Source organism: Halomonas sp. C22, from assembly GCF_007655045.1.
Classification (GTDB): Bacteria; Pseudomonadota; Gammaproteobacteria; order Pseudomonadales; family Halomonadaceae; genus Vreelandella; species Vreelandella hamiltonii.
In genome coordinates this window covers 417,832-580,246 of the sequence record NZ_VBVC01000003.1, presented here as the reverse complement: position 1 = coordinate 580,246, position 162,415 = coordinate 417,832, and the positions used below count along the sequence as shown (strand labels likewise).

Here is a 162,415-nt window from a genome sequence, read left to right as displayed (position 1 = left end):
CACGATGGGGTAGGAGCCCGCGCCGGTGACCGTGCGGATATCCAGCTTGGTGTGCAGTTCGCGTAGCTTGGCGCCGTCGGTGTCGACGACGGTAATGTCGTTTTCCTCGCGGGCAAGGTGCTCCGCCAGGGTGCCGCCGACCTGGCCGGCGCCGAGAATGATGATTTTCATCGCTAAGCATCGGTTCCGTTATGAGCGCCAGCGTTTTATCAGCACGCGGTGTGCGCTGCAACAAAGACGGCGGCCAGTGTAAACCAGCCGCCGTCGAAAAGCAGGTGACGATTACTCCAGCGTGAAGCCGACCTTGATCGTGACCTGCCAGTGGGCAACACGCCCATCTTCGATGTGACCCCGCGTATCGGTCACTTCCAGCCAACGCATGTTGTGCACGCTTTCGGACGCTTTGGCCAACGCGTTCTGAACGGCTTCCTCAATACCTTTTTCGGAAGAGCCGGTAAGTTCGATGTGCTTGTAGGTGTGATGACTCATGTGTTCTCCATCCTTGTCATGAATTCACTGCCTAATGCCCCTGAGGCCAGGCGCTTGCCTTAGGCAGTCTGCTTCTCCAGTCTGGCATAAAAAAAGCCATCGTGACTGTTTTGTGCGGGAAACAGTTGCCTGCCCGGCCCGCTGGGCTCGCCCCAGGCCACATCGTTCGGCGTGGTGGCCCGGGCGTCGGGGGTGCGGGCCAGGAAGGCCTCGATCTGGCCGCTGTTCTCTTCCGGCAACACCGAGCAGGTGGCGTAGAGCAGCGTACCGCCGGGGCGGAGCAGCGGCCACAGGTTGTCGAGCAGGCGCTGCTGCAGGCTGGCCAACTGACGAATGTCCTCTTTGCGGCGCAGGGCCTTGATGTCCGGATGGCGGCGAATCACGCCCGTGCCGGAGCAGGGGGCATCCAGCAAAATGGCATCGAACGGCGTCCCGCTCCACCAGTCGCGGGTGGTCGCATCTGCATGTTTCAGCTCTGCAGCGAGCCCCAGCCGAGCGAGGGTGTCATCGACACGGGCCAGGCGCTGATTGTCGCTGTCCAGCGCTGTCAGGGCGATATCGAACTGCTCCAGCAAATGGGCCGTCTTGCCGCCCGGGGCGCAGCAGGCATCCAGCACATGGGCGCCGGGCCTGGGCGCCAGGGCCGGGCCCAGCAGAGCCGCCGACAGCTGGGCGGCTTCGTCCTGCACGCTGACGTGCCCCTGGGCAAAGCCGGGCAGTACGGTCACGTCGCAGGGGGTGTGCAGCGTAATGCCGTCCGGGGCGTGCAGGCACAGCTCGCCGCCCAACCCCTGCTCGGTGAGTCGCGTGAGGTAGGCTTCACGGTCGTTGTGACGCTGGTTGACGCGCAGCGTCATCGGGCCGGGCTCGTTGTTGGCCTGGGCGATGGCCCGCCACTGATCGGGCCAGGCGCTGCGCAGCTTGCCCAGCAGCCACTGGGGGTGCTCCAGGGCGACGCTTTCATCACGGTCCACCTCGGCCTGCAGCGCGTCGGCTTCGCGCTGCAGGCGTCGCAGGCAGCCATTGAGCACTCGTGTCGCCCACTCCTTGTCCAGCAGGCGGGCGGCTCCGGCGGTTTCGCCCACGGCGGCGTGGGCCGGGGTACGCATGTAGAGCAGTTGATAAATACCGATCAGGAGCAGGGCCTGAACGTCGGCGTCGCGCTTCTTGAACGGCTGCTTCAGCAGGCGTTGGGCCAGCGCCTGAAGGCGCGGCAAGCGGCGGCAGGTGCCATAGCACAGCTCCTTGAGCAGCGCGCGGTCCCTGGCCACTACGCTGTGCTCGTCCAGCCCCGCCAGGGAGCCCTTGTCGGTGAGGATCGGCACCAGGCTTCTGGCCGCCGCCGCACGCACGTCCAGTCCGCTCCCCGTGGGTGTGCGCGGTAGGTTCATTGGGCGACTCCTTCCAGTGGCTGGGTTCCTTCCAGCGACTGGCCCAGGCAACGGCCCACGGTCAACGGCGTTTGGCGAGCGTTCAACAAGTCACGGACGGCCATGGCCTTGCCGCCGGGCAGTTGCGCACGGCTGACGCACAAGACCTCCTGGCCCTGCACACCGCAGGCAATGCGCAGGTGCTCTTCACCGTGCGCCAGCAGTGTGCCTGGTGGGCAGGCGGGCTGCTCGCCGGGCTCGACGCTGGCCATCAGCAGGCGCAGGCGGTCGCTGCCCAGCGCGCACCAGGCTACGGGCCAGGGGTTGAAGGCGCGAATCTTGCGCGCCAGCTGCTCGGCGGGCTGAGAGAAGTCCAGTTCGGCCTCGGCCTTGCTGAGTTTGGCTGCGTAGGTGACGCCTTCGTCGGGCTGGGCGGTGGCTTGAAGGCTGCCGTTGTCGAGGTTGTCCAGCACGTGGATCAGCGCATTGGCCCCTTGAATGGCCAGGCGGTCGTGCAGGTCGCCGCCCGTGGTGCGCGGCGTGATCGGGGTGCGCACTTCGTGCAGCATGGCGCCGGTATCCAGGCCCGCATCCATCTGCATGATGGTGACGCCCGAGGCGCTGTCGCCCGCTTCGATGGCGCGCTGAATGGGCGCCGCGCCGCGCCAGCGGGGAAGCAGCGAGGCGTGTACGTTGATGCAGCCCAGGCGCGGCGTATCCAGCACTGCCTGGGGGAGCAGCAGCCCGTAGGCCACCACGACCATCACATCGGCGTTCAGGGCCGCCAGCTCGGCCTGGGCCTCGGCGTCTTTCAGGCTGACGGGTTGATACACCGGCAGCTCTTGGGCTTGAGCCAGCTGTTTGACCGGGCTGGGAGTGAGTTTACGTCCCCGACCGGCAGGGCGGTCGGGCTGGGTGTAGACCGCCACCACTTCGTGTTCGCTGTCGAGAAGGGCAGCAAGGCTGGAGGCGGCGAAGTCTGGCGTGCCAGCAAAAACAACGCGTAACGGTGACATGGTGGAGAGCCCTTGAGTGAAAAGAGAAAGTGCTGCCGATGAAACGCAGGAGGGCCGAGAGGCAGCGTTGTCGTCACAGGTAAGCTTGTGGGGCAACGTTGTCAGCTCGGCCCAGGGCCAGATGACGCAACCGGGGTCAGGCGTCGTTCATCTGCTTGTAGCGTTTCTGCATTTTTTTCATGACCCGGTCGCGCTTGAGCGGGGACAGATAATCCACGAACAGCACGCCTTCCAGGTGATCGTACTCATGCTGAATGCAGTGGGCCAGCAAGCCGTCGGCTTCCAGCTCGTAGGGCTCGCCGTGGCGGTCCAGCGCCGTCAGCTTGACCTTCAGGTAGCGCGGTACTTCGGCGTAATACTCAGGAATCGACAGGCAGCCTTCCGACAGCGGCTCGCGCTCTTCGCCGATAGGCTCATAGCGCGGGTTGATCATCACCAGCGGCTGGGAGTTGTCGTCGCTGACATCCATGACCACCACCCGGCGGTGCACGTCGACTTGCGTGGCGGCCAGGCCGATGCCACGGGCGTCGTACATGGTCTCCAGCATGTCATCCACGAGCTGGCGGACCTCGTCGTCCACGGTTTCCACCGCGACCGCCTTGGTGCGCAGGCGCTCGTCAGGAAATACGAGAATAGGAAGTTTGGCCATGGCGTTATCGTCACCGTTTATGCAGAGTCTTGAAGATGAGCAGGCGCCGCGCTGTGTCGGCGGGCCTAAGTGCTTTATATTGACCACTATATCATGCCATAAGCGTTCCTGGGCACGCGCCGCGCCGTGGCGCCCCCGCAACTGCTTCAAACAATCACCAGGGGATAACGAGGGGAGAACGGATGGTGGCTAGGATGGTAGCTGGAAAGCCGTTTTATCACAGCGTGTTGGGAGTGCTGCTGGCCTGGCTGGCGCTGAGCCCGGCAGCGCAGGCCTGGGAGCGGCTGCGCAGCGATGCACCCGAGCGCTACGAAGTGGTCGCCGGGGATACGCTATGGGATATCTCCGCACGCTACCTGCGCTCCCCCTGGCAGTGGCCCGCACTATGGCAAGCCAACCCGCAGATTCGCAACCCGCATCTCATCTACCCAGGCGACGTACTGGTACTGGGCGATTGCCAGGGTCAGCCGTGCCTGACGCTGGAGCGTGGCCAAGGCGTGGTTCGGCTATCGCCACAAATGCGCAGCGTTCCCGAGCGGGAAGCGATCACGCCCATTCCCATGGACGTGGTGCGCTCTTTCTTGCGCGATCACCGGGTGGTCGAGCCGGGTGAGGATGTTCAGGAGCTGGCCTATGTGGTGGGTGGCGACAACCAGCGGCTGATCAGCGGTGCCGGGGATACGCTCTATGTGCGTGGCGAGCTGCCTGCCCGCCAGCGGCTGGGGATCTATCGCCCCGGCGAGCCTTATCTGGCGGCGGACGGCACCCTGCTGGGCGACGAGTTGATCAGTATCGGCGAAGCGCTGCGCATCAGCAGTGAAGGCGATATTTCACGTGTCGAAGTGCTGAGTGCCAATCAGGAAGTGCGCAACAACGACATCCTGCTGCCGCTGGAAGATATTCCGGTCAGCGAGGCCTTTACTCCCAGGGCGCCGCTGAACCAGGTGGCTGGGCGGATCGTGGCTGTGCCCGGCGGCGTTCGCTTCATTGGCCGGTTGCAGGTCGTGGCGTTGGATGTGGGCACCCAGGATGGCCTGCAGCCCGGCCATGTCTTGCGTGTCGATCAGCAAGGCGAAGTGGTCAACGACCCGCGCACCCAGGAGCTGATTCAGCTGCCCGCCACCGAGGCGGGACTCGTGATGATCTTCAAACCCTACAGTCACATGAGCTATGCGCTGGTCATGCAGGCTTCCAATGTGTTGGCCGTGGGTGACGTGGTGAGAACTCCCCAGCACTAGTTTTCGTACTCAGCCTGGTTTTCGTACATGGCCTGGCTTTCGTACATAACCTGTTAGGCCGCAGGTGTACTCGAACGATGAAAAGGAGGTGGCGATGGACGCCAGGGAGTGGCTGGTAATCAATGCATTGCCCGGCATGGGCGCAGCCCGTATTGCACGGCTGGTGGCCCGCTCGCCCCAGTGGCCACAGGGCTGGCTGGCGGCGCTGCCCAGTGCGGCGGCCAATGCCCTCAGGTTATGGCTGGCGCAGCCTCAGCGCAGCCCGCTTCAGCAGGTGGTGGAAGAGACCGAGGCGTGGCTGGGCAAGGCGCCCCATCGTCATCTACTGCACCGCGACCACCCGGCCTGGCCTGCCTTGCTGAACCAATTGCCGGACCCGCCCGTGGTGCTGTGGGCACAAGGGGATTTGCAGGCGCTGGAGGGCCCGGGCCTGGCCATGGTAGGTACCCGCAAACCGACCGCCGAAGGCAGTGGCCATGCCCAGGCGTTTGCCCGTGAGCTGGCCAGCCGTGGCTGGTGCATCGTCAGCGGGATGGCGCTGGGCGTCGATGGCGTTGCCCAGCGCGCCGCGCTGGCCGCCGGAGGGCATTCGATCGCCGTGCTGGGGTGTGGGGTGGACGTCATTTATCCGGCGCGCCACCGCGAGCTGCACGAGCAGCTGAGCACCCAGCCCGGTGGGCTGCTGCTTTCCGAACACCCGCCGGGCACCGTGGCGCGTCCGGCCTTTTTTCCACGCCGCAACCGCATCGTCACGGGGCTTTCGTTGGGAACCCTAGTGGTCGAAGCCACCGAGAAAAGCGGCTCGCTGGTGAGTGCCCGGCTGGCGCTGGAGCAGGGGCGAGAGCTGTTTGCCCTGCCGGGGTCGCTGCATAACGTTCAAGCCCGTGGTTGCCTGCAGCTGTTGCGCAATGGCGCGACGCTGGTGCGCCACGTGGAGGACATTCTGGCCGAGCTTCAGCATTGGGCACCGCATTATTGGCCGATGCTCACGCCCTCGGAGGCAGCCCCTGCCGAGAAGGCCTCGCCTGCGGCCCCCACGCCGATGTCGCCAACGCCCTCTGCCCAGACAGACTCTGCCCAGACAGAGCCGCCTGACCGCCTGCTGCACGCGCTGGGGCCTTCCCCCACGCCCATCGACTGGCTGGTGCAGAGCACGGGGCTGTCGGTCAGTGAGTGTCAGCAGCGGCTATTGATGCTGGAGCTGGAAGGGCAGGTGGCCCAGCGTGCGGGTGGCTGGGTTCGGCTGACGGCAGCATGGTAAGATGGCGCTTTCTCGATCTGATGGTTCGATAGCCAGTAGGAGCGTCCATGAAAACGGCGGTTGACGTGAAAGCAGCGGTGCAGGCGCTACGGGAAGGGGGAGTGATTGCCTGCCCTACCGAAGCCGTTTGGGGGTTGAGCTGTGATCCGGACAATGACGAGGCGCTGGCGCACCTGATGCGCATGAAAGAGCGTGACCCGGCCAAGGGCGTCATTCTGGTGGCGGCCAGTATTCAACAGTTCCAGCCCTGGCTGAGCCAGCTACCCCTGGCGCTGCATGCGCCGCTGGCCGCCAGTTGGCCTGGCCCCAATACGTGGCTGGTGCCCGATAATGGCCGTAGCCATGGCCTCGTGCGCGGCGCTCACCAGAGCGTGGCCCTGCGCGTGACCGACCACCCGCTGATGAAAGCGCTCTGTGAAGCCTTTGGCGGGCCGCTGGTGTCCACCTCGGCCAATCGAGCCGGTGACCCACCCGCCATGAGCGCCGACGAGGTCGTCACCATTTTTGGCGAGGAAGTCGCGGCCATCGTGGCCGGAGAGCTGGGAGGCAATGCCAAGCCCAGCACCATCAGAGACCTGCTGACCGGCAAGGTGATGCGCGCTTGAGTCACTAGTGCCCCGACATCATCGCTTCGTCATCATCGGTTCATGACTTACGATTCACGATTCATCTCACCAGGAGCTACCGTGGCCCACGAACACCTCGACGACGTCAAACACTACCTTCTGGATCTGCAGGATCGGCTGTGCGCCGGTTTGAGCGCCGCCGATGGCCAGGCCACATTCAGGGAGGATAGCTGGCAGCGTGAAGAGGGCGGCGGTGGTCGCTCACGGGTCATGACCGATGGGCGGGTGTTCGAAAAGGGCGGCGTCAATTTCTCGCATGTTTTTGGTGCTCAGTTGCCCCCGTCGGCCACGGCCGCCCGCCCGGAGCTGGCTGGGCGCAGTTTCCATGCGGTGGGGGTTTCCTGGGTCATGCATCCTGAAAATCCGCATATCCCCACCAGCCACGGCAATGTGCGCTTTTTCATTGCCGAGAAGGAGGGCGAGCCGCCGGTCTGGTGGTTTGGCGGCGGTTTCGATCTCACGCCCTACTACCCTGTATTCGAGGATGTGGTGCACTGGCATCGCGTGGCGCGTGATGCCTGCGCTCCGTTTGGGGAAGGGGTGTACGAGCGTTACAAGGCGTGGTGCGATGACTATTTCTACCTCAAGCACCGGGAAGAGACCCGAGGCGTGGGCGGGCTGTTTTTCGACGACCTCAACGAAGGCAGCTTCGAGGAGTGCTTTGCCTTTCAGCGCGCCGTGGGGGACAGCTTCCTGGCGGCGTACCTGCCCATCGTCGAGCGTCGTCAGGCCGATGCCTGGGGCGAGCAGGAGCGCGACTTCCAGCTCTATCGTCGTGGCCGCTACGTGGAGTTCAACCTGGTATGGGACCGGGGCACCCTGTTTGGCCTGCAAAGCGGTGGGCGCACGGAGTCGATTCTGATGTCCATGCCACCCCTTGCGCGCTGGGAGTATGACTTCACGCCTGCCCAGGGCAGCCGCGAAGCGCAACTGCACGATTACCTGGTGCCGCGTGACTGGCTGGGTGAAGCGGGCCAGTCCCCGCAGCCTCAGGCCCAGCCTCAATCGCAACGCCAGCCCAGTGGAGAGGCCTCATGAGCGACCGTTACTGCGTGTTCGGCAACCCCATCGAGCACTCCAAGTCTCCGATGATTCACGCTGAGTTTGCCCGCCAGACCGAGCAGGCCATGGAGTACGTCGCGCAGCTGGCACCTACCGACGGCTTCGCCCGTGCCTGGCAGGCCTTCGTGGCGGCGGGCGGGCGCGGTGCCAATGTGACCGTGCCTTTCAAAGGCGATGCTTTTGCGCTGTGCGACACGCTCAGCCACCGGGCCAAACGCGCGCAGGCCGTCAATACGCTGATCGTCGGCGGCAATGGCCGTACCTATGGCGACACCACGGATGGGGTCGGGCTGGTACGTGACCTTGCCTATCAGGGCGTGACGTTGAAGGGTAAACGCCTGCTGGTGCTGGGCGCTGGCGGTGCCGTGCGGGGCGTGTTGGAGCCGCTGCTGGCGGAAAAGCCCGCCTGCCTGCAGGTGGCCAACCGGACGGCCGAAAAAGCCACTCAGCTGGCCGCTGCGTTCGCTGACCTGGGGCCGATCAGCGGCAGCGGTTACGCGGCCATCGAGGGGCCGTTCGATCTGGTGATCAACGGCACCAGTGCCAGCCTCTCTGGCGCGCTGCCGCCGCTGCCAGATGCCCTGTTCAGCGAGGGTGCCTGGGCCTACGACATGATGTACGGGGCCGAGCCCACGGTCTTTCTGCGCTGGGCCGAGGCGCAGGGCGCACAGCCGCTGGACGGCCTGGGGATGCTGGTCGAGCAGGCCGCCGAGTCGTTCTTCCTGTGGCGCAACGTGCGCCCCGAGACGTCTCAGGTGCGCACGCGGCTTCGACAGTCATTGACGGGCGGCTAGCGGGGTTTGGTGTAGAACCCCACCATGCACATCACCAGCCCCACCACGGAGAGCAGCATGCCTCCGTTCACCAGCAAGGGAGAGCGCTCCAGCCAGGAGACGAACGGCTGGGGCGTCTCGCGGCAGGCGCTTTCCAGGTAGTTCCAGTAGCCCCCTTCGAGATGGCAGGCGCGTACGTCGCCCAGTTCCCAGAAATAGACGCTCAGCAGCACCAGAATCGGCAGTACCAGCAGCAGTAAACCCAGTCGGATCATCTAAACCTCAATGTCAGGAGCGTATATCAGGGGCGTGGGCAGTTGGGCGTGCGGCCGCTTTGGCGAGCTTCTTCGAAGCTGGCCATGGCGGGCTCCATGTTTGCCTGCAGGCCCTGAATGCGCTGCCCCTGGCTTGGGTGCGTCGACATCCAGGCGGGGGGCGCGCCACCGCTGGACGCGGCCTGCATGTTTTCCCACAAAGTCACGCTTTCGCGGGGATCGAAGCCTGCCTGTGCCATCAGCTGCAGGCCGATGACGTCGGCTTCGCTTTCATGGCGGCGAGAGAAGGGCAGCGAAATGCCGTACTCGGCGCCCATGCCCAGCACGCCCATCAACTGCTGGCCCGCCGGGGTTTGCATGCCGGAGGCGCTGGAAATGACCGACAGGCCAAGCGAAGTGGCGCTTTGGGTCGAGGCGCGCTCGTTGGCATGGCGTGCCAGCACGTGGCCGATCTCGTGGCCGACGACCGATGCCAACTGATCCTGGTTGGTGGCCACGTTCAGCATGCCGGTATTGACGCCCATGTAGCCCCCGGGGAGGGCGAAGGCGTTGGGCTGCTCGGACTCGAACACGCGAATTTGCCAATCCAGATTACGCTGTTCGCCGGGCAGAATGTCGACGATGGCGTTGGTGATGCACTGGACATAGCGATGGCTCGCCTGGTTGGCCGTAGGCACGTCGCGCTGGTACTGCGCGAACGCCTGCTGGCCCATCTGATTGAGCTGGTCTTCCGAGAGCAGCAACAGCTGCGAACGGCCGGTGGGGGACGTGGAGCAGGCAGCCAGAGAGGCGCACAAAGCGGTGACGGCAAAGGGTCGAAGCCAGCGCATAGACGGTTTCCTAATAGACGAGAAGGGATCCTTGCACACAAGATAACCACTGACAGCGGTAAATCAACTCTTATCATAACCTACTCTGAGGGCCACCATGGATGCGCAATTAAGCCAGCGCTTGACGCAGCTACTCGATCACATCGACCACTGGTTGCCGCCAGTGCCCACCCCGGTGAACTGGCAGACCCATGTGGCGGCCATTTGGCAGCGCCACCCGCTGGGCGGCCAACTGGTGCCGGTGCCGCCCCGAGATGGCATGACGCTGGACGACCTGCTGGGCATCGAGAGGCAGAAACTGGCATTGGTCGATAACACCCGCGCCTTTCTGCAGGGGCTGCCCGCCAACCATGCCTTGCTGTGGGGCTCTCGCGGCAGCGGCAAGTCGTCGGTGGTGCGTGCGCTGCTCAACTCTCTGGCCAGTGAAGGGTTACGCCTGATCCAGGTCGACCGCCATGATTTGGCGAGCCTGCCACGGCTGGTCGAGCAGTTGCGCCATCAGCCCCACCGCTTCGTGGTGTACTGCGATGACCTGTCGTTCGAAGGCAACGATGATGCCTACAAGGCGCTGAAAAGCGTGCTGGACGGCGCCTTGACCGGCCCTCCCGAGAACGTGCTGCTGTATGCCACTTCCAACCGCCGACACTTGCTGCCGGAGTCGATGGAGGATAATCAGGGAAGCCGCTTGGTAGGCGAAGAGCTGCACCATGGTGACGCCGTGGAGGAGAAGATCTCGCTGTCAGACCGTTTCGGGCTGTGGCTGGGCTTTCACCCGTTCAACCAGGCAACCTACCTGGAGGTCTGTGAGCACTGGGTCAACCGCACGGGTAGCGGTAACGACTGGGACGATGGCGCGCGGGCGGAAGCCGTGCGTTTTGCCACCCTGCGCGGTGGGCGCAGCGGCCGAACGGCGTGGCAGTTTGCGGCCCAGTACGTGGGCCGCAAGCGGCTGCAAGAGGAGCGTCAGCGCGCCGATCAGCGCTGAGGAATCAGCTGCCCATCGGCGCCGACGTTCAAGCGGATGGTCGGCGTCAGCAGGCCTGACGGCAGCGTCATGCCCAGGCCGCGCAGATCCCCAGGGGTGATGGCCAGCTCGCTACCGGGGGGCAGCTCACCCTGGCTTGCCAACTGGCTGGCCAGCTCGATCATGGGCGTCATGCGCTGGGTGTCGGTGGCCAGAATATCGAACGCCACCGGCAGGCGCAGGTTGGCGTCGTCGCCTGGGGTGAGGGTCACGTCCTGTTGATACTGCCCCTGCACGGGGTCGACGCCCGGCATGTCCAGCGTCCAGCGAAACCCGGACATTTCAACGGCAGGCATGCCTGCCGGTAGCCCCAGGCCCATGGCCAGGGTGGCCTGCACGGGCAGGCTGCCAGCGCCCAGGCTCGAAGCCAGCAGGCGAGTCATGTCGCTGGTATCCAGGCCGGCATTCACGCTGTATGGCCCGATGCGTACCTCTTCGACTCCCAGAGAAGTAACGGCCAGCCGGAAGGCAAACAGGCCGGTTTGTGGCAGCGCAAGGCAGCCGGTCAGTAGAGCAGCGAGCAGCAGCAGAATCAGGCTGCGGCCACGGCGAAGGGCATGGTGCATGTGTTTCCCCCAGAGAAAGGGCAAAAGGTCAGTGTAGCGGATGCTCGAAAGCGCCGCTATTTGAGGGCCACCGCCCATGGCTGTCAAGCGGATTCGTTGGCACCGAGCGTCGCGCTGGTCGCAAATCCCGAAAAGCCATCGCCCGCCATATAGGCGGGCGATGCAGACAAGGCCAGTTTTCGAGCAGCGCCTAGCGGCGGCTCTTGCGGGCTTCCTTGGTGCGGTTCAGCTCGCGTTTCTTGGCTTTCTCCTTGTCGCTGGCACCTGCCATCTTGTCGAAAGGGTTGCTGCCTGAACGGAACTCGAAGCGCATGGGCGTGCCGCGTACCTTCAGCACCTTGCGGAAGGTGTTGATCAGGTAACGGCGGTAGGCCTCGGGCAGCGATTCGGTCTGGTTACCGTGGACCACGATGATGGGCGGGTTGCTGCCGCCCTGGTGGGCCATGCGCAGCTTGATCCGCCGACCGTTGACCATGGGGGGCGGATGCTGGCTGACCGCATCTTGCAGCAGCGTGGTCAGGCGGTTGGTGGACCAGTGGGCATTGGCTGCCTTGAAGGCCCGCTCGATGGAGGGGTAGAGGTCGCCAACGGCGGTGCCGTGCAGTGCCGAGATGAAATGCAGCTCGGCGTAGTCGGCGAAGCCTAGACGGCGCTTGATGTCCGCCCGCATCTTCTCCTTGGCTTCGCTTTCCAGCCCGTCCCACTTGTTCACTGCCAGCACTAGCGCCCGACCCGTGGTCAGGACGTAGTCCAGCAGGTGCAGATCCTGTTCGACCAGACCGCTGCGGGCATCCAGCACCATCACCGCCACATGGCTCTCCTTGATGGCGTCCAGCGTCTTGATGATGGAGAACTTCTCGGCAATTTCACGCACGTTCTTGCGTCGACGTATCCCGGCCGTGTCGATCAGCACATAGGGATGGCCGTTACGCTCGAAGGGGATCTCGATGGCATCGCGAGTGGTGCCTGCTTCATCGAACACTACAACGCGGTCTTCACCCAGCAGCCGGTTGACCAGCGTGGACTTGCCCACGTTCGGGCGGCCAATCACACCGATACGAATGCCTTTCGTGCCGGTGTCGGCAGGAATGGTCGGGTCGCGCTCGGGGAAGGGTTCCAGCACGGTATCGATGAGCAGTGACACGTTGCGCCCGTGAGCGGCGGCGATAGGCCACGGGTCGCCCAGGCCCAGCTTCCAGAAGTCGGCCATGGCAGAGTGCTCTTCGAGCCCATCGGTCTTGTTGACCACCAGCCAGGTTTTCTTCTGATTGACACGCAGGTGATTGGCGATGGCCTCGTCGGCCACGTTGAGCCCCGCTCGGGCGTCCACCAGAAACAGCACGATGTCTGCTTCGTCGATGGCGGCCAGCGATTGCTCTGCCATGGCGGCGTCGATGCCTTCCTCGTCGCCGCTGATGCCGCCCGTGTCGATCACGGTATAGGCTTTGTTGCCCAGCATGCCGTTACCGTATTTACGGTCGCGGGTCAGGCCGGGAAAATCCGCCACCAGCGCGTCGCGCGAGCGGGTAAGGCGGTTGAACAGGGTCGATTTTCCCACATTGGGTCGACCCACTAACGCTATGACGGGTGTCATGGAGTGACTTCCAGGGTTTCCAGGCGACCATTGTTGGCCTGGACATGAATGGTGCTGCCTTCAGTGACAGGGCGCACGCTGATACCGGAGCTGTGGACGCGGGTACGTCCTACCAGATTGCCTTCACGGGCATCCAGCAGGTGCACATAACCTTCGAAATCACCGACCACCAGACGGCCATCCGCAAAGGCGGGCGGCGTCAGCCAGCGATCTTCCAGATCCGTATTACGCCATACTTCCTGGCCGCTATTGGCATCCAGGGCAATGACGTGGCTATTGTCGCTCACCACCAGCAGCAGGTTGCCGACCAGAACGGGAGTGTGGCGACTGGAAATGTTGGCTTCCCACAGCGTACCGCCCTGAGTAGCTTCCAGCGCCACCACACGGCCATTGTAGCTGGTGACGAACAGGCGACCATCAGGGCTCAATACCGGTTGACCAGAGAGGTCCACCAGACGTTCGACATCGCTACGGCCACGTGGCGTGGCAATCTGCATTTCCCAAAGCGGCTGGCCGCTGCGGTTATCCAGCGTCGCCAGGCGTCCGTTGGCCGTACCCACGAAGGTGACCGGGTCGATGACCATGGGCGTGCCGGTGCCGCGCAGTGTCAGCGCAGGCTGAGAGCTGGTGTAGACCCAGCGCTCTTCACCGCTGGCGCGATCGAGGGCCGTTATCTGGCCGTCGATGCTCTGCACCAGCAGCAGTTGCTGGTTGGCCTGGGGAGCGGCCAGCACTTCGCTGGACACGCGTGAACGCCAGCTGACGCTGCCGTCACGCTGGCTCAGCGCAATCACTTCGCCGTTGCGGGTGCCCAGGTAAACTTGGCCGGCAATGGCGTTGAGTGCACTGGAGATGGGGGTATCCAGCTCGACTTGCCACTCACGCTCACCGCTCTGGGCATTGAAGGCGGCTACCAGGCCGTTGGCATCGGCGGCAAACACGGTATTACCCTCGCGCGCCGGTGCAATCGGGTAGCGGGCACGGCCAAAACCGTCGCCAACGCTGCGCCGCCACTGGCTATCCAGTGACGAGGTTTCATTGAAGCTACGCAGCTCTTTGGGGGTGTAGGCAGGCTCACCCTTGCTGGCGCAACCCGCCAGCAAGGCCAGCGCAACGGCGCCCAGCGTGGCACGCATCAGCGAAGTGGAAAAACGTGGTTTTAACAGGCTGTTGGTCATCACTGATTCGCCTCCTCGGCGCCGATATCGTCGAGCTTGAACTGCACGCCATAAAGCGGCTGGTTCTGCGTTTGGGCAATCTCCAGCGCGGCTTGCCATGCTTCGCGAGCCTGCTCGGGCTGGCCAAGCGCCAGGTGAGCATCGCCGCGTACGTTGGCCTGTTGGGCGGCCAGCGTGTCGGTGATCGGCTGGTCCAGCAGCGCCAGGGCCGCTTCCGGGTTGCCTTCAGCGATTTCGATACGTGCCAGACGCAGCCAGGCCAGGCTCTGGACATAGCGGCGTGATGAGCCGTCGGCGACGCTTTCGAGGGCTGCTTTGGCCGCGGCCAGATCGCCTTCCTGCACGGCCAGGCGGGCCTCCAGCAGCTGGGCAAGCTCGGCATACAGAGTGCGGCCATACTGGTCGGTCAGTTCACCGATCAGTTCCCTCGCTGCCGCGAGCTGGTCATCTTCCAGCGAGTTGGCGGCTGTAATGGTCACCAGCTGCTGGTAGCGGGCAGAGGCCGCTTCCGACTGGCCTTCCTGGTAGTTCTGCCAGGCATTCCAGCCGAACACGCCGGCGGCAGCCAGCACCGCGCCGGCAATCAGCGACGTACCGTTCTCTTTCCACCAGCGCTTGACGACGTCCAGCTGTTCTTCTTCGCTTCTCAGATCCGCCACGGGCGGCCTCCTATTCAATCACTCAGCCGCCGCAGCGGCTGACAGGTATGCATCGCCCACCCGAGACGCTCGGTGGGCAGCGTTTAGTGGGTCGCGTTGCCTGGTGTGGCGGCCAGCAGGTCGCTCAGCGTGCTGGCAAGACTGGCCTGGGCTACCTGCTGCTGCTCACGGTCATCGCGCAAGAATTTCAGGGTGGCCGTTTGCTGAGCCAGCTCGTCTTCACCCAGCAGAATGGCAATGGGCGCGGCGCTCTTGTCGGCCTTTTTCATGCGACTCTTGAAACTGCCGCCACCGCAGTGCAGATGCAGGCGCAGGTCGGGCAGTGCGCTGCGCAGCTGTTCTGCCAGGGTGAGAGCTGCCACGGTGGCGCTGTCATCCATCGGCACCAGGTAGACGTCGCAGCCGCCCAAGGCTTCTTCCGGTACCAGGTCGAGAGTTTCCAGCAGCAGAATCAGCCGCTCGATCCCCATGGCAAAGCCCACGGCAGGTGTGGGCTTGCCGCCCAGTTGCTCGACCAGCCCATCGTAGCGGCCACCGGCACAGACGGTGCCCTGGCTGCCCAGCGCCGTGGTGGTCCACTCGAACACCGTACGGCAGTAGTAGTCCAGGCCCCGCACCAGGCGCGGGTTGACCACGTAGGGAATGTTGGCCGCGTCGAGCATGGCCTTGAGCTGCTCGAAGTGCTCCCGCGAAGTCTCGTCCAGGTGATCCATCAGCTGCGGTGCGCCGTTCAGCATCTCGGCCATATCGGGATTCTTGGAATCCAGAATGCGCAGCGGATTGCTGGTCAGGCGACGTTTGGAGTCTTCATCCAGTAGCGCATGGTGCTGTTCGAAGTACGCCACCAGCTTGTCGCGGTAGGCTGCGCGGGCGTCGCTGGAGCCCAGGGAGTTCAGTTCCAGAGTGACATGTTCGAGAAGGCCCAGCTCTTGCCATAAGCGGGCAGAGAGCAGAATGACCTCGGCGTCGATGTCCGGGCCGTCGAAGCCATAGGTTTCCACGCCAACCTGATGAAACTGACGGTAGCGTCCTTTCTGGGGCCGCTCGTGGCGGAACATCGGACCCTGATACCAAATCCGCTGGGTCTGGTTGTGCAGCAGGCCATGCTCCATGGCAGCGCGTACGCAGCTGGCGGTGCCTTCCGGGCGCAGGGTCAGGCTGTCGCCGTTGCGGTCGTCGAAGGTGTACATCTCTTTTTCGACGATATCGGTGACTTCCCCGATGGAACGGGCAAACAGGGCGGTTTGCTCCACGATTGGCGTACGGATCTCATCAAAGCCGTAGCGCTGCATCAAGTGGCGTACCTTGGCCTCAAAAAATTGCCAGCGAGGGCTGTCGCTGGGCAATAGGTCGTTCATTCCACGGATGGCTTGAATCTTTTTAGCGGCGGACTTGCTCAATGAAAACTCCTTGTCTGGGCGGCAGCGCGAGGCGCAAGGCGTGCCGCCTGTTGCAGGCAACGCAGGTGTCAAACGCTGCGTGCAATCATGTTCTCTTGCTGCTGCTCTTTCTGGCGTACCTTGTCGCGGATCAGCTTTTCCAGGTCATCCACCAGATGGTCGTTACGCAGTTTGCTGGCAGGTTTGCCGTCGATGTAGACCAGGTTGGCGGGTGAACCACCGGTCAGACCGATATCGGTCTCCTTGGCTTCGCCAGGGCCGTTGACCACGCAGCCAATCACCGAGACATCCAGCGGGGTCATGATGTCTTCCAGGCGCTCTTCCAGCTGGTTCATGGTGCTGATGACATCGAAGTTCTGCCGTGAACAGCTGGGGCAGGCGATGAAGTTGATGCCTTTGGCGCGCAGTCTCAGGCTCTTGAGCATGTCGAAGCCGACCTTGATCTCTTCCACCGGGTCGGCGGCCAGCGAGACGCGAATGGTATCGCCGATACCATCCATCAACAGCATGCCGAGGCCAATCGATGACTTGACCGTACCCGAGCGCAGGCCACCTGCTTCGGTAATGCCCAGGTGCAGCGGCTGTTCGATGCGGGTGGCCAGGTCACGGTAGGCGGCCACGGCCATGAACACGTCCGAGGCTTTGACGCTGACCTTGAACTCCTGGAAGTCGAGCCGATCCAGGTAGTCGATGTGACGCATGGCCGACTCGACCAGCGCGGCAGGCGTGGGCTCGCCATATTTCTTTTGCAGGTCCTTTTCCAGCGAACCGGCATTGACGCCAATGCGAATCGGAATGCCGTGCTCTCTGGCCGCACTGACCACCGCGCGGACGCGATCTTCCCGGCCAATATTGCCCGGGTTGATACGCAGGCAATCCACGCCCAACTCGGCGACCCGCAGGGCAATCTTGTAATCGAAGTGGATGTCGGCCACCAGCGGCACATCGACCCGCTGTTTGATCTTGCCGAAGGCTTCGGCAGCATCCATGTCGGGGACCGACACACGGACGATGTCTGCACCGGCTTTTTCCAACTGCTGGATCTGACCCACGGTGGCGTCTACGTCCAGGGTGTTGGTGTTGGTCATGCTTTGAACGGCAATCGGGGCATCGCCGCCCACGGCGACGTTACCAACGTGTATCTGGCGCGAGGGGCGACGTTTGATCGGAGAAGGGGCGTGCATAGGACGGGTCACTCTCCTAGAGTAAAGCGGGCAACATTGTTGGCACCGGCGCGTTGCGCCAGGTTGACGGTATCGCCTTGATAGCGCAGCTCGACACCGGTGGCATTACCGATGGTCAGGCGGAAGGGCGGCGTACCCTCGACGCTGGCGGTGGTGCCGGGCGTTTGCAGGCCAACGAAGACGCGTTGGTTGTTGGCATCGAAGATCTCGGTCCAGGACTGCTCGTTGAAGGTCAGTTCCAGCAGATTGGGGTTGGCGACGGGTTCCGGCGCGGCATCTTCCGCGGGCGCTTCCGGCGCCTGTGCCTCGGCGACATCGGTCACCGGCTCGGCGCTGGCATCGGCCACGTCGCTGGCGGGTTCAGTGCTGGCATCGGCGTCAGTGCTGGCGTCTTCGTCCTCCATGCTGACTTGAGGCTCGTCGATCATGGGCGGGATCACCACGGGATCGGGCTCGACCATCGGCTCGGCGGGTGGCGGCGTCGCACTGTCGGCGGCATCCTCTTCCAACGTGGAAGACGTGCCCATGCTTGGGGGCTCGCTGCCGCCACGGCTTTGCCACCAGGCAACTGTGACGCCGATCAGGCCCACGATCACCAGCAGGGTGACCAGCTTGAATAACCAGGCGCCCACCTTTGATGGGGGGCGAGTGACGGCAACGGGCGCGATCTTTCGCTCGGTTTCGCTGCTGCCGTGGCGCGCTTGATAGGCATCCAGCACCAGCTTGTCATCCAGGCCCAGGTATTTTGCATAGGCACGCAGGTAGCCACGGCGATAAGCGGTGACAGGAATTTCTTCGTAGTTGTCCTTTTCCAGGCCTTCGACCACGGCGGTGCGCAGATTCAGCGCACGGGCAGCATCAACAATCGGCACGCCCAGCGCTTCACGTTGACGGGAGAGCAGTTCGCCAGCGGTGCTGGTGGAGGTAACGCTATCGTGTAACTGTGTCTCGCTCATGGCTGAGCATCCTTCAAAAAATAGGTGGTCAGGGCACTGATCAAGGGTTCAGCAGGCGTTGGTATTCGGCGGCCGCCGCGCTGTCGCCGCGGGCGAGGGCGATATCTATCGCCATTTCCAACGCTGCCGGGTCGGGGCCAGCCAACTGCAGGTAGCTTTGCAGCGGCTCCCAGGCCTGATCGTATCGTCCCTGCGAAACTTCCAGTTCGGCTAACATTAAATACCCGCGAGTGTTGCGCGGGTCGATACTCTGGGCGCGCTGCAAACGGTCGCGCGCCCTGTCGAATTCGTCAATCGCCAAATAGCACTGACCCAGGTTGGTGAATAGCTGGGCACGATTGGCATATTGGGCATCCTCAGAGGCGGCTTCCAACTGCTCGCAGGCCTCTGGGTAGCGCCCCTGCTGATACAAAAAGGCAGCATAGTTGTTGCGTGCCCGCGTAAACGAGGGCGAGGCGCTCAGCGCCTGCTGGAAATAGCGATTGGCGAGATCGCGCTCTCCCTGCTGCTGATAGACCAGCGCAATCGCCTGAAGTGCCTCTGGGTGGCGAGCATCCAGCTCCAGTGCTCGGTCCAGCGCGCTCAGGGCGCGGGGCAGGTTATCCCGCTCCAGGTAGGCCACCCCCAATTGGGCATAGGCATCGGCGGCATCCGGGTTGCTCTCGTTGAACGTGGGCGTCGAGGTCGCACACCCCGCCAGCAGCAGGCTGCCAGCAAGGACGGACAGCATGGGCACTCTGAAAAAGGAGAAGCACCTGCGATGACCGATCATGTATGTCCTCTTGAACAGTGCGGCCTTGCTCGCACTGATGACGTTAATAAAAAAACGTGACCATCAAAGCGCTGTGTTGTGTGGAAGTCAAGACAGCGGCCTTAGTCTGCATCCAGTTGAACCGATTGAATATAGCGCGCACTGCGCTTGGTGCGGTCTTTTACGCGTCCGACCAGTTGGCCGCAGGCGGCATCGATGTCATCCCCTCGGGTGGTGCGGACGGTGGCGTTGTACTCCAGGTCATAAAGCCATTGCTGAAAACGCATGACCTGGTTGCGCGAGGGCTTTTCATAACCCGAATTGGGGAACGGGTTAAAGGGAATCAGGTTGATCTTGCAGGGCAGCTCCTTGAGAAGCGCCGCCAGCTGTTCGGCGTGTTCCTGCTGGTCATTCACGCCTTTGATCAAGGTGTACTCGATGGTCACCTGACGATTGTCCGGGCATTTGGCCAGGTAGCGGTGACAGGCATCCAGCAAGGCACGAATGTTGTACTTGCGGTTGATCGGGACGAGTTCGTTACGCAGCTCATCGGTGGAGGCGTGCAGCGAAATCGCCAGGCTGACGTCCATCTCATCGCCCAGTTTATCCATCATCGGCACCACGCCCGACGTGGAGAGGGTGACGCGGCGCTTGGAGAGGCCATAGCCGTTGTCGTCGAGCATCAGCTTCATGGCAGGCACGACGTTGTCGAAATTCAACAGCGGCTCGCCCATGCCCATCATGACCACGTTGGTCACCGGACGGTTGGCGGTATCCCGCCGAGGGCCAACGCTGCGTTGCGCTACCCAGACCTGACCAATGATTTCAGCGGCCGTGAGGTTGCGCTGGAAGCCCTGTTTGCCCGTGGAGCAGAAGCTGCAATCCAGCGAGCAGCCGACCTGTGACGACACGCACAGGGTGCGTCGCTTACCGTTCTCTGCCGGGATCAGAACCGTCTCGACATAGCTGCCATCTTCCACTTCGAGCACCCACTTGCGCGTGCCGTCGCTGGACGTGCCTTCATACACGACGCCTGGGCCGCGAATCTCGGCCACCTGAGCGAGCTTGTCGCGCAGCGGTTTGGACAGGTTGGTCATCACGGCAAAGTCATCGACGCCCTCCTGGTGGATCCACTTCATGACCTGGGTGGCACGGAATTTCTTCTCACCAATGGATGAAAAGAAAGCTTCCATTTGCTCACGAGAGAGCCCCAGCAGGTTCTGGCGTGCGGGCTCCGCCTGCGTGGCGTGGTCAGCGATGGATAGAGAAGACGGTGATGATGGAGCGACAGTGGTGGTCATGGCGGTCAGCGTTCAGAAAGAGGCGGGGGCCAGGCCCCCGCAAAAATGGCCGGCAACGAATGTTGAAACGGCAGCGCTGGTTTAGCGCGGGCAGATTTCGTCGTTACCGAAGAAGTAGCTAATTTCGCGTGCAGCGCTTTCGGCAGAGTCGGAACCATGGACAGCGTTGGCGTCGATTGTTTCCGCGAAGTCGGCGCGGATGGTGCCCGGAGCGGCTTCTTTAGGGTTGGTAGCACCCATCAGCTCACGGTTCTTGGCGATGGCGCCTTCACCTTCCAGCACTTGAACGACGACCGGGCCAGAGGTCATGAAACCGACCAGATCCTTGAAGAAGGGGCGCTCTTTGTGCTCGGCGTAGAAACCACCGGCTTTCTCTTCGGAGAGGTGCAGCATCTTGGCCGCGACCACTTGCAGGCCAGCCTTTTCGAAGCGTGCGATGATGTCGCCGATGGCATTCTTGGCTACGGCATCGGGCTTGATGATGGAAAGAGTACGTTCAGTCGCCATGCAGAGATCTCCTAGAAAGGGATAAAGCAGAAATTGCCGCCCCGGAAAGCCAGGGCGGCACAGGAAAATGTGTCCGGCCTTGTCTGGACGCTATGCCGCAGGCCGAGTGGCCGCGATTATAGCGTCTCACGCAGGGGATGAATACCGATGAGTGACGTCAAAGAGCGCTTAAACGGTAAAGCTTTCACCGCAGCCGCACTGATCCTTGACGTTGGGATTGTTGAAGCGGAAGAAGCGATTGAGCCCTTCGCTGACGTAGTCCACTTCGCTGCCGTCCAGCATCTCGACGGCATCGGTGGCCACGTAGACGCTGGCCCCGTGGGACTCGAAGTGCACGTCATCCGGCTGAGCCTCGTCGGCAAAATCGAGCACATAGCTGTAGCCAGAGCAGCCGCTGGGTTTGACGGATACCCGAAGGCCAAGCCCCTTGCCGCGCTCTTCGAGGACGCGGTGGATCTGCTCGGCGGCGGCGGGGGAAATGTTAAGCGTTGCCATGGAGCACTCTCCTTGAAAAGTCGGTCGGTCAGCGGCCAGGCGCAGTGGCCTGGCGCGCCGAAGCACGCAGGCCGCTGACGGCGTGGTGCAGTAGTGTCAGTGCGTGGTCGATATCGGCTGGCTGGGTAAACCGTCCAAAGCTCAAGCGCAGTGAAGAGAGCGCCAGCCGACGGGGCGTTCCGATGCCCAGCAGGACGTAAGAGGGGTCGACGCTGGCCGAGTTGCAGGCAGAGCCTGTAGACACGGCAACGTCGCGCAGGGCCATCAGCAGCGCTTCACCATCGACACCCTCGAACGCGAGATTGAGAATATTGGGCACCCCATGCTGCTGGGGCGAGTTGGGAATGACGCCCTCCAGCGTGCTCAGGCCATTCAGCAGTTGCTCGCGAAGGGCGGCAATATGCGCCTGATCCTGAGCTTGCTGCTGCTGCATGACGGCAAAGGCTTCCCCCATGCCCGCAATCTGGTGGGTGGGCAGCGTGCCGGAACGCATGCCGCGCTCGTGCCCGCCGCCGTGAATCAGCGCTTCGACACGCATGTCCGGATGGCGTTTCACGTACAGAGCGCCCACCCCTTTGGGGCCATAGGCTTTATGGGCAGACAGCGACATCAAGTCGATGTGCTGTTCGACCACGTCCAGCGGGATGCGTCCTACCGCCTGAGCGGCATCGGTATGGAAGGACGCGCCAAAGTCGTGGGCCACGGCCGCCAGCGCCGCGATGTCGTTGATGCTGCCCAGCTCGTTGTTCACTGCCATCAGCGACACCAGGGCGGTGTCATCCCGCATGGCCTCGCGCAGCTGTTCGGGGGTGATGCGCCCGTCCCGCTGGGGCTTGAGCCAGGTGACCTCGAAGCCTTCGCTTTCCAGCGCCTTGGCGGTATCCACCACGGCCTTGTGTTCGATGGACGAAGTGACCAGGTGCATGCCGCGCTGACGGTTGGCGCGCATGAAGCCGATCAACGCCAGATTGTTGGCTTCGGTAGCACCGCTGGTCCACACGATCTCGCGAGGGTCGGCATGAATCAGGTCGGCCACCTGGCGCCGTGCCTGCTCCACCACCTGCTCTGCCTGCCAGCCCAGCATGTGGCTGCGCGATGCCGGATTGGCAAACAGCTGGTCGACGGTCAGGTAGCGCGTCATCACCTCGGCCACGCGCTCATCTACCGGCGTAGTGGCGGCATAGTCGAGGTAAATGGGCAGTGAGGGCGTGGCTGTCATGAGTTTGAGTTCCAACGGGCAGTGAATGGCGTCAGGGGGAAGAGGCAAGAATCCCGGCGTCGGCGCGCTGCTTCTGTCGAGCGGCAATACGAATGACGTCCGGGCGTTGCATCAGCTGCGCCAGCGTCACGTCATCCAGAAAGTGGCGTATTTGCCCCGAAAGTTCGCACCACAAGTGATGGGTCAGGCAGGTGTCGCCCTGCTGGCAGTCGGAAAGCCCCTGGCAGCGGGTGGCATCGACGGTTTCATTGACCGCATCGATGACCTGGGACACGCTGATCTCGGCGGCAGGCTTGGCCAGTAGATAGCCACCGCCAGGGCCACGCACGCTGGTGACCAGCCCGCTACGCCGCAGCCGCGCAAACAGCTGCTCCAGATACGAGAGCGAGATCTCCTGGCGCTGGGATATATCGCCAAGGCTGGTAGGGCCTTGAGGCGTATTGATCGCCAGGTCCAGCATGGCGGTAACGGCGTATCGGCCTTTGGTAGTCAAGCGCATAACAGGTACCTCGTCGCTGAACCTCAGCGCACTGGCGGCAAGTGTAGCGCCATTATGGAAATCCTGAGTGCTTTGGTCAACTATTGGGGCGCGTGTCGGAGGTTTCGGCAGCGCTGACCTTGTCACTGCGGTGTTTGCCTGACCCAGCGCAGCCCGATTCGCCTTCGTCGAGAATGTCGGCGAAGTCCTCATCCCTGAGTTCGGGCAGTTGGCCGTCACGGTAGCTGGCATCCAGCTTGCGCAGGGTAGAGCACATGCGTTCGATACGCTCGTCCACGGCGTGCATATGGTCCAGCATGGCCTGCATGGAGCGTGCAACCGGATCGGGCATGTCCTGGCTGACGCCGTAGGCATCGAAACCGAATTTCTGGCAGATGGCTTCGCGGCGAGCCGGGTCGATATCCAGCGCTTCCTCTACATCAGGCTCGGCGCGCTTGACGATCTTGCCAGGAATGCCGACCACCGTTGCGCCCGCGGGCACCTCTTTGGTCACCACGGCGTTGGAGCCAATCTTGGCACCGGCTCCAACCGTGAACGGGCCCAGAATTTTGGCACCTGCCCCGACGATCACGCCATCTTCCAACGTGGGGTGACGCTTGCCTTTATTCCAGCTGGTGCCGCCTAGCGTGACCCCTTGGTAGAGCGTCACGTTGTCGCCGACCTGGGCGGTCTCACCGATCACCACGCCCATGCCGTGATCGATGAAGAAGCGCCGACCAATGGTGGCGCCGGGGTGAATCTCGATACCGGTCATCCAGCGGGAGAAGGTAGATACCGTGCGCGCCAGCCACTTGAAGTTCTTCTTCCATAACCAGTGGCCACAGCGGTGCAGCAGCAGAGCATGCAGGCCCGGGTAGTTGGTCAAGACCTCGAGAAAGTTGCGTGCCGCTGGGTCGCGGTCGAATACGCTGTTGATGTCTTCGCGCAGGCGTTGAAACATGGGAGTGTCCTTGGGCGTAAAAGCGGCAGCAGGGCAGGCTATGCTGGGGTCGGCCCCCAAATGTGGGGGCACCACCGGATAACTTCAAGTTTAGGCCATCGGGCTGACCGTGGCGCGTATCAACGAGGTGTCGTGTGCTGTTGGGCTGCCTTCTCCGTGGCCGACAGGATACCGCGCAGGATGTTCATTTCCATTTTCTCGGGGCGAGCTCGCAGGTACAGGCGGCGCAGGCGTGCCATCAACTGGCGCGGCTGTGCGGGGTCATGAAACTCGATGGCGATCAGCGTGCGCTCCAGGTGCTCGAAGTACCGCTCCAGCTCTTCGTGGGACGCCAGCGCGGCCTCTTCGTCATCCTCTTGAGCGGGGGGCGCGTCGGCTTGCGTCAGCCAGGCCATGCGACACTCGTAGGCGAGTACCTGTACCGCTGCCGCCAGGTTCAGCGAGCTGAAATCCGCATTCGTGGGAATGTGTACGTGGGCATGGCAGCGCTGCAGCTCGGCATTGGTCAAGCCGCTGTCCTCGCGCCCAAACACCAGCGCGATGCGCGCATTGGCAGGGCGGCACTCGGCTGGCAGGCGTTCGGCCAGCTCTCGGGGAGAGATCATCGGCCAAGGCAGCGTACGTGAGCGGGCACTGGCACCCACGGCCAGGGTGCAGTCGGCCACGGCATCTTCCAGCGTGGCATGAATGGCCGCCTGATGGAGCAGGTGGTCGGCCCCTGACGCCCGTGAGATGCTCTCCTGAGTGAGCACGTCGCAGCGGGGGGCGACGAGCGCCAGATCCGCCAGGCCCATGTTGTGCATGGCGCGTGCCACGCCGCCAATATTGCCAGGATGGCTGGTGCCAATAAGAACGATTCGAATGCGGTCAAGCATGATAAGCCCGGTTCACGACGTAAAAAGCGCAGTTTAGCACGAGTCGATGGCATGCCCGAGGGGCCTCTGGTAGAATTGCCCGCCATCAAGGTGTCCTGCGCCTGCCCCCGTTCTTTAACATCACTGTGACAAGGCCCGATCATGAATCCAATGGTCCAATTTACGCTGCGCGCTGCGCGTAGCGCGGTTGAACATTTTCTGCGTGTCCGTGAGCGTATCGAAAACGCCCACGAAGAATTCAATCTCGACCGCCTGCTGGAAGACACGGCCCGCAAGGCCGAAGCCACCATCGTTCAGCAACTGCAGCGCGGCTATCCGCAGCATGGCTTCTCCGGCCGCTACACCCCCCATCAAGCGGGTGAGGGTGAAGGCGAAGAGATCGTTTGGAAGATCGAACCCCTGCATGGCTATTCCAACCTGGCCGTGGCAGGCAAGGGCTTTGCACTCTCAGTGGTGTGTCTGATCAAAGGTCGCCCCGAACACGCGGTGGTGGTCTCTCCCTTTGGCGATGACGAATACATCGCCAGCCGTGGCCGTGGCGCCCAGCACAACGACAAGCGTATGCGCGTGAGCAAGCCCACGGCCATTCCCGGTACCCGCATGGCCATGAGCCTGCCGGAAGCCTGGCTGCGCCCCAGCCATCTGCCTGCCTACCTGACCGTGACGCAGCAACTGGCCCCCCAGGTGGAAACCCTGGTCGCCACGGGCTCTGGCCTGCTGGACATTTGCGAACTGGCCGCTGGCCGCGTCGACAGCGTGTTCGTTCTAGGCCTGGAAGAGCAGGACATGCAGGTCGGTACGCTGCTGCTGAAAGAAGCCGGCGCGCTGATGGGCACGCCCAACGGCCAGCCCACCGTCACCGCAGAAGGCCAACTGATGGCCGCTGGCCCGCGCCTTTATAAAGCACTGATCAAACAGCTGGCGCCGCATTTCTGATAAGCCTTGTGTCACCTGTTCTCGATAACGCCCTGCCGGAATCCCGGCAGGGCGTTTTTCGTTGTGCGCTTGATTTGTTGTCGCGTCAGCGCTCTGATGAGTGCCTCGAGCCATAGGGAGGTAAAACGATGCGTGAACTATCGGCGATAGCCGTTTTTTGTGGATCCAATGCCGGAGGGTCGCCCGACTATGCCAAGGGCGCTGCACGACTGGGTACTCATTTTGCCCACGGCGGTATCAAACTGGTATACGGCGGCACCCACAAGGGGCTGATGGGCGCACTGGCGGATGCGCTGTTGGCAGCTCAGGGGCAGGCCCATGGCGTGATCACCGAACGCTTGCATGCCAAGGGGCACCTGCACCAAGGGCTCCAGACGCATGAAGTGGTGGCCACCATGCGTGAGCGCAAAGGCCGGATGGCGGATCTATCGGATGCCTTCATTGCCTTGCCGGGTGGGATTGGCACCCTGGAAGAGTTCATGGAAGTGTGGACGTTGAATCAACTGGGCGAAATACAGAAACCGCTTGGTTTGTACAATATCAACGGCTTTTTCGACCCCTTCATGGCCTTTATCGATCATATGATCGCAGAGCGCTTTCTACCTCCAGAGCACCGAGGCTCTATCGTGCTTGAAAGCGACCCGCAAAAGCTGTTGCAGGGACTGCACGACTATCAGCCCACCACGGTGCCCAAATGGCTGCCGTCTGCATGATGCCAACGTGCTATACGCTGGCCTCCATCTGATCCAGACATTGAGTGAGCTGGTCGGCAAAACGAGCGGCGGCGACCGACAGCGTGCGGCCTCGGAGCTGGGCACAAATCAGTGGGGCCGTGGGCACGTCACGTTCATCGATCGGACGCGAGATGATGGTATTTTCCTGGGCCATGTCGGGTGTGCCGATAGCGATTTGAAAGCCGACACTTCGGTGATCTTGCAGTAGCCCCCGCATCAGTTCGAAGGAGTTGGTCTCGGCGCTGATCTGGGCCTGATGGGTACGGCGTACCAGTATCGGGCTCAGCAGCTCCCTGACCCCCAGCGAAGCGTCGGGCAGTACCAGAGGGTAATTCAGGCACTCGCTCAGTCGAACCTTGGGCTGCTCGGCCAACGGGTGCTGTGCCGACATCAGCGCCACGACGGGCTGGGCCACCATGATGAGCTGCAAGACCTCAGAGCTCATCTTGGGGAACACTACCACGGCCAGCTCCGCTTCAAACGACATCAGCGCTTTCAGGGCTTCGCCTCGATCTGCAATGCGAATCGAAAAAGAGACCCCCGGATGTCGCTCGCGAAACAGGCGGATCTGCTCAGGCAGAAACTTGAGCGCCAAGGCCTGGCTGGCGACGACCGAGACATGGCCCTTGCGCAACCCCTTTAGCCCCTCGATTTCTGAGCGCACCCTATCCAGGTCCGCCATGTGGCGGCGCACGTAATCCAGAAAGATCTCACCTGCTGCGGTCAGCCGCATGCCCTTGGAGTGGCGCTCGAATATCTGGGTGCCCAGCTCTTCTTCGATTTGCTGGATGCGGCGATCCAGCGCAGAGGGCGTGATGTAGAGCGCTTCCGAAGCGCGCCGTATCGACCCCGCCCTGACCACGGCATCGATGTATTCGAACAGGCGTAAGTGCTTCATGCCTTCTCCTGTGTTGAGTTTTTTAGAACACTATCCGAATTTTTTAGCAATAGATATCACCACAAAAGCGGCGCAGTCTGGAGCAGTCACCAAGGAGACTGTCATGTCCAGCTACCCAGATGCTTCCCACACCGTGATGACTCATGCCCAGCCATCGGTGGTTTCTCTGGTCAGAGAGACACCCGAACCGCAACGCTTGACGCTGATGGCTTCCCCTTGCGCGGTCACCCTCGATCTGGCCAGAAGCGCGCTGGTGGTAGTGGATATGCAAAACGACTTCTGCCATCCGCAGGGCTGGTTCGCCAGCAGCGGCATCGATATTGCTTATGCAAGAGAGATCATCCCCGGCTTGGCAGCGCTGATGGCGAGCGCGCGGCAGCGCAACGTGCCGGTCATACACCTGCACTGGGGAGTGCGCGCCGACACCATGGAGCTGAGCACTGGCCAACTGATGTTCGGTCGTCAGTTTGGCCAGCGCCAGGGCTATGGGGAGCGCTCTGCATCAGGCCACTCCATTTTGGTGCGTGACGAGTGGGGCGCGGCTGCTATCGATGAATTGGCTCCCCTCCACGAAGACATCGTGGTGCACAAGAGCCGTTTCAGTGGTTTTTGGCATACCGAACTGGACGCCATCCTGCGGCGATTGGATATCACCACGCTGCTACTGGCAGGCATCAATACCGAGCGTTGTGTGATGGCGACGCTCCAGGATGCCTCGTTTCTTGGCTACAACGTTGTGCTCATGGAAGAGGCGGTGGCTACACCGTCGCCTGACGTATCGCGACAGGCAGCATTGACGTTGATCAGACAGCTTTACGGGTTCACTGCGCGGGGCTGCTCGCTGGACGAGCAGTAACTCGCTCATCTCGCTGTTCAACTGGAGGTACTTCCATGCACTTATCGACCAAGCACTTATCGACCAAGCACTTAACAACGATGTCGTTGGCTATCCAGACCTGGCGCCGGGCCATCCTGGTACTGCTGGTTTCCCTGTGGATCGCCCCGGCTTCTGCGGAGACGTCTCTACGAATGGTATTGAACTGGTCGTATCAAGGGCCTCAGGCCTGGTTCTTTCTTGCCCAGGAGCGCGGTTACTTTGCCGAGGAGGGGCTAGACCTGCGCATCGATCAGGGGTCTGGGTCGGGTGCCGCCGTGGGTAGCGTGGCCTCCGGCGCCTACGATGTCGGGTTTGGCGATATCAATGCCTTGATCAACTACGCCGCCAACCATCCGGATGATTCGCCTGTGGGGGTGTACATGCTCTACACCCAACCGCCTTTCACCATTGCCGTGACTTCAGACAGCGATATTCATGAACCTGCTGACCTCGAAGGCAGAACCATTGCCGGACCCGCCAATGACGGCGCCCTGCGACTGTTTCCGGCTTTTGCCGCGCTGGCAGGCATCGATGCAGACAGTGTCGAAATCATGAACATCGAGCCGCGTCTGCGTGAGCAAATGCTCAATCGTGGGCAGGTCGATGCAGCCTTTGGCTTCGTCAACACGGTGCGCTTCAACGCCATGTTGGCAGGTATCGATCCTGACGAGCGTTTGCGCTTCATCCGCTACGGCGACCACGGTATGGACCTCTACTCCAATGCGATCATCGTGTCGCGTCGGCTGGCCGATGAGAACCCCGAGGCAGTGCGCGGGCTGGTGCGTGCCATCAACCGTGGTGTTGCCGACGTACTGGCGGACCCGGAAGCGGGCATGGAAGCCGTCATGGCGCAGGAGCCATTGATCAATCGGCAGGTCGAGACCGCTCGCTTGGCGGCCACCATCGAAGATGAAATGAATCACCCTGAGCTGCCCGAGATCGGCCTGGGCAATATCGATGAAACGCGTATGCAAGAGGCCATCGACATCGTGGTGTCGGCCTATGGGCTAGCGCATGCCCCTGCTCTGGAGGAGGTGTTCCGCACGGATTTCCTGCCTCCTGAAGAAGAACGCATTTACTCCCTTTACGAATGAGGACCGCGTCATGGACTTGAATCTGAGTAACAAGATCGTTGCGATTACGGGGCCGGTAAAGGGGATGGGAGAAGCCATTACCCGAGCCTTCGCCGAAGAGGGGGCAAAGCTGGCCTTGTTGGCCAGGGATACCCAGGCCGTAGCCTCGCTGGAGCAAGCGCTGCGTGAGCAGGGAGCGGACGTCGTGCTGGTGGCATGTGACATCACGCACTCCGACCAGTGCGAGCGGGCAATAGCGCATATTCAGGAGGCGTTTGGCGATGTGCCGGATGTGCTGGTCAACGTGGCTGGCGGTTCGGGGCCAGTGGGCAAATCGGGCACGGAAACGACGTTCGAGGAGTTCGAGGAGATCGTGCGTCTCAACATGGCAGGCTGCTTCAACACCATGCGCGCGGTGCTGCCGGGCATGATGGCTCGGCGTAGCGGCAAGATCGTCAATGTGGGTGGCACCTTCGGCATGCGTGGCAAGGCAGGTCGAATGGCCTACTCCGCTTCCAAGTGGGGCCTGCGGGGGATCACCAAAAGCATGGCGCTCGAAGCCGGCCCTTACAACATCAACATCAATATCGTGGCGCCGGGCATGGTCGATGGTGAGCGCTTTCGCAGCAAAGTGTGCCCCGACATGGCGGCAAAGCTGGGCATCAGCGAAGAGGAAGCGGCCCAGAAACATGCCGCCGACTATGCACTGCAGCGCATTTCCACCGCCCAGGACATTGCCGATGCTTGCCTGTTCATGGCGAGCGACCGTTCACGACAAATCACCGGCGCCGACTTGCCCGTAGATGGCGGCTGGGCCGCACTTTGACAAGGAATCCTCTCATGACACACGCAGATCTCGTGATTATCAATGGTCAGGTCGTCAGCCATGAAGCCACCCAGCCTGCGGCGATTGCCATCCGCGATGGCAAAATCATTGCCGTGGGCGACGAGGCCAGCATGCCACCCGCCAAAGACGTATTGGACGCCAAGGGCTTGCACCTGTTGCCGGGGGCGATTGACGTCCATGTGCACTTTCGAGAGCCAGGCTACACCCACAAGGAAACCTGGGAGAGCGGCACGGCGGCAGCGGCCATGGGCGGTGTCACCACCGTCTTCGATATGCCCAATACTCACCCGCCCACGGCAACTCCCGATGCCTTCGAAGACAAGCTGGCGTTGGCGAAACAGCAGGCCTATGTCGACTTCGGTATTTATGGGCTGATGGCCGAAGACAACGTCGATCAGCTGGAAGCCTTGGCTGAGAGCGGCGTGATTGGCTTCAAATGCTTCATGGGGAACACCTTCGGCAATCTTCCGTCGCCTTCCACCGGGGCGATGCTGGAAGCCTTCGAACGGGTGGCCCCCTATGGCCTGCGCACCTCCCTGCACGCCGAGACCGCCTCCATCATGGCGTGGCGTTACGAGCGCTTGCGCAAGGCGGGCCGCAATGACGCGCTGGCGCACGTGGCAGCGCGCCCGGATGTGGTCGCGGTGGAGGCCGTCTCACGCGCCGCCATTCTGGCCGAATGGACGGGAGCTCGTATTCACGTTCTGCACGTTTCCTCGGCAGCCGAGCTAAGGCCCATGCGGGAGGCAAAACAGCGTGGCGTCGATATCACCAGTGAAACCTGCCCCCACTATTTGATGATGGACACTCATGACTACGCGTCGCTAGGCAGTCTGATGCGCGTGAATCCGCCCATTCGCGAGGCCAAGGATAGCGAAGCACTCTGGGAAGCGTTGCGTGATGGCACGGTCGACATGATTGCCACGGACCATGCGCCCCATACGCCAGAAGAGCAGTACAAGGAGGTGATTTGGGAGGCAGACTGCGGTTTTCCAGGCGTCGAAACGCAAATGCCCTTGATGCTGACCGCTGTCAGCGAAGGGCGTATCACCCTGCAGGATTACGTGCGCATCAGTGCCGTTGCCCCCGCCAAGGCCTGGGGGCTGTATCCACGGAAAGGCGCACTCATGGTGGGGGCGGATGCCGATATTGCCATCGTCGATCTCGAGCGCCGTGACGTCATCGATCAGCAAACGCTGCATTCCCATCGCGCGCGGGCCACGCCATTTCATGGCTGGGCCGTGACGGGAATGCCGGTGCATACCCTGGTGCGTGGGCGCTTTGTCATGCGAGACCGTGCCCTGCAAACCGCCGCCAAAGGCACCGGCATGTCCGTGAAGAGGGTGCAGCAAATGACTCTCCCAACGCTCGTGAATAGTGACAAGACGCTGGCCGCCGAAATGGCCAAGGCGAACGTCCAACAAGGGGAGCTAGCATCATGTTAACCATGTCCGTAGGCAACCAGACGACCGTGACTGCAGAGCCGCCGAGCGAGGCGGGCAGGGAAGCCATCAAGCTGGAGGGAGCGGAGGTCATCTATGGTCGCGGAAAGAAGATGACCCAGGCACTTGCACCAACGCACCTGAAGGTAGAGCAAGGGGAGTTCGTGGCCCTGGTGGGGCCATCCGGATGCGGCAAGTCGACCATCCTCAAGCTGGTCAGTGACTTGCTGGCACCGTCATCGGGGCATGTGCATGTCGGAGGGCGTGAAGTCGGCGCCAAGCGGGTTGGCGTGGGCATGGCCTTTCAAAACCCGACCATGCTGCCTTGGCTGAGTGTGCGTGACAATGTCATGTTGCCCTTGAAAATCGTACCGCCGTTTCGTTCACGCTATCGTCAGGCGCGGAAAGGGGAGTTTCGCGATCGGGCCGAGGCATTGCTGGAAAAAGTCGGCCTGAAGGGGTTTGGCGACAAACAGCCCTGGCAACTCTCCGGTGGCATGCTGCAACGGGCGTCACTGTGTCGGGCCTTGATTCATGACCCGGAACTGCTGCTGCTGGATGAACCTTTCGGCGCGCTGGACCAGTTCACCCGTGAAGAACTGTGGGGAATCCTGCAGAACCTGTGGCTGGAGAGCAAACCCACGGTACTGCTGGTCACCCACGACCTGCGCGAGGCAGCTTACCTGGGGACGCGTATCTGCGTCATGAGCCCGCGCCCCGGCAAGATCATCGATGATCAGAAAGTCCACCTGCCCAGGCCACGCACCATTCCCATGACCTACGAGCAGGACTTCGTCCAGCTCACGCAGCAACTGCGCGAGTTGATCACCCATACTCGGCCAGATGCCGCCTAGGAGAAGTCCCATGGAACTCGTCGATAAACTACGCCAGAAACTTGCGGCAGCGCTGTTGATTCTGGGCTTCTTCGTCGCCTGGGAGGTCATTTGTCTGGTGTTTGGCGTGCCGGAAATCGTGCTGCCACGGCCCAGTCAGGTCATGGAAACCTTGATTGCACGCTTTCCGCAGTTGCTACCCCATGTCATGCAGACATTGAGCACGACGCTCACCGGTTTTGTCATGGGAGTGACGGCAGGCCTGGTGCTGGGGGCCATCGTCGGCTCTTCGAAGGTGGCCTACGATACGGCTTACCCCCTGCTGGTCGGCTTTTCATCGATTCCCAAGGTGGCGGTGGTGCCGATCTTCGTGCTCTGGTTTGGCAGTGGCACCGTACCCGCCGTGCTGACCTCTTTCATCATCTGTATTTTCCCCGTGGTAGTGAATGTGGCAACGGGGCTGGCGACCACGGAGCCCGAGCTGGAAGACGTGCTCAAATCCCTGGGGGCCAAGAAGCGCGAAATTCTCTGGAACGTGGGCATCCCACGCGCCATGCCCTACTTTTTTGCCTCTCTGAAAGTGGCGATCACACTGGCCTTCGTCGGCACGGTATTGGCAGAAACCATTGCCTCGAACCGAGGCATTGGCAACGTCATGATGATTGCCACCTCCAGCTTCGATGTCCCCCTCGTGTTTTCGGGGCTCTTCCTGCTCGCCATGCTCGGCGTCACCCTGTATCTGGTGTTCTCTCTGATCGAGCGCAAGGTAACGGGCTGGGCCATGCGTAAATCAGAGCTGCCTGCGGCTTGAACGTTTCAAGGAGATAACCATGAAAAGTGTTTCATACCTCAAACGCCTGTGGTGGGCATGCCTGTTGATGCCGATGACGGCGAACGCCGAGTTGACGCGAGTCAATTTCACGCTGGACTGGAGTTTTCAGGGGGTACACGCCTGGTACTTCCTGGCCAAGGAGCGCGGTTACTTCGAGGAGGAGGGGCTGGATGTACGCATCGATCAGGGCGATGGCTCTGCGGCAACGGTCAGCCGCATCATGTCGGGCGCCTACGATGCTGGTTTTGGCGATATCAATGCGCTGATTCAAAACGCTGCCGAGCGACCCGAACAGACCCCGGTCATGGTTTACCAGATATACAATCAGCCGCCGTTTGCCCTGCTGACGAAAGCCGATGGCCCCATTCAGAGTATTGACGATATCGAAGGGGCCACGTTGGGCGCCCCTGCCGGTAGCGCTTCCACGCGCCTGTTTCCCGCTTTCGCCGAGGCCGCCGGGATCGACCTGGCGCAGGTCAGCATTACCAACGTTGCGCCCAACCTGCAGGAGCAGTTGCTCCATCGAGGTGATGTCGATGGGTCACTGGTCTTCAATGTGACCAGCTACATGAACCTGGTGTCGCAAGGGCATGATCCCGATAGCGACTATCGCTGGTTTCCCTACGGTGACTATGGCGTCGAGGTGTACTCGAATGGCGTGATGGTTTCTCGAACGATGATGCAGGAGCAGCCTGCGGCAGTGGCCGGGTTGGTTCGGGCGATCAACCGTGCCGTGCAGGACGTGATGCAGGACCCCGAAGCGGGCATCGCCGCACTGTTGAAGGAAGAAGGGTTTCTCGACCGGGAAGCGGAAATGCGCCGACTCCAGTTTGCTCTCGACAATGTCATCGTGTCTGACGAATCCAGAGCAATAGGCGTGGGAGCGCTCGATGAGGAGCGACTGGCGCGTTCGATTGACACCATCGTCGCGCTATACGAGTTGCCCACTACGCCGAACGTGGACGATATCTACAGCGCGGCATTCTTGCCGCCCCTCGATGAGCGCACGCTTTGACGATGCCACCAAGCTCGCCAGAGCGTCGGCAACATCGTTGTACGGGAGAGGCCTTCATGAGCCACCACACCTTTGCTGCCGCACTGCGCGGCAGCGCTTTTCAACTGGAAGGGCCTTGCTCGCTGCAGGTGCGTGACGGGCGCATCGCGGTGGTCACGCGCACGGCACACACGACAGCCACCCGGGAAAAAAGGCTGGTCATGCCGGCCTTGGCGAATGCCCATGATCATGGCCGCCCATTGTCCACCAGTTCGTTTGGTGCTGCGGGAAAACCGCTGGAAACTTGGCTGCTGCGCCTGGCCGTGATGCCATCCGTGGACCCTTACGTAGCGGCCTGCGCGGCGTTTGGGCGTGCCGCCGAAGGCGGTTGTGCTGCCGTCATGATGCACTGCACGCGGCCTCAGGGGCTGGACTCGTTGGTCGATGAAGTCAGGAAAGTGGCCCAGGCTGCCCAGGACGTCGGTATTCGACTGACCTTTGCCTTAGGGATGCGTGACCGAAACCCTCTCGTGTACGGCGACCATGGCGCGCTGGCAGCGCAGCTGGCGCAAGAGGAGCAACACGTCATCCAGCGCTACTTCAGCCTGCCATCCATGACCCCGGCAGAGCAGGTCCGGCAAGTCGAGGCCATGGCAGCGTCGCTGGAGGGGTTGGCATTGAATCTGCAGTTCGGCCCGACCGGCGTGCAGTGGTGTTCCGATGAGCTGCTGCGTGAAATAGCCGATGCGTCGGCGCAGAGCGGGCGTCGTGTGCATATGCACCTGCTGGAAACACGCTATCAGCGAGAGTGGGCCGACCATCACTTTCCTCAAGGCATCGTTCAGTACCTCGCCGACATCGGGTTGCTGTCGCCACGCCTTACCCTGGCGCACTGTGTCTGGGCGCGGCCCGAAGAGCTTGAACAGATAGCGGCGGCGGGGGCCACCATTGCCGTCAACACGAGTTCCAACCTGCATCTGCGCTCGGGCATCGCTCCCGTCGGCAACATGTGGCAAACAGGTTGCAAGGTAGCCATGGGCATCGATGGCTGTGCGCTGGATGAAGACGACGATGCATTGAGAGAAGTACGCCTCAATGCATTGCTGCATGCACCGCCAGGTTTTTCCGATGACGCTACTCGCCAGCGAATGTTGACCGCTGCCACCAGCGTGGGGCGCATGTCGCTGGGCTGGGAGCACCCGGCCTTACTGGAGCAGGGCGATGTCGCCGACTGGATCACGCTGGATCTCGATCGCTTGAATGGAGATGACCTGATGAAGGTAGACAGTGTGGATTTGCTGTTTGCACGGGCTACCCGTAGCCACCTGGACAGCGTGGTGGTCAGCGGCAAGCAGATCGTCGAGCGCGGCAAACTCATGACGCTGGATCTTGAGCAGGTTCACGAGGAACTGCGTGATATGTATCGCCACGCCTTGCACCAGCGCGCTGACCTGCAGTGTGCCTGGCCCGCCATCGAACACCATGTAGCCGCTTACTACCGCGACCGCATGGGATGTTGTTAAGGAGTTAGTCGATGAATCATTTGAAACACTGGCTGGAGCAGCGCGCAGACGAGCAGGTGGCCATGCTTCGGCAACTGGTACAAGTACCTTCAGACAACCCCCCAGGTGATGGTATAGCCCACGCCCAGTGTGCTACCGAATGGCTAGAAAAACTGGGCTTCGAGGTCGAGCAACATCCAGTGCCCAGCGCATTATGTCGGCAGCATGGATTGCAACGAGTCACCAACCTGGTGGTGCGGCATCGTTTTGGACCTGGCCCCGTCGTCGCGCTCAATGCCCATGGGGACGTGGTGCCCGCGGGGGGTGGCTGGAGCAAGGACCCGTATGGCGGGGAAGTCGACCAGGGCTGGCTGTATGGACGGGGAGCCGCCGTTTCCAAAAGTGACTTCGTGACCTATGCCTACGCGCTGAAGGCGTTGATTGATACGCAAGCGCTGGAGACGGGCAGTGTCGAACTGCACTTTACCTACGACGAAGAGACCGGCGGTTTTACGGGGCCTGCCTGGCTGCTGTCCGAGGGTATTTCTCGACCGGATTATGCCGTGTGTGCCGCTTTTTCATATCAGGTGATCACTGCCCACAACGGTTGCCTGCACCTGGAGGTCGTGCTCGAAGGGCGCTCTGCTCATGCCGCCTGGCATCACACCGGTAGTGATGCCATTGAGGCGTCTCTGCCCGTGCTGAGCGCCCTCTATCGCTACCGTGAAACCCTGGCTGAAAAAGTCTCCGCTTACCCTGGGGTCAGTTCTCCGTCGTTGGTGGTCGGCACCATCGAGGGAGGCATCAATACGAATGTGGTGCCCGACCGTGTGGTCATGACCATCGATAGGCGGATCATTCCTGAGGAATCGCCGGATGTCGTCGAGCAAGAGTTGCGGTCGGTGATCGAAGCAGCGGTGCCACAGGGGGATATACGCGTGAGCATCCAGCGACGCCTATTGGCCAAGCCGTTCACCTCGACGCCTGATTCCGAAAAGGTCGCCAGCCTGTTTGCCAGTGAGGCACAAAAGGTGCTGGGAGTTCCCGTAGGTACTGGCGCCATGCCTTTGTACACCGATGCTCGCCACTACAGCGAAGCGGGCGTGCCGACCATCATGTATGGCGCAGGCCCCAAGGACCCGCTCGACGCCAATGGGCACCGTGCAGACGAACGTGTGCCGGTTCACCTGTTGACCGATGCCGCGCTGGTCGTCGCCAATAGCCTCAAGCGACTACTCGCCTGAGCAGCCGCTGACGCAACGAAAAAGGCCTTGTCGCGTAAGCGGCAAGGCCTTTTGCTGAAGAGAGCATTCGCGCCTTACGGCAGCTCTTCTTCCTCTTCATCGCTCTCTTTCTTGGTCGGGATCAGGTCTTCCCGAGAGAGCTTGAGCGGGATCAGCAGGGCGCCAGAGATATAGATGGAGGAGAAGGTGCCCACCACGATGCCAACCAATAGTGCGATGGCGAAGTTCTCGATCATGTCGCCGCCCAGCAGCAGCAAGGCCAGCAGCACCAGGATGGTGGTACCCGACGTTGCCAGCGTACGCGAGAGCGTGGCATTGATCGCTTCGTTGATGATTTGCCCCATGTTGTCGATCCGCGACGTGCGAATGGACTCGCGGATACGGTCGTACACCACGATGGTATCGTTGAGGGAATAACCGATGACCGCGAGCAGTGCGGCCAGTACCGTCAGGTTGAAGTCGAGCTGGAACAGCGCGAAGACACCCACCACGATGATCACGTCGTGCATCAGCGCCAGCAGAGCGCCGACGGCGAACTTGTACTGAAAGCGCAAGGCCACGTAGACCATCACGACGCCGAGGGCCACCAGCATGCCCATGCCGCTCTGGTCGCGCAGTTGCTCACCTACCTGAGCACCCACGAACTCCGCGCGCACCAGATTGACGTCAGCGCCTTCGGCGCGCAGCAGCCCGACGATCTCGCTGCCGATGTCGGGGTCAAAGGCCTGCTGCAGGCGAATCAGAATTTCGGTAGAAGCACCGAAGGTTTGTACGGACACATCCTGAAAGCCGCTGTTTTCCAGCAGTTGGCGGATGGCATCCAGTGACGGTGCGGCACCGTAACGTACTTCGACCAGGGTGCCGCCCGTAAAGTCCAGCCCCAGGTTGAGCTGCTGAAAAACGATGGCACCGATAGAGACGATCAGCATCACCGCCGAGACGATGAACGCAAGGTTGCGTCGTCCCATGAAGTCGATGCGTAGCTGCGATAGGGGTTTCATTACCACCTCTTCAATTCTGTGCGGAGCGCGTATGTCTGCTTCACGAGATCAGATCCAGAGCTTCTTGACGGGCTTGCTGCCATAGGTGAGGTTGACCATGGCTCGTGTGACCATCAAGGCCGTGAACATCGAGGTCAAGATACCGATGGAGAGCGTTACCGCGAAGCCTTTTACCGGGCCAGTGCCAATCGAGAACAGGATGATGGCGACCAGCAGGGTGGTGATGTTGGCATCCACGATCGAGGTGAAGGCACGCTCGTAACCCGCATGAATGGCTTGTTGAATCGACAGACCGTTGCGCAACTCTTCGCGTATACGTTCGAAGATCAGTACGTTGGCATCTACCGCCATACCCAGGGTCAGCACGATACCGGCAATGCCCGGCAGGGTGAGGGTGGCCCCCAGCATCGACATCACGGCAATCAGCAGGGTCAGGTTGAGCGCCAGCGCCACGTTGGCAAATACGCCGAACACCTTGTAGCGCACCAGCATGAACATCACCACCAGCAACAGGCCAATCTGGACCGAGAGCAGGCCGCGTTCGATGTTGTCCTGACCCAGGCTCGGGCCGATGGTGCGTTCCTGCACGAAGTAGATGGGCGCAGCCAGAGAGCCTGAACGCAGCAGCAGGGCCAGTTCGGCAGCTTCGGTGGGCGAGTCGAGCCCGGTAATGCGGAAGCTGTTGCCCAGCGCGCTCTGGATGGTCGCCAGGCTGATCAAGCCGCGCTCCGTGTAAGGCTCGCGAATGATGGTCTGCTCGCCAGTCTCCGGGTCGGTCTCGACGCGGTCTTCGCTCTTGTGCTCGATGAACAGCACCGCCATGTTGCGCCCGATGTTGGTGCGCGTGGCGCGGTTCATCAGCGTACCGCCAGTGCCATCCAGGTTGATGTTGACCTGTGGGCGGCCATTTTCATCGAAGCTGTGGCTGGCGCTGGAAACGCTGTCACCGGTAATGATCACGTCCCGCATCAGGTCCGCAGAACGGCCGCTGTCGTTGCGGAAGTCGAAGCGCTCGGTTTCCATGTCGGGCGTGTCGTTACGTGCTTCCAGACGGAACTCTAGGTTGGCCGTGGCGCCGACGATGCGCTTGGCTGCCACTGTGTCCTGAATGCCGGGCAGTTCGACCACGATCTGGCTGGGGCCCTGGCGCTGTACCATCGGCTCGGCCACGCCCAGCTCGTTGACACGGTTACGCAGGGTGGTCAGGTTCTGGTTGACCGCATAGTCCTGAATTTCGCTGACCGTCGCGTCGCTCAGCGACATGACCAGGCTGGAAGCGCGGCCATCGCCCTGGTTGCTGTAATCGAAGTTGGGGAAGTCGCGGCTGATCACTCGACGCGCAGCGTCACGATCTTCGCTGCTGGCAAAATCGATGGACAGCGAACGCTCGGCGATCTCCGTATTGCGGTAACGGATACGCTCGCTACGCAGCAGTTCACGGATGGCGCTGGCATTGACCTCCAGGCGCTGGCTCAGAGCCGCTTCCATGTCCACTTCCAGCAGGAAGTGAACGCCGCCGCGCAAGTCCAGACCCAGCGTCATGGGCGTGGCGGAGAAGGCCTGCAGCCAACCGGGCGTGGCTTCCGCCAGGTTCAAGGCAACGGTGGCGCCGCTACCCAGCACGTCAGCCGCGATATCCCGAGCATTCAGCTGGTCATCGTTGCTTTGCAAACGAATCAACCACTGCCCGTCGACCTCTTCCACGGCCTTGATGGCAATGTCGTTGTCGTTCAGCGCTTGTTCGACGCGATTGATTTGCCGCTCATCGAGCATGTTGCCTTGGGCATCGCTCACCTGAATGGCGGGATCGGCGGGAAATAGATTGGGAAGTGAATAGATAAGGCCAACCACCAGGACGACCAGTATCAGCAGATACTTCCACAGGGGGTAACGGTTGAGCATGCAAGCCCTGCCTTCAATTACAAACGGAATCGCTGTGCACAGACAAGCTGTGCACAGCAACGTTCACCATCGACGCTACCATGTCACCCCTGCCGGGGTGGCTGGCACGGAGTCGGCAGGGGGGAGGTGCGAGCGTTAGATGGACTTAATGGTGCCCTTGGGCAGTACGGCAGCCACGGCATTCTTCTGCACGTTGACTTCGGTACCTTCCGATACTTCCAGGGTCAGGAACTCATCGCTGACTTTGGTCACGCGGCCTACCAGGCCACCACCGATGACCACTTCATCACCCTTGGCCAGGCTGGAGACGAGCTGACGGTGCTGCTTGGCACGTTTTGCCTGGGGGCGCCACAGCAGGAAGTAGAAAATCAGCACAAAGCCGACGAGCATGACGATTTGCGCAATACCACCGCCAGCGGCGGCTTCCTGGGCATGGGCTGGTGAGATGAAGAAATCCAGCATTGCAGAGAACTCCTGAGTTAGAACAATGGGTGAACCGGTTGACGCCACTCAGCATGGCCGGTGGCGGTTAGTTATCAGGTTTCAGGTCCCGCAAGGGGAGGCACCGGCAAGCCGCGCCGTGCATAGAAGCCTTCCACAAAGGTCGTCAATGTACCCGCTTCGATTGCTGCGCGCAAATCAGCCATGACGCGCTGGTAGTAGCGCAAGTTATGGATGGTGTTGAGCATCGAGCCGAGCATTTCGTTGCAGCGGTCCAGGTGATGCAGGTAGCCACGGGAAAAATTCTGGCAGGTGTGGCAATCGCACTCTTCATCCAGCGGACGCGTGTCGAAGCGGTGCTTGGCATTGCGGATCTTGACGATGCCGTCCGAGGTGAACAGGTGCCCGTTACGCGCATTGCGGGTCGGCATGACGCAGTCGAACATGTCCACGCCGCGGCGTACGCCCTCGACCAGATCCTCGGGTTTGCCGACCCCCATCAGGTAACGCGGGGTGTCGTCGGGCATCCAGGTGGGCAGGTAGTCGAGGACCTTGATCATCTCTTCCTTGGGCTCACCCACCGACAGGCCGCCGATGGCCAGGCCGTCGAAGCCAATGTCCAGCAGCCCCTTGAGCGAGCGTTCGCGCAATTCAGGGTACATGCCGCCCTGAATGATGCCGAACAGCGCCGAAGGCGAATCACCGTGTGCCGTGCGTGAGCGCTTGGCCCAGCGCAGCGACAGCTCCATCGACTTCTCGGCCTCTTCGAAAGTGGCTGGGTAGGGGGTGCACTCATCGAAGATCATCACCACGTCAGAGCCCAGCGAGCGCTGCACGGCCATGGACTCTTCCGGCCCCATGAACACTTTGCTGCCGTCCACCGGCGAGCGGAAATGCACGCCTTGCTCGGTGATTTTGCGCATCTCGCCCAGCGAGAAGACCTGAAAGCCGCCTGAGTCGGTGAGGATCGGCTTGTCCCACTGGGCGAAATCGTGCAAGTCGCCGTGGGCTTCGATGACATCGGTGCCCGGTCGCAGCCAGAGGTGGAACGTGTTGCCCAGGATGATTTCCGCGCCGATCTCTTTCACCGACTCGGGCGTCATGCCCTTGACGGTGCCGTAGGTACCCACCGGCATGAAGGCTGGCGTTTCTACCGTGCCCCGTGGGAAGTGAAGGCGGCCCCGGCGCGCACGGCCGTCTTCCGCAAGGCGCTCAAAGCGCATAAAGCATTCGTTTCGCATCACAATCGCTCGTTGATCTATCGGGTGGCACAGCGCTAGCGGGTGAGCAGCATGGCATCGCCATAGCTGAAAAAGGCGTAGCGCTCTTCTACCGCCGTGCGGTAGGCGTGCATGATGTGGTCATAGCCTGCAAAGGACGACACCAGCATCAGCAGCGTCGACTCGGGCAGGTGAAAGTTGGTGATCAGTGCATCGACACAGCGCCACTGGTAGCCAGGGTAGATAAAGATATCGGTATCGCCGCTGAACGGGGCGATCTCGCCGTCGCTGCTTTTCATGCAGGCACTCTCCAGGCAGCGCACGCTGGTGGTACCTACCGCCACCACGCGCTTGCCGGCCGCCTGGGTATCACGCACCTGCTGGCAGGTGGCTTCGGTGACCTCGATCCACTCGCTGTGCATGTGGTGTTCGAGGATATTGTCGACGCGCACGGGCTGAAAGGTGCCTGCGCCCACATGCAGGGTCACGAAGGCACTTTGAATGCCTTTTTCGGCCAGTGCATCCAGCAGCGGCTGATCGAAGTGCAGCCCCGCCGTAGGAGCGGCCACGGCACCGTCGCGGCGCGCATACACGGTCTGATAGCGTTCGCGGTCGCTCAGCTCGTCTTCCCGAGTGATGTAGGGCGGCAGCGGCATATGGCCGTGCTGCTCCAGCAGAGCAATCATCGGCGTGTCGCCCAGAAAGCGCAGCTCGAACAGCGCATCGCGGCGGCCTTCCACCACGGCATGAATGTCGCCTTCGAAGATCAGCTCGGTGCCCGGCTTGGGCGACTTGCTGGAACGCAGATGGGCAAGCCCACGGTGGCTGTCCAGCGGGCGTTCCAGCAGCATCTCGACTTTTCCGCCACTGGCCTTGTGGCCGTGCAGGCGTGCCGGTATCACTCGGGTGTCGTTGAATACCAGCAGGTCGCCTGGCTCCAGCAGCTCCAGCAGATCGGGAAAGCGACGATGCGCCAGCGCACCGCTCTGGCCATCCACACATAGCAAGCGGCAATCGCTGCGCTGCTCGGACGGATAGCGGGCAATCAGCTCATCGGGTAGCTCGAAATGGAAATCTGCTCGCTGCATGGGGAGTGCTCTTTCGGTGGTCAAACAAGCCGCCTAGGATAGCGCTTTAGACGCATAAAGTCAGTCGATGTGATTGACCTTGCAGGTTAACTCCGTATAATGCGCCTCCTATGCCGGTGTGGCGGAATTGGTAGACGCAGCGGATTCAAAATCCGCCGCCTTTACGGGTGTGCCAGTTCGAGTCTGGCCACCGGCACCATCTTTAAAATCAGGGGCTTAGGCCCCTTTTTTCGTCTCTGAATGCCTCGTTTTTCTAGTCCTCTTTTCCTTCGGTTGTCCACTTTGTGTCCATCGGAATGTGCGGCGCGTACTTGATGGCATCGGCCAAATGGTCGGGCGACAGGTGTGCATAACGCATGGTCATGGTGATACTTTGGTGTCCGAGAATCTTTTGTAACGTTAATACGTCTCCCCCGTTCATCATGAAATGCGACGCGAAGGTGTGGCGCAGTACGTGTGTGCGTTGCCCAGGGGGCAGGTTGATTTGCGCCTCGAGGACGGCAGCCGAGAAGGCTTTGTAGGCGGGCTTGGGGAAAAGCCTGCCGACTCTGGGGCCGTGTGCTTTCAGGGCGTCGTAGAGATCCTGTGGAAGGGGGATCGTCCGGTTCCTGCGGTTTTTGGTCGCGGTGTAGGTGACGCGTCCATTACGGAGCATTTCAGCACGCAGGTACTGGGCTTCGCTCCAGCGGGCACCCGTGACCAGGCATAGACGTGTGATCAGATCCACGTGGGGGTTATTGGATGCGCTGAGGGCGGTAAACAGAGCCTTGATATCGTCATGCGTCAGGTAGGTGAGTTCCTGTTCATGCAGGCGCAGGGGCTGCACCTTGGCAAAGGGGTTTCCTTCGGTCCATTCGTCGAGTCTTATCAGGGTGTTGAACACGGCGCGCAGGTGCGCCTGGTCATGGTTGACGGTGTTGGGAGTAATACCAGACGCCAGGCGTTTCTGCCTGAGCAGGGAGGCATCGGCGGGGGTGATCGTGCTGGCCAGCGGGTTGCCCATCATGTCGGCCAATGCATTGAGCTGTGAGCACCGCCGTTTGCCGTCTCTGAGCGATACGCCGTGGTGGTTATACCAAAGCTCGATGAGATCCTTTAAACGGCGCTTGTCGCGTCGTTTAGGCTCGTAGGGTTCACCTACAGCAGCCTGACCCAGCACGTAGCTTTCAAAACGCTTTGCCTTGGCTTGGGTGGGGAAGGTTTTACGAACCCGTTTGCCATGGGCACCAAAGGGCCGTACATCGACCTGCCAGCCTTTCTCTACTCTTTTGATGGCCATTTCTACGCTGCCTTCCCTATTAGCCGTCGCTCGATGAGCTTCTGTTCCACGATCTGCCGGAATTGCCCCGAATCTACCCCTCGTCGTCGGTAGTATTCTGCGAGGTCGTCCCACATGCCCGAGCGTTGGAGGAAGCGGACGGCTTCGTGGGTGCGGTATCCCTGGCGGGCATAGATGCTAATGAGGTTGCCGAACGCCAGGGTGACGTTCTTTTCGTTGCCAAGCCCTGGGGCTTTGCGTGCCCGTTTGTACATGAAGCCTGGTTCATGGCAGTAAAAACGGGCGTCTTCCTGCATGACTTGCCACGCGGGGTCGATGAGGTTGCGGCGTGTGTCCAGGCGGTAGGATTGCATGGCGGTACGCCAGAGGCCGGAGAGGTGCGGTACCACGTCCACAAAGCGGTTAAAGCCGTGGGTGTGATCGAGGACTTCACCGGTATCGACGTTGCAGGGGATGCCTTGAGCGTACTCACGCAGGACGGACTGGTGAAAGCGTAGCTCGATGCGCCATACGGTTTCTTCGGGATCGTAGGTGCCATTGAGGTCGTCATCGACGGCGTTCTTCCAGATACCTTCCCAGAAGTGCATTTTGTCGCGGTGGCTGGCTTCTAACGTCTTGTTGTAGATACAGCATTGCAGCGCGCCTGCCGTACCAAACATGAAGGTTTCCCCGCGGCCATAGGTGGTGGCGATGTTGGAGTGGTCAAACTCAAGGGTAGCGACGCCGTCGATCCGCATGACCTTCTTGGAACGGGTGATGAAACGCTCCATGAAGTCTTTGGGGGGCTCCCAGCCCTGTACGTCCAGAGCGAGATGGACAGCGGCACCGATGGGCTCGATATGAGCCAGCATGTGGGCGGCGATGTTGTCCATGAAGTCCTGGCACTGTTGAGGGCTGCGCTCCTGGATGAAGTGGGGCGAGAGTTCGATTTTCAGGTGGGTACCGATGTTCTCGACTTTGACGTGACGTGCCTGGAAAAAGACGATGACGCCCAGCTCATTGTTTTGGAGTCGATAGCGGAAGCCGGAACCGGCAGCGCCGGCCCCTACTGACCAGTTTTGCTCAAAGAGGCGCATGGTAGCGCCTTTGCCTTCGTTGTAGACGTCGATGATTTCATGAAACTGTTGCAGGCAGGGCTTGCCCTGATAGAGCTGCCGGACGGTATCCACGCCTGCGTTCAGGATGCGTAAGTGGTTCAGTTCGCGCTGGCCAAGCGAGCTGATGAGCAGCCGTCCGAACTTGTCATGTTCACCGCGTTGCAGTGACGCAAGCGAGTAGCGTTCCCAACGTTCCATAGCCTGATTCCCTGTATTTTTTGAAATGCCGTAATGTGCTGTAGTGAGCCGATAGCTCGGTTGAACGAATTACTCTGCGAGACGTGTTACAGGGAGGGTCTCGACCTCCTGCCGCCAGCCCGCTCCCCCCCGCTGCGCAGGGGGGAGCGGGCTGTCAGCCGTCGGTAGGGAAGCGGTGTGAGTCGCGTCATAACGGGGCAGCACCGTGGCCTGGAGCAGTACGTGGAGGTTGGTGCGCTGGGTGGAGGTGGATTCGTTCTGAAAGAGGCGGCCCGCTACAGGGACGCTGGAGAGCCCTGGCACACCGGAGACCTGGGAGCGGTCATCCTGTGATGATAGGCCGCCCAGGAGCAGGGTCTGGCCGGAGCGGATTTGCACGGTGGTGTTGATTTGGCGCTGGTTGGTGATGATGTCGGACGCCAGCAGGGAATCCGTGAGCGAGTCGGCGGAGGTGGTGATGTCCATGATGACCAGGCCGGAGGCGGTGACCACGGGCAGGACGTTCAGGCGTATGCCCACGTCGCGGCGTTCGATGGTCTGAAAGGGGCTGTTGACGTCGGCAGACTGCCCCGTGACGCGTCCGGTGACGAAGGGGACGTTCTGGCCAATCGAGATATTGCCGCGCTTGCCGGAGAGCGTGAGGATCTGCGGCGTCGAGAGGACGTTAGAGCGGGAGTCGCGCTGGAGGGCGTTGATGGCAAAGGCCAGTACATCGCCGTCAAAGATGCCGAACGTGCCCCCTGATGATGCAAGCGAGCTGCCGAGGCTGGCGGTGTTGAAGCCACCGGCGATGCGTGAGCCCGTGGCACGGCCCAGTGAGACGCCAAGATCGAAGGTGTCGCCGTCGCTGGTTTCGAAGATGACGGCCTGAATGAGCACCTGGGGGTGGGATACATCGACCTGGGGCAGCATGCCCTGGAGCTGTTCAAGCTGCTTTTCGGCACCCCTTGCCAGGATGGCGTTGGAGGCGTGGAGTACCTGGACGCGGGGTTGGGCGGTGCCGTCCTGGTTGTGCTGGTTCAGGAAGGTGGTGATTAGCGGGGCGATATCGTCGGCCCGCACGTTGTCAAACTGGAACAGGTGGGTGGCCTGGGGCTCCGGTCGTGGGGTCAGCACAGGCGTATTGGCGAAGGCGTTGGCAGTTGGGGTGGACGGTGCTGGGTTGGCTGTAGGGGTGCTGGGCCGCTGCTGGGTGGGCGCGACCGCGGGCGGGTTGCCAGGCAGGATGGTGTAGCCGTGTGAACTCAGCACGCCAAGAAAGAACTCTTCGAGCTGGTGATCAGGCACGTCGGGGGCGTAGACAGTGAGCGTTCCGGTGGTGCTGGGGTGAATGGCCAACGGGGTGTTGGTCTGTTCCACGTACCAGCGCACGAAGTCCCGAATATCGGTATCTTGCATCTGGATCGGCGTGGCATACGCGCTGGTGAGAGAAGCCGTGGTGAGCGCGATGGCGGCGAGGGTGTTAGCAGCGAACTTCTTCATGGGTGACTCCATTTTCTATGCGGACGAGGCAAGCATTCACGGGGACGATGGTGAAGCCCTGGCGGGCGAGGTCGTCGGTGGTGGATGGGGTGCGGTCGCTATCAATGAGGCGGTAAGTGGTGCGGTCGCCAAACTGGCTAAAGCTGGCGATGCGGGTGGTGCTGAGGTTGGGTAGCTCAAGGGGTGCCACGGGCGGCGGTGTATTGTCTGTGCGGGCGTTCACGCGGTCGGCGACGAGTACCGAGAGGGTGATGAAACAGCCCAGCGCGAACGAGGCCAGCGTGAGGAAGGGGCGGTTGAAGCGCTTCCAGTAAATACGGGTCATCTTCATGTAGAACCTCGCGTCATGCGGTACGCGGTGCATGCCGTGGGTGTACCAGGGCGGCAGCACGGAGTACGTGCCGTGGGGGTAGTGGTCGGAGAAGGCTTGCTTGGTGTCGTACGCGGGGTAGAGGGCGCGGCCTGTGTAGGTCCAGCGTTCGACGGTGAGGCTTTGCGGGGAGTCGCCATACTTGACGATGCCGAGGTGTACTTTCGGCATGGGCATTTTGGAGCCCATGAACAGGGAGTAGATGGCCCCGACGAAGGGCACGGCGACACGATCCAGACGACGGCAATAGACCACGTGTTCCGCCAGGGCGACGCGGGCTTGCTTGTCCATGATCGTTAAGTCTTGAATCAGAAAGATGATGTCCCAGCCCAATTTGCGGGCATGGAGAAACCAGTTGATGACGTCCTGACGGCTTTTATCCGCCCAGGAGCGGGCGTTGAACCAGGTGCCGCACTCATCGAGGACGAGCAGGCCGTTCTTGTGTTCGTCGTAGGAGTCAGTACCCGTGCCGATGGCTTCCAGATCGGCAAGGACAGGCTTGTCGGGAATGCGATAGCAGCGGGTATTCCTGGGCTTCTCACCGGTGAGCTTATCGAGGTTCAAGTCCAAGTTGGTGGCCACCTTGCAGCCTTGGTTCAGCTTGTCCTTGATCTTGCCCACGGCGACCAGGGTTTTGCCCGCGCCGAGTTTGCCGGTGACAACGTAAACGGCCATTAGAGAACGGGCCTCCCTTGCTCCCAGTCGATCAACTGGCGTTTCTGCTGGAAGACCCAGACCGCGACCTTGCTGCTGTAGATGGCCGCCATACAGGCTTCGAAGTTGTCGGGCTTGATGGCCCCGATGCCCTGGGCAAGGTCGGAAGGCAGTGAGGCGCTCACGCCATTGATGATGGCCACAAAGGTGACGGCCAAGCCGACCAGGAGGGACAGGTAAAGGGTCGTCCAGACCAGAATGCCCGCTAGGCGATTGGTAAAGCGGGCAGCAATACGAGTGACGAACCATTCAACGATGCGGGTGAAGAAGCCAATCAAGGCCCCCATCCCAAGCAGAGCGGGTAAGGCCATTTATGCAGTCCTCTGACCGGAGCGGAAGAAGGTGTCCACGACGCTGACGACCGTCCAGAAGTAGACGATCCACGTTAGCCAGAGCTTGGCGGTGTTCGTTGCCTGACAGGAGATTTGCATCTGGCCAAACTGAAGCGGCGTGCAGCTGCGGGACGGTAAAGAGGGCAGGCGGGAAGTAACTTGTTCAGCGATGCCCGAGCTGGAGCCGTCGCCGATCTCATCCATGAAGGTGTTCACTTCCTCGTTGTAGAGCTGGCGTTCTTCTTCGAGGCCATCGAGGGTTTCATCCATGCCCGAGGTGTTCAGCAGGTCGTTGCCTTCGCCCACTTCCTCGGTTAAACGGCCAACAAGGTCGTTTACCATGCCGTTAGCAATGTTCTGGATGCAGCCCAGGAGGCCCTTGTCATTGGTCGCGGCGGTATGGCCCTCATCGGTTTGTTGGCCATCGGGGTAGCAAGTGCCTAAGCCGAGCGCGTTGGTGATGGTGTTGCCGAGGCCGTCAAACATGCCCTGGACTTCTTCGGTCTGTTCGCCAATGGCATCGGCAAAGCCTTCGCCGAGGGCTTCCAAGCCTTCGCTGATGCCTTCGGACTGGCTATTGATCGCGCCTGAAAGATCGTTGGAGACGGCCTCGAGCGCGTTCTGGTTGGATTGGCCAGAGGAACGAATCGCTTCGATGATGCTGGAGTCATCAAAGTCGAAGTCGGGCACGGTAGAGCCACCACCGGACGAACCACCCCCACCCGAGGAACCACCGCCCGACGATCCACCACCACCGGATGAACCGCCACCAGAGTCATTACCGCCATCACTGCCGCCCGAGTCTCCACCGCCTCCCGTGTTGCCCCCGCCCGTATCGCCACCGGAATCACCACCGCCGGAATCGCTACCGCCGTCATTCCCACTACCGGAATCACCGCCTCCTGGGTTTGTTGGGTCGGTAGGATCGGTAGGTGTAGAGCCGCCCGCGTTGGGGTTGGTGACGGTGTTGCCGTTGCTATCGACGTAGGAAAACCACTCGGGGGCGGTATTCCAATCGACGAGATAAGAGGTATCGCCAATCGTGACGCAGCTACTGGAGTCAGAGCAGCCGCCTGGAAGAGGATTTAAATAATCGGGAACAGTAATATCATATTCATCAACGTCTGGCTGATCATTACCTAAAGAACCAGAGATACCGACACCATAAGATGATGGCTGGTTAGTAGAATAAGAATCGAATGTAAAACTGCATGGAGTTTGCTCAGAAACACTGTCAGGGCAAACACCAACGCCAACAGAGGAAACAGCACAAGCACCAGCATTTGTTCTAATTTCACCGCCAGAATTTAAATAGTTGGCTAAAGATGGGTCGGAGATAGAGATGGATCTATTATTTAAATCCTTGCACTGATCATCACTTAAATATATACCAATAATAGATAAGTCAGGATTCATAGTTTGAAAGTCAGATAAAATTCCAGAGTCACAATTAAATAGCTCATAAAAGCCGTAAAGATTAGTGGCGCCATTGTGCATGGAGTACATAAAAAACTTTATGGTTGGTTGGGAACGAGACATAGCAGAGCCGATAGCATTCCGATTCCAGCCTGCATTACGATTAGTGTGAGTACTATAAGTACAAGAGGAGTTGCCTCTCGATGAAGAATAACTTGAAAGTGAATTAATAATACCATAGGCGTCATCCCTGGTTAACTCAGAGCTGCTGAAAGAATAAACAGAAAACACCATTAAAAAAGGCGCTGTTAATAAGGGTAAAACGGCTTTTTTAATCATGTTTCCTCCAGTATCGAAAAAGGGGCGTTGCCGCCCCTTGGGTGTCCCTTGCTGAGGGGGTATCAGGTCGCGCGGCTGATGAACTTCTTGAACAGCTTGATGCCGATCAGGGCGGAGGTAACGCCGATCACCACTGGCCATGCATCGGCAGCGAAGTCAGAAGCCTGGCTTGAGATGGCGGTGAACGCGGCGGATGCCCCTGGTGCTTCTTGGGCGTGAGCGACTGCCGAACCCATGAGCAGTGCGGCACCGCCCACGATCTTGCCGCTTCCTTGGGTAGCGGCGTGTTTGACGTGTTGCGTGATGGCTTTGAGTTTCATGAGACAGACTCCATAAAGCGTTTGTAGACAAGGATTGAATGTCCGATGACCCAACCGAGGACAAAGGACGAGAACAGAGAACCAACAACAAACGTAATGCTGTAATCGCTCATCGTTGGCCCCCACTTACCGCGCCGATCCCGAAGGCGAGAACGAGGCCGACGCAGTAAACCAGGAGCCACAGACCTTCAGGTGTACTGGTGTCCATGGCTCAAATTCCTATTTCTTGTCGCTGGTGGCGGCAGGTGCTTGGGCACTGCCGGTGGCGTTGGGGCGGCGAGCCCCGATGACGTGAATCACGGTTTTGCCACCCGCGGCGGCAGAGGACGTGCGCAGTTCGATATCAAGCTCCATGGCGCAGGGCATGTGTGGGGCAGCGGCGTGGAGCTGGTCGAAGATGTCGTAATTGGCGGTCATGATGCTGACCTGGTTGCCCAGGGCGTTTTCGCTGTCAGCGGAGGCCGCTTGCATGACACTGATCTTGGCGCCGGAGACGCCGTTGTCCATCTTGTAGCGGGTGGCACCGATAACGTGGGCGTGAATGGTGTTGATCATGGGTGTAGTTCCTTTTCGTTAGCGTTGGGTTCTGGCGGCTTGCTTAAGGCAGTAGTCCGCGAGAATGGATAGCTCAGTGGTTTCTGGGGTGACGCCTTCATCGACCAGCGTCTAGTACTCTGCCTGGGCGTAGTAGGTCGCGGCCCGTGCATAATCCCGGCTGTGGAGGCACCGCTGGCCCCGCTCCCTCAAAGCTCGGGAATCAAGGCAGGGGGGTCCCCCTACCCGCCCTCCGTTTGCCCGTCGGTCTTTCTGCACGGCAGCCAACATCGGCCAGCCGGTAAACCCCTTTTTTAACCCCACAAAAAGGGGTTGACAGTCTGTCCGCTGCTGGCTAAGGACGCCGTGCGACCGAAGGGCGACGGATGACGGGCAGGGGGACATGGGATCAAGCCTCTGTGGTGTGGGGAGCGGGGGAGGCCGCACGGGAAATGGCTTCCAGCGGGTCGGTGTTGCCGCGTTCCAGTTCCGCCAAGCCGTACTCGATGAGCCGTTCGGACAGCGCCGAGGAGGTTAGGCCGTTGGTGCCTGCCTGGATGAGGTGGCGGCTGTGGGTGTCGGGGGTAAGGAACACGCGGATGGGCTGTTTTTTACTCATGTGCATAACTCCTTTGGGGCTAAAGGCCGTTGTGGATAACGGACGACGCGTTAGCCGAGTGGGTGTGGATAGGTGCGCGGGCACCACAATCACCGAGGGGCAAGGGGAGGCGTCGGCGGGTGCGGGGTCGCGAGGGTCGGCCAGGGTCAGGCCGTAGTGCTTGGCGAGGTATTCGAGCGCGTGGCGGTAGTGCTTGAACATGAGGCTGTAGCGACGACCTTCGTCAACGCTGAGCATCTTGGTAATCGTGCTGTCGTCGAGGTCGAGAGCGAGCATGTGGGCGGCTGGGACGTTGATGAAGCTGAACCCGCCGTCTTCGATATCCTTGGTAATGTGCTGGTGAAGCAGAACCATGCCGGGAGCGCGCTGGTCGTCCATCAGGAGTTCCTGCACGTGAATGGCAAGGGTGTCGGTGTCCATGAGCGCGTTGGGCGCTTCCAGCGTCACGACAGGGGCTTTGGCGAGAGCACTCATGACCAGTCCTCCGATTGCAGGCACTCAGCGGTAAAGAGCGCGACGTTCACGAGGCGACGACGGCCCACCTTGATGATGGGGAGGTTGCCCTGGTTGATCTGGCCGCGAACGGTGTCGGGGGATAGGCCAGAAAGCTCGGAGAAACGCTCGATCGTCATGACGGGCACCTGAGGTGCGGGGACGTGGGGCGTAATGCTCGTTTCCATGCTGTACCTGCTCGCTGTGGCATGTTGTGGTATCTTCAAAACCAGCAATCGTGATTGGCAAAGTGGTGTAGATTGATTGCTGAGCCGGTGTACCAATTAATTGGTAGCCTACGAAATTAGTATACGAAGAAGTTGGTATATGTCCAGTGACTTAGCCCAAAAAATGCGAGAAATCCGCGAGGCCGAAACATCTGGCCGAGCTGAGTTTGCGCAACTTATTGGTTTCAATAAGAAAACTGTTGAAAGCATTGAACAGGCTGGGAGAGCGCCTAAAGGCGAAATGTTGGAGGCGATCTGTAAGCAGTGGCCGAAATACACGCTTTGGCTAATGACTGGGCAGACAAACGAAGCCTGCGGACAAATAAGCCCCAATATAGAGAGGGCACGCAGCGCGTTGAAGAAAACGGGAACGGATACCGACTAGCACAAAGGGTTGTGGATAGATGGTTCCAGGGAGGTAGGGGTTGTGGGTAACAGGGAGCTGGGGTAATGGGGCCAGAAGATGCAATAAAAGAGCTTTTTTATAGCGTGTTTAAAATGGTTATTCCGTTTTTCGGAATAGCCATTTTTTATATCTGGATAGAAGCTAAACTGTTGAGGAAGTGGAAGAGAAAAAAAAGGAGAAGGCATTGAAAGAAATCATTGAGTTGGCTAGTGCAATATCAGTATTGTTTGCTTCTCTCGCAGGTGTTCTAGCTATAAATAAATGGAGGGTTGAAAGGCTTGATAAAGCTAAAATAGATGCTTTTGAAGCTTATGAGAGTGCAGTGGAGAAGCTAAGTGAAAAGGTGGATTTTTTTTATGGTGGAGTGGGCTTTAAAGAGGCGAATATAAATAGTGACAGCCTAAAGAGTGTGATTGATGCTTATTATGATATAAGGTCTGCCGAGCTTCTGAAAATTAAAAGTCAACTAGGAGAGGCGGGAAAGTGTGTAGACAAATACTCTATGTTTGCAGGGGATGCTTTGCATTTTAACTTTAGATATCATTATAGTGTTGTTATGGAGATGGAAAGATCTCTCTTTTTGTTTTGTTCGTTTCTTGTTAATAAAGCGGAGCTTGAAGAAGAAAAGGAAGATTTTTACGTCTTAGTCTCAAGATTTTCTAAAGGAAAAGATTACGGTTCAAATGACTTGATTGACAGCCTGATGATGGTTGATCACTCCATGGAAGCAATAGCTGCTAGTTATGCGTCTGGCAATAGAGTGGAAATATATAGAAGAGAGGTGAATCTATACATGGAAAAGATCTTGAGAGTGGAGAAAAGAATGTTGTATTCAAGTTTTCCTATCAAGATCTTCCTTAAAGTAAAGTTTTTCTTCTTGAAGTGTAGGATTGTAGGGAGGAAATGGCTTTTGCTAAAGGATGAGGCTTGGGTAGTGACTGAAAGTGGAGAGCTGTGCTTGTTCGAAAGAATGAAAGGCAAGAAGAGGTGGATTAGAGTGCTTTTAGTAAAAATTAAATTTATTAGTAGAATGGTTAAGCGTGACATGGTTGAGTTCTTTTGTTAGATAGCAGTTTTTAATTGATAAAGTTGTTTAGATTCTTGAGGTTTCTTTTAAGCATTATAACGAACAGATTCACCACCCGCGCCTCAAAGGATAACGTGCACGCATCTTGACTTCGGCATTACGGCGCTCAAGCGTCGATTGGTAGTCTTGGCTAGGCAATACGATACGAGACTGATGACGCGGCGTCACGGATCGGACAGGTGTTTGAGGCTGTGAGCTGGGAGGAACAGGGGGAAGCACGGTCAGGTTATTGGTGTTGACGCGGCTGGATGTGCCCGCTTCGCACGGGTAGTCCTGAAAGGTGGTTCTGCCGTTCACTTCACAACGGAAGATCTCAGCGTGAGCAGTGAGAGGCAGCAGTACCAGGAGGGCAACCAACGCAGGCTTTTTCATCGTCCATGACCCCTAAGCGAATATCGGTAACGGAAGGTTACCAAGAAAAAGCGCAGGGTGGGGCCGTCCTGATTGAATTTTTTTCACATGCGCGCTTGTGCACAGTGCTGGGAACGGTGACAAAAAAGTGTCCAGCGTGGTGTGCTGCAACTGGCCAAAGCGAGCGAGTACAAGAGCCGTAACCGCTTGAAATGCAAGCAGTGTGCCGTAACGTGCTGAAATACAAAGGCTTCAAAATCCGCCGCCTTTACGGGTGTGCCAGTTCGAGTCTGGCCACCGGCACCAAACATGAAGGGCCTGACGTTCAACGTCAGGCCCTTTTTTGTTCTGTCCAAAGTGTCCTTTCGTGTCACAGTATTCTGCCCGAGAGCGCCCATGTGTTTTCTAATGCTCTTAAACAGGGCATTACCCCCTCTTTTTTCAGGTTTCTTTCCTACTTCTTTATGAAATACTTGACCCCATTTGAATGGCGCCTTTCCGTGAGGCTGCCGGGGCGATGTTCGCCTAACTAACTAGAAAAAGCATTCGCCATGGGCGCTTGCGAACCTTCAGTGGAGATGTGCTCAATGGCGATGTCATCAGCCGATATTCTCAAGTCGACGCAGCCTGGCGTTGTCAACGGTCATTTGCTCAATGGCGTCAGGGTCAGCAGCGTAGAGGCTCAGGGCGCTTGGCAAGCACTTGCCGACACCCGTAGCGACGTATCGCGCATTGAGATACCGGCGGACCCCCATGAGCGTGTGGCCTTCGTGCGCCGCTGGATGGAAAAGAACCAGAAGACCCTCAAGCAAGGCGGTATGGCCGCTACATTGGTGCTGCCCTTGCTCGCCCAGCAGGCCTTGGCCGACAAGATGGTGCCAGTGAATGACCTGCAAGGCGTGTCAGAAGTCATTCGCCAGCCCAACGGCAGCCTCACACTGATGATGAACAGCGGCCAGCGTATCGAATTGATGGCGGCAGACGTGGCGCTGGCCAACGGACGTGTCGTGGTCGATGTGGACGCTCTCATGCAACAGCTCGGTAATGACAGCGGTCTTTTGGTGCCGCTCAGTCAGCTACCGGATGTGCAAACCTGGGAGCTGTTGCCTGACGGGAACGCTCTGGTGACGATGGCCGATGGGTCGCAGGTCGTGGTGCCACGCTGGGCGGTGGTCGAGCAGGGTGACCTGTTGTTGATCAGCCCCAGCGATGCCCTGCAGCAAGGCATTGCCGCTGGAGAAGATTTCGGTAATTTACTGTTCGTGCCAAGCGCCTCGTTTACGTCGGCACCATCGGGCGCCGCTGCCGCGGCGGGGACCACTGGCTCGAACAGTGCGCCGGTCAGCTCGTTTGCCGATATCCCACCATGGCTCTATATCGGTGGTGGTGCCATTGCGGTAGGTGCGGCGGCTGCCGGTGGTGGTGGCGGCGGTGGCAGCTCGCCACCACCTGAGCCAGCACCAGAACCAGAGCCAGAACCAACGCCAGAGCCGCCTGTAACGGTGAGCGGTTATGTCATTGATGGCTATATTTCAGGCGCTACCGTTACACGAGCGCTTGACGCTAATAGTGTGACGACCAATCGAGAAGGCTTTTTTGAGGGCTTGCAGGGCAGCGGTATCTTGACCGCGACTGGCGGGGTCGATATCTCGACCGGTCTGCCTTTTGTCGGTGAGCTGCGGGCGCCTGAGGGGGCGACCGTCATTACACCGCTCACCACTATGATGGTACAACTGGCTCAGCAGTTTAATTTGAATGATGCGGACGCCCAAACGGCTATTAAAACGGCGTTAGGACTCGACCAGCGTATTGACCTGGTGAACACTGACCCACTGGCTGAGTCGTCGCCGAACGCAGACTTGCTTATTGCCGGTGTCAAGGTTTCGAGTTTGTTGGCCATGGCTGCGACGGCAGGTATCAGTAATGAGGATGCTCTGTCTCTGCTGGCTGAGGCGTTTAATGAGGCTGATGATGTCGATGCGCCACTCAGTAATCAGGAAATGGCCGATTTACTGGGTTTGCCGACAATTGCAGGCCAAGTGACGCAGGCGCTGGATGCCATTGATGCGGCGGGTGAAAATCTGAATGTAGAGGCCTATCGTGAAGGTGTGCGTAACCCGCTGCGCGATGCACAGCGTGATGCGCAAAACCCTGATAGCAGCCTATCCGACACTATTGAAACCCGTGCCGACCTACCCTATTTGACGTTACAGCAAGCCGTTACGCTGTCACAAAATAACGAATTACCCTCTCAGTATTTGCTTAATCCGGACCAGCCCTTTGCGTCCGGTAATCTCGGGCTAACGGTGGCAGCTGACCGCTTGGTGCTTGTGCAGCAAATTCTGGAAGGTGACTACGATGCTGATAGTGCCCCCATCGCGCTTGAAGATATATATACGTGGGCTATTCGCGCACGTGTAGAAGATGTATTGGTGACAGGTGGTCTTGAGCGCCCAGCGGTATTGGGTGCCACACGTGTCATGGTAACCAACGACACCATTAGGCCTGACCAGTTTGCAGATTTAAACACGCTGGATAACTTTGTGTTGGGCAACACGATAGTACCTTATCGTTTGGAGCAGGCGCTTAATACATCTGAAATGCCTGCGAATTATACTCTTGACCCAGATACTCTACTGCTCAAAAACGACTTGACGCTTCGCGAAGCAGCGGAGTTGATTGATGCAACACGTTTGCTGATAGACCGTGCAGTTAATGCCGAAGAAGATGGTTTGACGCGAGAGATGCTGCTTGACTGGACTGTTTTGGATAGCTTCCAAAACGTTATTAGCGCGTCCAGCGCTGATCCTCAGTTGAATGAGGCGGGGCGTGTGAGTGTGACCGAATCCATAATTACACCGGCTCAATTTTCACAGCTGAGCAGGCTTGATAATTTTGACCTGGGTGTCACAGACGTTATTTATACCTTGGAGAATGCGTTGGCGGTAGAAACATTGCCCGCTAATTATGTTCTCGATTTAGATGCTCCATTGGATGCTGGTGTGGTCACTGTTTCTCAGGCGATTGCATCATTTGCGGATGTCTCTCGGGTTTTGCAAGGAGCTAATAATCAACCCCCTGTGTCATTGTTCCAGTGGTCGGTTAGTGACACAGCAAGTGCTATTATTGATAGTATTGAAGAGAGCGCCGTTACTGGGGCCAACCCTGTCGTGATTAGTGATCGTGCCATCACTGTAGAAGAGTTTGAGCTTCTTAATGGTCTGGATAATTTCCAGTTGGGAGAAACCGTCGTAAGTTATACGCTTTCTCAAGCGGTTAACGCAGCGGTGATTGCGGAAAATTACGATATTTCAGATAGCTCTGTGTTAAATGCAGGTAGTTTGAGTGTCGTAGAGGCAGAGCAGTTGCTGAGCTCGGTAGAGTTGATTTTGTCAGGTGCTATGAACGCACAGTCCTTAGACGCGGACCAGCTCTTTAATTGGACTGTTGTAGATAGTGCGGATAATATTTTAAGTGCGGATAATGTGCCGCACCTGCTGAGAGCAACGTCAGTTAGCGTCAGTGATGACTTAATCACACTGTCAGAGTATGAAAGCCTCCTTGGTTTAGATAGTAACTACATAAGGACTGGCGAAGTCGTCGAATACACGCTGGAAGAAGCTATCCGAGCGGATGATAGAGGAACCTTGCTGAATGGCTATGCGATTAGTGTAGACAGCCTGCTTGACGCAGGGGAGGTGAGTGTTGCGGAAGCACAAGAGGCCTACCTACAGATCACTGAACTGGTAGACAGTGCTGAAAATCGTGACAGCTTAGGCGAGCGTCTACCTTTCCATTGGGTAGTCGTTGATGATGCCACCGTGATTATTGAAGACTTGTTCGAGAATCACGTTGCGTTAGCTGATCAGGTGTTTGTTTCAAATGCTGAAATTAGCCAGCCAGAATATGAGCGTCTTATCGAGTTAGAAAATTTCGACTTAGGCTCCACGGTCGTGCGATACACGCTTGAAGGTGCCGTCAATACAGATGTTGCGTTACCCGATAGCTATTTATTAGAGACAGATACCTATGCACCAAGTGAGCTGAGTGTTGCTCAGTCTCGCTCGACTCTTGAGCGTGTGGAGTTGGTTGTAGGTAGTGCTGATAATGCTGATAGTTTAAATGTCGACGAGCTTTTTAATTGGATCGTTCAAGATAGTGCAAGTGCCGTTCTAGCAATCGAGCAAGGTGCTGCTTTCATGGTTGGTGCTGACGAGATTCGTCTTACTGATCAGCAGATTACAGTTGATCAATTCGAATCTTTATTGGCGATTGAAAATGATAATCGGGGTTATCAGCGCGGCAATGAACAGGTTGAATACACCCTCGGCCAGGCATTTGAGCGAGGCCCCGATGATGTGGTAGATAATTATCTTATCAATACACAGCCGCAGCTTGTTCTGGAGTCCCTGGCAGCGGAAGATGCCATCGAGAATCTGTCTATCGTTCGCGAGTTGTTAGGTGGGGCAGAGAACTCGCCTGACCTGAGTAGCGTTTACTCCTGGAGCATTCTGGATAGCTACAACAATATTCAGTCACGCTTGGGTGCTTCTGCTCCTGACGGCCTCCAACTTGCTGAAAGTGTTGAGGTGACAGACGAAACGCTGACAGCAGCTCAATATGAGCAACTGATGGGTAGATTAGATAATTTCAGTTTAGGGGAAGAGGTAACCGTAGTTTACGCTGATATCAATGATGCACTTCGAGCTCAGTCGGCGGATATATTAGCGCCTGATGGTCGCTTCGTGCTGAATGATACTGCAACACCTTTTGTAGCGAAACTCGTCGTTGAAGAGGCTGCAAACGAGCTAACAAATGTGCGTGCAGTATTAGAAGCGGGTCGAAATGTAGAGAGTGATAACGAGACCGCTCAACGTCTGTTTGACTGGACGGTGAACGATACGGCAAGCAATATTATTCAAGCTATTGCACAAGATCATATTGTCTTGGCCGATCGTGTTCAAATTACGGATGCGCAGTTGACTTATGAACAGTACCAGTCACTCATTGGTCTTGGCAACTACGATTACAATAGTGATCCGGTGGAGATTTTGTATACGCTTGAAGAAGCGTTAGAAATCATTGAGTCAGAAGGGGTGGAGGCGCTTGTCAAGGGAGAAGAGGGCAATAGTGCAGGCTACCGTCTTGCTGATACAGAACTGTCGATTGGTGTTTTGACGGCGGAAGAAGTAAGACCCATTGTAGAGAGCGCCGTACTCGCCCTTTCAGGTGCGAACGCCCCTGTTCCCGCGGTGAATGAGCTGCTGAAATGGAGCGTTATCGACTCAGCTTCTGCCTTGTTGGCTACCCAATCGAATAATCAGTTTCCTTTGTATTTGACAGGCGCAGAACAGGTGTCGGTCAATAATGATATTCTCGCCATTGCAGACCTTCAGCGGTTACAACGGCTGAGTAATTTTGAGCTGGAAGATACGCCTGTCAGATTTATCTTTACCCGCAACTTGACGCTTGGTGATATCGAAAACATTGCTGATAGCTATGAAATTGTGGCAAGCAGGGTTGAAATACCCAACTTCTTACTTACTAGCGTGCCTAATGCTGAGACACGTTATCAGGCTACACAAGCCATTGTAGATGGAGCGCTTAATCGTCAAGCGGTGAGTGTTGAAGCACTGCAGACGTGGAGCATCACGAGCGCTCAACCAGACGAGCTTCTTGCTGCGGGCGCCGCTCCGTGGATCAGCGGAGCGGACACGATTACATTGGATCTTGGTAGTAGTGCATCTCTGACTCCTGAGCAGTACGAGGCCTTTGTTACCTTAGGCAACGTAGATCTCGAAAATGTTAATGTCAGCTATTCGCTAGAGGAAGCGATTGCTGAAGTCAATGCAGGGGGGGAGCTGCCCGGCAGTAATGAGGGGCGGCCGGGTAGCTATGAAATTAATGCTGGACAGCCATTCGATGCCGCATCGTTAGTGGTCAGTGAAGTAGAGTCTCTGTTAGTGACGGTAGAGGAGCTTCTCTCAGGGGCAAGCAATGCTGAAAGTCTCGACCGTGAAACGCTGTTAAATTGGGTAATCGAAGATAGTGTTGATCAAGTGCTCAACGCAATAGGTAGTGAGGCTTTGTCTGCCGCTAGCAGTGTTCGGGTGAACGTGGACGAAATTAGCTTCCAGGATTTTGAAGTGCTCAGCGAGCTACCCAACTTTGACCAAGAAGGGCTGACCGTCACGTACCCACTAAGTGCTTTGATACAGCGCTCTCTGGATGGCTTAAGTCTTCCCGAGAATTATGCCTTGCAAACGGATCAAGCATCGTTCTTTGATGCAGGGGCGTTGGATGCTCGGGCAGCCGAGCGGTTGTTCGAGACATCGACATTACTCTTGGAGGGAGCGGTCAATAGCGATACTCCTCTATCGTCATTAGCCACTTGGGTAGTCCAGGATACCTATGCGAATATTTATACACTCAATGTAGCGGGTAATAATGGTGTTCCTGCTGAATTCTTGATCGATGATGCAGCAAGTATTGTCATTATTGATGACCCGCTCGAAAGTGATGATGAGCAAGACCTGAATATCACTTTTACGGTCAACGGCTATACCCACCAGCCAGGCGCCGCACCGGGGGGGAGCGTCACGCAGCTATCCAAAACGTTTAATGTTGACGGCCAAGCGGCTGACGGTATTGAGCTGATCACGGATTTCCGAGTAGGAAGTGAACCAGGCTTCGATCAGCTGTTCATCGACCTGACGGCCAATGAGTTCGATGCGCTGCGCGGTGATGAGCCTGGCTTTGAGCGCTATGACGATTTGACTGCGTTAGGTGAGGATATTGCGTTTGCCGTATTTACCACTGAAGAGTTCATGAATGGCACGGCAGGTTGGCTGGATCAACTTGGCCTGAACAGTGACGAAGTGGTGTACCTGTTGGCAGGTAATGGAGACACCCCCGACATTGAAGATGATGCTCAGCTATTCCGTGTTGAGCTCACAGGCAGTGACTTCGATACCCAGTTACTCGCCAACTTCGAAAATCTGGACCTCAACGGCTTCCTCGAAGAGAACTGGAATACCAACTACAGCATCACTTGATGCATGCGAAAGCCCCTGCAGTGGCAAGATAGGCCTGGCAGGGGCGGGCTTGTGTTGGTGCGCAGCGTAAATCATGCCACTATCAGCGCGTGGCCAGGCAATTGGCTGGCCACGCATGTCATCACTTCATCAACCCAATGTCGCGGGAGACAACCCCATGGGCGTGACCTATCACGAAAGCAATGCGCGTATGAGCCAAGTGGCTGTTCATAACGGAACCGTCTACCTCGCGGGCCAGGTGCCAGCCGATGCCACGGTGGGCATGCGTGGCCAAACCGAGCAGGTGCTGGCGCGTATCGATGAGCTGCTGGCGCAGGCGGGCACTTCCAAAGAGCACTTGATCTCTGCGCAGGTATGGGTCACCGACATGGCCGAGTTCGCGGAAATGAACGAAGCGTGGGAAGCCTGGGTGGTACCGGGTCGTCCGCCGGTGCGTGCTGCGCTGGAAGCCAAGCTGGCCAAGCCCGAGTGGAAAGTGGAAATCATGGTCATCGCGGCACTGCCCGACGCCTGATCGGTTGCTTCAAGGCTGTCACGAGGGGGCGTTAACCGAGCGTTAACGCCCCCTCGATTTTTATTCTACGATCGTTTTATAGTGGAGCCTCCTTCTCTCACTTCCCGAACGGTACGGTCATGGTCCAGTTCGAGCTGCATAGCCGCAATCTGGCGCAAGAGCAGGTGGCGCACACCCACGATTTTCACCAGTTGATACTGGCCACGTGTGGCGTGACGGAACTGTCCATGGAAGGCCAGGGGGAGCGGGTGACCGCTCGCCGGGGCTGCTTGATCCCTTCGTCACGCCATCACGAGTATCAGGGCGATGGCAGCAACCGTACCCTGGTGCTGGATATCCCCGTGCAGCACCTGGCCACGCTGGAAAAGGGCAGTGAGATCGAGCGGCTATTCGATAAACCGCGCTTCTTTACCGTTCCCCCCGCTTTGAACCAGCTCACCCATGCGCTGGCCCATCAGTTGGATCAGTGTCCAGCCCTGCAAAACGAAATTGCCGCGCTGTTACTGCGGGCGCTCTACATGTACCTGCAGGATGCACCGCTCCAGACGGCAGCCCAGATGGGCGCGCGCTGCATCAGTGAGCGGCTGGACCTGGAGCGCCTGGATGCCTGGCTCGATCAGCACCTGGCCGATGACATTCGTGTCGAGCAGATGGCCGCCCTATGCGCCTTGAGTCCTGGCCACTTTCATAGCTGCTTTCGTGAGCTCACCGGGGTGACGCCGCTGGCCTATGTGCAGCGCAGGCGGCTGGAGCACGCGCGCACCCTGGTGCGCCATAGCGCCATGAGCCTTGGCCATATCGCCATGTTGGTGGGTTTTCGCGACCAGGGCAGCTTTTCCCGCGCCTACCGTCGTTACTTCGACATTTCCCCTTCGTCGGATCGCTAGCGTCTGAAACCTCGGCCTACCTGACTTGCGGGCAAACTTGCCAGAGTCTCGGGCAAGCAACCGCCGCTGCATCGTCGTAGTCTCAAGAGAAGTTCGATGACGCTGGAGAGCGCTGATGCTACCACCCTTGTTTTATCCCCATACCTACACGCACGCGGTGGCCTTTGCTACCCATCGGGTCATTGTGCAAGGCCTCGTCTATCACCTGCAGGGGGAGTGGGCATGAAGGTCATTTCTGCCAAGGAAGTCGAGCAGTTTCTAGCCTGGCCAGGCCTGATCGAGCGCCTGCGCCACACCTTCGTGAACGGGGTGGAGTCGCCACCGCGCCACCATCACGCCATGCATCGGCCGGATGGCGAAGCCACCATGCTGCTGATGCCCGCCTGGGAAGCCGCAGGCTATATCGGGGTGAAGATGGTCAACGTGTTTCCGCAAAATGCCGAACACGGCCTGCCGGCCATTTCCGGCCTTTACCTGCTCAGCGAAGGTCAACACGGCCAGCCGCTGGCGTGCATCGATGGCAGCGAACTGACCCGCCGCCGCACTGCCGCTGCTTCTGCGCTGGCGGCTCAGGTGCTGGCCAGGGAAGACGCCGAAACGCTGCTGGTGGTGGGGACCGGTAAGCTGGCCCCCATGGTGATCGAAGCCCACGCAAGCGTCAGGCCCATCAAGCGCGTGCTGGTCTGGGGGCGTAACCCTCACAAGGCAGCCGTCATTGCCGAAGAGTATGCAGACCGCTTCGATACCCAGATCGTCGACACCTTGGCCACCGCCGTGGCAGAGGCCGACATCGTCAGCTGCGTGACGCTCTCCACCCAGCCCATCATCTGGGGCGAGTGGCTGACCCCAGGCACGCACCTGGACCTGATTGGTGCCTTTCGTCCGCAAATGCGCGAAACCGATGCCGAGTGCCTGCGCCGTGCCCAGGTGTTCGTGGATACCTACGCGGGGGCACAAGGTGAGGCGGGCGACATCCTGCAGGCCATCGAGGAAGGCGCCTTCCAGTTCGAGGAGATCCAGGCGGAGCTGGCCGACGTCTTGCGTGGCGAGAAGCCCGGGCGCACCAGCCCGCAGGCCATCACGCTGTTCAAGTCGGTGGGCGCCTCTCTGGAAGATTTAGCCGCGGCGATCGAGCTCTGGGAGTCGTTACCCGCTACGCTGAAGTAGCCCTTGCTAGCTCCAATGGCCAAAGGACGGTGACCATGAAGTGTTTTTATCATCCTGATCAGGCGCTGCATGCGCCGCCCACTTTCCTGCTGCGTGGCCAGCCGGCGCCTTCCCCGGAAGGGCCGGTGCGGGCCGAGCTGCTCACCCAGGGGTTGGCAAAGGTGGGCCTGGCGCTGGTGGCCCCGGGCGCGTCGGGCTCGCCCCAGCTGCGCCAGCGGCTGGCGCAGATTCATACGCCGCGCTACCTGACCTTTCTGGAAACGATCCATGCCCGCTGGCAGGCGTTGCCCAACGCCGCCGCGCTGGTGGCACCCAACATTCACCCCTGCGGCGGCGGCCACCACTACCCCCGCCACCCCATAGGGCAGGCGGGCTGGCACCTGCACGACATGGCTTGCCCGCTCAGCGCCACCAGTTTCCAGGGCGCATTGGCCTCGGCGGCCACTGCAGAAGCAGCCGCGGAAGCCGTGTTGGCAGGGGAGACGTTTACCTATGCGCTGTGCCGCCCACCCGGCCACCATGCCGGGCCTGAGCGGGCAGGCGGCTTTTGCCTGCTGAACAACTCGGCGCTGGCCGCGACCGTGCTGCGTGAACGCTTTGCCAGAGTGGCGATCATCGATGTGGATTTGCACCACGGCAACGGCACCCAGGACATTTTCTACGCCAGAAACGATGTATGGACCGGTTCCCTGCACGCCGACCCCAGCGACTTCTACCCCTTTTTCTGGGGCGGGGCCGACGAAGAAGGTAGCGATGACGGCGTGGGCGCCAACGTGAACCTCCCCCTGCCGGTGGGCAGCGACGGTGAGGTCTATCTGGACGCGCTGGCGATTTTGATCGATCACTTGCAGCGTTTCGAACCGGATGCGGTGGTGGTCGCTCTGGGGCTGGATGCCCATAAGGCAGACCCGCTGGCCGGTTTGAACGTGGAAACCGAAGCGTTTATCGAGGTAGGCAAACGCCTGGCCGCGCTGTCGCTCCCCATGGTGATCGTGCAGGAAGGCGGCTACCCCACCGAACATCTCGGCGCCAACCTGGCGGCCTTCATGGAGGGGTTTAACGCATGAGCGGTACCGGCTTCTACTGGCACGAACGCTGCTTCTGGCACGACCAAGGGGCCATCGGCGTGTTCTCGGCGCCGGGTGAGTTCTTGCAGCCCCAGGCCGCCTCGGAAAGCCCCGAAAGCAAGCGGCGGCTGAAAAACATTCTGGAAGTCAGCGGGCTGATCGACGAGCTTTACGTGGTCAAGCCGCCCGCCGCCATGCTGGAAGACCTGCTGCGCTTTCACACGCCACGCTACCTGGAAGAGCTTCAAGCAGGCGATGCGGCAAGGGGCGGTAACGGCGGCGACTGCGCGCCCTACATGCCGGGCAGCTGGGCCGCCGCGACCCACTCGGCGGGCTTGGCCATCGCCGCCGTAGACGCCGTCGCCCGAGGCGAAGTACGCAACGCCTACGCCCTGTGCCGCCCGCCGGGCCATCATGCCGAAGCCGACCAGGGTCGAGGGTTCTGCCTGTTAGGCAATATTCCCGTGGCGGTGATGCGTGCCCAGGCGTTGGGCCAGGCCAGTCGCGTGGCGATACTCGACTGGGACGTACACCACGGTAACGGCCAGCAGGCCGCGTTCTATCGCGACCCGAACACCTTCACCATCTCAATACATCAGGCAGCCAACTACCCGCTGGAGAGCGGCGCTTTCGAAGAGCAGGGGGAGGGCGCTGGAACCGGGGCGAATCTCAACCTGCCGCTGCCCCCTGGATGTGGCCTGGGGGGCTATGCGTATGCCATGGAAAGACTGGTTCTGCCTGCGCTGGAAGCCTTTCAGCCCGATCTTATCATCGTTGCCTGTGGCTACGACGCCTGTGCCAAGGACCCGCTGGGCAAGATGCTGCTCAACAGTCAGGCCTTCGCCACCATGACTGCTCAAGTAAAGGCCGTGGCGGAGCGCTGCTGCGCTGGCAAGCTGGTGATCGTGCACGAAGGCGGCTACTCCGAAGGCTACGTGCCGCTCTGCGGCCATGCGGTGGTCCAGACGCTGGCGGGCAGCACGACCGCCGTGTTCGACCCGCAAAACGACGAAATCGCCGCCTGGGGGTATCAGGCGCTGCAGCCGCATCAGCGGGCATTGATCGATACCTGGCAACGACAGTGGGAGCAAACCACCCGATGACACCTCTTCATGATCGAGACGGTTGGATCTGGCAGGACGGCCAGTGGCTTGCCTGGCGAGATGCCAGGGTTCACGTGTTCACCCATACGCTGCATTACGGGATGGGCTGTTTCGAGGGCGTGCGGGCCTACGCCGGTGCGCAAGGCCCGTGCCTGTTCCGGGTGGAGGAGCATACCCGCAGGCTCGTGGAAAGCGCCCACGCACTGGATATTCCGCTGCCGTTTCGCGAAGCCGAGCTGATCGATGCTCAGTGCAAAAGCATCACCAAAAACGGCTTGCAGGATGCCTACCTGAAGCCCACCGTGTTTCTGGGTTCGGAAGGCCTGGGGCTGCGCGCCCAGGGGCTGACCACCCATGTGATGATCGCCGCCTGGGATTTGGGGCCGTACCTTTCACCCCGGGCCGCGACCCATGGGTTGCGTGCCTTGACCTCTTCCTGGGCGCGCCACCATGTCAACATCAGCCTGTGCCGCGCCAAGACCAGCGGCCACTACGTGAATTCGATGCTGGCGCTCAACACGGCGGTCAAGGCCGGGTTCGATGAGACCATCATGCTCGACCCCGAAGGGTACGTGGCCGAGGCCTCGGCGGCGAATGTCTTCCTGCTGCGCGATGGCGTGCTGCACACTCCGGAAGTCACCTCTTGCCTGCAGGGCATCACCCGAGACAGCGTCATACAGCTGGCCCGCGATGTGCTGGGCATCGAAGTGAAAGAGCGGCGTATCACCCGCGATGAGCTGTACACCGCCGACGAAGCCTTCCTGACCGGCACCGCTGCCGAAATCCTGCCGCTCAGGGAGCTGGATGGACGACGCATCGGCCATCGTGCCGAAGCGCCGCCGCCCAGCGAGCCGATACCCGCCCACAGCGTCACGGCGCAGCTGCAGCAGCTCTATCGCCAGGTGGTACGCGGCGAGCTGGAGGCCTACCAGCACTGGCTGACCCCGGCATGAGAGGGGAGTGGCGCTGGGGCCTGCGCGGCTAGCCGTGCTGTCGAAGCGCCTTTTCCAGCGCCGCCAGCCTGCCCGGCTGCAGTGCCTCTTCTACCGCCGTGATGCGAATCACGTTGGCCAGTTGCGGGTGCGCAAGGCGGGCCACCAGCACGCCATCGTCCAGCAATTCCTGATGCACGGCGGCGGCCAGTTCGGCGCTGGATAGGCGGATGCCGACGAAGTTGGTGGCGCTGGGCAGCACGTCTGCGCCCAGCGCCGTGAAGTGCAGCGCCAGCTGTTCACGGCGCGCTTTGACATCCGCGATATGCTGCTGCACTTCCTTGGGGTGGTCGAGCACGATCTCGGCGGCGGCCTGGGTGAAGGAAGAGACGGCGTAGTGAATACGCACTTTCATCATCATCGCCAGCACGTCGGGCTCGGCAATTGCGTAGCCAATCCGCATGCCCGCCAGGCCATGGGCCTTGGAGAGCGTGCGTAGGCGAATCACCCCCGGCAGCGCCTGGCCCAGAAACTCACTTCCCGCATCGTCACGAAAATCCCCGTAGGCCTCATCCAGCAGCAGCCAGCAGTCGTTGGGTAGCGCCTGGCGAAACTTGAGAATGGCGCTATCGCTGTGCAGGTGGCCGCTGGGGTTGTCCGGGTTGGCCAGGTACACCAGCCGCGCTTGCTCCTGATGGGCTGCTGCCGCCAGCGCTTCCAGGTCGGGGGCGAGCACGCCAGGCGCTTCATGGTAGCTGGGCTCGACCAACCGGCAGCCCTGGCCCTGGGCAAAGTACCCGAAGGTGGGGTAGGTGCCTGCGGTGCTCACCACGGCCTCGCTCACGGTGCAGGTGGTGCGCAGCGCCAGGGCGATCAGGCTGTCGGCACCGGCATCCACCAGCAGGTGGTCGAGGGGAATGTCTTGCTGGGCGCTGATGCGCTGACGAACGCCCAGCGCTTCGGCATCGCCATAGCAATACACGTGTTGTGCCACGGCATCGCCGAAGTGTTCCCGCAGCGCACGGTGGGGCATGTCCAGCCCCTCGTTGGAGCCCAGGCGGTGAGGGATCTCACGGCCGAGCCGCCGCTCCAGCACCTTGATGCCGGGGAAAGGGTTCACGGGGCCAACGCCCGTCAGGTGGTCGGGGTAGCGGGGCATAATCAGGTCCTGATCAGTTCAATGTTCAACGCAATATTTTGCCACGGTTCAGCAGCTTATGAGGGTCGAGTGCCTGCTTGAGGGTGTGCATCAGCGCAACCTCCTCTGCCGAGCGGCAGGTCTCCAGCCATGGGCGCTTTTCCAGGCCGATCCCATGTTCGGCAGACACCGAGCCGCCCAGCGCCGCCAGGGGTTGATATACCAGGGTCTCGACCTCCCGGCGAACCGCCAATTCATGACTGCCCACGCACACCGAAATATGCAGGTTGCCATCGCCCAGATGGCCAAAGACCACGAGCCGGGCATCGGGCCAGCGCTGGGTCAACTGGTGCTCCAGGGCATCGGTGTAGCGCTGCATATCGGCAATCGGCAGGCTGACATCGAACGTCAATACCGGGGTCATGGCCTTGACCAGGCCTTCGATGTCTTCACGAATGGCCCACAGGCCGTCTCGCTGGGCCGCTGACTGAGCCAGCACCGCATCGACGATCAGCTCGTTCTCCAGCGCGCTCTCCAGGGCCTCACGGAACTGGGTCGTATTGCGCTCGGCATCGCTGCCCAGGGATTCGATGATGACATAAAAAGGATGGCTGGTGGCAATGGGGGGCGTGTGGCGTCCCGAGGTTTCCGTCAGCAGGCGGTAATGGTTCTGCCACATGACCTCGAAAGCCCCCAGGCTGCCTCCCAGCGCCTTGCCCATGTGGCGGAGCAGGGCCGTCAAGGCCTCGAACGAGGGGCAGGCCACCAGCGCGGTTTGTTCGCTGGGCGTGGGCGGTTGCAAGCGCAGCACCGCGCGGGTCACGATGCCCAGCGTGCCTTCACTGCCAATGAACAGCTGCTTGAGGTCGAACCCGGCATTGTTTTTCAGCATGCGGTTCATGGAGCTCACGATACGGCCATCGGCCATCACGGCTTCCAGCCCCAGCACCTGCTGGCGCATCATGCCATAGCGGATCACCCGCACGCCCCCGGCGTTGGTGGCGATATTACCGCCAATCGTGCAACTGCCTCGGGCGCCCAAATCCAGCGGGAACTGCAAGCCCGCGTCGCTGGCGGCCTCCTGTACCCGCTGCAAAGGGGCACCGGCCTGGGCGGTCAGCGTACCGCCAACGTGGTCGATCTCTTCGATGGCGGTCATGCGCTCCAGTGAAATCACCAGCTCCTCTTCGCTGGCGTCGGCGCCATGCACCAGCCCGGTCAGCCCGCCGTGGGTCACCACCGGCTGCCGGACCTCGTGGCAAGCGCGCATCACCTCGGCCAACGCTTGGGTGCTGGCCGGGCGCACGATGGCACCGGCAAGGCAGGGGGCGCCGGTCATCCAGTCGACACGGCGGCTACGCACATCGTCTCCGGTGAGTACGTGCGCAGGGCCGACGATGGCGCGAAGCGCCTCCAGGGAAATCTGCATGCCTGTTTCCTTACGTGACGTTCCATTGTTGTTTGAAGACAGTTGTTTGAAGACAGTTGTTTGAAGACAGTTGTGTGAATAAAGACGTATGAATCAACACTCATGAACCAGCGTGTGACGCATCAAAGGCTAATCAGGCCGACGCGGCGGCAGGCGCTTCGCGCCCCGGAATCGCATCGAGCAGCGAACGGGTATAGGCCGCCTGGGGGGCCAGAAATATCTGCTCGGCGCTGCCTTGCTCGACAATGCGCCCATGCTGCATGACGACGATACGATCACAAATTTGGGCGGCCACCCGCAAGTCGTGGGTGATGAACAGCAGTGACAGCGACAGCCGCTGTTTCAGCGATTCCAGCAGCTCCAGCACCTGCGCCTGAATGGAGACGTCCAGCGCAGAGACCGCCTCATCGGCCACGATCAATTCAGGGTTGAGCGCCAGTGCTCTGGCAATGCCGATGCGCTGGCGTTGGCCGCCTGAAAACTCATGGGGGAAACGCGTCACGGCACTGGCACCCAGCCCCACCAGTTCCAACAGCTCACCGGCCTGGCGGAGCGCGTCGGCCTTCGGCGTGCCGTTGGCCATGGGGCCTTGGGCGATGGCCATGCCGACCCGGGTGCGCGGGTTCAAGGACGCATAAGGGTCCTGAAAAATCATCTGCACCCGGTGGCGTTCGCGGCGCAGCGCGCTGCCGTTCAACTGCGAAAAATTGACCCCATCCAGCAGCAGCTCGCCATTATCCGGGTGCTCCAGGCGCACCACGCAGCGGCCAAGGGTCGATTTGCCCGAGCCGGACTCGCCCACGATACCCACGGTCTCGCCTTTTGCCAGCGTCAGGGATACGTCATCCAGTGCGCGCACTTCCCGAGTGGCCTTGAACCAGCCCCCGCGTGAACGAAATACCTTGTTGAGCCCCTTGATCTCCAGCAGGGGTGCCGAGGTGGCGGGTGCCCGGTGCGGCGGAAGAGCATTGCTGGGAATGGCGGCGATCAAGGCCTGGGTATACGCATCCTGCGGGTTCTCCAGCACATCCCGAGCATTGCCGATTTCGACGATGCGGCCATGGCGCATGACGCAAACACGGTTGGCGATTTCCGCCACCACGCCAAAGTCGTGGGTGATGAACATGACGGCCATGCCACGCCGCTGTTGCAGGTCACGAATCAGCGCCAGAATCTGCGCCTGGGTGGTCACATCCAGCGCCGTGGTGGGCTCATCGGCAATCAGCAGCACCGGTTCGAGCGCCAGCGCCATGGCAATCATCACCCGCTGCCGCTGCCCGCCGGAAAGCTCGAAGGGGTAGGCGCTGATGGCCTTCTCTGGCTGCGGGATACCCACTTCCACCAGCAGTTCCAGCGCCCGCGCCTGGCGCTGCCGGGGGCTGAGCTGGCCATGGGCCTCGAACACTTCGGCAATCTGTGCGCCCACGCGCATCAAGGGGTTAAGCGCCGTCATTGGCTCCTGAAAGATCATGCCGATCTTCAGGCCGCGCAGCGTTCGGTGCTGCTTTTCGCTCAGGGCCAGCAGGTTCTGGCCTTCGAACGTGACGCTGCCCTGCACGGGGCGAACGCCCTTGGGCAGCAGGCCCATGACCGTGTTGGCGGCCATGGACTTGCCCGACCCGGACTCCCCGACCACGCACATGATCTCGCCACGGTTGACGCTATAGCTGACATTCTCCACCGCCAGCGGTCGGTCTGCGCCTTTGGGCAGCGCCACGCTCAAGCCTTCGATCTGTAGTACGGCGGGCGCCTCGTCCTGGCCAGCGGGTTGCACGACATCGTTCATGGCAGGCTCCTAACGCTCACGGGAAAGTTTGGGGTTCAGCGCATCGTCCAGCCCTTCACCGACCAGGTTGAGTGCCAGAACGGTCAGCAGAATGGCCACGCCAGGGAAGAAGCTCAGCCACCATGCCTGGCGAATCACGGTACGCGCGGCACCGATCATGTAGCCCCAGGACATGACGTTCGGGTCGCCCAGCCCCAGAAACGAGAGCGACGACTCCAGCAGAATCGCCGTGGCCACCATGAGCGAGGCCAGCACGATGATGGGCGAGAGCGTATTGGGCAGGATCTGGCGCAGGATGATGGTGGTATTGGACTGGCCGACCAGCCGAGCGGCCTCGACGTACTCCCGGTGGCGCAGCGACATGAACTCCGCCCGCACCAGACGAGCCACAGGCGGCCAGCTCACCAGGGCAATGGCCAGCACGATGGAGGTCACGCTGGGCTGCATGATGGCCACCAGCACGATGGCCAAGGCAAAGTTGGGAATGGTCTGGAAAAACTCGGTAATGCGCATCAGCACGTCATCGATCCAGCCACCGTAATACCCGGCAATGGCCCCCAGCGGCACGCCAATCAGCAGGGCCACGCTGGTGGACACCAGGCCAATCAGCAACGATACCCAGGCGCCATGCATCAGGCCCGCCGCCACATTGCGGCCCATGGTGTCGGTGCCCAAGGGGAACCCCTCCTGTGAGAACGGCGGCAGGAAGGGGCGCTGCACCATGCGCCAGGGCGATTCGGGAAACAGCAGCGGGGCAAGAAGGGCCATGGCGATGATCACCAGCAGAATGACCAGCCCCACCAGCGCCCCGCGGTTCTGGGTGAAACGTGCAAAAAAGCTCATGAGGCCCCCTTGATGCGTGGGTCTGCCAGGCGATACACCAGATCGGTGAGAATGTTGAACACGATCACCAGCGCCGCAGAGAAGAAGAAAATACCCAGCAAGAGGTTGTAGTCACGCTGTTGCAGCGCTTCGAACATCAGCCTGCCGATGCCGGGCCAGGCGAACACGGTTTCGGTGAGGATCGCGCCGCCCACCATTTGCCCGGCCTGCAGGCCCGCCAGCGTGATGATCGGCAGCAACGCATTCCTGAGCACATGGCGGCGTTGGATGACGCTCGGCTTGAGCCCCTTGGCCCGGGCCGTTTTGACATAGTCCTGCTGAGCGGCATCCAGCATGGAGGTGCGCGTCATGCGGGTGTAAATCGCCATGAAAAAGAGCGCCAGGGTCGTGGCAGGCAGCACCAGATGTTTCGCCACGTCCAGCGCCAGGGCCAGCCCGGTATGGCCAGCGCCCACGGTGTACAACCCATAGGCAGGCAGCCAGCCCAGGTACACCGAGAACACCACCACGGACATCAGCGCCACCCAGAACAGCGGCGTAGCGTAAAACACCAGCGCCAGCGCCATGATCAGCGAGCCCGACGGTTTCTTGGCTCTGGCCGCCGCCATGGAACCGGCAATGATGCCCAGCACTAGCGAGAGCACAAAGGCGGTACCGGTGAGCAGCAGCGTGGCGGGCAAGCGCGCCATGATCAGGTCGAAGACGGGCGTGCCCAGCCGGTAGGAGTAGCCAAAATCCAGCATGGCAATGCCGGAGACGTAGCGCCATAGCTGCACGTAGATAGGCTGGTCGAGGCCGAAGCGCACGCGCAGCTGGTCGAGAAATTCCTGGTCGGCGGCACCGGCTTCCCCGGCCAGAATGGCCGCCGGGTCGCCGGGGGCCATCTGAATCAGGAAGAAGTTGAAGATCACGATCAAAAAAAGGACGATCACGGCTTTGAACAGCCGCATGACGATCAAGCGGGCATATAACATGAGCATATTCCTGACATAGCTGAAACACCCGGGTCGCCATGGCGGCCCGGGTGGCACCTACCTAGCGGTCCAGCCAGGCATCCTTGAAGCCATCGTTCACGCCGACCCCTGAGGTCACCAGGTCCTGAACATCACAGCGGTAAAGGGTGGGGAAGCCAAGCTCCATCAGCCAGCCAACCGGAACATCCTCATGCAGAATTTCCTGCACTTCACGGTAGAGGGCTTCGCGCTCCTCATCAGGAAACGCCGTGGCGGCGGCATTGAACAGCTCATCTACCCGCTCGTTTTCATAACCTTGAACGTTATTCCAGGGGGAGCCCTTGGCGATGTTGTCAGATAGATAGGTACGTGAAATGCCCAGCGCAGGGTCGCCGTACTGGAAAAGATAGGTAAAGGCCAGGTCGTAATCCCAGTCACCCAAGCGCTGATTCCAGCCACCCACGTCGGTGGCCTGGGTGCGGACGTTGATGCCAACTTCACGCAGGTTTTGCTGCACGGCTTCTGCCCAGCGGGTCCAGGTCTCGCCGTAAGGCAGCGGCAGAATGGTGATCTCTTCGCCGTCGTACTCCATTTCTGCCAGCAGCTCCCGAGCGCGCACGGGGTTGTGGTCGTAAGGCTCCAGGCCGTCATACTGGAAGCTGGCATTCGAACCAAAGGCCGACAGCGGTACATTGCCCAGCCCATTCCAGAGCACGTCGCGGGCAAATTCGCGGTCCATGGCGTACATCACGGCCTGGCGGAAGCGCTTGTCGGCGGTGGGGCCTTCCCGGTTGTTCATCCACAGCATGGCAAAGGGGCTGAAATACTCATGGCCCTGTTCGGTCATGCAGACGTTATCCATGGCCGAAAGGCGCGGAATATCGAAGTTTTCCACGGTGCCGCTGGGCAGGACATCGATGGTGCCATTCTCGAAGGCCACGGCCCGAGAGCCGCCATCGGGAATCACGTGCCAGTTGACCCCATCCAGGTAAGGCAGGCCCTCTTCGTAGTAGTCGTCGTTTCTGACCAGCTCGATGACCGTGCCACGCTCCCAGTTGGCGAACTTGAACGGGCCCGTGCCAATCGGGTGGTCATTGTGCTCGTTATTGCGGAAGTCGGTGCCTTCGTACAAGTGCTTGGGCACCATGGTGAAGGTGCCCGCCTCGAACGAGATCAGGAAGGGGCCGAAGGGCTCGGTCAGGGTAAACACCACCGTGTGTTCGTCGCTGGCCTCGATGCTTTCCACATGCTGTAACACGGCCCGTGCGCTGGGGTTCAACTCACGGTGGAAAACATCGGCAGAAAACACCACGTCGTCGGCGGTGAAGGGCTCTCCATCGTGCCAGGTGACGTTATCGCGCAAATGGAACGTATAGACCCGGCCATCGTCGCTTACCTCCCAGGATTCGGCCAACTGGGGCATGGGCTCCAGGTCGGTGGTGTAGCGCAGCAGGCCTTCATAGATATTGCCCGCCACGGTGCGCGTGGGGGCGTTCTGAATCATGCCCAGCACCAGCCCCGGCGGCTCGGGTTGAATGATGGTGTTGACCGTTCCACCGGATTGCGGGTCTGCGGCCAGCACGGATGTGGAACCCAGCGCAAGCGTGACGGCAGAGAGTGCCAAAGCCAAAGGTGTTTTCATGTTTCCTGCTCCTCGGTTTATTGGTACGTAAAAGCTTTACGTCGTCGTTAGTCGAGCGAGGCGTGACGTGTCTGGGCCTGATTGTGGTGTTTGTTGGCGGCCCTTTTTGACCATAGCAGCGGCTGGTAAAGCTGTCGACAGTCGTCAATCGTCCGTCGACAAGTGCGGTTTTTTTGTCATACTCAAGCCATGTCATGGCGACCAAGAGTAGACTTTATGGCCCCTTTGCCAACGGCGCCGCAGGCGGTTATCCAGCAGCACAATCTGGTCGAGCAGGTGGCGGACTACCTGACCCAAGCAATTATTCAGCAACACTTTTTACCCGGCGAACGGCTTTCTGAAGTGCAGCTTTCCCGCGCGCTGGGGGTGAGCCGTGCGCCGGTCCGGGAGGCGGCGCGCTTGCTGGAGAGCCGCGGTTTGCTGATTTCGAAGCCGCGCAAGGGCTTCTTCGTACGTGCGTTGAATACCGTTGAACTGGAGGATGTCTTCGACCTGCGGCTGTGCATGGAGCGGCACGCCATTCAGCGCCTGTGCGAGCGTTACACGCCCGAGGCCGAACAGGCCTTGAAGCAGCAGGTAGCCGTGCTGTGCGAGGCTGCCGCCGGAAACGACGGCACGCGCCGCATCGAAGAAGACCTGACGTTCCACCGCCTGATGCTGCACTACGCAGGCAACGAGCGTCTGCTGCGGGCCTTCGATGACCTGGCCCATGAATTACGCCTCTGCATCGCGCTGATCACCAAAACCCATGAAGCCCCCGAGACCATCGCCACCAGCCATTTCAAGTTGCTCGACGCCCTGGCCACGGGCCGCCCGGAAGCCTGCCGCGAGGCCATCGATTTTCACATCGGGGTGGCCAGAGACTTCGTAGTGAAGGGGGTGGGCGAGAGTGAGAGCGAAAGCGAGAGTGAGAGTGGAGCCCCGGCCAATGAAGACCTTCTTTCACGCTGAACAGCGCCTGCACCATCCGCGCACCTACTTCTCGCGGGGCAAGATGCGCGCCCCGCAGGAAGTACCCGAACGCGCCACGGCGCTGCTGTCGGCCGTGCACCGGCTAGGGTTTGATGTGCAGGCTCCCATCGACCACGGCGTCGCGCCGTTGAGGGCCGTGCACTCGCTGGCCTACCTGCGTTTTCTGGAAAGTGCTTATCGGCGCTGGCATGCGCTGGACGAAGACTGGGGGGACGAAGTGATCTCCAACATCTTCGTGCGCTCGCCCAACGCCCTGCGCGGTATCCTGGCCGAAGCGGCACGTTACCTGGCCGATGGCAGCGCGCCAGTGGGCCAGCACACCTGGCACTCGGCGTACTGGTCGGCGCAAAGTGCCGTGTCCGGGGCGGAGGCGTTATTGGCTGGGGAGCGCTTCGCGTATGCGCTGTCACGCCCGCCGGGCCACCATGCGGGTATCGACTCCGCTGGTGGTTTCTGCTTTCTCAACAATGCCGCCATTGCTGCCCAGCACCTCACCGCGCGGTTTCCGCGCATCGTCGTGCTCGACCCGGATATGCACCACGGTCAGGGCATACAGGAGATCTTCTACCAGCGCGACGATGTGCTCTATATCTCCATCCATGGCGATACCACCAACTTCTATCCGGCGGTCTCCGGCTTCGAAGAGGAGCGCGGGGAAGGGGCCGGGCTGGGCTACAACCTCAACCTGCCCATGCCCCACGGCTCGGCAGAAGCGGTGTTCTTCGACCGCTTGGCCCAAGCCTGCCAGGCCATTCGCCTGTTCGAGCCCGATGCGCTGGTGCTGGCGCTGGGGTTCGATATTCATGAGCGCGACCCTCAGGCCAAAGTAGCGGTATCGACACCCGGTTTTGGCGAGTTGGGACGCACCATCGCAAGCCTCAATGTGCCCACCCTGGTGGTACAGGAAGGCGGCTACTACCTGGAAGGGCTGGAAGCCAACGCGGTGAGCTTTTTTGAAGGATTGCTGGGAGCGAAAGAAAGAAGGGAGAACGATTAAGCCAGTATTTCCAATCCCTTTTCGGCCACCAGGTTTAGCAGCTTGAGCGAAGGACCATTGGGTTTTTTCTGGCCTTGTTCCCACTTCTGGATGGTAGACACGCTAGTGTTCAGGTATGCGGCGAACACGCCTTGGCTGGCGTGATTCCTGGTGCGGATCTGCTTGATCTGTATGGCTGTATACTCTTTGACAGGCGGCAGACAGAGCGCATCGAACTCACGCAGCGTGGTGTCTTTCATCACACCCGCCGTGTGCAGGTCTTGAGCCGTTTCATGCACCATATCCAGAATTGATTTATCCATCGTTTTTAACCTCGATCAATGCGCCATACCTGATGGCTTCGGTCAATGCCGTGTCACTGTAGCCCAGCAATTCTTTGGCTAAATGTTTTAATGCTTTAAGCTCTTCAGCACTGATGTTAGCGCGAGCATTTTTGGCAAAACCGTAAACGAAAAATGCTTTATTGCCGATCTTGTAAGCCAGTAGGGTTCTGACACCACTGCTCTTGCCTCGGCCACCGATTGCCACGCGCTTTTTCACCACATGGCCACCCAAGTCGGCATCAATCAGGCCGCGCTCCATTTCCTCAACGGCGGCGAGCAAAGCAGCATCATCCAGCCCTTCCTTGGCTGCCCACTTACTGAACGCCTTGTTTTTAAATACTCGCATCGGATCCCTTTTTTATCACTTTAATATGTATAGCACTAAGTGACACACCATGCCAGTGTTGTGCAGCCGCGTAGCTGCTTTGGTCTGTGTCTGGCAAGATAGCGTTTTCGGACGTTAAACGATCAAGGACACGGCATGGCGCATCTGCTACGCATCGTGATGATTCACGGCCACCTGAACGGCGTGGTCGAACTCAGTGTGGACGGCCACACCAATATTTGCGGCACCAACGCGTCGGGTAAAACCACGCTCCAGCGTCTGGTGCCGGTGTTTTACGGCGAGCTGCCCAACAAGGTGGTGCCGAAAACCCGCATGAAATTCGATGCGTTCTATTTGCCCCATCGCAACAGCTACCTGGTATACGAATACCGCCGCGAAGCGGGCAACGTGTGCCAGGCGGTGCTGACCCGCAAGCAGGAAGGCGGCGTGGAGTATCGCTTCGTCGGCGCGCCTTACCGCCCGGAAGACTACCTGGTCGAGACCGAGCAGGGCCCGCTGGCGCTGGACTACACCCAGTGGGCCAGCGGGCTGCGCCGCAGCGGCACGCCGGTGTCGCCCAAGCTGGGGGCCACCTCCGAGTTCCGCTCGGTGATCCAGAACGACTTTACCCAGCTCCACGGCAACAGCCGCGATGGCCTGAAGCTGCGCCAGATCGCCGCCCAGTTCAGCCTGGTCAACCCCGAACGGCGCATTCGCCATATCGAAAAGCTGGTCTCGGCGGTGCACGCCAAAGAGGGCAAGATGGACACCCTCAAGACCATGCTGGCGGCGATTTTCGAAGAGGACGGCGTCGAGCTGCCGGTTACTCGCATTCGCAGTGCCAAGGCCCGCGAGTGGATTCACCAGATGCGCCAATCCATGCGCCTGGAGCCACTGCAGGCCGCGTTGGCCAAACTCTCCGGCATCGACCGTGAACTGGCCGAGCTCGACACTACCCTGTGGCAACTCAAACCCCAGCTGGCCGCCGACCGCGAACAGGCCCAGCGGCAGGTCGCCGACCTGGAAGGTGAACTCAACCGCCACCAGCGGGAGTTTCAGGCCGAAGAGCAGGCCTACGGCGAACGGCGGGATGCGCTCAACGACCAGCACAGCGAAGTGGCAAGCCAGCTGCAGCACACCCAGCACCGCCTCAACGACCTGCAAACCCGCTTCGAGCAGTACGCCGATGCCGACATGCCCGGCCTGGAGCGGGACATCAACGCGCTGCCCCAGTGGCGCGAACAGCGCGACCAGCTGCAGCAACACCTGCAAGTGATGCAGGACGCAGTAAAGGAAAGCCAGGCGCGCCTGGATGGCCGACTGCGCGAACTCTCTGAAAACCTCGCCCGCCAGACTCAAGAGAACCAGGAACTGATCGACGCGCTGGTGGAAGAGAAAGCCGAGCGTCGCGAGCAGCAGTGGCAAACCGAACAGCAGCACAACGAGCGCTACCAGCAGGCTCGCCAGCGCTTGGAGAGCGAGTATCAGGCCCAGCTGGAGCTAGGCGTCGAGCAGTTGGCCGAGCTGAAGGCCCAGCTGGCCATGCCCAGCCAAACCCGTGAAGAAGCCCAGGAGGCCGAGCTGGCCCAGGCGCGGCTGGACGACGCCCAGCAGGCCCGCAGTGCGGCCGGGGCCACCCTGGAAGCGCTGCGCCGCGAGCTGGAAGCCCACAAGCGCGAGCGCGACACCGCCGAACAGCATCTCGTGCAGTGCCGCCAGCGGCGGGAGCGCGCCGAGCAGCACTGCTACACCCTTTACCAGCAGCAGACCCCCGAGCAGGGCAGCCTGCGCCACTTCCTGCGCTACCACCGCCCCGGCTGGGAACAGCAGCTTGGCAAGGTGATCGCCCCGGAACTGCTGGAGCGCCGCGACCTCGCCCCCCAACTGGCCGACCACGCCAGCGACGACCTGTTCGGCTTGGCGCTGGACCTTTCCGCCATCGCGCTGCCCGACTACGCCCAGGACGAAGCCAGCCTGCTGGCCGCCATCGAGGAAGCCGAGAGTGCCAAGGCCCGTGCCCACACCGCCTGCACCGCCGCTGAAAAGGCCCTCAAGCAGCACAACGAGCGGGTACAGCAGGCTGATGACGCCCAGGACACCGCCCGCCTGGCCCACCAGCGCGCCGAGCAGGAGGTAGAGTACGCCCTGGAAGCGCGCCGCCAGCAGCAGGCCCGCCACGCGGAAAGCCAGAAAGCCCGCCGTGCCCACATCGAAGCCGCCTTGGCCCGACAGGAACAGGCCCAAACCGAGCTGCGCGACGAGAAGCGCGACGCCCTGGCCGAGCTGGCCGAAACCCATCAAGGCCAGCTGCTGGAACTCAAGGCCGACGCCCAGAGCCAGCTCGATAGCCTCGATGCCCAGCTGCGCACCTACAAACAGCAGCTCAGCGATGCCAACGCCGAACACCAGCGCCAGCGCGCCGAGCTGGAAGAGGCCTTCAGTCAGGAGCTGGCCGAGCAGGGCGTCGACCCCGCCCAGCTCAAGGCCACCCGAACTCGCCTGGAAGCGCAGAACGAGCGCATTCGCAAAACCGCCGCCCGTCAGGAGGAGCTGGCCGAGTACCAGCGCTTCATGCGCATCGAGTGGGGCCAGCACAAACCCCAGCTGGTGGCGGAAGAGGCCGAGCTGGCCCAGCGCGACCAGCAGCTCAAGCGCGATAAAGCGCATCTGAAAAACGCCTTCCACGCCGCCAGAGAGGCCCACCAGCAGGCGGTGAACGGCCTGAAGGCCCAGCGCGACAGCGCCCGTGGCACTCTGGAAGCCCTGACGCCGCTGCTCAACCAGCTGGAAAGCCTGGAGCTGGTGGCCGAAGGCGCGCCGCTGGAAGCCAGCCTGGGCGATGTGGACGAGCGCATCGAGCGCACCCGCCAGGCCCTGGCCAGCCGCCACCAGCAGCTGGAGCAACTGCGCCGAGGCTGCCTGGACGTCGAGAGCCAACTGATCAAGGACGCCAGCAGCGGCTTTGCCGATGCCCTGCAAAGCGAGCGCGACAAGCTGCCCAGCGACAGCCCCCGGCTACTGCTGCCGCTGCTGCGCGGCATGCTCAAGCTGCTGGAAGACCAACAGCAGCAGCTGATTCAGGAAGGCCGCAACCTCAGCGACGACCTGGACAAGTTCTTCATCGTCTTCCGCGACCTGAACCGGCGCATCAGCGCCCAGAGCCGTCGGCTTTCGGAAGAGGTCGCCGACGACCTGCGCCTGGAAGGCATCACCAAGGCGGAAGTGCGCATTCAATCCACCATCGACGAGCTGGGCTTCTGGGAACCGCTCAAGCTGTTCGCCCAGCGCTACAAGACGTGGCGGGAGTCCGGCCAGACGCTGCCCAGCGACGACTACCTCAACGCCCTGGCCGACGTGGTCGATTTGCTGCGCAGCGACCAGCAATACAGTTTTGAGAGCCTGCTGCGCCTGGAGCTGCACCTGAACGAAGGCGGCACGGACCTGGTGATCAAGAACGACCGCCAGTTGCTGGAGTCCTCCAGCCACGGCATGGCGTATCTGATTCTGTGCAAGTTCCTGCTGGCGTTTACCCGCCTGCTGCGGGGCGATGCGCACATCGCCATCCACTGGCCCATCGATGAGATCGGCACCCTGGCCTACCACAACGTCGAAAAACTGTTCGATGCCTGCGACAGCAACCGCATCCATATCGTCGGGGCCTTCCCCAACCCGGAATCCGACGTACTGCTGCTGTTCGCCAACCGCTACCTCATCGAACGGGACGCCCAGCAACAGCGCCAGCTCAAGCGTATCGAGCCGCGTCTCAGCGCGCTGGCGCAGAAAATCAAGCAGCGCCAACAGGAGGTGAGCGCATGATCGAACACGGCCCCCTGCTCGAACGCCTGCTAGCAGGCGACTTCATCTGCGCCATCAGTGAAGAGAACGCCTACCGCCACCTGGCCAACGAAGAGACCCGCGAGGCCATCGACGCCTACCTGCGCCCGCTCAATCGGCGGCTGGCCAGCAACGAGGATGCCAGCGTCTACTTCCTGGCCTGGCGGCAGCTCAACGACACCGCCCGGGAGCAGCTCTCCCGCCAGCTCGCCGACACGCTCAACAGCCTGCTGCCCATGCTGGAGTGGCTGCAACTGGTGCAGGAAGCGCTGGGCCGCGACGCCCTGGCCGCTCCTGGCGACGTGCTCAAGCCCGCCGAGTTCAGCGCCAAGTGCGAGGACAACCAGAGCCTGCGCGAGCGCCTGGAACGGCTGGCCACGGACAGCTTCTTTGGCTCCCAGAGCGACCAGCTGGATGCCCAGGTGAAGCAGATCTTCAAACGGCTGAAAGAGCACGGCTACCTGATGCAGCCCCACAGCGAACGCCAGGTGTTCGTGGTGACCGGCAAGATGGACTACCTGGTGGACGTGGTGCGCTTCATCCGCGACGAAGAGAACCTGCCCATCGATGCCGACGAGGAAACGGGCACGCAGGAGGCCCTGCTGTGAGTAGAAGTATGGGCAATGGGGCGGACATTGGCGTGGGCGAGTTGGAGAGCCGCCTGCTCAAGACCGGCGCGGAGCGCCTGGCACTGCTGGGCAAGCACGCCGAACGGCTGATGCAGGCCTACACCCGCGACGACGTACCGCTGGAAGGCCTGAGCGACGGCGCACTGCGCAAGTTGCTGGCCGCCCGGGTGCTATGGCGGCCCGACGAGCAGAGCGGCGTCAAACTCTCGCCCAAGGTGCGCGACCTGATCGCCGAAATGCTCGCCGACGAAACCCGCCGCCACGTCAATGCCGACGTGGCCGAAACCCTGGAGCTGATTCGTACTCAGGTAGATAGCTACCGGGAAGCCCGCAGCAAGGGCGAACACTGGCGCCAGGAGCAGCAGCTACTGCGCCTGCGCCAGGAGGTAGACGACCTCAACGGCCGCTTTGCCGACGCCATCGACAGCCTGTGGCAGCGGCTCAACAGCGATTTCGGCTTCGTCAGCCAGCTCAACGACAAGATCCGCGAGAACGACCGCGCCCAGAAGCAGATCGTGCGCCTGCTCGACGGCCTCGCGCTGATCGACTTCGACGAGCTGATCGCCCTGGTGGGCAGCGACGGCAGCCTGCGCAAGCTGCTCATCAGCCAGCTCCAGAACCGCTTGAGCCACCACTACACCAGCCTGCGGGAAGTGCAGCGGCGGCTGATCGAACTCATGGCCCGCTTCCGCAAGCAGCAGGCCCGCAGCCGCCTGATGACCGGCATGGCCGCCTTCATGCGCGAACACCCAGGCTTCGTGCCCGGCAACTACGCCCAGCGCAGCGAGGTGCCCGCGCTGTTCAACCGCGCCGCACCGCTCAACGCCGCCGCCGCCCCAGCGCTGGACCGCCCCCTGGACACCCGGGTACTGGCCGAGCTGCTGCATGAGCTGCCCGCCCCACGCCACGCCGCACAAAACGTGGCCGTGGCCAACCCCGTGCAGCTCGCCGAAGAGAGCCTGGCCGCCGCCCGCCAGCAGGCCCTCAAGCTGGACGTCGAACGCTTCTACCTCGCCGTGCTCGACCAGCCGCCTGCCGAGCCGGTCAGCGCCCTGGCCTACCTGCAACAGAGCGGCCTGGAGTGGGCAGATGAAATCTGGCTGTTTCAGGTAATCGCCGAATACCAGGGCCTGCCGCGCCGCGAGCAGCAGGCCTTTCGCCTTCATCAGGAAGAGAGCAAGGCCAGCGCCTATAACGACCTGCGGCTGATTCACGATGTGGCCCTGGCGGTGGCGGTATGAACCTGCCCAGCCGCGCACGGGCAGGGCTCAACGGCGTGGCCCGGGAACTCAACCGCCAGCCCACGGTGGAGAAGCCCCGCCGCCAGTGGGTGGAAGACGTGGTGGCCTGGTGCCGCCAGCAGGATATCGATCTCGGCATGCGGCTTTCCAGCCAGGCCCTGCGCTTCGATACCGAGCTGCTGGCCCAGATCGATAGCGTTCTGGCCAGCGCCCACCTCGCCCCGCTGGGCCGCTCGCTCGGCGGCCTGAGCAGCGCCGCCCAGGCCAAAGAGGGCGTAGAGGAGGACAAAGCCACCCGCGAAGGCCCCCGCGCCTGGCGCGTACTGCTCAGCCTGCCGCCCCAGCCCACTCCGGGGCTTGCAAGCGAGCCGCGCTGCAGTCGCGATGTGGACGTTCGCCACCTCACGTTGGGGGCCTTCGGCGCGCTGGTGCAGGTGGAAAACCTCGACAGCTTCTACGCTTTCAACCCGAACATCAGCGCCCTCAGCGGCTACGCCCAGCCGCTCATCGCCTACCGAGGCGACAGCCACTACGGCGGCGGCTTCGCCCACCTGGCCGAGGTATGGCGCAAAACCCGCAGGCCGCACCTCTACGCAGGCGACTTCGACGCCAAGGGCGTTACCCTGGCGCTGGACAGCGGCGCCACACACCTGCTGCTCCCCGACATGGCGTGGCTCACCCAACACGCCACCCCCCTGCACCAGCCCGCCGGGCAGCTTCCCTATCAACGGCGGCTGCGCCAACTCCATGTCAGCCTGCCGCCCCAACACCCGCTAAGACCCTACCTCACACTGCTGGAAAAACAGCGCGGCCTCAAACAGCAGTGGTTTGAGGGGGAATTGGTGGCGGTGGGGGTTGGTTAACGGCTTGTGGGCTTTGTGTGGCGCATCCGCCGTGCAGTGCTTTTCTTGCGGTACGCAGAGGGAAAGCAAAACGCGCCAGCATGCGAATTTTGGCTATGTCGCCAAAATTCTCTTTGCACGCTGTAGAGCCAATGAGGTAGATTCGATTTGGTGGCTATGAAACCTCAGTCATTGTGATGTCGCGTTCATTGAGGTTTCATGGCAGGGCGTGTAATCACTGTTAACTGCCTACGAATGGAGAATCAATGAACGCGAAAGAGATTGGACGTAAAGCAGGCAGGATACTCGAATTTCATTTACCTGATCACTGGATATTTAGATCACAAGAAGATCAAGAAGATTACGGTATAGATGGTGAAGTTGAACTTGCAAATGAATCTGACAATGCAACCGGTTTTATCTTTAAAGCTCAAATAAAAGGTCAGAAATCAGTTTCCATAATCGAAAATGGAACCATTGCATCTTTCAGTATTAAACTTGAAAGACTCAGATATTACATGCAGGAAGTAGAGATTCCGGTAATTCTGATTGTTGTGGACGTAACCACAAAAAAGATCTTTTGGAAAAGCCTACAGGATGATGCTCAGCTTAGGGAGAGCATGAAGTTAGCCTTGGACAATAGTCAGAATAGCATGGCTATTCACATCCCGGTAGCCGATACGCTACCTGAGAAGCACGAAGAGCTGTTGGCGTCCGTCGAGGCCAACATGAACTGGTTGAGGGCGAGTGCACTAAGCCGAATGACATCACCAATCGAGGCCATGATAAAAAAGTCTCCTGATGCGCTTATTGCAGAAATACTAGAAAAATCAAAGCAGATGAATTTTCATTTGTTTAGTGAAACCTTTGAGAGACTCTATGTAAGTGGTGAGTTCGATGTGTTGTTTGACAATGCCAAGGGGGTTCTAAACTCTGAAACTGAAAAAGTAGAAACTAGATTTTGTGCAGGCCTCTATATTGAGCGCGTCTACTTGCAAAAGGTAGATCCAAGGTCGGAAGAATATCAAAGATTATGCTTCAATTTGTATGTGTTACTTATAGAGCTGGTTAGAGAAAACAAGGCAAAAGAGTACATTCGTCTATATTCTATACTTTTGCTTCGAAGTATCAGGTTAAAAATATCAGTTGATGCCGACTACCACTATTATCTGTCTGCAAAAATGTCAGAGAATGATGGCTTAACTAAGTGGGTTGTCGATTTTTCAAGATCTCAAGTAGTGCTGAAAGCAGCAAGGGAAGTTGAAAAAGTCGTACATCTTATAAATAGAATCATCTTATCAGGAAATAAGTATCTGTTGCTTGAGACCCTACCTAGAATAGGTTCTAAGGTTGCAGTATTTGCACATAGATTGTCGATGGATGGCATGGATGAACAGTCGAATTACTTATATGCATGGATGAAATTTTGCATTGATCTGTCCATCAATCTTTCTAAAGAGTTGGATCAAGAGAGTTTCATGGCTGAAATACTTGTTTTGAATTCAACCTTTAAGATAAATACCCAAAAAGCGGACTTTCATCTTGAAGAGTCTTTTGAGCTGGCCAAGCTCATTCAGAATGAATCAATAAGGACTAGCGTTACTGATACGATTGCTAAGATAAAAGCTGACATTAAGAAAACAAATGAAGATGCAACCCCAGAAGATGAGTTAAAGTTTTTCCGAGAAAGGGCAAAAGCTTTAGGGTTCAACTGCGACGACCCTAAAGATGAAATGGGACAGATAATAAAACAAGGACTTAAAGATTATAATCCTGAGAGAGTCATCAAGGACTGTGAATATCTATTGGTATTTCCTTCTAGTGCGCAAGGAATTCCGGCTCGAATGCTAGGGTTACCATCCGCAGCAATGAAGTGGGTGCATTGCATAAAAAAGGGGCATGCCATGGGAGGCTGGGATTTGGATAGTATTTACAAGTCGCCTATTGAAGAATTCGGCTTCGAAAATCAGTATTGCAGAAACTGTGAGCATAAAAATCCAAGGCCTATCGATTGGCATTGGAATAGTAAGTGGCAAAATGAAGAGATTCAAAAACACAAAGAAATCATATCTAAAATTGACTCGATGTGATCACAGTTAACAAGGCGCTGCTGCCGGACAAGTTTTCCGCTGCGCTCCAAACTTGCCGCAGAGCGCGGCGTTAGCTTCATGGGGGATAGTAATTAAAAATGAATAATCCTGAAATTCAGAGAATAAGAGATCAGTTTGCTGGAGGTTTATGGCCCCAGTTCTTGGAGAGCGTGGAGATAGGCGGGGTGCGTGGTTGGTCCGGCCAGTCGATAAATTTTCGTTTCCCGGTTGTCGCAATAGTTGGCGAAAATGGTGCGGGAAAAAGCACAGTATTGAAAGTTGCGGCTTCTGCTTATGACCCGAAACAGGGCAAAGGGTATTATCCTTCGGATTTTTTTCCCAGCACGCACTGGGATGACGTCAGTGGTGTTGATCTGGGTTTCAGAATCAGGAGGGGAAATGACACAAAAAGTTTTTCCATCCGAAAACCGAGCAAGCGCTGGAGCTTTCCTGAAACTCGTTATTCCAGGGATATTTTCTGGTTCGATGTGTCGAGAACGTTGCCGCTGGATGCAGCCGCTGGCTATGCACGGGTTGCAAAGTTGGCTGCGGGAGAAACATCTACACAACCACTCTCAGGTGAATTTCTAGGGTATCTTTCAAAAATATTAGGCCGGGATTATCTTAATGCGCGATTTGCGGCACCGGACGTTAACCAAGATCGCCCGGTTGGTCTAGTTGAAAGGGAGTTTGGTGAAATATCTCAGTTTCATCAAGGCGCGGGAGAAGACACCACTCTAGACCTTATTCACGCTGTGCAGAATGTTCCCGAACATTCATTGATCATAGTTGATGAAGTAGAAGCGTCACTTCACCCAAAAGCTCAGCGAAGGCTCGTAAGGGTGTTGTTGCATCTGGCCAGGTTAAAGCGGATTCAAGTTATCCTATCCACGCATAGCCCTTTCGTCCTGGAGGAGTTGCCTCAAGAAGCAAGGGTGATGATTGTTCCATCTGCCGATGGGCCAAGCATTATTTATGGAGCTAGCGCTGAATTCTCTCTCAGTAGAATAGATGATGCGATTCACCCGGAACTTTACATTTATGTAGAGGATAAAACGGCTGAGATATTGTTGAGGGAAATATTGGCTTCACATGAAGAAGGAGCTGACCTTCTCCAAAGAATCCATATTAGCCCTGTTGGGCCCGCAAATGTTGTCAGGGTTATGGGTGAATTATCCGCAGCTGAAAAATTAGCACACCGCTCGCTTAGCATTCTGGATGGTGACATGGAAGACGCTCCAGGCTGTATTAAGTTGCCAGGGCACGACGCACCTGAACGTGTTGTTTTCAGTGGCCTACGAGAAGATCAATGGCCTGACCTTGATTCGAGATTCGGTGTGGGCGCAGGATCTCTATTTGAGTATCTGGAAGACGCCATGCGGCATGATAATCACCATGACTGGCCTGCTTTGGTCGGAGATAGAATAAGGAAGAGTGCGTCCAGCGTCTGGGAAATCATGGCAACCGAGTGGGCGAGACAATGTCTTTCAGATCAAGATAGAAACAGTATAGTTGACTCCGTCCTCGCCAAGTTGGCCGAGTGAAAGCTAACCAGGCGGTCAACGGGACCACTTTTCCGCGCCGCCTTTGGCTCTGCTCCAAAGCGGCCCGTTACCTTCGGCATTATGCCGCCGAATCATGGGGTCTATAGCGCGAAAAGTCTTACCGTCGCTCAGGCTTAATGTGCGAGTAATATGCGCATATTGTAGATGCATTGTTCTCCAAGAGGACTAAGCCATGCCTGCTCCTGAAATTACGAAATCCCTCCGAAAGCCAACCAACCTGTCGCTAGATAGTGCACTTCTCAAAGAGGCAAAAGCTTTGGGTATCAATGTCTCACGGTCAGCAGAGGCGGGGATTGCGGAGGCTGTGAAACGGCATAAACAGGAGAACTGGCTGACAGAGAATGCCAAAGCTCTGGCAAGCTCGAATGCATACGTTAAGGCTAACGGTCTGCCTCTCGCGCGGCACCGTCAATTCTGATGGCCCGCTTCGACATGAGCGCCTAACATGGCGGCTTTGCCTCCATGAGGTTGCCGCACCCTACCAGTGTTAAAAGCCGGTGATCGCCAGGTCCAGAGCTCCGACAATTTGGTCTCTAACATGCGAGAGAGAGCCGATGGGATTCTGTAGATGTTTTTCAGGCACCGACGAAATCTGTGGCGTTAGCAGCAATAGCGCCTGATCGCCAAAGCTGATTTCCGGAGTGAGTCCTTGCAGGGTGTCGTTGCCGAAAGCGGAACGGTTGCCCAGCGGGATGACGATGCGAGTGGCCAGTTCGCTTAGCAAACTGCTTTGCACATCCACAAGGTAGGGGTAGTGCGCTTTGCTGGTTTTGCTTGGGTTAGGGTATACATCGAACTGTGCCATTAAAACTCCCTGAATTCGTCGCCAAAGCATCCGTGTTGTTCGACAAAATCGTTATAACTTTTTATCGCAGCTCGATTTTCTTCGACCCATCGTTGTGCTTCGCATTTGGCAAGCTCTTCTTTCAGCGCTCGCTCCAGGGTGGCAGACAAGTTAATGTGCAATTCACGTGTCCTGCGCAGCAGGTCGCTATTGATGGAGAGATTCGCTGCTTTTTTGGGTGCGTCTGCATCGTAGAGTTCGGCCATCGTCGTCTCCTGGTGGCTCTTGATGTATCGTCTGATTTTATGCGCATGGTAATGCGCATTCAAGCACGCCTCGTTGCTTCGAACATCATCCCTTCACGCTCATTGTTGACTCGCCAATAAGATATGAACTTACTCTTCCTCGGCACCTCCGCCGGTGTGCCCACCAAACAACGCAACGTCTCTGCCATCGCCTTGCAAGAGAGCAAGGGCAAGGGCTGGTATCTGGTCGATTGCGGGGAGGGCACTCAGCACCAGGTGTTGCACACCAGGCTGTCGTTTCATTCGCTGAAGGCCATTTTGATTACCCACGTGCACGGCGACCACTGCTACGGGCTGCCGGGCATTCTGGCCAGTGCGGCCATGGGTGGGCGCACGGCGCCGCTGACCCTTGTGGCACCCAAGGGAGTCCAAACCTGGCTGGAAGCCACCTGTGCAGTGACCCAGCTCTGCCTGCCCTTCGCGCTGGAGTTCATCTGCGCCGATGACCTGCCCAGCATCGAGTTCGAGAACATGGCGGTGGATACGTGTGCGCTTTCCCATCGCGTGCCGTGCTACGCCTATACGTTCACCGAGCGCAACGTGGAGGCCGCCCTGGATGTGGATAAATTGGATCGGCACGGCATTCCCAGAGGGCCGTTGTGGGGGCAGTTGAAGCAGGGGAGGGAGGTAGCGTTTGAGGGCAAGCAACTGCGCAGCCAGGATTACCTGCTGTTCAAGCACGCCGCCAGAAAAGTGGTGATTGCCGGGGACAACGACCAGCCCGAGCTGTTGGCGCAAGCCTGCACCGGGGCGCAGGTGCTGGTGCACGAAGCCACTTACACCGAAGCGATGGCCGAGAAAGCCGGTGAGGTAGGGCATAGCTACGGCAGGCAGGTGGCGGCGTTTGCCGAGCAGGTCGGCTTGCCCCACCTGGTGCTGACCCACTTCAGCCCCCGCTACCCGCTCATTTCCCATACCGTGCCTTCCATCGCGGACATCCAACGCGAGGCACAAAGCGTTTACTCAGGCGCGCTCTTCCTGGCGCAGGACTTTAGCGAGTACCACCTGGATAAAGCGGGCCATGTCACCGAGCAGACCAGTGAACCGCCTTGTTAAGCGTTGAGCGGTGGTGAGTTTGGCGTTGGACTTGGCGGTGCGGTCTCGGCATAGTGCTGTGCAGATACGTACGACTTAAGTCGCCGGTGAACAGGCGGGCGTACCCTAGCATTCCACTTTGAAAGGCCATGACCAGCATGTCTGAGCAAGACAGTATCTATGAAAGCATCGCGTCGCGCATGAACGGGTTTCTGTACCGCTGCCGCAACGATGAGCACTACACCATGCTGAACCTGAGCGGCAGGGTTCAGGAGCTGACCGGCTATGCCATCGACGATTTGATCGACAACCGCCTGCAATCCTACGTGGCGTTGATCTACGCTGAGGATGCGCCAGGGCTGGATCAGGCCATCGAGCGCGCCATCGACGCTGACAAGAACTGGCAAGCCGATTATCGGGTGCGCTGTAAAGATGGCCGCCTGCGCTGGGTGAGCGAGTACGGCGGTGCCGTGAAAGATGACGAGGGCAACGTCATCTACCTGGAAGGGGTGGTCACCGACATCCAGCAGCGGCGGCAAAGCGAGGAGCAGCTGAGTGCCATCAGCCGAGACATTGCCACCGAAACCGAGAAAATTGCCCATTCACTGAAGATGCTGCAACTGCTCAGCATCAACGCGGGGATCGAAGCGGGGCGGGCAGGCGAGGCTGGCAAAGGCTTCGCGGTGGTTGCCGAACACGTGCGCCGCCTGGCGGATGACACCAGCAGCTCGGCAAAAGTGATTACGGGATTGATGAAGCAATTGAGAGAGCTGCAGGGTTGAGAGAACGGAAGGATGAGCGGATTTTCGCACTGAAAGGGATAACGTCATGCGTAGTTTCGATCTGAGCGACGAGAGCGGCGTACTGAGAACGTCCATCGCCGTCACGCTGGTGATTGCGGGCTTGGGCATCGGCTTTGGCCTGATGTCGGGGTCGTTTTCGATTATGTTCGACGGCATCTATGCCCTGGTGGATGCCAGCATGAGCCTGCTTTCGCTGCTGGTGGTGAACCTGATTACCTCGTTCGTGTCGTCGAAAGGGCTGTCGCGCAAGCTGAGGGAGCGCTTTTCCGTGGGCTTCTGGCACCTGGAACCCATGGTGCTGGGGGTCAACGGCACGCTGCTGATTGGCGTGGCGGTGTATGCCCTGGTCAACGCCATCAGCAGCCTGCTGGAAGGCGGGCGCGAGCTGGAGTTTGGCTGGGCAATCGTTTATGCGGTGATCACCCTGGTGGCGTGTGTTTCCACCGCTATCGTGGAGGCTCGCGCCAATCGCCGTATCGGCTCTGACTTCGTGCGCCTGGACGTGCGTGGCTGGATCATGTCGGCAGGCATCACGGCGGCGCTGCTGGTGGCGTTCTCGCTGGGCTATCTGGTGCAGGGCACGTCGTGGGAGTGGGTGTCGCCCTACATCGACCCGGCGGTGCTGGCGGTGGTGTGCGTCATCATCATTCCGCTGCCGATTTCCACCGTGCGCCGCGCGCTGGCGGATATCTTCCTGGTCACCCCGAGCGCCTTGAAGCAGCATGTGGATCAGGTGGCACAGGCCTTCGTGCAACAGCACGGGTTTACCACCTACCGCGCCTATATTGCGCGGGTGGGTCGCTCCAGGGAAATCGAGCTCTATTTTATCGTCCCCGCCGATGCGCCCCCGCGCACCATTGGCGAATGGGATGCCCTGCGTAACGAGGTCAGTGACTTGCTGGGCGACGAAGGACCGCACCGCTGGCTGACGGTCGTGTTTACCGGAGACCTGGAGTGGGCGGATTGAGGCAGTGGCATGGTCATAACTGCCGGATGTTACCCTGATGAATGCCCCCAAAGGAGACACCCCATGCAGAAGGTAAGAATCGATTTGGTATCCGATGTGGCCTGCCCGTGGTGTGCGATTGGCTATCGGCGCCTGGAGCAGGCGTTGGAGGTGCTCGCTGGCGAGATCGAGGTAGAGCTGGTCTGGCAGCCTTTCGAACTGAATCGGGACATGCCGCCCGAGGGCGAGCCGATTCTGGAGCATCTGTGCCGCAAGTACGGCAAGGACGCGGCCACCATGGAACAGTCCCAGCGCGAGATCATGGCCGTCGCCGAAGCGCTTGGCCTGAATTTCCGTGGCGCGCTGGAGCGCCGAGCGAACAACACCTTCGACGCGCACCGTGTACTGGCCTGGGCCGGAACGCAGCACCAGGAAACGGCGCTGCAACTGGCGCTGTTCGAGGCTTACTTCGGCGAGGCGAAAAATCCCGCCGACCCCTTGGTGCTTCGCGAAAAAGCCATGGAGGTGGGGCTGGATGGCGACACCGCCGAGGCCATCGCTCGCTCCGATCAGTACACCGAAGAAGTGCGTGAGGCAGAGCAGCGCTTCATGGACATGGGCGTCAGTGCCGTGCCGGGCTTCATTCTCGATGGCCGCTACCTGATTTCCGGCGCCCAGCCCGCCGATGTGCTGGTCGATGCGCTGCGTCAGGTGGCCGAGGAAAACGCCAGCGGCTAATGTGTGGGAAGCGCTGCCTGAAGTATGTGGCATCGGAATCTTGTGGACGACGAAGGTCTGCGCCGCTGGCTGACCGTTGTGTTTACCGGAGTTCTGGAGTAGCCAGGTTGAGATTTCACAACCAACAATGCAACGAGTAAGGGAGTCATGATGCCAAGGATGCAAATGCGCCCGCTGATGGCCAGCTTGTTGGCGCTCTTGGGGCTATGGATGGCGCTACGTCCATTACCGGATGCCGCCGTTTCTCTGTCGATCGCTCTGGCTGGTCAAGAGGACATTTCTTCAAGCGTATTGATGGCTCAGTTTGTGCATTTTTTTAGCAATACTCTGATCGGACTGAGCCTTATTCTGTGGCGTGAGGCATTGAGCCGATGGCTGGTGCCGCAAGGGTCAGGTGTATTGGTAAGCCCCCGAGCCTGCATGGCGGTGGGGACAGCGCTCATGGGTATTTATTTTGTCGCTGCTGGCACGGTGCTGTTGGGGGAGTTTCTCGCGCAACATCGGCCAAACGCTAGCGCTTACTTATTAGGGCGTGGGGGGACCTCCGTGGTCGTGGGAGCCGTTTTGCTTTTAAGCTCAGCGGGGGGCAGCCGGTTATGGGCGCTACTGTTAAAACTGCGAAGTGCCGGATGGCGGTAAGCATGTGAGCCTCTGATAGAGTCCGAAGCCTTGTCTGCTGCCTTCGCAATACACTCTCTTTCTTGTGACCAAAAGGTGGAAGTGCATCCATGAAAACCATCGGCTTGATCGGCGGCATGAGCTGGGAGTCCACCCAAACCTACTACCGCCTCGTCAACCAGCATGTGCGCACGGCGCTGGGCGGGCTGCATTCTGCCAAAGTGGTGCTGTACAGCGTGGATTTTGCCGACATCGAGGCGTTGCAGCATCAGGGTAACTGGGAGGCGACTGCCGAGATATTGGCAGCGGCGGGCAGCGCGGTGGAGGCAGCAGGGGCCGATTGTCTGGTGCTGTGTACCAACACCATGCACAAGGTTGCCGAGCCGCTGGAAGCGGCGGTCTCCATTCCGCTATTGCATATCGCCGATGCCACCGCCCGGGTGCTGCAGCGCCAGGGCATTACCTGCGTAGGTTTGCTGGGCACGCGGTTCACCATGGAGCAGGCGTTTTATATCGAGCGTTTGCAGCGCCACGGTATCGAGGTGGTGGTGCCCACCGAACCACAGCGTGAGCGCGTGCACTCGGTGATCTACCAGGAGCTGTGCCTGGGCGTGGTGAAAGCAGAGGCCAAAACCGACTACCAGGCGATCATCGAGGCGCTTGCCGAGCGTGGTGCGCAAGGGGTGATTCTAGGCTGCACCGAAATCGGCCTGCTGGTTCAACAGGCCGACACTCCCGTGCCGCTCTTCGATACGACCGAGATCCATGCAGAGCAGGCGGTGCAGTGGGCGCTGGAAAGCCGCTAGCGAGATTGGCCTTCCAGGCGCTGTGTCACTCCAAAAACGCCCGCAGCGTATCGCTGGCTTGCTCGATGGCCACCACGCCATCCAGGTGGCCTCGGCTGCCTTCCAGCGTTTCTAGCGTCACCTCAGTACCGTCGGCTTCGATCAGCTCGGCGGTGCGGCGTACGCCCTCGGGGGCGAAGACCAAGTCGTTCTCGCTATACAGCATCAATGTGGGGGCTTCGATGGCGGCCAGCCCCGCTTCCAGCGAGTCGCCGTATCCAGCCATGAAGGTCTGGTTGGCGCGCACCAGGTAGAGCAGGTGGTTGGCATCGGAAAGCGCCGCACGGGCGGCGGCGATGTCATCCAGGGTTTGTTCGATGGCATAGCGGGCGGTGATGTCCTGGGCAGGGTCGCGCGCGTCGTCGGCCCAATCGCGGTTGAACGCTTCGTTGGCCCACTGCCAGTGGTTGGCATTGAGCGTCACCAGCTTCAGCGCCTCTTTGAGCCCGTCGGTGGGCGGTTCGCCGTCGTAATAGTCGCCTTCGTTCCAGCGGGCATCCAGGCGAATCGGCGCGGCCCAGGCGCTGAGCGTGGCCAGCAGCCACGGGTCGGCCACACCGCCACCAATCACGGGAATCAACCGCTCGACCCGTTCTGGGTAAGCGCTGGCCCACTCGATGGCCTGCAAGGCACCCATGGAAGCGCCCATGACCGCATGCAGTGATTCAATGCCCTGGCTTTCCAGCAGGGCGCGCTGCACCTCGACAAAATCACGGATGGTCACGACCGGAAAATCCATGCCCCAGGGCTCGCCGGTATCGGGGTTGAGGGTGGCAGGCCCCGTGGTGATCACGTTCGGGTCGTTCGCCCCCAAATTGACCAGCGTATCGGACGAGATGATGTAGTACTCATCGGTATCCAGCGGCTTACCAGGGCCAATGATGGCATCCCAGTAGCCGGTAGCCTCACCCTCGGCCTCGTAACGGCCTGCGGCGTGGCTGGTGCCTGAGAAGAAGTGAGTAATCAGAATGGCATTATCACGCGCTTCGTTCAGCTCGCCGTAGGCTTCCCAGCCCACCGCCACCTTGGGAATCGTCTCGCCGCCCTGGGTGGTAAAGCTCTCGATCTCGAACCGCTGCTTCTCGACCACGCCATCCCAGGCCCATAAGGGCGTGGTCAGCAACAGGCCAATGCTGGTGAACGAGGCGGCTGTTACTAGCGCGAATGGTTGCTTGCGTCGCATGCGCTTTCCTTTTTTGAGGGGTTATTGTGATTGTTGTAGGGCTGCTTTCCGCAGCCACTCCCTCAGCATAGTCAGCTTTAGCCCACCTTGAACGGATTCAACCCATTGGCCTGCTGCATCATCATGCGTTTGGCAAACGGCACTCGCTCGGCGAGGTGCAGGCTGAGATCACCCAGTTGGCGGAGCGGCTTGGCCCCGGTGAAGAGGTGGTGGAAGCTATCGGTGGCGGCAATCATCGCCTGGTTGGCCAAACGCCGGTGGCACTCGAAACGGTGCAGGCTGATGTGGTCGCCAGGGTCACGGCCTTTGATGATCAGCTCGGCCAGGGTGTCGGCGTCGTGCAGGCCGATGTTCAAGCCTTGACCTGCCAGCGGGTGCACCACGTGGGCGGCGTCGCCGATCAGCGCGAGCCGTTTGCCGATGTAGCGTTTGGCGTGCTGGCGCTTGATGGGGAAACTGGCCCGTGCCATCACTCGGGTCAATTTGCCCAGCCGTTTGGGGAAGGTGGTTTCTATGGCGTGTTGCAGGGCGTCGTTGGAAAGCTGTTCGCGGGCCTTGGTGGCCTCATCGCTGTCGTACCACACCAACGAGGCGCGGTGGCCGGGCAGCGGCAGCATGGCCAGCGGGCCTTTGGGGGTAAAGTACTGCCAGCTGACATCCTGCTGGGGCAGCTCGGTCTCGACGTTGATGATCATCGCCCGCTGGTGGTAGTCGTAGCTGCTGGTGGAGATGCCTGCCAGCTCACGCAGGGTTGAACGTGCGCCATCTGCGGCCACCATCAACCGGGCGCTGAGGGTCTTGCCGTTGTCCAGCTCCAGCAGCCGATGGGTGCTGGCGGCCAGCGTACTCACCGGGGCACACTGGGTGTAGCAGGTGACGCTGGGAAGCTGCTCCAGGCGTTGCCAAAGGGCGTACTGCAGGGCGCGGTTTTCGATGAAAATACCGAAATCGTTCATGCCGCTGTCGTGGGCCGAGAACAGCGAGTGACCGCTGCCATCCAGGTTGGAGACATCGATGTGCCGGAACGGGCAGCAGCGCTCTCCCGGCAGGACCGCACCGCTGGCTTTCACGAACGCCAGCGAGCGGGCGTTGAGTGATGAAATACGCAGGTCGTAATCGCCGCTGGGGGGCGTGGGAGCGCTGGCGCGCTCGACCAGGCCAACCGACATGCCCGCCTGGCCCAGCCTGGCCGCCAGGGCCGCGCCCACCATGCCGCCACCAACAATGACAATCTCGTGATCCCACTGCATGAGAGGCTCCTTAATCCGCTATCGAGGGCACATTGCATGTGCTTATATTGTCCTACAGTATCGTTGACTTGTCGCAGTATTGCCTAGGGTGATCCATTGACGCAGGCCGTGGAAAGTGTCGAAAAACGAGAGAGCAGCGAGGTGGCCGGGGAAGCACTGGCCGCCTTTATCAGGCGCTACCCCAAACTCTGGGTGATTACCGGGGCGGGCGTCAGCACCGACAGCGGAATCCCCGATTACCGCGATGCAGATGGCCAGTGGAAGCGCCCGCCGCCGGTGCAGCACGGCGATTTCATGAGTTCCTTCGCCGTTCGCCAGCGCTACTGGGCGCGAGCGCTGGTAGGCTTCAAGGCCATGCGTGAAGCCCAGGTGAGCGGCGCGCATCGTGCGTTGGCGAAGCTCGAGGCCATGGGCCATGTGGAGCTTCTCGTCACGCAAAACGTCGACCGGCTGCACCAGCGGGCGGGCTCGAAAAAGGTGATCGATCTGCACGGCAGGGCAGACGTGGTCGCCTGCATGGCCTGTGGCTACCAGATGATGCGCCACGCCATGCACAGTGAAATGGCCCGCATGAACCCCGCCTTCGCTGCGCTGGAGGCCCGCCACGCGCCGGACGGCGATGCGGATCTGGAAACCGATTTCTCCACCTTCGAGGTGCTGGACTGCCCGCGCTGCCGGGGCATCCTCAAACCGCAGGTGGTCTACTACGGCGATGTGGTTCCTCCGGCGCGGCGCCTGGCGGCTCAGGAGGCGCTGCAACGTGCCGACGCGGTGCTGGCAGTGGGTACGTCCTTGATGGTCTATTCCGGCTACCGGTTCTGTCGCGATGCCCACGCCATGGGCTTGCCCGTGGCCTCGCTGTCGTTGGGCGTGACCCGCGCCGATGCATTGCTGACCCACCAGTGGCGCGCACCGCTGACGCCGGTATTGGAGCAGGCAGTAGCCTGCTTGCAGAACGGTTAACGCGCTTTAGATACCCAAGGGTTGCCCTCGCTCCACAGCCGCCAGGGGGCGTCGCGGTCGGCGGGCTGGGCGTAATCGATGCCCACGCGTGGGCCGCTGGCAACGGCGCTGGGTGGTTCGCCCGGTGAAATCCATAGCCCGTTCGTGGGGTCGTCGCGTTGCGTCATGTCGTGGCCGTAGAGGGCGTTGTCGATACGCAGTGCACGGGTGAGTTTGCCGGGGCCGTTGCTGAGGTTGCGCCCCGCCACGCTGCGCCATGCCCGCATGGCAGGCTCGCCGATCACCGGTTCTACCGCTCGAATCAGTACCGCGCAGGGGTTGCCTTCCGGCTGTGTCACCACGTTCAGCAGCCAGTGCATGCCGTACACCAGATACACGTAGGCGTGGCCGGGTGGGCCAAACATCGCCTCGGTGCGCGGGGTTCGGCGCCGATGGGCATGGCAGGCGGAATCTTCCGAGCCCCGGTAAGCCTCGGTTTCCACGATGCGTGCTGCCATGAGTTCGCCATCGAGCTGGCGCACCAGCAAACAGCCCAGCAAATCGCGGGCGACCTCCAGCGTATCGCGATTGTAGAAGGCCTGGGGCAGGGGCGTGAAAGCCTCTTGTTCCATCGGTAATTTAATACGGGTTAAAGCGTCTCTATGCGGCATGCTATCGCCCATTACTTGAGTAAGCTGCTAGGGTATTCTGTAGGCCATTCATTGAACAGCGGAGTTGCCCGTGCTGACTTTCGAACACCAGTTCGCCACCTTGCCAGAACCGCTCTGGGCGGCCTGCCAGCCCACGCCCGTGGCGCAACCCACCCTGATCGCATTCAACGAACCCTTGGCCGTGGCGCTAGGCATGCAAACGCGGCCCGACGATGCCACGCTGGCCCAATGGTTCAGCGGTAACCGGCTACCGCCAGGGGCCGAGCCTAGAGCGCTGGGCTATGCCGGGCATCAGTTCGGTAATTTCGTGCCTCAGTTGGGCGATGGCCGGGCGCTGCTGCTGGGGGAAGTGGTGGATCAGCAGGGCCAGCGGCAGGACGTGCAGCTCAAGGGCAGTGGCCGCACGCCGTTTTCACGGGGCGGGGATGGACGCTCGCCGCTTGGCCCGGTGCTGCGGGAATATCTGGTGAGCGAGTTCATGGCCGCCGTGGATGTGCCCACCACTCGGGCGCTGGCGGCCGTGACCACGGGGGAGCGCGTGGTACGCCAGATGGCCGAGCCGGGGGCCATCCTGACCCGCGTGGCTCGCAGCCATATCCGCGTGGGCACCTTCCAGTTTGCTGCCGTGCGTCGCGATGAAGCCGCGCTGAAAGCGCTGGCCGACCATGTGATTGCTCGCCACTACCCAGAAACGGCCAATGCTGACGATCCGTACCTTGCCCTGCTGGAAGCCGTTACCGCCCGTCAGGCGGCGCTGGTGGCACGCTGGATGAGCCTGGGCTTTATTCATGGCGTGATGAATACCGACAACTGCAGCATTGCTGGCGACACCATCGATTACGGCCCCTGCGCCTTCATGGAGCAGTTCGACCCGCAAAAGGTTTTCAGCTCCATCGATCAGGGCGGGCGCTACGCTTTTAACCACCAGCCGGGCATCGCCCAGTGGAACCTGGCCCGCTTTGCCGAAACCCTGCTGCCGCTGATGCGGGAAGAGGGCGAGGCCGTTGTAGAGCAGGCCACCGAGGTGCTTCGCGGCTTTACCGCTCGTTTTGGCGCCGAGCAGTGCCGCCTGCATGCCGACAAGCTGGGCCTTGCCCCGGAAAGCGACCGCGCCGTGGCGCTGATGGAGGCACTGGAAACCCAGATGCATCAGGGCCGCATGGACATGACCGCGACGTTCGACGCGCTGACGCACTATGCCAAAACGCTGGGTGCCCAAGCCTTGGGCACGGACACGCCAGCCCACTCCCAAAAAGAGGCGCTGCTGGCGCTGACCACTCAGCCAGATGGCTTTGCGGCTTGGCTGGCCGACTGGGAGAACGCCCAGCAAGCCAGCCGAAAGAATGAGCGCCTGGAGGCCATGCGCCGCGCCAACCCGGTGGTGATTCCCCGTAACCATCGCATTCAAGCGGTGATCGACGCGGCAACAGAAGGTGATTTCGAGCCTTTCCACACGCTGCTCGCGGCGGTCACTCAGCCCTTCGATGAATCGGAAGCCGCGCGCCAACTGGCCGCCCCTGCCACGGCCAGTGAGCAGGTGCTGCGCACTTTTTGTGGTACGTGACGGCGGCACACCCTGTGATAAACTGTGCTTTTTTACAGGTAAGGGCGGAGGCAAGGTCGGCCTGTGCGCAAAATCATTCACTGCGACTGTGACTGCTTCTATGCGGCGGTCGAGATGCGCGACAACCCCGCGCTGGCGGAGATTCCCATTGCCATTGGCGGCAGTGTGGAGCAGCGCGGGGTGGTGGCCACCTGTAACTATCCTGCCCGCGCGTTTGGCATCCACTCCGCCATGCCCATGGCTCAGGCGCTCAAACGCTGCCCCCACCTCACGGTGATTCGTGGCGATATGGCAAAGTACAAGGCCGTGGCACGCCAGGTGTTTGCCATCTATCGCGATGTCACCGAACTGATCGAGCCGCTCTCGCTGGACGAAGCCTTTCTGGACGTCTCGGACGTCACGCAGTATCACGGCAGCGCCACCCGCATGGCAGAAGCCATTCGCCAGCGGGTGAAAGAGCAAGTCGGCATTACCGTGTCGGCGGGGGTGGCACCCAACAAGTTTCTCGCCAAGATCGCCAGCGACTGGCGCAAGCCCGATGGGCTGTTTGTCATCACGCCAGACGACATCGACGCCTTCGTGCAGCAGCTGCCGGTGAAAAAGATTCATGGGGTGGGGCCGCGCACCGCTGAAAAGCTGGCCGAACTGGGGATTCAAACGGGGGCGGATCTGCGCGCCCGGCCGCTGACCGAGCTGGTGGAGCGCTTTGGTCGCTTCGGCCATCGGCTGCACGAGCTTAGCCACGGGCGAGATGAGCGACCGGTCAAGACCCACCGCGAGCGCAAGTCGATCAGCACCGAACAAACCTACTCTCGGGACTTGCCGACCCTCGACGCCTGCCGCCATGAGCTGCCTGAGCTGATCAGCGACCTGGAGCGCCGCTACGCACGCCTCGACCCGGCCCCCGCCGTGCGTGGGCTGATGGTGAAAGTGAAGTTCAACGACTTCACTCAAACCACCGTCGAACACGCCGACCCGGCGCCCGATCTGGAGCAGTTCGAAACCTTGCTGAACGTGGGCTGGGCCAGAGGTGAACGCCCCGTGCGCCTGTTGGGGGTGGGGTATCGGTTGGCGGAAGAGACGGCAGTCCAGCAGCTCTCGCTGTTTTAATTAGCAGGTTAACCCTTGGGTGGATTGACGGGTACTCAGGCTCGCGTTAAAACAGTTGTATGATAGGGCTTGCGTGATAGCCCTTATGTGACAGCCCTTATGTGATCGCCCCCGAACCGCCAGATGACCCACGAGCCCGCCATGCCTGCCGATGCCACCCAACGCCCCCGCTTAGTGTTTGCCCATGCCAACGGCTTTCCCGGCTTGAGTTACCGCAGCCTGTTAGACCCGCTGGCGGAATCGTTCGATGTTCACCCGCTGGACCGCTTGGGCCACCACCCGGATTACCCGGTGAACCACAACTGGGGCAACCTGGTAGAGGAGCTGTTGAGCTACCTGCCCGACACCGATGCACCGCTCTTGGGGGTGGGGCATTCACTGGGCGGCACGCTGATGGCCATGGCTGCCGACAAGCAGCCGGAGCGTTTTCGCGGTGTGATCATGCTCGACCCGCCGCTGATGCTGGGGCCGGACGCCTGGGCCATGAAAGCGGCCAAACGGTTTGGGTTCATGGACCGTATCACCCCTGCGGGTAAAACCAAGGGGCGGCGCACGGTGTGGCCCAGCCGTGAGGCCATGGCGACCTCGCTGCGGCGGCGAGGGCTGTTTCGTCGCTTTACCCCCGAGGCACTCAACGACTACATTGAAGCAGGCACGCGACTATTGGACGACGGCAGCGCCGAGCTGACTTTCGACCCGCGCATCGAGCTGGAGATTTTCCGCCACCTGCCGGATCACCTCTCCGGCTTGCCCCAACGGGTAGGCGTACCCGTACAGCTAGTGGCTGGGCTGGAGTCGCACTTGATGACGCCATCGCGGGTCAAGCGCATCGCCCGCCGGGGGGTGCCGGTCAGTACGGTGCCGGGCACCCATATGTTTCCCATGGAGCACCCGGAGGAGACCCGCTCGGCGATCCTGGCCGCGTGGCAGCAGTTTCAAACAGCGTCGTCATAGGGCGCTCAAGGAGTCGATATGTACCTTTCCGTACAGCTGAGCTACTACCCGCTGGCCGATGATTTCAAGCCCGTGGTGAAAGAAGTGGTCAAACGTTTGGAGGCCACCGGGTTGGAAGTACACCCCAACCGAATGAGCACTCAGGTATTCGGCGAGTTCGATGAGGTGATGGCGGCACTCGGCGAGGTGATGAAGTGGTCGTTCGAGACCCACGGCAAAGCCGTGTTTACCGCCAACTTTTTGGAAGGTGATCGGCGGCCCCGGTAAATGAAACCATCGCGCGCGTGATGTTCTTCATAGGGCTAAAAAAAGCTCAATAGCTTGCCCAGCGTTTCCATCCCCCGTTCGCTGCGCTGGGTCCATGGGTGGCCATAGCTTAAGCGGATGCAGTGGCGAAACTGCTGGGTCGCGGAGAAAATCGGCCCAGGCGCGAGGCTAACGCCATGGTCGAGCGCTATACGAAACAGCTGAAGCGAATCGACGTGTTCGGGAAACTCCACCCAAAGGAAATAACCGCCCTTCGGGCGGGTAATGCGAGTTCCTGATGGAAAGTAGCGATCTGCTGCTGCCAGCATGCTGGCTTGCTGGGCTTCCAAGGCATGGCGTAGCTTGCGCAAATGGCGGTCGTAGGCACCGTGTTGCACGTAGTCAGCAATGGCGGCCTGGGCGGGGATTGAGGGGGAAATGGTGGTCATCAGCTTTAGCCGCGAGATCTCCTGAGCATAGCGACCGCCCGCTACCCAACCCACCCGATAGCCGGGTGCCAAGCATTTCGAAAAAGAGCTGCAGTGAATCACCAGGCCCTCATCATCAAAGGCTTTCACGGGGGTGGGTGGCGTGCTGCCAAAATAGAGCTCGGCATATACGTCATCCTCTAGCATGGGCACTTGGTACTGCTTGAGTAACTGGTAAAGCGTCTGCTTGCGCTCGTTGCTTAGGCTGGCACCGATGGGGTTCTGCAGGTGGCTCATAAACCAGCAGGCTTTGATGGGCAGCGCCGCTAATCGCTCTGCCAGCACCTCCAGGTCAATCCCTTCCCGAGGGTGAACCGGAATTTCCACCGCGCGAAGCTGGAGCCGCTCCAGTACCTGCAAGCTGGCATAAAAAGCAGGCGACTCAACGGCGACCAGGTCCCCCGGCTTGGTCACGCACTGCAGGGCAAGATTGAGCCCCTCCATCGCCCCATTGGTAATTACCAGCTCGTCCATCGGCAATTGAATGCCGCCCAGCACGTAACGTAAGGCAATTTGCCGACACAGGTCGGTATGCCCGGTGGTCATCTCGGCCACCACCTGTTGGGGCGAAAGTGCCCGCAACCCGCGCGTCATGCTGATACTCAAGCGAGAGAGCGGAAAAAGTTCCGGGCTCGGGAAGGCCGAGCCAAACGGCACCGTTTGGTCATCCTGCAGTGAATCCAGCACCGAAAACACCAGCTCGCTGACCTTCACTTCTGCTGGGTCGGTGGGGCGTAGCGTGACGCGGGGTTCGTTGATCAGGCGCCGCGCATGTTCACGAACAAAGTAACCCGAGCGTGCCCGCGCGATGATCAGCCCTTGGTTTTCCAGTAAATAGTAGGCCTGAAACACCGTCGAAGGGCTAATGCCGTGATGGCGGCTCGCCTGGCGCACGGACGGTATGCGTTCGCCAGGGCCCAGTACGCCCTGGCGAATCAGTGTGGCTATTTCGTCGGCAAACTGTTCATAGCGTTTCATGGCTTAAATCCGCGGGTGCTAGGCGCTGGTGCTTTGGGTGATCGACAGGATCGATACTCTCAATCAACAGCATATCAAAACTGATACGGCTTTTTTCTCTAAAACTGCATCTGTTTTACTGGTTGTCCAGAAGGGCATAGTGGCGGCTCATTCGGTGAAGCCTCTCGACCGTACAGCTTGCCACTCTCTCTTTCCTGGATATCGGTATGACGCAACGCATTCCACTGCAAGACCTGACCACCGATGCAGCCGTTGAACACCATTCGCCTCAGGTGAAACCTGCTGGTCACTTGCCATCCAGATCTGGGCATATCTATGTGCGAGAGATACGGGGTTTTTTCCAGCGCATAAGGCGTTATTCCAACTGGCTGCTGATCGCGCTCTATGTGGGCCTGCCGTGGCTCCAGTGGGGTGACCGCCCCTTGGTGTGGTTTGACCTCTCTGCCCAGGAGTTTCACCTCTTTGCAGCGACGTTTTACCCTCAGGACTTTATCCTGCTGACCTGGATTCTGGTGCTGTGCGCCTTTGGTCTGTTTTTGATCACGGTGGCAGCGGGGCGAGTGTGGTGTGGTTATAGTTGCCCACAAAGCGTATGGACGTTTCTGTTTATTTGGTTTGAGCACCGCCTGGAAGGACCAAGACACCGTCGGATACGCCGCGATAATGCACCTGGCACGCTGGAGTCGTTATGGCGAAAAGGCGCCAAACATACCGCTTGGCTACTGATTGCGCTGGTAACGGGCATTACCTTCGTGGGTTACTTTACGCCGATGGTTGGGCTCGTGAAGGATCTCCTCAGCCTGGAGGTACACCCTTGGGCGCTTTTCTGGATTGGTTTTTTCACCCTGTTTACCTACCTGAACGCTGGCTGGTTGCGCCATCAGGTATGTCTGCACATGTGCCCCTATTCACGCTTTCAGTCGGTGATGTTCGATAGCGATACGCTGATCGTTTCTTACGATGCCGTCCGTGGTGAACCGCGTCGTGACCATCGAAAAGAGGTTGCGAAAGCGGTTGTTGGAGACTGTATCGATTGCGAACTGTGCGTTCAGGTATGCCCCACCGGGATCGATATTCGTGATGGCCTGCAGTATGAGTGTATCGGCTGTGCGGCATGTATCGATGCCTGCGATGGCGTGATGGCGCGTATCGATAAGCCGCTGGGCCTGATTCGCTACACTACCGAGCGCGCGTTGAAGGGCCAGCCTACGCGGTTTTGGCGCCCTCAGCTGTTTGCTTGTACGGCCGTTCTGCTGTCTATGGTGATTTTGCTGATGGGGTTCTTGATCGCTCGAGTGCCTATTGATGTAGATATTGCTCGTGATCGTCAGACGCTATTTGAAAGTACGGCCGAGGGGCGCATTATCAACTACTACACCGTGACGCTGCGCAACCAGGATACGCAGGAGCAGCGATACGCGTTATCTGCCACTGGTTTGCCAGGTCTGCGCTTGCAAGGTGCCAGCACGCTCATCCTGGCCGCTAATGAGACGAGGCAGCTACGCGTATCGCTCGATGCTGAGGCGTCAGTGATGACCCAGCCGAGTCACCCGGTGGTGCTGCATATCACTGTGTTGGATGAGCCCGCGATTTACTACAGCAAGGAAACACGGTTTTTAGGACCGACTCGTCAGTAAGCGTGAGGCCAGGCAGTAATGAGGAAAGATACATGATGACCATGCTGATTTTTTTGATGATATTCGTGGGCATAACAGCCGCTTGGTATCAGATTTACCAAATGCACTTCAAGATCAATACCCCTGACGAAACGGCGCTCTCGGGCAATAAAAGCAGGCAGATGGATACGCTCACGGCAGCTCTCGAGCGGTCATCGGATGAGGTGGATACTCCACGATTTGATGAGGCGGCGACGCGTATCTTTGGACCTGGGGTCAACCTGGAAGCCCTGCGTATTGCGTTCTCTCAGGAAGGGCGCAACCGCTATGGTGTACCACTTCTGCGACGTAAGAGAGTGCTCATGAGCGGTCCGATGTGTCCGGCAGAAGAGGGAGGTATTCGCGCTCGCCATCTGCGGCTGTTCAAGACGAGGTTGCCCTCTATCGATGTCAGGAAGGGATGCATACTGGCGGTCATCGCGAACTGCGGAATCGTACAGCTATTGGCGGCAATGAGTGTGTATACCATTCACTACTCTGTGGACGTATCGGCATTTGCGTGGGTCAATCAACCGGTGATGATCCTATCGGCGATATGGGGTGTGGTGGTCTTGAATATCCTGATCTTCAAGCTCGATACCTATCTTCATGATCTTTATCAGGCGAGACAGTTGAATCAGCTAACGCCTCTGTTCAACTAAAAATAAGCCGTGTCAAAACGACAACGCCGCCTCATGGGCGGCGTTGTGGGTAGTGCTACATACTCAGATCAGCGATTCCAGGCAGGACTCGATGATGTCCAGGCCTTCGTTCAGCACGTCGTCTTCGATGGTGACGGGCATCAGGAAGCGGATGGTGTTGCCGTACATACCGCAGGAGAGCAGGATCAGACCCTCTTCACGGGCTTTTTTGCACAGCGCCGCCGCCAGCTCCGGGTTCGGAGTGCGGTCGGTCTTGTTGTTGACCAGTTCGAAGGCGGCCATGGCGCCCATGTTGCGCACGTGGTCGATGCAATCGAACTTGCCCTGCCACTCGTTGAAGCGTGCCGCCAGCTTCTCGCCCAGTGCCTGGCTTTTCTCGAGGATGTTCTCCTCTTCGAAGATTTCCATGACGGCCAGCGCAGCCGCACAGGCAGTGGGGCTGCCGGTGTAGGTGCCGCCCAGGGAGTTGGGGCCAGAGGCGTCCATCACCTTGTCGGTACCGACGATGGCCGAGATCGGCATTCCGTCGGCCATGCTCTTGGCCATGGTCATCATGTCCGGCTCGACGCCGCTGTGCTCGATGGCGAACATCTTGCCGGTGCGGCCAAAGCCTGACTGCACTTCGTCGATGATCATCAGCATGCCGTGCTCATCGCAAATTTCGCGAATCTTCTTCAGGAAGCTGGTCGGGGCGGGGTAGAAGCCGCCTTCACCCAGCACCGGCTCCAGAATGATGGCGGCAGTGTCTTTGGGGTTGGCGTCGGTTTTCAGCGTCATCTTCAGGCCGCGAATCGCTTCGTCTTCGCTGACGCCGTGGTAGGGCACCGGGTAGGGCGCGCGGAATACGGTGCCGGGCATCGGGCCGAAATCGGTCTGGTAGGGCGCGACCTTGCCGTTCATGGCCATGGTGTAGAAGGTACGGCCATGGTAGCCGCCATCGAAGCAGATCACGTTGGAGCGGCCAGTGGCGGCGCGAGCGATCTTCACCGCGTTTTCCAGCGCTTCGGCACCGGAGTTGGCCAGCATGACTTTGGCATGGCCGCGTACGGGAACGAGATGGCTGAGCTTTTCGGCGACCTTGACGTAGCCTTCATAGGGCATGACCGTTTGGCAGGTGTGCATGACCTTGTCGAGCTGGGCTTTTACCGCCGCGACGACCTTCGGGTGGCGATGCCCCACGTTCAAGACACCGATACCGCCCGCGAAGTCGATGAAGCGGTTGCCGTCGGCGTCCCAGATCTCAGCGTTTTCGGCGCGGTCCGCAAAGGCGGTGGCGGGGCTTGCAGCGCCCGCCGCGACGTATTTCTGCTTTAGTTCGTTTAGCTCGGCATTGCTCATGGCTCAACTCCTTTGGGTTGGGGTGTGCTTGTCAGCATCTTGTAAGCATAGTGCGCATCTCGACATCGTGTGCATCAGCGTGTATCACACAGATGACGATGCGATGACGACGCGATTGCGTCCTGCCTGCTTGGCCTGATACATGGCCTTGTCTGCCTGATCCAGCATCCGAGTGCTGGAGCCTTTACTGTAACATGCGATGCCCGCCGACAGCGTCACGGTGAGCTGGTGCTGGGTATAGGGCGTTTGTGCCACCTCTTGGCGGATGCGCTCCAGGGCGGTTTGAGCCCCTTCGGCGTCGATCTCCGGCATGATGATCAGGAACTCTTCGCCTCCCAGACGTATCTGGACATCCGTGGTGCGCAGCTGTTGGTTGACCACTTGCGTCAGCTCTTGGAGCACGCCGTCGCCGGCGCCATGCCCATAGGTGTCGTTGATCTGCTTGAAATCATCCAGGTCGAAGAGCGCAATGCTCAGCGGGTTGCCGTAGCGCTGGCAGCGTTCGATGGCTTCCTCCAGCTTGGCAAGCCCCTGGCGACGGTTTAGCAGGCCGGTCAACTCATCGTGGTGCGCCAGATACTCCAGGCGCTCATTGGCTTGCTTCAGGCGCTCTTCCAGCCGCTTGCGCTGGGTGATATCGACGATGAACGTGACCTTGCGGGCCAGGCCATCATCGCCCTCTATGCGAGCGGCTTCGGCGATGATGGTGCGCACTTCGCCATTCTTGCAGCGCACTTCCCACTCCTGGCGCAGCTCGTGCGTATCGTTGCCTTTGATGAAGACATCGTGCAGCTGGCTGATCTGTTGGCGATACGCTTCGGGCACCACGATGGTGAAGTGCTGACCAATCAGCTCCTCTTCCTGGTAGCCGTAGAACTGGCAGTAGGCCGGGTTGACCATCTCGAAATGACCATGGGGGTCGGTGATGCAGATACCCAAGGGTGCCGTCTTGATAACGTTCTCCGTATTGCGCTTCGAGCGGTGTATCAGTTGGTACAGCTGGTCGGTGCTAATCGCGTTCATTCAGCGCTCCGTGCCTGACGATATCTCGTGACGTAGTGCTTCCAGCATAGGCGTAAGCCCAGTGGCCAGCTCGCCAATCATGGGCTTTGCATACAAGAAGCCCTGTTGCCGGGTGATGCCTGCCCGAGCCAGCCACAGCGCTTCCTGGCGCGTTTCCACGCCTTCGGCAATCAGCGTCATGTCCAGTTCCCTGGCCAGCAGGATGATCGCATTGAGCAGGGCCTGACGACGTGGGTGCTGATCGCAGTTCATGACCAGCTCACGGTCGATCTTGAGCTTGTCAGGTGCCAGAACGGTCAACAGATCCAGATTGGCATAGCCGTTGCCAAAGTCGTCCAGGGCCGTTTTGAAACCCATGTTGCGGTAAGCATCGATGATGTTGCACAAGTGTTGGCGGTCGCGTACCCGCTCGGTCTCGGTGATCTCGAAGATCAGTTTGTCGGTGGGCCATCCCACCCGTTGAGATACCTCCAAGGTGGCTTGAATGCAGGCTTCGGGTTCATATACGGCGTTGGGCAGGAAGTTGATGGAGAGATCGGTCTCCATGCCCAGCTCGCTGGCCAGTTCGATGGCACGGACCCGGCACGCCTGATCGAAGCGATACAACAGGTCGTCGGTCACTTGGGACAGGATGCTCCAGGCAGAAGCGCCATCGAGGCCGCGAACCAGGGCTTCATGGGTCACCACGCGGGCCTTTGAAAGGTCGACGATGGGTTGGAAGGCCATGGTGAACTCAAAGGGCAGCTCGCCTTCACAGCGTTTACACACTCCGTTCACTCGCGCACAGTTAGCCATGCCGTTACCCCATGTCGTCTTTCATTCGGCCGACGGGTCACGTCGCCTGGATTGGAAATCGTCGAAAAGCACGTGCTCGCATTGGCAACGTGCTGCCAAGAGTTAAGCTTAGTCTAGCGATAACGGCATTGTCTGTATAGGTTTTGTATAGAGTGGCGGTAGCAGACAAAAAAAACGCCCGGCTGGGCGTTTCAAGGGGTACTACATCGACATAGGTGCATAGTTAAAATGGGTAATAGTTAAAGTGGGTCATATTCGCAAGAGAGCAGTGCTAGATGATGCCTGCCGCGCGAAGCGCCGCGCGCTGCTCGTCACTGATGCCAATGGCATCCAGCACGCTATCGGTGTGCTCGCCCAGGGTCGGGGGAGCGCTCTGGGCACTCAGTGACTGCCCGTTGATACGAATCGGGTTGGCGACGAGATTGACTTCGCCTGCCAGTGCATGGGGCAGCGTCTGCTTGAGCCCGCGTGCCTTGACATGAGGATCGTCGAACACGCGATCAAGGGTATTGATAGGCCCGCAGGGCACACCGACCGCTTCGCAGGCTGCCAGCCAGGTATCGGTAGGCTGTGCTGCCAGGGCGAGCGCCAGGATCGGCACCAGCGCTTCGCGATGCTGTACACGACTGCCATTGGTGGCAAAGCGTTCGTCTTGCGCCAGGTGCGGCTGGTCGATGACCTGGCAGAAGCGTTTGAACTGTTCGTCGTTGCCGACCGCCACGATCATGTGGCCATCGGCGGTAGCAAACGCCTGATAGGGCACGATGTTCGGGTGCGCATTGCCCAGCCGCTGGGGTACCTGGCCGGAGGTCAGGTAATTGAGTGCCTGGTTGGCCAGCACACCTACCTGTACGTCCATGAGCGCCAGGTCGATATGGCAGCCTTCGCCACTGTCGCGGCGCTGGTATAGCGCTGCCAGCACCGCATTGGTGGCATACAGGCCCGTGAAAATGTCGGTAATGGCGACCCCCACCTTGACCGGGCCGCCACCGGGTTCACCGTCGGGTTGGCCGGTCAGGCTCATGAGGCCGCCCATGGCCTGGATCATGAAATCGTAGCCCGCTCGATGGGCGTAGGGGCTCTCCTGGCCAAAGCCCGTAATGGAGCAGTAGACCAGGCCAGGATTGAGTGCTTTCAGGCTCGCGTAGTCCAGGCCGTACTTTTTCAGCCCGCCTACCTTGAAGTTTTCCAGCACCACGTCCGATTGGGTCGCCAACTGCTTGATCAGTGCCTGGCCTTCGGGCTTGGCCATATCGACCGTCACCGAGCGTTTTCCGCGATTGGCGCACAGGTAGTAGGCCGACTCGTTGCTGCCGGAGAGCCAGGGTGGCCCCCAGTGGCGCGTGTCATCGCCGCTTTGGGGGCGCTCTACCTTGATCACCTCGGCACCCATGTCGGCCAGCATCTGCCCGCACCAGGGGCCTGCCAGTACCCGAGAGATATCGAGTACCTTGATGCCTGCCAGGGGCTTTGCGACTGTGCTCATGGGGTGCCTCGCTGAGTGATGACGACGTTAGAAGAACGACTGAATGCCGGTTTGTGCGCGGCCCAGAATCAGGGCGTGCACATCGTGCGTACCTTCATAGGTATTCACGGACTCCAGGTTCACCATGTGGCGGATCACGCCGTACTCGTCGGAGACGCCATTCCCACCGTGCATGTCGCGCGCCACCCGGGCGATGTCCAGCGCTTTGCCACAGTTGTTGCGTTTGATCAGCGAGATCATTTCCGGCGCCCAGTTGCCGCTGTCCATCAGGCGGCCCACCTGCAGGGCGGCTTGCAGGCCCAGGGTGATTTCGGTCTGCATGTCGGCCAGCTTCTTCTGGATCAGCTGGTTGGCGGCCAGCGGGCGGCCAAACTGCTTGCGGTCCAGGGTGTACTGACGGGCAGCGTGCCAGCAGAATTCAGCGGTGCCCATCACGCCCCAGGCGATGCCGTAGCGTGCTTTGTTCAAGCAGCCGAAAGGACCTTTCAGGCCGCTGACGTTGGGCAGCAGGTTCTCTTCGGGAACGAAGGCGTTGTCGAGGACGATTTCGCCGGTGATCGATGCACGCAGAGAGACCTTGCCTTCGATTTTCGGGGTGGAGAAGCCTTCGGTGCCACGCTCGACGATGAAGCCTTTGATCTGGTTATCGTGGGCAGCGGACTTGGCCCAGACCACCGCGATATCGGCAATCGGGCTGTTGGTGATCCACATTTTCGCGCCGGTCAGGCGGTAGCCACCATCGACTTTTTCCGCACGGGTGATCATGGAGCCCGGATCGGAGCCATGGTCGGGTTCGGTCAGGCCGAAGCAGCCCACCATCTCGCCACTGGCCAGCTTGGGCAGGTATTTCTGTTTCTGCTCTTCGGAGCCATACGCTTCGATGGGGTACATCACCAGCGATGACTGCACGCTCATGGCCGAGCGGTAGCCGGAATCGACACGCTCCACTTCACGGGCGATCAGGCCATAAGCCACGTGGTTGACGCCCGCGCCGCCGTATTCCGGGGAAACCGTGGCGCCCAACAGGCCCAGCTCGCCCATCTCGGACATGATGTCACGATCGAAACGCTCTTCGCGGAAAGCGCTCAGCACACGTGGTTGCAGGTTTTCCTGGCAGTAGTCGTGGGCGGCGTCACGAATCTGGCGCTCTTCATCGGTGAGCTGGTATTCGAGAAGCAGCGGGTCGTCCCAGTTGAAGCGTGTCATGGCGTTGAACTCCGAAAGATGATCTTGTTGGGGTCAATGTATCGCCGTTATTTAAAAATATCTACATTTTTTTAAAACGCAGAATTTAATCGCCCGGCATTCAATCGATGCCGCGGGCTTGCAGTACCCGTGTGATGATAGGCACCGGGGTCATCAGGTGGTCGCGCATCAGGTCGGCCGCCTGCTCGGTGTTGCGGGCGAGAATGACGTCGACCAGCGCAGCGTGCTCCTGGCGCTTGATGTCCAGCGCCTGGGGCGACATGACGGTCTCTTGCAGCCACAGGTGGCGATAGCGCTCTACCTGATCGAACAGGGTGTTGCGCATCTGCAGCAGGTGGGGGGAGTTGCAGCCGCTGGCAATAGCGGTATGGAACGCCTTGTGGCGTAAATCCCAGCCGTCCAGCAGTTCGTCGGGGGAGCTGACGTCGGTGACTTTGGCCAGGCGGTGTGCCGTGGCCAGGACGTTGGCTTCCCAGTCGTCGTCGCCACGTTCGATGGCGAGGCGCAAAATCAGCCCTTCCAACTGAGCACGAGCGTCGTAGATATCGTTCAGTTCGGCCAGCGACATGGCCGCCACCCGGTAGCCCCGTTGGCTGATGGCCACGACCAGCCGGTCGGCGACCAGCTGTGACAGCGCTTCACGCAGGGGGCCGGTGCTCACGCCGTAATACTCTTTCAAACGGCTCATCAAGAGCTTCTCTTCGGGGGCATAGCGGCCACGAATGATGTCCTGCTTGAGCGCGTGGTAAGCGCTAATCGCTAGGTTCTGGCGCGGTGCATCGTGCTCCATGGGGACTCCTTGGATCAGTGTGGCTTAGACCAATGTAGGGGCGTGGCGGTCAACGTAGAATAACGGCTATTATCAATAAATTTTGAAAATTTGGCACAGGTAACGACATTCATGTGGGATTTCATCATTGTCGGCGGCGGCATACTGGGTTTTTCCACCGCCATGCAGTTGCAACAGGCCTACCCGGACAAACGCTTGCTGGTGTTGGAAAAGGAAGCAGGCCCCGCTCAGCATCAAACCGGCCATAACAGCGGCGTGATTCATGCCGGGGTGTATTACACGCCAGGAAGCCTGAAAGCGAAGTTTTGCCTGGAGGGTAACCGTGCGACCCGCGAGTTCTGTGACCAGCATGGCGTGCGTTACGACATCTGCGGCAAGCTGCTGGTGGCCACCAATCCGCTGGAAAAGCAGCGTATGGAAGCGCTCTGGGAGCGCACGGCGGCCAACGGTCTGGAGCGGGAGTGGTTGGAGGCCGCGGCGCTCAAGGAGCGAGAGCCCAACATTACCGGTGTGGCGGGCATTTTCGTGCCTTCCAGCGGCATCGTGAACTATGCCGAAGTCACCCAGGCGATGGCCGCCGAGTTCACCCGGCTGGGCGGCGAGATTCGCTTCGATCACTGCGTGACGGGCCTTGACGAGCGGGCCGATGAGGTCGTGGTGACCACCGAGCACGAGACCTTCACCAGCCGCTATCTGGTCTCCTGCTCGGGGTTGATGGCCGACAGGGTGATCCGCATGCTGGGCAAGGACCCCGGTTTCACGATTTGCCCCTTCCGTGGCGAATACTACCTGCTTCCCGAGCGCCACAACCGCATCGTCAACCACCTGATCTACCCGATTCCCGACCCCGCCATGCCTTTTTTGGGTGTTCACCTGACCCGCATGATCGACGGCACGGTCACCGTTGGGCCCAATGCGGTGCTGGCGCTCAAGCGCGAAGGGTATCGCAAGCAGGACATGTCGCTACGCGATATGGGGCAGATGTTCAGCCACCCAGGCATCCTGAAAGTGCTGGGCAAGCATCTCAAGCCTGGGCTGGTAGAAATGAAAAACTCGCTTTACAAGCGCGGCTATCTGGAGTTGGTACGCAAGTACTGCCCGAGCCTGACCCTGGAGGATTTGACCCCTTACCCGGCGGGCGTACGCGCTCAGGCGGTCTCCAACGATGGTCGGCTGGTGGATGACTTCCTGTTCGTGAATACTCCGCGCACGGTCAACGTGGGCAATGCGCCATCGCCTGCGGCGACCTCGGCGCTACCCATTGGTGCGCATATCGTGGAGCAGGTGAAAACGTTGTTGGATTAGTATCTAACGCGACTGCCGTGCTAACGTTTAAATACCGTTCTCGGCGCCGCTGACGGCGGCGAGAAACTGGCTCCTTACCTCCTTTACGTCAACCATAATCAATAAGTCCAAGCAGGACGGAGGCAATTCCAATGAAAAAACTAAAATATACCGTTGCAGCGACCATGATGGCGGCTGCTCTGCCCGCCAGCGCTCAGCAGCTCTCCATCGCGACCGGCGGTACCGGCGGCGTTTACTACCCGATCGGTGGTGGCTTTGCCGAAATGATCAACAACCATATCGATGGCGCTCAGGCGACCGCCGAAGTGACCGGCGCTTCCGTCGAGAACATGGGGCTGATCATGCGCGGTGATGCCGATCTGGCCTTGGTCCTGGCCGATACCGCTTATCAGGCCTATACCGGTACGGGTGATTTTGAAGGTCGTCAGATCGAGAATACTCGCGCACTGGCCTCGGTCTACCCGAACGCGGTGCAGCTCGTGACGCTGGCCGAGTCGGACATTCACAGCATTGCGGATCTGGCTGGAAAACGCGTCTCCGTGGGTGCGCCGGGTAGCGGCACCGAGCTGAACGCGCGTGCTCTGCTGGAAGCCAATGGCGTCAGCTACAGCGACTTCACTCCCCAGCGCCTGAACTTCAACGAAACCGCCGATGCCATTCGTGATGGCGATATCGACGCCGGTTTCTGGAGCGTTGGTCCGCCCACCAGCTCAATTCTCAACCTTGCTGCCACGCGCGATATTCGCCTGATCGGCCTGTCCGATGAAGAGATTGCCAACGCTCAGGAAGTGGAAGCGGTGTTTGCGCCTTATGAACTGGCCGCGGGCATGTACGATGGCATGGACGAAGCGGTCCAGACCATTGGTATTCCCAACGTACTGGTCGTCAATGCCGATATGGACGAAGAGCTGGCCTACCAACTGACCCACCTGCTGTTCGAAAACATCGATGAGCTGATCGCCGTTCACCCGGCAGCCAACGACACTACCGTCGAGTTCACCATGGGCTCTACGCCAGTGCCGCTGCATCCGGGCGCTATCCGCTACTTCGAAGAAGCCGGTGCGGATATCCCTGACAACCTGCGCCCGTAATCGCGGAGCCGCTATGCGGTGGTATTTTCCACTGGTGGCGCTTCTCACGATGAGCGGCATGTGCGCCGAAGCGGGGGCTACCCCTGCTTCGGCGTCGCAGCGTCTGGTCGTCACGACCGCAGACCATCAGGCGCTGCTGGATGTCGCGGCACCCAGCGGCAGCCGCTGGTGCATCCAGTGGCAGCACTCGGTAAAGCATTTCACGGTCCTGGACTGCTACCGTAATGCGGCAGGAACGCTGCAGCTGGAGCGTAGCCATCAGCCGGATTTTGCCGCTGGGCTCGGGCATGTCCTGGGACGTGGCGAGCAAGTGTCGGATGGGGAGGGTGGCTACTGGATCAATGAGATTAACGAATCGGTGCCCAATAACCGCTACGCACTACGGGTGGGGGCTCTCGCGGTAAACCATCAGGTGGTCTGGCCCGATGGTGAGCATGCCGCGTGCAGCTTGAGCGAGCGGGTGGCTGGGCAGCGTGTCACGATTCAACTGATGGAGGCTCGCGACGTCTTGCCCCATGACGATATCTGTCAATGAAAGCTGTTGCCAAGCACATCACATAAAGCCGGGTGTACCACGCCTGGCGCTATTACATAACGTATAAGTTAGCTAACGCTTCCGAGGACTTCATGAACGAATCCACTCCACCGCCGGTCATCATGCCGGGCGGGAATGCGATTCAACCCCGCATTGTGCTGTGGTGTATCACCATTGTTGCCGTGGGGCTTTCGTTATTCCAACTCTATTCTGCGGGTATTCAACCCCTGGGTCTCTTCTATCAGCGCAGTATCCACCTTGCGCTGATCATGCTGTTGGCGTTTCTGATGTTTCCGGCTTTTGGCCCTCACCGTAAACGCGGTGTGCTGGGCTGGGGGATCGATTTTATCTTCTTCGCCGGGGCGCTGATCACCGGGGGGTACCTGGTGCTCAACCTGGACGCCATTTTCAGCCGCGCCGGATTCTGGAACGAGACGGACATTCTGGTGGCCTGTATTGCCACGGTGACCGTACTGGAAGCCAGCCGCCGTGCGGTGGGCCTGGGCATGACGATTATTGGCCTGTTGGCGATCATCTATGCCTTTGCCGGGCCGCGGGGCGAGCTGCCCTGGCTGGGCGAGTGGATGCCCGGCATCATGGCTCACCGTGGCTACAGCCTCGACCGCGTGGCGGGTCAGCTCTACCTGGGGCAAGAGGGCATCTTCGGCCTGCCGCTGGGCGTGGCCGCCACATATATCTTCATTTTCGTCCTGTTTGGCGCGTTTCTGGAAAGCACGGGCGCAGGCAAGTTCTTCATCGACATGGCTTACGCTGCCACGGGCAGGCAGCGTGGTGGCCCGGCAAAGGCGGCGGTGCTGGCATCGGCGGGCATGGGGTCGATTTCTGGCAGTGCCATCGCCAACGTGGTGACCACCGGAGCGTTCACCATTCCGCTGATGAAGAAGCTGGGCTACAAGCCGAAGCAGGCGGGAGGCATCGAGGCGGCGGCTTCTACCGGTGGGCAGATCATGCCGCCGCTGATGGGGGCCGGGGCGTTCCTGATTGCCGAGTACACCAATACGCCGTACCTGGAAATCGTCAAGATCAGTATTCTGCCGGCCATCATGTACTTTGCCACGGTGTATCTCTTCGTCCACATCATCGCCTTGAAGCAAGGCATGCAGGGCATGCCCAAGAGCGAGCTGCCGCAGATGCGCCAGGTAATGAAGGATGGCTGGCATTTCCTGCTGCCGCTGGCGGTGCTGGTATGGCTGCTGGCCATGAGCATGTCGCCCATGCGGGTGGGCTACTACGCGGTGGTGACCATGGTCGCCGTGGCGGTGATCCGCTATGCGCTGTGGTACTTCTTCGTGGCTCCCAAGCAGGGCCAACCCGTGACCTTCGAGCGCACCAAGGGGGTGCTGTGGGCCGGGCTGGTGAAGCTGGTTCAGGGGCTGGAGCTGGGCGCGCGCAACGCCGTGGCGGTCTCGATGGCCTGTGCCGTGGCAGGGATCATCGTGGGCGTCGTGGGGCTGACTGGCCTGGGGCTCAAGTTCTCCTCCATGATGCTGGCCTTCTCTGGCGGTAACCTGGTGCTGGCACTGTTGATGGTTCTGTTGGCGAGTCTGATTCTGGGCATGGGTCTGCCCGTGACGGCCAGCTATATCGTATTGATCGTGCTGGTCGGCCCAGCCTTGACTGCCGAGTTCGGCGTGCCGCTGCTGATCGCTCACCTGGTGGTGTTCTGGTACTCCCAGGACTCCAACGTGACGCCTCCCATCGCCTTGGCAGGCTTTGCCGGGGCAGCGATTGCGGGCAGTAAACCCATGGAAACCGGCGTGCAGGCGTGGAAGTTTGCCAAGGGGCTCTACCTGATCCCGCTGTTCATGGTGTTCAACCCGGAGATCATCGTGGGTGGGCCGGTACCGGTGGTGATCTGGAACGGCGTCATCGCCATTCTGGCGCTGGGGGCGTTTGCCGCGTCGCTGGAGGGCTACCTGTTCACGCGCATGTCTTGGGTGCCGCGTCTGGCCATTGGCGGCGCGATCTTCGCAGTGTTCTACCCCAGCCTGTGGACAGAAATCGCAGGCGTGGTGGTCATGGCGGTGGTCATTGCGGCCAACTGGCAAGCCAGCCGACGTGAGGCGCTGAGCGTAGCGAGTTAACGGCCATCCCTAACAGAAAGCCCGGAAACCTTGAGAGGTTCCCGGGCTTTTTCATGCCTGCGGTTCAGGTTGGACTGTCGACCACAGGGCGGGCTGGCGGGCAGTTAGAAGATCGATTCTGCTGCGCCTGAGCCCTGTGAGCCGCTGGCTTCTTCCAGCTCCTGGCTGATCCGGCGTGCCTGGTAGTCGGGCAAGTGGTCACGGTGGAACAGCTCGGAAATACCGCCCGGCTGGTCATCGTGCAGGCGACGTCCCGTTTCCGAGTCTACGCGTGCCGAGACCACCGTGTCGGGGCGATCCGGAATCGCCGACGGTGAGCCTGCCAACGCATCCCCCATGAACTCGATCCAGATGGGCAGGGCGGCATTGGCACCATACTCGGCGATGGTTTCATTGCTGTCCTTGCCGACCCAAACGGTGGTCACCAGCGCGCTGTTGAAGCCCGCGAACCAGGCATCTCGCTGGCTGTTGGTGGTGCCCGTCTTGCCCACGATATCATCGCGGTTCAAGCTGAGCGCCGCACGGCCAGTGCCCGAGGTGATGACGTCGCGCAGCATGTCACGCAGGATATACACCGCCGCTGCATCAGCCACGCGGGGGGCAATCGGGTAGGTCTTGCCGTTGATCTCCACGCTTTCCTGGCCTTCGGCACAGCCGGCACAGGCCACCTGCGGGGTGGCTTCGTCGATCAACTCGTTGTCGTCATCGCGGGTAATCCGGTCGATGAACCAGGGGGAGACCTGGAAGCCGCCGTTGGCAATCACGGCGTAGGCATTGGTCATTTCCAGCGGCGTCAGGTCGGCACTGCCCAGCGCCAGCGACAGGCCACGTGGCAGGCGCTGGGGTGCAAACCCGAACCCTTCCAGGTACTGGATGGTGTGATCCAGCCCCATGGTCTGCAGCACACGAATGGTGACCAGGTTGCGAGAGCGAGCCAGCGCAGGGCGCAGGCGCATGGGGCCCTGGAAGTCACGGCTGGAGTTCACCGGGCGCCACAGGGCGTTGCTGCCGTCGTCCAGCACCACGGGGGCATCATTGACCACGCTGGCGGCGTTCATTTCGCCATCTTCCAGTGCCGCCAGATAGATGAACGGCTTGAAGATGGAGCCCGACTGGCGCTGAGCCTGTACGGCGCGGTTGAACTTGCTGGCGTTGAAGTCGAAGCCACCTTGCAGGGCCAGAATCGCACCGGTACGCGGGTCCTGGGCCACCAGAGAGCCTTCGGCATCCGGGCGTTGAGAGAGACGCAGGGAGCCGTCGTCATTCTCGATGACACGAATCAGGTCGCCACGCTCGGCAATCTGGCTGGCGCTGCTGGGTTCGGCACCTCGGCTGCGCGGGCTGAGGTAGGGGCGCGCCCAGCTCAAGCCGCTCCAGGCGATGGTGTGCAGTTCACCGCCACGGGTGAGTACCTGCATTTCGCGGCCACTGCTTTCGACCACGATGGCGGGACGCAGCAGGCCATAGTTGGGCGTGCGTTCGAGTACCTGCAGCCAGTTGCTCACGTCGCCATCGACACCTTCCACTTCCGTCTGGCTGCGCTGGGCGGCCTGACGAGCGGTCTGGCGAATTTCAGGTGACTCCGAGAGCTCCTCTTCGAGGCCCTGGGTATTGGTCTGCTCCTGGGCTTCGACCAGGCTAGGGGCGATTTCACGCTGTTCGGCACCGCGCCAGCCGTGACGCAGGTCATAGGCAATCAAACCGTTGGCCAATGCCTGACGGGCGAAAGGCTGCATGGTGCTGTCGATGGTGGTGTAAATGCGGTAGCCGCCGGTATAGGCCGCATCGCCAAAGCGCTCGATGGCGTACTGACGGGCCATTTCAGAGACATAGGCCGCATCCACCTCGGTTTGGGTGAAGTGGCGACGAGCGGTGACCGGGTCCTGCACCGAGGCTTGGTAAGCCTCGTTGTCGATGTAGCCCAGTTCGCGCATGCGGAACAGGATCCAGTTACGACGAATCAGCGAGCGCTCGGAGTTGGCCAGCGGGTTGAAGGCAGACGGCGCCTTGGGCAGGCCTGCAATCATGGCGGTTTCGGCCAGGCTCAGCTCGGCCAGCGGCTTGTTGTAGTAGGTCTCCGCCGCTGCGGCGATACCGTAGGCGCGGTTGCCAAGGAAGATCTTGTTGACGTAGAGCTCGAAGATTTCCTCTTTGCTGAGCACTTTTTCCATCTGCAGGGCCAGCAGGATCTCGCGTATTTTACGCGTGAACGTCTGGTCCAGTGTCAGCATGTAGTTACGCGCCACCTGCATGGTGATGGTGGAGCCACCGGACTGGATGGAACCCCCGCTCTGAACGAGCTCGACCGCTGCTCGGGCCAGGCCGCGCGGGTCGACACCGGCATGGTTGAAGAAGCTGGCATCCTCGGCGGCAATCAGCGCGTTGACCATGTTGTCCGGGATGTCATCGAAGTCGATCGCCATGCGGCGCTCTTCGCCAAATTCGCCAATCAGCTTGCCGTCATTGGTGTAGATACGGAGCGGCGTGTGCAGCTCGAAATTCTGCAGTTGCCGAACGTCGGGCAAACCCGGAGAGAAGTAGATCGCCGCGCCGATGACCGCCAGTACCGTGGCGCCCATCAGCGCAACGACCAGCGAAAATAGCGACAGCACTAGAGTTCGTAAAAACGTCATGAACAGTGGGCACCCATGAAAAGAGAGTAGGTATGGTGGTGTAACCGCCATAGCGCGCAATGGCTGCCATTATAGGAAGGGGAAGCAGCGGCCACCAGTGTTGATATGGCGTAGAGGCATTGGCGTGTGCCTTAAGCAAAAATCATGTAACCTCGAAACTTGCACGATAGGCAGGCGGAGCCGGACTCAACATGCGCTTACTAGCACCCAGTAAAGGGTTGATTGGTGTCGATATTACCTCGGCGACCGTCAAGCTGCTCGAACTCAAGCAGTGCAATGACAATTTTCAGGTAGAAAGCTACGCCGTGCGCCCCCTGCGTGAAGGCGCAGTGGTCGAGCGACGCATCCGAGATATCAACGATGTGGCCAACGTGTTGAGCCGGGCAGTGGAGCATGCCAAGCCTTCGACCCGCAAGGCCGCCGTCGCCGTTCCTGCCAGCGCTGCGATTACCAAAACGCTGCAATTTCCCGCTTCGCTCAGCGAAGACGAGATAGAAGAACGGATCATCGCCGAGTCTGACCGCCATATCCCCTTTCCGTTCAGTGAAGTGGCGTTCGATTTTCACTGCCTGGGCCCTGCGCCTTTCGATGAAGAGCAGCAACAGGTCATTCTGGTGGCTTGCCGTCAGCAGGATGTCTCCCAATTGACCGAAACTCTGGAGCGTGCAGGGCTCGAACCCGCTGCCGTCGACGTGGAAACCTTCGCCATGGAGCGCTCGTTGGCCGAGCTGCGCCGCCAGCTGAAGGTGGATAGCGACCCCAACGCCTGCGTAGGCCTGGTGGATGTCGGGGCCAACATGAATGCCTTCCATGTAGTGCGCGGTGGCCATATCGTCTACAGCCGCGACACGGTGTTTGGTGGCCGACAGCTGACCGATGCCATCCGTGACTACTATTCGCTCAGTATCGAAGAAGCCGGGTTTGCCAAGAAACGCGGTGGCTTGCCCGATGACTATCAGGAGAAGGTGCTCAATCCCTTTCTCGACACGGTCGTCCAACAGGTGGGTCGCTCCCTGCAGCTTTATTACACCGCTGGCCGCCAGCATGAAGTGCAGCATATCGTTCTGGCCGGCGGGTCGAGCGTGATACCCGGCCTGGCAGAGCGCATTTCCGAAGATAGCGGCATGACGGTGACCATTGCCAATCCGTTTCAACGCATGCGGATCAACAAGCGTCTCAATATCGAAGGGCTCACCAACGATGCACCGGCCATGCTGACCGCGGGTGGGCTGGCCATGAGGGCCGGGCTATGAGCATCACCATCAACCTGCTGCCCTGGCGTGAGGCGCGACGGCAGCGACGCACGCGACGCTTCGCGCAACTGGTCATCCTGATGTTGCTGCTGGGCGTGGGGCTTGGACTGGGCGCTTCGCAACTTTATCAGCAGAAGCTGGCGGCGCAGCAGCAGCGCAATGCGTACATCACGCAACAGCTCGAGCGTTTGAACAGTGAAATTGCCGATGTGCAGCGCTATCAGGCCTCGGTAGCTCGCCTGGGTGAGCAATTGACGCTGTTTCAAACGCTGCAGGGCGAGCGGGCCAGTACGGTCAAGTTGTTCAATGACATCGCCGCCAGCGTGGTCGATGGCGTGGTGTATCAGCGTCTGGCGCGCAGTGGTGACCGTGTCAGTATTTCGGCCATGGCCGGTAACGAGCGGCAGGTATCCGAGCAGCTTCGTCAAATCGCCGACATGCCAGGCTTGGGAGTGCCGCTATTGTCGGAAGTCGCCAGCGGCCAGGATGGCACCAGCCGGGTTTTTCAGTTCGAGGTGGTGCAAGTGCTGCCCGGTAGCGAGGAGTCAGCGCCATGATCTGGAGCCGACAGCGGTGGCGTGACGAGTGGCAGCGTCTGCAGAGCGTCGATTGGCAAGCGCTGGATGTAAAAGAGGCGGGCGAGTGGCCCACCTTGTTGAAAGGCCTGTGCTGCTTGCTGGCATTCGTCATCGTGTTCGGCGGTCTGAGCTGGTGGCTGGTCGGCGAGAAGCGTATTGCGCTGGAAGCGGCGCAGCGTCAGGAAGTGCGTTTGCTGGGTGAGTATCGTGGCAAGGTGGGTGAAGCGGCTTTCTTGCCGGAGGTACGCGACCAGTTGACGCTGTTGGAAGAGCAGATTTCCTCGATGCGTGCCATGCTCCCCACCAGCGCCGAGATCCCCACGCTGCTGGACGGTATCAGCGATGCTGCGGTGAGCAACAATCTGACCATCGAGACCATTCGCCTTCGCCCCACGGTACTCAATACCCACTATGTCGAGCACCCCTTCGATATCCAGGTGAGGGGCGGCTTTCATGAGCTGGCACGCTTCGTAGCGGATATCAGCCAGCAGGCGCGGATCATCACCCAGCAGGATGTCACTCTGGTGCCTATCGAGCAGGGCAGTGATACGCTGCGCATGTCGCTGCTGGCGCGCACCTATAGCTATATAGATGATGCAGAGCAGGGGGGCACACCATGAAGCGTTGGCCCGTCCTGGTAGGGTGCCTGTTACTGCTGGCTGGCTGCGGGGATGCCAACCTGGCTCAGTTGGACGAACAGCTCAATGACATTCGGCGTAGCCCAGCGGGGCAGCCGCCGATAGAAATACCGACGATTCCCGATTACCGAGTGGTCGATTATCGTTATAGTGATGCACGTAGCCCCTTTTTAGCACCCGAGAGCATTCGTACGCAGGCCTCGTCGGCCTTGCTGGAAAGTGCCCTTGCCCCGGACCAGCAGCGCCCTCCCGAGCCGTTGGAGCAGTTTCCGTTGCCATCGCTGCGCCTGGTGGGCACGCTGCGCATGGGCGGTCAGCAGGTGGGCATGATTGCCGCTCCGGATGGCAGTGTGACCAGCGTCAGGGTGGGCAACTACCTGGGTACCGACCATGGACGCATCACGGCCATTGAACCGCAGCAGGTGCGGCTGACCGAGCGCATTTTCAATCAGCAGCAAGGCTGGCAGGAGCGCCCGGCGGCGCTGACGTTGGAGTAAGCCGCAAGCGCCCTGCCACATAACGTGTTTCGACCTTTTTCAGTTACTGGATGACTTTTTATGGCCATCACGCTCCGCCAAATAACGCTTTCCCTGTTTGCCATGATGCCTGCGCTGGCCTGGGGCTCCGTGCTCACTGCGCTGGACGTTCGAGAAACCTCGCGTGGCGACGTGGAGCTGCTGCTGCAGTTCAGCGGTGGCGTGGCGGAGCTGAGCGGCTATCGCCTGGATGCGCCGCCGCGTCTGGCGCTGGACTTGGCCGATACGCAAAGCGGCTTGGCACAGCGTCGCATCAATGTCGGCAGTGCAGGCGTCGAACGCATCACGGCGCTGGAAGGCAATGGCCGAACGCGGTTGGTGGTCGACCTGAGCCAGCCGTTGGAATACACCTCACGGGTCGACGGCGACCGGTTGAGGATTACGCTCTCGCCTGATGCCTCGCCTCAGGGAGGCCTGGAAACGTCGCAAGGCCCCCAGGTCAGTGATATCGACTTCCGCCGCGGTACGGATGGCTCGGGGCGCCTGTTGGTGACCTTCGACCGTGACGGTGTCGTCACTCAGGTGCGTGAAGGCAGTGGGGGGCGCGTGATTGCCGAATTGCGAGACGTGGACATCCCCGATGCCTTGAACCAGATTTACGATGTCACCGATTTTGCTACGCCGATTACCCGCATCACGCCCCGTTCCGGGCAGCGTGACACGCTGCTGGAGCTGCAAACGGAAGGCCCTTACGCCATGTTGTCCTCGCAGAGTGGCCGCACGTTGACCATTGAGGTCCAGCCGGTGAGCCAGGCACCGCAGCAGCAGCGCGAGCGCGAAGGGCAGTCGTTCACGGGTGATCGCCTGAGTCTCAACTTTCAGGATATCGAAGTGCGTGCCGTGCTGGCGACGCTGGCCGAGTTTACTGGCCTGAACCTGGTGGCCAGCGACAGCGTGACGGGGCGCGTCACCTTGAACCTGAACGAAGTCCCTTGGGACCAGGCGCTGGCATTGATTCTGCAAAGCCAGGGGCTCTCCAGTCGCGAGCAGGGCAATGTCATCGTGGTGGCCCCCGCCAGCGAGCTGGCTGACCTGGAGCGGCAGGAGATCGAGGCGCGCAACCAGCAACAGACCCTTGCCCCGCTGATCACCGAGTTCGTCGAGGTCAAGTACGCGCGGGCAGAAGACCTGGCGCAGCTGCTGCGCGGTGGTGACGGGTTTGGCTTGTTGACCGACCGTGGCCGCGTCAGCGTCGATCAGCGTACCAATACACTGCTCATTCAAGACACGGCGGAACAGGTGCGCGACATCATGCGTACTCTGGACAGGCTGGATGTGGCGGTGCGTCAGGTGCAGATCGAGGCACGTATCGTGATTGCCCGAGATACCGCTTCCCGGGAGTTGGGGGTGAACTGGGGCGTCTCCAGCACCCGAGGCTTCCTGGAAAACGATGCCGGGCAGTTCGTGCCGCGCAACATCAATCCTGGCGGCCTCAACCGTGCCCAGGGTGGGCTGGCCGTTGACCTGGGCTCTACCGCCGCGGCCAGCACGGGCTTCAGCTTTGGTTATCTCTCGGGGGATATTCTGCTCGACCTGGAGCTGCGCGCCCTGGAAAGCGAAGGCAAGAGCCAGACCATTTCGCAGCCACGCGTGATTACCGCCAACCAGCGCACGGCCACCATCCGCCAAGGCGAAGAGCGTGCCTTCCAGAGCGTCGATGCCCAAGGCAACCCCGATACCGAGTTCAAGGAGGCGGAGCTGTCGCTGGAGGTCACGCCGCAAATTACCCCGGACAACCGTATCATCATGGATCTGGTGATCAAGAACGACAGTTTCCGGGAAAGCGAGTTTGGCGGCGAGCCGCCCATCGACACCAATCAGATCGAAACTCAGGTGTTGGTGGACAACGGTCAGACGGTGGTACTGGGCGGTATCCTGACCACCGAGCAGCTGAGCCAGATGGCCAAGACGCCGCTGCTGGGTGATCTGCCCTTTATCGGTCGGCTGTTCCGCTATACCGAAGAGAGCAATGAAAAGGTAGAGTTACTGGTCTTTATCACTCCCCGATTACTTGATGATGGTTTGGCGGTTCGCTGATGCAGGATTTACCCAATATTTTTTTGATCGGCCCCATGGGGGCTGGCAAGAGCACGATAGGTCGCCTGTTGGCGGCGGAGCTGTCGCGCTCCTTTCATGATAGCGACCATGCCATACAGGATCGTTGCGGTGCCGATATCCCGTGGATTTTCGACGTGGAAGGGGAGCCCGGTTTTCGTCAGCGCGAAATCCAGATGATCGATGAGCTGACACGGCTTGCTGGCGTGGTGGTGGCCACCGGAGGTGGGGCGGTGCTGCGCGAAGAGAATCGCCGTGCACTGCGTGAACGCGGTACCGTGGTATACCTGATGACCACCGTAGAGCAACAGCTCAAGCGCACGGCCAAGGACCGTAATCGTCCGCTGCTCCAGTGTGCCGATCGGGAGCAGGTGCTCAACGACATGTTCGCCACCCGTGACCCCCTCTATCGCGCCACGTCCGATATTACCGTACGTACGGATCGACGCAGTCCGCGTGCCGTGGTCAATGAAATTCTGCGCCGGGTCCACCGGCTGGTCGACCCGCTGGAAGCAACAGGCACAACGCAAACAAAGGTATCGTCATGACACAGCCCTCAGGCATAGAACGCACTCTGAACGTGGATCTGGGTGAGCGAAGCTACCCCATTCATATCGGCGTGGGGTTGTTGAATCGCCCTGAGCGGTTCGTGCCTTACCTGGCGGGTGAGCAGGTCATGGTGATCACCAACGAGACCGTTGCGCCGCACTATCTCGACGCGCTGTGCCAAAGCTTGCCCGAGCACCTTGACGTACGCACGCTGGTGCTGCCCGATGGCGAGCAGTACAAGAGCATCGAACAGGTCAGCCGTATCTGGGATGCCTTGCTGGAGGCGGGGTTCAACCGCCGCTGTACGCTCATTGCGCTGGGCGGTGGAGTGATTGGCGACATGGTGGGCTATGCGGCGGCCTCCTATCAGCGCGGCGTCGCGTTCATTCAAGTGCCCACCACCCTGCTCTCGCAGGTGGACTCCTCGGTGGGCGGGAAGACCGGGGTGAACCATCCGCTGGGCAAGAACATGATTGGCGCTTTCTGGCAGCCCAAAGCCGTCATCGTCGATATCGATACCCTGGTCACGCTGCCGCCCCGGGAGCTGTCGGCGGGCCTGGCAGAAGTCGTGAAGTATGGCTTCATTCGTGACGAAGACTTTTTGGGCTGGTTGGAAGCGCACATGGATGCCCTGCGTCAGGTGGAGCCAGGCATCGTGGCCGAGGCGATTGCCAGAAGCTGCCAGATCAAGGCCGACATCGTGGCCGAAGACGAAACCGAGCAGGGGGTTCGCGCACTGTTGAACCTGGGGCATACCTTTGGCCATGCCATCGAAGCGCATCAGGGGTATGGCAACTGGCTGCACGGTGAGGCGGTGGGGGCGGGCATGGCCATGGCGGCCACGCTGTCATGCCAGCTGGGCTGGATCACGGAGGATGCGCTGGCGCGCACTCGGTCGGTGATCGAAAGTGCCGGGCTACCGCTGGCCGCGCCGCATGATATGAGCGCCGATGATTTTCTGGTGCGCATGCGCCTGGACAAGAAAAACGTCGATGCGCGCCTGCGGCTGGTGCTGCTCAAGGCGCTGGGGGATGCCTGCGTCAGCGATGCCACGCCCCCGGAACTGCTAGCCGAGCTGCTGACCGGCTACCCTCGCGCCTAGCGAGGTAGCGCCGGATGCTGATCATGCGTCAGTCATGACAATGGCAAAGCCCGCCCAGCCACGGCGGGCTTTTTATTGGCTGTCAGTATCCAATCAGCATGGCTTATGCGCTATCGGCATGGGTTTTTTGCTTTATTTTAGACCAAAGTCTAATGCTTTGTAGGCAGCGTTTAAAAATCGTGCAATGACTGTGCAAGTGCTTGAAGTGTATGTATTTTTTTGTAGTTTGAGCATGCAACTACAGGATTTGACAAGGTTTTTTTGCAGTTGGCGAGTTCTGGGTGATTGCGCTACGCGGCTGCAAATCGCTATGCTGAGTAACCATTTTCTTGCAGCAGCGGATGCGGGAAAGCCCTTATTTCAGGCGGGTAATAAGAGCCATAAAAAAAGAAAAAACCGAAATAATACCATAAAAACGCTGCTGGTAAAATACGCTGACTAGAGGCACGCCCAATGAATAGAGGTCTTCACCAGCCTGGCGAGTTTCGCGATAACTGTGGTTTTGGCCTGATTGCCCATATGGAAGGGCAGGCCAGTCACGACTTGCTGAAAACGGCCATTGAATCACTTACCTGCATGACGCATCGCGGTGGTATCGCGGCAGACGGCAAAACCGGCGACGGTTGTGGTCTGCTGCTCAAGATGCCAGCGCAGTTCATGCGTGCGGCAGCTCAAGAGGCGCTCGGTGTGGCGCTGGGCGAGCGCTTTGCCGTGGGCGTGGTATTCCTGCCTGACGACGATGCGCGTGCCAGCAAGGCCAGGGAAACCCTGGTCGGCGAGCTGAGCGCCCGCGGCCTGGACGTGCTGGGCTGGCGAGTCGTGCCCACCGACTCCAGTGTCTGTGGGCCCATGGCACTGGACTGCCTGCCGCGTATCGAGCAGCTGTTCGTGGCGCCCGGCAGCAGCGACAACTTCGATGTCGACCTGTTCATGGCGCGCCGCTATGCCGAGCAGGCCCTGCGCAGTGATGAAGACTTCTACGTGGCGTCGCTTTCCAGTGAAGTGGTCTCCTATAAAGGCCTGGTGATGCCGGAAGACCTGCCAGCCTTTTACAAGGACCTGAACGACCCGCGCCTGGAAACCGCCATTTGTGTTTTCCACCAGCGCTTCTCGACCAACACGGCGCCGCGCTGGCCCCTGGCGCAGCCGTTCCGCCTGCTGGCACATAACGGTGAAATCAACACCATCGAAGCCAACCGCGGCTGGGCGAACTCGCGCAAGGCGAACTTCGTCAACGAGCGTCTGCCCGATATCGCCAAGCTGGATGAAATCGTCAACACCACTGGCTCCGACTCCTCCAGCATGGACAACATGCTGGAAGTACTGCTGACCGGGGGAATGGAGCTGCACCGCGCCGTGCGCATGATGGTGCCACCTGCCTGGCAGAACGTGGAGACCATGGATGCCGAGCTGCGTGCGTTCTACGAGTACAACTCCATGCACATGGAGCCCTGGGATGGCCCCGCTGGCGTGGTCATGACCGACGGCCGTCAGGCCGTGTGTATGCTCGACCGTAACGGGCTGCGCCCGGCGCGCTGGGTGATCACCAAGAATGGCTACATCACGCTGGCGTCGGAAATCGGCACCTACGGCTATCAGCCGGAAGACGTGGTGGCCAAAGGTCGAGTCGGCCCTGGTCAGATGCTGGCCGTGGATACCCACACCGGCGAAGTGCTGCACACCCAGGACATCGATGACCGCCTGAAGTCTGCCTACCCCTACAAGCGTTGGCTGAAGCAGGAAGCCAGCTACCTGGAGTCGGCGCTGACCGAGCTGGCGCGATTCCAGACCATGGATACCGACGCCCTGAACGTGCAGCAGAAGATGTTCCAGGTGACCTTCGAAGAGCGCGACCAGGTGCTGCGTCCGCTGGCAGAAAGCGGCCAGGAAGCCGTCGGGTCCATGGGCGACGATACACCCATGGCGGTCCTGTCGAGCCGTCCGCGCCTGCTGACCGACTTCTTCCGTCAGAAGTTTGCTCAGGTCACCAACCCGCCCATCGACCCGCTGCGCGAAGCGATCGTCATGTCGCTGGAAACCTGCTGCGGTGCCGAGCTGAACGTCTTCAAGGCCACGCCGGAGCACGCGCACCGTTTGATCCTGACCACGCCGGTGCTGTCGCCACGCAAGTTCACTGCGCTGGTGAGTCAGGATGACCCGGCATTTGCCAGCCATCTGCTGCCGCTGGGTTACGACCCGGAAAGCACCAGTCTCCAGCAAGCCATCGTGGCGCTGTGCCAGGAAGCCGAAGCGCAGGTCAAGGCGGGCAAGGTAATTCTGGTGCTGAGCGATGCCGAACTGCCCAAGGGCCAACTGCCCATCCAGGCAGCCCTGGCCGTGGGTGCCGTGCACTCGCACCTGGGGCGTCTGGCGCTGCGCCCGAATGCCAACATCGTGGTCGAAACCGGCTATGCCCGCGACGCCCACCAGATGGCCGTACTGTTCGGCGTGGGCGCCACGGCGGTCTACCCGTGGCTGGCCTATCAGGTGATGGCCGACATGCACCGCACTGGCGAACTCACCGGTAACCCGGCAGATGCCCGCGAGAACTACCGCAAGGGCCTGCAGAAGGGGCTGTTCAAGATTCTTTCGAAGATGGGTATCTCGACGCTGGCGTCCTACCGTGGCTCCATGCTGTTCGAAGCTGTGGGCCTGGCCGATGAAGTGATGGATACCTGTTTCGTCGGCATGGCGTCGCGCATTCAGGGCACCGGCTTTGCCGAGCTGCAGCTGCAGCAGGAGCTGCTGGCCAAGGATGCCTGGATTCCGCGCAAGGGCATTTCCCAGGGCGGTATGCTCAAGTACGTGCACGGCCACGAGTACCACGCCTATAACCCGGATGTGGTCAAGGCGCTGCAAGCGGCGGTGCAAGAGGGCAGCTACACCAAGTGGAAGAAGTTCGCGCAGCTGGTGAACGAGCGCCCGGTAGCCACCATTCGTGACCTGCTGAAACTCAAGCCTGCGGCTACGCCGATTCCGCTGGAAGAGGTCGAGCCCATCGAAGCGCTGATTCCACGCTTCGACAGCGCAGGCATGTCGCTGGGCGCACTCTCCCCCGAGGCCCATGAGGCGCTGGCCCAGGCCATGAACGAGGCCGGTGGGCGCTCCAACTCCGGGGAAGGCGGTGAAGACCCAGCCCGCTACGGCACCATCCGCAGCTCCAAGATCAAGCAGATCGCCTCTGGCCGTTTCGGCGTGACGCCGGCCTACCTGGTCAATGCAGACGTATTGCAGATCAAGGTTGCCCAAGGGGCCAAGCCCGGCGAAGGCGGCCAGCTGCCAGGCGGCAAGGTCAATCAACTGATTGCCCGCCTGCGCTACTCGGTGCCCGGCGTGACGCTCATTTCGCCGCCGCCCCACCATGACATCTACTCCATCGAAGACCTGGCGCAGCTGATCTTCGACCTGAAGCAGGTCAACCCTGATGCCCAGGTGTCGGTGAAGCTGGTCTCCGAGCCCGGCATCGGTACCATTGCCACCGGCGTTGCCAAGGCCTACGCGGACCTGATCACCGTCTCGGGCTACGATGGCGGCACGGCGGCGAGCCCGCTCACTTCCATCAAGCACGCCGGTTCCCCCTGGGAGCTGGGCCTGCCGGAAGTGCATCAGGCACTGCGGATCAATGGCCTGCGCGACAAGATTCGTCTACAGACCGACGGCGGCCTGAAAACCGGACTGGACGTCGTCAAGGCGGCCATTCTCGGGGCCGAAAGCTTCGGCTTTGGCACGGCGCCCATGGTGGCGCTGGGCTGCAAGTTCCTGCGCATTTGCCATCTCAACAACTGTGCCACCGGTGTCGCTACTCAGGACGACTTCCTGCGCGGCGAGCATTTCCGCGGCACCGTGGACATGGTGAAGAACTACTTCCGCTTCATTGCCGAGGAAGTACGCGAGCTGATGGCCATGCTGGGCGTGAGCAAACTCACCGACCTGATTGGCCGTACCGACCTGCTGGAAGTGCTGGAAGGCAACACCGCGTCACAGCGCAAGCTGGATCTGACGCCGCTGCTGGCCAACGATTTCGTGCCCGCCGACGCGCCGCAGTTCTGCGTGGTCAGCCGCAACGTGCCCCACGACCCCGGTGCCAAGAACCAGGAAGTGCTGGCGGCGCTGAAAGAGGCCATCGACACCCAGTCCGGCGGCACCTTCGATTTCACCATCACCAACTGCGACCGCAGCGTGGGCGCGCTCACCTCGGGGGCGATTGCCAAGCGCTACGGCGAGGATGGCCTGGAAGCGGCGCCGGTCACCGCGCGCTTCAAAGGGGTGGCGGGCCAGAGCTTTGGTGTCTGGAACGCGCGTGGTTTGAATCTCTACCTGGAAGGCGACGCCAACGACTACGTGGGCAAGGGGATGAACGGTGGCAGCATCGTGATCGTGCCGCCCAAGGTCAGCCAGTTCGAAAGCCACAAGACTGCCATCATCGGCAACACCTGCCTCTATGGTGCCACCGGCGGCACGCTGTTTGCGGCGGGTACGGCAGGCGAGCGCTTTGGCGTGCGTAACTCTGGCGCCACGGCGGTGATCGAAGGCGCCGGGGACCACTGCTGCGAATACATGACCGGCGGCCTGGTCTGTGTGCTGGGTGAGACGGGCGTCAACTTTGGGGCAGGCATGACCGGTGGTTTTGCCTACGTACTGGATGAAGATCGTACCTTCGTGGACAAGTACAACCACGAGCTGGTCGAAATCCACCGGGTGAATACCGAAGCGATGGAAGCCTATCGTCGTCACCTGCGCGAAATGATCGAAGCCTACGTGGCGGCGACCGGCTCTGCGCGTGGTGCGGCGATTCTGGAAGACTTCAGCGACTACGCACGCCACTTCTGGCTGGTGAAGCCCAAGGCCGCCAGCCTGGGTAGTCTGCTGGATCAATCCCGGCGTCAGCCGCAATAACCGTCCGCGCCTACGCTTCGAGGAGAGAGATCATGGCCAACCGTTTGAATAACGATTTTCAGTTCGTCGACGTGGGTCGTAAAGACCCCGAGAAAAAACCGGCACATACCCGTGCCAAAGAGTTCGCGGAAATCTACGAGCCCTTCAAGCCCACCGATGCGGCCAGTCAGGCGCATCGCTGCTTGCACTGTGGCAACCCGTACTGCGAATGGAAGTGCCCGGTACATAACTACATTCCCAACTGGCTGCAGCTGGTGGTGGAAGGCAACATCATCGAAGCCGCAGAGCTGTCCCACAAGACCAACTCGCTGCCCGAAGTGTGTGGCCGCGTGTGCCCGCAGGATCGCCTGTGCGAGGGCGACTGCACCCTGAACGATGGCTTTGGTGCCGTCACCATCGGCTCCGTAGAGAAGTACATTACCGATACCGCCTTTGCCATGGGCTGGCGCCCGGACATGTCCAAGGTGGTCTGGACCGACAAGAAGGTCGCCATTGTAGGGGCGGGGCCTGCGGGCCTCGGCTGTGCCGACATTCTGGCGCGTAATGGCGTCAAGCCCGTGGTGTTCGACAAGTACCCGGAAATTGGCGGCCTGCTGACCTTCGGTATCCCGGAGTTCAAGCTGGAAAAGAACGTCATGGAGCGCCGCCGCGCGGTCTTCGAGGAGATGGGCGTCGAGTTCCGCCTGAATACCGAAATCGGCACTGACATCGAGTTCGAGACGCTGCTGCAGGAGTACGATGCGGTGTTCCTGGGCATGGGCACCTACAAGTACATGCAGGGTGGCTTCCCCGGCGAAGACCTGCCCGGTGTCTACAAGGCGCTGGACTTCCTGATTGCCAACGTCAACCGCCGCCTGGGCTTCGAAAAAGACCCCAGCGACTTCATCTCCATGGAAGGCAAGCGGGTCGTGGTGCTGGGTGGTGGCGATACCGCCATGGACTGTAACCGCACCTCGATTCGTCAGCGTGCTGCCAGCGTGACCTGTGCCTATCGCCGCGACGAAGAGAACATGCCGGGTTCGCGCCGTGAAGTGGCCAACGCCCGGGAAGAGGGCGTCGAGTTTCTGTTCAACCGTCAGCCGGTGGCGGTGGTCGGGGACGACAAGGTCGAGGGCGTGAAGGTCGTGCGGACGCGCTTGGGCGAGCCGGATGAAAACGGTCGCCGTCGCCCGGAAGTGGTGCCCGGCTCCGAAGAGATCATTGCCGCCGATGCGGTGGTGGTGGCCTTTGGTTTCCAGGCAAGCCCGGCCCCATGGTTCAAAAGCGCCAATATCGAGGTCAACGACTGGGATCTGGTCAAGGCACCAGAGCATGGCCAGTATGCGTTCCAGACCAGCAACGAGAAAATCTTTGCTGGTGGCGATATGGTGCGCGGTTCGGACCTCGTGGTGACGGCCATTTATGAAGGCCGCCAGGCCGCCGAAGGCATTCTGGACTACCTGAACGTTTAAGCGTGTAACGAGGTGGCTGATAAGGGGTGCCTGAGGCACCCCTTTGCCCGATAAATCGGCCTCCCACTGCTTATGGGTAGCCAGTGGTTAGTGTGGGAGGCAGCTTTAGCTCGCGACCCGGCACGGTGGCCATTTCAGTTCAAATTGAGCCGAAGGGTGTAATCTGCTATTCTGTCGTCCCATCCTGGTGTGGCTTTCTGTTACGCCTTTTGATCACGTTTCGACAGGTTTTCCATGACACGATATATCTTCGTGACCGGCGGCGTTGTGTCCTCTCTTGGCAAGGGCATCGCGTCGGCCTCGCTGGCGGCGATTCTCGAGGCTCGCGGCCTTAAGGTCACCATGCTCAAGCTCGACCCGTACATCAACGTGGATCCGGGCACCATGAGTCCTTTCCAGCACGGCGAGGTGTTCGTCACCGAGGATGGCGCCGAGACGGATCTGGACCTGGGACACTACGAACGCTTCATCCGTACCAAGATGACCCAGCGCAACAACTTCACCACCGGCCGAGTGTACGAGCACGTACTGCGCAAGGAGCGTCGTGGTGACTACCTGGGCGGCACGGTACAGGTCATTCCCCATATCACCGATGAGATCAAGCAGCGTGTCTACGCCGGCGGCGAAGGCTTCGACGTGGCGCTGGTGGAGATCGGTGGCACGGTCGGCGATATCGAATCGCTGCCCTTCCTGGAATCCATTCGTCAGATTCGCAGCGAGTTGGGCGCCAGCCGCGCCATCTACATGCACCTGACCCTGGTGCCCTATATCAAGACCGCTGGCGAAACCAAGACCAAGCCGACCCAGCACAGCGTCAAGGAGCTGCGCTCCATCGGTATCCAGCCGGACATTCTGATTTGCCGCAGCGAAGTCGAGCTGGAAGAGAGCGAGCGTCGCAAGATCGCGCTGTTCACCAACGTGGAAGAGCGTGCGGTCGTGCCGCTGCAAGACGCCGACACCATCTACCGCATTCCGCTGATGCTCCACGAGCACGGTCTGGACGATATCGTCTGCGACAAGCTGCGCCTGGAAGCGGCACCGGCCGATCTTTCCGAGTGGATCAAGGTACTCGATGCCAAGCTCAACCCGCTGAAATCCATCAGCATCGCCATGGTCGGTAAGTACATGGAGCTGCTGGATGCTTACAAGTCATTGAACGAAGCGCTGATCCACGCCGGTATCCAGGGGCGTATCAAGGTCAACGTGGACTACATCGACTCCGAAGATATCGAGCGTCACGGTACCGAGCGCCTGGCTGGCAAAGACGCCATTCTGGTGCCGGGTGGCTTTGGTGAGCGTGGCGTCGAAGGCAAGATTTTGACCGCCCAGTTCGCCCGTGAAAACAACATCCCCTACTTGGGTATCTGCCTGGGCATGCAGGTGGCGGTGATCGAGTTCGCGCGTAACGTGGCAGGTTGGAAAGACGCCAACTCCACCGAGTTCACCCACGACACCAAGCACCCGGTAGTGGGGCTGATTACCGAGTGGATCAACGCCGAAGGCAAGATCGAGCTGCGCGATGCGGCCTCTGATCTGGGCGGCACCATGCGTCTGGGTGGCCAGGTGTGTCACTTGACGTCAGGCAGCAAGGCGCGCGAGGCGTACGGCGCTGACGAGATCGTCGAGCGCCATCGCCATCGCTTCGAAGTCAACAACCAGTTCATCGACGAGCTGGAGCGTGCAGGCCTGGTGATTTCAGGCAAGAGCGTGGACCAGTCGCTGGTGGAGATGGTCGAGCTTGCCGACCACCCCTGGTACGTGGCGTGTCAGTTCCATCCGGAATTCACCTCCACGCCGCGTGATGGTCATCCGCTGTTCTCCGGGTTCGTCAACGCCGCGCTCGAGTACAAGACGGCACGTACCCGTGCCCACGCCACACCTCAGGAATAAAGGGGGAAGCATGTCTTCTCAATCCCAATTCCCAGAGCATCACATCCACGTTGCCGGCTTAACCGCCGGCAATTCTTTGCCACTCATGCTGCTGGGCGGCATGAACGTGCTGGAGTCGGCGGAACTGGCCGATGAAGTCGCGCAGGCTTACGTGGCCGTGACGCAAAAGCTGGGCATGCCGTATGTTTTCAAGGCCAGTTTCGACAAGGCCAACCGCAGCTCGATTCACTCATATCGTGGCCCTGGGATGGAGAAAGGGCTGCAGATACTGGCCGATATCAAGGCGCGCTATAACGTGCCCATCATTACCGATGTGCACGAGCCCTGGCAGGCTGCGCCTGCGGCCGAGGTAGCCGATATCATCCAGCTTCCGGCTTTCCTGGCGCGCCAGACCGATCTGGTGGTGGCCATGGCCAAGACGGGCGCTGCCATCAACATCAAGAAGCCTCAGTTTCTGGCACCCCATGAAATGCGCCATATCCTCAGCAAGTTTCAGGAAGCGGGCAATGACCGCCTGATGCTCTGCGAGCGCGGCACCAGCTTTGGCTACAACAACCTGGTGGTGGACATGCTGGGCTTTGGCGATATGAAGCACACCGGCTATCCGGTGTTTTTCGACGTGACCCACGCCCTGCAGCGCCCCGGTGGCCGTGCCGACAGCGCCGACGGCCGCCGTGCCCAGGTGGCCGAGCTGGCCCGTGCGGGCGTGGCGGTAGGCCTGGCGGGGCTGTTTCTGGAAGCCCACCCGGACCCGGACAACGCCAAATGCGACGGCCCGTGTGCGCTGCCGCTGGACCAGTTGGAGCCCTTCCTGACGCAGCTGGCGCAGTTGGATACCTTGGTGAAAGGCTTCGACCCTTTGACCATCCGTTAATCGCTGCGATAAACCGTGGTATACATTGGACCTAACCTCCATCAGACCGACAACCAAAGGACACTGTCATGACCAAAATTGTTGAAATCAGTGCGCTGGAAGTGCTCGATTCGCGCGGCAACCCGACCGTTCAGGCAACCGTGCGTCTGGAAAGCGGTGCCGTAGGCAGCGCCTGCGCGCCCAGCGGTGCCTCTACCGGCTCCCGCGAAGCACTCGAGCTGCGTGATGGCGACAAGGCGCGTTACCTCGGCAAAGGCGTGTTGAAAGCCGTGGACGCCGTGAATGGCAAGATCCGTGATGCGTTGTTGGGGATGGATGCACGGGACCAGCGCGGTCTGGATGACGCCATGCTGGCGCTGGACGGCACCGACAACAAGGCCACCTTGGGCGCCAACGCCATTCTGGCCGTGTCGCTGGCCGCTGCCAAAGCCGCTGCCAACGCCAAGGGCGTACCGCTGTATGCGCACATTGCCGAGCTATACGGTCAACCAGGCCAGTACAGCATGCCGGTACCGATGATGAACATCCTCAACGGCGGTGAGCACGCCGACAATAACGTGGATATTCAGGAGTTCATGGTGCAGCCGGTCGGCGCTGCCAACTTCCGTGAAGGCCTGCGCATGGGCGCGGAAATTTTCCACGCGCTGAAGAAAGTGCTGTCTGCCAAGGGGCTGTCTACCTCGGTAGGGGATGAGGGTGGCTTCGCGCCCAACCTGACATCCAACGCCGAGGCACTGGCCGTCATCAAGCAGGCGGTGGCCGATGCCGGTTATACCCTGGGCAGCGATGTCACCCTGGCGCTGGACTGCGCTGCCTCCGAATTCTACAAGGACGGTCAGTACGACCTGGCCGGAGAAGGCAAGCGTTACGACTCCGAAGGGTTTGCCGACTACCTGGCGGGCCTGTGTGCGGACTACCCCATCGTCTCTATCGAAGACGGCATGGACGAATCCGACTGGGCGGGCTGGAAAGCCCTGACCGACAAGCTGGGCGACAAGGTGCAGCTAGTGGGCGATGACCTGTTCGTGACCAACACCAAGATCCTCAAGCGTGGCATCGACGAGCAGATCGGTAACTCGATCCTGATCAAGTTCAACCAGATTGGCTCGCTCTCCGAAACCCTCGATGCGATCAAGATGGCCCAGGACGCTGGCTTCACGGCGGTCATCTCTCACCGCAGTGGTGAGACCGAAGACACCACCATTGCCGACCTGGCCGTGGGCACTTGTGCAGGACAGATCAAGACCGGCTCGCTGTGTCGTTCTGACCGTGTGGCCAAATACAACCGTCTGCTGGTCATCGAAGCAGAGCTGGGGGAAGTGACTTACCCCGGTTTGAAGGCCATCAAGGGCCAATAAGCGAAAAACCAGAGGCGGCGTGTAAGAGATCTCTCAAAAATTTGTAAGAGATCTCTTACAAATGCCGACGACATTCGCTCGAAACCTTGTAAGAAAAAGCGAAATTTTTCACTAATCCAACTTTAAGTGATTGTCTTTGTTGGGTTTTATGAAAGAAAGGCGAGCCCCTTGGGCTCGCCTTTTGCGTATTGGGTCCGCTTGAGAAGTTGCGCTGTTCTGCCACAATGCATTCAGGACAAGGGGAGGCAAGGATGCTTCAGGCAGGATGCAACGGGATGTATGCAGGTGCGCCGGGTGACACAGTGATGTGAGCCCTGGCAAGGAAGTCACCTGAGGAGGTTGACCCAGGGAGTGGTCAGAGGAAGTGCTTGGAGCGGGCGGCCTACGGGCCGCCTTTTTTTTTGCGTGCGCATTAGTCAGGCCAAAAAAAACCAGCGCGAACGCTGGTTCTCAGGAAATGCCGTGTCGCTGCGATCAGCGCTCCAGCTTTTCGAGCTTGCCGGGCTTGCCGTCCCACTCTTCGGCATCGGGCAGCGGGTCTTTCTTCTCGGCAATATTGGGCCACACGTCGGCCAGCTCGGCGTTGATCTCGATGAACTGCTCTTGCCCATCCGGTATCTCGTCTTCCGAGAAAATGGCCTCGGCGGGGCACTCCGGCTCGCAGAGGGCGCAATCGATGCACTCATCCGGGTGGATGACCAGGAAGTTGGGGCCTTCATAGAAACAGTCGACCGGGCAAACTTCCACGCAGTCGGTGTACTTGCATTGGATGCAGTTCTCGGTAACGACAAACGTCATCTCACTATCCCTCTTGCGGGACCGGAGCGTTCTCCGGTCGTGTTTAATCGCGAATGGTTATAGATTAGCCGTTTTTTATAAGCTAAATGTGGCGCCATTTTAGTAGTGCTGCCCCATGGCGGCAAGCGCCAGGCATCAATCTCACCCGTGTTTACAGCATAGAGCGCCACTGGTAGAGCAGATCCAGCGCCTCGCGTGGTGATAAATCGTCGATGTCAGTGCTGGTCAGTGCGTCCACCACCGGATGTGGCGCGCTGGCAAACAGGTCGTTCTGCTGAGGCGCCTGGGAGCCTGACAAGGGCCGCTGCTGAGTGTCCACGTCGCGCTGTTCCAGCGTCATCAGCTTCTCCCGTGCGCGACGAATCACCGGCCCTGGCACCCCGGCCAGTTGAGCGACCTGTAGCCCGTAGCTCTGGCTGGCGGGGCCGGCTTCGATGCGGTGCATGAAGACGATGCCATCCCCGTGCTCGGTAGCCGTCAGGTGAATGTTGGCCACCCCCTCGGCCTGCTCGGGCAGCGCGGTCATTTCGAAGTAGTGCGTCGCGAACAGCGTCAGTGCACGGGCCCGGGCCAAATGTTCGGCGCTGGCCCAGGCCAGCGACAAGCCGTCGAAGGTGCTGGTGCCGCGCCCGATTTCGTCCATCAGCACCAGGCTGTGCTCGGTGGCATTGTGCAGGATATTGGCGGTTTCGGTCATTTCCACCATGAAGGTGGAGCGCCCGCCTGCCAAATCATCGGAGGAGCCGATACGGGTGAAAATACGATCGACGGGGCCAACCTCGGCGGCATCGGCAGGCACGAAACTGCCGCTGTGCGCCAACAGGGCAATGAGTGCCGTCTGGCGCATGTAGGTCGATTTACCCCCCATGTTGGGGCCGGTAATGATCAGCATGTGCTGTTCAGGCGTCAGCATGACGTCGTTGGGCACGAACGGTTTGTCGCTGACCTGCTCCACGACCGGGTGGCGGCCCGCGGTAATGGTAATGCCCGTGGTCTCTACCAACTGTGGGCGCACCCAGTTGAGCGCCTCGGCGCGTTCGGCAAAGGCGCACAGCACGTCCAGCTCGGCCAAGGCCCGCGAGGTGGCTTGCAGGGCATGCAGCTGCTCATTCAGGGTGGCCAACAGCTGGTCGTAGAGCCATTTCTCTCGGGTCAGTGCGCGTGACTTGGCGGACAGTGCCTTGTCTTCGAACTCTTTCAGCTCGGGAATGATGAAGCGTTCGGCGTTTTTCAGCGTCTGGCGACGAATGTAGTCTGCGGGCGCCTGCTGGGCCTGGGAGCGGGGCAGCTCGATGAAGTAGCCATGGACGCGGTTGTAACCCACTTTGAGGTTGGCCAGGCCGGTGCGCTCGCGTTCGCGCAGTTCGAGCTGGACCAGGTAATCGCCCGCGTTCTCGGCCATGCCCCGGTGTTCATCCAGCTCGGCATCGAAGCCATCGGCAATCACGCCGCCGTCACGAATCACCACCGGTGGGTTGTCGACCAGGGCTCGGCTGAGCGTATCGGCCAGCGTCGGGTAGGGGCGGATGTTCGGTGTCAGGCCGTCCAGAGCGCTGCCGGTATCGATATCGGCCAGCAGCGCTTCCAGGGTAGGCAGCGTGGCGAGGGCGTCACGCAGTCTTGCCAGGTCACGTGGGCGAGCGCTGTACAGGGCAACCCGGGCGAGAATCCGCTCCACGTCGCCTACCTCGCTCAGCGTCTCGCGCAGGCTCATGTAAGCGGCATCGATGGAGAGCAGGGCAACGCCCGCCTGGCGTCCTTCGACGATGTCTCGTTGGCGCAGGGGGCGGTTCAACCAGCGTTTGAGCAACCGTGAACCCATGGCGGTGGCGCAGGTATCCAGTACGCTGGCCAGGGTGTTGTCGCCGTTGCCGCCGAGGTTGATGTCGATTTCTAGATTGCGGCGACTGGCCGCGTCGATCACCACCGCGTCGTCGCGATTCTCCACGCTGATGGACGTGACATGGGGCAGCCGCGAGCGCTGGGTGTCTCGGGCATAGTCGATCAAGACGCCTGCGGCCACCAAAGCGGTAGAGAGATGCGCGCAGCCAAACCCGCGCAAGTCGCTCACTTCGAACTGGTCGCACAGGCTGCGCGTGGCGCTTTCCAGGTCGAATAGCCATTCACCCTGGCGGCGCAGGCTGCGCTTTTGCGACCAGGCGTCGGGCAGCGAAAGGCTTTCAGGCACCAGCAGTTCGGCAGGTGACAGGCGGGTCAGCTCGGCCAGCATTTCGGCCTCGCTCTCTACCTCCAGCACGTTGAAGCGCCCGCTGGAAAGCTCCAGCCAGGCAAGCCCCCAGCCTTCCTTGCCCGGGGCCACGGCCACCAGCACGTTGTCGCGGCGGGCATCCAGCAGCGCCTCGTCGTGCAGCGTCCCAGGGGTCACGATGCGCACCACCTGGCGCTCGACAGGGCCTTTGCTGGTGGCGGGGTCGCCAATTTGCTCGCAAATGGCCACCGATTCGCCACCCGCTACCAGCCTGGCAAGGTAGCCCTCGGCGCTGTGATAAGGCACGCCTGCCATGGGGATCGGCTTGCCGCCCGACTGACCGCGCTGGGTCAAGGTGATATCCAGCAGCGCTGCTGCCCGTTTGGCGTCGTCAAAAAACAGTTCGTAGAAGTCCCCCATGCGGTAGAACAGCAATACCTCGGGGTGCTCGCGTTTGATTTTCAAATACTGCGCCATCATCGGCGTATGGGCGGGGCTGGCCTGTGACATGAGCGTCCTGATTGAGCGTGGCGCAGACCTGAACGGCATGCGGCATGTTCGTTGGGCAATTTCGTTGAGAAAGCTAAACGCAGTATTCTACGCTACCCTAAGGTCTTACATGAAGGAGTCACCATGGCCCCCAGTGTTTCCAGTCTCAAGAATCTCGATTTATCACTGTTGGCTCAACGACTTGGGCGGCTTTGCCAGCAGCTGCACGTCGAAGTGACCACCGCCGAGTCGTGCACGGGAGGTGGCATTGCCAGCGCCATTACCTCCACGGCCGGTAGCTCGGCTTACTTCACCGCAGGCTATGTGACCTACTCCAACGCTGCCAAGACTCGCCTGCTGGGGGTCGAGCCTGCGCTGCTGGAAGCCCATGGCGCGGTCAGTGAATCGGTCGTGCGGGCCATGGTAGCGGGCGCCTGTCGTGACAGCGGTGCCGACCTGGCCGTAGCGGTCAGCGGGGTTGCCGGGCCGGAAGGCGGTAGCGAGGAGAAACCGGTGGGCACCGTGTGGCTGGCCTGGGGCGATGCCGAGAGCCAGCAGGCAGAGCGTTTTCATTTTCCAGGTGACCGCCAGGCGGTGCGCGAGCAGGCGGTCCGTGAAGCTCTGGCAGGGTTGGTCGCTCGGCTTTCTGCCCTGGCCGCCAAGAAATAATCGTTAAAGTTGCCGCCGAGGATTTGTTTCATCGCTGATCTTTGGCATACTACTGGCTAATTATACAGCTTGTTATGAGGAATCTCTGCATGGCTCAGGAAGACAACCGCACAAAAGCGCTGAACGCGGCACTCAGCCAGATCGATCGTCAGTTCGGCAAGGGCACCGTCATGCGTCTGGGCGATGCGCCTCGCGTCGTCATGCCGTCTGTCTCCACCGGTTCGCTGGGGCTGGACATTGCGCTCGGCATCGGCGGGCTGCCGTTTGGTCGTGTCGTCGAAATCTTTGGCCCAGAGTCATCCGGTAAAACCACGCTGACCCTGTCAGTCATTGCCCAGGCGCAAAAGCAGGGCAAAGTGTGTGCCTTCGTGGACGCCGAGCACGCGCTGGACCCCAGCTACGCCGAAAAACTCGGCGTCAACCTGGACGACCTGCTGGTCTCCCAGCCCGATACGGGTGAGCAGGCGCTGGAAATCACCGACATGCTGGTCCGCTCGGGCGGCGTGGACGTGATCATCATCGACTCCGTGGCGGCGCTGACGCCCCGTGCCGAGATCGAAGGCGAAATGGGTGATTCCCACGTGGGCCTGCAGGCGCGTTTGATGTCCCAGGCGCTGCGTAAAATCACCGGTAACATCAAGAACGCCAACTGTCTGGTGATTTTCATCAACCAGATCCGCATGAAGATCGGCGTGATGTTCGGCAGCCCCGAAACGACCACCGGGGGTAATGCCCTGAAGTTCTACGCCAGCGTGCGCCTGGATATCCGCCGTACGGGCTCCGTGAAGTCTGGCGACGAAGTCACGGGTAACGAAACCCGCGTCAAGGTCGTGAAGAACAAGGTCGCACCGCCGTTCCGCCAGGCAGAGTTCCAGATTCTCTACGGCAAGGGCATTTATCACGCAGGCGAAGTCATCGACCTGGGCGTGCAGTGCAGCCTGGTAGACAAGGCGGGCGCCTGGTACAGCTACAAGGGCAGCAAGATCGGCCAGGGCAAGGCCAATGCGGCCCAGTACCTGGAAGAGCATCCCGAGATCATGGAAGAGATCGAATCTCAAATCCGTGAGCAACTGCTGGCCAAGGTAGAGCCGAAGAAAGAAGAAGCCCCTGCAGCAGATGTGGCAGCCGAGGGTGATGACGATCTGCTTTGAACCAGGCTGTTGGCGTTGCCGGGCAGGAGACGTGAATGTTTTCTGCTAAAGCCGATGCTTCGCCCAGGGAGTGGGCGATTCAGTGGCTGGCTCGGCGCGAGTACTCCCGCGCCGAGCTGGCCCGCAAGCTCGAGCAAAAGGCCTTCGAGGCTGACGAGATCAGCGCCTGCCTCGATGCGCTGGCCGAGCAGGCGCTGCAGTCGGACGAGCGTTTTGCCGAAAGCTTCATCCGCTCACGCATCGCTCGCGGACAGGGAGTGATTCGCATCAAGGGAGAGCTGCGCCAGCGCGGTGTCGATGCGCAAACCTTTGCCGCTGCGCTGGTGGCGGTGGAAGCGCGCGAAGCCGTGGACTGGTTCGAGCTGGCCCGCCAAACGTTGGAGCGCCGCTTCAGCTCGCCGGGCGAGACGCCCAAGGAGCGCGCCAAGCGAGAACGTTTTCTGGCCGGGCGTGGCTTCGATTTCGAGCAAATTCGCTATGCAATCTCCTGTTTGTCGCCCTCTTCTTAACCCGTTCAGGGGGTTCATCTGCCTGCTCAGGGCTGTCTAGTACCCCGCTCAGGGTTGTTTATAAGCCCGCTCAGGGCTGTCTATAACCCCGCTCAGGGCTGTCTATAACCCCGCTCAGGGCTGTCTATAACCCCGCTCAGGGCTGTTTATAAGCCCGCTCAAGGCTGTTCACCACGCGGTTCCTTACCTCTAAATTATCGTGCCACCCGCCCTCTATTTATTGTGTCATTAGGGGCTCTGCCACTATCTGCGGCTTTAGTCGTTTGACAACTGCGTTATAATGGGCGTTTTGCGACCCCAGCGGGTAGCGGCGACAGCGCCCTGGGGCATCACGCTTTCTTGTCACGGATACCCTATGAAAAGCGCAGAACTCAGACAGGCCTTTCTCGATTATTTCGAACAGCAGGGGCACACCGTTGTGCCCACCGGCTCCCTGGTGCCGGGCAACGACGCGACGCTGCTCTTCACCAATGCGGGCATGGTGCCCTTCAAGGATGTGTTCCTAGGCCGAGATCCGCGACCCTACGTTCGTGCGGCATCTGCGCAGCGCTGCGTGCGTGCTGGCGGCAAGCACAACGATCTGGATAACGTCGGCTACACCGCGCGCCACCACACTTTCTTTGAAATGCTGGGCAATTTCAGCTTTGGCGACTATTTCAAGCGTGATGCCATTCGCTTTGCCTGGACGTTCCTGACCGAGCGTCTGGGGCTGCCTGCCGAAAAATTGTGGGTCACGGTGTTCACCGAAGATGACGAGGCCTACGCCATCTGGGCCGATGAGATTGGTGTGCCACGCGAACGCATTGCGCGCATTGGTGCCAAGGACAACTTCTGGCAGATGGGCGACACCGGCCCCTGTGGCCCATGCTCCGAGATCTTCTTCGATCACGGCCCGGAAGTCTGGGGTGGCCCGCCCGGAACGCCTGAGGAAGACGGTGACCGTTTCATCGAAATCTGGAACCTGGTCTTCATGCAGTACGACCGTTCAGCCGATGGCACGCTGCACCCGCTGCCCAAGCCGTCGATCGATACCGGCATGGGGCTGGAGCGCGTGGCGGCCGTGATGCAGGGCGTGCACTCCAACTACGAGATCGACCTGTTCCAGAACCTGCTGCAAGCCGCGGCCAAGGCGACCGGGCATCTGGACACGACGACGCCATCACTGCGTGTGATTGCCGACCATATTCGCTCGTGCGCCTTCCTGATTGCCGACGGCGTGCTGCCTTCCAACGAAGGGCGCGGCTACGTACTGCGTCGTATCATCCGTCGCGCCATTCGCCATGGCCACAAGCTGGGCGCGGCCGAGCCGTTCTTCCACAAGCTGGTGAGCGCGCTGGATGCCGAAATGGGCGATGCCTACCCCGAGCTGCGTGAGGCCAGCGAGCAGATTGCTCGCGTGCTGCTGAAAGAGGAAGAGCAGTTCGCCCGTACGCTGGATCATGGCATGGGGCTGCTGAATGCTGCGCTGGAAGAGTTGCAAGGCGACGTGCTGCCCGGTGAGACCGTGTTCAAGCTGTACGATACCTACGGTTTCCCCTTCGATTTGACCGCCGACGTGTGCCGCGAGCGGGAAGTCACCCTGGATGAAGAAGGCTTCCAGCGTGAACTGGAAGCGCAGCGTGAACGCGCGCGTGCCGCCAGCCAGTTCGGGGCCGACTACACCGCCTCCATCGAACTGGAAGGCGAGACGCAGTTTACCGGCTACGAGCAGTTGGAAGATCGGGCCACCGTGACGGCGCTCGTGGACAGCGAAGGCAATGCTCTGGCGGCCCTGGAAGCGGGCCAGAAGGGCACCGTGGTGCTTGACCGCACGCCATTCTACGGCGAGTCCGGCGGCCAGGTGGGCGACACGGGCTACCTGCACGTCGATGGTGGCCGCTTCCAGGTCACCGATACTCAGAAGCAGCGCGGCCATCACCTGCATCAGGGGGTGATGGTGGAAGGCTCGCTGAGCGTGGGTGCCCACGTACGCGGTGAAGTGGACGCCAGCTTGCGCAGCGCGACCATTCGCAACCACTCGGCGACCCACCTGCTGCACAAAGCGCTGCGTATGGTGCTTGGCGATCACGTTCAGCAGAAAGGCTCGCTGGTCAACGCCGAGCGCCTGCGCTTCGACTTCAGCCATTTCGAGCCGATGACCGCTGATCAGCTCGCTGAAGTGGAGCGTATCGTCAACGCTCAGATCCTGGCCAATGCCCCGACGAAGATCGAGCAGATGAGCCTGGCCGATGCCAAGGCCAAAGGCGCGGCGGCACTGTTCGAGGCGAAATACGCCGACAACGTGCGCGTATTGACCATTGGTGCCGACGATTTCTCCATCGAGCTGTGTGGCGGTACTCACGTAAGCCGCAGTGGCGACATCGGCTGCTGCCATGTGGTCAGCGAAGTAGGTATTGCCTCCGGCGTACGCCGCATCGAGGCGATCACCGGAGAAAACGCGCTGGCGTACTTCCGCGAGCAGGAGGCCCGAGTACAGCGCCTGGGTGAGCGTTTGAAAACCAAGCCCGAGCAGGTAGAAGCGCGCGTGGAATCGCTGGTCGATCGCAACCGCAGCCTGGAGAAAGAGCTGGAGCAACTGAAGGCCAAGCTGGCCAGCGCGGCAGGTAGCGACATGCTCAGCCAGGTTCAGGAAGTGGCTGGCGTGAAGCTGCTGGTCACTCAGCTCGAAGGCGTCTCTGGCAAGGACTTGCGCGGCGTGCTGGATCAGCTCAAGAACAAGCTGGGCTCGGGCGTCATCATGTTGGGCGTGGCCGATGCCGATGCTGGCAAGGTCAGCCTGATTGCGGGCGTCACGGACGATCTGACTGGCCGTGTGAAGGCTGGCGAGCTGGTCAACCATGTGGCCTCCCAGGTCGGCGGTAAAGGGGGCGGTCGTGCCGATATGGCTCAAGCGGGCGGTAGCCAGCCCGATGCGCTGCCAGGAGCGTTGAATAGCGTTCCGGCCTGGTTGGAAAACACGCTTAGCTAAAAAGGAAGGCCGGTGGCATTATTTGCTGCCGGCCTTTTTGTTCGTCAGGAAAATTGGCAATAACAACATTCACCCTCCATTCCCGAACGTAAAGGAAAAACGGCATATGGCACTATACGTACAGAAGTTCGGCGGCACTTCGGTGGGCTCTGTCGACCGTATCAAAGCCGTGGCGGAAAAGGTCAAAGGCTTTCGTGACCAGGGGCACCAGGTCGTCGTCGTCGTCTCTGCGATGAGTGGCGAAACCAACCGCCTGACCGATATGGCGCATGCCCTGAACGAAGACCCCGCCCCGCGTGAAATGGATATGCTGCTCTCGACAGGCGAGCAGGTCACCATCTCTCTGCTGGCCATGGCGCTGCAGCATATTGGCGTCTCGGCAACGTCCCATACCGGCGCACAGGTAGGCATTCATACCGATAGCGCGTATACCAAAGCGCGTATCCAGCGTATCGAAACCGATGATCTGAAAGCCGATCTGGATGCTGGCAAGGTCGTGGTGGTCGCTGGTTTCCAGGGGGTGGACGAAAACGGCAACATCACCACGCTGGGACGTGGCGGCTCGGACACCACTGGCGTGGCGCTGGCAGCGGCCCTGGGAGCCGATGAGTGCCAGATCTATACCGACGTGGACGGTGTCTACACCACGGACCCACGCGTCTGCTCCAAGGCTCAGCGCCTGGAGAGCATCACGGTAGAGGAAATGCTGGAACTGGCCAGTCTGGGCTCCAAAGTGCTGCAGATTCGCGCGGTGGAATTCGCTGGCAAGTACAACGTACCGCTACGGGTACTGTCGAGCTTTGAAGATGGCCCTGGCACCCTGATTGTTGCAGACTCTGACCAAGACGAGGACTCTATGGAAGAACCGCTAATCTCCGGTATCGCGTTTACCAAGAACGAAGCCAAGCTGACCCTGCTGCACACGCCCGATGTGCCCGGCGTTGCCTCTCGAATCCTGGGCCCCATTGCCGACGCCAACATCGAAGTGGACATGATCGTCCAAAATGTAGCACCGGCCGGTGACTACACCGATTTCACTTTCACGGTAGCAAAAGGTGACTACAAGGCCACCAAGAAGCTGCTGGAAGAGACCGTCATTCCCGATCTCGGCGGCGGCGAACTGCGCGGTGACGACAACATTGCCAAGGTGTCGCTGGTGGGCGTAGGTATGCGCTCGCATGCTGGCGTGGCATCGAAAATGTTCCGCGTGCTGGCCGAAGAGAACGTGAATATTCGCATGGTATCGACGTCTGAGATCAAGATTTCCGTGGTGATCGACGAAAAACACATGGAACTTGCGGTCAATGCCTTGCACAAGGCATTCGGCTTGGACAAGGCCGATATCGAATCTGAATAACAATTGTCCCTCAAACCTTCTACGCTGAAGGTACTCGCTACCGAGTGGTGGTGGGCTTCCATTCAACGGGAGGTTAAGGTGTCATAGGGTTAAAGCCATTGGTGGCAGGGGTCACCATGCCGCATAATGGCGTGGTGACGCCACCGGCGGACACATCCCGTTGTATAAAAACGTCTGAGAAGGAGATCAGCCATGCTCATCCTAACCCGCCGCGTTGGCGAAACGCTGATGATCGGTGATGAAATCACCGTCACAGTGTTAGGTGTGAAAGGTAATCAAGTGCGCATTGGTGTGAACGCACCAAAAGATGTCGCGGTACACCGTGAAGAGATCTATCAGCGCATTCAGCGTGAACGTAATAGCGAAAGCGAAGCAGAATAAATGGCCGCCAGTGTCGCGCTCACAAAGGGCGCTTTAGCGGTAACTATCAGGTCGGCGCGAAAAAAAATCGGCACAGGGGTGGACACCAGCCCTCATAATCGGTAACATTCGCGCCGTGCTGTTGAGGAGAGGTGGCCGAGTGGCTGAAGGCGCTCCCCTGCTAAGGGAGTATAGGGTTTATAGCCCTATCGAGGGTTCGAATCCCTCCCTCTCCGCCAGCCGCACCATGTAGCATTGTTTGATACGTAGCATCGTTCGATACGCGCCCGTAGCTCAGCTGGATAGAGTACCTGACTACGAATCAGGTGGTCGGAGGTTCGAATCCTCCCGGGCGCGCCAAGTTGCAAACGTAAGGTTTTGATGTTACAGTAGTTTCATTGCTTTTCGATAAAAGCATGACTGTCAAGCGCCCGTAGCTCAGCTGGATAGAGTACCTGACTACGAATCAGGTGGTCGGAGGTTCGAATCCTCCCGGGCGCGCCAGATTCCAAAACCCGCTCTCTTATCAGAGGGCGGGTTTTCTGTTTCTAGCCTGATCGACGTGGCTCGCGCGTTGATCTTGCGATCGTGTAAAGCGCCCCCGCATCTTGCGGAAGGGCGCTTTTTTTTTGCTCGGTAGTTTATGGTTCGATAGCTTCTGGTTCGTAAGCGTTGGGTTCTGTGCCAGAGGGCGAAGCGTTACGGCACCAGGCTGTCGAGCAGTATGTCCAGGTCCGTGACCCGCTTCAGGCGCTGAAAGTGCTGCTCGGCTTCGGCATTGCCTTGGCGCATTTGTGCCAGCCACTGTTTCACCAGAGAAACCACGACGCGATCCGGTAGCTGCTGACGCTGATGCTCGGCGTACTCTTGTAGCACGCTGGCGCGCATTGCCCAGGTGGTTTCTGGCAGCCGCTCGCCGGTTTCCTGCCAGTGGCGAATGCGGGGGGCCAACCAGGGGTCTGCCAGGGCGCTGCGGCCCAGCATGACGTCACGGCAGCCCGACAGCGTGCGCGCCTTCCAATAGTCCTCCAGCGTCCATATATCGCCATTGGCCACCACGGGGATGTCCACGTGATGACGAACCTTGCTGATCCACTCCCAGTGCGCGGGCGGGCGGTAGCCCTCATCGCGGGTTCGGCCATGTACTACCAGCCGCGCGGCGCCGCCTGCCTGGGTTGCCTGGGCGCAGGTCACGGCCAGGCGTCGATTGGCGAAGCCCAGGCGTATCTTGGCAGTTACCGGGATCTCGCCTGCCAAGGCATCGGCCACCGCCCTGACGGCCTGATAGACCCGTTCGGGCTGGCGCAGCAGAGAGGCCCCACCGTCGTGACGATTGACCAGCTTGGCTGGGCAGCCAAAGTTGAGGTCGACGCTGATGGCGCCCAGCGCCAGCGCCTGGCGAGCATTTTCGGCCAGCGCGCTGGGGTCGGAGCCGAGCAGCTGCAGGTGCACCGGAATACCGCTTGGGGTGGCCACAGGGCGTTGCTGGAGCTCGGGGCAGTGCTTGTAGAACACTCTGGGCGGAAGGCGTGTATCCACCACCCGTACGAACTCTGTCACCGTCCAGTCGAAACCGGGCTGGCGGGTCAGCAGGTCGCGGGTGAGCGCGTCGATGACCCCTTCCATTGGCGCAAGGCCGATCTTGCCTTTATGTAGTAAATTAACAACCATGACTTCCACTATGGCGCGATTGCATTCTATGCTGGATGTGGCAGGTTAGTGTATTACCCTTACTCCGCCAAGCGCCGCTGGAGGCGTTTGGTGTGCCAACCACCTTACACAACAAGGAGAGCGCGCTATGCAAGGGTCGGAGTTGCTCCAGGAGGGGCTCGCCCTGATGGGGCTTGGTATGGGGTTTGTTTTTGTTTTTCTTGCGGTTTTGGTGGTCAGTGTCACGCTGATGTCGAAGCTGATTGGGCGTTTTCAGCCCGCACCGGTGGCACCGGCTGCCAAGCGGAAAGGCCGTCAGACCGCTGCTCAGGCAGGCCTTGACGATGAGGTGGTGGCCGTGATCAGTGCTGCAGTGCACCGTTATCGGGCTGCGCATCGCCGTTAACGGCGGAATGGATAACGAATACACTCCCTCTTCAAGAATGAATTTTGCTAAATTTACTACAAATCAATAAAGCTAAACGGTGAGTCACGACCATGAACGATGTAAAACGTCCGCTAGGAATCACTGATGTTGTGTTGCGCGATGCCCACCAGTCGCTATTCGCGACCCGGCTGCGGCTCGACGACATGCTGCCTATCGCCGAAAAGCTCGATAAGGTCGGGTACTGGTCGCTGGAGACCTGGGGCGGCGCCACCTTCGATGCCTGTATTCGTTATCTGGGTGAAGACCCTTGGGAGCGCATTCGTGCCCTGAAAGAGGCAATGCCCAACACGCCGCAGGCAATGTTGCTGCGCGGGCAGAACCTGCTGGGCTACCGTCACTATGCCGACGATGTAGTCGACAAGTTCGTCGAGCGTGCCAAAACCAACGGCGTGGATGTATTCCGCGTGTTCGACGCCATGAATGACCCGCGCAATCTGGAGCGTGCCATCAAGGCGGTGCGCGCCGTGGGTGGTCATGCCCAGGGGACCATTTCCTATACCGTCAGTCCGGTACATACCCTGGATAGCTGGGTAGATCTTGCGAAGACCATTGCCAACATGGGCGCAGATTCTCTGGCTATCAAGGATATGGCGGGACTGTTGACGCCTTACACGGCGTTCGACCTGGTGACGCGCCTGAAGAAAGAACTCTCCATTCCCGTCCACCTGCACTGCCACGCGACCACCGGGCTCTCGACGTCCACCATTTTGAAGGCCGTAGAAGCCGGCATCGATAACGTGGATACGGCCATCTCATCGATGTCGATGACCTATGGACACAGCCCCACCGAATCCGTGGTGGCGATGCTCAAGGACACGGACCGTGACACGGGGCTGGACCTGGAGCTGCTGGAAGACATTGCCGGTTACTTCCGTGAGGTACGCAAGAAGTATGCGGCATTCGAGGGCTCGCTGCGGGGTATCGACTCACGCATTCTGGTGGCGCAAGTACCGGGCGGCATGCTGACCAACATGGAGAGCCAGCTGAAAGAGCAGGGCGCTGGCGACAAGCTGGACGACGTGCTGGGTGAAATTCCGCGCGTACGTGAAGACCTGGGCTTCATCCCGCTGGTAACGCCGACCTCGCAGATCGTGGGCACCCAGGCTGTGATGAACGTCATGATGGGCGAGCGCTACAAGTCGATTTCCAAGGAGGTCCAGGCGCTGTTGAAAGGTGAATACGGCTCAGCGCCTGCCCCCTTCAATGTGGAGCTGCAAAAGCGCGTGCTGGAAGGTGGCGAGCCGATCACTTGCCGCCCTGCGGACAACCTGTCACCGGAAATGGAGCGCCTGGCCTCGGAACTGAAAGAGAAAGCCAGTGCCGACAAGCTGCGCCTGGCAGAAGGCGAGCGGCAGGTGGATGACGTGCTGACCTACGCGCTCTTCCCGCAGATTGGCCTGAAGTTCCTCAAGAACCGTGACAACAAGGAAGCCTTCGAGCCCGCGCCACAAGCAGCAACAAACGCGGCCGTGCCTGCCAAGGCAGAACCGGCGGTACCTGCCACCGTGGTCAACAGCGGCCCGGAAACCTATACCGTCAAGCTCAACGGCAAGGCCTATGTGGTCGAGGTGGCCCAGGGCGGCGATATTGGCGAGATCAAGGAGCAGGCTGCCGCCAGTGGAGGCGCTAGTGCTGGAGCGGCAGAAAGCGCTGGAGGAAGCGGTGAAAGTATCGATGCGCCGCTGGCAGGCAACATCTTCAAGGTCAACGTACGCCCTGGCGATCAGGTGGCTGAGGGCGATGTGGTGATCATTCTCGAAGCCATGAAGATGGAGACCGAGGTGCGTGCCAGCAGCGCCGGAACGGTGTCCAAAGTCAATGTCAGCGAGGGCGATAGCGTCGCCGTTGGCGATGCGCTGATCGAGCTTTAAGGGCACCGGTATGGAAAAACTAATCACCTTATGGGAAGGCTCCGGGCTCTATAACCTGGAGCTTGGCCAGGCGGTCATGATTCTGGTAGGGCTGGGGCTTTTGTACCTGGCGATCTACAAGAAATTCGAGCCGCTGCTGCTGGTGCCGATTGGTTTCGGTGGCATCCTGGCCAATATTCCGGAAGCTGGGCTGGCCATTTCGGCGCTCGATCAGGCCATCGAGGTGGCCAAGCCTGCCGTGCTGCAACAGATGGCGGCTGCGCTGGGCGTTACCCTGGACCCTTTGGCGGGTGTCGAGGGATGGCGTGAGGTGCTGAAAGCCGTCGCTCACGACACGGCGGCCTACGATCAGCTACGTGTGGCCAAGGACATTGCTCTGGGCGCGGGCTACAGCGATGGCATGCTCTACAGCTTCTATCGTGTTGCCATTGCCTCGGGCATTGCACCACTGCTGATCTTCATGGGCGTAGGTGCGATGACCGACTTTGGTCCTCTGCTGGCCAACCCGCGTACGCTGTTTCTGGGGGCGGCCGCCCAGTTCGGGATTTTTGCCACGTTGTTTGGTGCAGTGCTGCTTACCTCTCTGGGCGTCATGGACTTTTCGCTCAATCAGGCGGCCGCCATCGGCATCATCGGTGGGGCGGACGGGCCTACGTCGATCTATGTGTCCAGCGTCCTGGCGCCAGAGTTGCTGGGGGCCATTGCCGTCGCGGCCTATGCCTACATGGCGTTGGTGCCACTCATTCAGCCGCCGATCATGCGGCTGTTGACCACCGAGAAGGAGCGCAAGATCACCATGACGCAGCTGCGTCCGGTCTCCAAGCTTGAGAAGGTGATCTTCCCGCTGATGCTGCTGATTGCCGTCGCGCTGTTCTTGCCGGATGCGGCGCCGCTGCTGGGCATGTTCTGCTTTGGCAACCTGATGCGTGAATGTGGCGTGGTGGAGCGGCTGTCGGACACCGCGCAGAATGCGTTGATCAATATCGTGACCATCATTCTGGGCTTGTCCGTGGGCTCCAAGCTGATGGCCGACAGTTTCCTGACGTTCGAGACGTTAGGGATTCTGGGCCTGGGCATCGTTGCCTTTGGTATCGGGACGGCGGCGGGTGTATTGATGGCGAAGCTCATGAACATGGTCAGCAAGATGCCCATCAACCCGTTGATTGGCGCGGCTGGCGTCTCGGCGGTGCCGATGGCGGCGCGGGTTGCCAACAAGGTGGGGCTGGAGGCAAACCCGCATAACTTCCTGCTGATGCATGCCATGGGTCCGAACGTGGCCGGGGTGATCGGCTCGGCGGTGGCTGCCGGGGTCATGATCAAGTACCTGGGATAGAACTGGTGCTTGGCGATAAAACTGGGCTGAGCCCGAGTCTGAGCCCTTGCACGGCTTGCCGAGCTTTCATCGGCAGGCCGTGAACTTACTTACAGCGCTTCGAACGCCACGGTCGTTTTCAGGCGATTCTCCAGGCTGCCGATATCCAGCGCTACATCGCTGGGCCAGCCGATGGTCAGGCACACGCCATGCCCATCGTATTCAGCCTGTTCCACAGGCAGTGCCTGCTCTTCACACCAGGCTCGGGCCTGCGCTTCATGGGCGAAGCCTACGCGTAACCGATAGCTGTCGCGTTCGATCACTTCCCGAGTGGGCAGGGTTTCCAGCCCTGCATTGACGGCCTGGGCGTAGGCTCTGGCCAGGCCGCCGGTGCCCAGCTTGGTGCCGCCAAAGTAGCGAATCACCACGCAGCCCACTTCTCCTAACTGGCTGCCTTGCAGCGCCTGGAACATGGGCCGTCCCGCCGTGCCACCCGGCTCGCCGTCATCCGAAAAGCCAATGCGGGTCTGCTCCCCTGGTGGGCCGGCGATAAAGGCGGTGCAGTGGTGGCTGGCATTGGGGTGGGCCAGTCTGGCGGCCTGCAGCAAGGCGTCGAAGGCGCTGGGGCTGGGGGCGTGGCATAGCCAGGTCAGAAACTGGCTTTTCTCTACCTCGGTCTCGGTGGAGTGCCACGCCTCGGGGGCAATGTCGGGAACGTGGTAACGCAAGCAGGACTCCTGGCCAACATGAGCGCGAATCAGTGGTGCCGAGTCTGCCGGGTGTGGTGCGCCACGCCCATGACCATGCCCAGCACCTGAATGTCGCCATTATGCAGGAATAGCGCGGGCACCGCTGTATCTTCGGGGCACAAGTGCACCCCCAGGCGGGTAATCGATAAATGGCTCAAGGGAAGCTGGCGATCGTTGATGGTCAGGGTCGCCGTTTCCTGCTGGGTGTCGTGCTGATGCCGGTGGATAATGACCAGATCACCGTCGAAGAGCTGGCTGGCCTGCAGGCGGTCGCCGCGAATGCGCAGGGCATAAGTGTTGTGCCGGGTCACTTGACCGTCCTGGTTTGCCTGGCGGGGGTGAGGGTGAGGGGCAAGGCGCTGGCGCACGTTGGACGGTGGCAGCGGTTGAGAAGGTACGTGAGACGTTACCTGAGGGGCGAGGCAGATCGTCATTGTGTGTTCTCCCATGCAGCGCCTGTGCCAAGGCGGTCGAGTGAGTGAATGGACAAACGTGGCCTAATGGGTGTCTATTCATACAGTGGTTACAGTATAAGCCTGTTTTTGCATACAGTGCTAGTGCTGTTTGACGCGTCGCTTTTATGGCGAGAGCTTGAGCTGTGTCATGCTGCGACCCCTGGCCGCAGAGGGTGACTGGCGAGAAAGCGCCTTTCCGTGTAGAGTTCGACCCAAAATTAATGCGTCTGGAGAGTCTTTTGAGCCTGTGCCTGCAAGCCCGACAACTGGCCTGTGAACGCGATGATCGTTGGCTGTTTGAAGGACTTGACCTCGACATCAAGGGCGGCGAGATCGTCCGCATCGAAGGCCCCAACGGCAGTGGTAAAACCACGTTGTTGAAGATTCTCTCCGGCCAACTGACCGACTACCGTGGCGAGCTATTCTGGAACGGTGCCCCCATGCACCAGACCCGTGAACATTTTCTCGCAAACCTACTCTATCTAGGGCATGCCCCCGGTGTTAAAGCGGGTCTCACGCCGTTGGAAAATCTGGCGTGGTATCAAGCGCTCAATGGCGAAAAAGGCAGCGATAAACAGCGTGAACAAGCGCTGTTCGAGGTTGGTCTTGCGGGCTTTGAAGATGTCCCGGCAGGGCAGCTTTCCGCTGGTCAGCAGCGCCGTATTGCCCTGGCCAGGCTGACGCTGACGCCGCGCGCGCTATGGGTCCTGGATGAGCCTTTCACGGCGATTGACCGCCACGGTGTCATGGCGTTGGAAGCGCAGCTGGTCGCACATGCCCAGTCTGGCGGCTGTGTTCTGGTGACGACCCACCATGCACTGACCGAATCATCGGTGCTGAGACGTATTCAGCTGGGGTAAAAAGGAGTCAGCGTTGCAACGTTCATACGCCCTATCTTCACACGCCCTGTCGAGTGCTCCTGAGGTGGTCCTGCATACACCGCGGGGGGGGCTTGGAGTGGCCATTCATGCCACGCTCAAGCGCGACCTGACGCTGATGCTGCGGCGCAAGGGTGAGGTGCTCAATCCGCTGGTGTTTTTTGCACTGGTCATCACGCTGTTTCCCATTGGCATTTCGCCTGACCCTGTCTTGCTGGCCAGCATCGCGCCGGGACTGCTGTGGGTAGCGGCGTTGCTGGCGGCCCTGCTGTCGCTGGATAGCCTGTTTCGCAGCGATTACGAAGACGGCAGCCTGGAGCAGCTGCTGCTGGCCCCCCAGCCGCTGGCGGCGCTGGGGCTTGCCAAGGTGGCCGTGCACTGGCTGTTGACCGGGCTGCCGCTGGCGCTGATGGCGCCGGTGCTGGGCATCATGCTGTCGCTGCCAGCAGGCAGCTATGGGGTGCTGGCGCTGTCGTTGGCACTGGGCACCGCGAGCCTGAGCCTGATAGGGGCCATTGGCGCTGCGCTGACCGTGGGGCTGGCCAAGGGCGGGGTACTGCTCTCCCTGCTGGTACTGCCGCTGTATATCCCGGTTCTGATTTTTGGGGCAGGCGCGGTGCAGGCCGCCATTCTGGGCGATGGGATGGCCGCTCACCTGGCCATACTGGGAGCGCTGCTGGCGGTGTCGCTCATGCTGGCACCCTGGGCGATTGCCGCGTCGCTACGCATCAGCATTAACGGTTAAAGGATGGGAAAACCATGTGGGGCTTTATAAACAAACTGCGATCTCCCAAGTGGTTTTATGCGATCAGTGCCAAGCTGCAACCCTGGTTCTGGGTGGCAGCCGCGCTGTTGCTGGCCGTGGGCACCGTATGGGGGCTGGTGTTCGCACCCGCCGACTACCAGCAGGGCAACAGTTTTCGCATTATCTACGTGCATGTGCCTGCTGCGTTTCTGGCCCAGTCCATCTTTGTCTCCATGGCCATTTCCGGGCTGGTGTTCATGGTCTGGAAAATCAAGGTCGCCGACATGCTGGCCACCGTGATTGCCCCGCTGGGCGCCGCCATGACCTTCATCGCGCTGTTTTCGGGCGCCGTCTGGGGCGTGCCCACCTGGGGCACCTGGTGGATGTGGGATGCTCGGCTCACCTCGATGCTGATCCTGCTGTTCCTCTATCTGGGGGTCATCGCCCTGCGTGGCGCCTTCACCAGCCGTGACAGCGGGTCGCGGGCGGCTTCCGTGCTGGCCATGGTGGGCGTCATCAATATCCCGATCATCAAGTACTCCGTCGATTGGTGGTACACCCTGCACCAGCCGGCCACGTTCACCATCACCGGGCGCGCGGCCATGCCGATGGAAATGTGGGCGCCGCTGCTGATCATGGTGCTGGGCTTCTACAGCTTTTTCATTGCGCTTGCCTTGATGCGTACCCGCAGTGAAATTCTGCGCAGGGAAGCCAACAAGCGCTGGGTGCGTGAACTCGCCGAGGAGGTGGGCCAATGACCTTTGCCTCGCTGAACGAATTCTTTGCCATGGGCGGCCACGGTCTCTATGTATGGGCCGCCTGGGGCGTAACTGCGCTTCTGATGTTGGGGATCCTGCTGCACGCTCGCCTGGAGCGGCGGCAGTTGATCAAGGCCGTCAAACGCCGCATGCGTCGTGAAAAGGCGCAGCGCACGGCTTCCCCCTATGGCGCTACGCCTGCGCAGAACCCGGTTAACTCTGCTCAAGGGGATGTTCGCAATGACGCCTAAACGCAAGCAAAAGCTGTTTATCTTTCTGGGGCTGGTCTCGCTGACCGCCATCGCCGTGGGGCTCACGCTGTATGCGCTACGCGCCAACATCAATCTGTTCTTCAGCCCGGTACAGATCGCCCAGGGGGATGCCCCTCTGGACCGCCAGATTCGTGCCGGTGGCATGGTCAGAGAAGGCTCGGTACTGCGTGACCCCGACAGCCTGGACGTAGCGTTCACGGTGACCGACTACGTGGACGACGTCGAGGTCTACTACAGCGGCATCCTGCCCGACCTGTTCCGTGAAGGGCAGGGCGTGGTAGTGGTGGGCCAGCTGCAGGCCGATGGCCGACTCTACGCCGATAAAGTGCTGGCGCGTCACGATGAAAACTACATGCCGCCGGAAGTCGCCCAGGCACTGGAAGAGGCTGGCTACTCGCCCGCTGATTTCCAGGCCAAGGCCGCCGAAGTGGGTAAGCGCCTGGAGCAGCAGGGCGTTCCACAAGCAAGCGATTACTAACGGCTTACCCCTGCAACATTCGGTAATGCCTAATGCCAATGCGGAGCGCTCATGCTGATTAAAATGATTCCTGAAATTGGCCACTTTGCGCTGGTCATCGCGCTATTGATGGCGATCGTGCAGGCCGTGATGCCGCTGCTGGGAGCCGCCACCCGCCGCCCCCTCTGGATGGCCTATGGCTACCCCATGGCAACCGGCCAGTTCCTGTTCGTGGCCATTGCCTACCTGTGCTTGACCACCAGCTACATGCTGGATGATTTCAGCGTGGCCAACGTGGCCAACAACTCCAACTCCCTGCTGCCCTGGTACTACAAGTTCAGCGCCGTCTGGGGCAACCATGAAGGTTCGGTCCTGCTCTGGAGCCTGATGCTGGCAGGCTGGGGCTATGCGGCCTCGGTGTTCTCCAAGGAGTTGCCCCGAGACATGGTGGCCCGGGTGCAGAGCGTCATGGGCATGGTGTGTGTCGGCTTCCTGCTGTTCATCCTGATGACCTCCAACCCCTTCGAGCGGCTGCTGCCCAACATGCCCGCCGACGGCGCTGACCTGAATCCGCTGCTGCAGGATTTCGGGCTGATCGTCCACCCGCCGATGCTCTACATGGGCTACGTGGGCTTCTCGGTGGTGTTTGCGTTTGCCATTGCGGCGCTGCTGGGGGGGCGTCTGGATGCCGCCTGGACCCGCTGGGCGCGCCCCTGGACCAACATTGCCTGGGCGTTTCTGACCGTGGGCATCGCGCTGGGTAGCTGGTGGGCCTATTACGAGCTTGGCTGGGGCGGCTGGTGGTTCTGGGACCCGGTGGAGAACGCTTCGCTGCTGCCCTGGCTGACGGGCACGGCGCTGGTGCACTCGCTGGCGGTGACCGAGAAGCGCGGCTCGTTCAAGAGCTGGACCGTGCTGCTGGCCATCTCGACCTTCTCGCTCTCCTTGCTGGGTACGTTCCTGGTGCGTTCGGGCGTGCTCACCTCGGTCCACGCATTTGCCAACGACCCGTCCCGTGGCTTCTTCATCCTGATGTTGCTGGCCATCACGGTCACCCTGTCGCTGCTGGTATTTGCCCTGCGTGCTCCGCGGGTCAGCCACAAGGTGGGCTTCAACTGGCTTTCTCGGGACTCCTTGCTGCTGATCAACAATATCCTGCTGGTCATCATGACCGTCACGGTACTGCTGGGCACCGTGTATCCGCTGATTCTGGATTCACTGGGGCTGGGCAAGATCAGCGTCGGGCCTCCCTACTTCAATGCCCTGTTCGTTCCGCTGACCGTGGTGATGTGTATCTTCATGGGCCTTGGCCCGCTGGCCCGCTGGAAGAGCATGAGCGGCAAGGAGCTGTGGCGCAAACTGTGGCTGGCGGGCGCTGCTTCGCTGGCGCTGGGCATCGCCATGCCGCTGGTGTATGGCCGTGAATGGAACCTGTGGGTAGCGCTGGGCATCATTTCGGCGCTGTGGATCGTGCTGCCCATGGTGCGCGACCTGTTCGACAAGACACGCCACGCCAGTTCGTTCGTGGCGGGCCTGCGCAAGCTGTCGCTCTCCTATTGGGGCATGGTGCTGGGCCACCTGGGCGTGGCGGTCACCATCGTGGGCGTGGCCGTGGTGTCGAACTACAACATCGAGCGTAACGTGCGCATGTCGCCGGGGACGACGGTGGAAGTTGCCGGGTACCAGTTCACCATGACCGAACTGACCAATCGTCGTGGCCCCAACTTCCTGGCCGACACCTCGATCATTCAGGTTCAGCGCGGTGAAGAAGGACGCAGCTTCGTCATGCGGCCGGAAAAACGCCTCTACCTGGCCACCGGCATGCCCATGACCCAGGTAGCGCTGCGCCCTGGTTTCTTCCGTGATCTCTACGTGGCCATGGGCGAAGACTTGGGCGATGGCAGCTACGCCATGCGCGTGCAATACAAGCCCTTCGTGCGCTGGCTATGGCTGGGTGGCCTGCTGATGGCCTTCGGTGGCCTGCTGGCCGTCATCGACAAGCGCTACCGCCGAGTCAGCGTGCGCCAGCCCGAGGCAAGCCGAGCCCAGCCTGCTCAGGAGGCGCCGGTATGACGCGACGTTCGCTACTGTTACTGCTGCCCATCGGTTTTCTGGGCATTGCGCTGTTTCTCTATCAAGGGTTGGGGCAGGACCCTTCCCAGCGGGATTCGGCCCTCATGGCGCGGGAGTTTCCTGAGTTTCAGGCCACTACCTTGCGTGACGCCGAACGCCAGGTCGACCAGTCGCTGTTCATCGGCGAAGTGACGCTGGTCAACGTCTGGGGTGAGTGGTGCCCGGCCTGCAAGCAAGAGATGCCGCAGCTGCTGTCACTGGCGGATCAGGGTATCCGCATGGTGGGCATCAACTATCGGGATACCCGCGAGAAAGGCCTGGAGTTTTTGACCGAATTCGGCGACCCCTTCGAGATCAACATCTTTGACCCGGATGGCAGCCTCGGTTTCGACCTGGGCGTGTACGGCGCGCCGGAAACCTTTCTGGTGGATGCCGAGGGCGTGATCCGCTATCACCACAAGGGCTATGTCTCCCCGGAAGATGTCCGTGACCGTATCCTGCCGGAGGTAGAAAAATGGCGATAATTCGTTGGATAGTGACGGCCATGCTGCTGGCCACCGCCGGTAGCGTCATGGCCGGCGGAATCGAAGTGCGCGAGTTCGATGATCCGGTACTGGAAAAGCGCTACCGCGACCTGACCGCCTCCATGCGCTGCCCGCTGTGTGAAAACCAGGCCATCGACGACTCCGATGCGCCCATCTCGGCGGACATGCGCGAGCGCGTCTACGTGCTGCTGAACGAAGGCAACGCCGATATCGAAATCATCAACCACATGGTGCAGCGTTTCGGCGATTACATTCTCTACAACCCGCGCTTGGAGAACCGCACCTATTTGCTGTGGGGGTTGCCCATCGTTCTGGTGGTGATTGGCCTGGTGGTCGTCATCATGGTGGTGCGTGCCCGCCGCAACGCCTCTGCCAAGGCCCTGAGCGCAGAAGAACGCGCTCGCCTGAATGCCCTGATTAACCGCGAGAGGTCGTCATGACACCGGTCTGGATTGCGATTGCTTTACTGCTGATACCTGCGCTGTGGCTGCTGGTGGCACCCATGCGCGGCGCTCGCACGCTGCGTGACCAGTTGGAAACCTTCGAGGCCAACGACACCACGGCCGAGCAGAACGTGGCGATTTTTCAGCGCCGTCTGGCCTCGCTGGAGGCCGCCCGTGATCGGGGAGACATCGACGACGCGCGCTATCAGGAAGATCGCCTGGAGCTGGAGCGTAGCCTGCTGGAAGACACCGTCGTCGAGGCCCGTCGGCCGCTGAAGTCTGCCAGTGCTGGCCGCTTGATGGTGCCGCTGGTGATGGTGGCCGTGGTCGGTGCCAGCACGTTCTGGTACCAGCAGTATGGTGCCGAAGGCGACCTGACGCTGTACGCCATCCAGCAGGAAGTGCGTCAGCACCCTGAAGGCTCGCTGAGCATGTTCACCGAGCGGATGGAAGCCGAAGCCGAGCGCCAGCCCAACAACCCCAACGTGTGGAGCGCGCTGTTTCCCATTTACCGCGACACCGGCCAGCCCGAAAAGGCCGAGGAAGCGCTGGAGCGTCTGTTGGCTATCGAAGGGCGTATCCCGCCCCTGCTGGCGCAAATGGCACAGCTGCAGTTCTTCATGGCCGAGCGTCAGTTGACGCCGGAAGTGCAGGCGCTGGTAGACGAGACGCTGGAGCTCGACCCGCGTCAGCCCACGGTGCTCGGCCTGCTGGGTATTCACGCCTTCGATAGTGGCGATTACGAAACGGCCATCGACCGCTGGCGCCGGGCCGTGGCCAACATCGAAAATCCGGAAACGGCGGCCTCCCTGCGCGACGGTATCCGTGTGGCTCAGGAGCGGATGGGTGTCGTACCGGAAAATGCCGATGCTGCGGCCGCACAAAGTCAGGGAATTCGGGTGAATGTCTCGCTGGACGCCGAGCTGGAAGGCAGCGTCAGTGACGACGCCACGGTGTTCATCACCGCTCGCGACATGGACGGTGAGCTACCGCCTCTGGCGGTGATTCGTGCCCAGGTCTCAGAGCTGCCGATGACGGTAGTGCTGGACGATGCGGCGGCGATGTCGGCGGATGCCCAGATCTCACAGGTGCGTGAAGCGCGCCTGATGGTGCGCGTGTCGCCTTCGGGCCAGGCCACGCCGCAACCCGGGGACCTGTTCGGTGACCTGGAGAGTGTCACGGTAGGCCCGATCACGGACGATGAAGCGGCCGAGGTGGTCATCAACCGCGTTTTTGAGTAACCTCCGCGACTTTCGCTGCAGGAAAGGATCACAATGCGCTTAACCTCCATTCGTCTTGTCGGGTTCAAGTCCTTTGTCGATCCGGTCACCGTACCCTTCGATGGCAACATGACCGCCATCGTGGGGCCCAACGGGTGCGGCAAGTCCAATATCATCGACGCCGTGCGCTGGGTCATGGGCGAGTCGTCTGCCAAGACCTTGCGCGGCGAATCCATGGCCGACGTCATCTTCAACGGCTCGACGGGGCGCAAGCCCGTCGGGCAGGCCTCTATCGAACTCAAGTTCGACAACCGCGACGGCGGCATGGGCGGTGTCTATGCCCAGTACGCTGAAATTGCCGTCAAGCGCCTGGTCACCCGAGACGGGCAGTCCAACTACTTCTTCAACGGCCAGAAGTGCCGCCGCCGGGACATCGCCGACCTGTTCATGGGTACCGGCCTTGGCCCGCGTTCGTATGCCATCATCGGCCAGGGCATGATTTCGCGGCTCATCGAAGCGCGCCCCGACGACCTGCGTGCCACCCTCGAAGAGGCCGCCGGTATCTCCAAGTACAAGGAGCGCCGCCGGGAAACCGAAAACCGCATGCGCCGCACCCAGGAGAACCTGGAGCGCCTGGACGACATCCGCGACGAGCTGGACAAGCAGCTGGAGCGCCTCAAACGCCAGGCCGAAGCCGCCAAACGCTATCAGGAACTCAAGCAGCAGGAGTATCGCCTCAAAGGCGAGCTGGCGCTGCTGCGTGGGCGTACCCTGCGTGCCGAACAGTCGCATCAGGAAAGCCGGGTGCGTGAGCTGGAAATTGCCGTCGAGAAAGACGTGTTCGGCGTGCGCCAGTGCGAGACTCGGCTGGAGCAGGCCCGCGAACAGCATGACGAGCTGGCCGACGTGCTGGATCGTCATCAGCAGCAGTTTTTCGAGACCACCACGCGCATCGCCCGGCTGGAACAGGACCAGGCCCACCGTCGCAGCCGTGAAGCGCAGCTGGCCAGCGACATCGCCACGGCCCGCCGCGACCTGGATGAGCAGCGGCTGGTCAGCGAAGGTGACCGCGAGCGACTGTTCGCCATCGACGAACGCCTGGAAGACGTACTGCCCGAATACGAAGCCCTCGAAGAGCAGCTGACGGAGCTGGAAGAAACCCTGGCCTCGGCCAGCCCCGCCCTGGAGGCCGCCGAGCAGCAGTGGAGCGATGCCGAGAATCGCTGGCGCGAAGCCAGCCGCGATGCCGACCGCCGCCAGGATCAGCTGCGTGATCTGGAGCAGCGAATTGCCCGCCTCCAGGCCGAAGGCCAGCGCCGCCGCCAACAGCGCGGCGAGCTGGCCGACATGGCCGCCTTGCGCCAGGAGCACGCCGAGCATCACGCTCGGTTGGCCGAGGCCGACCAGCGCGCCGCCACGTTCCAGACCCAGCGCGAGCAGTGGCAGCAGCGCTTCAGCGATGCCAAGGCGGCTTATCAGCAGGCCCAGCAAGCGCGAGACCAGCAGCGTCAGGCGCTCAGCCAGCAGCAAGGCGAGCTGGCATCGCTGCAAGCATTGATCGATGCCG

149 protein-coding genes and 4 tRNA genes (1 of these 153 cut by a window edge) are annotated in these 162,415 nt (G+C 60.3%); 87 read left to right on the top strand and 66 right to left on the bottom strand.

Annotated features, from left to right (window positions below):
* The 5 genes from FEU76_RS09345 to def all read right to left on the bottom strand — a co-directional run.
* The coding region (locus tag FEU76_RS09345) for an NAD-binding protein (protein WP_186299120.1) at window positions 1–171 on the bottom strand (171 nt) is incomplete at its 3' end.
* 111 nt (window positions 172–282) lie between these two features.
* Window positions 283–489, bottom strand: coding sequence for a dodecin (locus FEU76_RS09340; protein ID WP_016914940.1), 207 nt, complete (start codon window positions 487–489; stop codon window positions 283–285).
* A gap of 59 nt (window positions 490–548) precedes the next feature.
* The gene (gene rsmB, locus FEU76_RS09335) at window positions 549–1,880 is read right to left on the bottom strand and encodes a 16S rRNA (cytosine(967)-C(5))-methyltransferase RsmB (RefSeq protein WP_016914939.1); all 1,332 of its coding nucleotides are present in this window, start codon (window positions 1,878–1,880) and stop codon (window positions 549–551) included.
* Window positions 1,877–2,875 (bottom strand): methionyl-tRNA formyltransferase, encoded by a 999-nt coding sequence (fmt, locus tag FEU76_RS09330; protein ID WP_144982394.1) that lies wholly within the window; start codon window positions 2,873–2,875, stop codon window positions 1,877–1,879. Before fmt ends, rsmB begins: the two co-directional genes overlap by 4 nt.
* Window positions 2,876–3,011: 136 nt before the next feature.
* A complete protein-coding gene (def, locus tag FEU76_RS09325) occupies window positions 3,012–3,524 on the bottom strand; it encodes a peptide deformylase (protein ID WP_081136606.1) in 513 nt (170 codons plus the stop codon).
* A gap of 194 nt (window positions 3,525–3,718) precedes the next feature.
* On the opposite strand from def, the gene FEU76_RS09320 reads away from it, so the two are divergent.
* The 5 genes from FEU76_RS09320 to aroE all read left to right on the top strand — a co-directional run bounded on the left by FEU76_RS09320 (window position 3,719) and on the right by aroE (window position 8,505).
* The gene (locus tag FEU76_RS09320; RefSeq protein ID WP_144982391.1) at window positions 3,719–4,762 is read left to right on the top strand and encodes a LysM peptidoglycan-binding domain-containing protein; all 1,044 of its coding nucleotides are present in this window, start codon (window positions 3,719–3,721) and stop codon (window positions 4,760–4,762) included.
* A gap of 94 nt (window positions 4,763–4,856) precedes the next feature.
* Window positions 4,857–6,023 (top strand): DNA-processing protein DprA, encoded by a 1,167-nt coding sequence (gene dprA / locus FEU76_RS09315; RefSeq protein WP_144982388.1) that lies wholly within the window; start codon window positions 4,857–4,859, stop codon window positions 6,021–6,023.
* Window positions 6,024–6,070: 47 nt separating this feature from the next.
* Window positions 6,071–6,628 (top strand): L-threonylcarbamoyladenylate synthase, encoded by a 558-nt coding sequence (locus FEU76_RS09310; RefSeq protein ID WP_039180357.1) that lies wholly within the window; start codon window positions 6,071–6,073, stop codon window positions 6,626–6,628.
* Between the two features lie 81 nt (window positions 6,629–6,709).
* Window positions 6,710–7,687 carry an oxygen-dependent coproporphyrinogen oxidase gene (hemF, locus tag FEU76_RS09305; RefSeq protein WP_039180355.1) on the top strand — a complete coding sequence of 326 codons (978 nt, stop codon included), beginning with the start codon at window positions 6,710–6,712 and terminating at the stop codon, window positions 7,685–7,687.
* Window positions 7,684–8,505, top strand: coding sequence for a shikimate dehydrogenase (aroE, locus tag FEU76_RS09300; protein ID WP_144982385.1), 822 nt, complete (start codon window positions 7,684–7,686; stop codon window positions 8,503–8,505). Before hemF ends, aroE begins: the two co-directional genes overlap by 4 nt.
* Here the strand turns inward: aroE and FEU76_RS09295 are convergent.
* On the bottom strand, window positions 8,502–8,759 hold the full coding sequence (locus tag FEU76_RS09295; protein WP_016914931.1) for a hypothetical protein: 258 nt from the start codon (window positions 8,757–8,759) through the stop codon (window positions 8,502–8,504). The genes aroE and FEU76_RS09295 overlap by 4 nt on opposite strands.
* 26 nt (window positions 8,760–8,785) lie before the next feature.
* On the bottom strand, window positions 8,786–9,589 hold the full coding sequence (locus FEU76_RS09290) for a M48 family metallopeptidase (protein WP_039180348.1): 804 nt from the start codon (window positions 9,587–9,589) through the stop codon (window positions 8,786–8,788).
* 97 nt (window positions 9,590–9,686) lie between these two features.
* Here FEU76_RS09290 and FEU76_RS09285 point away from each other — a divergent pair, with 97 nt between their 5' ends.
* Window positions 9,687–10,574, top strand: a complete 888-nt coding sequence (locus FEU76_RS09285; RefSeq protein WP_039180345.1) for an ATP-binding protein — start codon at window positions 9,687–9,689, stop codon at window positions 10,572–10,574.
* Here the strand turns inward: FEU76_RS09285 and FEU76_RS09280 are convergent.
* The 15 genes from FEU76_RS09280 to trmJ form a co-directional block, all read right to left on the bottom strand.
* Window positions 10,565–11,179, bottom strand: coding sequence for a hypothetical protein (locus tag FEU76_RS09280; protein WP_039180342.1), 615 nt, complete (start codon window positions 11,177–11,179; stop codon window positions 10,565–10,567). The genes FEU76_RS09285 and FEU76_RS09280 overlap by 10 nt on opposite strands.
* Window positions 11,180–11,369: 190 nt before the next feature.
* Window positions 11,370–12,773, bottom strand: coding sequence for a ribosome biogenesis GTPase Der (gene der, locus FEU76_RS09275; protein ID WP_039180340.1), 1,404 nt, complete (start codon window positions 12,771–12,773; stop codon window positions 11,370–11,372).
* The gene (bamB, locus tag FEU76_RS09270) at window positions 12,770–13,951 is read right to left on the bottom strand and encodes an outer membrane protein assembly factor BamB (RefSeq protein ID WP_039180337.1); all 1,182 of its coding nucleotides are present in this window, start codon (window positions 13,949–13,951) and stop codon (window positions 12,770–12,772) included. Before bamB ends, der begins: the two co-directional genes overlap by 4 nt.
* The gene (locus FEU76_RS09265; RefSeq protein WP_039180334.1) at window positions 13,951–14,610 is read right to left on the bottom strand and encodes a YfgM family protein; all 660 of its coding nucleotides are present in this window, start codon (window positions 14,608–14,610) and stop codon (window positions 13,951–13,953) included. Before FEU76_RS09265 ends, bamB begins: the two co-directional genes overlap by 1 nt.
* 83 nt (window positions 14,611–14,693) lie before the next feature.
* A complete protein-coding gene (hisS, locus tag FEU76_RS09260) occupies window positions 14,694–16,010 on the bottom strand; it encodes a histidine--tRNA ligase (protein ID WP_144982382.1) in 1,317 nt (438 codons plus the stop codon).
* Window positions 16,011–16,078: 68 nt separating this feature from the next.
* Complete coding sequence (ispG, locus tag FEU76_RS09255; protein ID WP_039180327.1) at window positions 16,079–17,194, bottom strand: flavodoxin-dependent (E)-4-hydroxy-3-methylbut-2-enyl-diphosphate synthase; 1,116 nt, start codon at window positions 17,192–17,194, stop codon at window positions 16,079–16,081.
* A gap of 8 nt (window positions 17,195–17,202) precedes the next feature.
* Window positions 17,203–18,150: a RodZ domain-containing protein gene (locus FEU76_RS09250; RefSeq protein ID WP_039180325.1), complete on the bottom strand. Its 948-nt coding sequence runs from the start codon at window positions 18,148–18,150 to the stop codon at window positions 17,203–17,205.
* 40 nt (window positions 18,151–18,190) lie between these two features.
* A complete protein-coding gene (pilW, locus tag FEU76_RS09245; RefSeq protein WP_144982379.1) occupies window positions 18,191–18,922 on the bottom strand; it encodes a type IV pilus biogenesis/stability protein PilW in 732 nt (243 codons plus the stop codon).
* Window positions 18,923–19,023: 101 nt separating this feature from the next.
* Window positions 19,024–20,202 carry a 23S rRNA (adenine(2503)-C(2))-methyltransferase RlmN gene (gene rlmN / locus FEU76_RS09240; protein WP_039180320.1) on the bottom strand — a complete coding sequence of 393 codons (1,179 nt, stop codon included), beginning with the start codon at window positions 20,200–20,202 and terminating at the stop codon, window positions 19,024–19,026.
* An 81-nt stretch (window positions 20,203–20,283) separates the two neighbouring features.
* A complete protein-coding gene (gene ndk / locus FEU76_RS09235; RefSeq protein ID WP_039180317.1) occupies window positions 20,284–20,709 on the bottom strand; it encodes a nucleoside-diphosphate kinase in 426 nt (141 codons plus the stop codon).
* A gap of 168 nt (window positions 20,710–20,877) precedes the next feature.
* Complete coding sequence (locus FEU76_RS09230; RefSeq protein WP_016914918.1) at window positions 20,878–21,204, bottom strand: HesB/IscA family protein; 327 nt, start codon at window positions 21,202–21,204, stop codon at window positions 20,878–20,880.
* Between the two features lie 28 nt (window positions 21,205–21,232).
* Window positions 21,233–22,423 carry an aminotransferase class V-fold PLP-dependent enzyme gene (locus tag FEU76_RS09225; RefSeq protein WP_039180314.1) on the bottom strand — a complete coding sequence of 397 codons (1,191 nt, stop codon included), beginning with the start codon at window positions 22,421–22,423 and terminating at the stop codon, window positions 21,233–21,235.
* Window positions 22,424–22,454: 31 nt separating this feature from the next.
* Window positions 22,455–22,922, bottom strand: coding sequence for a Fe-S cluster assembly transcriptional regulator IscR (gene iscR, locus FEU76_RS09220; RefSeq protein WP_039180312.1), 468 nt, complete (start codon window positions 22,920–22,922; stop codon window positions 22,455–22,457).
* Between the two features lie 76 nt (window positions 22,923–22,998).
* On the bottom strand, window positions 22,999–23,862 hold the full coding sequence (gene cysE, locus FEU76_RS09215) for a serine O-acetyltransferase (protein WP_039180308.1): 864 nt from the start codon (window positions 23,860–23,862) through the stop codon (window positions 22,999–23,001).
* Between the two features lie 119 nt (window positions 23,863–23,981).
* Complete coding sequence (trmJ, locus tag FEU76_RS09210) at window positions 23,982–24,737, bottom strand: tRNA (cytosine(32)/uridine(32)-2'-O)-methyltransferase TrmJ (RefSeq protein ID WP_144982376.1); 756 nt, start codon at window positions 24,735–24,737, stop codon at window positions 23,982–23,984.
* Window positions 24,738–24,878: 141 nt separating this feature from the next.
* Between trmJ and FEU76_RS09205 the strand changes: the two genes are divergently transcribed.
* Both FEU76_RS09205 and FEU76_RS09200 read left to right on the top strand, forming a co-directional pair.
* Window positions 24,879–25,673 carry an inositol monophosphatase family protein gene (locus FEU76_RS09205; RefSeq protein WP_039180303.1) on the top strand — a complete coding sequence of 265 codons (795 nt, stop codon included), beginning with the start codon at window positions 24,879–24,881 and terminating at the stop codon, window positions 25,671–25,673.
* A 128-nt stretch (window positions 25,674–25,801) separates the two neighbouring features.
* Window positions 25,802–26,386: an LOG family protein gene (locus FEU76_RS09200; RefSeq protein WP_144982373.1), complete on the top strand. Its 585-nt coding sequence runs from the start codon at window positions 25,802–25,804 to the stop codon at window positions 26,384–26,386.
* 10 nt (window positions 26,387–26,396) lie between these two features.
* Here FEU76_RS09200 and FEU76_RS09195 read toward each other — a convergent pair whose 3' ends face one another.
* Complete coding sequence (locus tag FEU76_RS09195; RefSeq protein WP_039180298.1) at window positions 26,397–27,305, bottom strand: LysR family transcriptional regulator; 909 nt, start codon at window positions 27,303–27,305, stop codon at window positions 26,397–26,399.
* A 103-nt stretch (window positions 27,306–27,408) separates the two neighbouring features.
* Here FEU76_RS09195 and FEU76_RS09190 point away from each other — a divergent pair, with 103 nt between their 5' ends.
* From FEU76_RS09190 to FEU76_RS09150, 9 genes are read left to right on the top strand one after another with little or no spacing between them, the layout of a single operon-like run.
* Complete coding sequence (locus tag FEU76_RS09190) at window positions 27,409–28,161, top strand: cysteine hydrolase family protein (RefSeq protein WP_260851386.1); 753 nt, start codon at window positions 27,409–27,411, stop codon at window positions 28,159–28,161.
* Window positions 28,162–28,196: 35 nt separating this feature from the next.
* A complete protein-coding gene (locus FEU76_RS09185; protein WP_260851385.1) occupies window positions 28,197–29,276 on the top strand; it encodes an ABC transporter substrate-binding protein in 1,080 nt (359 codons plus the stop codon).
* Window positions 29,277–29,286: 10 nt separating this feature from the next.
* Window positions 29,287–30,081 (top strand): SDR family NAD(P)-dependent oxidoreductase, encoded by a 795-nt coding sequence (locus tag FEU76_RS09180; RefSeq protein WP_144982370.1) that lies wholly within the window; start codon window positions 29,287–29,289, stop codon window positions 30,079–30,081.
* A gap of 14 nt (window positions 30,082–30,095) precedes the next feature.
* Window positions 30,096–31,547: an allantoinase AllB gene (gene allB, locus FEU76_RS09175; RefSeq protein WP_144982367.1), complete on the top strand. Its 1,452-nt coding sequence runs from the start codon at window positions 30,096–30,098 to the stop codon at window positions 31,545–31,547.
* Window positions 31,541–32,398 (top strand): ABC transporter ATP-binding protein, encoded by an 858-nt coding sequence (locus FEU76_RS09170; RefSeq protein WP_144982364.1) that lies wholly within the window; start codon window positions 31,541–31,543, stop codon window positions 32,396–32,398. Before allB ends, FEU76_RS09170 begins: the two co-directional genes overlap by 7 nt.
* Before the next feature lie 10 nt (window positions 32,399–32,408).
* A complete protein-coding gene (locus FEU76_RS09165; protein WP_039180287.1) occupies window positions 32,409–33,188 on the top strand; it encodes an ABC transporter permease in 780 nt (259 codons plus the stop codon).
* 19 nt (window positions 33,189–33,207) lie between these two features.
* Window positions 33,208–34,224: an ABC transporter substrate-binding protein gene (locus FEU76_RS09160; protein WP_144982362.1), complete on the top strand. Its 1,017-nt coding sequence runs from the start codon at window positions 33,208–33,210 to the stop codon at window positions 34,222–34,224.
* A gap of 56 nt (window positions 34,225–34,280) precedes the next feature.
* Window positions 34,281–35,726 carry an amidohydrolase family protein gene (locus FEU76_RS09155; RefSeq protein ID WP_144982359.1) on the top strand — a complete coding sequence of 482 codons (1,446 nt, stop codon included), beginning with the start codon at window positions 34,281–34,283 and terminating at the stop codon, window positions 35,724–35,726.
* Between the two features lie 11 nt (window positions 35,727–35,737).
* Window positions 35,738–36,949, top strand: a complete 1,212-nt coding sequence (locus FEU76_RS09150) for a M20/M25/M40 family metallo-hydrolase (RefSeq protein ID WP_039180280.1) — start codon at window positions 35,738–35,740, stop codon at window positions 36,947–36,949.
* Between the two features lie 74 nt (window positions 36,950–37,023).
* Here the strand turns inward: FEU76_RS09150 and secF are convergent, their stop codons facing one another.
* The 5 genes from secF to queA all read right to left on the bottom strand — a co-directional run bounded on the left by secF (window position 37,024) and on the right by queA (window position 42,601).
* The gene (gene secF, locus FEU76_RS09145; RefSeq protein ID WP_039180277.1) at window positions 37,024–37,950 is read right to left on the bottom strand and encodes a protein translocase subunit SecF; all 927 of its coding nucleotides are present in this window, start codon (window positions 37,948–37,950) and stop codon (window positions 37,024–37,026) included.
* Between the two features lie 48 nt (window positions 37,951–37,998).
* Window positions 37,999–39,852, bottom strand: coding sequence for a protein translocase subunit SecD (gene secD / locus FEU76_RS09140; protein WP_039180276.1), 1,854 nt, complete (start codon window positions 39,850–39,852; stop codon window positions 37,999–38,001).
* A gap of 135 nt (window positions 39,853–39,987) precedes the next feature.
* Window positions 39,988–40,314 carry a preprotein translocase subunit YajC gene (yajC, locus tag FEU76_RS09135; RefSeq protein ID WP_016914910.1) on the bottom strand — a complete coding sequence of 109 codons (327 nt, stop codon included), beginning with the start codon at window positions 40,312–40,314 and terminating at the stop codon, window positions 39,988–39,990.
* Window positions 40,315–40,388: 74 nt separating this feature from the next.
* Window positions 40,389–41,516, bottom strand: coding sequence for a tRNA guanosine(34) transglycosylase Tgt (gene tgt / locus FEU76_RS09130; protein ID WP_039180272.1), 1,128 nt, complete (start codon window positions 41,514–41,516; stop codon window positions 40,389–40,391).
* Between the two features lie 53 nt (window positions 41,517–41,569).
* On the bottom strand, window positions 41,570–42,601 hold the full coding sequence (gene queA / locus FEU76_RS09125) for a tRNA preQ1(34) S-adenosylmethionine ribosyltransferase-isomerase QueA (protein WP_144982356.1): 1,032 nt from the start codon (window positions 42,599–42,601) through the stop codon (window positions 41,570–41,572).
* A gap of 112 nt (window positions 42,602–42,713) precedes the next feature.
* Between queA and FEU76_RS09120 the strand changes: the two genes are divergently transcribed.
* A tRNA-Leu gene (locus tag FEU76_RS09120) sits at window positions 42,714–42,800 on the top strand.
* A gap of 54 nt (window positions 42,801–42,854) precedes the next feature.
* Here FEU76_RS09120 and FEU76_RS09115 read toward each other — a convergent pair.
* From FEU76_RS09115 to FEU76_RS09070, 11 genes are all read right to left on the bottom strand, one after another.
* Complete coding sequence (locus FEU76_RS09115) at window positions 42,855–43,880, bottom strand: phage integrase (RefSeq protein ID WP_144982353.1); 1,026 nt, start codon at window positions 43,878–43,880, stop codon at window positions 42,855–42,857.
* 2 nt (window positions 43,881–43,882) lie between these two features.
* Window positions 43,883–45,175 (bottom strand): hypothetical protein, encoded by a 1,293-nt coding sequence (locus tag FEU76_RS09110; protein WP_144982350.1) that lies wholly within the window; start codon window positions 45,173–45,175, stop codon window positions 43,883–43,885.
* 69 nt (window positions 45,176–45,244) lie between these two features.
* Window positions 45,245–46,657: a secretin N-terminal domain-containing protein gene (locus tag FEU76_RS09105; protein ID WP_144982347.1), complete on the bottom strand. Its 1,413-nt coding sequence runs from the start codon at window positions 46,655–46,657 to the stop codon at window positions 45,245–45,247.
* Window positions 46,638–47,702, bottom strand: a complete 1,065-nt coding sequence (locus FEU76_RS09100; RefSeq protein ID WP_144982344.1) for a zonular occludens toxin domain-containing protein — start codon at window positions 47,700–47,702, stop codon at window positions 46,638–46,640. The genes FEU76_RS09105 and FEU76_RS09100 overlap by 20 nt, the downstream gene beginning before the upstream one ends.
* The gene (locus FEU76_RS09095; protein WP_144982341.1) at window positions 47,702–48,052 is read right to left on the bottom strand and encodes a DUF5455 family protein; all 351 of its coding nucleotides are present in this window, start codon (window positions 48,050–48,052) and stop codon (window positions 47,702–47,704) included. Before FEU76_RS09095 ends, FEU76_RS09100 begins: the two co-directional genes overlap by 1 nt.
* A complete protein-coding gene (locus FEU76_RS18570) occupies window positions 48,053–49,828 on the bottom strand; it encodes a hypothetical protein (protein ID WP_186299119.1) in 1,776 nt (591 codons plus the stop codon).
* A 62-nt stretch (window positions 49,829–49,890) separates the two neighbouring features.
* On the bottom strand, window positions 49,891–50,148 hold the full coding sequence (locus FEU76_RS09085; protein WP_144982338.1) for a major coat protein: 258 nt from the start codon (window positions 50,146–50,148) through the stop codon (window positions 49,891–49,893).
* A gap of 109 nt (window positions 50,149–50,257) precedes the next feature.
* Window positions 50,258–50,356 carry a tail virion protein G7P-2 gene (locus FEU76_RS18840; RefSeq protein WP_222114796.1) on the bottom strand — a complete coding sequence of 33 codons (99 nt, stop codon included), beginning with the start codon at window positions 50,354–50,356 and terminating at the stop codon, window positions 50,258–50,260.
* 11 nt (window positions 50,357–50,367) lie between these two features.
* Entirely contained in the window at window positions 50,368–50,703 is a 336-nt protein-coding gene (locus FEU76_RS09080; RefSeq protein ID WP_144982335.1) for a hypothetical protein, read from the bottom strand.
* Window positions 50,704–51,091: 388 nt separating this feature from the next.
* Window positions 51,092–51,775 (bottom strand): hypothetical protein, encoded by a 684-nt coding sequence (locus FEU76_RS09075; protein WP_144982332.1) that lies wholly within the window; start codon window positions 51,773–51,775, stop codon window positions 51,092–51,094.
* A complete protein-coding gene (locus FEU76_RS09070) occupies window positions 51,772–51,981 on the bottom strand; it encodes a helix-turn-helix domain-containing protein (RefSeq protein WP_240525147.1) in 210 nt (69 codons plus the stop codon). The genes FEU76_RS09075 and FEU76_RS09070 overlap by 4 nt, the downstream gene beginning before the upstream one ends.
* A 139-nt stretch (window positions 51,982–52,120) precedes the next feature.
* On the opposite strand from FEU76_RS09070, the gene FEU76_RS09065 reads away from it, so the two are divergent.
* Both FEU76_RS09065 and FEU76_RS09060 read left to right on the top strand, forming a co-directional pair.
* Entirely contained in the window at window positions 52,121–52,405 is a 285-nt protein-coding gene (locus tag FEU76_RS09065) for a helix-turn-helix domain-containing protein (protein ID WP_144982329.1), read from the top strand.
* Window positions 52,406–52,610: 205 nt separating this feature from the next.
* Complete coding sequence (locus FEU76_RS09060; protein WP_144982325.1) at window positions 52,611–53,492, top strand: hypothetical protein; 882 nt, start codon at window positions 52,611–52,613, stop codon at window positions 53,490–53,492.
* 69 nt (window positions 53,493–53,561) lie between these two features.
* Here FEU76_RS09060 and FEU76_RS18835 read toward each other — a convergent pair whose 3' ends face one another.
* Complete coding sequence (locus FEU76_RS18835; RefSeq protein ID WP_144982322.1) at window positions 53,562–53,885, bottom strand: DUF4124 domain-containing protein; 324 nt, start codon at window positions 53,883–53,885, stop codon at window positions 53,562–53,564.
* A 566-nt stretch (window positions 53,886–54,451) separates the two neighbouring features.
* Between FEU76_RS18835 and FEU76_RS09050 the strand changes: the two genes are divergently transcribed.
* The 7 genes from FEU76_RS09050 (at window position 54,452) to FEU76_RS09020 (ending at window position 66,610) form a co-directional block, all read left to right on the top strand.
* On the top strand, window positions 54,452–60,919 hold the full coding sequence (locus FEU76_RS09050) for a calcium-binding protein (protein ID WP_144982319.1): 6,468 nt from the start codon (window positions 54,452–54,454) through the stop codon (window positions 60,917–60,919).
* 157 nt (window positions 60,920–61,076) lie between these two features.
* On the top strand, window positions 61,077–61,433 hold the full coding sequence (locus FEU76_RS09045; RefSeq protein WP_039180261.1) for a RidA family protein: 357 nt from the start codon (window positions 61,077–61,079) through the stop codon (window positions 61,431–61,433).
* Window positions 61,434–61,552: 119 nt separating this feature from the next.
* On the top strand, window positions 61,553–62,320 hold the full coding sequence (locus tag FEU76_RS09040) for a helix-turn-helix transcriptional regulator (RefSeq protein WP_016914905.1): 768 nt from the start codon (window positions 61,553–61,555) through the stop codon (window positions 62,318–62,320).
* A 222-nt stretch (window positions 62,321–62,542) separates the two neighbouring features.
* The gene (locus FEU76_RS09035) at window positions 62,543–63,487 is read left to right on the top strand and encodes an ornithine cyclodeaminase family protein (protein ID WP_144982316.1); all 945 of its coding nucleotides are present in this window, start codon (window positions 62,543–62,545) and stop codon (window positions 63,485–63,487) included.
* Window positions 63,488–63,522: 35 nt separating this feature from the next.
* Entirely contained in the window at window positions 63,523–64,554 is a 1,032-nt protein-coding gene (locus tag FEU76_RS09030; protein WP_144982313.1) for a histone deacetylase family protein, read from the top strand.
* Entirely contained in the window at window positions 64,551–65,657 is a 1,107-nt protein-coding gene (locus tag FEU76_RS09025) for a class II histone deacetylase (RefSeq protein WP_144982310.1), read from the top strand. Before FEU76_RS09030 ends, FEU76_RS09025 begins: the two co-directional genes overlap by 4 nt.
* Complete coding sequence (locus FEU76_RS09020; protein ID WP_144982307.1) at window positions 65,654–66,610, top strand: branched-chain amino acid transaminase; 957 nt, start codon at window positions 65,654–65,656, stop codon at window positions 66,608–66,610. Before FEU76_RS09025 ends, FEU76_RS09020 begins: the two co-directional genes overlap by 4 nt.
* A gap of 28 nt (window positions 66,611–66,638) precedes the next feature.
* On the opposite strand, the gene FEU76_RS09015 is transcribed toward FEU76_RS09020, so the two are convergent.
* From FEU76_RS09015 to FEU76_RS08990, 6 genes are all read right to left on the bottom strand, one after another.
* On the bottom strand, window positions 66,639–67,748 hold the full coding sequence (locus tag FEU76_RS09015) for a pyridoxal phosphate-dependent aminotransferase (protein WP_144982304.1): 1,110 nt from the start codon (window positions 67,746–67,748) through the stop codon (window positions 66,639–66,641).
* A gap of 25 nt (window positions 67,749–67,773) precedes the next feature.
* On the bottom strand, window positions 67,774–69,156 hold the full coding sequence (locus FEU76_RS09010; RefSeq protein WP_144982301.1) for an FAD-binding oxidoreductase: 1,383 nt from the start codon (window positions 69,154–69,156) through the stop codon (window positions 67,774–67,776).
* Window positions 69,157–69,289: 133 nt separating this feature from the next.
* Window positions 69,290–70,942 carry an ABC transporter ATP-binding protein gene (locus FEU76_RS09005; protein ID WP_144982298.1) on the bottom strand — a complete coding sequence of 551 codons (1,653 nt, stop codon included), beginning with the start codon at window positions 70,940–70,942 and terminating at the stop codon, window positions 69,290–69,292.
* 9 nt (window positions 70,943–70,951) lie between these two features.
* A complete protein-coding gene (locus tag FEU76_RS09000; RefSeq protein WP_144982295.1) occupies window positions 70,952–71,785 on the bottom strand; it encodes an ABC transporter permease in 834 nt (277 codons plus the stop codon).
* Entirely contained in the window at window positions 71,782–72,759 is a 978-nt protein-coding gene (locus tag FEU76_RS08995; protein ID WP_144982292.1) for an ABC transporter permease, read from the bottom strand. Before FEU76_RS08995 ends, FEU76_RS09000 begins: the two co-directional genes overlap by 4 nt.
* 61 nt (window positions 72,760–72,820) lie before the next feature.
* Window positions 72,821–74,380 carry an ABC transporter substrate-binding protein gene (locus tag FEU76_RS08990; RefSeq protein WP_144982289.1) on the bottom strand — a complete coding sequence of 520 codons (1,560 nt, stop codon included), beginning with the start codon at window positions 74,378–74,380 and terminating at the stop codon, window positions 72,821–72,823.
* Window positions 74,381–74,596: 216 nt separating this feature from the next.
* Between FEU76_RS08990 and FEU76_RS08985 the strand changes: the two genes are divergently transcribed.
* A complete protein-coding gene (locus FEU76_RS08985) occupies window positions 74,597–75,331 on the top strand; it encodes a GntR family transcriptional regulator (RefSeq protein ID WP_144982286.1) in 735 nt (244 codons plus the stop codon).
* The gene (locus FEU76_RS08980) at window positions 75,309–76,349 is read left to right on the top strand and encodes a histone deacetylase family protein (protein WP_144982283.1); all 1,041 of its coding nucleotides are present in this window, start codon (window positions 75,309–75,311) and stop codon (window positions 76,347–76,349) included. Before FEU76_RS08985 ends, FEU76_RS08980 begins: the two co-directional genes overlap by 23 nt.
* Here the strand turns inward: FEU76_RS08980 and FEU76_RS08975 are convergent.
* Together FEU76_RS08975 and FEU76_RS08970 are read right to left on the bottom strand one after the other, a co-directional pair.
* Window positions 76,346–76,651 (bottom strand): helix-turn-helix domain-containing protein, encoded by a 306-nt coding sequence (locus FEU76_RS08975; protein ID WP_039180230.1) that lies wholly within the window; start codon window positions 76,649–76,651, stop codon window positions 76,346–76,348. The two genes, FEU76_RS08980 and FEU76_RS08975, sit on opposite strands and share 4 nt — an antisense overlap.
* Entirely contained in the window at window positions 76,644–77,018 is a 375-nt protein-coding gene (locus tag FEU76_RS08970) for a type II toxin-antitoxin system RelE/ParE family toxin (protein ID WP_081195293.1), read from the bottom strand. The genes FEU76_RS08975 and FEU76_RS08970 overlap by 8 nt, the downstream gene beginning before the upstream one ends.
* Before the next feature lie 135 nt (window positions 77,019–77,153).
* On the opposite strand from FEU76_RS08970, the gene FEU76_RS08965 reads away from it, so the two are divergent.
* The 7 genes from FEU76_RS08965 (at window position 77,154) to FEU76_RS08935 (ending at window position 87,616) form a co-directional block, all read left to right on the top strand.
* The gene (locus tag FEU76_RS08965; protein WP_144982280.1) at window positions 77,154–80,813 is read left to right on the top strand and encodes an ATP-binding protein; all 3,660 of its coding nucleotides are present in this window, start codon (window positions 77,154–77,156) and stop codon (window positions 80,811–80,813) included.
* Window positions 80,810–81,439, top strand: coding sequence for a condensin complex protein MksE (locus tag FEU76_RS08960; RefSeq protein WP_096922264.1), 630 nt, complete (start codon window positions 80,810–80,812; stop codon window positions 81,437–81,439). The genes FEU76_RS08965 and FEU76_RS08960 overlap by 4 nt, the downstream gene beginning before the upstream one ends.
* 8 nt (window positions 81,440–81,447) lie before the next feature.
* Window positions 81,448–82,701, top strand: a complete 1,254-nt coding sequence (locus tag FEU76_RS08955; RefSeq protein ID WP_144982455.1) for a hypothetical protein — start codon at window positions 81,448–81,450, stop codon at window positions 82,699–82,701.
* On the top strand, window positions 82,698–83,564 hold the full coding sequence (locus FEU76_RS08950) for a DUF7281 domain-containing protein (RefSeq protein WP_144982277.1): 867 nt from the start codon (window positions 82,698–82,700) through the stop codon (window positions 83,562–83,564). The genes FEU76_RS08955 and FEU76_RS08950 overlap by 4 nt, the downstream gene beginning before the upstream one ends.
* A gap of 245 nt (window positions 83,565–83,809) precedes the next feature.
* Complete coding sequence (locus FEU76_RS08945; RefSeq protein WP_144982274.1) at window positions 83,810–85,633, top strand: DUF4365 domain-containing protein; 1,824 nt, start codon at window positions 83,810–83,812, stop codon at window positions 85,631–85,633.
* Window positions 85,634–85,731: 98 nt separating this feature from the next.
* Complete coding sequence (locus tag FEU76_RS08940; protein ID WP_144982271.1) at window positions 85,732–87,177, top strand: ATP-dependent nuclease; 1,446 nt, start codon at window positions 85,732–85,734, stop codon at window positions 87,175–87,177.
* Window positions 87,178–87,370: 193 nt separating this feature from the next.
* A complete protein-coding gene (locus FEU76_RS08935) occupies window positions 87,371–87,616 on the top strand; it encodes a type II toxin-antitoxin system CcdA family antitoxin (protein WP_144982268.1) in 246 nt (81 codons plus the stop codon).
* A 69-nt stretch (window positions 87,617–87,685) separates the two neighbouring features.
* Here the strand turns inward: FEU76_RS08935 and FEU76_RS08930 are convergent, their stop codons facing one another.
* Window positions 87,686–88,003 carry a CcdB family protein gene (locus FEU76_RS08930; RefSeq protein WP_139525089.1) on the bottom strand — a complete coding sequence of 106 codons (318 nt, stop codon included), beginning with the start codon at window positions 88,001–88,003 and terminating at the stop codon, window positions 87,686–87,688.
* The gene (locus FEU76_RS08925; protein WP_144982265.1) at window positions 88,003–88,248 is read right to left on the bottom strand and encodes a type II toxin-antitoxin system CcdA family antitoxin; all 246 of its coding nucleotides are present in this window, start codon (window positions 88,246–88,248) and stop codon (window positions 88,003–88,005) included. The genes FEU76_RS08930 and FEU76_RS08925 overlap by 1 nt, the downstream gene beginning before the upstream one ends.
* A gap of 123 nt (window positions 88,249–88,371) precedes the next feature.
* On the opposite strand from FEU76_RS08925, the gene FEU76_RS08920 reads away from it, so the two are divergent.
* The 6 genes from FEU76_RS08920 to FEU76_RS08895 all read left to right on the top strand — a co-directional run bounded on the left by FEU76_RS08920 (window position 88,372) and on the right by FEU76_RS08895 (window position 93,233).
* Window positions 88,372–89,343, top strand: a complete 972-nt coding sequence (locus FEU76_RS08920) for a ribonuclease Z (RefSeq protein WP_144982262.1) — start codon at window positions 88,372–88,374, stop codon at window positions 89,341–89,343.
* Between the two features lie 137 nt (window positions 89,344–89,480).
* Entirely contained in the window at window positions 89,481–90,104 is a 624-nt protein-coding gene (locus FEU76_RS08915) for a PAS domain-containing protein (RefSeq protein ID WP_313955438.1), read from the top strand.
* Window positions 90,105–90,150: 46 nt separating this feature from the next.
* A complete protein-coding gene (locus FEU76_RS08910) occupies window positions 90,151–91,092 on the top strand; it encodes a cation diffusion facilitator family transporter (RefSeq protein WP_144982256.1) in 942 nt (313 codons plus the stop codon).
* A 63-nt stretch (window positions 91,093–91,155) separates the two neighbouring features.
* Window positions 91,156–91,809, top strand: a complete 654-nt coding sequence (locus tag FEU76_RS08905) for a DsbA family oxidoreductase (RefSeq protein WP_144982253.1) — start codon at window positions 91,156–91,158, stop codon at window positions 91,807–91,809.
* A 159-nt stretch (window positions 91,810–91,968) separates the two neighbouring features.
* On the top strand, window positions 91,969–92,448 hold the full coding sequence (locus FEU76_RS08900) for a hypothetical protein (RefSeq protein ID WP_260851384.1): 480 nt from the start codon (window positions 91,969–91,971) through the stop codon (window positions 92,446–92,448).
* An 89-nt stretch (window positions 92,449–92,537) separates the two neighbouring features.
* Window positions 92,538–93,233, top strand: a complete 696-nt coding sequence (locus FEU76_RS08895) for an aspartate/glutamate racemase family protein (RefSeq protein ID WP_144982247.1) — start codon at window positions 92,538–92,540, stop codon at window positions 93,231–93,233.
* 25 nt (window positions 93,234–93,258) lie between these two features.
* Here FEU76_RS08895 and FEU76_RS08890 read toward each other — a convergent pair whose 3' ends face one another.
* Together FEU76_RS08890 and FEU76_RS08885 are read right to left on the bottom strand one after the other, a co-directional pair.
* Entirely contained in the window at window positions 93,259–94,455 is a 1,197-nt protein-coding gene (locus FEU76_RS08890) for an E22 family MetX-like putative esterase (protein WP_144982244.1), read from the bottom strand.
* A gap of 77 nt (window positions 94,456–94,532) precedes the next feature.
* The gene (locus tag FEU76_RS08885) at window positions 94,533–95,705 is read right to left on the bottom strand and encodes a UbiH/UbiF/VisC/COQ6 family ubiquinone biosynthesis hydroxylase (RefSeq protein ID WP_144982241.1); all 1,173 of its coding nucleotides are present in this window, start codon (window positions 95,703–95,705) and stop codon (window positions 94,533–94,535) included.
* A gap of 96 nt (window positions 95,706–95,801) precedes the next feature.
* On the opposite strand from FEU76_RS08885, the gene FEU76_RS08880 reads away from it, so the two are divergent.
* Complete coding sequence (locus FEU76_RS08880) at window positions 95,802–96,668, top strand: NAD-dependent protein deacetylase (RefSeq protein WP_144982238.1); 867 nt, start codon at window positions 95,802–95,804, stop codon at window positions 96,666–96,668.
* Here the strand turns inward: FEU76_RS08880 and FEU76_RS08875 are convergent.
* On the bottom strand, window positions 96,665–97,279 hold the full coding sequence (locus FEU76_RS08875; protein ID WP_144982235.1) for a DNA-3-methyladenine glycosylase: 615 nt from the start codon (window positions 97,277–97,279) through the stop codon (window positions 96,665–96,667). The two genes, FEU76_RS08880 and FEU76_RS08875, sit on opposite strands and share 4 nt — an antisense overlap.
* Window positions 97,280–97,388: 109 nt before the next feature.
* Between FEU76_RS08875 and FEU76_RS08870 the strand changes: the two genes are divergently transcribed.
* From FEU76_RS08870 to FEU76_RS08855, 4 genes are all read left to right on the top strand, one after another.
* On the top strand, window positions 97,389–98,882 hold the full coding sequence (locus FEU76_RS08870; protein ID WP_144982232.1) for a protein adenylyltransferase SelO: 1,494 nt from the start codon (window positions 97,389–97,391) through the stop codon (window positions 98,880–98,882).
* Between the two features lie 63 nt (window positions 98,883–98,945).
* Window positions 98,946–99,992: a DNA polymerase IV gene (gene dinB / locus FEU76_RS08865; protein ID WP_096922306.1), complete on the top strand. Its 1,047-nt coding sequence runs from the start codon at window positions 98,946–98,948 to the stop codon at window positions 99,990–99,992.
* 141 nt (window positions 99,993–100,133) lie between these two features.
* Complete coding sequence (locus tag FEU76_RS08860) at window positions 100,134–100,946, top strand: alpha/beta fold hydrolase (RefSeq protein WP_144982451.1); 813 nt, start codon at window positions 100,134–100,136, stop codon at window positions 100,944–100,946.
* An 18-nt stretch (window positions 100,947–100,964) separates the two neighbouring features.
* On the top strand, window positions 100,965–101,213 hold the full coding sequence (locus FEU76_RS08855; RefSeq protein WP_016914871.1) for a YkoF family thiamine/hydroxymethylpyrimidine-binding protein: 249 nt from the start codon (window positions 100,965–100,967) through the stop codon (window positions 101,211–101,213).
* Between the two features lie 35 nt (window positions 101,214–101,248).
* Here FEU76_RS08855 and mapR read toward each other — a convergent pair whose 3' ends face one another.
* Complete coding sequence (gene mapR, locus FEU76_RS08850) at window positions 101,249–102,658, bottom strand: aminotransferase-like domain-containing protein (protein ID WP_039180496.1); 1,410 nt, start codon at window positions 102,656–102,658, stop codon at window positions 101,249–101,251.
* Between the two features lie 206 nt (window positions 102,659–102,864).
* On the opposite strand from mapR, the gene ccoG reads away from it, so the two are divergent.
* The gene (gene ccoG / locus FEU76_RS08845; protein WP_144982229.1) at window positions 102,865–104,295 is read left to right on the top strand and encodes a cytochrome c oxidase accessory protein CcoG; all 1,431 of its coding nucleotides are present in this window, start codon (window positions 102,865–102,867) and stop codon (window positions 104,293–104,295) included.
* Window positions 104,296–104,327: 32 nt separating this feature from the next.
* The gene (locus FEU76_RS08840) at window positions 104,328–104,975 is read left to right on the top strand and encodes a hypothetical protein (RefSeq protein WP_144982226.1); all 648 of its coding nucleotides are present in this window, start codon (window positions 104,328–104,330) and stop codon (window positions 104,973–104,975) included.
* Between the two features lie 63 nt (window positions 104,976–105,038).
* Here the strand turns inward: FEU76_RS08840 and gabT are convergent, their stop codons facing one another.
* The 6 genes from gabT to csiR all read right to left on the bottom strand — a co-directional run bounded on the left by gabT (window position 105,039) and on the right by csiR (window position 111,613).
* Complete coding sequence (gene gabT, locus FEU76_RS08835; protein ID WP_096922317.1) at window positions 105,039–106,313, bottom strand: 4-aminobutyrate--2-oxoglutarate transaminase; 1,275 nt, start codon at window positions 106,311–106,313, stop codon at window positions 105,039–105,041.
* 84 nt (window positions 106,314–106,397) lie between these two features.
* Window positions 106,398–107,336, bottom strand: a complete 939-nt coding sequence (locus FEU76_RS08830; RefSeq protein WP_096922319.1) for a sensor domain-containing diguanylate cyclase — start codon at window positions 107,334–107,336, stop codon at window positions 106,398–106,400.
* Entirely contained in the window at window positions 107,337–108,131 is a 795-nt protein-coding gene (locus tag FEU76_RS08825) for an EAL domain-containing protein (protein WP_144982223.1), read from the bottom strand. It abuts the gene before it with no gap.
* A gap of 271 nt (window positions 108,132–108,402) precedes the next feature.
* Window positions 108,403–109,617 (bottom strand): CaiB/BaiF CoA transferase family protein, encoded by a 1,215-nt coding sequence (locus FEU76_RS08820; RefSeq protein WP_144982220.1) that lies wholly within the window; start codon window positions 109,615–109,617, stop codon window positions 108,403–108,405.
* 27 nt (window positions 109,618–109,644) lie between these two features.
* Window positions 109,645–110,823: an acyl-CoA dehydrogenase gene (locus tag FEU76_RS08815; RefSeq protein WP_096922325.1), complete on the bottom strand. Its 1,179-nt coding sequence runs from the start codon at window positions 110,821–110,823 to the stop codon at window positions 109,645–109,647.
* 100 nt (window positions 110,824–110,923) lie between these two features.
* A complete protein-coding gene (gene csiR, locus FEU76_RS08810; RefSeq protein WP_016914862.1) occupies window positions 110,924–111,613 on the bottom strand; it encodes a DNA-binding transcriptional regulator CsiR in 690 nt (229 codons plus the stop codon).
* Between the two features lie 111 nt (window positions 111,614–111,724).
* Here csiR and lhgO point away from each other — a divergent pair, with 111 nt between their 5' ends.
* The 4 genes from lhgO to FEU76_RS08790 all read left to right on the top strand — a co-directional run bounded on the left by lhgO (window position 111,725) and on the right by FEU76_RS08790 (window position 116,649).
* Complete coding sequence (gene lhgO / locus FEU76_RS08805) at window positions 111,725–112,918, top strand: L-2-hydroxyglutarate oxidase (RefSeq protein WP_039180126.1); 1,194 nt, start codon at window positions 111,725–111,727, stop codon at window positions 112,916–112,918.
* 131 nt (window positions 112,919–113,049) lie between these two features.
* Window positions 113,050–114,009: a TAXI family TRAP transporter solute-binding subunit gene (locus tag FEU76_RS08800; RefSeq protein WP_039180122.1), complete on the top strand. Its 960-nt coding sequence runs from the start codon at window positions 113,050–113,052 to the stop codon at window positions 114,007–114,009.
* A 13-nt stretch (window positions 114,010–114,022) separates the two neighbouring features.
* Complete coding sequence (locus tag FEU76_RS08795; protein ID WP_039180119.1) at window positions 114,023–114,544, top strand: DUF1850 domain-containing protein; 522 nt, start codon at window positions 114,023–114,025, stop codon at window positions 114,542–114,544.
* A gap of 92 nt (window positions 114,545–114,636) precedes the next feature.
* A complete protein-coding gene (locus FEU76_RS08790) occupies window positions 114,637–116,649 on the top strand; it encodes a TRAP transporter permease (protein ID WP_039180114.1) in 2,013 nt (670 codons plus the stop codon).
* A gap of 104 nt (window positions 116,650–116,753) precedes the next feature.
* Here FEU76_RS08790 and FEU76_RS08785 read toward each other — a convergent pair whose 3' ends face one another.
* Window positions 116,754–119,282, bottom strand: coding sequence for a penicillin-binding protein 1A (locus FEU76_RS08785; RefSeq protein ID WP_144982217.1), 2,529 nt, complete (start codon window positions 119,280–119,282; stop codon window positions 116,754–116,756).
* A gap of 191 nt (window positions 119,283–119,473) precedes the next feature.
* Between FEU76_RS08785 and pilM the strand changes: the two genes are divergently transcribed.
* From pilM to eno, 12 genes are all read left to right on the top strand, one after another.
* Window positions 119,474–120,535: a type IV pilus assembly protein PilM gene (gene pilM / locus FEU76_RS08780; RefSeq protein ID WP_144982214.1), complete on the top strand. Its 1,062-nt coding sequence runs from the start codon at window positions 119,474–119,476 to the stop codon at window positions 120,533–120,535.
* Window positions 120,532–121,092, top strand: coding sequence for a PilN domain-containing protein (locus FEU76_RS08775; RefSeq protein ID WP_039180105.1), 561 nt, complete (start codon window positions 120,532–120,534; stop codon window positions 121,090–121,092). Before pilM ends, FEU76_RS08775 begins: the two co-directional genes overlap by 4 nt.
* Window positions 121,089–121,733 (top strand): type 4a pilus biogenesis protein PilO, encoded by a 645-nt coding sequence (locus FEU76_RS08770; RefSeq protein WP_039180103.1) that lies wholly within the window; start codon window positions 121,089–121,091, stop codon window positions 121,731–121,733. The genes FEU76_RS08775 and FEU76_RS08770 overlap by 4 nt, the downstream gene beginning before the upstream one ends.
* Window positions 121,730–122,248: a pilus assembly protein PilP gene (locus tag FEU76_RS08765; protein WP_167385710.1), complete on the top strand. Its 519-nt coding sequence runs from the start codon at window positions 121,730–121,732 to the stop codon at window positions 122,246–122,248. Before FEU76_RS08770 ends, FEU76_RS08765 begins: the two co-directional genes overlap by 4 nt.
* A 60-nt stretch (window positions 122,249–122,308) precedes the next feature.
* The gene (pilQ, locus tag FEU76_RS08760; protein WP_144982211.1) at window positions 122,309–124,324 is read left to right on the top strand and encodes a type IV pilus secretin family protein; all 2,016 of its coding nucleotides are present in this window, start codon (window positions 122,309–122,311) and stop codon (window positions 124,322–124,324) included.
* On the top strand, window positions 124,324–124,890 hold the full coding sequence (gene aroK, locus FEU76_RS08755) for a shikimate kinase AroK (protein ID WP_096922335.1): 567 nt from the start codon (window positions 124,324–124,326) through the stop codon (window positions 124,888–124,890). The genes pilQ and aroK overlap by 1 nt, the downstream gene beginning before the upstream one ends.
* On the top strand, window positions 124,887–125,993 hold the full coding sequence (gene aroB / locus FEU76_RS08750) for a 3-dehydroquinate synthase (protein ID WP_144982208.1): 1,107 nt from the start codon (window positions 124,887–124,889) through the stop codon (window positions 125,991–125,993). Before aroK ends, aroB begins: the two co-directional genes overlap by 4 nt.
* A gap of 453 nt (window positions 125,994–126,446) precedes the next feature.
* Window positions 126,447–130,889, top strand: a complete 4,443-nt coding sequence (gene gltB / locus FEU76_RS08745) for a glutamate synthase large subunit (RefSeq protein ID WP_039180091.1) — start codon at window positions 126,447–126,449, stop codon at window positions 130,887–130,889.
* A gap of 32 nt (window positions 130,890–130,921) precedes the next feature.
* Entirely contained in the window at window positions 130,922–132,340 is a 1,419-nt protein-coding gene (locus FEU76_RS08740) for an FAD-dependent oxidoreductase (protein ID WP_016914848.1), read from the top strand.
* Between the two features lie 234 nt (window positions 132,341–132,574).
* Window positions 132,575–134,230, top strand: a complete 1,656-nt coding sequence (locus FEU76_RS08735; protein WP_039180087.1) for a CTP synthase — start codon at window positions 132,575–132,577, stop codon at window positions 134,228–134,230.
* A 10-nt stretch (window positions 134,231–134,240) separates the two neighbouring features.
* A complete protein-coding gene (gene kdsA, locus FEU76_RS08730; protein WP_096922340.1) occupies window positions 134,241–135,104 on the top strand; it encodes a 3-deoxy-8-phosphooctulonate synthase in 864 nt (287 codons plus the stop codon).
* A 68-nt stretch (window positions 135,105–135,172) separates the two neighbouring features.
* Entirely contained in the window at window positions 135,173–136,462 is a 1,290-nt protein-coding gene (gene eno / locus FEU76_RS08725) for a phosphopyruvate hydratase (protein WP_144982204.1), read from the top strand.
* Window positions 136,463–136,936: 474 nt separating this feature from the next.
* Here the strand turns inward: eno and fdxA are convergent, their stop codons facing one another.
* Window positions 136,937–137,260 carry a ferredoxin FdxA gene (fdxA, locus tag FEU76_RS08720; protein ID WP_039180081.1) on the bottom strand — a complete coding sequence of 108 codons (324 nt, stop codon included), beginning with the start codon at window positions 137,258–137,260 and terminating at the stop codon, window positions 136,937–136,939.
* A 151-nt stretch (window positions 137,261–137,411) separates the two neighbouring features.
* The gene (gene mutS, locus FEU76_RS08715; RefSeq protein WP_144982201.1) at window positions 137,412–139,979 is read right to left on the bottom strand and encodes a DNA mismatch repair protein MutS; all 2,568 of its coding nucleotides are present in this window, start codon (window positions 139,977–139,979) and stop codon (window positions 137,412–137,414) included.
* Window positions 139,980–140,102: 123 nt separating this feature from the next.
* On the opposite strand from mutS, the gene FEU76_RS08710 reads away from it, so the two are divergent.
* From FEU76_RS08710 to FEU76_RS08670, 9 genes are all read left to right on the top strand, one after another.
* A complete protein-coding gene (locus tag FEU76_RS08710; RefSeq protein ID WP_144982198.1) occupies window positions 140,103–140,627 on the top strand; it encodes a CinA family protein in 525 nt (174 codons plus the stop codon).
* Window positions 140,628–140,716: 89 nt separating this feature from the next.
* Complete coding sequence (gene recA / locus FEU76_RS08705; RefSeq protein ID WP_039180074.1) at window positions 140,717–141,778, top strand: recombinase RecA; 1,062 nt, start codon at window positions 140,717–140,719, stop codon at window positions 141,776–141,778.
* Window positions 141,779–141,813: 35 nt separating this feature from the next.
* Window positions 141,814–142,287 (top strand): regulatory protein RecX, encoded by a 474-nt coding sequence (locus FEU76_RS08700; RefSeq protein WP_144982195.1) that lies wholly within the window; start codon window positions 141,814–141,816, stop codon window positions 142,285–142,287.
* A gap of 355 nt (window positions 142,288–142,642) precedes the next feature.
* On the top strand, window positions 142,643–145,255 hold the full coding sequence (gene alaS, locus FEU76_RS08695; RefSeq protein WP_144982192.1) for an alanine--tRNA ligase: 2,613 nt from the start codon (window positions 142,643–142,645) through the stop codon (window positions 145,253–145,255).
* Window positions 145,256–145,361: 106 nt separating this feature from the next.
* Window positions 145,362–146,612: an aspartate kinase gene (locus FEU76_RS08690; protein WP_039180069.1), complete on the top strand. Its 1,251-nt coding sequence runs from the start codon at window positions 145,362–145,364 to the stop codon at window positions 146,610–146,612.
* A gap of 192 nt (window positions 146,613–146,804) precedes the next feature.
* Window positions 146,805–146,993 carry a carbon storage regulator CsrA gene (gene csrA / locus FEU76_RS08685; RefSeq protein ID WP_039180068.1) on the top strand — a complete coding sequence of 63 codons (189 nt, stop codon included), beginning with the start codon at window positions 146,805–146,807 and terminating at the stop codon, window positions 146,991–146,993.
* Window positions 146,994–147,118: 125 nt separating this feature from the next.
* Window positions 147,119–147,211 (top strand) — tRNA-Ser (locus tag FEU76_RS08680).
* Between the two features lie 44 nt (window positions 147,212–147,255).
* Window positions 147,256–147,332 (top strand) — tRNA-Arg (locus tag FEU76_RS08675).
* A 67-nt stretch (window positions 147,333–147,399) separates the two neighbouring features.
* Window positions 147,400–147,476: transfer RNA gene (locus FEU76_RS08670), tRNA-Arg, on the top strand.
* Between the two features lie 195 nt (window positions 147,477–147,671).
* On the opposite strand, the gene FEU76_RS08665 is transcribed toward FEU76_RS08670, so the two are convergent.
* The gene (locus FEU76_RS08665; RefSeq protein ID WP_260851383.1) at window positions 147,672–148,643 is read right to left on the bottom strand and encodes a tRNA dihydrouridine synthase; all 972 of its coding nucleotides are present in this window, start codon (window positions 148,641–148,643) and stop codon (window positions 147,672–147,674) included.
* 127 nt (window positions 148,644–148,770) lie between these two features.
* Here FEU76_RS08665 and FEU76_RS08660 point away from each other — a divergent pair, with 127 nt between their 5' ends.
* The 3 genes from FEU76_RS08660 (at window position 148,771) to FEU76_RS08650 (ending at window position 152,274) form a co-directional block, all read left to right on the top strand.
* Window positions 148,771–149,028, top strand: coding sequence for an OadG family protein (locus FEU76_RS08660; protein WP_016914835.1), 258 nt, complete (start codon window positions 148,771–148,773; stop codon window positions 149,026–149,028).
* Window positions 149,029–149,120: 92 nt separating this feature from the next.
* On the top strand, window positions 149,121–150,941 hold the full coding sequence (gene oadA / locus FEU76_RS08655; protein ID WP_144982189.1) for a sodium-extruding oxaloacetate decarboxylase subunit alpha: 1,821 nt from the start codon (window positions 149,121–149,123) through the stop codon (window positions 150,939–150,941).
* A 10-nt stretch (window positions 150,942–150,951) separates the two neighbouring features.
* Window positions 150,952–152,274, top strand: coding sequence for a sodium ion-translocating decarboxylase subunit beta (locus FEU76_RS08650; protein ID WP_144982186.1), 1,323 nt, complete (start codon window positions 150,952–150,954; stop codon window positions 152,272–152,274).
* An 89-nt stretch (window positions 152,275–152,363) separates the two neighbouring features.
* Here the strand turns inward: FEU76_RS08650 and FEU76_RS08645 are convergent, their stop codons facing one another.
* Complete coding sequence (locus FEU76_RS08645; RefSeq protein ID WP_144982184.1) at window positions 152,364–152,981, bottom strand: IMPACT family protein; 618 nt, start codon at window positions 152,979–152,981, stop codon at window positions 152,364–152,366.
* 29 nt (window positions 152,982–153,010) lie between these two features.
* Entirely contained in the window at window positions 153,011–153,436 is a 426-nt protein-coding gene (locus FEU76_RS08640; RefSeq protein WP_260851382.1) for a S24 family peptidase, read from the bottom strand.
* 260 nt (window positions 153,437–153,696) lie between these two features.
* On the opposite strand from FEU76_RS08640, the gene ccmA reads away from it, so the two are divergent.
* The 10 genes from ccmA to smc form a co-directional block, all read left to right on the top strand.
* Entirely contained in the window at window positions 153,697–154,317 is a 621-nt protein-coding gene (gene ccmA, locus FEU76_RS08635; RefSeq protein ID WP_039180045.1) for a cytochrome c biogenesis heme-transporting ATPase CcmA, read from the top strand.
* Window positions 154,318–154,363: 46 nt separating this feature from the next.
* Entirely contained in the window at window positions 154,364–155,080 is a 717-nt protein-coding gene (gene ccmB / locus FEU76_RS08630) for a heme exporter protein CcmB (RefSeq protein WP_186299125.1), read from the top strand.
* A 14-nt stretch (window positions 155,081–155,094) separates the two neighbouring features.
* Window positions 155,095–155,838, top strand: a complete 744-nt coding sequence (locus FEU76_RS08625; RefSeq protein WP_039180039.1) for a heme ABC transporter permease — start codon at window positions 155,095–155,097, stop codon at window positions 155,836–155,838.
* Complete coding sequence (gene ccmD / locus FEU76_RS08620) at window positions 155,835–156,089, top strand: heme exporter protein CcmD (protein WP_144982178.1); 255 nt, start codon at window positions 155,835–155,837, stop codon at window positions 156,087–156,089. The genes FEU76_RS08625 and ccmD overlap by 4 nt, the downstream gene beginning before the upstream one ends.
* Entirely contained in the window at window positions 156,079–156,588 is a 510-nt protein-coding gene (ccmE, locus tag FEU76_RS08615; RefSeq protein ID WP_039180034.1) for a cytochrome c maturation protein CcmE, read from the top strand. The genes ccmD and ccmE overlap by 11 nt, the downstream gene beginning before the upstream one ends.
* 63 nt (window positions 156,589–156,651) lie before the next feature.
* Window positions 156,652–158,640, top strand: a complete 1,989-nt coding sequence (locus FEU76_RS08610) for a heme lyase CcmF/NrfE family subunit (protein WP_186299124.1) — start codon at window positions 156,652–156,654, stop codon at window positions 158,638–158,640.
* Window positions 158,637–159,164, top strand: coding sequence for a DsbE family thiol:disulfide interchange protein (locus FEU76_RS08605; RefSeq protein WP_144982174.1), 528 nt, complete (start codon window positions 158,637–158,639; stop codon window positions 159,162–159,164). The genes FEU76_RS08610 and FEU76_RS08605 overlap by 4 nt, the downstream gene beginning before the upstream one ends.
* Complete coding sequence (locus FEU76_RS08600; protein ID WP_144982171.1) at window positions 159,155–159,625, top strand: cytochrome c-type biogenesis protein; 471 nt, start codon at window positions 159,155–159,157, stop codon at window positions 159,623–159,625. The genes FEU76_RS08605 and FEU76_RS08600 overlap by 10 nt, the downstream gene beginning before the upstream one ends.
* Window positions 159,622–160,869 (top strand): c-type cytochrome biogenesis protein CcmI, encoded by a 1,248-nt coding sequence (ccmI, locus tag FEU76_RS08595; RefSeq protein ID WP_039180022.1) that lies wholly within the window; start codon window positions 159,622–159,624, stop codon window positions 160,867–160,869. Before FEU76_RS08600 ends, ccmI begins: the two co-directional genes overlap by 4 nt.
* Window positions 160,870–160,902: 33 nt before the next feature.
* Window positions 160,903–162,415: the 5' end (the start) of a chromosome segregation protein SMC gene (gene smc / locus FEU76_RS08590; protein WP_144982168.1), read on the top strand. Its footprint extends 1,985 nt past the window's final position; the window shows 1,513 of its 3,498 coding nt (coding positions 1–1,513); it begins with the start codon at window positions 160,903–160,905; the stop codon falls past the right edge of the window.

What these genes read in the sequence shown, in the direction of transcription:
- FEU76_RS09340 (WP_016914940.1), bottom strand. Translation starts at nt 489, where the DNA reads ATGAGTCATCACACCTACAAGCACATCGAACTTACCGGCTCTTCCGAA.
- rsmB (WP_016914939.1), bottom strand. Translation starts at nt 1,880, where the DNA reads ATGAACCTACCGCGCACACCCACGGGGAGCGGACTGGACGTGCGTGCG.
- fmt (WP_144982394.1), bottom strand. Translation starts at nt 2,875, where the DNA reads ATGTCACCGTTACGCGTTGTTTTTGCTGGCACGCCAGACTTCGCCGCC.
- def (WP_081136606.1), bottom strand. Translation starts at nt 3,524, where the DNA reads ATGGCCAAACTTCCTATTCTCGTATTTCCTGACGAGCGCCTGCGCACC.
- FEU76_RS09320 (WP_144982391.1), top strand. Translation starts at nt 3,719, where the DNA reads ATGGTAGCTGGAAAGCCGTTTTATCACAGCGTGTTGGGAGTGCTGCTG.
- dprA (WP_144982388.1), top strand. Translation starts at nt 4,857, where the DNA reads ATGGACGCCAGGGAGTGGCTGGTAATCAATGCATTGCCCGGCATGGGC.
- FEU76_RS09310 (WP_039180357.1), top strand. Translation starts at nt 6,071, where the DNA reads ATGAAAACGGCGGTTGACGTGAAAGCAGCGGTGCAGGCGCTACGGGAA.
- aroE (WP_144982385.1), top strand. Translation starts at nt 7,684, where the DNA reads ATGAGCGACCGTTACTGCGTGTTCGGCAACCCCATCGAGCACTCCAAG.
- FEU76_RS09295 (WP_016914931.1), bottom strand. Translation starts at nt 8,759, where the DNA reads ATGATCCGACTGGGTTTACTGCTGCTGGTACTGCCGATTCTGGTGCTG.
- FEU76_RS09290 (WP_039180348.1), bottom strand. Translation starts at nt 9,589, where the DNA reads ATGCGCTGGCTTCGACCCTTTGCCGTCACCGCTTTGTGCGCCTCTCTG.
- FEU76_RS09285 (WP_039180345.1), top strand. Translation starts at nt 9,687, where the DNA reads ATGGATGCGCAATTAAGCCAGCGCTTGACGCAGCTACTCGATCACATC.
- FEU76_RS09280 (WP_039180342.1), bottom strand. Translation starts at nt 11,179, where the DNA reads ATGCACCATGCCCTTCGCCGTGGCCGCAGCCTGATTCTGCTGCTGCTC.
- der (WP_039180340.1), bottom strand. Translation starts at nt 12,773, where the DNA reads ATGACACCCGTCATAGCGTTAGTGGGTCGACCCAATGTGGGAAAATCG.
- bamB (WP_039180337.1), bottom strand. Translation starts at nt 13,951, where the DNA reads ATGACCAACAGCCTGTTAAAACCACGTTTTTCCACTTCGCTGATGCGT.
- ispG (WP_039180327.1), bottom strand. Translation starts at nt 17,194, where the DNA reads ATGCACGCCCCTTCTCCGATCAAACGTCGCCCCTCGCGCCAGATACAC.
- FEU76_RS09250 (WP_039180325.1), bottom strand. Translation starts at nt 18,150, where the DNA reads ATGAGCGAGACACAGTTACACGATAGCGTTACCTCCACCAGCACCGCT.
- pilW (WP_144982379.1), bottom strand. Translation starts at nt 18,922, where the DNA reads ATGATCGGTCATCGCAGGTGCTTCTCCTTTTTCAGAGTGCCCATGCTG.
- rlmN (WP_039180320.1), bottom strand. Translation starts at nt 20,202, where the DNA reads ATGACCACCACTGTCGCTCCATCATCACCGTCTTCTCTATCCATCGCT.
- ndk (WP_039180317.1), bottom strand. Translation starts at nt 20,709, where the DNA reads ATGGCGACTGAACGTACTCTTTCCATCATCAAGCCCGATGCCGTAGCC.
- FEU76_RS09230 (WP_016914918.1), bottom strand. Translation starts at nt 21,204, where the DNA reads ATGGCAACGCTTAACATTTCCCCCGCCGCCGCCGAGCAGATCCACCGC.
- FEU76_RS09225 (WP_039180314.1), bottom strand. Translation starts at nt 22,423, where the DNA reads ATGACAGCCACGCCCTCACTGCCCATTTACCTCGACTATGCCGCCACT.
- iscR (WP_039180312.1), bottom strand. Translation starts at nt 22,922, where the DNA reads ATGCGCTTGACTACCAAAGGCCGATACGCCGTTACCGCCATGCTGGAC.
- cysE (WP_039180308.1), bottom strand. Translation starts at nt 23,862, where the DNA reads ATGTTTCAACGCCTGCGCGAAGACATCAACAGCGTATTCGACCGCGAC.
- trmJ (WP_144982376.1), bottom strand. Translation starts at nt 24,737, where the DNA reads ATGCTTGACCGCATTCGAATCGTTCTTATTGGCACCAGCCATCCTGGC.
- FEU76_RS09205 (WP_039180303.1), top strand. Translation starts at nt 24,879, where the DNA reads ATGAATCCAATGGTCCAATTTACGCTGCGCGCTGCGCGTAGCGCGGTT.
- FEU76_RS09200 (WP_144982373.1), top strand. Translation starts at nt 25,802, where the DNA reads ATGCGTGAACTATCGGCGATAGCCGTTTTTTGTGGATCCAATGCCGGA.
- FEU76_RS09195 (WP_039180298.1), bottom strand. Translation starts at nt 27,305, where the DNA reads ATGAAGCACTTACGCCTGTTCGAATACATCGATGCCGTGGTCAGGGCG.
- FEU76_RS09190 (WP_260851386.1), top strand. Translation starts at nt 27,409, where the DNA reads ATGTCCAGCTACCCAGATGCTTCCCACACCGTGATGACTCATGCCCAG.
- FEU76_RS09185 (WP_260851385.1), top strand. Translation starts at nt 28,197, where the DNA reads ATGCACTTATCGACCAAGCACTTATCGACCAAGCACTTAACAACGATG.
- FEU76_RS09180 (WP_144982370.1), top strand. Translation starts at nt 29,287, where the DNA reads ATGGACTTGAATCTGAGTAACAAGATCGTTGCGATTACGGGGCCGGTA.
- allB (WP_144982367.1), top strand. Translation starts at nt 30,096, where the DNA reads ATGACACACGCAGATCTCGTGATTATCAATGGTCAGGTCGTCAGCCAT.
- FEU76_RS09170 (WP_144982364.1), top strand. Translation starts at nt 31,541, where the DNA reads ATGTTAACCATGTCCGTAGGCAACCAGACGACCGTGACTGCAGAGCCG.
- FEU76_RS09165 (WP_039180287.1), top strand. Translation starts at nt 32,409, where the DNA reads ATGGAACTCGTCGATAAACTACGCCAGAAACTTGCGGCAGCGCTGTTG.
- FEU76_RS09160 (WP_144982362.1), top strand. Translation starts at nt 33,208, where the DNA reads ATGAAAAGTGTTTCATACCTCAAACGCCTGTGGTGGGCATGCCTGTTG.
- FEU76_RS09155 (WP_144982359.1), top strand. Translation starts at nt 34,281, where the DNA reads ATGAGCCACCACACCTTTGCTGCCGCACTGCGCGGCAGCGCTTTTCAA.
- FEU76_RS09150 (WP_039180280.1), top strand. Translation starts at nt 35,738, where the DNA reads ATGAATCATTTGAAACACTGGCTGGAGCAGCGCGCAGACGAGCAGGTG.
- secF (WP_039180277.1), bottom strand. Translation starts at nt 37,950, where the DNA reads ATGAAACCCCTATCGCAGCTACGCATCGACTTCATGGGACGACGCAAC.
- secD (WP_039180276.1), bottom strand. Translation starts at nt 39,852, where the DNA reads ATGCTCAACCGTTACCCCCTGTGGAAGTATCTGCTGATACTGGTCGTC.
- yajC (WP_016914910.1), bottom strand. Translation starts at nt 40,314, where the DNA reads ATGCTGGATTTCTTCATCTCACCAGCCCATGCCCAGGAAGCCGCCGCT.
- tgt (WP_039180272.1), bottom strand. Translation starts at nt 41,516, where the DNA reads ATGCGCTTTGAGCGCCTTGCGGAAGACGGCCGTGCGCGCCGGGGCCGC.
- queA (WP_144982356.1), bottom strand. Translation starts at nt 42,601, where the DNA reads ATGCAGCGAGCAGATTTCCATTTCGAGCTACCCGATGAGCTGATTGCC.
- FEU76_RS09115 (WP_144982353.1), bottom strand. Translation starts at nt 43,880, where the DNA reads ATGGCCATCAAAAGAGTAGAGAAAGGCTGGCAGGTCGATGTACGGCCC.
- FEU76_RS09110 (WP_144982350.1), bottom strand. Translation starts at nt 45,175, where the DNA reads ATGGAACGTTGGGAACGCTACTCGCTTGCGTCACTGCAACGCGGTGAA.
- FEU76_RS09105 (WP_144982347.1), bottom strand. Translation starts at nt 46,657, where the DNA reads ATGAAGAAGTTCGCTGCTAACACCCTCGCCGCCATCGCGCTCACCACG.
- FEU76_RS09100 (WP_144982344.1), bottom strand. Translation starts at nt 47,702, where the DNA reads ATGGCCGTTTACGTTGTCACCGGCAAACTCGGCGCGGGCAAAACCCTG.
- FEU76_RS09095 (WP_144982341.1), bottom strand. Translation starts at nt 48,052, where the DNA reads ATGGCCTTACCCGCTCTGCTTGGGATGGGGGCCTTGATTGGCTTCTTC.
- FEU76_RS18570 (WP_186299119.1), bottom strand. Translation starts at nt 49,828, where the DNA reads ATGATTAAAAAAGCCGTTTTACCCTTATTAACAGCGCCTTTTTTAATG.
- FEU76_RS09085 (WP_144982338.1), bottom strand. Translation starts at nt 50,148, where the DNA reads ATGAAACTCAAAGCCATCACGCAACACGTCAAACACGCCGCTACCCAA.
- FEU76_RS18840 (WP_222114796.1), bottom strand. Translation starts at nt 50,356, where the DNA reads ATGGACACCAGTACACCTGAAGGTCTGTGGCTCCTGGTTTACTGCGTC.
- FEU76_RS09080 (WP_144982335.1), bottom strand. Translation starts at nt 50,703, where the DNA reads ATGATCAACACCATTCACGCCCACGTTATCGGTGCCACCCGCTACAAG.
- FEU76_RS09075 (WP_144982332.1), bottom strand. Translation starts at nt 51,775, where the DNA reads ATGAGTGCTCTCGCCAAAGCCCCTGTCGTGACGCTGGAAGCGCCCAAC.
- FEU76_RS09070 (WP_240525147.1), bottom strand. Translation starts at nt 51,981, where the DNA reads ATGGAAACGAGCATTACGCCCCACGTCCCCGCACCTCAGGTGCCCGTC.
- FEU76_RS09065 (WP_144982329.1), top strand. Translation starts at nt 52,121, where the DNA reads ATGTCCAGTGACTTAGCCCAAAAAATGCGAGAAATCCGCGAGGCCGAA.
- FEU76_RS18835 (WP_144982322.1), bottom strand. Translation starts at nt 53,885, where the DNA reads ATGAAAAAGCCTGCGTTGGTTGCCCTCCTGGTACTGCTGCCTCTCACT.
- FEU76_RS09050 (WP_144982319.1), top strand. Translation starts at nt 54,452, where the DNA reads ATGGCGATGTCATCAGCCGATATTCTCAAGTCGACGCAGCCTGGCGTT.
- FEU76_RS09045 (WP_039180261.1), top strand. Translation starts at nt 61,077, where the DNA reads ATGGGCGTGACCTATCACGAAAGCAATGCGCGTATGAGCCAAGTGGCT.
- FEU76_RS09040 (WP_016914905.1), top strand. Translation starts at nt 61,553, where the DNA reads ATGGTCCAGTTCGAGCTGCATAGCCGCAATCTGGCGCAAGAGCAGGTG.
- FEU76_RS09035 (WP_144982316.1), top strand. Translation starts at nt 62,543, where the DNA reads ATGAAGGTCATTTCTGCCAAGGAAGTCGAGCAGTTTCTAGCCTGGCCA.
- FEU76_RS09030 (WP_144982313.1), top strand. Translation starts at nt 63,523, where the DNA reads ATGAAGTGTTTTTATCATCCTGATCAGGCGCTGCATGCGCCGCCCACT.
- FEU76_RS09025 (WP_144982310.1), top strand. Translation starts at nt 64,551, where the DNA reads ATGAGCGGTACCGGCTTCTACTGGCACGAACGCTGCTTCTGGCACGAC.
- FEU76_RS09020 (WP_144982307.1), top strand. Translation starts at nt 65,654, where the DNA reads ATGACACCTCTTCATGATCGAGACGGTTGGATCTGGCAGGACGGCCAG.
- FEU76_RS09015 (WP_144982304.1), bottom strand. Translation starts at nt 67,748, where the DNA reads ATGCCCCGCTACCCCGACCACCTGACGGGCGTTGGCCCCGTGAACCCT.
- FEU76_RS09010 (WP_144982301.1), bottom strand. Translation starts at nt 69,156, where the DNA reads ATGCAGATTTCCCTGGAGGCGCTTCGCGCCATCGTCGGCCCTGCGCAC.
- FEU76_RS09005 (WP_144982298.1), bottom strand. Translation starts at nt 70,942, where the DNA reads ATGAACGATGTCGTGCAACCCGCTGGCCAGGACGAGGCGCCCGCCGTA.
- FEU76_RS09000 (WP_144982295.1), bottom strand. Translation starts at nt 71,785, where the DNA reads ATGAGCTTTTTTGCACGTTTCACCCAGAACCGCGGGGCGCTGGTGGGG.
- FEU76_RS08995 (WP_144982292.1), bottom strand. Translation starts at nt 72,759, where the DNA reads ATGTTATATGCCCGCTTGATCGTCATGCGGCTGTTCAAAGCCGTGATC.
- FEU76_RS08990 (WP_144982289.1), bottom strand. Translation starts at nt 74,380, where the DNA reads ATGAAAACACCTTTGGCTTTGGCACTCTCTGCCGTCACGCTTGCGCTG.
- FEU76_RS08985 (WP_144982286.1), top strand. Translation starts at nt 74,597, where the DNA reads ATGGCCCCTTTGCCAACGGCGCCGCAGGCGGTTATCCAGCAGCACAAT.
- FEU76_RS08980 (WP_144982283.1), top strand. Translation starts at nt 75,309, where the DNA reads ATGAAGACCTTCTTTCACGCTGAACAGCGCCTGCACCATCCGCGCACC.
- FEU76_RS08975 (WP_039180230.1), bottom strand. Translation starts at nt 76,651, where the DNA reads ATGGATAAATCAATTCTGGATATGGTGCATGAAACGGCTCAAGACCTG.
- FEU76_RS08970 (WP_081195293.1), bottom strand. Translation starts at nt 77,018, where the DNA reads ATGCGAGTATTTAAAAACAAGGCGTTCAGTAAGTGGGCAGCCAAGGAA.
- FEU76_RS08965 (WP_144982280.1), top strand. Translation starts at nt 77,154, where the DNA reads ATGGCGCATCTGCTACGCATCGTGATGATTCACGGCCACCTGAACGGC.
- FEU76_RS08960 (WP_096922264.1), top strand. Translation starts at nt 80,810, where the DNA reads ATGATCGAACACGGCCCCCTGCTCGAACGCCTGCTAGCAGGCGACTTC.
- FEU76_RS08955 (WP_144982455.1), top strand. Translation starts at nt 81,448, where the DNA reads ATGGGCAATGGGGCGGACATTGGCGTGGGCGAGTTGGAGAGCCGCCTG.
- FEU76_RS08950 (WP_144982277.1), top strand. Translation starts at nt 82,698, where the DNA reads ATGAACCTGCCCAGCCGCGCACGGGCAGGGCTCAACGGCGTGGCCCGG.
- FEU76_RS08945 (WP_144982274.1), top strand. Translation starts at nt 83,810, where the DNA reads ATGAACGCGAAAGAGATTGGACGTAAAGCAGGCAGGATACTCGAATTT.
- FEU76_RS08940 (WP_144982271.1), top strand. Translation starts at nt 85,732, where the DNA reads ATGAATAATCCTGAAATTCAGAGAATAAGAGATCAGTTTGCTGGAGGT.
- FEU76_RS08935 (WP_144982268.1), top strand. Translation starts at nt 87,371, where the DNA reads ATGCCTGCTCCTGAAATTACGAAATCCCTCCGAAAGCCAACCAACCTG.
- FEU76_RS08930 (WP_139525089.1), bottom strand. Translation starts at nt 88,003, where the DNA reads ATGGCACAGTTCGATGTATACCCTAACCCAAGCAAAACCAGCAAAGCG.
- FEU76_RS08925 (WP_144982265.1), bottom strand. Translation starts at nt 88,248, where the DNA reads ATGGCCGAACTCTACGATGCAGACGCACCCAAAAAAGCAGCGAATCTC.
- FEU76_RS08920 (WP_144982262.1), top strand. Translation starts at nt 88,372, where the DNA reads ATGAACTTACTCTTCCTCGGCACCTCCGCCGGTGTGCCCACCAAACAA.
- FEU76_RS08915 (WP_313955438.1), top strand. Translation starts at nt 89,481, where the DNA reads ATGTCTGAGCAAGACAGTATCTATGAAAGCATCGCGTCGCGCATGAAC.
- FEU76_RS08910 (WP_144982256.1), top strand. Translation starts at nt 90,151, where the DNA reads ATGCGTAGTTTCGATCTGAGCGACGAGAGCGGCGTACTGAGAACGTCC.
- FEU76_RS08905 (WP_144982253.1), top strand. Translation starts at nt 91,156, where the DNA reads ATGCAGAAGGTAAGAATCGATTTGGTATCCGATGTGGCCTGCCCGTGG.
- FEU76_RS08900 (WP_260851384.1), top strand. Translation starts at nt 91,969, where the DNA reads ATGCAAATGCGCCCGCTGATGGCCAGCTTGTTGGCGCTCTTGGGGCTA.
- FEU76_RS08895 (WP_144982247.1), top strand. Translation starts at nt 92,538, where the DNA reads ATGAAAACCATCGGCTTGATCGGCGGCATGAGCTGGGAGTCCACCCAA.
- FEU76_RS08890 (WP_144982244.1), bottom strand. Translation starts at nt 94,455, where the DNA reads ATGCGACGCAAGCAACCATTCGCGCTAGTAACAGCCGCCTCGTTCACC.
- FEU76_RS08885 (WP_144982241.1), bottom strand. Translation starts at nt 95,705, where the DNA reads ATGCAGTGGGATCACGAGATTGTCATTGTTGGTGGCGGCATGGTGGGC.
- FEU76_RS08875 (WP_144982235.1), bottom strand. Translation starts at nt 97,279, where the DNA reads ATGGAACAAGAGGCTTTCACGCCCCTGCCCCAGGCCTTCTACAATCGC.
- FEU76_RS08860 (WP_144982451.1), top strand. Translation starts at nt 100,134, where the DNA reads ATGCCTGCCGATGCCACCCAACGCCCCCGCTTAGTGTTTGCCCATGCC.
- FEU76_RS08855 (WP_016914871.1), top strand. Translation starts at nt 100,965, where the DNA reads ATGTACCTTTCCGTACAGCTGAGCTACTACCCGCTGGCCGATGATTTC.
- mapR (WP_039180496.1), bottom strand. Translation starts at nt 102,658, where the DNA reads ATGAAACGCTATGAACAGTTTGCCGACGAAATAGCCACACTGATTCGC.
- ccoG (WP_144982229.1), top strand. Translation starts at nt 102,865, where the DNA reads ATGACGCAACGCATTCCACTGCAAGACCTGACCACCGATGCAGCCGTT.
- FEU76_RS08840 (WP_144982226.1), top strand. Translation starts at nt 104,328, where the DNA reads ATGATGACCATGCTGATTTTTTTGATGATATTCGTGGGCATAACAGCC.
- gabT (WP_096922317.1), bottom strand. Translation starts at nt 106,313, where the DNA reads ATGAGCAATGCCGAGCTAAACGAACTAAAGCAGAAATACGTCGCGGCG.
- FEU76_RS08830 (WP_096922319.1), bottom strand. Translation starts at nt 107,336, where the DNA reads ATGAACGCGATTAGCACCGACCAGCTGTACCAACTGATACACCGCTCG.
- FEU76_RS08825 (WP_144982223.1), bottom strand. Translation starts at nt 108,131, where the DNA reads ATGGCTAACTGTGCGCGAGTGAACGGAGTGTGTAAACGCTGTGAAGGC.
- FEU76_RS08820 (WP_144982220.1), bottom strand. Translation starts at nt 109,617, where the DNA reads ATGAGCACAGTCGCAAAGCCCCTGGCAGGCATCAAGGTACTCGATATC.
- FEU76_RS08815 (WP_096922325.1), bottom strand. Translation starts at nt 110,823, where the DNA reads ATGACACGCTTCAACTGGGACGACCCGCTGCTTCTCGAATACCAGCTC.
- csiR (WP_016914862.1), bottom strand. Translation starts at nt 111,613, where the DNA reads ATGGAGCACGATGCACCGCGCCAGAACCTAGCGATTAGCGCTTACCAC.
- lhgO (WP_039180126.1), top strand. Translation starts at nt 111,725, where the DNA reads ATGTGGGATTTCATCATTGTCGGCGGCGGCATACTGGGTTTTTCCACC.
- FEU76_RS08800 (WP_039180122.1), top strand. Translation starts at nt 113,050, where the DNA reads ATGAAAAAACTAAAATATACCGTTGCAGCGACCATGATGGCGGCTGCT.
- FEU76_RS08795 (WP_039180119.1), top strand. Translation starts at nt 114,023, where the DNA reads ATGCGGTGGTATTTTCCACTGGTGGCGCTTCTCACGATGAGCGGCATG.
- FEU76_RS08790 (WP_039180114.1), top strand. Translation starts at nt 114,637, where the DNA reads ATGAACGAATCCACTCCACCGCCGGTCATCATGCCGGGCGGGAATGCG.
- FEU76_RS08785 (WP_144982217.1), bottom strand. Translation starts at nt 119,282, where the DNA reads ATGACGTTTTTACGAACTCTAGTGCTGTCGCTATTTTCGCTGGTCGTT.
- pilM (WP_144982214.1), top strand. Translation starts at nt 119,474, where the DNA reads ATGCGCTTACTAGCACCCAGTAAAGGGTTGATTGGTGTCGATATTACC.
- FEU76_RS08775 (WP_039180105.1), top strand. Translation starts at nt 120,532, where the DNA reads ATGAGCATCACCATCAACCTGCTGCCCTGGCGTGAGGCGCGACGGCAG.
- FEU76_RS08770 (WP_039180103.1), top strand. Translation starts at nt 121,089, where the DNA reads ATGATCTGGAGCCGACAGCGGTGGCGTGACGAGTGGCAGCGTCTGCAG.
- FEU76_RS08765 (WP_167385710.1), top strand. Translation starts at nt 121,730, where the DNA reads ATGAAGCGTTGGCCCGTCCTGGTAGGGTGCCTGTTACTGCTGGCTGGC.
- pilQ (WP_144982211.1), top strand. Translation starts at nt 122,309, where the DNA reads ATGGCCATCACGCTCCGCCAAATAACGCTTTCCCTGTTTGCCATGATG.
- aroK (WP_096922335.1), top strand. Translation starts at nt 124,324, where the DNA reads ATGCAGGATTTACCCAATATTTTTTTGATCGGCCCCATGGGGGCTGGC.
- aroB (WP_144982208.1), top strand. Translation starts at nt 124,887, where the DNA reads ATGACACAGCCCTCAGGCATAGAACGCACTCTGAACGTGGATCTGGGT.
- gltB (WP_039180091.1), top strand. Translation starts at nt 126,447, where the DNA reads ATGAATAGAGGTCTTCACCAGCCTGGCGAGTTTCGCGATAACTGTGGT.
- FEU76_RS08740 (WP_016914848.1), top strand. Translation starts at nt 130,922, where the DNA reads ATGGCCAACCGTTTGAATAACGATTTTCAGTTCGTCGACGTGGGTCGT.
- FEU76_RS08735 (WP_039180087.1), top strand. Translation starts at nt 132,575, where the DNA reads ATGACACGATATATCTTCGTGACCGGCGGCGTTGTGTCCTCTCTTGGC.
- kdsA (WP_096922340.1), top strand. Translation starts at nt 134,241, where the DNA reads ATGTCTTCTCAATCCCAATTCCCAGAGCATCACATCCACGTTGCCGGC.
- eno (WP_144982204.1), top strand. Translation starts at nt 135,173, where the DNA reads ATGACCAAAATTGTTGAAATCAGTGCGCTGGAAGTGCTCGATTCGCGC.
- fdxA (WP_039180081.1), bottom strand. Translation starts at nt 137,260, where the DNA reads ATGACGTTTGTCGTTACCGAGAACTGCATCCAATGCAAGTACACCGAC.
- mutS (WP_144982201.1), bottom strand. Translation starts at nt 139,979, where the DNA reads ATGTCACAGGCCAGCCCCGCCCATACGCCGATGATGGCGCAGTATTTG.
- FEU76_RS08710 (WP_144982198.1), top strand. Translation starts at nt 140,103, where the DNA reads ATGGCCCCCAGTGTTTCCAGTCTCAAGAATCTCGATTTATCACTGTTG.
- recA (WP_039180074.1), top strand. Translation starts at nt 140,717, where the DNA reads ATGGCTCAGGAAGACAACCGCACAAAAGCGCTGAACGCGGCACTCAGC.
- FEU76_RS08700 (WP_144982195.1), top strand. Translation starts at nt 141,814, where the DNA reads ATGTTTTCTGCTAAAGCCGATGCTTCGCCCAGGGAGTGGGCGATTCAG.
- alaS (WP_144982192.1), top strand. Translation starts at nt 142,643, where the DNA reads ATGAAAAGCGCAGAACTCAGACAGGCCTTTCTCGATTATTTCGAACAG.
- FEU76_RS08690 (WP_039180069.1), top strand. Translation starts at nt 145,362, where the DNA reads ATGGCACTATACGTACAGAAGTTCGGCGGCACTTCGGTGGGCTCTGTC.
- csrA (WP_039180068.1), top strand. Translation starts at nt 146,805, where the DNA reads ATGCTCATCCTAACCCGCCGCGTTGGCGAAACGCTGATGATCGGTGAT.
- FEU76_RS08665 (WP_260851383.1), bottom strand. Translation starts at nt 148,643, where the DNA reads ATGGTTGTTAATTTACTACATAAAGGCAAGATCGGCCTTGCGCCAATG.
- FEU76_RS08660 (WP_016914835.1), top strand. Translation starts at nt 148,771, where the DNA reads ATGCAAGGGTCGGAGTTGCTCCAGGAGGGGCTCGCCCTGATGGGGCTT.
- oadA (WP_144982189.1), top strand. Translation starts at nt 149,121, where the DNA reads ATGAACGATGTAAAACGTCCGCTAGGAATCACTGATGTTGTGTTGCGC.
- FEU76_RS08650 (WP_144982186.1), top strand. Translation starts at nt 150,952, where the DNA reads ATGGAAAAACTAATCACCTTATGGGAAGGCTCCGGGCTCTATAACCTG.
- FEU76_RS08640 (WP_260851382.1), bottom strand. Translation starts at nt 153,436, where the DNA reads ATGACGATCTGCCTCGCCCCTCAGGTAACGTCTCACGTACCTTCTCAA.
- FEU76_RS08625 (WP_039180039.1), top strand. Translation starts at nt 155,095, where the DNA reads ATGTGGGGCTTTATAAACAAACTGCGATCTCCCAAGTGGTTTTATGCG.
- ccmD (WP_144982178.1), top strand. Translation starts at nt 155,835, where the DNA reads ATGACCTTTGCCTCGCTGAACGAATTCTTTGCCATGGGCGGCCACGGT.
- ccmE (WP_039180034.1), top strand. Translation starts at nt 156,079, where the DNA reads ATGACGCCTAAACGCAAGCAAAAGCTGTTTATCTTTCTGGGGCTGGTC.
- FEU76_RS08610 (WP_186299124.1), top strand. Translation starts at nt 156,652, where the DNA reads ATGATTCCTGAAATTGGCCACTTTGCGCTGGTCATCGCGCTATTGATG.
- FEU76_RS08605 (WP_144982174.1), top strand. Translation starts at nt 158,637, where the DNA reads ATGACGCGACGTTCGCTACTGTTACTGCTGCCCATCGGTTTTCTGGGC.
- FEU76_RS08600 (WP_144982171.1), top strand. Translation starts at nt 159,155, where the DNA reads ATGGCGATAATTCGTTGGATAGTGACGGCCATGCTGCTGGCCACCGCC.
- ccmI (WP_039180022.1), top strand. Translation starts at nt 159,622, where the DNA reads ATGACACCGGTCTGGATTGCGATTGCTTTACTGCTGATACCTGCGCTG.